Below are 227,888 nucleotides of genomic sequence, written 5' to 3'. Positions count from 1 at the left end.
GATGGTGGTCATCAGCATGGTGCCGGTCACTGCCACGCCGTAGGCCGCCGCCAGGGCGCCGGAGGATTCGAAGCCGATCACCAGCAGCACCACGCCGACCATCAACGCCCAGTTCACCGCGCCGATATAGATCTGCCCCTGCTCGTCGCTGGAGGTGTGCTGGATCTGCATGCGCGGCACATAGCCCAGCTGGATGGCCTGGCGAGTCAGCGAGAAGGCCCCCGAGATCACCGCCTGGGAGGCGATCACCGTGGCCATCGTGGCCAGCCCCACCAGCGGTAGCAAAGCCCAGGACGGCGCCAAGAGGTAGAACGGGTTGCGCGCCGCCTCGGGATTCTGCAGCAGCATGGCGCCCTGGCCGAAGTAGTTGAGCACAAGCGCCGGCAGCACCAGGGCGAACCAGGCACGGGCAATGGGTTTGCGGCCGAAATGGCCCATATCGGCGTACAGGGCCTCGGCACCGGTCAGCGCCAGCACCACGGCACCAAGAATGGCCACGCCCATGCCAGGGTGGACGATGAAGAAGTTCAAGGCCCAGCCCGGGTTGAACGCCTTCAGCACCTCTGGGCTCTGCAAGATGCCATGGACACCGAGCGCCGCCAGCGCAAGGAACCAGGCAACCATGATCGGGCCAAACGCCTTGCCGATCTTCTCGGTGCCATGCTTCTGCACCAGGAACAGCGCCACCAGCACCACCAGTGCAATCGGCACCACCCAGTGGTCGATACCCTCGAACGCCAGGCCCATGCCCTCCACCGCCGACAGCACCGACACCGCTGGGGTGATCATGCTGTCGCCGTAGAACAGCGAGGCGCCAATCAGGCCGCAACCGACCATCAGCATGCGCAACCGCGGATACTGCGCCGTGGCGCGCCGCGCCAGCGCGGTCAGGGCCATGGTGCCGCCCTCGCCCTGGTTGTCGGCGCGCAGGATAAACATCACGTACTTGAACGAAACCACCCACAGCAGCGACCAGAGGATCAACGACAGGATGCCCAGCACTCCATCATGGTTGACCTGTACGCCATAACCACCGGTAAAGACCTCTTTGAGGGTATACAGCGGGCTGGTGCCAATATCGCCATAGACCACCCCAACGGCCGCCACGAGCAGGCCCAGCGGCCGTGCTGCCCCCTGCTTCCCCGCGTGCCCGCCTTCGGCATGACTGCTTGCCTGAACCATCGACCACTCCCGCAGACGGCCTATTAGACCGGTTGAATGCCTACCCGCGCCGGGCCCTCCCGGATACCCCGGCGCAACGGCGCGAAGCATAGCGCAGCGTTCGTCGTATTTCTGCTGGTAAAGCGACCTTGTGCTCGCTAGAATTGCGCACTTTTTGATCAGAGGCGCCGAAAGCGCCCGCCAGGATCGCCCCCGTTACCGGCCGGGCGACCTGTATTCAATACCGAGGTTAGCCATGTCCACCACTCCCGCCACCCCAAAGGTCGGCTTCGTCTCCCTGGGTTGCCCCAAGGCCCTGGTCGATTCCGAGCGCATCCTGACCCAGCTGCGCATGGAAGGCTATGAAGTCGTGCCTACCTACGAGGATGCCGACGTGGTGGTGGTCAACACCTGCGGCTTCATCGACAGCGCCAAGGCCGAGTCGCTGGAAGTGATCGGCGAAGCCATCAAGGAGAACGGCAAGGTCATCGTCACCGGCTGCATGGGTGTCGAAGAAGGCAGCATCCGTGACGTGCACCCGAGCGTGTTGTCGGTCACCGGCCCGCAGCAGTACGAGCAGGTGGTCAATGCCGTGCACGAAGTGGTGCCACCGCGCCAGGACCACAACCCGCTGATCGACCTGGTGCCGCCCCAGGGCGTCAAGCTGACCCCGCGCCACTACGCCTACCTGAAGATTTCCGAAGGCTGCAACCACAGCTGCAGCTTCTGCATCATCCCGTCGATGCGCGGCAAGCTGGTCAGCCGCCCGGTCGGCGAAGTCCTGAGCGAGGCCGAGCGCCTGGTCAAGGCCGGCGTCAAGGAGATCCTGGTGATCTCCCAGGACACCAGCGCCTACGGCGTGGACGTCAAGTACAAGACCGATTTCTGGAACGGCCGCCCGGTAAAGACCCGCATGCTCGAGCTGTGCGAGGCGCTGAGCAGCCTGGGCACCTGGGTGCGTCTGCACTATGTCTACCCGTACCCGAACGTCGACGACGTGATTCCGCTGATGGCCGCCGGCAAGATCCTGCCGTACCTGGACATCCCGTTCCAGCACGCCAGCCCCAAGGTGCTCAAGTCGATGAAGCGCCCGGCCTTCGAAGACCGCACCCTGGCGCGCATCAAGAACTGGCGCGAACAGTGCCCGGAACTGGTGATCCGCTCGACTTTCATCGTCGGCTTCCCCGGCGAAAGCGAAGAAGACTTCCAGTACCTGCTCGACTGGCTGACCGAAGCCCAGCTCGACCGCGTCGGCTGCTTCCAGTACTCGCCGGTCGAAGGCGCCCCGGCCAACGACCTGGGCCTGGATGAGGTGCCGGACGACGTCAAGCAGGACCGCTGGGACCGCTTCATGGCCCACCAGCAGGCGATCAGCGCCGCGCGCCTGCAACAGCGCATCGGCAAGGAAATCGAGGTATTGATCGACGAAGTCGAGGAACAGGGCTCGGTGGGCCGCAGCTTCTTCGACGCGCCGGAGATCGACGGCAGCGTGTTCATCGACGGCGACCACGGCTTCAAGCCGGGCGACAAGGTCCGCTGCCGCATCGTCGACGCCGACGAGTACGACATGTGGGCCGAGCCCATCTGAGCGAAACCCGCCTGAAAATACCCCGCCCGCTGGCGGGGTATTTTTTTGCATCTATGTTTTCCTCAATGGCCTCCCGGAGGATCACAGGATGTCGCCCGCCGTCACGCTGCACACACCTCATCTGAGCGATTATCCCGAGCTGGTCCGGGTGTGGGAGGCGTCGGTTCGCGCCACCCACGATTTCCTGCCCGAGGGTTACATTCTGCTGCTGCGCGAGCACGTGCTGCGCAAATACCTCGATGCCGTGATGCTGGTCTGCTGCAAGGACAGCAAGCGGCACATCCTCGGCTTTGCCGGGGTGGCAAACGGCCGGGTCGACATGCTCTTCGTCGCGCCCGAACACCGTGGCCAGGGCATCGGACGGCGCCTGCTGCGCCACGCGGTGCACGAATTGAACGCCGAGCGCCTGGACGTCAACGAACAGAACCCGCAAGCCCTGGGTTTCTACCTGCATGAAGGCTTCGAGATCTATGGCCGTTCGGAAACCGACGGCCTAGGGCAGCCCTATCCCCTACTCCATATGAGGCTTGTTCGTACAACGTCCTAGTACGCAAGCTCAGGAAACCACTACTCCGCTCCGAAATGGCGCAAATGACATCGATTTGCAGCCGCTACCTCGCCCAGGCAGGTACAATGAAGGCTTTCCCTACCGCGTGATGCCCGTGTCCATGTCCGAACCCATTCGTCTCTCCAAACGCCTCATCGAACAGCTTGGCTGCTCCCGCCGCGAGGCCGAACTGTACATCGAGGGTGGCTGGGTCACGGTCGATGGCGTGGTGGTCGAACAACCCCAGTTCAAAGTCGCCGAACAGCAGGTCGAACTGCTGCCGGGCGCTCGTGCCGATTCACTCGAACCGGTCACCCTGCTGCTCAACCAGCAGGCCGGCCAAAACACCGCAAGCGCCCTGGCCAGCATCAGCATGGCCAGCCTCAGCGAAGCGCACCGCGAGGGCGTGCGCCCGTTGCATGGGCATTTCGCCCGCCAGGCCTGCATCGTCCCGCTGCTGCCCGGCGCCAGTGGCCTGCAGCTGTTCACCCAGGACTGGCGGGTAACCCGCAAGCTGGAGGCCGACCTGCGCCGCATGGAGCAGGAATACATCGTCCAGGTCAGTGGTGAAGCCAAACCCGGCGCCCTCGAGCGACTGGCCCGCGGCGTGGAACGCAAGGGTGTCGAACTGCCGAAGGCCAAGGCCAGTTGGCAGAACGAGCAACACCTGCGCATCGTGCTGAAGAACCCGCAACCGGGGTTGATCGAACAGCTTTGTGAAACCGCTGGCCTCAAGGTCCTGGCGATGCGCCGCATTCGCCTTGGCGGGGTGTCGATGGGCAAGCTGCCGCTGGGCCAGTGGCGCTACGTGGCCGCTACAGAACGCTTCTAGCATTACCGCCGCGCAATGACTGACGCGGCAACAGAACAGGATTCGCCGCAATGAACCACAACGATGTACTGCGCAGCCTGCGCTACATGCTCAAGGCCAACGACCAGAAAATGGCCGAGATCATCAAGCTCTCGGGCCTCGAGGTTTCCGCCGAGGCCATCGCCACCTATGTAAAAAAGGAAGAGGAACCCGGCTTCGTCCGCTGCCCGGAGAAGGTGATGGCGCATTTCCTCGACGGCCTGGTGATTCACCGTCGCGGCCGCGACGATAGCCGCCCGCCGCAGCCGATCGAAGTGCCGGTGACCAACAACACCGTACTCAAGAAGCTGCGCGTGGCCTTCGAGCTGAAGGAGGACGACCTGCATGCGGTACTCAAGTCCGTCGACTTCCCGGTGTCCAAACCAGAGCTGAGCGCGCTGTTCCGCAAGGTCGGCCACGACAACTACCGCCCCTGCGGCGACCAGTTGCTGCGCAACTTCCTCAAGGGCCTGACCCTTCGCGTGCGCGGCTGAGCCAAGATGCAGCATACCGTCTCGCCGGTCGGCATCGTTCGCTCCTGTTTCAAGGAGAAGTTCGCCATCCCGCGCCAGCCCCAGCTGGCGCCGGCCGCCCGTGGCGTGCTGGAGCTGCTGCCGCCCTTTGACCAGGGCGATGCCGTCGAAGGCCTGGAACAGGTCAGCCATGTATGGTTGCTGTTCCTGTTCCACCAGGCACTGGAAGACAAGCCACGCCTGAAGGTGCGCCCACCGCGCCTGGGCGGCAACAAGAGCATGGGGGTGTTCGCCACCCGGGCAACCCATCGGCCCAACGGCATCGGCCAGTCGGTGGTACGCCTGGACGGCGTCGAACCGGGGCGCCTGCTGCTGTCAGGGATCGATCTGCTGGACGGCACCCCGGTGCTGGATATCAAGCCTTATGTGCCGTATGCGGACAGCGTCGCCGAGGCATCGAACCTGATGGCCAGTGATGCACCGGAGCCGATCAGCGTGCAATGGAGCGAGGGCGCACTGCCTCAGGCCCACACCCACGCATTGCGCCTGGGCGAACCGCTGGTCGAGCTGATCGAACAGTGCCTGGCCCAGGACCCACGCCCAGCCTACCAGGTGCCGCCGCCCGAGCGGGTATATGGGGTCAAGTTCTGGGATGTGCAGGTGCGCTGGCATTATCCGCAACCGGGTGTGATCCGGGTGCTGGAGGTGGCGCCAGAGTGATCCGGTGTGGTTGCGGGCCCTATCGCGGGGCAAGTCGCTTGCCCCGCGATAGGGCCGACACGGCAAACCTTTTCTCCGAGCATAAAAAAACGCAGGCCAAGCCTGCGTTTTTTCATTCATGCCGCTGGCCTTACTTCTCGACGAACGCTCGCTCGATCAGGTAATCGCCCGGCTCACGCATACGCGCCGAGATCTTCAGGCCAAAGCTGTCCAGCACTTCGCTGGTTTCATCGAGCATGCTCGGGCTACCGCAGATCATGGCACGGTCGTCCTGCGGGTTGATCGGTGGCAGGCCGATATCGCTGAACAGCTTGCCGCTGCGCATCAGATCGGTCAGGCGACCCTGGTTTTCGAAAGGCTCGCGGGTCACGGTCGGGTAGTAGATCAATTTGTCGCGCACCGACTCACCGAAGAACTCGTTCTGCGGCAGGTGCTCGGTGATGAACTCGCGGTAGGCCACTTCGTTCACGTAGCGAACGCCGTGTACCAGGATCACTTTCTCGAAGCGCTCGTAGGTCTCCGGGTCCTGGATGACGCTCATGAACGGCGCAAGGCCGGTGCCGGTGCTCAGCAGGTACAGGTGCTTGCCCGGGTTCAGGTCGTCAAGGACCAGGGTGCCGGTGGGCTTCTTGCTGATGATGATCTCGTCGCCTTCCTTCAGGTGCTGCAGCTGGGAGGTCAGCGGACCATCCGGCACCTTGATGCTGAAGAACTCCAGGTGCTCTTCCCAGTTCGGCGATGCGATGGAGTAGGCGCGCATGAGCGGACGGCCGCTGTCCTGCTGCAGGCCGATCATCACGAACTGACCGTTCTCGAAGCGCAGGCCCGGATCACGGGTGCACTTGAAGCTGAACAGAGTGTCGTTCCAGTGGTGCACACTGAGGACACGTTCGTGGTTCATGTTGCTCATCGATGGGGCTCCTGAAGGAAAACGCGGCGCGCGCAAGACGCGCAGTTGCGCGATAGTTTAGGGGCAGCGACAATATCTGTTAACTGAATTATCAAGATATGTGTTATCGGTTATATAGATATGCGATTCACACTTCGTCAGCTCCAGGTCTTTGTCGCCGTCGCCCAGCACCAGAGTGTGTCCAGGGCCGCGGGCGTACTGGCCTTGTCGCAATCTGCGGCGAGCACCTCGATCACCGAACTGGAGCGCCAGTCCAGCTGCCAGCTGTTCGACCGTGCCGGTAAACGCCTGAGCCTCAACGCCCTGGGTCATCAACTGTTGCCCCAGGCCGTGGCGCTGCTCGACCAGGCCAAGGAAATCGAAGACCTGCTCAACGGCAAGTCGGGGTTCGGCTCGCTGGCCGTCGGCGCCACCCTGACCATCGGCAACTACCTGGCCACCTTGCTGATCGGCAGCTTCATGCAGGTGCATCCGGAAAGCCAGGTCAAACTGCACGTGCAGAACACTGCGCATATCGTGCAACAGGTTGCCCATTACGAAATTGACCTGGGTCTAATCGAAGGCGACTGCAACCACCCCGATCTGGAGGTGCAGCCCTGGGTAGAGGATGAGCTGGTGGTGTTCTGCGCGCCGCAGCATCCGCTGGCCAAAGCCGGCCATGCCGATATCGAGCAGCTGTCCCATGAAGCCTGGATCCTGCGCGAACAAGGCTCGGGCACGCGCCTGACCTTCGACCAGGCCATGCGTCATCATCGCGCCAACCTGAACATCCGCCTGGAGCTGGAACATACCGAAGCAATCAAACGGGCCGTGGAGTCGGGCCTGGGTATCGGCTGCATCTCGCGCCTGGCCCTGCGCGACGCTTTCCGCCGCGGCAGCCTGGTACCGGTGGAAACTCCGGCACTGGACCTGTCGCGGCAGTTCTACTTCATCTGGCACAAGCAGAAGTACCAGACTTCGGCCATGCGCGAGTTCCTCGAGCTGTGCCGCAGTTTCACCGCTGGCGTGCAGCGCAGCGACGAGATCGTGCTGCCGCCGATCGCCTGAACGTCAGCCGAGCAGGATCACGCCCCAGACCAGCGCGACCATGCTCATGGCCACCAGTTGCGCGGCACTGCCCATGTCCTTGGCGTTCTTCGACAAGGGGTGACGGTCGAGGGAGATACGATCGATCGCCGCCTCCACCGCCGAATTGAGCAGCTCGACGATCAGCCCCAGCAGGCACACGGCGATAAGGATCGCCCGTTCTGCGCGGCTCACCGGCAGCCAGAAGGCTGTGGGGATCAACAGCACGTTGACCAGCACCAGCTGGCGAAACGCGGCCTCACCCTTGAACGCGGCACGCAGGCCGTCCAGCGAGTAGCCGGCGGCATTGAAGATACGTTTGAGGCCGGTCTGGCCCTTGAATGGCGACATGTGTGTCAGTCACTTCACCGAAAAAAGGCCAGCAGGCTAGTTCAACCGCAGTCAAAAAAGCGTGAAGGCGCAGGGATTTAGCTGGCCGAAACCGATTCAAGTTGTTGCAACAACAGCGCGGCCTGGGTCCGGGTACGAACGCCAAGCTTGCGGAAGATCGCCGTAACGTGAGCCTTGATGGTCGCTTCCGAGACACTCAACTCATAGGCGATCTGCTTGTTCAGCAACCCTTCGCAGACCATGGTCAGCACGCGGAACTGCTGCGGGGTGAGACTGGCCAGCCCTTCGCTGGCGGCCTTGGCCTCGGCAGACACGTCAACCTTCTCGAACGCCTGCGGCGGCCACCAGACATCGCCGTCGAGCACATTGCGCACGGCTTCCTGGATCTTGCTCAGCTCGCTGGACTTGGGGATGAAACCGCTGGCGCCAAATTCGCGGGACTTCACCACGACGGCCGCCTCTTCCTGGGCCGAGACCATCACCACCGGGATCTGCGGGTATTGGCCACGCAGCAGCACCAGCCCGGAGAAACCATAGGCACCGGGCATGTTCAGGTCCAGCAGGACCAGGTCCCAGTCGGCTTTTTCGGTCAGGCTGGTTTCCAGTTCGGCGATGCTCGCCACCTCGACCAGGCGCACATCCGGGCCCAGGCCGAGGGTAACGGCCTGGCGCAGTGCGCTACGGAACAGTGGGTGGTCATCGGCAATCAGGATTTCGTATGTGGCCATCGATCTAGGGATCCTGTTCTGTACCAGGCGCAGGGGGTACGGGAGACGCCTGGCGGGTAACTCATGGCGCGAACGGCAGGGCCGCCGGCCGGGATGGCACGGCGAAGTCCGGGGTAACAGCAGCTTCGTCGTGCCCGAAGCGGCGCCAAGGATGCCGAGCACGCCCCGGGTGGTCAAGCCAATTGCCCGGTCGTCCCCGCCTACCCTGGCTGCCAGCCACGACAGTATGTACCAATCCGCCGCGCCTGCCCCTTGGACTATAGGAAGGTATGCAAACGCTGGTGGACCTCGTCCTGCTCATCCAGCGCCAGGCGCCGCTTGCCGCTGAGGTAGTGCAGGCTGAATACATCCAGGTAGGCATCCAGGGCCTGCGAGGCCTGGCTGTCGCCGGCCAATTCCAGACACATGGCGGCGACTTCGGCGGTACAGAAGTGGTCGTCACGCTTGGAGCGGCGCAGGCGGTAACGCGACATCTGCTCGGCCTGCAGGCTCAACACCGGGAAACGGTCGAGATAGGGGCTCTTGCGGAACATCTTGCGCGCCTCGGTCCAGGTAGCGTCGAGCAGGATGAACAGTGGGCGCTTGCCCGGTTCGCGCAGCACCTCGCTGACCACACGGTCCTCTTTGACGAACTCGCCGGGGAAGACGATGTAAGGCTGCCAGCGCGGATCGTCCAGCAACGCCAGCAGGCCTTCGTCCACCGAGGTACGCAGCCAGCCGAAGGCGGAGGTATCCTCGATCACGTCGGCAATCAGCCACCCCGTGTTGGTCGGCTTCAGTGGCTCGGTGTCATGCATCAGCAGGCACATGCCGGCGTCTGCCGGCACCCGCGGTTTCCACGCGCACAGGCAGTGCGTGGCGATCACCCGGCAATCCGGGCAGCGCTCGGCTCGCGAGCCGCGGGCGACAAAGGGTTTGATGCTGCGCGCCAGGCGCTCGGCGCGCAGCCGCGCTACCGCGTGGCTCATGGCTGCAGGCCTTGGCAGGAAGATGGAAGGGGCACGACGACGACTCGGTGAAAACAAAACGCGAGTCTACCAGAGCACGCGTCATTTGCCGTGCAGCCCTTGCGGCCGCTCCTTTATAATCAGCGGCTCAGGCGGCCGGGGAACCCCAGCAGTTTCATGGAACGCCGCCCGCCGGCGCAGGTCAAAGCGCCAGTCATCGAACCAGGAGAGATTCATGCTGCGTCTTATCGTCCCGACCCTGAGCCTGTTGCTCGCCCTGCCCCTGGCCGCCCAGGCTGCCTCCAAGCAGGAATACGAGCTGACCCAGATGCTGCAGAAGGTCGCCAAGGAAAGCAGCGTCGGTACCCCCCGGGCCATCAACGAAGACATCCTCGACCAGGGCTATACCGTCGAAGGCAAGGCGCTGGTCAATCACCTGAGCGTGCGCCAGAAGCATGCGCAAGGCATGCAGGCCAACCCCGCGCAGGTGCGCAGCCAGCTGGGTGACAGCGTTTGCCGTAACAATGGTTACCGTCAGCTGATGTCCAAGGGCGCGGTGATGGTCTACCGCTTCACCGTGTACAAGACCAACCAACCAGTCATGGACCAGGCATTCGACGCTGCCAGCTGCGCAGCTGGCAACAAGAAAAAGTGATTCAGGCCAGCTGATCGCTGTCTCTGGCGCGCCGCTGCTCATCATCGGCGCGCAACTCGGCCAACAGGGCCAGCAGGTAAGGCGAGTGCCCCTCGCCCCCCTGCAGCCGACGCAAGCACTCCCCCTCCAAGCTCAGGTGATGAACCTTCGCCTCGCGCTCGAGCAACTGCAACAGTTGCCCGTCCACCTCGATCACCAGCCGGTGCATACCGCCACCTCGCTGCATCACTCTTGCGCCTCCAGTTAACCAAAGCGCTGCCATCATCGGATCCAGTCTGACAGGCGGTATTGCACGCCTGTGGCGGCACGAGTGCGCCCCAGCGTCTAGATTGATAACGAGTACCCATAACAACGACAACGCGATGGAACTGCCACTGCAACAATGGCCTTGAAGGCCTACTGCAACGCTCGGGGGGCACACTCGAGCCACAGCAGCCAGCGACACACGCAGTGTCGCGGCCGGGACCTGCCATCGACCCGGTCAGAGGTTTTGCTGCAGAAGGAGACGTTGAATGCCTTACCAATCGAACGAGCTGCTGTTCAACCATTTCAGGGACCACGGCATCGACCTGAGCAAGATCGACGAGCAACTGCAACTGGTTGCCCCGAACAGCCCCAACCTGCCGCTGTACCGCGACATGCTGCTGACCGTGCTGCGCATGGCCCACGACGACCGCAACCGCTGGAACGCAAAGATAACCCTGCAGGCCCTGCGTGAACTTGACCATTCGTTCCGCACCCTCGAGCGTTACAAGGGGCGGCGCAAAGTCACCGTGTTCGGCTCGGCACGAACGCCATTGGAGCACCCCATGTATGCGCTGGCCCGGGAACTGGGCGCAACGCTGGCACGTTCCGACCTGATGGTGATCACCGGCGCCGGAGGCGGCATCATGGCCGCCGCCCACGAAGGCGCCGGCAGCGATCACAGCCTGGGTTTCAACATCACCTTGCCCTTCGAGCAACATGCCAATGCCACCGTCAATGGCACCGACAAGCTGCTGCCGTTCCATTTCTTTTTCATTCGCAAGCTGTTCTTCGTCAAGGAGGCCGATGCGCTGGTGCTCTGCCCGGGAGGCTTCGGCACCCTTGATGAGGCGCTGGAAGTACTCACCCTGATCCAGACCGGCAAGAGCCCGCTGGTTCCGGTGGTGCTGCTCGACTCGCCCGGCGGTAGTTTCTGGCAGGACGCCCTGGCCTTCATCAGCCGTCAACTGGAAGAAAACCGCTACATCCTGCCCAGCGACCTCAAGCTGGTACGCCTGGTGCACAGTGCCGACGAGGCGGTGGAAGAAATCAACCAGTTCTACAGCAACTACCACTCCAGCCGATGGCTGAAGAACCAGTTCGTCATCCGCATGCACCACCCCTTGAGCGAGGCCGCGCTGCATGACGTGGAGGAAGGTTTTGCCGACCTGCGCCTGAGCGGCAGGTATCACCAGCAGCCTGACAGTGGCACGGAGCACGAAGAAGGCAACTTCAGCCACCTGACACGCCTGACCTTTGCCTTCAACGGCCGTGACCAGGGTCGCCTGCGCGAACTGGTGGACTTCATCAACCTGTCGGAGAACTGGGCCAAACCCCAGCCAATGCACACCACCCAACGAGCCCGGGAAGCCCTGCGGGTGAACTGAACGCAAAATGGCCCACATGGCTGGCCCCGGTCGGGGTCAGCCATGTGGGCCATCAATGCTGGTCACGCTTCAATAATCGTCAAGATCGCGCCCGCTGAGCAGCCGGCTGATCATTTCCATGGAAAATCCACGGTAGGCGAGAAAACGCGTTTGTTGTGCGCGGCTGCGTGGATCATGGGGAAGTTGCCCAGAGAACTTGCGCTGCCACACCTCTTTCAACCGCACCGCCCAGTCCACTCCGCTATCACGCAGTGCCTGGTCGATATCGCCACGGTCCAGACCTCGCTGGCCAAGCTCCTCACGGATACGCCCAGGGCCATAGCCTGAGCCGGAACGATAGCGTATGAAGCTTTCAAGGTAGCGGGCCTCGCTGAGCAGCCCCTCCTCGGCAAGCCGATCGAGCGCGGGCTCGATCAATTCATCGGTAGCGCCGCGTTGGCGCAACTTGCGGGTCAGCTCCACGCGACCATGCTCGCGGCGTGCGAGCAGGTCCATGGCTGTCCGCCGAACGGCGACGGGGGTGTCGAGTACGACGGACATGAAGGCAGATCAATAACCGGCGTCGGCGTCAGCCAGATCATCGGCATCGGCTTCGGCGGCACCGGCCTTGGCGGCCGCTGCTGCAGCGGCGGCTGCACCGGCGGTCAGCAGCTTGTCGCGAATCTGCTTCTCGATCTCGCTACCAATGGCCGGGTTCTCTTGCAGGTACTTGGCGGCGTTGGCCTTGCCCTGACCGATCTTGTTGCCCTGGTAGCTGTACCAGGCACCGGATTTTTCAACCAGGCCCTGGGAAACACCCAGGTCGATGATTTCGCCGTTGCGGTAGATGCCCTTGCCGTAGAGGATCTGGAACTCGGCCTGGCGGAACGGCGGCGAGACCTTGTTCTTGACGATCTTGACGCGGGTTTCGCTACCAACCACCTCATCACCTTCCTTGACCGCGCCGGTACGGCGAATGTCCAGGCGCACGGAGGCGTAGAACTTCAGGGCGTTACCGCCGGTGGTGGTTTCCGGGCTACCGAACATCACGCCGATCTTCATACGGATCTGGTTGATGAAGATGACCAGGCAGTTGGCGTTCTTGATGTTACCGGTGATCTTGCGCAGCGCCTGGGACATCAGGCGGGCCTGCAGGCCGACGTGCATGTCGCCCATCTCGCCTTCGATCTCGGCCTTGGGCACCAGCGCGGCCACGGAGTCGACGATGATCACGTCGACGGCGTTGGAGCGCACCAGCATGTCGGTGATTTCCAGGGCCTGCTCGCCGGTGTCTGGCTGCGAGACCAGCAGGTCGTCGACGTTGACACCCAGCTTGCCGGCGTACTCAGGATCCAGGGCGTGCTCGGCGTCGACGAAGGCGCAGGTGGCACCGTTCTTCTGGGCTTCGGCGATGACCGACAGGGTCAGCGTGGTTTTACCCGAAGACTCCGGGCCGTAGATCTCGACGATACGGCCTTTCGGCAGGCCGCCAATGCCCAGGGCGATGTCCAGGCCCAGCGAACCGGTGGAGATGGCGGGGATCGCCTGGCGCTCGTGGTCGCCCATGCGCATGACCGCGCCTTTGCCGAATTGGCGTTCGATCTGACCCAGGGCCGCAGCCAAGGCGCGCTTCTTGTTGTCGTCCATTGAAATCCTCACGTGTTCGACGTGGCCCTGACGGCCGGAATAACTGTATAAGTAGCCAGTATTATTCCACAGGGATTCGTTTCCGCAAACCCCCGTCGGGCGAATTACTCCGCACCAAGCTGTAACAAGCCGTCTAACGCGGCGATCACCGTCTGTCGGCGCACCGCTTCGCGGTCACCGTCGAAGTGGCGGCGCTCGCTGCTCACGTGGTCGCCGTCGGCCCAGGCCAGCCACACCGTGCCCACCGGCTTGGCCGCTGAACCGCCGTCGGGGCCGGCCACGCCGCTGACCGCGACCGCAAAGCGCGCACCACTGGCAGCCTGAGCGCCGCGTACCATGGCCTCGACCACCTCCTGGCTGACCGCGCCCACCTCGGCGAACAACACCTCGGGTACACCTAGCTGGCGGGTTTTCTGGGTATTCGAGTAGGTGACGTAGCCGGCCTCGAACCAGGCCGAACTGCCGGGGATACGGGTGATGGCCTCGGCGATGCCGCCGCCGGTGCAGGACTCGGCGGTGGTCACCTGGGCATTGAAGCGCCGCAGGTGTTCACCCAGGCGGGTGGAGAGAACAGTGATCGGGTCCATGATGGGCTCCTGTGAAGAATGGACCCTACCCTAACACCCCGGTGACCTGCCCACACATCGCAGCAGCCAGCCGACCGGGTAATGAATGAACAGCAGGTAGCTCAGGAGCAGCAGATACTCCAACGCCATCAGCATGCTCGCGGCAAAGCATGCAAACAGCACCGGGTTGAAGCCGAAACCGCGAAACTTGCCGCGGTGATGGGCAAAATCCACAGAGGTGAAGTAGTTGTAATGCACCATGAAGCTGATAAGCGCTGCCCAGCCGAGGTACAGCAACAGGTAGCGATGCCATGGCAGTACGGGCAAGCGAGCAGGCAAGCCGGAGCCGGGCTGGCGCAGGATCACGACAAGCCCGGCGGCAAACAGGGGGGCGGCAACCGCGATGTAATTGGCGATGGCCATGGATTCCAGAGGGAAGTTTGATGACCAGGGACCGACACGTCCCAGCAGGTGCTGTACCAGGAACTGCTCGAGCGTGATCGGCAATTGGCCTTGGGCCTGGGTTGGCAACCACAGGGCAATCGCGAAGATTGGCAGCACGCTCACCAGGATGAGTAGCCATTGGCAAAGTTTGAGCAGACCCGCTTTTTCAGTGGTTTTCATGACATCCTGTTCATTGCATGCATTAAGCCAAGGAGCGCAACGCGCTCCTTGGTGAACAGCGTCAGGCGCCTACGGCGTCCATTACCCAGTTGTTGATCTGATCAACTTTCTCCGGGTCGAAGTAGGAACTGGCCAGGCCAACCAGCACACCCCCGACGACCAGCGCCACGCCACCCGTCACCGTCACCCCCAGCAAACCGAGTGTGATGCCGAGCATGGCCCCGGCCGCACTGCCTGCGATCTTGCCGAGCACGGCGCTCTCCATCTCCAGCAGGAAGGGCTTCCACTCTCCCGTCTGGAACCCTGTGGCGGCCGCCTCCACAAGCCCTTGGGCCTGGATGGCCCCGCCGGTAACGCCGAAAGCCTTGCCCAGGCGCGTCATGTTATCGCCCAAGGTCGCCTTGTCCAGTGCGCGCAACGCTTGCGCGACAGCAGCCGCATCCTTGCCATTGAGCTTCCAGCCAGGGTTGCTCGACATTTTCTCGAATGTCTTCAGGGCATCCTGGTAGCTGCGCACCTGTTTGCCCGAGATATCCTTCTGAAGCTCCCGGGCGGCTTGCGATACGCGCTCACCGTAACGGCTGGCGATTTCCTTGCCGATGTCGCTGGCGTAGGTGGCGGCATCCTTGTAGGCCTCCTTTTCCGCGGCGTCACGCCGGGCCTTTTCCAGGGCATCGAGTTTCGCGCTCAACTGCTCCTGCGCCTTGAGGTCGACATACAACGCCAGCGCTGCCGTAAAGAGAGAAAGCTCGACATCCAGCGCCGCTGGCACGTCGTAATCGTCCAGCTTGCGCAATTCATCGATCAACGCCCTGACGGAAAAAAGATAAGAAATGCAGATCAGTGCGACAGTGCGCGCACATAAGCCTGACAGGCCCGCAAGGCGATCAGTCCACGATCGCCGTCGTCGGTGATGGCGATAATTCGTCGAGCATGCGCCGGGTCAAGTCGGGCGCGTACGGAGCCATGATCCACGCCGCCGGCGCCGGTGGCGGCAGGCACTGGGGCACAGGTGGTGTCGCGCTCGACCAGGACCGACAGGCGCAGATCGGCAGTAGCAAGGCGGTCACGCAGGCGAGCCTGAGTGTGCTGGGCATCGGTCAACTCCTGGAAATGTTTGGTTTCAGTGTCCTGCAGGCGTTGTTCAAGGCCCTGGCGCTGCTCGCGCTCGGCCAGCAGCATGCCGTGCAGCGCCTCGGCCTGGTCCAGGCGCTGCTGCACCAGCACTTGTTCCTGCTCGGCCAGCTGGCGACCAAGGCGCCAGCCCTGCGCCTGCCAGGCCACGGCAGCGGACAACACCATCAGCCCGACGCACGCCGCCAGTTGCAGGCGGCTCAGCACAGCACTTCCCGCGCCCGCGCCCACAGTTCGAGCCGTTCGGACAAGCCGTTCAGGCCGCCGTTGATATGCCGGGTGATGCGGTTGAACTCACCCTGGTCGGCCAGGGCGTTGAGCCCACGCGAGTGCCAGAACCAGGCGGCAGATTCACAGGCCCAGCGCGGCTGCTCAAGCATCTGCGGTTGCGCCAGCAGGCGCTCGTCACCGAACAACGCACGGCTGCAGGCCTGGTAGTTGTTACGCCCGGTCACCTGGATCAGGCCACGGCCGCAATAGCGCTGGCCGTCGCCGTCGGCTTCGGGCGTGTTACCCAGGCGCAGCGCCAGGCTGCCGGTGTCGTAGCGGGCCAGGTACTTGTCGTTGCCCAGCTCCTTCACATAGCGCAATTGGCCGGACTCATGGCCGACCTGGGCCAGGAACGCGGCAACGCGCTTGGGGTGGTCGATCTCCCAGTTGGCCATTGCCGTGTTCAGCGCCGGCAAAAACGCGGCGGCGCGTTGGCCGGCGAGCGGGTAGATCTGCTTGAGTTGCTGTTCAGTGAGCGGCATCGGTGCATTCTCCATTGCGGTCTGATCGAAAGGCGGCCGGTGCCGCCTGTAGCTCGCTCATGGGCGATGGCTCGAAGCGCTTGGCTTTCACAGGATTCAAGGTGTGGCGACCGCCGCAGCTGATCTGGAGCTCGGAAACAGGGTGATGCGGCCGGCTGACAGCGACTATAGGGAGCGCCGCAGCCGGCAGGCATCGGGAAACCCTCACCACCCTGCCTCAGGCCTTGAGCGAACCCGCCCGCCGAGGCGCGGAACCCTTGGCTTTGGCCTTGCCCTGGCGCCCGCCATTGCATTGCGCGGTGGTACGCCAGCCACTGCTGGTGAACACCTGCTCAACCGACTCGATCAGGTAGAGGCCATCGAGCCCGGCGAGGAAGCCCTGGACATCGATGGCACGCTCAGCGAACAGATCGGTGCGCCCAGGCATATCGAGACGTACGCTCGCGGTGTCGCGGTTGAAGCTGGCCAGTCGGGCACGGGCGGCCTGTTCCGCCGCCGCACGGTTGGGGTACAGGTGACGGTCGGTGTAGACCGGCTGCAGGCCGTCCGGAGCATCGCCATTGGCCAGTTCCACCGCCTGCAGGCGCCCGCTGGCGCTGTCCTGGTGGCGGGTCCTGACGGCCTTGTGGGTGCTCTTGTCGGCCAGGCGGAACTGCCACTGGCTGACCTGGTTACGTGTAATGCCCACCACCTCCAGAGGCTTGCCGCTGGCGCTATGTCCGCCCTGGCGCGGCAGCACCAGCAGTTGCCCATTGGCGAGCTTGGCGGTGCAGTCGTGCTGGCGCGCCAGGCGGGTGACGAAGTTGAAGTCCGACTCGCTGTACTGGTCGACCCGCGGCACCTGCACGGCCACCGGGCACACCGCCTGCCAACCGTTGCGGGCGCCGATCTCGGCGACGATGCGCTGCAGCGTCGTATTCTCCCAGCTGCCGCTGCGGATGGTCTTGCCGCTGCCGCGCAGGTCGCTGGCCTTGCCGCGGATCACCAGGGTGTCTGGCGGGCCCGACAGCTCGACCTCATCGACGGTGTAGCGGCCCAGTCGGCTCAAAGGCTGGCCGGCGTAGCCCAGGTGCACCTCCAGCAGCGCGCCCCTGGCCGGCAGCGCCACGTTGCCGTCACGGGCATCGATGCGCAGTTCGAATTCGTCCGACTCGAGGCCAGGTTTATCGGTGGTGCGCAGCAGCAGCAGACGGTCGTTGATCAGGTTGGTGATGTCGTTGCCGTCGGCGGTGATACGGAATTGGGGTTGCACGATTGAGGCTCCGATGTCAGTCCCACAGTTGCAAGGTTTCGCTGGTCGTCATCGGCAGTTCCGGCAACAGGATCCTCACCCCGGCGCGAAACGGCTGCGCCTCGTCCGCCAGCCCCTGGTTGGCATCCAGCACGGCCTCGACCGTGCCGGTCAGGTGGCCGTAATAGTGCTGGCAGAGGGTGTCGAGCAGGTCGCCCTCAGACGTTGTGCAGGTCTTGGCCATAGCTCACGAACTCCAGTGAAAACCCTTGTTTGCGCGGAATGCCGCCGGCCAGCAGGACGCTCTGCTCTTCCTCGATGCTGGTCAGGCACCAGGTGCCGAGCACCTCGCCGTAGCCAGTGGTCAACGACAGCGGCAGCAACTGGCGGCCAATGCTGCGCAGCGTCTGCAACTGGCCGAGGCCACCCTTGAAACCCGGGAAGATCGCCCCGCGAATGCTGATGGTCTCTTCACCCAGGCTCACCGCCTGCTGCGCGGTGTCGCGGCTCAGCCGCTCCTGGCCGGCCCAGCGGAAGCGGGTCTGCCGGCGCAACTGGTCGAAGGCGGCGGTGTCGAGGTTGAAGTAGTACGGCGCTGAACCGGCCTTGAGTGGTTGCATCACCAGCAGGTGGGGGAATGGCTTGACCGCTTCGGCGGCTGGCGTCGCCTCGGGCGCGAAGCCCAGCGTCGACAGCACGCCGTTCACGGTCGAACGCACCTCCCCCACCACCCGGCGGATCGCTGCCCCGGCCTTGGCGGCATGGGCGGCAAAACCGTCGATGCGATCACGCACCTGACGTACCACCGCCACCGCCTGGTCGTACTTGGCCACCACCTTGGCGACCCTGGCCTGGGCATTGCTGATTGCACGCATCGTGCGTTGCAACTTGGCGCCGATGATCGGACCAACCACCGGCAAACCTTCCAGTTCACCCACAGCGCCCTGTATATGGCCGATCGCGTCGTTCATCGGATCGAGCATGGCGTCGGCACGCCGACGCCCTGCCTCTCCCGCCTTGACCAGGGCGTGCAGCGTGGCTTGCAGCTGCTCCAAATAGGTCATGGATCCTCCTTAAAGTGCGATATGTGGGGTGTCGGCCAACTGCGCCGAACGAGCCTGGCGCATCAACTCTTCCAGCTGACGACGGGCGATGGCCTCCAGCTGTTGCAATACGGAAGGGTCATCGAGGCTGTTGCTGAAGGTGACCGGCATGTTGGCGGTGAAGGTGAACTGCTGGTTGATTGGCGCGGGTGGGACCGCTGGCGTTGCCGTCGCTACCGGCGGCGCGGGTAGCGGCGGCTGTGCTGCAGGGCTATCCATTGCCCGTACTGCCTCCCCCAGGCTCGGCTTGGCGGCAGGCTCTTCCTTGCCCGAACCCAGCGCCTTGCCCAGCCAGCCTCCAATGCTTTCACCTCCCATGCTGCCCAGCACGCCACCGATCAGGCCACCGATCGCGGTGCCAATCACCGGTACCACCGAGCCGATGGCAGCACCGGCCGCAGCACCGGCCAAACCGCCTCCCAGGCCACCAGCGGCGGTGCCATAACCCTCGAGTTTCTGCTCGGGCGAGGCATCGCTGTTGTAGGTCTGGGCAAGTTGCAAACCGGTGTCGAGCAAAGCGGCACCTGGGATGCGCCTGAACACTCGCCTTGCCACCGAGGCGCCGGCATTGCCGGCCCCTGCCCTGCCCGCCAGGCCCGTGAGCGCAGTACCGGCGAGTCCGGCCGCGCTGGCTGGCGGGATGTCCGGTACCGCTTCCTGGGCCTCGAAAAAGGCTGCCTCGTCCTCGGCTTCGTCGACCTCTTCTTCCTCCTCCTCTTCCTCCGGCTCCTCGACATCGTCACTGGCTTCAGGCATGCGAGTGGCAGCGGCAGGAATCTTGGCCTTATCGGCAGGAGCATCGTTGGCGGCTGGCTTGTCGGAGAACAAGCCATGGAGCGTCTTGCCAGCCAGGCCGCCAAGACCTTCGCCGATCATCTCGCCGATCTCACCGCCGTACTTCTGGATCTGCTTGTTCCTGGTCACGCCTCCGAGCAGTTCCGCTCCAAGGTTCCCCAGTACGCTCCCGAAAGCAGCCCCCACCGCCTCGGCCTGGTCCTCGCTCTTGTCCTTGAGCATGGCCAGGCCAAGCTTGGTGGCGCCCTTGGCGGCGGCCTTGCCACTGTTCTCCCGCAGACCGCTAGTGATCTCGGGGCGTCGTTCGGGAGATTGCCCTTGGTAGGTCCGCGCGCCCCAGGCGGCAAACGCGGTACCACCCAGCGCACCTGCCGCGATCAATCCGCCCTTCATGATCTCCCGAGCACCATTGGCGGGGCCCTCGGGGGGGAGCTCTTTAGCTGCAGCAGCGCTCTCAAGTGCGGCGCTTCGGGCCTCTCCTGGCGGCGTGGCGGTACCCTCGGGCGCATCGACAGAACGTTGCGCTGAAGCATCAGCCGCAGCCTTGTCCGTGCCTGAGGCATCGTTGGCGGCGGGCGTATCGGAAAACCAGCCGAAAACCGTCTTGCCGATCAACCCACCGACGCCTTCGCCGATCATTTCGCCGATCTCACCGCCGTACTTCTGGATCTGCTTGTTCTTGGTCAGGCCGCCCAGGAGCTCCGCTCCCAGATTGCCGAGTACGCCTCCAAGGGCTGCACCAGCAGCCTCGGCCTTGTCCTCGCCCTTATCCTTGAGCATGGCCAAGCCAAGCTTGGTGACGCCCTTGGCCGCCGCCTTGCCACCGCTCTCCTTCAAGCCCTTGGTGATCTCGCTTCGTCTTTCCGGCGTTCGACTTTGATAATACGAACGTGCTCCCCAGGCAGCGCCAGCGGCGACACCGACAGTACCGGCACCTACCGCTCCAGCCTTGAGCACCGTCAAACCCGCATTCGCCGACTCCAGAGGCACACGCCCCTGCTCCGCACTGCGCGCCTCGGGCGGATCACCCCGGGCCGGCCGTGGCGCGGTGCTCGTCCCCTCCAGCAAGGCCGCCTTGCGCTGCGCCAACGTCGGAACTGCTGATTCCTTGGCGACGGCCGCACTCGAGGCCACCACCACCGAACGCAGTTCCAACGGTTTGCGTCCAAGTGACAGATACAGCCTGCGCAAGCGCTCGACCTCATTCCCCTCATGGCGCAATCGCTCGATCTGCGCCTCATGGGCTCCTGCCTGGTCGTTATCCAGCCGCCTTTCGGCCTGGTCCACCTTGTCCAGTTCGAGCCCCAGGCGGATGACCTCGCCGATCAACCGTCCGAGCCGGGTACCATCCGCTTGCCTGCGCAGGTGCTCGACCTGAATACGCAAGCGCTCGGCGGACCTGCCCAACGTCTGGTTGCTGGTGACGCCGAGGGTGAACACCTGTGTGTTCGCCATAGGTTCCTCCTTGTCACTCCGCCAGCCACCAGACCATGTCGCTGTACGACATGGTCATGATTTCACTGGCGGAAAAGTTCAGCTCCTTGGCCAGCCGCCTGGCGGCGGCCTTCTGCCGGGCAGGGTCAAACCTCGTCGTCCTGCACCAGGCGAAAATAGCCGGTCTGCAGGCGGCTGTAGTCCTTCAGGGCAAGGCCTTCGAGGTCCTTGACGCCGACTTCGGCGAGCGAGGCGAACAGGTTCAGTTCGCGCTGCTCGTCGTCAACTGCGCCGCCAGCTTGGGCGTTGCGGATATCACGCACCGTCGGTGCACGCAGCGACAGGCTGTCGACCTGCACGCCATTGGCTTCGCTGGGGCGCGACAGGCGCACGGTCACACGCTCGGCGTTGACGGTCAGCCATTGCGGCAGTTTCTTCGCTTGAGCCATCGAACGTTCTCCTTAAAGACCCAGGGCGGCGCGCTGGGCGGCCAGTTGGTCGACACCGTCGATCACCCGCTTCATGCCCAGGGCGTCGATTTCGTAGACCAGGCGGCCATCGACTTCGAGCTTGTAGTAGGTGACGGCGACGCTGTGCTTGATCTCGGCCTTGTCGCCGGACTTCCAGTCGCCCATGTCGATCTCTTTCAGCGAACCGCGCAGGGTGACGATGACCGGGTTGATCTTGCCCTTGAGGCCCTTGAAGGCACCGCGGAAGGTGCCGTTGAAGGCGGTGCCATCGGCCAGGCCGAAGAACTTCAGCGACTCGCGGCGCACGCCGGTGGTGGTGAAGGCGGCTTCCTGCTTCTCCATGCCCTGGTCCATCTCGACCGGCATGTCCATGCCGCCGGGGCGGTGCTCTTCCATCTTCAGGGTGAGCTTGGGCAGGGTCAGGCTGGGCACATCGCCCTGGAAGCTGACGCCATCGACGAACAGGTTCAGGTTGGCCAGTGTTTCGGGAATCATTGCCATGTAGGTGCGCTCCTTAAGCGGCGGAATCGAGGACTTCGGTCAGCCACTGGTTGGTGACTTCGACGCGGAAATTGGGGTTTTCGGCAGGCGGCACATCGGTGAAGCGAATGTTCCAGTACACCTTGCCCTGCTCCAGTTGGCTGGCGGTGTTCAGTTCCGGGTCGGCGAAGACCTCGAAGTTGATGATCGCGCCCTGGTTCTTCAGGTCGCGCATGAAGGCCTGCAGGCCCTCGGTGACGTCCTTGACGTAGGTGGCGGTGATGGAGCGGTCGACGGCCCACTTGTGGCCGTAGAGGATCGCGTCCATGACGATGTCCATGGTCCGCACGCGGGTGACGAAGGCCCATTTCGGGTCGCTCGACAGGGTGCGGTTGCCCCACAGTCGGAATCCATCGTCGCGGATGATGGTGGCGATGTTGGCGTTGTTCAGCAGGTTGGCGCGGCAGGTGTCGTCGCCATCGAGGAACTCCACGGCGCGGGTGGTGCCGGTGATGCCGACGAACTCCTTGTTCGACGGCGACGCCCAGAAGCCGTACTCGCGGTCGGTGAAGGCGAACAGGCCGGCGACCCAGGCCGAACCCGGCGCGTCAACGGTGGCCTCTGCGGCGTTGTCCCAGTAGCGCACGCCCGGGTCGACCAGGAAAGCACGCTTGGCGCCGAAATTCTTGGCGTAGGCGATGGCCGCTTCGTCGGTGGTGTTGGGGCCGTCGATGATGGCGATGGCGCGCAGTTTGTCGGCCAGGGCTACCAGGGCGGTACCGACGGCTTGGGTGGAGCTGTGCTTGGGGGTGACCAGCAGGCGCGGCTGGGCGTTGAAACGGCTCTTGCCGTCGAGCAGCGCTTGCAGGCCGGTGCGCTTGCCGTCGGCCAGCACGTTGCCGATGATCGCCGAGGTCTGCTCGGCGGCGTCTTCGAGCTTGGCCACGCCGCAGGCGACGATAACCGTCTTGGCACGGCTGTAGATGGCGCGGCAAGCCTTGGTGATCGCCGCGTCCTGGCCGAACGCCGCGACCGCTTCGCGCTCGCTGGTGATCAGCACCAGGTCATTGGCCTTGGCGGTGATGCCCGGGCCTTCGGTGAAGGTGTCGACCAGGCCGATGATCGAGGATGACGGCAGAGCGATACTGCGGGCGCCCGTGTCGACGTTGGTAACGGTTACGCCGTGGAAGAATCCACTCATGTAGGTGTGCTCCAGGTTTTGATGTAAAGGTTCAGATGTAAAAAAGCCCCGCGCTTGCAGGGCCTGAAAGGGTTGATGTGGGAAGCAAGTGGTGGTGGCAGCCGAGCCGCTTCAGATGAGCTTGATACGGCTCGGACACGCGATGTTGCGAGGCCTCACAGCACCGAAATAGACACTGTTGGCGGCTAGCGTTTGTGTGGTTGCGGATGCGGAAGTGGTCGAAACCGCCACGACTTCATTGGTGTCAGGACCATCGAAATACTTAGGTTTCATGTTTTGCATGCGCCGAAAGGACGACACTGCGTCGACGATTTCCCCATGCACCAGCGAAGCAAGCTGGTATGAACCTGCGACTCGCGCGGGGTCCGCACCACGGCCTTCATCCAGAGATCGCAGGAACTCACCACGCAGCTCAGGAATGCGGAACGTGGTTACCCCGTCTCCGCGTGTCCAACCGCCCTCCATGCCCACGCGCTGCGCTTCGTTCACCAACATGCCCGACTGCTGTGCGTGATCCCACAGCCATGGCCAGTCACCCCGCGCCAGCAGCCTTGCATTAGGGATGCTCCAGCCCCCTGGGTTCAGCGCGGTCGAGGTTTCGAACACGACACGCCCCAATGGGGTGTTGTCCATGCGGTCCAGCAATAGCCAGTTGCCTGCGCCATCACTGCGCAAGTGCCAGAAATCACCACCGCCCAGCACCATGCAGAAGGGATAGCCTTCAGGGCGAAGGTGGGTATGGAACTTGATTTTCTCGCCGTTGGCGGCATACACGAGCAAGGCGTTGGCACTGTTGTCGACGCGCTGAATGCGCACGTCCATGACCTGGCTCGCCTTGGGCAGGGTGATCATGGTCTGGCCTGCCGAGGCGTCTGCCAGTAGAAAACCGGTTTCGTGAGCTTCCAGCACCTTGTTGGCACGAATGACCGTGTTGTTGATACCCTGCACCGAAAGCATTCCACTTTCGATGGCTGCAAAAACATCACTGCGGCTCATGCCGACCTCCCTGGCTGCACAAGAAATTCAGGTGCCGCGGGGCGATGTTCGATCTGAGGAAATTCACTGGCCTGAGGCCAGTCACGCAACGCCTGGATATACACCATCAGTGCGCTGTACTGCTGCGCATCGAGCGTGGTATCGATGCCCATTTCCACCTGATCGCGGTGTCGGTCCCGCAGCCAGGCCATCTCGGCCAGCTTGGCGTCACGCCACACGCGGTCATCGTTCTGCCCTGCAGGTAGCCGTCGGTTCAGAAACGCAAGGTAACGTGGGTCATTGTCTTCCACTTCCACGATGCCCGGCCAGAACTCAGGTGATTGAGGGCAGGCAAAGACACTAACCACCTCCCCCTCCAAGATACTCAAGTACTTCATATGCGATACCCCGTGATGTAGACGCTGTATTCGGGCGTCCCCTGGGTCTGGTTGACGGTAGTCATGTACATGAGCTGGCGCGTCACAAGCGGCAAGCCTTCGAACATGATGGAGCTGGCGCCGTTTGCCGGAATCGTTGCGGTGTTGCGCTTGATGCCATTGGCACTGGACGTTGCGTACAACTCGATGGAGATCGCACCCGCCTGTGAACTTCTGACTGAAAACAGCCCCTCGGCTGATACTGCATTGGGTGGCACGGAGCCCGCCAACGAGACCGGAGCCATGTTAACGGCTGCAGCGCCCAGGTAAGGTTGTGTGGGCAGTGGCGCGGCCAAACGCCCCCGCACCACCACGGGGAGCATTCTCCCGGCACCATCGGTTGGCACTACCGCCACCAGTGCCGAGGCGCTGAAACCGCCAGAGGGCCATGGCCCGGCAAAGACCTCGGCTGCCACATCCTTGCTGGCGTTCACCGCTATCGCGGCGCTCGTTCTGGCCTGGGGGTTGTAGAGCACATAAAGGGCCACATAGCCATTGGCCGGCGCAGTGCCGGTATTCATGCCACCGGCGCCGACCGTGCCCAGGTTCAACGACACAGAGACGTTCGGAACCGACCAACCCAGCCCGCCCAGGGCGTTCTTGACCACCAGTTCATCTGCCTGAACAGTCGCCGTGCCAGATGCCGACACGATATCCATGCGTACACCGCGCGCCTCACCCACGGTCGCCGATGCCTTCGTCAGCGCCTTTGCTTCGGCAATCAACGCAGCAACGTCGGCCATGCCCTGGTTCACCGGCGCACTCCAGGCCTTGATGCACCACATGACGGCCAAGTTGCGTGGGCGGGTGACCCCGAAGTTTTGCCCCTCAGCCGCAAGCGTACCCGCCGTTCCAGTAACGCCGGCGTAGCTAGCAGAGGGATAGTTCACGGGATTGGCCAGGTCGAGCCCAAAAGCGGCGCGTGCACTGGACTCAGGCGTGATGGTCGCGTTGTACAGGCCTGTTACGGTCGGCGTGATATTGGTCGAATCGAGTGTTTGAAGGCTGCCATTTTGCTGCGACCCAATCGCTCGACCGGCATCGACTCCACGCCCATGGTCCCAGCCACGCAGGAACTCGCCTCGATAATCGGGTAGCCGGAAATAGCCCGCTGGTTCGCTGCCCGTGTTGTAGGTCATGCCCAGGTAGGTCGCCAGGTCTGGATAGGTCGCAGCACTTTGTAGGCTACCGTCGAGCTCCAGGTAGCCTGCCGGTACCTCAGCCTTGGGAAATGGCAGGATCGCGCCCAGGGGTGTTGAAGAACGCAACGCAGTCAGTTCTTCAACAAGGGCTGCGATGTCGATCTGCCCCTGGTTTACCGGCGCATTCCAGGCCTTGACGCACCACATCACGGCAAGGCTGCGCGGGCGGGTTTCAGTACCGCCTTTGGCCACTGTCGGGCCGAACACACTTGATACGAGTGTTGCATGGAGTACCGAACTACCCGCTGCCATTGCGGTTGCGCCCAGGTTCCCTGACGCACTGCCGGCAACATTTGCCTCGTAGGGCATTCTTCCAGTACCGGCATCAGCCGAAATCACCGCATGGTGGTGATCGAGCAGAGTGTCACCGGCCCAGCTACCAATAGTTCGACCCGAATCGACCCCGCGCCCATGGTCCCATCCACGGAGGAACTCACCGCGCGTGTCGGGAAGCCGGAAGTAGCCCTCAGGATCATTGCTCTTGTTGAAAGCGCCGCCCAGGTAGGCGGCGAGATCTGGATACGTCGCATTTTTCTGCAAGCTACCGTCAATCTCGATGAACCCCGCAGGCACCACACCACGCGGGAATGGCAGCATCGAACCTACCGGCAAAGCCGACGCTGTTTTAAGCAGCGCCTGAACTTCCGCCTTGCTGTAGCCGTCAACGGACCTGAACGCGGCAAACGCCAGGATCTCTACGGCATCGCCCATGGTGCAGGGGCTGCGCAGCGTTACCTTCTCGCCATCGGAGAGGTAATCGGTGATCTCGCGGCCGTTGCGCAGCACAATGGTGCTGCCGACGGTGTGTACACAACTGAAGACCGTCTGGTCGACCGACGCCTCGAACGAGAAACGCTCAAACGCCTTGCTGGCGCCAACGCCACCACCGAGCTGGAAGTAGGTCCCGTCGTAGTTCAAATCGTACAAGGCGTCGGCGCGGATATCGCCACCCACCAGATCGACTAGACCACTATCGCCAGGCTTCTTCACCGCTACGGCTGCCAGGCCATTGATACCTGCCGTCACGGCGCCGGTATTGGTGGCACTGGCCCGGAACTGAAAGCGTTGACCGGCGGCATAGGCCTTGAGTACCGACTCGCTGTTACTGAGCTTGAGCGCTAGCGCATTGGCGGTGCCCGTTGCACTACCGAGCCAAGCCAGCGGCCCGACATCCTTGCCGGCATCGGCGCGGCGCAGGTACTGCGGGTGCGGGTCGGCTGCCTCCAGATGCGCCTTGAGTTGGTTACGCGCATACAACTCGGCCGCTTCGCGGGCTTTGTCGACGTAATCGCGAGTGGCCAGAACGATACTCGGGTCGATCTTGAGCGTCACATTGGCGAGGTTGCCGAACACCACATGCATGCGGATGGTCTGGGTACGTCCGGAGCCTTGCGCCAACAGTGGTTTGTAGCTGGGGGCCGGCTTGGCCACGGCAATGAAGTTGCCGTTGGCGTCTTCAAGCGCCAGCTCGCGGATCCACCAGCCGCCGGTTTCCGGTGGCAGAACCAGTTCGGCCACCAGCACTCCAGGGTCGGCGGGCGATTGATACAGGGCATTGAGTTGTGCCCGATAGACCTGGCGCACCAGCGCGGTCTGGGTTGGTTTGGGCGTTGGGTCGGGGGTCTGCGAAGGCTCGCCGCCAGCATCACCGATCAACATGTGGGTGATGTTCCAGGGCAGCCCCAGCACGGCGGTGTTGGCCTGTTGGGCGATGCCCACGTTGGTCAGGAACCCACCGAATTGGGTGGTTGAGTTAGCCATTGAGGTAGATGTCCAGTATGTCCGAGGTGTGGTCGTTCACCAGGTTGTAAGCGCCCAGGTGTATGTCGATGTCCGATGCCTGCCAGGGAAGTACCTCCAGCAGTTCACCGTCGTAGAGCGCGACGGCCTGATAGGCGGGGATGTGGCTTTCGAGGCTGATGTCGAGCCCGACCAGGTGCCGGCTGACCGGCTTGGCGTCCTCGATCAATCGGGTCAGCTCTTGGTAGGTCTGTTCGTCGATACCGCTGTCCGCCACCCCGACCTTCAGCGCAAAGGTCCCCGGTACTCCGGCCGGCTGGGTCTGCCACCATTCCTGCACCTCGATCAGGTAGCCGAACGGTTCGACCACCCGCCGCAGGGCGCCGAGGGTGCCCTTGTGGGCGTGGACGAAGAACGCCGAGCGGATCACCGAGCGCTTGATCGCCTCGCTCCAGCTGTCGTCCCAGCGGTCCACCGACCAGGCCCAGGCCAGCTGGTAGAGCAGGTGCGCCGGGCAGGTGTCGGGGTTGTAGAGGGTGCGCAAGGCGGCCTTGAGGTCTTCGTCGGCGGCCACCTCGATGGCCCGCTCCAGTGGCGTGCGGTTGAGCGGCAGAAGACTCTGCATGTCAGCCACCCCGCCGCAGTTCGATTTCCGTACACCAGGCGGCCTGGGCCTTGCTCGGGCGGATATCGCTCCAACCGACCAGCTCGACGCGGCTCACGCCGTCGATATGCAGTTGCGCGTCGATCCCCGAACGGGCGACCTCGACGCCCAGGCGTCGGCGCGGGTTGACCCAAGCCTGGAGACGGCGCCGACACTCGGTGAGGATCGCCTCGAACTCCGGGCCGTTGTCGGCCATGTGCAGCACCGCCTCGACGCGGTACGGCAACACCTCGGCGCTGCGCACGTTGACCCGGTCGGCGACCGGGCGGATATCGTCGTCGTTGAGGTAGGCCTTGACCTGGGCCAGCAGCTCGGGGCTGGCCACGCCATCGTTGTCCAGGCTCAGCACGGTGACGTCCACCACGGCCGGCGACGGGCTTTCGGCGGTCGCGTCGGCGACGCGCCCCGAAGCGTTGCGGGCATGCAGGATGTAGCTGTTGCGCGGGCCGGCGGTGGTCAGGCCTTCGTAGACCAGCTGCACCCGTTCGCGCAGGGCGTCGTCGGATTCGAGCATGGCCTCGGTCGGAGGGATCGTGCTCGGGTTCGCGACCTGGATCACCAGGCGCTGCAGGTTGACGTTGGCCGCCAGTTGGTCGAGGTCGCTGCCTTGGGCGTAGGCCAGCAGCAGCGCCTTGGCCGCGTCGTTGATGCGCGCTCGGTTGAGCAGCTTGCGGTAGGCGCCCACTTCGAGCAGCTTGGTCACCGGGTCGCTTTCCAGGCTGGCGGTCCAGCCTTCACCCATCTGGGTGCGGAAGCTAGTCAGGTCTTCCTGGTAGAGCACCTCGAAATCAAGGTCTTCGAGCAGTTGCGGCGCGGGTAGTTTCGACAGGTCGACCTGGCTCATACGGTCACCTCCACCAGGGCGTCATCCCCTAGGTAACGACCGCTCAAGGCCAGACTGACCTGGCCATCAAGTACGGCGACGACCTTGACCCGCTCCAGCTTCAGCCGCGGTTCCCAACGCCCCAGGGCCCTGGCCACCTCGGCCTGCACCGCACTCTTCCAGCCTTCGTTGACCGGCAGGTCGACGTAGCGGCGCAGCTGGCTGCCGTACTCCGGGCGCATGCGCCGGCTGCCCAGCGGCGTGGTGAGGATGTCTTCGATGGATTGACGCAGGTGGGTCACGCCCGACAGGGGCTGGCCGGTGCGGCGGTCCATGCCGATCATGGGGCACCTCCTGGGATTGAGGCTCCAGGTAGCCTGTTCGGATAGCGCATGGTTATCACCTGGCAGAAAGGAATGGGTTGCCCGGCCAGGCCGGGCAGCCGCTTCAGGACACGAAGTCGTACGTCAGGGCGATGGCCGCCGTGGCATTGTTGGCGACGGTCCACAGGCCGTAGCCCGCCGGGATGAACAGCGGATAAGGCAGGGTGTACTGCGAATCGATGCCGCCATTGATCCCGCCCATGATGGCGTGGACGCTCATGTCGCCGATGTAGGCCGGCGCCTTCGGGCCGGTGTACAGGTTGAGGATGCCGCCACCGGTGCACAGCGTGGCGGTGCGCAGGTACACGCCATCCTTGTTGTCCGCGGCGCTGAAGACCTGGCTGACGGCGGTTGGGTGGGCGTTGAAGAAATGCTTGCCGACTTTTACTGCTTCCATGTTGCTTTACCTTTTGAGTCGAAATGATGGGGCGCGGCAGACGCCGCGTTCATGTCGCTCAATGGCGATCTTGCTGGGCTCCAGGCCTTTGTTCAGTGCTTGTGATTGGCGGTGTTGCCGGCCGTATCGATGATCCGGCTACCGCCATTGATATCGCCGCTGACCGTCAGCGGGCCGTTGATGGAGACGTTGCCGGAGAGGGTGATCGACGCGGCTTCGAGGGTGATGAGGTTGTCGCTGACCACCAGGGTGCTGGCGCCGACCTTGACCGTGGCCTGGCCGCTGGGCAGCTGGATGTCATAGCGTTTGGCCTGCCAGTCGTAAGCCAGCGAGCCACCGTCGTCGAAGCGCCAGACCTCGACATGGTCGCGGTTGTCCGGCGCCGTGCCGGCATTGCCGTATAACCCCGGGACGAAGGTGCCCAGTGCCGGTTCGCCGCTGGGGCTGATCAGCACGCCCTGCTCGTCCAGGCTCGGTACCCGCCAGTGGCGGGCCTTGCCGGCAGCCTGGGCATGCCAGCGCACCCAGGCGCTGGTCCAGCCGCCGCCGTCGGACACCCGCACCCGGGCGGCGGCCAGGTCGACCGCGACCACCCGACAGGGGATCACCAGGCTGGCCAGCATGCGATCGTGCATGGCGCTGGCGTAGCTCATGCCAGGTCCTCCGGTGACAGGTACTTGTCCTGGTTGCCGGGCCCGGTGTCCGGGGCAAAGCCCAGCATCAGGCTGCCCGCCGGCTGGTCGGGCCAAGGCCACTGGACAGTGCCTAACAGGACAGGTTGATCCCATTGCACCCGCCAGGTGGTGCCCTCGGCTTCGGCGAGGATGTCCCGTGCGCCCTCGACGTAATCGAGCCCCCAGGATTGCTGGCGCAGCACATCGATCAGCTGCGCCGCCAGCACACCGGCCTGCGTCCGTGCCTGCGCGGGGGTGCCCTGGGCGGTGACGCGGGCCTCGAAGGTCGTCATCAGCAATGAGCGACCATCACGCAGCGCCTCGTCGCCACGCATACGCAACACACCATGGACCAAGGCCGGCAGTGCCGGCTCGGTAATGTCGTCGCCCTCCGTGGCGACTGTGGCGAAGGCCGGCAACGCCGCCCGCAGGGTGGAGGTGACGGCCACGTACAACTGGGCCAGTTCGCTCATGCGTGTGCTCCTTGAACGCTCGGTTCGGCTAAGGCCGGGCCCGCAAAGGCCCGGCGCCCGACTCAGAAGTGCCAGGTCCAGATGTCGATCGGCTTCTGGTCAGGGTTGATCTTGCGGATATGGCGATAGGTCGGCTGGAAGCCGAAGCGCGCCCACACCGGTTTCTCGTCGAGGATGGCGATGCTGCCGTTGGCCTGCAGGCGCAGCACCGCGCTGGCATGGCCGCCGGTGTGCGAATGCCACAGCACCGCGTTGCCAGTGCCGTAGATCACCAGGTTGCCGTCACCCTGGAACACTGCGCGCACGGCGCCCTTGCCTTGAGTGCCGGCGTTCCAGGTGGGCGCGCCGTTCGGGCCATAGGCCACGAGATTGCCGTCGCCCTGGAACACCAGCTTGCTGGTGCCCGCGCCATACACCACGCCCTGAACCAGCTCGGAGCCAGGCGCCAGCAGCAGCGAGTCCACCGCGCCAGGCACCAGCGGGATAGCCGATGTGCCGTTCCACAGCGCCAGGGAGTCGACCAGCACGATGTTGCCGTCGTCCTGCAGTACCAGGTGGGTGCGATTCCACTGGTCTTTGCTGGTGAAAGTGCTGTTGTCGGTCAGCCAAACCCGGCGCCGCGAGTAGTCGTCTAGGAAGGCGCCGTACTGCACGTAGAAGGCCAGCGGGGCCTTCTTGTTGCGCAAGGGGATGGTCGAGCTGAAAGGTTGCTGTTCATTGGCGACCCAGACGGTGGCGCCGTTGTCCTGGATCACCAGGTTGCCATCGCCCTGCAGCAGCAGCTTGAAGCGCTGGTTGGGCGACAGCAGGTACTGGCCCGCCGACAGGGTCTGGTAAGCGGGCAGCACCGAAGTGCCGACGCCGTTGAAAGGAATGCGGGTACGACCTGCCATGTGTTTCTCCTACTGAATCGATTGAAGGGGAGCCGGGCTCTGCGGCCCGTCCTGATCGCTCGTCGGCACGTTGTCGAGGCCCGTGGCCTTCATGTGGTTCAAGGTCGCGCACCGCGAACACTTGATCTGGACCAACGCCGACCCGCCGATGCGGGCCAGCAAGCGGTTGCATTTACCGCAGCGAAATTCGTTGAACATCCGCCTCTCTTCCTTGTTGCCACGTTCATTCTTCGTCCTGGTGCGCCACTGTGGACTGCTCGCCCAAACCCAGCCGCCGCGCGGCCCAGCGCTCATAAAGGCCGATGGCCACGTCAGCGCCGGCCATGGCGGTAAGGCAGCCAAAGGCGCTGGCACTCCAGATCGACATGCCGCTGGCGTACAGCAGCATGACCGTCGACACCCCGCAGACCATGCAGGCCCCGGAGCGCAGCGCCAGCCGCCTGAGCAGCCCCCAGCCACGGGCGCCGGCCTTGTCGGCGCGCCACATCTCGCCGGAAAGTCCGCCCAGCAATGCCAGGAGGATCACCAGCCAGAGCGGCATCTCCAGCAACGTCTGTTGCTCGTTCGTCACGTTCCTGTCTCCTGCGTGTTGCCCGCCAGCGACAGACCGGCGGGTCGTGATTGGCTTGACTCGGCATTCCAAAAAGCCCGCCTTGCAGGCTTTTCAGTAATGCGCGGTGTAACCGCCGGCCACGACTGGTGACGCCGTGCGGTTGCGCTTCAAATTGGTGACTCCGACCGCGGCCGCCTGCCCGCCGGATAACTGATCGTGGTGCTTTACGCTGCACACCCGGGCCAGTTGCCAACCCTCTGAACAGTCGAGGCCTGTTCATCGCTGCCTGCTTCTCAACCGGTTTCGTCCGGCTTGGGATACATTTTATGCATTCATGCATATGCAGTCAATGCACAAATTCAAATTTTTATGCATCAGCCTTTGCTCTTATGCATGGAGGCCTGATCTGACGTGGGTGTAGGGGGTTTCTGAAGGCGAAAAAAAACCCGCCAAGGCGGGTTTTTATCGAGGGCTGGGGATCAACGGGCGTACATGCCCCACCAGAAAACGTGACCGAGGAGGCTGATCTGTTCTTCCTGCATCTGCTGGAAGCTGTAGTCCTCGTCGGGGTGCTCGTCACGGTTGAAGCTGCGCAGGCGAATGCCGGTAGGCAGGCGGTACACCTGTTTCACCCGCAGCTGGCCATTGTGGTTGATGGCATAAAGGTCACCGTCGATGATATCGCCGATGGTGCTTTTACCGGTGTTGACCCCGACCGTGGCGCCATCGCGCAATACCGGCAGCATGCTGTTGCCACGCACCGTCACGCACTTGGCGTTGTCGAACTGCACGCCATTGTGACGCAGGCTGCGTTTGCCGAAGCGCAAGCGAGCGTTCTCGCTTTCCTCGATGACGAATCTTCCTGATCCTGCTGCCAACTCGACCTCACGAAGAAAAGGAACGGATACCTCGTCGTCCTCGACGGGGGTTTCATCGTCCCACAGGCTGATATCGCTCAGGGCCGCGTGGCCCTGGGCGAGCGGGGCCGCGTCACGGGACTCGCCCAGTTCGACACGGCCGCGCAACTGGTCGGTGCTCACGCCGAAGTACTCGGCGATCTTCGAGACGTGCTTGTCCGAAGGATCGACGATCTTCTCGCTGAGAATCCGCGACAGGGTAGATTGAGGTACACCCGTGCGCCGATGCAGCTCTGTCGGGGACAGGCCGTGGCGGGCGAGCAGTTCTCTAAGTACGGAGGCTACGTTGCGTTTTTGCATAATGCGCATAATGCAACCGTAACAGCGCAAATGCAATGGCCAGGCAAGCGGAAAACAAGGGTTGCCCCTCCCCCGGGCCATCGCTATCGTCGCCATCCCTCACCATGGATCGGAAAACGGCATGGACCTTTCGCCGCGACGCCGCTGGCCCACCTACCTGCTTGTCGGGTTGATCATTGCGTTGATGGCGGCCCTGAACATCCAGGACTGGCCGTCCTTTGAACGGCCACGGCGAGTCTTTAGCCGAGGCTTCGTGATGTTCTGCGTGCTGGTGGTGATCATGGAACTGATCCTCCTCAACCAGTTCTTCGGCCACCCGGGCTAGGGCCGACGCCTGACAGCCCGCGCAGATTTGCCCCACCCATCCAACCTGCGCCCAGCGGAAAAAGCCTGTACCATTGACGGTTTCGAAATTTGCCACCAGACCACCCGCTGTAAGGCCCTGAATGTCTGATCTCTCCGCACACACCCCGATGATGCAGCAGTACTGGAAGCTGAAAAACCAGCACCCGGACCAGCTGATGTTCTACCGCATGGGCGACTTCTACGAGATCTTCTACGAAGATGCGAAGAAAGCCGCGAAACTGCTGGATATCACCCTGACCGCCCGCGGGCAGTCGGCGGGCCAGTCGATTCCCATGTGCGGGATTCCGTTCCACTCGCTCGAAGGCTACCTGGCCAAGCTGGTCAAGCTCGGCGAGTCGGTGGTGATCTGCGAGCAGATCGGCGACCCGGCTACCAGCAAGGGCCCGGTGGAGCGCCAGGTGGTGCGCATCATCACCCCGGGCACGATCAGCGACGAGGCGTTGCTCGACGAGCGTCGCGACAACCTGATTGCCGCCTTGCTCGGCGACGAGCGGCTGTTCGGCCTGGCGGTGCTGGACATCACCAGCGGCAATTTCACCGTGCAGGAGATCAAGGGCTGGGAGAACCTGCTGGCCGAGCTCGAGCGCATCAACCCGGTGGAGCTGCTGATCCCGGATGATTGGCCGCAGGGCCTGCCAGCGGAGAAGCGCCGTGGCGCACGGCGCCGCGCCCCGTGGGACTTCGACCGTGATTCGGCACGCAAGAGCCTTTGCCAGCAGTTCGCCACCCAGGACCTCAAGGGCTTTGGCTGCGACAAGCTGACCCTGGCCATCGGCGCCGCCGGCTGCCTGCTGAGCTATGCCAAGGAAACCCAACGCACCGCCCTGCCCCACCTGCGCAGCCTGCGCCACGAGCGCCTTGACGATACCGTCATCCTCGATGCCGCCAGCCGCCGCAACCTGGAGCTGGACATCAACCTGGCCGGTGGTCGCGACAACACCCTGCAATCGGTGATCGACCGCTGCCAGACCGCCATGGCCAGCCGCCTGCTGACCCGTTGGCTGAACCGTCCGCTGCGCGACCTGAAGGTGCTCAAGGCGCGCCAGGACTCGATCCGCTGCCTGCTCGACGGCTATCGCTTCGAAAAGCTGCAGCCGCAGCTCAAGGAAATCGGCGACATCGAGCGGATCCTCGCGCGCATCGGCCTGCGCAACGCCCGCCCGCGTGACCTGGCGCGCCTGCGCGACGCCCTCGGCGCCCTGCCCGAGCTGCAGAACGCCATGGCCGAACTGGAGGCACCGCACCTGGCGCGCCTGGCCGCGATCACCGGCACCTACCCGGAGCTGGCCGGCCTGCTGGAGCGGGCGATCATCGATAACCCGCCGGCGGTGATCCGCGACGGTGGCGTGCTCAAGACCGGCTACGACAGCGAACTGGACGAATTGCTGTCGATCAGCGAGAACGCCGGCCAGTTCCTCATCGACCTGGAAGCCCGCGAGAAGGCCCGCACGGGCCTGGCCAACCTCAAGGTCGGCTACAACCGCGTGCATGGCTATTTCATCGAGCTGCCGACCAAGCAGGCCGAACAGGCACCCGCCGACTATATCCGCCGGCAGACGCTCAAGGGCGCCGAACGTTTCATCACCCCCGAGCTGAAAACGTTCGAGGACAAGGCGCTGTCGGCCAAGAGCCGTGCCCTGGCGCGCGAGAAGATGCTCTACGATGCCTTGCTCGAAACCCTGATCGGGCACCTGGCGCCACTGCAGGACAGCGCCGCGGCGCTGGCCGAGCTGGATGTGCTGAGCAACCTGGGCGAACGCGCCCTGAACCTCGACCTGAACTGCCCAAGCTTCGTCGATGAGCCGTGCCTGCGCATCGAGCAGGGCCGCCACCCGGTCGTCGAGCAGGTGCTGACCACGCCATTCGTGGCCAACGACCTGGGCCTGGACGACAGCACGCGCATGCTGATCATCACCGGCCCGAACATGGGCGGTAAGTCCACCTACATGCGCCAGACCGCGCTGATCGTGCTGCTGGCGCACATCGGCAGCTTCGTCCCGGCAGCCGCCTGCGAGCTGTCGCCGGTGGACCGTATCTTTACCCGTATCGGCTCCAGCGACGACCTGGCCGGCGGGCGCTCGACCTTCATGGTCGAGATGAGCGAAACCGCCAACATCCTGCACAACGCCACCGACCGCAGCCTGGTGCTGATGGACGAAGTCGGCCGCGGCACCAGCACCTTCGATGGCCTGTCGCTGGCCTGGGCCGCCGCCGAGCGCCTGGCCCAGCTGCGCGCCTACACATTGTTCGCCACCCACTACTTCGAACTGACCGTGCTGCCGGACAGCGAGCCGCTGGTGGCCAACGTGCACCTGAATGCCACCGAACACAATGAACGCATCGTGTTCCTGCACCATGTGCTGCCGGGCCCCGCAAGCCAAAGCTACGGCCTGGCCGTGGCGCAACTGGCGGGCGTGCCGGCGGCGGTGATCCAGCGTGCCCGCGAGCACCTGGGCCGGTTGGAGACCACCAGCCTGCCCCATGAAGCGCCGGTTGCAACGCCGCGCGACAATACGCCTCACGTGCCGCACCAGAGCGACCTGTTCGCCAGCCTGCCACACCCGGCCATCGAGAAGCTGGGCAAGCTGGAGCTGGACGACATGACGCCGCGCCAAGCTATCGAAATGCTATATCAACTGAAAAACCTGTTATAACGGCCCACCGCGCAAGCTGGTAGAATCCGGCGCGGTTTGCGAAGGCTGCAGGTTATTAGCCTGGTCTGCAGCCAGCACCGTGAACCGCGCTGCCCTGGAAGGAAGGGCAAGCTGCCGTCGCCTGAGGAGAGAATTAGAAATGACCTTCGTCGTCACCGACAACTGCATCAAATGCAAGTACACCGACTGCGTGGAAGTCTGTCCGGTGGACTGCTTCTACGAAGGCCCGAACTTCCTGGTGATTCACCCGGACGAATGTATCGACTGTGCGCTGTGCGAGCCTGAGTGCCCGGCCCAGGCGATTTTCTCGGAAGACGAAGTGCCGTCCGGCATGGAGAACTTCATCGAGCTGAACGCCGAGCTGGCCGAAATCTGGCCGAACATCACCGAGAAGAAAGACGCCCTGGCGGACGCCGAAGAGTGGGATGGCAAGCCTGGCAAGATTGCCGATCTGGAGCGCTGACAGCGCCCAGGTACGAAAAAGGCCCGCGAGGGCCTTTTTTCATTTTCAGCAGACAAAAAAAGGGGCGGTTTGACCCGCCCACATTTTTTCCGTAGTCCCTGTATGTCCCAATCATCGTCCTGATGAATCGCGTCCCGCGATGTCCTTGGCCATCATCCGTGAGAGCCTGTGTCAGTCCGTAGACACAGTTCGAATACTAGCGATTCCCGGCCTTGGGACAAGCAACGAATATCTCAGGATGATTCAGGCGTAACATCTTCTGAAATTTATAAAAAACATATATTTCAAGTACTTGTAAAAATTACGCCACTGGAAACGACTTTGATTTACTGATCCCTACAGCAATCACTTACATGACGAGTAAGCGAATGCTTACACGCGATACTACGAGGGTGGCGAAATAAACACTTTTGCCGAGGGTGCTGCTGCCTCAATGCCGTCCTCGCCAATGGTCCAGCCCCAGCAGCACCAGCCCGATCGCCCAGAACCCTGCCAGCACCCCTGTTGCATTCATCAGTACCTGCCCATAGCCCAGCCGCGCCACATCGACGAACGGGTAGGGATACACCCCGATCTCATGCCCGCGCAGCAGCACGAAGGCAAAATACAGCATCGGGTACAGTGCCCAGGCTGCCAGATGCCAGAGCCGTAGCCGCCCCTTGGGCACCTCGAACCACCAGTACAGGATGAACAGCAGCGGCATCACGTCGTGCAGCAATTCGTCCGCCAGCCATTGCCAGCCCTGGGGTTGCCACAAGTGGCGCAGCAACAGGCTGTAGGCCAGCGTCACCAACACGATACTGGCCGCAACGCACGAACTGACCACCGGGGAAAGAAACCAGCGCCTGGCCGCCGACTCGCGACCAAACGCGGCATGGCTGAGCACCGTGGCCACCAGCGTGTTGCTGAGCACGGTGAAATAGCAGAACAGGTTGACCATCCCGCCGACCAGGCTGGCCTGCTCCTGCCAACGTGCCAGCAGTACAAGGTACAGCTGGATCGCCAGCCCCGCCCAGCCGAGCACAGCCGCCAGGGCAAGCCAAGGCCGGCGCGGCATCAGCCTTTGCGCTGCAGCTTCACGTACAGCTGCTCGACCTTCTCCCGTGCCCAGGGGGTCTTGCGCAGGAAGGTCAGGCTCGACTTGATCGTCGGATCGCTCTTGAAGCAGCGGATGTCGACGCGTTCGGCCAGACCCTGCCACTGATAGTGCGCCACCAGCTCGGTGAGGATCTGTTCGAGGGTCTTGCCGTGCAGCGCGTTATGGTTGGCCGTGCTCATGCAGTGCTCCAGGTTCGGGAAGGTGCGCACCTTACATGAGTGTAGGAGCGGATTCATCCGCGATGCGTTCGTCGACAAAACTGCGCCGTCCGGACAATCGAGCGCCGCCCACGCGGCGCATCGCGGATGAATCCGCTCCTACATTCGTTGCAACGTGCCGAACCTGATGGGCCATGGTTGCCCGCCGCGATTCAGAGGCTCCCAAGCGGCACGACCGGAGCACTGGACAAAAACCACTGGCAAGCACGGGAAGCCTTGTGCTGAAATAGTGATGTTATATTGTAACAACACAAAGAATCTGCCAAGGAACGCCACATCCCCATGCGTCACATGCCGCTGCACCTCTCCCCCCTTGCCGTCGCGCTCTGGCTGGCCTCGACTTCCAGCCAGGCCGTGGAACTGCAACCCCAGGTGATTACCGCCAACCCATTGGGCAACGCCCAACTGGCTGCCCCGAGCACCGTCCTTGAAGGCGACAACCTGCTGCAGCAGCAACAGGGCAGCCTCGGCGAGACCCTCAACAAACAGCCTGGTGTCGCCTCCACCTGGTTCGGCCCTGGCGCCAGCCGCCCGGTAATCCGCGGCCTGGACGGTGACCGCATTCGTATCCTGCGCAACGGCGTCGGTGCCCTGGACGCCTCGTCGCTGTCCTACGACCACGCCGTGCCGCTGGACCCGGTGACCGTCGAGCGGGTCGAGATCGTCCGCGGCCCGGCCGCCCTGCTCTACGGCGGCAACGCCATCGGTGGGGTGGTCAACACCTTCGACAACCGCATCCCCGACTCGCCCATTGAAGGCATCCATGGCGCGGGCGAACTGCGCTACGGCGGTGCCGACACCACGCGCAGCAGTGCGGGCAAACTGGAGGCCGGCAACGGCGCCTTCGCCCTGCACCTGGATGCCAACAGCCGCCAGTTCAACGACCTGCGCATCCCCGGCTATGCCCGCAGCTCGAAGGTGCGCGACGCCGACGAGCCCGGCAGCAAGCACCGCCTGAAAAACAGCGACGGACGCCAGGACGGCGGCGCGATCGGTGGTTCCTATCATTGGGATCACGGCTATACCGGCCTGTCCTACAGCCGCTATGACAGCAACTACGGCTCGGTAGCCGAGCCCGGCGTGCGCCTGGACATGCAGCAGGACCACTACGGCTTCGCCTCGGAACTGCGCGACCTGGACGGACCATTCAGCTCGGTGAAGGTCGATGCCGGCTACACCGACTACCAGCACCGTGAAATCGAAAGCGGTGACGTGCACACCACCTTCAAGAACAAGGGCTACGAAGCGCGCATCGAGGCCCGCCACCAGCCGCTGGGGCCGGTCGAGGGCGTGATCGGTGCCCAGGTCAGCCGCAACGAGTTCTCCGCACTGGGCGAGGAAGCCTTTGTCCCGCACACCGACACCGACAGCCTGGCGCTGTTCCTGCTCGAGCAATGGCAGGCCACCGAGCGCCTGAACCTGAGCCTGGGCGCGCGCATGGAACACACCCGGGTCGATCCGGATGCCAAGGGCAACGAAACCTTTGCCGGAGCCGACAGCGCCAGCAGCTTCAATGCCTTCAGTCTGTCATCGGGCGCGGTGTACCAGCTCGACCCGATCTGGTCGCTGGCCGCCAACCTCGGCTACACCGAGCGCGCGCCAACTTTCTACGAGCTGTATGCCAACGGCGCCCACGTGGCGACCGGCGCCTACGAGATCGGTGACCCGAACCTGAACAAGGAAAAGGCCATCTCCGGCGACCTGGCTCTGCGCTTCGACAACGGCACCCACAAGGGCAGCGTCGGTGTGTTCTACAGCCATTTTCGCAACTACATCGGCCTGATCGGCACCGGCAACCTGCGTGAAGGCCATGATCACGACCATGGCGACGATCATGACCACGACCATGATCACGATCACGGTGATATCCCCGAGTATGCCTACCAGGGTGTGCGCGCACGCTTCTACGGTATCGAGGCCCAGGACCGCTGGAAGTTGCTGGAAAATCGCTACGGCAGCTTCGCCCTGGAACTGTCCGGCGACTACACCCGGGCCAAGAACCTCGACAGCGGCGAGCCGCTGCCGCGTATCGCACCGCTGCGCCTGAACAGCGGCCTGGTCTGGGAACTGGATCGCTGGCAAGCGCGGGTCGATGTACAGCATGCCGCGTCGCAACGGCGCAAACCGGCCAACGAAACCGGCACCGACGGCTACACCACCCTTGGCGCAAGCCTGGGGTATCGCTTCGACATCGGCCAGAGTGAATGGCTGGCGTTCGTGCGCGGCGAGAACCTCACCGACCAGACCGTGCGCTATGCCAGCTCGATCCTGCGCGATATCGCGCCGGCGCCGGGGCGTAGTGTGCAGGTTGGCTTGCGCACCTCGTTCTGACGGCATCGCGGGCAAGCCCACTCCCACGCTGGGGGGCGGGCTTGCCCCGCGATGGGGAAGGTGACTGTTACGCCATCAGCAACAATCCCCTGCGACATTTTGTCTTTTTTTCTTACAACTTCCCCTATATCCTCCCCGCCGCAAGCTGAATCGCTTCATCGTTCCTCAAACGCAGCCATTTCCCTTCGATGCTTTCACGCCTCGTTGCGCTTGCCGTTTCCTCAACAATCAAAAGATAGCGCTATCTCATGCTCCAGCTGCCCAATACCCGTTACTCCGGCCTCGCCCTCGCCACCCTCCTCGGTGCCCTGTCCCCTGCCACCAGTGCCAGCGAAATGTTCGCCAAGGACTCGAAGTGGATGCTCGGCGACTGGGGCGGTACCCGCAGCGAACTGCTGGAGAAGGGCTACGACTTCACCCTCGGCTACACCGGCGAGATGGGCAGCAACCTGCACGGCGGCTACAGCCACGACCGCGCCGCACGCTACAGCGACCAGTTCACCTTCGGCGTGAACATGGACCTGCAGAAGATCCTCGGCTGGCACGACACCGAGATGCAGTTGACCGTCACCGAACGCCACGGCAACAACATCAGCAACGACCGCATCAACGACCCGCGCGTCGGCGGCTTCACCTCGGCCCAGGAAGTCTGGGGCCGTGGCCAGACCTGGCGACTGACGCAGATGTGGATCAAGCAGAAATACTTCGATGGCGCGCTGGACGTGAAATTCGGCCGCTTCGGCGAAGGCGAGGACTTCAACAGCTTCCCCTGCGACTTCCAGAACCTGGCGTTCTGCGGCTCGCAGGTGGGCAACTGGGCCGGCGGCATCTGGTACAACTGGCCGGTCAGCCAGTGGGCCCTGCGCGTGCGCTACAACCTCAATGACGCGCTCTACGCCCAGGTTGGGGTGTTCGAACAGAACCCCTCTAACCTCGAGAGCGGCAACGGCTTCAAGCTCAGCGGCAGCGGCACCCAGGGCGCGGTGATGCCGATCGAACTGGTCTGGAGCCCACGGGTCAATGGCCTGAAAGGGGAATATCGCGCCGGCTACTACTACAGTAATGCCAAGGCACAGGATGTACTCAAGGACAGCAACGGTACGCCGGCCGCCATCAGCGACGCCGCCTATCGCAGCAGCTCCAGCAAGCACGGTCTGTGGCTCGGCGCCCAGCAGCAGGTGACCGCGCTGGCCTCCGACCAGTCGCGCGGCCTGAGCCTGTTCGCCAACGCCACGGTGCACGACAAGAAGACCAATGCCATCGACAACTATGTGCAGGCAGGTGTGGTTTACAAAGGGCCGTTCGATGCCCGCGCCAAGGACGACATCGGTTTCGCCCTGGCCCGCGTGCACGTCAACCCCGGCTACCGCAAGAACGCCCGCCTCATCAACCAGGCAAACAGCCTGGACAACTACGACAACCCCGGCTTCCTGCCCGTGCAGGACACCGAGTACAGCGCCGAACTCTATTACGGCATCCACCTGGCCGACTGGCTCACCGTACGCCCGAACCTGCAGTACATCCGCCATCCGGGCGGGGTGTCGCGGGTCGACGACGCGTTGATCGGCGGCCTGAAGATCCAGAGCAGTTTCTAACCCGACCCTTTCACACTACGGAGAACAGACGATGAGCACTGACGGTGCCAAGAATGGAACCCGCTGGCTACCGCGCCTGATGGGCGTGCTGCTGCTGCTGATGGGCCTGGCCCTGCTGGCCGGCGGCATCAAGCTGAGCCAGCTGGGCGGCTCGCTTTACTACCTGATTGCCGGTATCGGCTTCGCCCTGTCCGGCATCCTGCTGCTGGCCAAGCGTCGCATCGCCCTGGGCCTGTATGGCCTGGTACTGCTGGGCAGCACCGCCTGGGCGCTGCAGGAAGTGGGCCTTGACTGGTGGCAGTTGGTACCGCGCCTGGCCATCTGGTTCGCCATCGGCGTGGTCCTGCTGCTGCCGTGGGCGCGCCGCCCACTGGTGGGCCCTGCATCGAAGGTCAACACTGCCCTGCTCAGCGTCGCCGTGGTCGCCTCCGGCGCCACCGCCCTGGCCAGCCAGTTCACCCACCCGGGCGAGATCCGTGGCGAGTTCACCCGCGACAACAGCGAAATGGGCAGCGCCGCCCCGGCCATGCCCGACGGTGAATGGCAGGCCTACGGCCGCACCGAGCATGGCGACCGCTACTCGCCGCTGCGCCAGATCACCCCGCAGAACGCCTACCGCCTGGAAGAGGCCTGGCGCATCCGCACCGGCGACCTGCCGACCGAGAACGACCCGGTGGAGCTGACCAACCAGAACACGCCGCTGAAGGTCAACGGCATGCTCTACGCCTGCACCGCCCACAGCCGCCTGCTGGCGCTTGACCCGGACACCGGCGCCGAGATCTGGCGCTACGACCCGCAGGTCAAGAGCCCCACCGGCACCTTCAAGGGCTTCGCCCACATGACTTGCCGCGGCGTCTCGTACTATGACGAGAACAGCTACGTCAGCCGCGATGGCAGCCCCGCGCCGAAGATCACCGACGCAGGCCTTGCCGTGGCTCAGGCCTGCCCGCGCCGCCTCTACCTGCCCACCGCCGACGCCCGCCTGATCGCTATCAACGCCGACACCGGCAAGGTCTGCGAAGGCTTCGCCAACCAGGGCGTGATCGATCTGACCCGTGGCATCGGCCCGTTCACCGCCGGTGGCTACTACTCAACCTCGCCGGCCGCGATCACCCGCAGCCTGGTGATCATTGGCGGCCATGTGACCGACAACGAATCGACCAACGAACCGTCCGGCGTAATCCGCGCCTACGACGTGCACGACGGCCATCTGGTGTGGAACTGGGACAGCAACAACCCCGAAGACACCAAGCCCCTGGCCGACGGCAAGTTCTACAGCCGCAACTCGGCCAACATGTGGTCGATCGCCAGCGTCGACGAAGACCTCGGCATGATCTACCTGCCGCTGGGCAACCAGACGCCCGACCAGTGGGGTGCCGACCGCACCCCCGGCGCCGAAAAGTACAGCGCCGGCATCGTCGCCCTGGACCTGGCCACCGGCAAGGCGCGCTGGAACTACCAGTTCACCCACCATGACCTGTGGGACATGGACGTCGGCAGCCAGCCCACCCTGGTGCACCTGAAGACCGACGACGGCGTCAAGCCGGCGGTCATCGTGCCGACCAAACAAGGCAGCCTGTACGTGCTCGACCGCCGCGACGGTACGCCGATCGTGCCGATCCGCGAGATCCCGGTCCCCCAAGGCGCGGTCAAGGGCGACCACACCGCACCGACCCAGGCCCGTTCCGACCTCAACCTGCTCGGCCCTGACCTGACCGAACAGGCCATGTGGGGCGCCACGCCGTTCGACCAGATGCTCTGCCGCATCCAGTTCCGCAGCCTGCGCTACGAAGGCCAGTACACCCCGCCCTCCGAGCAGGGCAGCCTGGTCTACCCGGGCAACGTCGGCGTGTTCAACTGGGGCAGCGTCTCGGTCGACCCGGTGCGCCAGATCCTCTTCACCTCGCCGAACTACATGGCTTTCGTGTCGAAGATGGTCCCACGCGAGCAGGTCGCAGAAGGCAGCAAGCGCGAAAGCGAGACCAGCGGCGTGCAGCCGAACACCGGTGCGCCGTACGCCGTGACCATGCATCCGTTCATGTCGCCGCTGGGCATTCCGTGCCAGGCGCCGGCCTGGGGCTACGTGGCAGCCATCGACCTGTTCACCAACAAAGTGGTGTGGAAGCACAAGAACGGCACCACCCGTGACAGCACCCCGGTACCGATCGGCATGCCGGTGGGCGTGCCAAGCATGGGGGGCTCGATCGTCACTGCCGGCGGTGTCGGCTTCCTCAGCGGCACCCTGGACCAGTACCTGCGCGCCTACGACGTGAAGAACGGCCAGGAGCTGTGGAAGGCTCGCCTGCCGGCAGGCGGCCAGGCCACGCCAATGAGCTACACCGGCAAGGATGGCAAGCAGTACGTGCTGGTGACTGCAGGCGGCCATGGCTCGCTGGGCACGAAAATGGGCGACTACATCATCGCTTACAAATTGGCTGAGTAAGCGTCACGCCTGTCGCGGGGCAAGCCCGCTCCCATCGAGGGAGCGGGCTTGCCCCGCTATTGTTTCCCTCCGCAGTTCTCCCCCCTTCGTCTACCATTGAAACCTGCCAACCACCGCCCCATCTAAGCACCATAGCCATTCACGCAGGTGCCCCATGAGCGACCAGCAGGATTTCCCGGAACACCCCGACGAACACAGCGAAGTCGAACATCTCGATCCCGCGACCGCCCCCGGTCACCATCTCGCCCTGCCCGGCCAGCAACTGCCGGACAAGGTCTACGTGATCCCGATCCACAACCGCCCGTTCTTCCCCGCGCAAGTGCTGCCGGTGATCGTCAATGAAGAACCCTGGGCCGAAACCCTCGATCTGGTCGCCAAGACCCCGCACCACTCCCTGGCGCTGTTCTTCATGGACACCCCACCGGAAGACCACCGCCACTTCGACACCAAGGCCCTGCCCGAATACGGCACCCTGGTGAAGGTCCACCACGCCAGCCGCGAAGGCGGCAAGCTGCAGTTCGTCGCCCAGGGCCTGACCCGCGTGCGCATCCGCACCTGGCTCAAGCACCACCGCCCGCCCTACCTGGTGGAGGTCGACTACCCACGCCAGCCGACGGAGCCCACCGACGAAGTGAAGGCCTACGGCATGGCCCTGATCAACGCGATCAAGGAATTGTTGCCGCTCAACCCGCTGTACAGCGAGGAACTGAAGAACTACCTCAACCGCTTCAGCCCCAACGATCCGTCGCCACTGACCGACTTCGCCGCCGCCCTCACCTCGGCCACCGGCAACCAGCTGCAGGAAGTGCTCGATTGCGTGCCCATGCTCAAGCGCATGGAAAAGGTCCTGCCGATGCTACGCAAGGAGGTCGAGGTCGCCCGCCTGCAGAACGAGATCTCCGCCGAGGTGAACCGCCAGATCGGCGAGCACCAACGCGAATTCTTCCTCAAGGAACAGCTCAAGGTCATCCAGCAGGAGCTGGGCCTGACCAAGGACGACCGCAGCGCCGACGTGGAGCAGTTCCAACAGCGCCTGGTGGGCAAGACCCTGCCCGAGCAAGCGAAAAAACGCATCGACGAGGAGATGGGCAAGCTGGCGATCCTCGAAACCGGCTCGCCGGAGTATGCCGTCACCCGCAACTACCTGGAGTGGGCCACCGCGCTGCCCTGGGGTGTGTACGGCAAGGACAAGCTCGACCTCAAGCACGCGCGCAAGGTACTCGACCGCCACCACGCCGGGCTCGACGACATCAAGGAACGCATTCTCGAGTTCCTTGCCGTCGGCGCCTGGAAGGGTGAGATCAGCGGCTCCATCGTGCTGCTGGTGGGTCCGCCCGGGGTAGGCAAGACCAGCATCGGCAAGTCCATCGCCGAATCCCTGGGCCGGCCGTTCTACCGTTTCAGCGTCGGCGGCATGCGTGACGAGGCCGAGATCAAGGGCCACCGCCGCACCTACATCGGCGCCCAGCCGGGCAAGCTGGTGCAGGCTCTGAAGGAGGTCGAGGTGATGAACCCGGTGATCATGCTCGACGAGATCGACAAGATGGGCCAGAGCTACCAGGGCGACCCGGCCTCGGCGCTGCTGGAAACCCTCGACCCGGAACAGAATGTCGACTTCCTCGACCACTACCTGGACCTGCGCCTGGACCTGTCCAAGGTGCTGTTCGTCTGCACCGCCAACACCCTGGACTCGATCCCCGGCCCCTTGCTCGACCGCATGGAAGTGATCCGCCTTTCCGGCTACATCACCGAAGAGAAGCTGGCCATCGCCAAGCGCCACCTATGGCCCAAGCAGCTGGACAAGGCCGGCGTGGCCAAGACCAGCCTGAGCATCAACGACGCCGCGCTGCGCGCGGTGATCGAGGGCTATGCCCGCGAAGCCGGTGTGCGCCAGCTGGAGAAACAGCTGGGCAAGCTGGTGCGCAAGTCGGTGGTCAAACTGCTGGAAGACCCGGACGCCAAGCTCAAGATTGCCGCCAAGGACCTCGAGCCCGCCCTGGGCATGCCGGTGTTCCGCAGCGAGCAGGTGCTGGCCGGCAAGGGCGTTATCACCGGCCTTGCCTGGACCAGCATGGGCGGCGCCACCCTGCCGATCGAGGCCACCCACATCCACAGCCTCAACCGCGGTCTCAAGCTCACCGGGCAGTTGGGTGACGTGATGAAGGAGTCGGCGGAGATCGCATACAGCTTCATCAGCTCGAACCTCAAGCAGTTCGGTGGCACGCCCGGCTACTTCAACGAGGCGTTCATTCACCTGCACGTGCCCGAGGGCGCAACCCCCAAGGATGGCCCCAGCGCCGGCGTGACCATGGCCAGTGCCTTGCTGTCGCTGGCTCGCGACCAGCCGCCGAAGAAAGGCGTGGCCATGACCGGCGAGCTGACCCTGACCGGCCAGGTTCTGCCGATCGGCGGGGTCCGCGAGAAAGTGATCGCCGCGCGGCGACAGAAGATCTTCGAACTGATTCTGCCGGAGGCCAACCGTGGCGATTTCGAAGAACTGCCCGAGTATCTGAAGGACGGGCTGAGCGTGCACTTTGCCAAGCGCTTTGCCGACGTGGCGAAAGTGCTGTTCTGACAGCCCGTCATCGCGGGGCCAGCCCGCTCCCACGCATACGCTGAGGGAGCGGGCTGGCCCCGCGATGAATCCGCCACCACCACACAAACTTCCGACAGCTTCGGTTATCCTCAGGCCATTCCAGCTTCAGGAGCCAACATGTCCCTCCCTCGCCTGCTCGTCCCCGCCGCCCTGGCCCTGCTCACCGCCTGCGTCCAGCAACCGCAACGCACCGTCGAACTGGACGGCGAAAGCGAATGCCCCAAGCGCCTGCAGGTCGGCCAGACCCTGACCCTCACCTTGCCAAGCAACCCCACCACCGGCTACCGCTGGCTGGTGCAGAACCCGGCTTCGGAGATCCTGCGCAGCCTCGGCCCTGAGGTGTACAGCTCTCCGGAGCAAGCCGGCATCGTCGGCAGCGGCGGCCTCTCCAGCTGGCGCTTCCAGGCCAAGGCCGCTGGTGAGGGCCACCTGATCCTGGTCTACCAGCAGCCCTGGGCCCCGGAAGTACGTCCCGTACAGACCTTCGATTGCGCCATTCGGGTCAACTGAGCGCACGGCGCCGGTCAGCCAGTCATGCAAGCTTGCCGTGGTTTGGCTAGAATGCCGCCCCTGTAGATTGCCAGCCGCCTGGACCCACCGTGAGCAAACAACCCGACCGCCTATTCGCCCAACCCCTGGAGCAGGTGCCCGACTTCGTCTTCAACGAAGACGTGGTGCAGGTGTTCCCGGACATGATCAAGCGCTCGGTGCCCGGTTACCCGACCATCGTCGAGAACCTCGGCGTGCTTGCCGCGCGCTTCGCCCAACCCAACTCCGCGCTGTACGACCTCGGCGCCTCGCTGGGCGCAGTGACCCAGGCGCTGCGTCGCCATGTGCGCGCAGACGGCTGCCGGGTGATCGCGGTGGACAACTCGGCGGCCATGGTCGAGCGCTGCCGACAGTACCTCACAGCCCAGGACTCGATGTTCCAGGAGTTGCTGCCGGCGCAGGTGCTGGAGGCCGATATTCTGGCCCTGCCCTTCGAGCCGGTCTCGGTCGTGGCAATGAACTTCACCCTGCAGTTCGTCGCCCCCGAACAGCGACTGGACCTGCTTGCCCGCATCCGCCAGGCACTTTTGCCGGGCGGCGCGTTGATTCTCTCGGAGAAACTGCGCTTCACCGACGCCCAGGAGCAGGAACTGCTCAACGAACTGCACCTGGACTTCAAGCGTGCCAATGGCTACAGCGAACTGGAAATCGCCCAGAAACGCAGCGCCATCGAGAACGTGATGAAACCCGACACCCTGGAAACCCATGAAGCGCGCCTGCGCGCCGCCGGCTTCTCCAAGGTCGTGCCCTGGTTCCAATGCCTCAACTTTGCCTCGCTGATAGCCCTGCCATGATCGATCTGTCCCCCCTTGTCCGCCGCCTGGCGGGCACACCCCTTGCCACCTGGTCCCAAGGCCTGCAGGCGCAACTCGAGAGCAAGCTGGAAAAAGGCCACGGCGACCTCGATCGCTGGCGCGGCGCCCTCGAGGCACTGCCGCGACTGACCCCAAGCGAAATCGACCTGGTCGACGGCCTGCGCCTGGACTGCGCCTGCGACGATGCCACCCGGGCGCAGATGCGCCAGGCGCTGATGGGCCTGTCGCCCTGGCGCAAGGGCCCGTTCGACCTGTTCGGCGTGCATGTCGATACCGAATGGCGCTCGGACTGGAAATGGTCGCGGGTCGGCCCGCACCTGGATCTCAAGGGCAAACGCGTGCTCGACGTGGGTTGCGGTAACGGCTACTACCAGTGGCGCATGCTCGGTGCCGGCGCCGACATGGTCGTCGGCGTGGACCCCAACTGGTTGTTCTTCTGCCAGTTCCAGGCCGTGCAGCAGTACCTGCCGGACCTGCCGGCGTGGCACCTGCCGTTCGCCCTCGAAGAACTGCCGGCCAACCTCGAAGGTTTCGACACCGTATTCTCCATGGGCGTGTTCTACCACCGCCGCTCGCCCATCGAGCATTTGCTGGCGCTCAAGGATTGCCTGGTCAAGGGTGGCGAGCTGGTACTGGAAACCCTGGTGATCGAGGGCGACGAAAACCAGGTGCTGGTGCCCGAGGACCGCTACGCGCAGATGCGCAACGTATGGTTCCTGCCGTCGGTGCCAGCCCTGGAGCGCTGGCTGCGCCGCGCCGGCTTCAGCGATGTGCGCTGCGTCGATGTCAGCGTCACCAGCGTCGAGGAACAACGCAGCACCGAGTGGATGCGCTACCAGTCGCTTGGCGATTTCCTCGCCCCCAATGACCACGGCAAGACCATTGAAGGCCTGCCGGCGCCACGCCGCGCCACATTGCTGGCGCGTAAATAAAAAAGGCGCCCATTCGGGCGCCCAGGCTCACCTGCGCCGAGGAGCTGTCGCGGCGCAGGCGTGTGGTGCTCAATCCTTGGCCAGCTCGCGGGCCTTCTCTTCGGCCTTGCGCTCACGCTCGGCCACGGCCTGCTGCTTGTCGCCATGCAGACGCGCCTGGTCCTCGCGGAAGGCTTGCCAGAATTGCTTGGAACGCTCCGCGCCACCCTCGGCGAAAACGTTGGTGCTGCCCAGGGCGAGGATCGCCAGCAGCAAGTACTTGGTCAGGTTCATCGTGCTTGCCTCGTGATAACCGTTTCGACAGGGCCATCATGGCAAGGCGCAGCTAACAGCAAGGTGAGGCGGACATTACAGTCCTGAAATCCCCACAGATACGCGTGGCAGCGGGCTTGCCCCGCGATGACGACAAGCCTGTCGCCCATATGACCTGCAGATTACAAATCAGCAATCCTCCTCTTATCGCCATTCGCATCCAGTAACATCCTCGCCGCTTGACCCTGATGTCACTACAGGGTCGAGAATCGCCCCTTTCCACACAGAGCCCGACCATGCGCCTACTGATCATCGAGGACGAACCCCGTACCGCTGACTACCTGCAGCAAGGCCTGCGCGAAAACGGCTATGTGGTCGACTGCGCCTACACCGGCACCGACGGCCTGCACTTGGCCCGCCAGCAGCCCTACGACCTGGTGATCCTCGACGTCAACTTGCCCGGGCTCGATGGCTGGGGCGTACTACAGCGCCTGCGCGCCGAGTCGTCCACGCGGATCATGATGCTCACCGCCCACGGCCGGCTCGCCGATCGGGTCAAGGGGCTGGACCTCGGCGCGGACGACTACCTGCTAAAGCCGTTCGAATTCCCTGAACTGCTGGCGCGTATCCGCAGCCTGCTCCGGCGCAACGACCAGCGCCTGCAGCCGAGCACATTGAAGGTCGCCGACCTCGAGCTCGACCCCGGCCGACACCGCGCCTGGCGTAACGGCCAGCGCATCGATCTGACGGCGAAGGAGTTCGCCTTGCTGCACCTGTTGATGCGCCAGAGCGGCGAAGTGCTGTCACGTACCCAGATCATCTCGCTGGTGTGGGACATGAACTTCGACTGCGACACCAACGTGGTGGAGGTATCGATCCGCCGCCTGCGGGCGAAGATCGACGACCCCTTCGACGACAAGCTGATCCATACCCTGCGCGGCGTCGGCTACGTGCTCGAGGCGCGGGCGTGAAGCGCCCCAGCCTGTCGTTGCGCCTGGGCCTGGGCGTCACCCTGCTGGGCGCGGCGCTGGTGCTGCTGCTGGCGTGCCTGGCGGTATTCGCCCTCGACCATGAACTCGATAGCCGGGCACGCAAGGACCTGACGCGCAAGATGCAGCAGGTCGAGCACAACCTGCGGGTGGACCTGCGCAGTGATGACCTCAGCGCCCGGGCCCACCCCCTGCTCGACCTGGTCATGGGCCATGACAACCTCAGCCTCAGCGTGCTGGCCGTCAATGGCCGTCATCCAGCGCTGCTCAGCCTTGGCCCGGCCATGCAGTCCCAGCACTTGCTGAACCTCGAAGCGGACGAACGGCTGACCTTCCATGCCTGGCGCGACGACGGCGACAATCAGATCCTCACCGCCAGCCGCTTGATGCGCCTGCGCGACGACACCCCGGTAAAAGTGTTGATGTCACTCAACCGCAGCGATGACAACAGCCTGCTGCAAGCCTACCTGCACTCGACCCTGCTGGCCCTGCCGCTGCTGCTGGTGCTGATCGGCATCGCCGCCTGGAAACTGGTGCAGCGCGGCCTGCGCCCGTTGCGGCACTTTCGCCGGATCGCCGGGCAGGTTTCGGCCCAGGACCTGGCACACCGCCTGCCCGACCAAGGTCTGCCCAGTGAGTTGGCCGACCTGGCGCGCGCCATCAACGTCATGCTCGACCGGCTCGACCAGGGCGTGCGCCAACTGTCGCAGTTCTCCGACGACCTGGCCCACGAGCTGCGCACGCCCATCGGCAACCTGATGGGCAAGGCCCAGGTGACCCTGGCCCGCGAGCGTGACGGCGACAAGTACCGCGAAGCGCTCGAAGACAGCGTCGAGGAACTGACCCGCCTCAACCGCATCATCAACGACATGCTGTTCCTCGCCCAGGTCAGCCAGCCGCAGACCCAGGTTGCCCTGACGCCACTGACGTTGGCGGACGAAGTGGCCCGGGTGAGTGAACTGTTCGCCTTCAGTGCCGAGCTCAAGGGCATTTCCCTGCACCTGCAAGGCTGGGGCACGGCTTTGGTGGACCGGTTGATGTTCCAGCGGGCGCTGTCGAACCTGCTGAGCAATGCGATTCGCCATGCCCCAGAGGGCAAGCCGGTCGCCGTGGGTATCGAGCGGCTGGGCAACGAGATTGCCGTGTGGGTACAGAATCAGGGCACGGGAATAGACGAGACGCACCTGCCGCACCTGTTCGAACGCTTTTACCGGGCAGGAGCCGGGCGTTCACGGCTGGAGGGCGGAACCGGGCTGGGGTTGGCGATCGTCAAGTCGATCATGCAATTGCATGGGGGGCGGGTCGAGGTCACGAGCCAGGTCGAAGGGCCGACGCGGTTCACCTTGGTATTCAAGGCCGAGTAAAGCTATCGCGGGGCAAGCCCGCTCCCACAGAAGCTCCAGCAAGCCTGTGGGAGGGACTTACCTCGCGATTGACTCAGCGCGAAGCGGCGACGATCAGCGCTTTCATCTCGGCCACCGCGGCCTTGAAGCCGACGAACAGCGCATGGGCCACCAGCGCATGGCCAATGTTCAGCTCGTTGATGCCCTTGATCGCGGCCACGGCCTCGACGTTGTGGTAATGCAGGCCATGACCGGCATTGACGATCAAGCCTTGACCAACCCCAAACGCCACGCCATCGACGATGCGCTTGAGTTCCTCGGCGACTTCGGTCGGCGTCTCGGCATCGGCGTAACGGCCGGTGTGCAACTCGATGGCCGGGGCGCCGACACGGCGCGAGGCCTCGATCTGCCGCTCGTCGGCATCGATGAACAGCGACACCTCGGCACCGGTGCGCGACAGGCGTTCGATAGCCGCCTTGATCCGCGCCTCCTGGCCAGCGACGTCAAGGCCGCCTTCGGTGGTCAGTTCCTGGCGGGTTTCCGGCACCAGGCAGATATGCGCCGGGCGGATCTTCTCGGCGAAGGCCATCATCTCTTCGGTGACGCCCATCTCGAAGTTCATGCGGGTCTGCAGCACGTCCTTGAGCAGCAGCACGTCGCGCTCCTGAATGTGCCGGCGGTCTTCGCGCAGGTGCACGGTGATGCCGTCGGCACCCGCTTCCTCGGCGTCCAGGGCGGCCTTGACCGGGTCTGGATAGCGGGTGCCCCGGGCCTGGCGCAGGGTCGCCACGTGGTCGATGTTGACGCCGAGAAGCATGCGGTTGCTGTGAGTCACGAAGGGGCACTCCTGAAAGTTGAGGGCCACAGCATACGTCGTGCTCAGCGCTTGCGAAACAGTTCCCGGCTGACCAATGGCTTGGGCCCCAAGTGGACCGCCAGTGCCTGGCGCATCAAGCGCTTGGCGGCAAGCAAGGCGCCAGGCGCCTCCCAGTCGGCCTGGGCCAGGGCCAGCAGTTCGCCGCCCTTGAACAAACCGGGCTGGAACAGTTCGACCCGCTCAAGGCCCGCATCCACCTGCAGGCGATAAAGGCCTTCGGCGACCACAGGGCTGTCGTTGACGTCATGGTCCAGGGTGAAGGCATAACCCAGCTCATCCAGCAGGCGCCATTCGAAGGAGCGCAACAGCGGCTCCAGCGCACGCCCGGCGGCCAGGGCCTGCAAGGTCAGGGTGTAGTGCTCGAACAGCGCCGGATGCGGCGCCTCGGCGGGCAGCAGGCGCATCAGCAGTTCGTTGAGGTACAACCCGCTGAACAGCGCGTCGCCGTGCAACCAGGCGGCAATACCGACGGCATCCAGACGGCCGACGTTCTTCAACTCGCCGCGCCCGCGCAGCTCCACCTCCAGCGGCACGAACGGCCGCACCAGGCTACCGCCCTTGCCCCGCGCCCGGCGCAGCACGGCGCGTACCTTGCCTTGCGGGGTAAGAAAGTCCACCAGCGCACTGGTTTCCTTGTAGGCGCGGCTGTGCAGCACGTAGGCCGGCTGGGGGGTGGGTTGTTCCATCACAGACCACTCGATATCGGACATGACTGTGGGAGCGGCGTTGAGGGGCCCGACTTGCCCCGCGTTCACCATCGCGAGGCAAGTCGGGCCGCCGCATCGCCGCTCCCACAGGAGCAGAGGCAGTGCCGCCGAAGGGTTTACAGGTCGCCGTAACCCAGCGAACGCAGGGCGCGCTCGTCGTCGGACCAGCCGCCCTTCACCTTGACCCACAGGTTGAGCATGACCTTGGAGTCGAACAGTACTTCCATGTCCTTGCGCGCCTCGGAGCCGATGCGCTTGATGCGCTCGCCCTTGTCGCCAATGATGATCTTCTTCTGGCCATCGCGTTCAACCAGGATCAGCGCATGGATGTGCAGCACATGGCCCTGCTGCTTGAACTCCTCGATCTCCACGGTGATCTGGTACGGCAGCTCGGCACCGAGCTGACGCATGATCTTCTCGCGCACCAGCTCGGCGGCCAGGAAGCGGCTGCTGCGGTCGGTGATCTGGTCTTCGGGGAAGAAGTGTTCGTTCTCGGGCAGGTGCTTGGCGATCTGGGCTTCCAGCGCTTCGAGGTTGTGCCCCTGCTGCGCGGAAATCGGCATCACTTCGGCGTTCGGCAGCTGCTCTTGCAGCCATTGCAGATGCGGGATCAGCTCGGCCTTCTCTTCCATGCGGTCGGTTTTGTTGACCGCGATGATCAACGGGCCGGTCACGTACTGCACGCGCTCCAGCACCAACTGGTCCTCGTCGGTCCACTTGGTGCGGTCGACCACGAAGATCACCACGTCGACGTCCTTCAAGGCTGCCGAGGCGTTGCGGTTCATGTAGCGGTTCAGCGCCTTGTCGTTGGCCTTGTGCATGCCGGGGGTGTCGACGTAGATCGCCTGCACGTCACCCTCGGTCTTGATGCCGAGCATGTTATGGCGGGTGGTCTGCGGCTTGCGCGAGGTGATCGCCAGCTTCTGGCCGAGGATGTGGTTGAGCAGCGTGGACTTGCCCACGTTGGGGCGACCGACGATGGCCACATAGCCGCAGCGGGTCGAAGTATTCTCAGTCATTGCCATTCTCCACGCCCAGGGCGATCAATGCGGCGGCGGCGGCGACCTGCTCGGCGATACGCCGGCTCACGCCCTGGCCGCGGCTTTTCTTGTTCAGCAGGACCACTTCACATTCGACGAAGAAGGTCCGGCAGTGCGGTTCGCCCTGGATATCCACCACTTCGTAACGTGGCAACTCGCAGGCACGCGACTGCAGGAACTCCTGCAGGCGCGTCTTGGGGTCCTTGTTGGTGTCGACCAGGGTCAGGCCATCGAACTCGTCGGTCAGCCAGGCGAGGATTCGCTCGCGTGCGGTCTGCATGTCGGCGTCCTGGTAGATCGCCCCGATCAGGGCCTCGAGGGCGTCGGCAAGAATCGACTCGCGACGGAAACCACCGCTCTTCAGCTCGCCCGAGCCCAGGCGCAGGTATTCGCCCAGGTCGAAGCCGCGGGCCAGCCGCGCCAGGGTCTCGCCCTTGACCAGACGGGCGCGAAGACGCGACAACTGGCCTTCACGCGCCTGCGGGAAGCGCTCGAACAGCGCCTCGCCGACCACGAAGTTGAGGATGGCATCGCCCAGGAACTCCAGGCGCTCGTTATTGCGCCCGGCGTAGCTGCGATGGGTCAGGGCCAGCAGCATCTGGTCCTGATTCTTGAAGGTATAGCCGAGCTTGCGCTCCAGGCGTGCAAGGGAACCACTCATGGGGCGACCCCGGCAATGTTCAACGCGTTGTTCAAATCAACATCCTGAAAGACGGTTTGACTGTGGTCAGACGCCGGCACGGCGAAAGCCTCGTTCCCTGAGAACACAGCCTATGTCAGAAATGCAATCGGCGCCGTCCATGGACAGCGCCGTCGTTACTCAATGGATCAGCCCGACCCGCGACAGGTTCGGGAAGTGGCTGAGTTTCGGCTCTGGCCAGCTCATCCAGACCGCAAAGGCCTTGCCGACGATATTCCGGTCCGGAACCATGCCGTGCAGTTCCTTGGGAATGTTCGGATCATCCCAGAAACGGCTGTCGTTGGAGTTGTCGCGGTTGTCACCCATCATGAAGTAGTGACCGGCCGGCACGGTCCACTGCTGGTCCGGCGGCATGCGATAGCGGGTCATTTCCTTGCGGATCAGGTGCTCGGCTTCACCGAGCTTTTCCTTGTACAGCTCGGCGCTGCCCAGGGTGCCCGGCTCGCTGCCGACCAGCTGCTCGGCAATCGCCTGGCCATTGACGAACAGCCGCTTGTCGGCGGTGTAGCGGATCACGTCGCCCGGCAGGCCGACCACACGCTTGATGTAGTTGACGTTGGGGTCGCTCGGGTAGCGGAACACCATCACATCCCCGCGCTGCGGATCACCCACCTCGATGACCTTCTTGTCGATCACCGGCAGGCGAATGCCGTAGGAGAACTTGTTCACCAGGATGAAGTCGCCCACTTCCAGCGTCGGCTTCATCGACCCCGAAGGGATCTGGAACGGCTCGACCAGGAACGAACGCAGCACCAGCACGATGAACAGTACCGGGAAGAACGACTTGCCGTATTCAACCAGCAAGGGTTCCTTGTTCAGGCGTTCGACCACGGCCATTTCAGGCTGGCTGACGCTGCCCTGGTAGTTGGCGATCGCCGCCCGCCGGCGCGGGGCCAGGAACAGCAGGTCGATCAGACCCAACAGACCGCAGACAGCGACGGCGATGACGAGCAACAGCGGGAAATTTAGCGACATAGGACCTAGCTATCCAACCTGAGCACAGCGAGGAAGGCTTCCTGTGGAATCTCCACGTTACCTACCTGCTTCATGCGTTTCTTACCGGCCTTCTGCTTCTCCAGCAGCTTCTTCTTACGGCTGACGTCACCACCGTAGCACTTGGCCAGTACGTTCTTTCTGAGCGCCTTGACGGTTGTCCGCGCAATGATCTGGCCGCCGATAGCTGCCTGGATCGCCACGTCGAACATCTGCCGAGGGATCAGTTCCTTCATCTTTTCGGTCAACGCACGGCCTTTGTAGGCGGCGTTGTCGCGGTGCACGATCAGGGCCAGGGCATCGACCTTGTCGCCGTTGATCAGCACGTCCAGCTTGACCAGGTTGGCCGACTGGTAGCGGTCGAAATGGTAGTCCAGCGACGCGTAGCCGCGACTGGTGGACTTGAGCCGGTCGAAGAAGTCCAGGACCACTTCGTTCATCGGCATGTCGTAGCGCACCTGCACCTGGCTGCCGAGGAACTGCATGTCGCGCTGCACGCCACGCTTCTCGATGCACAGGGTGATGACGTTGCCCAGGTGCTCCTGCGGCACGAGGATGGTCGCGGTGACGATCGGCTCGCGGAAGTCGGTGACGGACGAGACGTCCGGCAGCTTCGATGGGTTGTCGACGACGATGGTCTCGCCAGTCTTGAGCTCGAGCTCATAGATCACGCTTGGCGCGGTGGTGATCAGGTCCAGGTCGTATTCGCGCTCCAGGCGCTCCTGGATGATCTCCATGTGCAGCATGCCGAGGAAGCCGCAACGGAAGCCGAACCCCAGGGCGTCGGAGCTTTCCGGCATGTATTGCAGCGACGAGTCGTTCAGGGTCAGCTTCTGCAGGGCGTCGCGGAAGTCCTCGAAGTCGTCGGAACTGACCGGGAACAGGCCCGCGTAAACCTGCGGCTGGATCTTCTTGAAGCCCGCCAGCATTTCGACTTCCGGGGTGCTGGACAGGGTCAGGGTGTCGCCCACCGGCGCACCATGGATGTCCTTGATGCTGGCGATGATGAAGCCCACTTCACCGGCTTTCAGATCAGCGGTCTGGGTGTGTTTCGGGGTGAACACACCAACGCTGTCGACCAGATGCACCTTGCCGGTGGACTTGACCAGGATCTTGTCGCCTTTCTTGACGCGGCCCTGGCGCACACGCACCAGCGAGACCACGCCCAGGTAGTTGTCGAACCAGGAGTCGATGATCAGCGCCTGCAGCGGGGCGTCGATCTCACCGGTCGGCGCGGGGATGGTATGTACCAGGCGCTCGAGCACCTCGTCGACGCCCATGCCGCTCTTGGCACTGCACGCCACGGCGTCGGTGGCGTCGATGCCGATGATCTTCTCGATCTCGTCCTTGACGCGGTCCGGGTCAGCCTGGGGCAGGTCCATCTTGTTCAGCACGGGCATGACTTCCAGGCCCTGCTCGATGGCGGTATAGCAGTTGGCCACCGATTGCGCCTCGACGCCCTGGCCGGCATCGACCACCAGCAGCGCGCCCTCGCACGCCGCCAGCGAGCGCGAGACTTCATAGGTGAAGTCAACGTGGCCGGGGGTGTCGATGAAGTTCAGCTGGTAGGTTTTACCATCCTGCGCCTTGTAGTGCAGCGTGACGCTGTGGGCCTTGATGGTGATACCGCGTTCGCGCTCCAAGTCCATGGAATCGAGGACCTGGGCTTCCATTTCGCGCGCCGACAGGCCACCGCACATCTGGATGAAACGGTCGGCCAGCGTCGACTTGCCATGGTCGATGTGGGCGATGATGGAGAAATTGCGGATATGACTCAAATCACTCACAGGTCAACACTCGAAAAGGCTGCGAGCCGGACGCCCGCCGAAAAATAGCCGGGAATTGTACCTCAAGCCGCAGGGATATGGGAGAACCCTTGTCACCTGCCTATCGGTTAGCGTGGGAGCGGGCTTACCCCGCGATGGCGTCCGATCAGTTGAAATTGTTGCCTGATCTGACAATATCGCGGGGCAAGCCCGCTCCCACGCAGGACCTTTACTCCTGCTTGCTCAAGAAAAAGGGCAGCCGAGGCTGCCCTTTCCTACCTTGCAATCCGCTTATTCAGCCAGCTTGAAGGTGATGAAGCTGGCACGCCCCTGGCGCAGCACGCGCATGGACACCGAACGGTTCTTCGGCAGTTCCTTGGCGATCTCGGTGAACTGCTTGGCCGAGGCAATGGCCTGGTTGTTCAGGTGGCTGATCACATCGCCCGGACGCAGGCCGATCATGGCCGCCGGGCCATCCTGGACTTCCTTGATGACCACCCCACCCTTGAGTTCAAGCGATTTTTTCTGCTCGGCACTGAGGTCGGCGACAGATACGCCCAGACGGTTGCTGCTGCGCTCGGCGCTGCCATCGGCACCCGCACCCATGCCGATGTCGGCGTCATCCTCGGGCAATGCGCCGATGGTCACATCCAGGTTCTGGCGCTTGCCATTGCGGATGATCTCAAGCTTGGCTTTCTCGCCATCCTTCAGGCTGCCCACCAGGTGCGGCAGGTCGGCGGACATGACGATCGGCTGGCCATTCATGCTCAGGATCACGTCGCCCACCTGCAGGCCGCCCTTGGCTGCCGGGCCGTTTTCCAGGACCTGGGCCACCAGGGCACCGGCCGGCTTGTCCAGGCCGAACGACTCGGCCAGGTCCTTGTTGACCTCCTGGATCACCACGCCCAGCCAGCCGCGGCTGACCTTGCCGTCTTTCTTCAGCTGGTTCGATACATCGATCGCCACGTCGATCGGGATGGCGAACGACAGGCCCATGAAGCCGCCGGAACGGGTGAAGATCTGCGAGTTGATGCCCACCACCTCGCCTTTCATGTTGAACAGCGGCCCACCGGAGTTGCCCGGGTTGATCGCCACGTCGGTCTGGATGAACGGCACATAGGTGTCGTTGGGCAGCGTGCGGCCCTTGGCGCTGACGATACCCTTGGTCACCGAGTGGTCGAAGCCGAACGGCGAACCGATGGCCAGCACCCATTCACCGACCTTGAGCTTTTCCGAATCGCCCAGTTTGACGGTCGGCAGGTTCTTGCCGTCGACCTTGAGCAACGCCACGTCGGTGCGTGGGTCGGTACCCACGAGCTTGGCCTGCAGCTCGCTGCGGTCGGACAGGCGGACGATGATCTCGTCAGCGTCGGCCACCACATGGTTGTTGGTCAGCACGTAGCCGTCACTGGAAATGATGAAGCCCGACCCCAGCGACTGCGCCTCACGCTGGCGATCACCGCGCGGCGAACGCGGCTGCTGCGGCATGTTGCGCTCGAAGAACTCGCGGAACATCGGCGGCAGGCCTTCGAGGTCGGGCATCTGCCCGGCGGCGACACGGCGGTCTGGCAGCTTCTGCTTGGTACTGATGTTGACCACCGCCGGCGAGGCCTGCTCGACCAGGGTGGTGAAGTCCGGCAGGGACTCCTCGGCCTGGGCACTGAGCACCTGGCCGAGCATCAGCACGGCAGCGAACATCGATAGGTAGGTTTTCAAGCGTGGTATTGACATACGGCTCCCGTCACAACGAGCGTAGTTAGCAGTAAGGTTCCCGCAGACGCAGGAAAGGCCAGACTCCGAGAAGCCTGACCTATAGAAAATTTGCGGCAGGATTGCAAATGACAATGCCTTAATTTCATGTCAGCTCTGTGTAACAAGAGCTGTCAGGGCACTGCTCAGTCATTGACGCGCCTGGGCATCCTGGGCCCGCATCGACAAGGCGACACGCTCGGCAGTGCCCAGCGGAATCTCGCCGACCACCGTGACCATCACCTTGCCCTTGGGCGTGGTCAGACGCCGCGATACTGCGACAGTAGGGCCGAGCTGGGCACGGGTATCGATACCGGGCTCGTTGCCGATCGGCTCGAGGAACACCGAAAAACGGGCCAGGCCATCGTCATACATCAGGCTGCTGACGGTACTCTTGCGCTCGGGGTCGCGCCGCACCGAGCTGTTGACCAGCTCGAAACCCGGCGGCAACCAGTCAGAACGCCACCCGGCAGCACTTTCGGAGGTGCCGGAGGCGACCTGTTCGACCGGCCTGCAGGAAGCACCGGCGCTGAGGTCGGCGTCGGTCGGCCCGTCGTCGGTGTCCAGGCGGGTCATCTGGAAGCGCTCGAGCAACTGGCCCTTGTCGTTGAGCATCAACGAGCGTAGAGGCAGGCCGGTACGCCGATCCAGGTGCAATTCGAAGGCATAGCGATGCTGGTCACGCGGGGTGAGCGAGACAATCACCGCGTCGCGCCCAGCGACGCGTGACTGGCCTGCCACGCTCAGGTCGTACCAGCTCATCAGTTTCAGGGGATCGAGCACCCGCGCGGCATTGTCCGGCGCGGCGGTCACGCTGCTGACCAGGTTGCCACTGACGCACTGCACCTTGCCGTCGACCCGCACGATTTCCTGGGCCGAGCCGTCGAGCTGCAGCAGACGCTCGCTGACCTTGCCGTTCTGGACACGATGCCAGATATCGTGGGATGAGAAGCTGCCGTTGCGTTCGTAGACGAAGGAACCCTGGTAACTCTGCTGCTGCTCGGCCCTTGCCAGCTTGTTGAGCCACTCGCTCGCCTCGGGCGAAGAGTTGGCGGCCAGGGCCTGTACCGTCAGGCTGCTGCCAAGCAGCAGCGACAGGAGAGGTAGCGCGCGCATGATCCTCCTTACTTAGCGGTTTTCCAGGCTAGCGGCGCGAGCGTAAGGCAGCGCGGTTTCGTTGCCCTTCAGCGCGGACTCCTGGGCGTGCTGGCGCAGGTAGCCTGGCAGGCGTTGATCCCAACCGGCCTGGTTCTGCAGCACACCGTTGGCCATCGGCCCGGTTGGTTGCTCGTTGCCTTCACTATAGCCTGCCAATACGGCCGGGCCTTGCACCTGCGGCATGCTCAGGCCCTGCTGGGCTGGCTGCTGGGCGGCCAGCTGGGCGCCAGTGATCTCGTCCTGGTTGTACAAACGCACACCCGCCAGTACGGCAACGGTTACCGAAGCGGCCACGGCCAGGCGGCCGATGGTGCGCCACGGGCCCTGCTTGACCTTGGCCGGCACGGCCTCGTCGGCCAGCGCCGCGGAAACCGCCGAGGCGATGTCCAGCTTGGGCAGCAGCAGCTCCTTGTGCATGGCTGCACGGGCAACCTGGTAACGCGACCAGGTGGCACGGGTTTCGGCATCGTCGACGGCGTTCAGCACGCGACGCAGTTCCAGTTCGTCCGCTTCGTTATCCATCACCGCGGACAGCGATTCCTGCAAAGCTTCACGACTCATGGCGGTTCCTCTCTTGGCTGTCGCCGCTGTCTCAGGTTTCCTGCAACAAAGGTTGCAGGGCTTTGTCTATGGCCTCCCGAGCGCGGAAGATTCGAGAGCGCACGGTACCCACCGGACATTGCATGACACTGGCAATGTCTTCGTAACTCAGTCCGTCGAATTCGCGCAGGGTCAGTGCCGTGCGCAAGTCTTCGGGCAATTGCTGGATGGTTCGATGGACGGTGCCTTCGATTTCATCCCGCAACAACGCGCGCTCTGGGGACTCGAGATCCTTGAGACCATGATCGCCGTCATAAAACTCCGCATCCTCGGAGCTCACATCGCTGTCTGGTGGCCGTCTTCCACGGGATACCAGGTAGTTCTTCGCCGTGTTGATGGCGATGCGGTACAGCCAGGTGTAGAACGCACTGTCACCGCGAAAATTCCCAAGCGCACGGTATGCCTTGATGAAGGCTTCCTGCGCCACGTCCTGCGCTTCATGGGTGTCGTGTACGAAACGCACGATCAACCCGAGAATCTTGTGCTGATACTTCAGCACCAACAGATCGAACGCTCGCCTGTCGCCACGCTGCACGCGCTCGACAAGCTGCTGATCCTCTTCCTGGGTTAGCATGAACACTCCTCAGTGATCTCGAAGGAGCGTTGCAACAGCCATCGTTCAGGCTTGCAACCATAGACTCGGGCTTTTCGCAAAAGTTCTCCCCTCCAAGCAAGTTTCCTGCGGCCCTTGGTCGGCTCGCACGGAAGACGCAACGCGGTCACGGCCGGCTGCGCCGATAATCAGTTTTTCGTTACGCAGGTGCCAGCCCAGAATAGAGCCGGCGCCTTGCGTCGCCGCAGCAACCTGTGGCGTACGGGCAGCCTGTATAGGATTTCCAGGGGTATCGGAAAGTTCCCACAAAGATCGCCACCCACCCGCAAGTGCCATTGGAAATCAGGCGCCCGGGGCTGCTATAAAGGCACCCCGACCCGGTTTCACGATAGTTTCACAATGCCATCGGCGCCCGACTATTGTGCCGTGCCCCCTCCAAAGATTACTAGTGTCCCGACATGAGCCAACAATTCCAACATGATGTCCTGGTGATCGGTAGCGGTGCCGCCGGTCTCAGCCTGGCACTGAACCTTCCCGGCAACCTGCGCATTGCCGTGCTGAGCAAGGGCGACCTGGCCAACGGTTCTACCTTCTGGGCCCAGGGCGGTGTCGCCGCGGTGCTCGATGACACAGATACCGTGCAGTCGCATGTCGAAGACACGCTCAACGCCGGTGGCGGCCTGTGCCATGAAGATGCCGTGCGCTTCACCGTCGAGCACAGCCGCGAGGCCATCCAGTGGCTGATCGAGCAAGGCGTGCCGTTTACCCGCGACGAACACTACAGCGTCGACGATGGTGGTTTCGAGTTCCACCTGACCCGCGAAGGGGGCCATAGCCACCGGCGCATCATCCATGCCGCCGACGCAACCGGTGCCGCTATCTTCACCACGTTGCTGGAGCAGGCGCGCAAGCGGCCGAACATCCAGTTGCTGGAACAGCGCGTGGCCGTCGACCTGATCACCGAGCGGCGCCTGGGCCTGGACGGAGATCGCTGCCTTGGCGCCTACGTCCTGGACCGCAACACCGGCGAGGTGGACACCTTCGGTGCCCGTTTCACCGTGCTGGCCACCGGCGGCGCGGCCAAGGTCTACCTCTATACCAGTAATCCCGACGGTGCTTGCGGCGACGGCATCGCCATGGCTTGGCGCGCCGGCTGCCGGGTGGCCAACCTGGAGTTCAACCAGTTCCACCCAACCTGCCTGTACCATCCGCAGGCCAAGAGCTTCCTGATCACCGAGGCCCTGCGCGGCGAGGGCGCCCTGCTGCGCCTGCCCAACGGCGAGCGTTTCATGCCGCGCTTCGACCCACGTGAAGAGCTGGCGCCACGGGATATCGTCGCCCGCGCCATCGACCACGAGATGAAGCGCCTGGGGGTGGACTGCGTCTATCTGGATATCAGCCACAAGCCGGCCGACTTCATCAAGAGCCATTTCCCGACGGTCTACGAACGCTGCCTGACCTTCGGTATCGACATCACCCGCCAGCCTATCCCGGTGGTGCCTGCGGCCCATTACACCTGTGGCGGGGTAATGATCGACGAGCATGGCCACAGCGACGTGCCCGGCCTGTACGCCATCGGCGAAACCAGCTTCACCGGCCTGCATGGCGCCAACCGCATGGCCAGCAACTCGCTGCTCGAATGCTTCGTCTACGGCCGCGCCGCCGCCGCCGACATCGAGGCGCGCCTGGACCAGGTCGCCATGCCCCGCGCCCTGCCCTGCTGGGATGCCAGCCAGGTCACCGATTCGGACGAGGACGTGATCATCGCGCACAACTGGGACGAACTGCGGCGCTTCATGTGGGACTATGTGGGCATCGTGCGCACCAGCAAGCGCCTGCAACGGGCCGAGCACAGGGTGCGCATGCTGCTGGACGAAATCGACGAGTTCTACAGCAACTACAAGGTCAGCCGTGACCTGATAGAGCTGCGCAACCTGGCGCAGGTGGCCGAGCTGATGATCCGTTCGGCCATGCAGCGCAAGGAAAGCCGGGGCCTGCATTACACCTTGGATTATCCAGGGATGCTGCCTGAGGCCAGGGACACGATCCTGGTGCCACCGAACCACGAGTAAGACATGGACAGGCGTGGGAGCGCCGATGCGGCGATCCGACTTGCACCGCGAAGGGATGACAGCCTCTGTATCGTCATCGCGGCGCAAGCCCGCTCCCACGAACCGCCATCAAACGAGGGCTGGATCGATCACCAGCACCAGCTTCCCGGAAACCTGGTTGCTTGCCAGTTCCGCATAGGCCGCTTCGGCGAATTCGACCGGATAGGTATCGACCAGCTGTGGCGACAGTCGCCCCTCGGCGAACAACGGCCACACCTGCTGGCGCAATTCGCGCAACAATTCGGCCTTGAACCCGTCATCACGGTTGCGCAGCGTGGAGCCGGTGATTTCCAGGCGCTTGCCCAACACCAGCGCCAGGTCCAGCTCGACCTTGCGTCCGCCCATCAGACCAATGATCACCCAACGCCCGTCACGGGCCAGCAGCTGCAGGTTGAGCGGCGCATAACTGGCGCCCACCGGGTCCAGAATCACATCGAATGGACCAAGCTGCTTGAGGTCATCAAGGTTGCTATTGCGCACCACCCCACCTGCGGCCCCCAGCGACTCACAGTAGGCCAGCCGCTCCGGCGAGCCGACGCTGACCCACACCGGGTTGCCGAAGGCCTTGCACAGCTGGATCGCCGCCGAGCCCACACCACTGGCCCCGGCATGCACCAATACCTTCTCGCCAGCCTTCAATGCCCCCAGCTGGAAGATGTTCAGCCAGGCCGTGGCATACACCTCGGGAATCGCAGCGGCTTCCTGCAGGCTCAACCCTTCGGGCACCGGCAGCACATGACGGGCGTCGACCACCACCTCCTCGGCCATGCCACCACCGGCGAGCAATGCACAGACCCGGTCGCCCACACGCCAATCGGCACCCGCTCCGACTTCCTCTACGACGCCGGCGCATTCCAGCCCCATATAAGGGCTGGCACCAGGAGGCGGCGGGTACAGCCCCGCCCGCTGCAGCAGGTCGGCGCGGTTCAGGCCCGCGGCGGCCACGCGGATACGTACCTGCCCGGCATCGCAGGCCGGGCGCTCGGCCTCGACCCACGCCACATGTCCGTCAACGCCTTGCAATGCCTTCACAGTGCCTCCATAGTTGAATCATATGACCGAGCCTGGGCACGCCAAGTCCCAGGCTTTTTGCAGTATGCGTCCGGCTCCGATGGAACCGGCGAACGGATAAGACGGCCTACTATGCGTGATCAATTGCCTCCACGTCGAATCAGCATGAAGCATTTCCTCCCCAGCACCGCCCTCGCCCTCATGATCGGCCTGGGCAGCCTCACGCTCGGTGGCAATGCGGCCGCTGCCAACAAGTGGGACAGCCTGCAGCCGGACCGCGACGAAGTAGTCGCCAGCCTCAACATCGTCGAGCTGCTCAAGCGCCACCACTACAGCAAGCCGCCGCTGGACGACGCCCGTTCGGTCATCATCTATGACAGCTACATCAAGCTGCTCGACCCTTCGCGCAGCTACTTCACCGCAGCCGACATCGCCGAATTCGACAAATGGAAGACCCAGTTCGACGACTTCCTGAAAAGTGGCAACCTCGAGCCGGGCTTCACCATCTACAAGCGCTACCTGGACCGCGTGAAGTCGCGCCTGAACTTCGCCCTGGCGGAGCTGGCCAAGGGTGCCGACAAGATCGACTTCACGGTGAAGGAAGACCTGCTGGTCGACCGCAAGGACGCCCCGTGGATGAAGAACCAGGCCGAGCTCGACGACCTGTGGCGCAAGCGCGTCAAGGACGAAGTGCTGCGCCAGAAGATTGCCGGCAAGGATCCCAAGCAGATCCAGGAAACCCTGAGCAAGCGCTACAAGAACCAGCTGGCGCGCCTGGACCAGACCCGCGCGGAAGACATCTTCCAGGCCTACATCAACACCTTCGCCCAGTCCTACGACCCGCATACCAATTACTTGTCGCCGGACAACGCCGAGAACTTCGACATCAACATGAGCCTGTCGCTCGAAGGCATCGGCGCGGTGCTGCAGAGCGACAACGACCAGGTCAAGATCGTACGCCTGGTACCGGCCGGCCCTGCCGCCAAGACCAAACAGGTGGCGCCGGCCGACAAGATCATCGGCGTCGCCCAGGGCAACAAGGAAATGGTCGACGTGGTCGGCTGGCGCCTTGACGAAGTGGTCAAGCTGATCCGCGGCCCGAAAGGCTCGGTGGTGCGCCTGGAGGTCATCCCGGCCAGCAACGCGCCGAACGACCAGACCAGCAAGATCGTCTCGATCACCCGCGAAGCGGTCAAGCTCGAGGAGCAGGCGGCGAAGAAGTCGGTGCTCAAGCTCAAGCAGGATGGCCGTGACTACAAGCTCGGCATCATCGAGATCCCGGCTTTCTACCTGGACTTCAAGGCATACCGCGCTGGCGATCCGGATTACAAGAGCACCACCCGCGACGTGAAGAAGCTGCTCACCGAGCTGCAGAAAGAGAAAGTCGACGGCGTGGTCATCGACCTGCGCAACAACGGTGGCGGCTCGCTGCAGGAAGCCACCGAGCTGACCAGCCTGTTCATCGAGAAGGGCCCGACCGTGCTGGTGCGCAACAGCGACGGGCGCGTCGACGTGCTCGAGGACGAGAACCCCGGCGCGTTCTACAAAGGCCCGCTGGCACTGCTGGTCAACCGCCTGTCGGCGTCCGCCTCGGAAATTTTCGCCGGCGCCATGCAGGACTACCACCGTGCGCTGATCATCGGTGGCCAGACCTTCGGCAAAGGCACCGTGCAGACCATCCAGCCGCTCAACCATGGCGAACTCAAGCTGACGCTGGCCAAGTTCTACCGGGTCTCCGGGCAGAGTACCCAGCACCAGGGCGTGCTGCCGGACATCGCCTACCCGTCGATCATCGACACCAAGGAAATCGGTGAAAGCGCCCTGCCTGAAGCCATGCCGTGGGACACCATCCGTCCAGTGGTCAAGCCTGCCTCCGATCCGTTCAAGCCGTTCCTCGCCCAGCTCAAAGCGCAGCATGAGGCGCGCAGTGACAAGGATGCCGAGTTCGTTTACATCCGCGACCGCCTGGCACTGACCCAGAAGCTGATGAACGAGAAGACCGTCAGCCTCAACGAGCAGCAGCGTCGCGCCCGCCACGACGAGATCGAAGCCAAGCAGCTGGCGCTGGAGAATATCCGGCGCAAGGCCAAGGGCGAAGAGCCGCTCAAGGAACTGAAGAAAGAGGACGAGGACGCCCTGCCCGCCGAGCCGGACGACACCAAGCCCGAGGACGATGCCTACCTGTCCGAGACCGGTCGCATCCTGCTCGACTACCTGAGCCTCAGCACCTCGGTGGCCAAGCACTGAAGTGATGGCAAAATAATGTGACCTGTCATCAAACAGTCATCGGACTGTCGTGAAATGGAAGGGCCGAACGTGCAAGCGTTTGGCCCTTTTCAATTCAGGAAGCAGTCCATGACCGTCACCGAACAGCTCAGCGCATTGAGTGCCATCCTGGCTCAACGCAGCATCCACTGTCTGTTCCAACCCATCGTCTGCCTCTCCGAACGGCGCATCCTCGGCTATGAGGCCCTGAGCCGCGGCCCCTCCAACAGCCCTTTGCACTCACCCCTGAACCTGTTCGCCATCGCCCGCCAGGCCGGTCGCCTGGGTGAACTGGAAGTGCTGTGCAGGGAAACCGCCTGCCGACGCTTCAGCGAGCTGAACCTGGCGGGCCAGCTGTTTCTCAACGTCTCGCCCGAGTCCCTGGTAGAACCCAACTACCCTTCCGGGCGCACCCTGCAAATGCTCGAACAGGTCGGCCTGGCCCCCAGCCGGGTGGTCATCGAACTGACCGAGCAGACGCCCACCGAAGATTTCCAACTGCTGTACAACGCCCTGCACCATTACCGCGACATGGGTTTTTCCATCGCCCTGGATGACCTGGGTGCTGGTTACTCCAGCCTGCGACTGTGGTCGGAACTGCGCCCGGACTACGTGAAAATCGACCGCCATTTCATCGATGGCATCCACCAGGACCCGCTCAAGCGTGAGTTCGTCGGCTCGATCCTGCAGATCGCACGCGCTTCCCGCGCCCAGGTGATCGCCGAAGGCATCGAACTGGCCGAGGAACTGGCCATACTGGGCGACATGGGCGTGGACCTGGTCCAGGGCTACCTGCTGGGGCGCCCCCAGGAGTTTCCCCCAGGTGACAGCCTCGGCCTGCTGCCCCCGGCACCGGATACCGCTGTGGCGCTGGACGAGGACAGCAGCGATCTCAGCGCCCTGCTCATCCTGCAACCCTCGGTCACGCGCGATACTCCCATTCAGCAAGTACTCGAGGCGTTCCACCGCCAGGCCAACCTCAATTCGCTCGCGGTACTGGACGAACGTGGCAAACCATGCGGTATCGTTCACCGCCATTCACTTGCCGATGCCCTGCTCAAGCCTTTTGGTACCGACCTGTTCGCCCGCAAGCCAATCAGCCGGTTGATGAGCCAGGACTTTCTCGCCGTTGAGCGCAGCCAGTCGCTGCAGCAGGTCAGCCGGCTGCTTACCAGCCGCGCCCGCCAGCGTATCGAGGAAGACTTCATCATCACCCAGAGTGGGCGTTATCTGGGGTTGGGGCGGGTGATCGACGTACTCAAGCTGATCACCGAACAGAAGATCCAGCAGGCCAGGCACGCGAACCCACTCACCCTGCTGCCCGGCAACGTACCGATCCAGCAGTGCCTGGCGCGCCTGCTGCTGCAACGGCGCGAGGCCGCCGTATGCTACGTGGATATCGACAACTTCAAACCCTTCAACGATATCTATGGCTATGCCCGTGGCGACGAAGTGCTGTTGTGCCTGGCGCAATGCCTGAGCGACTGCGTCGACCCAAGCAGGGATTTCGTCGGCCATATCGGTGGGGATGATTTCATGCTGGTATTGGGCTCGGCAGATTGGCAAGCGCGGCTTGAACTGCTACTGGAGGCATTCGCCCGGCAATGTCGACGCTTCTATCGCGGTGAACACTTGGAGGCCGGATGCTTTATTGCCCATAACCGTCAGGGTCAACGGGAAACCTTCGAACTGCTGTCGCTGTCGATCGGCGTGGTCTGGCTCAAGTCTGGAAGCTGCGCCGGGCTGGATGCCGGCCAGTTGGCCGAGCTCGCCTCACAGGCGAAAAGAAAGGCCAAGGAAACCGGCGGGGCGAGCCTGAGCCTGACCGATACGACAGTATTGGAGTAAACCTTGGCAGCCCCCGGCAACCGCGACCGCGCCAGGTAGCCCCTCTGCGCGGTTCAGGCCTCTTCCGGGTAGCGGTACTCGAACACCCGCACCACTTCCGAGGCATGCCAGGATGCCGCCTCCATGCCGTCCACCGGCCCGGAAAACCGTCCCAGGCGCTCGACACACTCGAAAAACCCGGTGCGTGGCAGGCGGCTGGCGCCTTGGCTGATCACCAGCGAACTGCGCAACGGCTGCTCGGCGCGGGCGTCGAGCACCGCCAGGTACTCAAGGGCTGCGGTCAAGGTCTGCATGGCCGGGCTGGGCAATTGCAAACGCTCGAGCAGTGCCCGGTAGGTCAGCAGATGGCGTTGCCGGCGGGCCAGGTCAAGCTCGCTCAGCAGGCCCTGCCATTGCTGACGGCTGATCCTGACCTGGCTCATGACGGCTCGCTCCAGCCGGCCACGCCCAAGTGCCACGCCAGGCTGCGTAGAATGGCCGCGTCGGGGCGGCGCTCCCCGGACTCGATCATGGCCAGGTATGCCGGGCTGATGCCGACACTGCGTGCCAGCTGCTCCGGCGCCAGCCCCTTGGCCTGACGCAAGGACGCCAGCTCAGCCAGTGAGGACAGGCTGGCGCTTGGTTGAGTGCTGGCAACATTGCTTTCGGTGACGGGTGCGCTAGCCGGTGCCTGGCCTGCGGCCGCGAGCAACGCCTGATACTGCTCCCAGGGAACCACTGCGTACTCGGGCTGACCGTCCCGGCTGATGACCTGAATACCCATACAACCCCCTTGACGTTGGATTACGGCATGTAATCCGTAGGCATAACCCTTATGCCAATTATATTACCAACCTCAGGGGTCTGTGCGGAATCAGCTACCGGGCCGTTCCAGGCGCAGCGCTTCGGGGGTTTCCGGCAACCGTTCGACCACGCGCAGCCGCTCCGGCGCCTGGCTGTCGCGCCAGGCCTTGAAGCGGCCCAGCTCATCAGCCACGGTCTTGAGCACCCAGCCCAGCACGGCGATGTCATCGAGCAGGCCGACACCCAGCAGCCAGTCGGGGATGGCATCCAGTGGGCTGACGAAGTAGAGCAGCCCGGCGACGATGGTCACCAGTGCCTTGGGGCTGACAGCGCGGTACTCGCCACGCCACCAGGCCAGGCAAAGCGCCTGCATCAGGCGCAGGTCCTCGCGCAGCTGGCCCAGCCTGGGCCCTTTGCGGGCCACTGCGAACAGCAGTGCCGGCAGCCGGCCGCGGCTGAGCAAGCGTTCGGCAAGGGGCAGGAAGCGGGTGAAATTCCAAGGTGCGCTCATAGGGCCTCCACAGGAGCCGGAGGTTATCCACATTTATTGTGGATAACCTTGTGAACAGGGCGGCATTGACGCCGCGTGGTGCCCACCGGGCAAGGGCCGGGTACGAATCGGGCGTTTTTTACACAACCGTTTCAAGCGCGCAAACGTTTTGCGACAAAGACGCCTGTATTCAGGCCGGACACTGCTTGCGACAGTGAATGACGCCAACGGTTCGCGTCAAGCGCTGCTGAAAACGACGACGCCCCGTCGAAACGGGGCGTCTTCATGCAACACGACGGCTGTTACTTGGCCGGTGCTTCGCCGGCCTTGGCCGGGTCTTTGATAGCCAGCAGTTCCAGGTCGAACACCAGGACCGAATTGGCCGGAATCAGCGGGCTCGGGCTCTGGGCGCCGTAGGCCAGTTCGGCCGGGATGTACAGCTTGTACTTCTCGCCGACATGCATCAGTTGCAGGCCTTCGACCCAACCCGGGATCACGCCGCTGACCGGCAGGTCGATCGGGCTGCCGCGCTCGACGGAGCTGTCGAATACCTTGCCGTCGGTCAGCTTGCCCTCGTAGTGGACGGTGACGACGTCGGTCGGCTTGGGTTGCGGGCCATCGGCCTTCTTCACCACTTCATACTGCAGGCCCGAGGCGGTGGTGATCACGCCAGGTTTCTTGCCGTTCTCCTCGAGGAACTTCTTGCCGGCGGCGGCTGCTTCCTCGCTGGCCTTGGTCAGGCGCTCTTCGGCGCGCTTCTGCAAGGCAGTGAAGGCTTCGACCAGCTCTTCGTCCTTGATGCGCTGTTCCTTCTTGCCAACAGCGTCCTCGATGCCTTGGGCGACGGCCTTCGAGTCGAGGTCGTCCATGCCTTCCTGGGCCAGGCTCTTGCCCATGTTCAGGCCGATACCGTAGGAGGCCTTCTGTGCTGGGGTCTTCAGCTCGACGCTGCTGGTCTGGGCGTCGCAACCGGCGAGGACCAGGCCTACCAGGGCAACCGCGGCCGCCAAACGATGCTGTTTCATGTAATTTCCTTGTTCATGCGCCATGAGGGCAATCAGGGTAAAGCCGCGAGCTTAGCAGGCGGCCGCGACCAATGGCTACCGGCATAAGAGCGGGTTGGGGGCTGGAAGTTCCTGGGTGAGCCCCTGCAGGAACTGACTCAGGCGATCCCGACCTGGTTGCGCCCGCTGTTCTTGGCCAGGTACAGCCCCTTGTCCGCCGCCGAGATCAGCTGCCGGCAATGGCTGCCGACACTCGGGGTCAGGGTCGCCAGGCCGATGCTCACGGTCAGGTGCGACGCCGCCTCGGGCACGGTATGGGCGATCTTCAGGCCCATGATGGTCTGGCGCAGTTTTTCGGCCACCAGGCGCGCGCCACCGGGCGAGGTGTTGGGCAGCACCAGGGCGAATTCCTCGCCGCCATAACGCGCCGGCAGGTCGGTAGGACGCGAGCAGCAGCCACGAATGGCCTCGGCCACCTTGCGCAAGGCCTCGTCGCCGGCCAGGTGGCCGAAACTGTCGTTGAACGCCTTGAAATAGTCGACGTCGATCATCAGCAGCGACAACTGCTGCTGCTCGCGAATCGCCCGGCGCCATTCCAGCTCCAGGTACTCGTCGAAGTGACGGCGGTTGGACAACCCGGTCAGGCCGTCCGAGTTCATCAGCCGCTGCAGCATCAGGTTGGTGTCGAGCAACTGCTGCTGGCTCACGCGCAGTGCGCGGTAGGCCTCGTCGCGCTGCAACAGGGTGAGGTAGGAGCGCGAGTGGTAGCGGATACGCGCCACCAGCTCGATGGTGTCCGGCAACTTGACCAGGTAGTCGTTGGCCCCGGCGGCGAAGGCCGCACTTTTGACCAGCGGGTCCTCCTTGGTCGACAGGACGATGATCGGAATGTCCTGGGTGGTCGGATTGTTGCGGTACTCGCGCACCAGGGTCAGGCCATCGAGGCCCGGCATGATCAGGTCCTGGAGGATGACCGTGGGCTTGATGCGCATGGCCTGGGCCACCGCCTGGTGCGGGTCGGCGCAGAAGTGGAAGTCGATGTTCTCTTCATGGGCGAGGCCACGGCGCACCGCTTCGCCGATCATGGCCTGATCGTCGACCAGCAGGACCATCGCCGCACTTTCGTTGATGGTCGTGAAACCTTCGATCGGTAGATCATTCATGCGTAATCACCCGTCTACTGCCGGCCACGCGGCGCGACTCAATACATATCGTCATTTCGGAAAGATTTCCATCAGTCGTCCGGCGATTCGCTCCAGCGGACGTATTTCCACCGCCGCGTCGATCGCCGCGGCGGCCTTGGGCATGCCATACACCGCGCTGCTCTGCTGGTCCTGAGCGATGGTCAGGAAACCCTGCTGGCGCATCAGTTTCAGACCTTGGGCGCCGTCGCGCCCCATGCCGGTGAGCAGCACGCCCACCGCATCGCCGGACCAGCAACGCGCCACGCTCTCGAAGAACACATCGATCGAGGGCCGGTAGATTTCGTTGACGGGGTCGGCAGTGTAGGCCAGCTCGCCATTCTTAAGGAGGCGAATATGGTGGTTGGTGCCGGCCAGCAGCACCTGCCCCGGCTGCGGCGATTCACCCTCGCGGGCCAGGCGCACCGGCAGGCCAGAGGCGCTGCTGAGCCACTCGGCCATGCCGGCGGCGAATACCTGGTCAACATGCTGGACCAGCACGATGGCCGCCGGAAAACTGCGCGGCAGCCCCTTGAGCAGTACCTCCAGGGCAGCCGGCCCACCCGCGGACGAGCCGATGGCCACCAGCGCGCGGCGCTGCGAGGCCTCGCGCAGCGGCACGGCCACCGCCCGAGCGGTGCTGGGCCGCTGCTGGCCGATCAGCCAGCCGATATTGAGGATCTTGCGCAGCAGTGGCGCGGCTGCCTCGCGTGCATCGCCCGCGCCCAATGCCGGGGTGTCGACCACATCCAGGGCGCCATGGCCCATGGCCTCGAACACCCGGTGCACGTTCTGCTTGCGATCCACGGTGACAATGACGATGGCGCAGGGGGTTTCGGCCATGATTCGCCGGGTCGCTTCCACGCCGTCCATGACCGGCATGATCAGGTCCATGAGGATCAGGTCCGGCGTCTGCTCGGCGCACAGGCGCACCGCCTCGGCGCCATTGCCGGCGACCCAGATCACCTGGTGCGCAGGCTCGAATGCCAACGCCCGGCGCAGGGCCTCGACGGCCATGGGCATGTCGTTGACAATGGCGATTCTCATCCCTGGGCACCTCCGATCAGCTCCTCGACCGCATCCAGCAACGCATCGTCATGGAAGCTGGCCTTGGCCAAATAATAGTCGGCACCGGCATCCAGTCCACGACGCCGGTCTTCTTCGCGATCCTTGTAGGACACCACCATCACCGGCAGCGATTGCAGGCGGTTGTCGCGCCGCACCAGGGTGACCAGCTCGATCCCGTCCATGCGCGGCATGTCGATGTCGGTGATCAACAGGTCGAAATCATCGCTGCGCAGCGCGTTCCAGCCGTCCATGCCATCCACGGCCACCGCCACTTCGTAGCCGCGGTGGCCCAGCAGCTTGCGTTGCAGCTCGCGCACGGTGAGCGAGTCGTCGACCACCAGGATGCGCTTGCGCACCGCACCCTTGGCGCCCCGCCCACCGCGCTCGATACGCTCCAGGCGGCCGGTGCTGAGCAGCTTGTCCACCGAGCGCAGCAAGTCCTCGACATCGACGATGAGCACCACCGAACCGTCGTCGAGCAAGGCCCCGGCGGAGATATCCTGGACTTTGCCCAGGCGGGGATCCAGCGGCATCACCACCAGCACCCGCTCGCCGATCAGCCGCTCGACGGCCACCCCATAGAGCTGCTCGCGCTCGCGGATCACCACCACCCGCAGGCTCTGTTCGTCGCCCTGGGCCGCCGGCCGGTTGAGAAGCTGGCTGGCGGCCACCAGGCCGATGTGTCGCCCTTCGTGCCAGAAGTGCTGCCGCCCTTCGATCTGCACGATGGCCTCGGCCGCCACGTCGACGGTGCGCTCGATATGCGCCAGCGGAAAGGCGTAGGCCTCGCCGCCCACCTCGACGACCAGGCTGCGAACCACCGACAAGGTCAACGGCACTTCCACATGGAAGCAACATCCCTGGCCGGCCACCTGAGTCAACTCGATGGAGCCGCGCAGCTCACGGACCATGTGCTGCACCGCATCCAGGCCGACACCGCGCCCGGACACTTCGGTGACCGTGTCGCGCAGGCTAAAACCCGGCAGGAACAGGAATGTCAGCAGCTCGGCCTCGCTCATCTGCGCCACCGTCTCGGCCGGTGACAATGCGCGCTCGACGATACTCTCGCGCAAGCGCTGCAGATCGATGCCGGCACCGTCGTCAGACAGTTCGAGGATCAGCAGCCCGGCCTGGTGCGAGGCGCGCAGGCGCACGGTGCCCTCGCTCGGTTTGCCGGCCAGCAAGCGCTGCTCGGGCAGTTCGATGCCATGATCGACCGCGTTGCGCAGCAGGTGCGTCAGCGGTGCCTCGAGCTTTTCCAGCACGTCACGGTCGACCTGGGTCTTCTCGCCCTCGATCAACAGGCGCACCGGCTTGTCCAGTGAGCGCCCGAGGTCGCGGACCATCCGGCTCTGGCCGGTGAGCACATCGGCGAACGGACGCATGCGACAGGCCAGCGCCGTGTCGTACAGCAGTTGCGCGCGCTGGCTGGCCTGCCAACCGAATTCGTCGAGATCGGCCGCCTGCTGCAAGAGGATCTGCTGGGTTTCAGCCAGCAACTGCTGGGTCTGGGCCAGCGCTTCCAGCACCTCCGGCCCCTGCCCGCTCTCTTCCAGCTGGGCCTTCAGGCCATCGAGGCCGCGCATGCCCTGGCCATGCATGCGCTTCAGGCGCTGCAAGGTGGCCAGGTAGGGTTTCAGCCGCTGGGTCTCGACCAGCGACTTGCTCGACAGGTCCAGCAGGCTGTTCAGCCGGTCGGCGGTCACCCGCAATACCCGCTCTCCCCCCTCGCCACCGCGCTTGCCGGCCTTGCGGGCAGGCACGGGCTCAGCTTCCGGTTCAGGCTCCGTGGGGGCCTGGAGCGTTGGCTCGGGTTCCGGCCGCGCTGGCATGGCAGCGGGCGGCGCGCTTGGAACGCCAGCCTGCGCGATCACCGACACGGGCGCCGAAGGGTCGAGCAGTGTTGTCATCTGTGCCAGGAACACCGCCACGGCGGCTTCGCCGCCCTGATCTCCAGGGGTCGCGATACGCATCAACAGGTCGGTACCTTGCAACAAGGCGTCGATATGCTCCGGGCGCAGCAGCAGGCGGCCCTCCTGAGCGGCCACCAGACAGTCTTCCATGACGTGGGCGACGCTGACCCCGGCATCGATGCCGACAATGCGCGCCGCCCCCTTGAGCGAGTGCGCCGCACGCATGCAGGCCTCGAGTTGATCGGGTTGCGCAGGGTTGCGCTCCAGCGCCATCAAGCCGGCGCTGAGCACCTGGGTCTGGGCCTCGGCCTCCAGGCTGAACAGCTCGAGCAGCGACGCATCGCGCATTTGCTCCGGGGTCATGACAGGCTCCGCTTCACGGCTGACATCAGGTGTTGTTCATCCAGCACTCGCACGCTGCGCCCTCGCCACTGCAACACGGCAGCGGTGAAATGCGCCGCATCGCGGCCGTTGTCCTGGCCCGCAAGGTCAAGACGATGGATGCCGTCGATCTCGTCCACCGGCACCACCACCGGCCCGCCCTCGGCCGCCAGAATCAGCATGCGCGGCATGCTCCGCCCGGTGCGCTCCGCGCCCGCCTGCGTCGGCACGCCCAGCAGGTCGGCGAGCGACAGGCAAGGCACCAGCGCACCACGCACATTGGCGACGCCCTGCAGCACACGCGAGCGCTGGTGCGGCAACGAGTGCACCGGCTGCGCCGGGGCGATCTCGGCCAGGCAGGCGGTGGCCAGGGCCAGCCACTCCTCGCCCAGGCGGAACAGCAGCATCGAGCGGCCGACCGCGCATTCCTCCACGATGGCCGTTTCGACCTGCTCGTCCTGGACCAGCGCATAGCGGTCCAGCAGGCGCGTGGCCGCGTCGGCGTACACCTCGCAATTGCGGCAGTGCACATGCCGCTCCAGCAACGGGCACTGCTTGTCGCCATGCACGCCGATGCGGTTCCAGCAATCATCGATGGGCTGGTCGTCATTGGCGATCAGTTGCATATGGTATCCGCCGCTCATCGTTCAGACTCCCTGCCAGCTCGGGCGGCACGCTCCTGCAGGCGCCGGGCACCGGCATCGTCCCCCTGCGCGGCCAGCAGCATGGCCAGGTGCATCAGTGCCTCAGGGTGCTGCGGCTCGAGGTAGAGCGCCTTGCGATAATGGGTGATGGCCTGCGCGGCATCGCCTTCGGTGTCACTGAGCAACCCCAGCCAGTAATAGACCTGCGCCTTGGGGGCGAACTGGCGCAGATAGCGTTCGCAGTCCGCCCTGGCCTGCTGGTTTTCACCGGCATTGGCCTGCCGGGCAATGAGGGCCAGCAACTGCGCTTCGCCCTGCGCCGGGACCGGCGCCGCTGGCACGGCGCTCGACTTGGCGGCTCGGGGCGGCAGTGCCACGAGACGCGGCGACGGCGGCGCGACTGGCTGGCGCGCAACCGGCAACGGCTTGGCAACAGGCGGTGGGGCATCATCCTGGCGCACATAGGCGAATGACTGGGCGATCCCCAGCGGGCGCATGCCCAGGCGCGCCAGCAGGCTGCCCTCGGCGGGGCCGATGAACAGCACGCCCTGGGCGTGGATCAGGCGCTTGAGTACCTCGAACACCCGCTGCTGGGTCGGAACATCGAAGTAGATCAGCAAGTTGCGGCAGAACACAAAATCGTACAACCCTTCACGCGCCTTGAGCGCCGGGTCGAGCACGTTGCCCGCCTGCAGGCTGACTTGCTGGCGCACCCGCTCATCCAGGCGATGGGTATCGCCGCTTGGGCTGAAGTGCCGCTCGCGAAAGGCCAGCTCGCTGCCGCGGAAGGAGTTGCGCCCGTAAAGCGCCTTCTCGCCCTTGGCCACCGAACTGGGGCTGATATCAATGCCATCGACGCGGAAAGCGCCCGGGCTCAGGCCACCGTCGAGCAAGGCCATGGCGATCGAGTAGGGCTCCTCGCCCGTCGAGCACGGCAGGCTGAGGATGCGCAAGGGCCGTGCGCCGGCAAGTTCTGCCGCACGCTTGTGCGCCAGCCCCGCCAGCGCGGTGAAGGATTCGGGGTAACGGAAGAACCAGGTCTCCGGAACGATGACCGCCTCGATCAAGGCCTGCTGCTCATCGCTGGACTGCTGCAAACGCAGCCAATAGTCGTCGAGATCCGCAGCCTGCACGAGCGTGCAGCGCTGGCGCAGTGCGCGCTCGACCATCGCTGCGCCGACCGACTCCACGTCCAGCCCGATACGTTCCTGCAGGAAACGGAAGAAACGTTGCTCGCTCATGCTGGCTCCTGCCCGGGCTCGACGGGGTACAGCAGCTCACGCACCGCGTCCGACAACAGGTCATTCACCTGGATGCGCTGCAACAAACCGCGGGCGTCCTGGCGCACCGGCCCGAGGTAGCGCGCGTCGGCATTGTCCAGGCCGTATGGCTGGAATTCCTCGGGGGCACAGCGCAGCGTATCGGTGGCCTGCTCCAGGACAAGCCCCAGTTGCAGGTGAGGACGGCGCGGGTCAGCGCGATAGTGCACCAGGACCATCCGCGTACTGCTGCGCGACTGTGCCGGCATGCCGAAGCTCAGCGCCGACAGGTCGATCACCGGTACCAACGCACCACGGTGGGCGAGCACGCCGGCCACCCAGCCCGGCGCCTGGGCGATGGGTTTGAGGGTACGGCACGGCAGCACTTCGATCACCTCACGCACGTCCAGGGCGAAGCGCTGGTCGGCGATGCGAAATTGCAGGTACAGCACGCCCTTGCCGGCTGATTCGCGATCCTCGCGAGGGGACGGTTCGTTCATCGTCGTCAGACTTTGAACCGCGAAACACCGCCACGCAGCCCGGCGGCTACCTGGCTCAGTTCGTCGATGGCGAAGCTGGCCTGGCGCAGCGATTCCACGGTCTGGGTACTGGCATCGCTGAGCTGGGCCAGTGCCTGGTTGATCTGCTCGGCGCCGGTGGCCTGGGCCTGCATGCCCTCGTTGACCATCAGCACCCGCGGCGCCAGCGCCTGTACCTGATGGATGATCTGGCTGAGCTGCTCGCCCACTTGCTGCACCTCGAACATGCCGCGGCGCACTTCCTCGGAGAACTTGTCCATGCCCATCACCCCGGCCGACACCGCCGACTGGATCTCGCGCACCATCTGCTCGATGTCATAGGTGGCCACGGCGGTCTGGTCGGCCAGCCGGCGTACTTCGGTGGCGACCACGGCGAAACCGCGACCGTACTCACCGGCCTTCTCTGCCTCGATGGCGGCGTTGAGCGACAGCAGGTTGGTCTGGTCGGCGACCTTGACGATGGTCACCACCATCTGCGTGATATTGCTGGCCTTCTCGTTGAGGATCGCCAGCTTGGCGTTGACCAGATCGGCGGCGCCCATCACCTGGTGCATGGTTTCCTCCATGCGCGCCAGGCCCTGCTGGCCGGCACCGGCAAGGCTCGAGGCCTGGTCGGCCGACGAAGTGACTTCGGTCATGGTGCGCACCAGGTCCCGCGAGGTCGCGGCGATTTCCCGCGAGGTGGCGCCGATCTCGGTGGTGGTGGCGGCTGTCTCGGTGGCGGTGGCCTGCTGCTGCTTGGAGGTGGCGGCGATCTCGGTGACCGAGGTGGTCACCTGCACCGACGAGCGCTGGGCTTGCGACACCAGGTTGGCCAGGGATTCGGCCATTTCGTTGAAGCCACCCTCGATCGCGCCGAACTCATCCTTGCGGTCCAGGCTCAGGCGCATGCTCAGGTCGCCCGAACGCAGGCCGTCGAGGGCATGCACAATGCGTTGCATGGGGGCGGTGATCGCGCGCATCAGCAGCAGGCCGCAAACGCCGGCGGCGACGATTGCCAGCAGCAGCGAGACGATCATGCTGCCTTTGGCGGTGGCCACGGCGCTGACGATTTCATTGGTGGCGTTGTCGGCCGACTCCCGGTTGCGCTCGATCACTTCGTTCAGATGCAGGCGCCCTTCTCTCCAGGCGGGCGTCAGCACCTCGGCGATCAAGCGCTGGGCTTCGGCGTAGTTCTTCTGGCGATAGGTTTCCAGGACCTGATCGACGATCTTGACGTAAGCCTCTTCCTGGCGCGTGAAATCGTCGAACGCGGCCTGGTCGGCCGGGTCGCGGATAGTGCCCTGGTAGCTGGCCATATGCTGCTTCAGACGGTCGTCGAAACTCTTGAACAACTCGGCATCGGTCGTGGTGAACTCGCGGTGGTTCGACAGGCCGACCAGTTGCTGGCTGGTCACGTAGCTGTCGACCCAGGCGCTGCGGATCATCGAGCTGTAGTAGAGCCCGGGAATGCTGTCGGACCCTACCGCCTCCTCGCTGGACTCGATCGCCACCAGCCGCGAGTAGGCGGCCACGATCATCAGCAGCATGATGGCGATGATCACGGCGAAACTTGCCAGGATCCGTTGGCGCAAGGTCCAGTTCTTCACATTCAGCCCTCAGGAATTCGATACGAGCGGGAAAAATCGCCGAAGTATAGCCCAGGCTTCCTACGTATTTGCGGCTGAATGCTGCTGTATTCAGGCCTCCGTGCCCATTGATATGGCCAATTGCAGGCTCATTGATCCGCGGCAAGCCTGACCTGGTTCTCCAGCTCCAGGCGCAAGGCAGGGTCCAGACGCAGCTGGCGCGCCAGTTCGTCGAGGTAGGCGCGCTCCATGAAATTCTCCTGGTCGACCATCATCACGCTGGCCAGGAACATCTCTGCGGCCATTTCCGGCGTCTGCGCGGCGCGGGCCACTTCGGCCGGATCCAGCGGCTTGTTCAGTTCGGCGTGCAGCCAGTGCTGCAACTCGCGGTCGCTGTCCAGGCGAGTGAACTCGCCTTCGATCAGGGCCCGCTCACGGTCATCGATATGGCCGTCGGACTTGGCTGCCGCCACCAGCGCCCGCAGCACTGCCTGGCTGTGTTGCTCGACCTGGGCCGGCGGCAGGCGATCCAGCGTCTGCGGCTGCTGATCGCCGGCGCCCTGGCGTGCCTGCCAGTTGCCATAGGCCTTGTAGGCCAGCACCCCGAGCGCGGCCAGGCCGCCGTAGGTCAGGGCCTTGCCGCCGTACTTGCGGGCCTTCTTGTTGCCCAGCAGCAAGCCCATGGCCCCCGCTGCCAACGCGCCACCGCCCGCACCGGACAACAGGCTGCCAAGGTTCCCCGAACCTTTGTCGCTGACGCCCTTGCCCTGCTGGTTCTGCAGCAGGGATTGACCGGTTTTCAAAAGCTGATCGAGCAGACCACGCGTGTTCATCTGACAGGCCTCGCAAACATTCACGGTTGAGAAGGCCCCAGAGTAGGCCGACAAGCTGAAGCCTCGCTTAACGCATTTGCATCCGAATGTTGCCCTCCTCGGTTTGTTGCCACGGCCAGTCGCTTCTAATCTGTAGCGTCACTGCGGCACAGTGCGCTCGAGGACCACAAGGAGAACCGCTCCATGCAAACCCGAATGCTGATCAACGGTCACCTGGTGAACGGCGAAGGCCCGGTCTGGACCGTGCTCGACCCGGCCAAGGGCAGCGCCCTGGCACAGATCAACGAAGCCACCGAGGCCCAGGTCGACATCGCCGTGCGCGCCGCCGACCAAGCCTTCGAGCACTGGTCGCAGAGCACGCCGAAGGAGCGCGCCAACGCGTTGCTGGCCATTGCCGAGGTCATCGAACGACACGGCGAGGAACTGGCCCGGCTGGAATCGGACAACTGCGGCAAGCCCTATGCCGCGGCGCTCGGCGACGAGATCCCGGCCATCGCCGATGTGTTCCGCTACTTCGCCGGTGCCGCACGCTGCCTGGGTGGCCTGGCGGCGGGCGAGTACCTGCCCGGGCACACGTCGATGATCCGCCGCGACCCGCTGGGCGTGGTCGCCTCCATCGCGCCTTGGAACTACCCGCTGATGATGCTGGCCTGGAAGATTGCCCCCGCGTTGGCTGCCGGCAACACCGTGGTCATCAAGCCATCGGAGTTGACCCCGCTGACCGCCCTGCGTCTTGGTGAGCTGGTCCGTGAGCTGCTGCCGGCCGGCGTGCTCAATATCCTTTTCGGCCGTGGCCAGACCGTCGGCAACCCATTGGTCACCCATGCCAAGGTGCGCATGGTGTCGCTGACCGGCTCCATCCCCACCGGCGCGCACATCATTGGCGCCACCGCCGACAGCGTGAAGCGCATGCACATGGAATTGGGCGGCAAGGCACCGGTGCTGGTGTTCGACGACGCTGACCTCGACGCTGCCATCGATGGCATCCGCACCTTCGGCTTCTACAACGCCGGGCAGGACTGCACCGCCGCCTGCCGGCTGTACGTGCAGGACGGCATCTACGAACGCTTCGTCGAACGCTTGGGCGCGGCGGTGGCGAGCATCAAGCCAGGCCCACAGCAGGCGGCCGACACCGAACTCGGCCCGTTGATCAGCGCCCAGCATCGCGACAAGGTCGCCGGCCTGGTGAACCGCGCCATCGCCCAGCCGCACATCCGCCTGGTCACCGGTGGCAAGGCACTGCCCGGTGATGGCTTCTTCTTCGCCCCGACCGTGCTGGCCGATGCGCTGCAGGACGACGAAATCGTCCGCCACGAGGTGTTCGGCCCGGTGGTGTCAGTCACCCGCTTCAGCGACGAAGCCCAGGCGCTGGAATGGGCCAACGACTCGGAGTATGGCCTGGCCTCGTCGGTGTGGACCCGTGACAGCGGACGCGCCCACCGCCTCGCCGCACGGCTGCAATATGGCTGCACTTGGGTCAACACGCATTTCATGCTGGTCAGCGAGATGCCGCACGGCGGGCAGAAGCATTCCGGCTATGGCAAGGACATGTCGATGTACGGGCTGGAGGACTACACCTGTGTGCGCCATGTGATGTTCAAGCACTGATGCACCACTAGCCGGTGGGGGCAAAACACCCACCGGCTTTTTTCCTGCAAAGCAACGCGATTTTTCCTGCCTATCGCCTGAACTACACCCTACCGCCGATCTATTGAGTTCAATGGCACTGGTATCACAGACTGATACCATGAATAATCGTCAACGTGCGTTACTCGAACTTGTCTTCAACAAGCCCGTTCCCCGAACGCTGGACTGGTCGCGCCTGGAGTCCCTGTTGGTCTCGCTCGGTGCCCGGGTTATCGAGGGTAGAGGCTCGCGTGTGCGCTTCGAACTCAACGGTGAGGTTGCGACCTTTCATCGCCCTCACCCCGACCGGCACGCCAAACCCTATCAGGTGCGCGATGCCCGCCAGTTCCTGGAGCAGGCAGGAGTTACACCATGAATGTGATGAATTACCGCGGCTACTCGGCGCGCATCGAATACAGCGACGAAGACCAGTTGCTGATCGGCCATGTCGCCGGGATCCGCGACGTGATCGGCTTCCATGGCGAGTCGATCAGTGAATTGCGCCAGGCGTTCGAGGAAGCTGTCGACGACTACCTCGAAACCTGTCGGCGCCTGGGGCGTGAACCGCAGAAAACTTACTCCGGCAAACTCAGCCTGCGCCTGGAGCCTGCTCTCCACGCCAGCGTGGCGGCCAAGGCCGAGCTGGCGCAGAAGAGCATCAACCAGTGGGTCAGCGACATCCTCAGCCAGGCCGCCTGCAGCTGAGTCAGTCGCGCAGGTCCGATTCGTGGATCGGGTTGGCCCGGCTTGTCGCGCGTTGGTATTGCGCCGGCCAGGTCGCCTTGTTGCCGCCCAGGTCGTCGTCGGCGTGCAATGGCCAGTAAGGGTCGCGCAACAGTTCGCGGGCCAGGAAGATCACATCGGCCTGGCCGGTGCGCAGGATATGCTCGGCCTGGGCCGGCTCGGTGATCATGCCGACGGTGCCGGTGGCGATCTCCGACTCCTTGCGCACCCGCTCGGCGAAACGGGTCTGGTAGCCGGGGCCAGTGGGGATTTCTGCATTGACCGAGGTCCCTCCCGACGACACGTCGATCAGGTCGACGCCCAAGGCGCGTAGCCGGCGGGCCAGTTCCACGGTCTCGTCCGGGTTCCAGCCATCCTCGACCCAGTCGGTGGCCGACACCCGCACCAACAGCGGCAGCTCCTGTGGCCAGGCCTGGCGCACCGCCTCGGCGACTTGCAGGGTCAGGCGGATACGGTTTTCAAAGCAGCTGCCGTACTCGTCGCGGCGCTGGTTGCTCAGCGGCGAGAGGAACTGGTGCAGCAGGTAGCCGTGGGCAGCGTGGATCTCGACGACCTTGAAGCCGGCCTTCAAGGCCCGCTCGGTGGCGGCGACGAACGCGCTGACGACCTGCTGGATCTCGTCCTTGCTCAGTTCATGGGGGACGGTGTGCTCGGGGTCGAAGGCAATCCTGGAGGGTCCTACCGGCTGCCAGCCGCCGTCTTCAAGCTTGACGCTGCCGTGCTTGCCCAGCCACGGCCTGTGGGTGCTGGCCTTGCGTCCGGCGTGGGCCAGCTGGATGCCGGGGACGGCGCCCTGGGCGGTGATGAAGCGGGTGATGCGCTGCAGCGCGGGGATCTGCTCGTCGTTCCACAGGCCGAGGTCTTCTGCAGTGATGCGCCCATCGGCGGTGACCGCGACCGCTTCACTGATCACCAGGCCGGCGCCACCGACAGCGCGGCTGCCCAGGTGCACCAGGTGCCAGTCATTGGCCAGGCCGTCGACGGCGGAGTACTGGCACATGGGGGAAACGGCGATACGGTTGGGCAGGGTCAGCTGACGCAGGGTGTAGGGTTCGAGCAGCAGGCTCATGGCGCACCTCCCAGGGACTCCAATGGTTGCCGGGCCGGCATTTGTAGTGGGGCGTGGGCCGGTACCGGTAGGTTTCAGCCTAGACCATGGCTCCGAGGGGCGTTTGCCCATCGCCCTGCGCCGCTCGTTCCTCCTCGCGCAAGGTCAGCACCTCGACGCCACTCTGCGTCACCGCCACGGTGTGCTCCCATTGCGCCGACAGGCTCCGGTCACGGGTAATTACCGTCCAGCCATCGCGCAAACCGCGGGTCCCGCGCCCACCCTGGTTGATCATCGGCTCGATGGTGAACACCATCCCTGGTTGCAGCTTCATGCCCGTGCCACGCTGGCCGTAGTGCAGCACCTCCGGCGCCTCGTGCATCTGCGTGCCGATGCCGTGCCCGCAATACTCGCGCACCACGCTGTAGCCGGCGGCCTCGGCGTGGGCCTGGATGGCGTGGCCGATATCACCGAGGGTCGCGCCGGGGCGCACCTGCTCGATGCCCTTCCACAGCGCGGCATAGGTGGTGTCCACCAGCCGCCGGGCCTCTTCGCCGATCTGGCCGATGCTGTACATCTTCGACGAATCGGCGATATAGCCGCCCTGCTCCAGGGTGATGTCGACGTTGACTATCGAACCCTCCTTCAGCACCTCGTCGGCCTTGGGCATGCCATGGCAGACCACATGGTCCACCGAGGTGTTCAGGGCAAAGGGAAAACCATACTGGCCCTTGCTCGCCGGCCGCGCCTTGAGGGTCTGGACGATGAAGGCCTCGGCGCGGTCGTTGATCTGCATGGTAGTCACGCCGGGGCGGATGAAACCGTCGAGGTCGGCGAACACCCGGGCCAGCATCTGGCCGGCACGGCGCATCAATTCGAGCTGGGCGGCGTCCTTGAGGATGACCTTGCTCATTGCAGCAGCTCCTTGAGATTGGCCTGCTCCTGGCGCAGCAACTGGCGCAGCAGTTCCTGGTAGGTGGCCTGCGGGTGCAACTCGGCCAGCATGCCGATGCGGATCCAGTGCTCGGCCTGGGCGTTGATCGAGCGCGACAGCGCGGCGCTGGCCACGCGCAGGTCTTCGTGGAGGTCGTCGGCGATCTTGACGATGCCCATGTGCGATTACCTATATATGAAACGTATGCGAATCATATATCCATAAGCCAGCTGGCGCCATCCGCTGGTGCACCGCTCCCCATATCGGTGCGCGCCCCCCTCACCGGGCGAGCCCACTCACACCGCAGAGACGCGCCCCACCGTGACATGGCCCGGGATTTGCTGCCGGCAAGGCATCGAGGCCATCAACGCCGATGGTCCTCCCTCCACGACGAAGGCGCCGTGTTGCCCCGCTTGCCACTTGCAGGCCGGGCAGCCGGCGCCTTTGTCGTTTCGTCAGCAGGAGATCGTGATGAGCGGCAGTGAAGTGCGCAGTGTTTGCCCGTATTGCGGAGTCGGGTGCGGCATCGTCATGCACGTGAGCGAAGGCAAGATCGTCAAAGTCAGCGGCGACAAGCAGCACCCCAGCAACTTCGGGCGCCTGTGCACCAAGGGGCTGACTGCCCATGTGCCGCTGGAGGCCGGGCGCATGGCCCACGCGTTCGTCCGTGACCAGCGCAGCCAGCAGCCAGCCCGTCGCCCGCTGCAGACCGCCATCGCCGAGACGGCCGGGCGCCTGCGCACGATCATCGATACCCACGGCGCCGACGCCGTGGCTTTCTATGTCTCCGGGCAAATGTCGCTGGAGGCCCAGTACCTGGCCAATAAACTGGCCAAGGGCTTCATCCGCACCCGCCATATCGAGTCCAACTCACGCCTGTGCATGGCCAGTGCCGGCAGCGGCTACAAGCAATCGCTGGGCGCCGACGGCCCACCCGGCAGCTATCAGGATTTCGAGCACGCCGAAGTGTTCCTGGTGATCGGCGCGAACATGGCCGACTGCCACCCGATCCTGTTCCTGCGCCTGCTCGACCGGCTCAAGGCCGGTGCCAGGCTGATCGTCGTCGACCCCCGGCGCAGCGCCACCGCCGACAAGGCCGACCTGTTCCTGCAACTGCGCCCGGGTACCGATCTGGCCCTGCTCAATGGCCTGCTGCACCTGCTGCATGCCAATGGCCACACCGACGCGGACTTCATCGCCCGCCACACCGAAGGCTGGGAGGCACTGCCGGCGTTTCTCGCGGACTACCCTCCCGAACGCGTCGCGGCCATCACCGGACTGGCCGAGGCCGACATCCGCGAAGCCGCCCGCCTGATCGGCGAGGCGGGCGAATGGATGAGCTGCTGGACCATGGGCCTGAACCAGAGCATCCACGGCACCTGGCACAGCAATGCCCTGTGCAACCTGCACCTGGCCACCGGCGCCATCTGCCGCCCCGGCAGCGGGCCGTTCTCGCTGACCGGCCAACCCAATGCCATGGGCGGCCGCGAGATGGGTTACATGGGGCCGGGCCTGCCGGGCCAGCGTTCGGCGCAGGTGGCAGCCGACCGCGCCTTCGTCGAAGCGCAATGGCAACTGCCCCCCGGCACCCTGCGCAGTGAAGGGGGCGAAGGCACCGTGGCACTGTTCGAGCAACTCAAGCATGGCGAGGTGAAAGCCTGCTGGATCATCTGCAGCAACCCGGTGGCCAGCGTCGCCAACCGCCAGCAGGTGATCGACGGCCTGCGCCAGGCACAGCTGGTGATCAGCCAGGACGCCTTCCTCGACACCGAGACCAACCGCTACGCCGACATCCTGCTGCCGGCATCACTGTGGGCCGAGGGCGAAGGGGTGATGATCAACAGCGAGCGCAACCTGACCTTGATGCCCCGCGCCGTCGAGGCGCCCGGCGAAAGCCTCGAGGACTGGCGCCTGATCGCGCGCATCGCCTGTGCCCTGGGTTATGCGCACGCCTTCGACTACCCCGACGCCGAAGCGGTGTTCGATGAGATCCGCCGCTTCCACAACCCGGACACCGGCTACGACCTGCGCGGCATCGACTATGCCGACCTGCGCCAGGGCCCGCGGCAGTGGCCAAGCGCGCCGGGGCGCAAGGACGCTCGCAGCCCCCAGCGCTATGTCGCGCCAGACGCCCCACAGACGCCGGTGTTTCCGACGCCCACCGGCAAGGCCCGGTTCTTCGCCCGCCCCTGGCTGCCGCCGGCGGAGCTGCCCGACGATGCCTTCCCCTTCGTGCTCAACACCGGCCGCGTGCAGCACCAGTGGCACACGCTGACCAAGACTGGCCAGGTACCCAGCCTCAACAAGCTGGAGCCCGGCCCCTTTGTCGAGATCCACCCCGACGACGCCGGGCGCCTGGGTATCGCGGACAAGGACCAGGTGGCGATCCGCTCGCGCCGCGGCCAGGCCGTGCTGCCGGCGCGACTCAGCGAGCGGGTGCTGCCAGGCAACTGTTTCGCCCCGTTTCACTGGAACGATCTGTACGGCGAGCAACTGGCAATCAACGCGGTGACCTGCGACGCGGTGGACCCGACTTCGCTGCAGCCGGCCCTCAAGCACTGTGCCGTGGCCCTGGAACGGGTTGCCGGCGAGCGCATCGCCACCCTTGAACTGACGCTTCCCCCGGACCCCATCGCCATGCCCACCGCCACCCTGTCCCGCCTGCTCGGCCTAGAGACGTTGCCGGCTCCGATCCTGGCCGAGCAAGAACGCCATTACCTGCAAGGTTTCCTGCTCGGCCTGAGCCAGGCCCGCACCGAAAACATGCCTTGCCTGCCGCCCGATGCGCCCCTGGCGCCGGAGCGACGCCTGTTCGTCAACGGCCTGCTGGCCGGCCTGTTCGCCCGGCCCGCGCCGGCGTCGCAAGCAGCGCTCGAAAGCCCTCGTCACCACGTGCTGTGGGCCTCGCAGACCGGCAATGGCGAGCACCTCGCCGAACGCTGCGCCCAGCACCTGCGCGACGCGGGGCTGGTGGTCGCACTCAGTTGCATGGAGGAGGTGCGCCCATCCCAACTGCGAGGTGCCGCCAGCCTGCTGCTGATCGCCAGCACCTTCGGCGACGGTGATGCGCCGGACAGCGGCACCGCGTTCTGGCGGGCGCTGCAGGACGACGAAGGCGCCAGTTGCGCCACCCTCCCTTACGCCGTGCTGGCCCTGGGCGATTCAAGCTACGACCAGTTCTGCGGCTTCGGCCGCAAGCTCGACCAACGCCTGGCCGACCTGGGCGCCCGGCGCCTGCTGGACCGGGTCGACTGCGAGCCGGATTGCGAGGCGGCCTTCGGCGCTTGGCTCGATGCCCTGTTGTCCGAACTTGGCGGTGCCCCGGCGGCCACCGCCGCCGCGCCAGTCACCGTCCGCGGCAAACAGCAGCCCTGGCCTGCCACCTTGCGGGAAAACCGCCTGCTCAACGGCCCGGGTTCAACCAAGGAGACTCGCCAACTGGTCTTCGACCTGTCCGGTAGCGACCTGCGCTATCAACCCGGCGATGCCCTGGGCGTATGGCCGCGCAATTGCCCGGAGCTGGTCGACGAGCTGCTCATGCTGATGCAGCTGGAAGGCCAAACCGAGATCGAACTCGAGGGCCATGCCCCAATGCCCCTGCGAACCGCGCTGGAGCGGCACGTGGACATCACCCAGGTCAGCCGCCAGCAGCTCGAAACCTTCAGCCAGCACGCTCCCGACCTGCAGCGCCTGCTGCTGCCAGAATGCAAGGACGAACTCAAGGAATGGCTGTGGGGCCGCCAGCTGGCCGACGTGCTGCGCGAACACCCCCAGGCCTTGCCGCTGGGCAACTGGTTGTCGCTGCTCAAACCCTTGCAGCCGCGCCTGTACTCGATCAGCTCCAGCCCCCAGGCTCATCCCGGCCAGGTGCACCTGACCGTGTCCATCGTGCGCCATGGCGAGCGCAAGGGCGTCTGTTCGAGCTTCCTCGCGGACCGGGCAGCGGCGCTGGAGGTCGGGATATTTGCCCAGCCATCGAAACACTTCCGCCTGCCCGAGGACGACGGTGTGCCCATCGTGATGATCGGCCCTGGTACCGGTATCGCCCCCTTCCGCGCCTTCCTTGAAGAGCGCGAGGTACGTGGGGCCAAGGGGCGCAACTGGCTGTTCTTCGGTGAGCAGCATGCCGCCTGCGACTTCTATTACCGCGAACAATTGCAGGCCTGGGAGGCCAGCGGGCATGTGCGTCTGAGCACCGCGTTCTCGCGTGACCAGCCGCAAAAGGTCTATGTGCAGCACCGCCTGCTGGAGCATGGCGCCGAGCTGTGGCGCTGGTTGCAGGACGGCGCGCATGTGTATGTCTGTGGCGATGCCCGGCACATGGCCCGGGATGTGGACGCGGCTTTGCGTCAGCTCGTGGCGCGGCACGGCGGCCTGGACGAGGGCGCGGCAGCGGCGTTCGTCGAGGGGTTGGCGCGGGACAAGCGCTACCGACGGGATGTGTATTGATGCACCAGGCTGGTGAGGCTTGCACCTTCGTTGTGCCCGTAACGGCCTCATCGCCGGCAAGCCGGCTCCCACAAGGGTACGCCGCAAATGGGTCCGCAGCCCTGTGGGAGCCGGTTTGCCGGCGATGAGGCCCGTGAGGACTGCCGTTGAGTGGCCGCTTGGCACACTCCCTGCTTTTCAACGAAGTACAACAGCCCCTCGATCAACGGCGATCGTCCAGGGGCCTGACACTGATGAGTACAGGCAAAGGCGCCTGGAGCTTCGGCTCCAGGCGCCTTTTTCGTTTTTCCGTGATCGAGGATCGGCTATGCAGGCAACAGCGAACGAAGCACAACGAGCGCGACTGGTCATCGTCGGCAACGGCATGGTCGGCCATCACTGCGTCGAGCAGCTGATCGAACGCGGCGCCAGCGCGCGCTTCGAGCTGCACGTGTTCGCCGAGGAGCGCCAGCGCGCCTACGACCGGGTGCACCTCTCGGAATACTTCACCGGCAGTTGCGCCGAAACCCTGGCCCTGAGCGACCGCGACTACTATGCGAGCAACGGCGTGCACCTGCACCTGGGCGAGGCGGTAGTGGATATTGATCGCGAACGCCAGGAAGTGATCACCGCCGAAGGCCGCCTCGGCTACGAACAGTTGATCCTGGCCACCGGCTCCTATCCGTTCGTGCCGCCCATCGAAGGGTCCAGCGGCAATGCGCGCCTGGTCTATCGCACCCTCGAAGACCTCGATGCGATCCGCGCCGCCGCCGGCAGCGCCCGCCGCGGCGTGGTGGTCGGCGGCGGCCTGCTCGGCCTCGAGGCCGCCAACGCCCTCAAGTCGCTAGGCCTGCAAGCGCATGTGGTGGAGTTCGCGCCGCGGCTGATGCCAGTCCAGTTGGATAGCGAGGGCGGCGCGGCGCTCAAGGCGCGCATCGAGGCGCTGGGCGTAGGCGTGCACCTGGCCCGCGCCACCCAGTCGATCAGCACAGGCGAACACTACCGCTACCGCATGAATTTCGAAGGCGGCGAACACCTGGAAACCGACCTGATCGTGTTCTCCGCCGGCATCCGCCCGCAGGATGCCCTGGGCCGAACCTGCGGCCTTACAATCGCCCCCCGCGGCGGCGTGGTGATCGACGGTCAGTGCCGCTCCAGCGACCCGCGCATCTTCGCCATCGGCGAATGCGCTTCGTGGAACGGCAGCGCGTTCGGCCTGGTCGCCCCGGGATACGCCATGGCACGTAACCTGGCAGCCCTGTTGATGGGCGAGTCGGCAAGCGAGTTCAGCGGCGCCGACATGTCGACCAAGCTCAAGCTGCTGGGTGTGGATGTTGGCTCCATCGGCGATGCCCAGGGCGTCACGCCGGGGGCGCGCAGCTATCGCTACATCGACGAAGCCACGGCCTCCTACCGGCGCCTGGTGGTCGATGCCAGCGGCAAGCGTGTGCTTGGCGCGGTGCTGGTCGGCGACAACAGCTACTACGACACCCTGCTGCAATACGCCCAGAACGGCATCAAGCTACCGGCCGACCCGGCCGCGCTGATTCTGCCCCAGGGCTGCGGCGCGCCGGCGCTGGGCGCCGATGCCTTGCCCGACAGCGCGACCATCTGCTCGTGCCACAACGTCAGCAAGGGCGCGGTGTGCGCCGCCATCGACAGTGGCTGCGGCGACCTCGCCGCCGTCAAGGCATGCACCAAGGCCGCCAGCGGTTGCGGCGGTTGCGCGGCGCTGCTCAAGCACGTGTTCGAGCACGAACTGAGCGCCCGCGGCGTGACCGTCGACAAGAGCCTGTGCGAACACTTCGCCTACACCCGCCAGGAGCTCTACGGGCTGGTGCGGGTTGAAGGCATCCGCACCTTCAACGAGCTGCTCGAACGCCATGGCAAAGGCCAGGTGGGTTGCGCCATCTGCAAGCCGGCGGTGGGCAACATCCTCGCCTCGTGCTGGAACCAGCCGATCATGGACCCGGCGCTGGTACCGCTGCAGGACACCAACGACACCTTCATGGCCAACATGCAGAAGAACGGCACCTACTCGGTGGTGCCGCGCATCCCCGGCGGCGAGATCACCCCGGAAAAACTGATCGTGATCGGCCAGGTGGCAAAGAAGTACGATCTCTATACCAAGATCACCGGCGGCCAGCGCATCGACCTGTTCGGTGCCCAGTTGCACGAACTGCCGCTGATCTGGGGCGAGCTGATCGCCGCCGGCTTCGAGACCGGGCACGCCTACGGCAAGTCGACGCGCACGGTGAAATCCTGCGTCGGCAGCACCTGGTGCCGCTATGGCGTGCAGGACAGCGTGGCCATGGCGCTGCGCCTGGAGGACCGCTACAAGGGCCTGCGCGCGCCGCACAAGCTCAAGTTCGCGGTGTCTGGCTGCACCCGCGAATGCGCCGAGGCGCAAAGCAAGGACATTGGCGTGATCGCCACCGACAAGGGCTGGAATCTCTACGTGTGCGGCAATGGCGGCATGCGCCCACGCCACGCCGAACTGTTCGCCACCGACCTGGACGACGAGACCTTGGTGCGCCTGATCGACCGCGTGCTGATGTTCTACATCCGCACCGCCGACAAACTGCAGCGCACCTCGGTGTGGCGCGAGGGCCTCGAGGGCGGGCTTGACTACCTCAAACAGGTGGTAATCGACGACAGCCTGGGCCTGGCCCGCGAACTCGAGACGCAGATGCAGCAGGTGGTCGACCGTTACGAATGCGAATGGGCCAACGCCTTGGGCGATCCGGAAAAGCTCAAGCGCTTCCGCACCTTCGTCAATGACCATCGCGCCGATCCCGATGTGCACTTCGTGCGCGAGCGTGGCCAACGCCGGCCGGCGGCGCCCCTGCAGTTGATTCCCACCCATGAGGAGGCAATGTGATGAACCTGTCCAACACGGCTGTAGCAAGTGAAACCCGCTGGCAGGCGGTGTGCCAGGCCAGCGACCTGGTCGCCGACTCCGGGGTGGTAGTGTGGCATGAAGGCGAGCAAGTCGCGTTGTTCTACCTGCCGGAGCGGGATCGACAGGTCTACGCGCTGGAAAACCGCGATCCGCACTCCGGCGCCAATATCATCGGACGCGGGCTGGTGGCCAGCCTGCAGGGCGAACTGGTAGTCGCGGCGCCGCTCTACAAGCAGCATTTCTGCCTGCGCGACGGGCGCTGCCTGGAGGACCCGACACAGGCCTTGCGGGTGTGGACGGCGCGCCTGCGCGGCGGCGAAGTCGAACTGGCCCGTAGCTGATGCTCGAACGGAGCAACCAGACGTTGCAGGTCTGGCCCGCACGGATACACTGCCGGGCATGAACCTCGATACCCGCATCAAGTTCCGCCATCTGCTGTGCTTCCTGGAGATTGCCCGACAGGGCAGCCTGGCCAGGGCCGCCGATGTGCTGGCGATCAGCCAGCCTGCGATCTCCAAGACCCTCAAGGAGCTGGAGGATCTGCTGGAAGCTCGCCTGTTCGAGCGCAGCCACCAGGGCGTCGCCCTGACCCCGGCCGGTACCCGCTTCATGCGCTATGCCGGCCCCAGCGTGCAAGCGCTGCGTGACGGGGTCGGCAGCGTGCGAGGGGAAGCGCGGGCGCCGTCGCAGGTGCGTATTGGCGTGCTGTCGACTGTCGAAGGGTTGCTGATGCCCGAGGTGCTGTGCCGCTTGCACCAGCAGCACGAGGCATTGGTAATCAGCGTGGTGACCGGGGCCAGCGCCCAGCTGCTCGGGCAGTTGCACCTTGGCGAGCTGGAACTGGTGATAGGCCGTATGACCGACAGCCCGCAGATCCAAGGGCTGTCGTTCGAGCACCTGTACAGCGAGTCGATGACCCTGGTGGTGCGGCCCGGACATCCGCTGCTGGCGGATCAGCCTATTGATCGCACGCAGGTCGGTGCCTATCCACTGGTGCTGCCACCGCCAGGCACGACCATTCGCCGGCATGCCGACAGCCTGTTCGTGCAATGCGCGATCCAGCTGCCGGCACAGCGCCTGGAGACTCTGTCGCTGGCCTTGAGCAGGCGCTACGTGCTGGGCAGCGAGGCGGTCTGGGTGGCGCCGCGCGATGCCGTGCTGATCGACCTCGGCCGGGGAGAACTGGTCGAACTCGACCTGGGTGTGCGTGAACCGGGCGGCTCGGTGGGCATCTGCCGCAATGCGGCCTTGGCGCAGAGCCTGCCAGCGCAGTGGTTGTGCGAGGTGCTCCGGGAGGTCGCCGAAGCTTACCGGATTGGGACATACCCCTGACAACCCAGCTCGCGGATTCCTATACAATCCACGCCAGTTACCAGCGCCTCCAGGACCTCTTTCATGGACGAAACCGCGCAGCACTGGCTGCATGCCCTCTCCGCCCCCATGGCCGCCCTCAACGGCGCCAGCTACACCGCCCCCGACTACTTCGAAGGGGAAGACCAGACCGATCTGGAGCGCTGGTGGGGGATCAGCGACCGCGCCCAGTTGCTGGACATGCTGAACATGGCCGACAACGGCCACGCCACCGAAATGAGCGAAGCCTACTGGCAGTACCAGCGCTGCCTGCCCAGCCAGTGGCAGGCCCTGCTCGACACCTTGCCCCCACGCGAACGCATCCGCCATGAATACGCCGCCCGCACCTTCCCCGACTGTGGTCCGGGCGGCACCCGGGCCTGGGACCTGGGGCGCATGAGCTTCCTGCTGCGCGCCGGGGTCAAGAAAGGCCTGATCGACCGCGACGAAAGCCTCTACCTGCACTACCGCCTGGCGCTGCGCGCCCGCCACTACTACAACCGCTGGGACTGTTACCTGGCCGGCTACCTGTTCGGCAAGGCGCTATGGAATGTCAGCGACAGCAGCGACGAGACCTTGGCCGCCGATCTCGAGCGCCAGGGCAGCGAGCACTGGAACCGCTGCATCCTGCTTAACCTGCGCCTCGGCGCCCATGAGCTGCTGGCCGGGCTGCCCTGGGACATGGACCTGCCCGAGCCGCCGCGCCCCGCCACCCTGGAAGAGGACTGCTGGTCATGAGTTGCTGGATTCGCCTGGGGATCGAACCGACCCAGGACCTGGACGCCATCCGCCTGGCCTACCGCGGCCGCCTGCCCGCGCACCATCCGGAAACCGACCCGGAAGGTTTCCAGGCCCTGCGTGCGGCATACGAGGAAGCGCTGCGCCTGGCCCGCGAGCAGGAAACCCACGAGGCCGAGCCAAGGGTCGCCGAGGACACTCCCCATCCGGCGCTGCAGCACTTCCATCGCCTGCTCGAGGAGCCGTCCCTGCGCTTCGACCCACAAGCCTGGCAGGGCTTCATCGCCGAGCTGGACGAACTGCCACTGGACGAACTGGACGACCTCGGCTGGCAGCTGTTGCACACCCTGCGCGACTGCGGGCCGCTGTCCCATCACTGCGCGGGCCTGCTAGCCCGGCGCCTGGGCTGGGCCGACCAGTTGCTGCGCCTGGACAACCCCCACGAAGTGGAAGCCTTCCTCGACCGTCTCGCGCAGCCGGACCCCTTCGATACCGCATGTATGCGCGACTGGCCAGCCCCGGCGCAGATGGAGAGCCTGTGGTATTTCCGCAGCCTCGAGTACTGTTACCAGCACCGCCCATTGTTCGAGTACGAGCAGTTCGCCAGCGTGCATACCTGCCTGGCGATCCCGGACGACCCGGCGCTGGTACAGCGCCTGCTGGTGCAGTTCAGCCAGGCCGGCATCGCCAGCCGGACCTTCCACGGACTGCTCCAGGCACAACAGGCGCAAACCCCGGACGATGCCGACCTGCTCTACCTGCTGGCCCGCCAGGCCGATGCCCTGGGGGCCGAGCAACAAGCGCTGGACTGCTGGTTGCGGCTGTACCGCCAACACCAGCATCCACAGGCCGAGCGCTGGCTGATCGACCTCTGCGCCCGCCATCAACCCCAGCGTCTGCCCTTGCTGATCCAGGCCTTCGACTGCTTGCATACGCCAGCCGGCTGGCCCGAGAACCTCGCCGACCCGGCCCAGGCCTGGGGCAGCCCGGGGCAGTCACCGCAGACCCTGGCGCGTTGGTCCGAAGCCTCGCGCCTGAAGCTGGACGGCATCGCCAGCACCTTCGTCGACTGGCATCTGGATGGTGACGACGAACTACCGCTGCTGGCCTGGCTGCTGCAGGAGCAGCCGGAGCAGAATCTGCACCGCTTGTATTGGCATGCCTGGGCCCTGCAGCGCGGCGAGGCCGGTTTGCTGCGCCTGGTCCTCGCCCAGCCACCGGCCGAGGACGCCCTCGACGCGCTGATCCTCGAGGGCTTCCAGCGCCAGGCGAGCCAGCAGTTGCATTGGCTCGATCAGGCTCCCGTGGTCCAGGTGCTGACGCAACTCAGCGCCAGCGATGATCCGGCGGCTACCTTGCCCGAGGCCCTGACCGAGGATGCCATTCGACCGGTCTGCCGTGAATGGCTGCGGCGCATGCGGGTCTATCCGGCCCATGCCCTGCACACGCTCAACCGTCAGTTCGACATGCGCCGCCTGTTCACCACCCCGTTCGGCCTGCAACTGCAAGACCGCCTGGCCGAAGCCGGAGTTCTGTTACCTTCGATGCCCGAGGGCGAGGCACTGTGGCAGTGGCACCGCCAGCAGCTGTTCATGCTGGCCCTGCTGGAGCAACCTTCACGTTGGCTGGCACTGATCGATCCGGCCTTGCCCGGGCAGTTGCACTACCCGGCCGAGCATCCGTTCGCTCCGACACACGCCCTGCTCTGTCAACTGCTGACCAGCCCCGAAGGCGCCAGTGGACTGCTCGGCAGCCTGGATATCCGCGATCCGGTACAAGCCCTGATCTCGGCACGCCTGCTGACCTTGCAGCAGGCGCTCAACAGCACGCGCCTGCCCAACGCCGTGCAACTGCTCGCTTGCCTGGACAACGACGACGGCGGACTGCGTACCGATTATCCGCTGGGCTACCTGCTGTTCTGCGCAGTGCTGCACCATGATCCGTCGCTGGACGAACCACAGCGCTGCGCGTTGCGCGACCGCATGCAGGCGCTGGACCTGCAAGACGACTGGTTCGAAGCGCTGCGCCGGGGGTTGCTGAACGGCCAGGCCAAGCATCCGCCGGCTGCCGCGGTACGCGCGCAAGGCCTCGACAGCCGCACGGTCGACGACGTACTGGATGCGCTGCACCGCCTGCTGAACACTTGCACCCCACCCAAGACCCGGCTGCTGCGCGCCCTGCAAAAGGTCAAGGACGACCCGGAACAGGACCCCGGCCTGCGCTGCGCGATCATGGCCGTGCTGTCATGGAGCGAACGCCTGCTGTTGGACATGATCAAGGAACCGCCGGCGCCGATGTGGGCGTTCTGGAAGCTCAAGAGTCGACTGAACCGCACGGGCCTGGCCGTGCACGTGGCAATCATCGCCTTGGGCGCCAGCCTGATGCTCCATATCCCGGCGATGTTGGTGGTGATCAGCGTCTTGTCGATCAGCGGCTTCCTGCGTCGCCTGCGCGACCTCGGCCACGGCGTGCCGGCACTGCTGCTGGTGATGGTGCTGACCCGCGTGCTGCCGTTCTCGTCACTGGTGCTGCTGGGCCTGCCCGGCGACAAGCTGCCAAACCGTTACGGCCCGGTACCGGGCAAAGGGCAGCCGCTGGAAGGCGGCCTGCAGGCCACCCTGCGCCGGCTCAACGCTCAGTAACGCAGCTCGTCGAGCGCCTGGCTCAATGCCTGGCGCTCACGGCTGATCTCGCCGGCCTGCTGCCCGGCCAGCACGGCATTGAAGGCGTCCAGCCAGCTGCCGATCAACTCGCGCTCGTCGCCCAGGCTCTGCATCCAGGCTCGCTCCAGGCGGGCCAGCAAGGTGCGGTTGGGCAGCGTGTCACGTGGGTGGATCTTCAATTTTGCCAGGCGTTCCTCACTGGCCTGGCGTGCCTGCGCATCCAGCCCGGTGGGGCTGCGGTCGATACTGTGGCTGTGCTTCTGGCCGCTCTCGAGGAAGGTCACGTCCACTTCCAGCAGGCCGTTGATGTCGTAGCTGAAGCGCACGTCCAGCGACTGGATCTCGCCGGTCGGCTGCAACGGAATCTCGAAACTGTCCACCAGGATGTTGTCCCGCACCCAGGGCCGCTCGCCCTGGTATACGGCGATGCGCACGAACTTCTGTTCCGGGTGGCTGCTGTAGAAACGCTGCACCTTGGACGTGGGGATGATCGTATTGCGCTCGATGATCGGCGAGAAGGCGCCAGTGACATCCTCGCCCCGGGACGAGGCCACCCCAAGGGTGTAGGGGCAGACATCGGTCAGGATCAGTTCGTCGATGGCCGCGTCGCGGGCCTTGCACGCCGCCTGGCTGGCGGCGCCGAGGGCAACGATGGTATCCGGGTCCAGGTGCCGGTACGGCAGGCGGCCAAACAGCTTGGCCACCAGTTGCTGCACCTGCGGCATGCGCGTGGCGCCGCCGACCAGCACCAGGCTGTCCAGCTCGCGCGGGCTCAAGCGGGCATCGCGCAGGGCCTGTTCGATGGGGGTGCGTACCCGTGCCAGCAAGGGTGCCCAGATCGCCTGCAGCTTCTGCTCGTCCAACTGCCACTCGCGGGGCTGGCCATCCATGCTCCAGGCAAAGGTGCGACTGCCCTCGCCCACTTCGCACTTGAGCTGCTCGATGGCGTCGTGCAGGCTGGCCAGGGCCTGGGGCTCCAGGTCTTCGGCCTTGAGACTCCAGTCACGCAGGCAGGCCTGCAGCAGCGCCTCGGTGAAATCCTCGCCGCCCAGGTAGTTGTCTCCGGTAGAGGCATGCACCTCGATCAACGGCAGGGCGTACTCCAGTACCGTGACGTCGAAGGTGCCACCGCCCAGGTCGAACACCAGGGTGCGCTCGAACTTCTGCTCATGCAGGCCGTAGGCCATCGCGGCGGCGGTGGGTTCGTTGATCAGCCGCTGGACCTTGAGCCCGGCCAGTTCGGCCGCGAACACCGTGCGTTTGCGCTGCTCGTCGCTGAAATAGGCCGGCACCGAGATCACCGCCTCGCTCACCGGGCAGCCCAGATAGGCCTCGGCGTCCTGCTTGAGCGAACCCAGCACCAGCGCCGACAGCTCTTCAGGGGTGAAACGGTGTTCGCCCAGGGCGTAACGCTTGTCGCTGCCCATGAAGCGCTTGAACGCCGCGGCGGTACGTTGAGGGTGCGTGGTCAGGCGCGCCCGGGCGGCCTGGCCGACGAGGATGCTGCCATCGTCATCGACGCTGACCACCGACGGCGTCAGCACCTCGCCCAGGGCATTGGCGATCAGCCGCGCGTGGCCATCCTGCCAGACGGCGATCAGGCTGTTGGTGGTACCCAGGTCGATTCCCAGCAAGGGAGTGGTGTGTGTCGGAGCGGGAGAGAGGCTGGCATCCTGCATGGTCGGTCTCTTGCTTGCGGTAGGAACCGGCGCAAGGCCTGCTGGCCAGTTGCGGCGGACAGGGGATTCTGACGCAACGCCAGAAACAAAAAAAGCGACCCTAAGGTCGCTTTCTCTGTTGCTTCCGGGTGTTCAGTGGGCCCTGGAAGCTTAATATGGCGCGGCGGACGGGACTCGAACCCGCGACCCCCGGCGTGACAGGCCGGTATTCTAACCGACTGAACTACCGCCGCGCTATACATCGAGTGGTGGGTGATGACGGGATCGAACCGCCGACCCTCTGCTTGTAAGGCAGATGCTCTCCCGGCTGAGCTAATCACCCTTCGTCTCGGTGTGGCGCGCATTCTACGGAGGACCTCCTACCCTGGCAAGCACTTTTTTCAAAATATTTGAAAAAAATTTCCAGGCCTTTCAAAGACCTAGCCGCGCCGCGATTTTCTTCCTCTATATAGGACTGCTGGCCCTCTGACAGGGTTGGCCTGGAACCGTTGCTCGGAGAATAATGCCCGCCTTATGTATTAAGGAGAGATTCCCCCTCATGTGGTTCAAGAACCTGCTGTCCTATCGCCTGACCCAGGAAGTACCGTTCGAGGCCGAGGCCCTGGAGGCCGCCCTGGCCAGCAAGCCGGCCCGCCCCTGCGCCAGCCAGGAACTGACCACCTACGGTTTCGTCGCACCGTTCGGCAAGGGCGAGGATGCCCCCCTGGTTCACGTCAGTGGCGAATTCATGCTGATCGCCGCACGTAAAGAAGAGCGCATCCTGCCCAGCAGCGTGGTCAACGACGCGGTCAAGGAGAAGGTCGAGGAGATCGAGGCCGAGCAGATGCGTAAGGTCTACAAGAAGGAACGCGACCAGATCAAGGACGAGATCATCCAGGCCTTCCTGCCGCGCGCTTTCATTCGTCGTTCGATGATCTTCGCCGCCATCGCACCGCGCCTGGGCATGATCCTGGTCAACTCTGCCAGCGCCAAGCGCGCCGAGGACCTGCTGTCGACCCTGCGTGAAGTGATCGGTTCGCTGCCGGTACGCCCGGCCACCGTGAAGATCGCACCAAGCGCGACCATGACCGACTGGGTCAAGTCGCAACAGGCCGCCGAAGGCTTCTACGTCCTCGACGAATGCGAACTGCGCGACACCGCCGAAGACGGCGGCATCGTGCGCTGCAAGCGTCAGGACCTGACCGGCGAGGAAATCCAGCTGCACCTGAGCACCGGCAAGGTGGTCACCCAGCTGGCCCTGGCCTGGCAGGACAAACTGTCGTTCGTGCTCGACGACAAGATGGTGATCAAGCGCCTGAAGTTCGAGGAGCTGCTGCAAGAGCAGGCCGAGCAGGATGGTGGTGACGAGGCCCAGCAACAGTTCGACGCCAGCTTCCTGCTGATGATGATGACCTTCACCGAGTTCCTGCCGGTGCTGTTCGAAGCACTCGGCGGCGAAGAGATCCCGCAGGGGGTCTGACCCTTCAAGCCGGCGCGGCCCAGCGGCGCCGGCTGAACTTCAGCCGCACCCGCAGCCGTCGATGCTGTTCCTGCGCCAGGGCGTCCTTGGGGATGCACTGGCTCTGGCTGAACCATTGCCCCTTGCGCACGAAGCGCAGCACGACCACTGCGGGCAGGGCAACGCTGTCACGGCACAGGCGCACCGGTTGCCAACCCCGGGCACGACTGTATATATGCCAGCCACCCGGCTCACGACGCAGGCCGGTGACGGCGCCAGGGTGGGACAGCAGGATCCGGCGGGGAATGGCCCAACAGGCGTGGGCAAGACAGGCAATGACCAGCAGGCCCTTTGGCCAACCGGGCAACGCGACCACAACGCTGGCGATGAGCGCCAGCGCCTGGCAGGCGAGATAGGCCGTCAGCAGCAGGCGCGAGCCCTGCCAACGGCACTCGAATGCTTCACTTGGGCTGGACACGGTCCAGGATGATGCGGACCATGCGCTGCAGCTCCGGATCTTCGGACTCGCTGCGCTCCATGAACCAGCCGAACATGTCCTGGTCCTCGCAGGTCAGCAGGCGACGGTACAGCTCGCGGTCCGCTTCGCTCAGGCTCGGGTAGACCTCCTGGGTGAACGGTACCAGCAGCACGTCCAGTTCCAGCATGCCGCGACGGCTGTGCCAGAAAAGCCGATTGAGTTCAGTTTGTTCGACCATGGGGCCCTCCTCGAATGGTCGCGCAGTATACCGCGCAGCGAATGAAGCGGCACAAGGCGTTGGTCTACTCACCTACCTATTTTGTTACCGGCGTTCTATGATGGCCGCCAGTCTTTAGCTACCGCGATGACCCATGGCCGATTCCGCTTTCTTCTGTTCCCTCTCCCATGAGGGCATCCTCGCCGTCCGCGGCTCCGACGCCGGCAAGTTCCTGCAGGGTCAACTGACCTGCAATATCAGCTACCTCAGCGAAGCCCATGCGAGCCTCGGTGCCCGCTGCATGGTCAAGGGCCGCATGCAGTCTAGTTTCCGTATCCTGCCCGAGGGCAATGGCTACCTGCTGGCCATGGCCAGCGAGCTGCTCGAGGCGCAACTGGCCGACCTGAAGAAGTACGCGGTGTTCTCCAAGGCCACGCTGAGCGACGACAGCGCCGCCTGGGTGCGCTTCGGCCTGCAGCACGGCGATGCGGCCCTGCAGGCGCTGAGCCTGAGCGTGGCGGACGAGGCCGGCGCGACCGCACGTCATGATGGCCTGATCGCCATCAGCGCCTCGGCCGGGCGGGTCGAACTGTGGGCGCCTGCCGACCGGGCCAGCGCCGTGCGCGGGACGCTCGCCGCCGCGCTGCCAGAGGGCACGCTCAACGACTGGCTGCTTGGCCAGGTGCGCGCCGGCATCGGCCAGGTCATGGGCCCGACCCGCGAGCTGTTCATCCCGCAGATGATCAACCTGCAGGCCGTCGATGGCGTGAGCTTCAAGAAGGGTTGCTACACCGGCCAGGAGATCGTCGCCCGCATGCAGTACCTGGGCAAGCTCAAACGCCGCCAGTATCGCCTGGCGCTGGCCGAGACAGCGGTACCCGAGCCGGGCGCCGAGATCTTCTCGCCGACACACGGCTCGTCGGTCGGCGAGGTGGTGATCGCTGCCAGCACCGGCAGCGCCGTCGAACTGTTGGCCGTGCTCAGCGCCGATGCCGTGGCGGACGACAACCTGCACTTGGGCAGCCTGGAAGGCCCGCGCCTGACGCTGCTCGACCTGCCTTACGAACTGGACCGCGACCGGGAAATCCAGCGCTGACCAGCCCGCCCCGGCGTTACGCCGGGGCTGCACCACCTTTGCCGTAGAGAAGTCCATGAACAAGCTGGCCGAGAAGGTCCAAGCGCAATTGCTCGCCGCCATCGACCGGGACGACCTGGTCCTGCCGACGCTTCCGGAAGTCGCCCTGAGCATTCGCGAAGCCGCCGAAGACAGCGAGATCAGCGTGTCCGCCTTGAGCAAGGTGATCGGCCGCGACGCCGCCCTGTCGGCACGCCTGATCAAGGTGGTCAACAGCCCGTTGCTGCGCGCCGCCGTCGAAGTCACCGACCTGCACACCGCGATCACGCGCCTGGGCATCAACTACAGCTGCAACCTGGCCATCGGCCTGGTGATCGAGCAGATCTTCCATGCCCGCGCCCCGGCGGTTGAACACAAGCTGCGTGATATATGGGCCAACAGCCTGGATGTGGCGGGCATCAGCTATGAACTGTGCCGACGCTACACCCAGCTCAAGCCCGACCAGGCCACCCTCGGCGGCCTGGTGCACCAGATCGGCGCGTTGCCGGTGCTGATCTATGCCGAGGAGCACAACGAGTTGCTCTCCGACCCGATCTGCCTGCATTTCGTGATCGAACAGATCCAGCCGGTGTTGGGCGACAAGATTCTTAGCGCCTGGGAGTTTCCCGAGCAACTGGTCAGCCTGCCCAGCCAGGTGCAGGACCTGGACCGGCGCACCGACCAGATCGACTACATCGATATCGTCCAGATCGCCCGCTGCATCTGCCAGCGCGAGCGCATCCGGCCACTGGCCGCCCTGCCCGCCTACCGGCATCTGGGGCTGCCCTATGGCACCGAGCTGGATATCGCCGAACTGCTGGATGCGCGGAGCATGTTGCGCTGAATCGACAGGGCTGATCGCGGGACAACCCCCGCGATAGCCGACATCAATCCGCGATAAAACTCACCCGCACCTTCAACCCGCCGCGCTCGCCGTCATGCAGGCTGATCTGCGCCAGGTGCGCCCGGCAGATCTCGCCGACGATGGCCAGCCCCAGCCCGCTGCCCTGGGCGCTGCGCCGGTAGAAGCGCTCGAACACCCGCTCACGCTCATCCTGCGGAATCCCTGGCCCATCGTCCTCGACTTCAAGTACCGCCGGCGCCAGCACCCGCAGCACGACGTCTCCGCCTGGCGGGGTGTGGGCCAGGGCATTGTCCACCAGGTTGCTGAGCAGCTCGTTGAGCAAGGTCGGCTCGCCCTTGAGCCATACCGGCGCCTCGGCCTCCAGCGCCAGCGCAACGCCGCGGGCATGGGCCAGCGGCGCCATGGCCATGCCCAGCTCGCGGGCCAGCTGGCTCAGGTCCAGGCGTTGCGCACCGCCCTCGGCGATGGCCCGGGCGCCATTCTCCACCCGCGCCAATGACAGCAACTGGTTGGCCAGATGGGTGAGCCGGTCCGTGCCCAGGGCCGCCGCCTCCAGGGTCTTGCGCCATTCTTCTGGCTCCCGTGAGCGCAGGCCCAGCTCGACCCGTGCCTTGAGCGCCGCCAGCGGCGTGCGCAGCTCATGGGCGGCGTCGGCGATGAACTGTGCCTGGCGCTCGAACTGGCCACGCAGCCGCTCGGTGAAATGGTTGAGGGCACGCACCAGCGGCCCCAGCTCGCGTTGCACCTGCACTACGGGCAAGGCGCGCAGATCGTCGGGCTGGCGCTCCTCCACCGCCGTGCGCAAGCGCTCCAGGGGACGCAGGGCGGCGCTCACCGCGAACCACACCATCATCAGCGCGCCGAAGGCCAGCATCCCCAGGCGCAGCAGGGTGTCGGCCATCAGCCCGCGGGCCATGCGCACCCGCGCCTCCTCGGTCTCGGCCACGCGAATCTCGGCCATGCCGTTCATGTTTGGTTCGCTCACCGCCTTGAGCAGGCTGACCACACGCACGTCCTGACCCAGGTAGGTGGCATTGTAGAAACGCGCCAGTGCCGGGTAGTCGTCGGTGCGCGGCGTGCCCGGCGGTGGCGGGGGCAGGTGCTCGTAGCCGGAGATGAGCTTCTGGTGGATGTCCAGCACCTGATAGTAGATGCGCCCGGCGCTGTCATAGGCGAAGGTGTCCAGGGCCACGTAGGGCACATCGGCGCTGAGGGTGCCGTCGCGCTGCGACAGGCCGGCAGCGATGGTCCGCGCCGACGCCAGCAGGGTCCGGTCATAGGCGGTGTCGGCGGCTTCGCGGCCATTCCAGTAAGCGCTCAGACCGCTGGCCAGCATCAGTACCACCAGCAGCAACGCCAGGTTGCCCAGCAGGCGCCCGCGCAGGCTGCCGTTGTCACGCATCGCGGTGCTCGAGCAGGTAGCCCAGGCCACGGAAGGTGACGATGGCCACCGGGTGACCGTCGAGCTTCTTGCGCAGGCGGTGAATGTAGATCTCGATGGCGTCGGGGCTGGCCTCCTCGTCGAGGCCGAACACCTGGGCCGCCAGCTGCTCCTTGCTCATCACCCGACCGGGGCGGGCAATCAGTGCCTCGAGCACGCTCTGCTCGCGCTGGGTCAAGGTCAGCGGCTCGCCGTCCAGCCCGAAGCGCCGGGTATCCAGGTCATAGACCAGCGGGCCGCAACGCTGCTGGCGCTCGCCGCCGAGCACGCTGCGCCGCAGCAAGGCCTTGACCCTTGCTTCCAGCTCGGTCAGCTCGAAGGGTTTGGCCAGGTAGTCGTCGGCACCGAGGTTCAATCCATGCACCCGGTCCTTCACATCGCTGCGGGCGGTGAGCATCAGCACCGGCAAGGTCTTGCCGCGCCCACGCAAACGCGCCAGCACCTCGAAGCCGTCCAGGCGCGGCAGGCCGACATCCAGCACCGCCACGGCATAGTCCTCGCTGGCCAGGGCCAGGTCGGCGGCCACGCCGTCATGCAGCACGTCCACGGTCAGGCCCTGGCTCTTGAGGGCCTGGGCCACGCTTTCGGCCAGTTGCAGGTGGTCTTCGACCAGCAGCACACGCATCGGATTCTCCCTGTTCGGGTGGGCTTTTTGCGCGGAGTGTACCGCCGTGGCGAGTGCTGTGAAGCCCTCGCAACAAACCTTTCACGCTGAAAGGTTAGCGAAAGGTTGGTTACCTAGCATCGCACCACGGCTGCCCCGCGCGCCGCAAAAAGCACCAGCAAGGTGCAAACACATAAGAACAATAAATGGAGTCACCGACGATGCTGTCCATGCAGCCGCAGGCGTACGCGCCTATCCGTTCCCTCGCCGCCCGACCTTCCGCCCTCGCCAGCGCCTTCGTTCTTGCCGGTGTCGCGCCCCTGAGCCAGGCCGCCTTCTTCGAAGACAGCACGGCTACCTTCGAAACCCGCAACATGTACTTCAACCGCGACTTCCGCGACGGCACCAGCGCGCAACAATCCAAGCGCGACGAATGGGCCCAGGGTTTCATGCTCAACTTCGAGTCCGGCTATACCGAAGGCACCGTGGGCTTCGGCCTGGATGCGCTGGGCATGCTCGGGGTCAAGCTCGACTCCAGCAAGGACCGCACCGACACCGGCCTGCTGCCGACCCACGACAACGGCAAGGCTGCCGACGAATACTCCAAGTTCGGCCTGACCGGCAAGGTCAAGGTCTCGCAGACCGAACTGAAGGTCGGCACGCTGATCCCCGAGCTGCCCACGCTGCAGCCCAACGACGGGCGCATCCTGCCGCAGACCTTCGAAGGCGGCCTGGTCACCTCGAAGGAGATCAAAGGCCTGACCTTCACCGGCGCCCGTCTGGAAAAAGCCAAGGACCGCAACGACACCAACTGGGAAGACCTGGCCCTCAACAACAAGAACAGTCGCTTCGGCGGCACTTTCAGCGCCGACCATTTCGACACCGGCGGCCTGGACTACCAGTTCACCGACCGCATCACCGGCAGCTACCACTTCGCCCAACTCGACGACATCTATCGCCAGCACTTCATCGGCATGCTCGCCACCCAGCCGTGGGGCCCGGGCACCCTGGGCGCCGACCTGCGCCTGGCGATCAGCGACGATGCCGGCGCGGCCAAGGCCGGCAAGATCGACAACACCACCCTCAACGGCATGCTCAGCTACACCCTGGGCGGGCACAAGGTCAGCGGTGCCTGGCAGCAGCTTACAGGCGACAGCGCCTTCCCCTATGTCGATGGCGCCGACCCCTACCTGGTCAACTTCGTCCAGATCAACGACTTCGCAGGTGCCGACGAGCGCTCCTGGCAGGCACGCTACGACTACAACTTCGCCGCCCTCGGCATCCCCGGCCTGACCTTCATGACCCGCTACATCAGCGGCGACAACGTCAGCCGCGCCGCCGGCGGCGAGGGCAAGGAGTGGGAACGCAACACCGAACTGAAGTACGTGGTACAAAGCGGCCCGTTGAAAAACGTCGCCGTGCGCCTGCGCAACGCCACCTTCCGCTCCAACTTCGCCCGCGACGCGGACGAGGTGCGGCTGCTGGTGAGCTACAGCGTGGCTCTGTGGTAACCCATAACAACAACGCTCACGGAGATAGACAATGACATTTTCACTGCGCCGCCTCGTCCTGGCCACCGGCTGCCTGCTGCTGGCCGGCAACGCCCTGGCCGCCGAACCCAAACGCCCCGAATGCATCGCGCCGGCCTCGCCCGGCGGCGGTTTCGACCTGACCTGCAAGCTGGTGCAGAGCGCCCTGGTCAACGAGAAGATCCTCAGCAAGCCCATGCGCGTGACCTACATGCCCGGCGGTGTCGGCGCGGTAGCCTACAACGCCGTGGTTGCCCAGCGGCCAGGCGATGCCGGCACCCTGGTGGCCTGGTCCAGCGGTTCGCTGCTGAACCTGGCCCAGGGCAAGTTCGGCCGCTTCGACGAGAACGCAGTGAAATGGCTGGCGGCGGTCGGCACCAGCTATGGCGCCATCGCGGTGAAGAGCGACTCGCCCTACAAGACCCTCGATGACCTGGTCGCTGCCCTGAAGAAAGACCCGAGCAAGGTGGTGATCGGCTCCGGCGGCACCGTCGGCAGCCAGGACTGGATGCAGACCGCGCTGATCGCCAAGGCCGCCGGCATCAACCCGCGCGACCTGCGCTACGTGGCCCTGGAAGGCGGCGGCGAGATCGCCACCGCGCTGCTCGGTGGGCATATCCAGGTGGGTTCCACCGATATTTCCGACTCCATGCCGCACATCCAGAGCGGCAACATGCGCATCCTCGCGGTGTTCTCCGAGAACCGCCTGGACGAGCCGGAGATGAAAGACATCCCCACCGCCAAGGAGCAGGGCTACGACATCGTCTGGCCGGTGGTGCGCGGTTTCTACCTCGGGCCGAAGGTCAGCGACGAGGACTATGCCTGGTGGAAGGCCTCGTTCGACAAGCTGCTGGTCTCGGAGGAGTTCGCCAAGCTGCGTGACCAGCGCGAACTGTTCCCGTTCGCCATGACCGGCGAAGAGCTGGACGGCTATGTGAAGAAGCAGGTGGCTGACTACAAGGCATTGGCCCGTGAGTTCGGGTTGATCCAGTAAGCATCGACCCCGTGGGAGCGGGCTTGCCCCGCGATGCCCCATCGCGGGGCAAGCCCGCTCCCACGCCCCGCTCTTCGACCATGAGGATTTATTCCATGATCCTGCAACGCCTCTTCGCCCTCGTCCTGCTGGCGCTGTGCGCCGTGCTGGCCGTGATGGCCTGGCCCTACCAGGCCGCCTTCTCCTACGAACCGGTGGGCCCACGCGCCTACCCGCTGCTGATGCTTGGCCTGATGAGCCTGGGCCTGCTGTACCTGGCCATTCGCCCCACGCCCATCGTGCGCAAGGACGACGAACCGGAGCTGGACCGCGAGACCCTGATCAAGATCACCGCCTGCGTCGGGCTGTTGATCGTCTTCGCCGCCACCTTCGAGGCGCTGGGCTTCATCCTCAGCGCCATCCTGGTCGGCCTGCCCATGGCTCGCCTGTACGGAGGCCGCTGGCTGCACAGCGCCATCGTGGTGGTGGGCATGAGCATCTTCCTCTATTGGTTGTTCGACCGGGTGATGGACGTCCCCCTGCCCCTCGGCCTGCTCGACGTACTGGAGAACTGACACATGGATACCTTGAGCTACCTGGGCCAGGGCTTCGGCGTCGCCCTGAGCCCGTACAACCTGGTCACCGCCCTGACCGGCACCCTGATCGGCACCGTGGTCGGCCTGCTGCCGGGCCTGGGCCCGATCAACGGCGTGGCCCTGCTGATCCCTATCGCCTTCGCCCTCGGCCTGCCGCCGGAGTCGGCGCTGATCCTGCTGGCCGCCGTGTACCTGGGCTGCGAGTACGGCGGGCGGATCAGCTCAATCCTGCTGAACATCCCCGGTGAAGCCTCCACCGTGATGACCACCCTCGACGGCTACCCCATGGCCCGCCAGGGCCTGGCCGGCGTGGCCCTGTCGCTGTCGGCCTGGAGCTCGTTCATCGGTGCCCTCATCGCCACCTGCGGCATGGTGCTGTTCGCCCCGCTGCTGGCGAAATGGGCGATCGCCTTCGGTCCGGCGGAGTACTTCGTGCTGATGGTGTTCGCCATCGTCGCCCTCGGCGGCATGGCCGGCGACAAACCGCTGAAGACGTTCATCGCCGCGCTTATCGGCCTGTTCCTCTCGGCAGTGGGCATCGACGCCAACAGCGGCGTGTACCGCTTCACCGGTGACAGCGTGCACCTGGCCGACGGCATCCAGTTCGTGGTGCTGGTGCTGGGGCTGTTCTCGATCAGCGAGATCCTCCTGCTGCTGGAGAAGACCCACCATGGCCATGTGGCGGTCAAGGCCACCGGGCGCATGCTGTTCAACTTCAAGGAAGCGGCCTCGGTATTCTTCGTCAACGTTCGTTGCGGCCTGCTCGGCTTCTTCATGGGCGTGTTGCCGGGCGCTGGCGCGACCCTGGCCAGTGCCGTGGCGTACATGACCGAGAAACGCATCGCCGGCGACAAAGGCAAGTTCGGCAAGGGCGACGCACGTGGCCTGGCAGCCCCGGAAACCGCCATCGGCGCCTCCTGCTGCGGCGCCCTGGTACCGATGCTGACCCTGGGCGTGCCAGGCTCGGGCACCACTGCGGTGATGATCGGCGCCCTGACGCTGTACAACATCACCCCCGGCCCGCTGTTGTTCGAACAGCAACCGGACATCGTCTGGGGCCTGATCGCCTCGCTGTTCATCGCCAACATCATGCTGGTGGTCCTGAACATCCCGATGATCCGCATCTTTACCCGCATCCTCGCCGTGCCGAACTGGGCGCTGGTGCCGGTGATCGCGATCATCACCGCGATCGGCGTGTACGCGGTGCATGCCACCACCTTCGACCTGTTTCTGATGGTCGGCATCGGCATCATGGGCTACATCCTGCGCAAGCTGGACTTCCCGCTGTCGCCGATCCTGCTGGGCTTCATCCTCGGCGGCTTGATGGAACAGAACCTGCGCCGCGCGCTGTCGATCTCCAACGGCGAACTGGGCATCCTCTGGTCGAGCCCGATCAGCATGGGCGTGTGGGTGCTGGTGGTGTGCATGCTGAGCCTGCCGCTGCTGCGCAGCTGGCGCAAACGTGCCCTGCAGCGCCGGGCCATGGCCGATGCCTGACCGGTCGTTGCCGCTGTTCTGGGCCACCGGGCTGGTCGGCCTTGCGGGCGGTTTTGCCGCCAGCAAGGTCGGCTGGCCCTTGCCCTGGATGGTCGGCTCCTTGCTGGCGATCATCCTGGTGCGCTGCCTGACCCCCTGGCAGCTCAGTGAAATCCCCAATGGCCGCAAATGCGGGCAATGGATCATCGGTATCGGCATCGGCCTGCACTTCACACCGGCGGTGATCGAACAGGTGGCCGGCCACTTCGCGCTGATCTTCTTCGGCGCGCTGTTCACCACGCTGTCCAGCGTAATCAGTGTCTGGCTGCTGCGGCGCACCGGTGAAGACCGGGCGACGGCGTTCTTCGCCAGCATGCCGGGCGGCTCGGGCGAGATGGTCAACCTCGGCGCGCGCAATGGCGCGGTGCTCAGCCAGGTGGCCGCGGCGCAGAGCCTGCGGGTGCTGGCGGTGGTGCTGTGCGTGCCGGCGCTGTTCAAACTGCTGCTGGGCGACGGCGTGCCGCTGAACCATGCGGGCAGCGTAAGCTGGGGCTGGCTGGCGTTGATTGCGCCGCTTGGGGTGCTCATGGCACTGCTGTGGCAACGCCTGCGCCAACCCAACCCCTGGCTGTTCGGGCCGTTGCTGGTGGCTGCCGGCGCAAGCCTGGCGGGTAACCTGCAGATCGGCCTGCCCAACGGCGCCAGCCAGATCGGCCAGTGGTTGATCGGCAGTGGCCTGGCCTGCCACTTCAACCGCGCGTTCTTCCGCCGGGCGCCGTCGTTCCTGGGGCGCACCCTGCTGGCCACGGCGTTGTGCATGTTGATCGCCGCCGGCGCGGCCTGGGCGCTGAGCCTGCTGACGCACCTGGACCTGCGCTCGCTGACGCTGGGCATGATGCCCGGGGGCATCGCCGAGATGAGCCTGACGGCCGAGACCTTGCAACTGTCGGTGCCGCTGGTAACGGCGCTGCAGGTGATGCGCTTGCTGTTCGTGCTGTTCCTGGCCGAGCCGTTGTTCCGGCAGTGGGCCAGGCTCTGAGCAGGAAGGGCCGCTTCGCGGCCCTCTTTTTCAGCTCACAAAGGCGGCAACGCCCAATTGATCGGCGCCATCCCGCGCTGCTCGAGGAAGCTGTTGGTGCGGCTGAAATGCCCGCAACCAAAGAACCCACGGTAGGCCGACAACGGCGACGGGTGCACCGACTTGAGCACCAGGTGCTTGCTGGCATCGATCAGCTTCTGCTTGCTCTGCGCATGCGCGCCCCACAGCAGGAACACCACATTCGGGCACTGCTCGCTGACCACCTGAATGATCCGGTCGGTGAAGAACTCCCAGCCCTTCTTCGCATGCGAAGCCGCATTGGCCCGCTCCACGGTCATGGTGGTATTGAGCAACAACACGCCCTGCTCCGCCCAGCTTTGCAGGTAGCCGTGGCTGGGGATCGGCAGGTTGAGGTCGCGCTGCAGCTCCTTGTAGATATTGACCAGCGACGGCGGCGTGGCGATGCCCGGCTGCACCGAGAAGCACAGGCCATGGGCCTGGCCCGGACCGTGGTACGGGTCCTGGCCGAGGATGACCACCTTGACCTGCTCCAGCGGCGTGGAGTTGAGGGCGTTGAAGATCAATGGCCCGGGCGGGTAGATCTCCTTGCCGGCGGCGTATTCGCCGCGCAGGAACTCGCGTAGCTGATGCATGTAGGGCTGGTCGAACTCGGCACGCAGCGCGGCTTTCCAGCTGGGCTCGAGTTTGATGCGATCGTCGTCGGTCATGGGGGCATCCAAAAGCAAAGTGCCGCGACACTAGGAAAGCCTGGCCGGCTTGTCAATCGATCCGACCGACGACCGGCAGCTTCGGCGCGGCAGGCCATACTGAGGGGATGATTTGCGCGAGGTAGCCCATGTCCATTCAATGCGAGGTACTGACCGGCGCCGACGGCGCCCGTATCGGCATCGCCACCCTGGACGCGCCCAAGGCGCTCAATGCCCTGACGTTGCCCATGATCGAAGTGCTCGACGAACGGCTGCGCGGCTGGGCCAGCGACCCCGGGATCGTCTGCGTGCTACTGCGCGGCAACGGGCCAAAGGCCTTCTGTGCCGGCGGCGACGTGCGGGCCCTGGTCCAGGCCTGCCGCGAACACCCCGGTAGCGTGCCACCGCTGGCAGCGACCTTCTTCGCCCGTGAATACCGTCTCGACTATCACCTGCACACCTATCCCAAGCCTCTGCTGTGCTGGGGCCATGGTCATGTGCTAGGCGGCGGCATGGGCCTGCTGCAAGGCGCCGCGGTGCGCATCGTCACTCCCAGCAGCCGCCTGGCCATGCCCGAAATCAGTATCGGCCTGTATCCCGACGTTGGCGCCAGCTGGTTCCTGGCCCGCCTGCCCGGCAAGCTTGGCCTGTTCCTGGGGCTCACCGGCGCGCCCCTCAATGCCCGCGACGCGCTGGACCTGGGCCTGGCCGACCGCTTCCTGGGCGAGCATCAGCAGGAGGCGCTGATCGAAGAGCTGTTGCAGTTGAACTGGCAGGAGCAGACCGCCCTGCAGCTCAACAGCCTGCTCAAGGCCGAACAGCACCGTGCCTGCGTGGAGCTTCCCGAAGGGCAATGGCTGGCACGTCGGGCCGTGATCGACGAAGTGCTCGACGTGGCCGACCCCGTCGCGGCCTGGCGCGCTCTGGCCGGCCTGGCCCGACATGCCGATCCGTTGCTGGCGGCGGCGGGTCAACGCTTGCATGAGGGCTGCCCGTTGACGGCGCACCTGGTGTGGGAACAGATCCGTCGGGCTCGGTACCTTTCACTGACCCAGGTGTTCCAGATGGAGTACACGATGAGCCTGAACTGTTGCCGTCACCCGGAGTTCAGCGAAGGGGTGCGCGCGCGCCTGCTGGACAAGGACAACACCCCGCACTGGCACTGGCCGGATGTGGCGCAGGTGCCAGCGGCGGTAGTGGAGGCGCATTTCAGCAAGGTCTGGGAGGGACGGCACCCGCTGGCGGAACTGGGATAACGCATCGCGGGGCCTGTCCGCACTCGGTCAACGCGACCAGCCCCGCTCGCCACCTCGCCCGCCGTCTGGTCGACGGTCGCGATTGCCCTGCCCGTTCGAATGCCAGCGATCACCTCGGCGATCATCATTGCGATAGTCGTGGCGGTCGCGATCGCGCCCATAGTCGTAGCGCTGGCGGTTGCCATAGTCGTAGCGCGGGTTGCCTTGCCAGCGCGGCTGCACGCCGGGTGCCGGATACGGGCGGTACTGTGGCACTGGTGCGGGCCGGTAGTAACGCGGCGCGGGCTGGTAGTAATAGCGTGGCTGCGGCGCCACATAGTAGCGATCCTGACGGTAGTAGCCAGGGTAAACATAGCGATCGCTGGTGTAGTAGTCACGGCGGTAGTAGCCGTTGTCCGCATAGTAAGGGGCGCAGGCGGATGTCAGCAGTCCGAGCAGGACGATGAGCAGGATTCGTGAGTACATGGCGGCCTCCTGGACCGCAGGGGTGCCCGGCACAGCGGCGCTGGCGGGCGTCGACGGCAATGCGTTCATCGACACTGGATAAGACAGTCGCGCCAGGGTTCGGTGCCATTTATGCAACAAATTGAAACAGGTCGTATAACCCTGAAAAACATGCAGTCATTTTTCGGTCATCTCACTAGAATGTGGCCACCGGCACACTTCACGGGAAGATCATGCCTTCGCCCTCCGCCCTGTTCTCGCAACGCTCGCTGATCCTCGCCCTGCTGCTGTTGCTGGCCTGCGGCTTCCTGGCCACCTCGCTGCTGAGCTACTACGCCTCGCGCGGGGCGATCCGCGACGGGATCGTCAACACCGAACTGCCGCTGACCTCCGACACGGTCTATTCGGAAATCCAGAAAGACCTGATTCGCCCGGTGCTGATCTCATCGATGATGGCCCAGGACACCTTCCTGCGGGACTGGGTACTGGGCGGCGAACAGGACACCACGCGCGTCACCCGCTACCTGGGCGAAGTGATGGGCAGCCAGGTCACCTGCACCAGCTTTTTCGTTTCCGACCGCAGCCTCACCTACTACCAGGCCAAGGGCGTACTCAAGCAGGTACGCCCCGATGCCTGGCGCGACGCCTGGTACTTCCGCCTGCGCCAGTCGAACAAACCCTACGAGATCAATGTCGACCTGGACATGGCCAACCAGGACAAGCTCACCGTGTTCATCAACCACCGCGTGCTCGACTACCAGCAACGCTTCATCGGGGCCGCCGGGGTGGGCTTGAGCGTGGAGTCGGTGGTACGCCTGATCGACGACTATCAACGCAGGTACCAGCGTTCGGTGCTGTTCACCGATGCCCAGGGCAAGGTCCTGCTGACCGGATCCGACGGTGGCCCCCACGGCTTGCGCGCCGGCCAGCAATTGGCCGACAGCAACCAGTGGCAGGCGTTGCTGGCGCGCATGCCGACACCCGCCACCGGCAGCCATGAGTACACCGACAACGACGGCCACAGCCACTTCCTCAACGTGCGCCTGCTGCCGGAGCTGGGCTGGTACCTGCTGGTGGACAAGCGCGAGACCGGCGCCCTGGAGCGCATCCGCCAGTCGCTGTACCTGAACCTGGCGATCTGCGCGATGATCACCCTGGTCGTGCTGTCGCTGCTCAACGCCATGGTCAAGCGCCACCAGGACAACGCCGAGGCGCTGGCCACCCTCGACAGCCTCACCGGCCTGCCCAACCGCCGCAGCTTCGACCTGCTGGCCGGCCAGGCGCTGGTCGAGGCCCAGCGCGACAGCGCGCCGCTGGTCGCCCTGCTGATCGACCTCGATCATTTCAAGGCCCTCAACGACACCCACGGCCACCTGGCCGGCGACGAAGTGCTGCGCCAGTTCGCCAATGTGCTGCAGGGCAGCCTGCGTCAGTCCGATATACTCTGCCGCTGGGGCGGCGAGGAGTTCATCGTGCTGCTGCGTGAAGCCGAAGGCCGCCAAGCTATCGAAGTGGCGGAGAAGATCCGTCGGCGCACCGAGCAGCTGACCTTCAGCTATGCCGACCAGCCACTGCGCCTGACCGCGAGCATCGGCCTGTCCGCCCTGCAGCGCGGCGACAGCCTGCACAGTCTGCTGACCCGCGCCGACCACGCCCTCTATCGTGCCAAACAAGGCGGACGCAACCGCGTCTGCAGCGAGATGCCCGGAACCGACCATGCCTGATCCCCAACGCTGCCCCGCCTGCGGCGCCCTCAACCAATGCGGCCTGGCCGACCCGCGCAACGCCACACAAGGCTGCTGGTGCTTCGAGGTGGACATCGACTCGGCAGTCATCGAGGCCCTGCCCGCCGAACTGCGCAACAAGGCCTGCTTGTGCCCGCGCTGCGCACAGGTGGACGCACAGCTCAAGGCAGCGCAAGCGCGCACGATCCGTTAGACTGCGCGCCGGTTTCCTGCAAGCGGCCCACCATGCGCCTCGACCGATTCCTCGGCAACCTGCCCTGCTACAACCGCCAGCAAGTGCGTCTGCTGCTGGCGCAACGGCGTGTGCGCGTGGACGGCGTGGCGACCGCCGACCCGCTGTTGGAGGTGCGTGAATTCAGCCGCGTCGAAGTAGACGAGCAGGTACACCAGGCCGGGCGCCCGGCACGCTACCTGATGCTGCACAAGCCCAGCGGTTGCGTCAGCGCCACCCAGGACCCGCAGCACCGCACCGTGCTCGACCTGCTGCCGGCGGCGCTGCGCGATGAGCTGCACATCGCCGGGCGCCTGGACTACAACACTACCGGACTGATGATCCTGACCAACGATGGCCACTGGTCGCGTCGCCTGACCCAGCCACGGACCAAGCAGCCCAAGACCTACCTGGTGCACACCGAGGTCGAGATTGGTGCGCACTACATCGACAAGTTCCGTGAAGGGTTCTACTTCGCCTTCGAAGACCTCACCACCCTGCCCGCGCAGCTGGATATCCTCGGCCCGCGCAGCGCGCGCCTGACCATCGTCGAGGGCCGCTATCACCAGGTGAAGCGGATGTTCGGACACTTCCAGAACAAGGTGGTGGGGCTGCATCGGGAAAGCATGGGGTCGATCACACTGGACCCGATATTGCATCCTGGAGAGTTCAGGGCGCTGACCGACGAGGAAATCGCCTCGGTCTGAGCCGATCACCATTCGGCGGTATCCCACGAAAGATTGTCCCAACGGCACTTGCGCGATCCTGACCGCGCTGCTTGACTGCTAACTCGTCGGTCTGCATGTGACCAATAAGTCACAGCTGTAGTCCAAGACGCCCTTTACCGGCCACCCGGGGTCTCGATGCCCTGGGGCACGGTAATCGCCCGCCACAACAATACCGTCGACACCAGCGTCAAGGATCGACACAAGGGCCCACCGGTTTTCAGTTCCAGGCGAATGCCTACCTGTCATAAAGCACGTGCACCCTGATGGCCATTCCGGTCGGTTCGGCGCCAGCCCGCCAAGCGACCACGCAGGCCACCAGGTGACGCGGATACCCTTTTTGCGCCAGGAGTCGATGACATGAGGCCAGAAATCGCTGTACTTGATATCCAAGGGCAGTACCGGGTTTACACGGAGTTCCATCGCGCGCAGGGCGCCGAGAAGACGATCATCCTGATCAATGGCTCTTTGGCCACCACGGCGTCCTTTGCACAGACAGTGCGCAGCCTGCATCCGCAGTTCAACGTGGTGCTGTACGACCAGCCGTATGCCGGCAAGTCCAAACCCCACAACCGTCATGAACGGTTGCTGACCAAGGAAACCGAGGCGCATATCCTGCTCGAGTTGATCGAGCACTTCCGTGCCGACCATGTCCTGTCGTTCTCCTGGGGCGGCGCCTGCACCCTGCTGGCCCTGGCGCACCAGCCGCGATTGGTGAAGAAGGCCATCGTCAGCTCGTTCTCGCCGGTGATCAACGAACCGATGCGCGACTACCTGGACCGTGGTTGCCAGTACCTGGCCGCCTGCGACCGCTACCAGGTGGGCAACCTGGTCAACGACACCATCGGCAAGTACCTGCCGTCGTTGTTCAAGCGCTTCAACTACCGGCACGTCAGCAGCCTGGACAGCCATGAGTACGCGCAGATGCTCTTCCACATCAACCAGGTGCTCGATCACGACCTGGAGCGGGCACTGAAGGCCGCGCGCAACATCGATATCCCGGTGTTGTTCATCAATGGCGACCGCGACGAGTACACCACCGTCGAGGATGCCCGCCAGTTCAGCCGCCATGTCGGACGCAGCCAGTTCAGCGTGATCCAGGGCGCCGGCCACTTCCTGGACATGGAGCACAAGACCGCCTGCGAGGACACCCGCGATGCCATGCTCGGCTTCCTCAAGCCGGCCCAGCGAGAATCGCGCCAACGCTACGCACAGGAACCGAGCCAGCATGCACTGGCGATCTGAGCGCATCGGCGTCCTGTAGCCCTCGTCACCCGCAGGCTACGGGCCGCCGAAAGGCTTTTTTACAAGCTTGGGGCTTCTCATTCGAGGAGGGTTCTGGTAAAAAGTCTGGCTTCGAAGCGGGTATAGTTTATTGGTAAAACTATAGCTTCCCAAGCTATTGAGGAGGGTTCGATTCCCTCTACCCGCTCCATCTCGCATTCCCCGCACGACGTTCCAATAACGTCGTCGCTGTCAAAAGGAGCCTCGGCTCCTTTTTTCGTTTCTGCGCTTGAAATTCAAAGCACCGCTTAGAATGCCAAGGTCAATCCTCATTGCCCTTCTCGGTCTTCAAATGCCGACCGAATGGCCTCCACGATCCGCGCTGCGAGGCACTCGTCGTCGAGCTGCGGATATTGCTTCTTGAGCTTGCCTGAAACATTCCAGCCATTCTCCTTAACCGCGCGAATGATGCGGCTTGCATCCTGGTCTGGCATCTCCACCACATCTTTCAGTCGCTCCTGGGCGAGCTGGAAGATGACAAGGACCCTGGCTTCTTCCGCCATTTGCGTTCGAATCGTGTATTCGACGACGCGCGCGGTATAGAGAACATGCGCGGTCAGATCCGGATAGCGCCAGGCGAAGCGCGCATCATCGTAATCGTCGAACTCGAAGTTGCTCGGCGTACCGTCTTCGTAGGCCACAAGCGTGCCAAAGCGACAGGATGCCGCATACCGCCGCATGAAGGGTCGGGAGAACTGCTCCAGTGTCGCATCATAGCCGGCCCGGAACTCGGTCGAGCTGGTAATGGTCGCTGAAACAGGCAATATCACGCCATTCGGAACCGCCTGATCCCGAACCAGAGTGTCGTTGATCAGGAAACGGTGGATTCGCCCATTTCCGTCTCTCATCGGATGGATGTAGACGAAGCCGAACGCCAATGCCGCGGCGCGCGCAAGCGACTCGGCGCCCCGGGTGGCCATCTCGAATTCGTTGAGGCCAGCAAGCATCGGGGCAAGGTCGTCAAAATGAGGGGCGACGTAGTGCACGATGTTCTCGCGCATCGTGGATTGCCCTACAAAAACGGGGGAGCGCCGCAACCCCAGGCCAAATGCATCGTGCCCCAGAATACCTACCTGCAAGAGATGCAGACTTCGGTCACTCAATGGTTCTTCGATATGGCCACAGTGTTGCGCGATGACATGTGCAAAGCGCTGGATGCGGCTGGCTTGGCCTTCCTCTTTTTCAATCAGAAAGCTCGCGCGCGACTCTTTCAACGTCAACCAACTCGCCGTCCGCATCAAGATGTCGGGGCCGAAGGTCTGATCGAGCTCTCCCAAAGCGGCTCTCAGGTCAAACTGCAACGCTTGCTGCACGGTGTCGGTTCGCCGGACAAGCGGGCAAAACTCAGGCATGCCTGGCAGATTGTCGTTGACCCGCCAGCGGCGAGATCGAAGCGGCGTCGTGCGGGTCAGGTAGTGGGCGGGCGACACGGCATCGATATAGGCGCCATTGGTCACATCAGGCACATCCAGATGTTGCCCCGTCAGCCACTCGAATAGAAAACCGGTGCGGCGAGCGTACTGGCCAAAAGGGGAACGCCGGCACCAAGCTTCGACTGGCTCGGGTCCTACGACGGCAAACAGGCGGGCGAAGAACTCAAGGTGAATCTCCTCGTATTTGAGCCCGAATTCGAAGTGGCCTGCAAAACCATCGTCGGGCCGGTAGTTGGGCGGAAACCTGTTTTCTACTTGACTACCGGTATCGCGGCTTGCTCGCACTGTGCCGATGGCCGAATCGACGCGCAGAGGTTGTACCGGATTAACTCCATACCGAGTGGCTAACGCCTTGAAACCGACCTGCATGGAAAAACCCCTACCGGAAGCCCAAAAACGCTAATATTTTTTGACTCTCACCGCAAAACGATACCGCCAGCCGTCAGACGCAAAAATACTACGGAACACACAAATTCGCTACCGATCCAGATGGTTTACTCAAAAACGATAATGAAAGCGCTCCTCGCGAATTCCTTAGCCGCTCATCTCCCCTGCCCGAAGTTTGTCCTATAACCGTTCGATTCACTCTCGCGCTCCAACTCGTATTCCGTCCACGTCGTCTCTGTCAAAAGGATCATCAACGGCTTTTTTCGTTTCCAGCGTACCTTTGTTGATCTGGCCCATGGCCATAACCACGCCAATTGGCTTGAATGCCCAGTCGTTCGTGGCGACTGACCGCTACGCTTTGTGAAGCACCTCCAAAGGACTGCGCATGTTTCTCTCCCGCTGGCTACCGGGTCTGGCCAACCTGCTGCACTACCGCCGCGAGTGGTTCCACGCTGACCTGCAGGCCGGCCTGTCGGTGGCCGCGATCCAGATCCCCATCGCCATCGCCTATGCGCAGATCGTCGGCCTGCCGCCACAGTACGGCTTGTATGCCTGCGTGCTGCCGATGATGGTCTATGCCCTGGTCGGCAGCTCACGGCAGTTGATGGTCGGCCCGGACGCCGCCACCTGCGCCATGATCGGCGGCGCCGTGGCACCGCTGGCCATGGGCGACCCGCAACGCATCGCCGAGCTGTCGGTGATCGTCACCGTGCTGGTGGGCGTGATGCTGATCGCCGCCGGGGTGGCGCGGGCCGGCTTCATCGCCAGCTTCTTCTCGCGGCCGATCCTCATCGGCTACCTCAACGGCATCGGCCTGAGCCTGCTCACCGGGCAGTTGTCGAAGGTGGTGGGCTTCAAGATCGAAGGCGACGGGTTCATCCTCAGCCTGATCAACTTCTTCCAGCGCCTGGGCGAGATCCACTGGCTGACGCTAGCCATTGGCCTGGCCGGCCTGGGCCTGCTGATCTGGCTGCCACGGCGCTATCCGCGGCTGCCGGCGGCGCTGGTGACCGTGGTGGTATTTACCGCCCTTGCCGGACTGTTCGGCCTGGACCGTTTCGGCGTGGCGATCCTCGGCCCGGTGCCGGCGGGCATTCCCGAACTGGCCTGGCCACAGAGCTCCCTGGAGGAAACCAAGAGCCTGCTGCGCGACGCCCTGGGTATCGCCACCATCAGTTTCTGCAGCGCCATGCTCACCGCCCGCAGCTTTGCCGCCCGCCACGGCTACGCGATCAACGCCAACCATGAGTTCCTGGCCCTGGGCGTGAGCAACCTGGCCGCCGGTATCTCCCAGGGCTTCGCCATCAGCGGCGCCGACTCGCGCACCGCGGTCAACGACATGGTCGGCGGCAAGAGCCAGCTGGTGGGCATCATCGCAGCCCTGGTGATCGCCTTGATCCTGCTGTTCTTCACCGCGCCCATGGCCTGGATTCCCCAGGCGGCGCTGGGTGCCGTGCTGCTGATGGCCGGCTGGGGGTTGATCGACGTGAAGTCGCTCAAGACCATCCGCAAGCTCAGCCGTTTCGAGTTCTGGCTGTGCCTGCTGACCACAGTCGGCGTACTCGGCCTGGGCGTGTTGCCGGGCATCGTGTTCGCCGTGACCCTGGCCATCCTGCGCCTGCTCTACAGCATCTATCAGCCCACCGACGCCGTGCTTGGCTGGGTGCCGGGCATCGAAGGCCAAGTGGACGTGCGCCAGCACAAGGATGCCCGTACCGTGCCAGGCCTGGTGGTGTACCGCTTCGACGATGCGATCCTGTTCTTCAACGCCGACTACTTCAAGATGCGCCTGCTCGAAGCCGTGCAGAACGTGGAAAAAACCCAGGTGGTGCTGTTCGATGCCGAAGCGGTGACCAGCATCGACGTCAGCGGCATCGCCGCCCTGCGCGAGGTGCGCGACACCCTCGCCGCCCAGGGCATCCACTTCGCCATCGCCCGCGCCCGTGGCACTTTCCTGCGCATGCTGGTGCGTTCCGGGATGGCGCGGGAGATGGAGGAGAAACTGCTGTTCGGCTCGGTCCGGGCGGGGATTCGGGCGTATCGGGTATGGCGCAACAGCGCTCGGCGGGAGGGCGCTGCGGATTGAGAGAGAGGGTGGCTTTCGATCCCATTTGAGCGGGCGGGTGCCAGGCGATGGCCTTGCAGCGCTCTCAAGATCGAGCGCCGCGCGGGCGGCGCTCGATCTCATAGACGTTGACGATTCATCGGCGAACACTTGCGTTACGGCACACAAGCCCGCGCAACAGCCTGTGTCCCCTGCCCAAGCAAGCTGATCAACCCACAGGGCAGGCTCCCCCGCCACTGCAAATAGTCATGTCCAGCCGGCAACTCCACCTGTTCCACCCGGTACCCTTTGGCCAGCAACACATCACGCAAGTGGCGGTTGGTGTCGAGGATTTTCGGCCCTTCGAACAGACCCGACTGCAAGTAGAACCGCAACGGCTGGCGCGGCGCCTTGACGTACTCGCGGGTTAGCCAACCAGGTTCGTCACCGGCCATCGGCCACCAGTAGGAGCCGGACATGCTCAGCACATTGCCGAACAACTCCGGGTGCCTGAGGCCCAGGTAGGCCGACGCCAGGCCGCCGTAGCTGGACCCGGCCACCACGGTGCGCGAGGCCGGTGCCGCAAGCCCCTGGTGGCTGGCCCAAGGCATCAGCTCCTCGGCCACGAACCGTGCGAACAGTGGGTTGGGCGGCAACTCCCGCTCGCGGCTTTCGCTGCTGGGGTTGGCGATGATCAGCGCTGCAGTGGGCGGGATCAGGCCGTCGGCAATCAGGTTGTCGAGTATCGTCGGCGTCGGCACCTGACGGGTGTAGGCATGGGCATCGAACAGCACCAGCAAGGCCTGGTCGGCATTGCCCGGGCGCCAACCTGCCGGACGGTAGAGGTAGACGTCGCGCTCGTTGCCCAGCACCTCGCTGGCCAGGCGCTTGCGCTCCAGGCTGCCACGGGCCACCCCGGCACGCTCGGCCACCCACGGCTGGGGCGGCGCATCCGCAAGTTCCAGCCGTGAACGCGACAACCAGGCGTCGCCACTGCCGTCGGCGAAGGTATTCGGGTTCAACGGATCGCGCCGGGTACTGGCCAGGATCACCCGGCGGTCGTCGGACACCGGTACATCCGGCGCCATCTGATAACTCAGGCGGGTCGCCGCGGGTACCTCGAAACTGTGGAACCAGACATCACTCGCGCCCAGCCGGGAAAGCGGTTCGTGATTGCCTGTGGGGGCGCCGAACATCCTCACGTTGTCCCGTGCACCGCGCCAGAGGAAGGTGACCAGGCGCTTGCCGGGTTGCCCAGCAATGGCCTCGACCAATGGCGTTCCTTCAACGGCACGGGCCTGCCAGAAGACTTCGCTGGTGCCACCCGTTGCCAGGTGCTGCTGCAGGGCGCGCAGGGTCGGGCTGAGCAGCGCCGCCGGTGTACGGCGTTGCTCGCCGACAGGCAGGACCTGCTCCAGGCTCAGGCTGAAACGCGCCGCCGGGCGGATCGCCAGGGGTTCGGCGCGCACCGCGTAACGACCATCCTGCGCCGCGACGAACAGGAACTCGCGGGGCTGGTCCAGACCGTCGATCAGCAGGCGCAACGGACGCCCGTCGGCATCCAGCAGGCGCAGGCTGACGTCGCCGTCGAGCCGACCACGCACCAGGTCCCCGGCCTTGAGCGCCAATTGCCAGGCTGGCGGATACGCTGCGCCGACCTGGCCGGCAACTGGTTTTCCCACCTCGAGATCGGCGTACGCACCCGCCAAGGCCAGATTCGAATAGAGCGTGGCCAGCAGGCATGCTCCGCCCAAGCGCTTCAATCGCTGCATGCTCACCTCAGAAGTCGACGCTGGCGGAGAGTTTGAGCGTGCGCGGTTCGCTGACAGTCGCATAGCCATCGTTGAACACACCGGCCCAGTAGGCGCGGTTCTCGACGTTTTCCAGGCTGGCGCGCAGGGTCACGTCCTTGCTCAGCACCTTGGTCGCATAGCGTGCGCCCAGGTCATAGCGGGTCCATTGCGGGATCTTCAACTGGTTGGCGGAATCGAGGTACTGGGAACTGCTGTGAATACCCAGGGCGGTCAGGGTCAGGCCCTCGACCCCAGGCAGGTCCCACTCGGCGCCGAGGTTGGCAGACCAGGCCGGCACGCCGCGGGCGGTGTTGCCGTCCATGGCGCCATTGGCGGTCTTGCTCAGCACCGCGCGGGTATAGGTCACGCCACCGAGCAGGCGCACGCTGGGGATGACTTCGCCGAACATCGTCCACTCCACGCCACGGTTGCGCTGCTCGCCGTCATCGGTGTAGCGATTGCTGGGCTTGTCGTAGATCATGCTGGGCTTGTCGATCTGGAACAGCGCCAGCGTGTGCGTGAAGTCGCCCAGGTCCCACTTCACCCCGGCCTCCATCTGCTTGGCGACATAGGGCGCGAACTGCTCGCCGTAGTTGGCGGCCTTCTGGTCGGTGACCATGCCACCCTGGGTCAGGCCTTCGATGTAGTTGGCATACAGCGATACCGGCGCCTCCCAGGGCTTGAGCACGATACCCACGGCGGGGGTCAGCTTGCGCTCGTCGTACGAAGGATTGCTCATCTTCTGCCGCACCCGCTGGGAACGCACCCCGAGGGTGAGCAGCACACGCTCGTCCAGAAAGCCCAGGGTATCGGCCACGGCAAAGCTCGACAGGGTGTTGTCGCCGGTCTTGCTGCTGCTGCCGTGGTCACCCGCGATGATCGCCTTGCCCGGGTGGTAGATGTTGGTGGGGTACTTGGCACCGGTGACCGTCGGCGCACGGCCGATGTCCTGGTGCAGCAAGGTGGTGCTGAGCACCAGTTGGTGGCTGACCGGACCGGTCATGAAGTTGCCGCGCAGGCCGGCCTCGGTGGAAAGACTGTGGGTGTAGCCGGCCTGGTTGTAGGTTTCCCCCGTGGCCGTGCCGTCGGCCTTGTTCACCACCACCCGGGTGCCGTTGAGGAAGCCATCGTAGCGGGTGCGGGCGCCACCGACGCTGGCGTAGGCGGTCCAGCTGTCATCGAGCTGGTACTCGCCACGCGCCACCACGGCCTTGCTGATCTGCCGGGCGTGGATGCCTTCGAGGATGTTGGTGTCTGGCTTGGGTGCGCGGGTTACCTGATTGAGGCCGCTGAAGCCGGCCATCATCGGGCTGCCGTTCTCCAGTTTCTCGTGGCTTTCGTAGGCATCCAGCTCGAGCTTGAAGTCGTCCCCTCGGTAATCCAGTGCCAACGCCGCCAAGGTGCGGTCCTTGGACTGCTCGTCGACGCCGGTGTCGCCACTGCCGTAGACACCATTGAAGCGAATGCCGAAGCGCCCCTCGGCAAAACGCCGCCCGACATCCACATGCTCGGCAACATAGCCATCGGACACGTAACTGGTGGTCAGCCGGGTCAGCGGCGTATCGCCGGCGCGCTTGGGCACCAGGTTGACCACCCCGCCCACGCCACCGTTGGGCGCCATGCCATTGAGCAGCGCACCCGGCCCTTTGAGCACTTCGACGCGCTCGAGGAACTCGGTCGGCACATGGCCATCGGGCGCCAGCCCGTAGAGACCACCCAGCGCCAGCTCGGTGGAGTCCAGCGCATAACCGCGGATCATGAAGTTCTCGTAGGCATGCCCTTCGCCGGTGCTGAAGCGGATCGACGGGTCGTTGCGCAGTACTGCGCCGACTGTTCCGCTTTGCTGGTTCTCAATGGTCTTGGCGGTGTAGGCGGTGACGCTGAAGGGCGTGTCCATCAGGTCGCGGTTGCCCAGCATGCCGATGCGCGCGCCGCGGGCGACCTGGCCGCCACTGTAGCTTTCCGGCAGGTCGCTGTTGAAGCCAGAGGCATTGACCGTGGTCGTCCCCAATGTCAGGGCGCCCTGGTCGGTCGGGCCGCGCAAGATGATCACGCCGTTTTCCTCCAACGCCACCAGGTCGCTGCCAGCCAGCAGTTGGCTCAGCGCCTGCAACACTGTGTAGCGCCCCTGCAAGGCAGGCGTGCTGCGCCCGGCCAATACACGGCTGTCGGCGGCAATCGCCACTCCCGAGGCATGGGCCAGGGCATGCACCGTGGCCTCCAGCGACTGGCCCGGCAAGTCGAGGTTCAGCGGCTGGCTATCAGCCAGGGCCAGGCCGCTGCCACCCAGGGCGCAGGCCAGTGTCAGGCGCCGCAGGGTGCCAGGGAAGCGGGAGGTGAAAAGCGACATGATCAGTCCTTGCAGCAGGTGGGTTCACAGCTGATGACGCGGCAGCGGCGGTTTACCCCTCAAACGTTTTTCAGAGGATCAGCGCGGCACGATCAGACGTTGCCCACCCAACGCCTGCACGCTGACCGGCAGGATGCCCGGCAAGGCATCGAGCAATACCTCTGGCCGATCACTGGGGAAACTCCCGGTCAATCGCAGGTTGACCAGCCCGGGTTCGACCTTGACGGCCTGCGCGGCATAAGCGTTCAGCTCACCGATCACCTCGACCAGCGGCTGGTCGGTGAACGACCACCAACCGCGCTGCCAATGCGCCTGGTCCGGACCGTACTGGCCACCGGCGCGCAGGCTGCCCAACCGCCCTTCGCCCTCCAGGCAGATGCGCTCGCCAGCCTGCAACACCTGTTCGCCGCCCTGCAGATCGCGTACCTGTACCCGCCCCCTGGCTACAGCCACCTGGACCTGGCCACCACGGTCGCTGACCGTGAACGCGGTGCCCAGCACCTGTACCACGCCCAGGCGCGTGCTGATCAGGAACGGTCGCCACAGCTCATGAGCCACATCGAAGTAGACATTGCCGTGCAGCAGCAGGACCTGGCGCTGGCCATGATCGAAGCGCACGCGCAGGTTGCTTTCGGCCGCCACCAGCAATTGGCTGCCATCGGGCAATGCCAAGGCCTGCGGCGCTTGCGCGTGGGCCGTCTGCAGGTCCTGGCCGAACGCTGCGGTGCGCTTGTACATCCAGCCCAGCCAACCACCTGCGGCCAGCAGCAAGGCCAGCGCGCCGCCCTGGCGCAGCACCCGCCGACGCCCCACATCACAGGCCTGCGGTTGCAAGGCGCCACGCAGTTGCGGAGCGAGGCGGTGAACCAGTTGCCAGCGCTGCTCGGCCTCCAGCCAGGCGCGCTCATGCTCGGCGCTGCGTCCGCGCCAGCGCTGCACCCGGCCATGGGTCTTGCGCACGCGTTCGGGATCATCCCCTTGCAGCGCCGCCAGGTAGACCAGCGCCTGCTGCACTTTGCGCGGCGCGGCCGGCTCAGTCATGACGGCTCGCCAGGCGCAGTTCGGACAGGTCAAAGACCGCCCGGGCGATATGCAGCTCGACCGACTTGGCCGACAGCCCCAGGGCCTCGCACACTTCACGGTGGCTGTGGCCGTGCAGGCGCACGCGCACGAACACTTCGCGGCGCAGCTTGGGCATGCGTTCGATGCGGGCAATCAGGTGCTGCAGCTGTTCGCGCGCGATCATGATCTCTTCCACGCTGGGGCTGAGCCAGTCGGCCCGTGCCAGCCAGTCTTCCAGCGCCGCCAGTTCGGTGCTACGCCGACGGTGCTGGTCGATGCACAAGTTGCGCGCTGCCTGGAACAGTAAGGCCCGGGCATTGATTACCGGTGCGTTGAGCGCATGGGCGTATGCCTGGGCGAAGCTGGACTGGGCAATATCAGCGGCGTCATCAGGGTTGCGCAGCCGCCCGCAGAGGTAGCGGCGCAGATCGCTGTAATGGGCAAGCAGGTCGTCGACGGCCGCTTTGAGAGCTGGCCGGGCGTGCCAAACGCTGGAAAGGGAGGTCATTGCGGATGTGGCGAAGGCCGTTAATAGGAATTCCTATCATTCTCACACATGTCAATCGTCCATCGCCAGCATCATGTTGCCGATCAGTAACCCAGCTTGCGCAGCAACTGGCCTTCGTTCTGTGGCATCGGTCGTTTATAGAAACGCATCAGCTCACCGGCACGGTTGGTGAAAATGCCGTCGACGCCGGCTTTCATCGCCTTGTCGAAATCCACCGCCTCGTCGAGGGTGTACACGTGCACCAGCAGCCCCTTGTCGTGGCTGGCCTGGTTCATCCACGGCTGGATCAGGTCGGAGTAGCTCTGCTCGCCGAGGTGAGTGCGGATTGCCGAAGGGCCGGTACCAATGGCACCGCCGGCCTTGGCATAGTCGAGCCAACGTTGGAACTCGGCACGGTCCTTGGGTTGCTGACGGGCGTGGAAGGCCGACTTGTCCTGCTCACCGGATTCGGCGAAGTCCTGCCCGGAAGCCGGCTCGATGCTGCCCTTGGCCACCCACAGCAAGAGGATCTTCGGCACCTGCGGCATGGCCTCGTGCAGCAGCTTGAGGCTGTTGCGATCGAAGGTCTGCAAGATCACCCTGCCCGGCTTGTCGAGCCAGCCACGGGCCTCGAGGCGCTTTTTCAGGTCCTGCTCGATACCGGGAAACTGCGCCGGCTCCTTGGTCTCGATGTAAAGGCCTGGGTGACGCTCGGGGTTGCCTTCGGCGATATCGATCACTTCGTCCAGGGTAAGGATACGCTGGCCCTTGAACGCTTCGCGGGCACGCTCTGGATAGGCTTTGTTGAACCAGCTGCCGGCGTCCAGCGCCTTGAGTTCGGCCAGGGTGAAGGCGCTGACCGGGCTCGCCTTGCGCTCGGGGTAACGTTCGGCGACGTCGCTGGTGCGGGCCAGCACATCGTCGTGGACCACCACCAGCACGCCATCGCGGGTACGCTGCAAGTCCATTTCCAGGTAGTCGGCGCCCAGTTCGCGGGCCAGCAGGTAGGCGGGTGTGGTGGACTCGGGAGCGTCGAACGAAGCGCCACGGTGGGCGATCACGGCCGGATGCGGGATGTCCTGGGCCTTGGCAAGGGCCTTGCCGTCGGTGGCATGGGCTGCGGTACTCGCCAGCAAGGTGGCCAGGAGAAGGGTCTTGTACATGGGTAGTCCTTTGCAGATCGGGGCCGGCCTCTGGAAGACGCCGGCAAGGTCAACGGTGCAGTCCTTGAGGGCGCAAGCCTCGCACACTCTGCATGACATGCTAAAGTCCCCGGCGTTTTCCGCCTCACCCAATGGACCGCCCATGCCCGCACTCGACGCCCACTTGCCCACCTGGGCCGACCTCAACCAGCGCCACCCCAGCACCGCCCTGCTGCTGGGCAATGGTGCCAGCCGCGCGCTGTGGAAACCGTTCGGCTATTTCTCGCTGTTCGAGGAAGCCCAGCGGGTGCGGCACAAGGCTTTGGGGGTGAGCGACCAGGCACTGTTCAAGGCCCTGGGCAGTGAGCTGTTCGAGCCGCTGCTCAGCACCCTGAACACCACCGTGCGGGCCAACGCCGCGCTGGCGATCAACTCCACCGCGCCGCTGAACCGCTACTACTCGATCAAGGAAGCGCTGATCCACGCGGTGCGCGCCGTGCACCTGCCCTGGCCGCGCTTCCCAAGCGCGACGCGTACGGCCATCAACCACGCGCTGCGCCAGTACCGCAGCGTCTACACCAGCAACTACGACCTGATCCTGCCCTGGGCCGTGGCCGAGGATACGCAAGGTTTCGCCAACCTGTTCGACGAACAGGGTTTCTTCGACGTGCGCCGCAGGCAAGCCGACGGTATCCGCATCCTGCACCTGCACGGCGGCATGCACCTGCTCAAGCTGCCTGATGGCAGTACCCGCCGACGCAGCGCGGAACAGGCCGAACTGCTCGAAGGCTTCGCCGTGAACATTCCCGGCGAAGTACCGCTGTTCGTCAACGAAAGCCGCAGCGAAGACAAGCTGCGTGCCATCCGCAACTCCGACTACCTGTCCTGGAGCCTGGGACAGCTGGCCCGCGAACACGACGGACTATGCTTGTTCGGCCAGCACCTGGACACGAGCGACCAGCACCTGCTCGACGCCATCCGCCTGGCTCGGCCCAAGCACCTGGCCATCGCGATCCGGCCGCTAAGCGAGGCCTCGGTCATCAACCAGAAGCAGCACTTCATTGATCGCTTTGGCGATCTTTCGCAGGTTCCGCTGCACTTTTTCGATGCCTCCAGCCACCCCCTAGGCTTGGCTGAACTGGCCATCCCCGTTCCGGCCACACAGGATCGACGGCGCTGAGCCGCACACTTTGCAAATGTAAATAATTCTCGATAAGATCCGCACCCTTTCCTTCCCGCCAGCCCCGGAAAGCGTGCATGCAGCGCCCCAAACCCGACCCCGTCGCCCACGGTTTCTATGCCGACATCCTGCATTTCCTGCGCAAGCGCATGGACAATGCCAGTGACGCCGCGGACATGACCCAGGATGTGTTCGCCCAATGGCTGGGTTACCGGGATCGGGCCAAGGTGGAGCAGCCGCGCGCGTTCCTGTTCCAGGTGGCACGCAACCTGCTGAGCGACCATTGGCGCAGGCAGAAGGTGCGCCATGCGGCGCTGGCCGACGACACCCTGCCCGAGCAGCAGAGCGCGCCGGCCAATGACCCCCTGGACCATGCCCAACAGCAACAACGGCTGGATCAATTGCGTCAGGTGCTCGCAGAACTCTCGCCGCGACGCCGCGAGGCCCTTATGCTGCACCGTTTCGAAGGCCTGACCCAGGCCCAGATCGCCGAACGCATGAACATTTCCGTCAGCATGGTCGAAAAGCACATCGCCGCCGCCCTGCTGCAATGCAAGCAACGCCTGGACAGTGACAACGGCACGGAGCAGTTCCCATGACCCCCACCGACGAGCTCGACCCGCGCCCGATCGACGCCCAGGCGGCGAGTTGGTTCAGCCGCAACCGCAACCAGCCGTCACGGCAAGACCGCAAGGCATTCGCCCGGTGGATGCAGACGCCCGAGCACACCCGCGCCTATCGCCAGTTCGAACAGCTGTGGGATGACCTGGCCGCACTCAAGCAAGCCAATCGCCCCGTGCCCTTGCCGGTACGCCGGGCGCCGCGCTGGCGCCCGGCCCTGGCAACGGCGGCGGCCCTGCTCTGCGCCATACTGGCCGGCAACCTGGGCGCGGGTAGCGAAGCCTTCAGCCAACGCATCAGCGCCAGCCAGGCCCTGCAGGTGCTGCAACTGCCCGATGGCAGCCAGCTGCATGTCAACGCCCAGACCCGCCTGCGCCTGGACTTCAGCGCCGAACAGCGGCTGATCCAGCTCGAACATGGCCAGCTGTATATCGAGGTGGCACCCGACAAGGAGCGGCCGCTGTTCGTCGATGCGGGCAGCGGCCGCGTGCGCGTGGTCGGCACTGGCTTCGATGTGCGCCGGGGCGACCGCGAACTGGTGGTGACGGTCGCCCACGGCCAAGTAGCGTTCGACACCCCCGGCGAGCGACAACCGCCATTGTTGCTCGGTGCCCGCCAGGGCGCCACCTACGACCTGGCACGCGGCACCCTGACCCGCCGTGAACTGGGCGAACAACAGGTGGCCGACTGGCGCGAGGGCCACGTGAGCTTCCGCAACCGCGAACTGGCCAGCCTGATTGACGAGCTCGGCCTGTATCGCCAGCAGCCGGTGGTGCTGGCCGACCCGACGCTTGGCCTCTACAAGGTGTCCGGCAATCTCGACGTCCACGACCCGGACGCCCTGCTCAATGCCCTGCCCGCCCTGTTGCCGGTCAAGACCACCTTGCTGGCGGACGGGCGCCTGCGCATCGAGCGGCGCTGAAAAAATAGTTTGAGAATTTTTATCATTCGCAGGTGAGGTTTTGTCGCAACATCGCGTCTTCCTCCCCGCCTGCCGCGTGATGGCGGGCTTTTTCCGGCCTTTTGCCGTTTGGGGGAAACCATGTTGTCCGCGTTGCGTCCATTGCACTGCCTGCCTGTCCGACCCACATTGCTGGCCCTGTGCCTGGCCATGAGCCTGGCCGCCGAAGCCGCACCGGTACCGTTCGACCTGCCGGCGCAACCGCTGGCGCGCTCGCTGAGCCAACTGGCCCAGCAGGCCAAGGTCCAGCTGCTGTTCGACGAGGCCCTGCTAGGCGGTGCCCAGGCACCGGCGCTCAAGGGCGACTTCGAAGCCGAAGTGGCTATCAGCCGCCTGCTGGTCGGCAGCCGCTTCAACTTGGTGCGCATGGGCAACACCTACGTGGTACGCCTGCGCGAAGACGACCCGACTGCCGACAACAGCCTGCAACTCGGTGCCGTGAGCATCGTGGGTGACGGGCAGCAGGTCGACGCTGGCAACGTCGGGCGCTCGACGCTCGACCAGGAGCAGATCGACCGCTACCAGCCCAGCAATATTCCCAGCGTGCTGGCGACCCTGCCGGGGGTAAACATGGGCGGCTCGTCCAAGCCCGGCGGCCAGACCATCAACATCTGGGGCTTTGGCGACGCCGAGGACGTGCCGATGACCCTCGACGGTGCGCCCAAGAGCGGCTTTGAGCGCTATCAGCAAGGCACCATCTTCATCGAGCCCGAGCTGATCAAGCACATCGAGGTCGAAAAAGGCCCGCACTCGGTCAAGACTGGCAACGGCGGCTTCGGCGGCAGCGTCAATATGGAAACCAAGGACGCCGGCGACTTGCTGCAAGAGGGCCGCAACAGCGGTGCGATGCTCAAGTACGGCTATGGCAGCAACGACCACCAGCAGATCTACAGCTCGGCATTGTTCGGCCGTACCGACGACGGTCGCATCGACGGCCTGGTGTATTACACCAAGCGCGACGGCGGCAACCTGAAGATGGCCGACAGCCTGCCCGACCCCACCGGCAAATGGCCGATCAACCCCCAGCGCATCCCCTACAGCGCCCTGGACCTGGACGGCGCTCTGCTAAAGACCAACATACATTTCACCGACGAGCACAGCCTGGGGCTGTCCTGGGCACAATCGGAAAGCCAGCGCTGGACCACCTTCTCATCGACCGCCTTCAGCACGCCCCCCACTGCGGCGGATATCAAGAAGTACGGCTACGAAGCCGCCCTCAAGCGTTTCCTCGCCAACCGCCGCACCATCGACACCACCTGGTCGGCTACCTACAAGTACCAACCGATCGAAAACCCGTGGGTGGACCTGCAGGTGAAGTACTCCGAATCGGACACCAAGCAGACCGATGAGCGCGACGCCACGGCGTTCTTCCAGCCCGCCACCGGTGGGCGCAAGATGGACACCGAGTACAAGGACCGCATGCTTGATGTGAAGAACACCAGCACCTTCCTCACCGGTCCCCTGGAACATGCGCTCACCGCAGGCGTGCAGGTGCGTCGCCATGACCGCGACACGCAGATGTGGATGCCCGGCAAGACCTACGAAGTACCCAAGTACAACTATGGTTACTACCAGCCGTACTTCATGCCCAGTGGCCAGGTCGACAGCCAGGGCTACTACTTGCAGGACGCCATCACCCTGGGCGACCTGACCATCACGCCATCGTTGCGCTACGACCACGTGACCAACGAGGGCAAGCCTAACCAGGCGCCGTACTACAACAACCCCGCGGCTGGCCACGACTACAGCGACAAGACCTACAGCGGCTGGTCACCACGTCTGTCGCTGTTCTGGAAGATGAACGAACAGACCGCGCTGTTCGCCGACTACAGCAAGACCTGGCGCGCCCCGGTGCTGGATGAACAGTATGAAGTGCAGGGTGTCGGCAGCCGCACCGCCACCAGTCGCAACCTCGACCCCGAGCGCATCACCGGTGTGCGGGTCGGTAGCATCAGTACCTTCACCAATGTGTTCAGCCAAGGCGACAGCGCGCAGATTCGCACCATGGCATTCCACAACAAGGTCACTGACGAGATCTTCAAGGCCACCGGCATCGGCTGCCAGGAGCAACTGGTCAGCGGCGGCACCATTGCCAACACCTGCGGCGACGGGCTGATGGGCAACTACCGCAATATCGGCGATGTGACCTACAAGGGTTTCGAAGTCGAGACCTTCTACGACGCCACCTATTGGTTCGGTGCGCTGTCGTACTCTTGGATGGAGGGTCGCCACGAGGGCGCGTACACCAACCCCTGGGGGCCGGATGTCTGGGCCAAGGATGTACCGGCACCGAAATGGATCACCACCCTTGGCGTGAAGATCCCGGCCTGGGACGCCCGGGTCGGCTGGACCGCGCAGTTCGTCGGCGCCACCCACCACCTGCCCAGCGACAAGTACTTCGAGGGCCCGGCCAGCGCGCTCGGTGACCGCTACTACGACAACTTCGGCAACGAGAAGTACCAGATCCATGGCCTGTTCGCCAACTGGAAGCCGCAGCAACCCTACCTCAAGGGCACCGAGGTCAACCTGACCGTGGACAACCTGTTCAACAAGGCCATCCGGCCGGAGCTGTCGGGCGAGAACGCCTATACCCAGGGGCGCAATGCCAAGATCAGCGTGACTCGGTTCTTCTGAACCCGCTGGCAGGCAATGATGCAACGGAGTGCATCACCTGCCGTTCGACACCCGCTCCTGGGCCCTGGCGACATTCACCTGCATCGCCACGATGGCCAGCTCATGGACTGCCTGGGCAACCGTATGCGTACCGCGTGCCTGCATCCACGACAGGATGTCGGCGAGGTGCCAGAGCGAGAGCGTGCCGTCATGCACCGGGGCCGGAAAGCTGCGGTGATGGGTGAGCATGAGCTTGCGCATGTTCTGCCGGGACACCCCCACCAGCTCCGCCACATCGGTCAGGCCAACCAGGTCGGGGCTGGCCTCGATCAGCCGGGCATCCGGCAACACTTGCCGCACATCCGCCAGGGCGCTGTGCAGTGCCTCCCGCGCCGTGCCGCCCTCGCGGGCGAAGGCCAGGGCCAGACGGCCCGGCTGGCCGCTACCGACCACTGCATCATCGCAACCGGCCTCCCCCAGGCGCTCGATCAGCGCATCGACGTCCATGTCCTCGGTCAATTGGTATTTGAGGGTGAACTCGTACTCCATCACTTTCGCTCCACTGACTGATTGGCTATCGCGCTTGTCGACGTACAGTTGTCCACGATCCGGCGTAACTGGCGGGCGAAGGTGCCCGGGTTTCTGGGCGTGCTCCACACGCTGGTGATGCAGAACTCGCCGCAGCGGCATTCGCGGTCGTTGTTAGGGCAATAGATCCGACCCCAGCAATGGCCACCTCCCACAGAGACTCTCCAGCCCCGCGCCTCGTCGTGCGTCAGGGACTGTTCGACTTCCTTGTTTGGATGGAGGGGACGGACCATCGGTTGAGCTCCAGTATGGATATGAGAGATAGGTTGTCAAGTGACAACCATGCGACGCCGACAGGCGTCATCACAAGCCAGACTAGGTGCCAGAGGGATGAAACGGGCTCAAAAAGGTCGCTTCGGAAACGACCTAACCAAATTTGTGAAAGTGCTGTAGATCGATTATCCAGCGATCAGCCCATCCGCCTTCAACAACGTCTCCAGGCAATGCTCGCGCACCCCATAGAACGTCTTGAGCTCGGCGATTTTCTCCAGCAGACCCGCATTGTCCTTGGGCTGCCGACGCTTGACCGCAAGGATCATCTTGTTCTTGTTGGTATGCTCGAGCGAGATGAACTCGAACACCTTGGTCTCGTAGCCGCAAGCCTCCAGGTAAAGGGCGCGCAAGCTGTCGGTGAGCATCTCGGCCTGCTGGCCCAGGTGCAGCCCGTACTGCAGCATCGGTTGCAACAGCCCCGGGCTGTGCAACTGCGGGCGAATCTGCTTGTGGCAGCACGGCGAGCACATGATGATCGCGGCGTTGCAGCGAATACCGCTGTGGATGGCATAGTCGGTGGCGATGTCGCAGGCATGCAAGGCGATCATCACATCGATGGCCTCAGGCACCACGCTGCGCACATCGCCGCATTCGAACACCAGGCCCGGGTGCTCCAGGCGCGCGGCGGCGGCGTTGCACAACTCGACCATGTCCGGGCGCAGCTCGACACCCGTGACCTGCGCCTCACGGGCGAGGGTGTTGCGCAGGTAGTCGTGCATGGCAAAGGTCAGATAGCCCTTGCCCGAACCGAAGTCGGCGACCTTCAGGCTCTGCTGGGCGTCCACGGGCGCGTCGCTCAAGGCATGGTCGAAGACCTCGATGAACTTGTTGATCTGCTTCCATTTGCGCGACATGGACGGGATCAGCGCGCCCTGCGCGTCAGTCACCCCCAGGTCGCGCAGGAACGGCCGCGACAGCTCCAGGTAACGCTTCTTCTGCCGGTCATGGCCACCCGCGCCCGTCTCGCGGGGCGCCTGCTGGGCCAGGTGCCGGCGCAGCATCGGCTTGCCCTTCTTGCTGAACTCCAGTTGCACCTCACCGGCCGGGGTGAACAGGTGCGCGTTGCGAAAGCTCTCGGGGAGCAGTTCGGCCACCAGCGCCTGCGCCTCGTCCAACCCCAGGTTGCGAGTAATGTCGCGGGTCTGGTGACGGTAGACCAACGACAGGCAGGCCTGGCCCTTGATCTGCACCGCCTTGGCGATGATCCGCTGCAGGGTCTGGTCGGTACCGACATGGCGGGCCAGCACCAGCTTGCTCAGGCTGCCGTCGCCCAGCGCATCGGCGAGCAGGCTCAGGAACTGGGCGCGCGCGTCCGGCGCGCCATGGGCGGAGGAAGGGGAAGACATGGGAACGGGTGCCTCGAAATGCGGGGAGCGCGATGCGCAATGCCGGGCATTCTACGTCGATGATGCCCCTGGCGAAACATGCCCTTGCTCGCCAACGGTCAGTCGAGAATCACCAGGCGGTTGGGCAGTTCGTTGCGCGCATGGGTCGGGGGTACATGTTCGCTGAGCAGCTCGCCGCAGGCCTCGATGCATTCGACGAAGCCCTGCAAGGTATGGCCCTGGCGCACCTGGTCGGTGAAACGGGCGACGATCGCCTCGCGCGCCTGCTCGGGCAGGTGCCGGGCGATGCCCTCGTCGACCAGGATCTCGACATGGCGTTCGGCTTCGCTGACGAAGATCAGCACGCCCGTGGCCCCGGCGGTACGCTGCAGGTTGAGCTCGAGAAACTGCTGGCGGGCCAGGCCCGAAGCGCGCCGGCGGCGCAACATCGACGGCACCACCCAGGCAGCCAGGCGCGGATGGCGCAACACCAGGCACAAGCTGATGAAGGTCAGCATCTGCGCCAACAACAGGCCATTGACGCCGATACCACCCAGCCACACATGCAACGCGCCGGGTATCAACAAGGCCAGCAAGGCGGCCCAGATCAACGGCAGGTAGGGGAAATCATCGGCGCGGCGGGCCAGCACGGTCACAAGCTCCGCATCGGTGCGCCGTTCGGCGCGTGCAATCGCCTCGGCGATCTGGCGCTGTTCGTATTCGGTCATGCCATCGTCTCTCGAGCGTTCTTATCGTTGTTATCCCGGCAATCGGGTGGGCGAGAGTGTATCTCAACAAATGCCTCATATAAGGCATAATCCGCGACTGCGTCGGATCATGGATGAATGATCCACAACACGGCCAGCGGACACGACAACAACAGGCATACGAAACGTCTCGGCCCACCGCTATCACTCGACAACGGAATTGATGATGAAACTGTCTTTGCTGGGCCTGGCCATGGGCCTTGCCAGTCAGGCGGCCCTTGCCGCCCCTATCGCCCCGCCCCTGCAGGACAAGCAGGCGTTCGTCGACCATCTGATCAGCCAGATGACCGAGGCCGAGAAGATCGGCCAGCTGCGCCTGATCAGCATCGGCCCCGAGATGCCCCACGCGAAGATCCGCGAGGAAATCGCCGCCGGACGCATCGGCGGCACCTTCAACTCGCGCACCGCCCCGGAGAACCGTCCGATGCAGGACGCGGCCATGCGCAGCCGCCTCAAGATCCCGATGTTCTTCGCCTACGACACCATCCATGGCGAACGCACCATCTTCCCGATCGGCCTGGGCCTGGCCTCGTCCTGGGATATGGACGCCATCGCCAAGGTCGGCCGCACCTCGGCCGTCGAGGCGGCCGCCGACTCGCTGGACATGACCTTCGCACCGATGGTCGACATTGCCCGCGACCCGCGTTGGGGGCGCACCAGCGAAGGCTTTGGCGAGGACACCTACCTGACTTCGAAGATCGGCCAGGTGATGGTCAAGTCGTTCCAGGGGTCGAGCCCGGCCAATGCCGACAGCATCATGGCCATCGTCAAGCACTTCGCCCTGTACGGCGCCGTGGAAGGGGGCCGCGACTACAACACGGTCGATATGAGCCTGCCGAAGATGTACAACGACTACCTGCCGCCCTACCGCGCCGCGCTCGACGCCGGTGCTGGCGGGGTAATGGTGGCGCTGAACTCGATCAACGGCGTGCCGGCCACGTCCAACACCTGGCTGATGAACGACTTGCTGCGCAAGCAGTGGGGCTTCAAGGGCGTGACCATCAGCGACCACGGCGCCATCCAGGAACTGATCCGCCATGGCGTGGCCCGTGACGGCCGCGAAGCCGCCAAGCTGGCGATCAAGGCCGGCATCGACATGAGCATGAACGACACCCTCTACGGCGAAGAACTGCCTGGGTTGTTGAAGTCCGGTGAGGTCAGCCAGGCAGAACTGGACCAGGCAGTGCGTGAAGTGCTGGGCGCCAAGTACGACATGGGTCTGTTCAAAGACCCCTACGTGCGCATTCCAAAGCCTGAGACCGACCTGAAGGACTACTACGCCGAGGACCGCCTGCACCGCGAAGCTGCGCGTGACGTGGCACGCCGCGGCCTGGTGCTGCTGGAAAACCGCGAGCAGACCCTGCCCCTGAAAAAGGCCGGCACCATCGCCGTGGTCGGCCCACTTGCCGATGCGCCGATCGACATGATGGGCAGTTGGGCCGCCGACGGTAAACCGCAGCACTCGGTGACCGTGCGTGAAGGTTTGCGCCGCGCCGTCGAAGGCAAGGCCAAGCTGGTGTACGCCAAGGGCTCGAACGTCACTGGCGACAAGGCGATGTTCGATTACCTGAACTTCCTCAACTTCGACGCCCCGGAAATCGTCGACGACCCGCGTCCGGCCGCAGTGCTGATCGACGAAGCGGTCAAGGCCGCCAGGCAATCGGACGTGGTCGTGGCCGTGGTCGGCGAGTCCCGGGGCATGTCCCACGAGTCCTCAAGCCGCACCACCCTGGAGATCCCCGCGGTACAACGCGACCTGATCAAGGCGCTCAAGGCCACCGGAAAACCCCTGGTGCTGGTGCTGATGAACGGTCGTCCGCTGTCGATCGCCTGGGAACGCGAGCAGGCCGACGCCATCCTCGAAACCTGGTTCAGCGGCACCGAAGGCGGCAACGCCATCGCCGACGTACTGTTTGGCGACTACAACCCGTCCGGGCGGCTGGCCATCACCTTCCCGCGTTCGGTCGGGCAGATCCCGATGTACTACAACCACATGCGCATCGGCCGCCCGTTCACCCCAGGCAAGCCGGGCAACTACACCTCGCAATACTTCGAGGAGCCAAACGGCCCGCTGTATCCGTTCGGCTACGGCCTGAGCTACACCAGCTTCGAACTGTCCGACCTGACCTTGTCGCAGACCGAGCTAAAGCGCGGCGCGACCCTCAAGGCCAAGGTCGTCGTGAAGAACACCGGCAAGCGTGACGGCGAGACCGTGGTGCAGCTGTATATCCAGGACCAGAGCGCGTCGATGAGCCGCCCGGTGAAGGAGCTGAAGAACTTCCAGAAGCTGATGCTCAAGGCCGGCGAGTCGCGAACCTTGACTTTCGACATCAGTGAGCAGGATCTGAAGTTCTACAATGGCCAACTGCAGCACGTTGCCGAGGCTGGCCAGTTCAACGTGCAGGTCGGCCTCGATTCCGAAGCGGTGCAACAGCAGAGCTTCGAGCTGCTGTAAGCCAGACCCGGCCCCATCGCGGGACAAGCCCGTTTCCACACATCACGCTGTGGAAGCGGGCTTGCCCCGCGAAGAGGCCGGCACAGACAACCGCAACCCCGGATCCGCCCCATGCCCTCATCCTTCCGCACCCTGCGCCTGGGTTTGATCATCCTGCTGATCCTGGTCGGCACCACACTCAGCGCCGGCTGGGCCATGCACCAGGCCAAGCGCGAGGCGATGGCAACCGACGCCCGCCGGGCCGGCCAGCAACTGGGCCTGTATGCCAACGCCCTGCATACCCTGATCGAGCGCTACCGTGCATTGCCTGCGGTACTGGCGCTGGACCCTGAACTGATCGCCGCCCTGCGCGGCCCGGTTACCGAACAGGTGCAGGACGCCCTGAACCGCAAGCTCGAACGCATCAACGGCGCCGCCAACTCTTCCACCCTGGAGCTGTTGGACCGCACGGGCCTGGCCATCGCGGCCAGCAACTGGCGCCTGCCGACCACCTATGTCGGTTCCAACTACGGCTTTCGCCCCTATTTCAAACAGACCCGCAGCCAGGGCAGTGGCCGCTTCTACGCCGTCGGCGTGACCAGCGGCGTGCCAGGTTATTTCCTGGCGAGCGCGGTGAACGATGAACATGGCCGCTTCCTCGGCGCCATGGTGGTCAAGCTGGAGTTCCCGGAGCTCGAGCGCGAGTGGCGCCAGGGCAACGACATCCTGCTGGTCAGCGATGCCCGCGGCATCACCTTCATTGCCAACCAGGACGGCTGGCGTTACCGCGAACTGCAACCGCTGTCCGGTGCCGACCGCGCCGAGCTGGCGGAGACCCGCCAGTACGACAAGCAGCCGCTGGTGCCCCTGCAGCACCAGGCCCTGACTCGCTTCACCGACACCAGCCACCTGACCCGCGTGCAAGGCCCGGATGGCACCGCCGAGTACCTGTGGGAGCGCCTGCCCCTGGAGGCCGAAGGCTGGACCCTGCACCTGTTGCGCAAGCCGCAGGTCGCCGAGGATGGGCGCAACGCCGCCCTCGCCGCCGCGGCGATCTGGCTGAGCCTGGTGTTCGCCGCGCTGTTCGTCAGCCAGCGCCTGCGCCTGGCCCGTCTGCGTCAACGCAGCCGCGAGGAGCTCAAGCGCCAGGTCGAGGAGCGTACCCGCGAGCTGCGCACGGCCCAGGAAGGCCTGGTGCAGTCGGCCAAGCTGGCGGCGCTGGGGCAGATGTCGGCCGCGCTGGCCCACGAGATCAACCAGCCTCTTACCACCCAGCGCATGCAACTGGAAACCTTGCGCCTGCTGCTTGATCATGGCCGTCATGACGAAGCCCGCCAGGCCCTGGAACCGCTCGAGCAGATGCTCAGTCGCATGGCCGCGCTCACCGGCCACCTGAAAACCTTCGCCCGCAACAGCCCCGGAGGCCTGCGCGAACGCCTGGACCTGGCCACCGTGGTCGACCAGGCATTGCACCTGCTGGACACCCGCATGCGCGCCGAAAACGTCGAGGTGGCGCTGTACCTGGCGCGCCCGGCCTGGGTCCGTGGCGATGCGATCCGCCTGGAGCAAGTGCTGATCAACCTGCTGCGCAACGCCCTCGACGCCATGGCCGACAAGCGCTACAAACGCCTGGAGATCCGTATCGAGGCGGACGATGCGCAGTGGCGCCTGAGCGTGCTCGACTCCGGTGGCGGCATCCTCGACACCGATCTTTGCCGGGTCTTCGACCCGTTCTTCACCACCAAGCCGGTCGGCGAGGGCCTGGGCCTGGGCCTGGCCATCTCCTACGGCATCGTCATCGATGCCGGCGGCCACCTGCAGGTCGAGAACCTGCCGGGGGGCGCCCGCTTCAGCCTCACCCTGCCCCGCGACCTGGAGACGGTATGTTGAATTCAGTGATCGTTGTCGATGACGAAGCCAGCATCCGCGCTGCGGTGGAACAATGGCTGAGCCTGTCAGGCTTCAACGTGCAGCTTTTCGAGCGTGCCGAGGAGTGCCTGGCGCAACTCCCGGCACACTTTCCCGGCGTGATCCTCAGCGACGTGCGCATGCCCGGCATGTCCGGTCTGCAGTTGCTCGACCGGCTCCAGCAGGCCGACCCCGACCTGCCGGTGATTCTGCTCACCGGCCACGGCGATGTGCCCATGGCGGTGGAGGCGATGCGCAACGGTGCCTACGACTTTCTGGAAAAGCCCTTTACCCCACAGCACCTGATGGGCAGCCTGCGCCGGGCCCTGGAAAAACGCCAGCTGGTCCTGGAAAACCGCCGCCTGCATGAGCAGGCTGACCTCAAGGCCCAGCTGGAGAACACCTTGCTGGGCATGTCCCAGGGGTTGCAGCAACTGCGCCGACAGGTGCTGGAGCTGGCCAGCCTGCCGGTCAACGTGCTGATCCGTGGCGAAACTGGCAGCGGCAAGGAGCGCGTGGCGCGCTGCCTGCACGACTTCGGCCCGCGCGCCGACAAACCCTTTGTCGCGCTAAACTGCGCGGCCATCCCCGAAACATTGTTCGAAGCCGAACTGTTCGGCCATGAAAGCGGCGCCTTTACCGGCGCTCAGGGCAAGCGCATCGGCAAGCTGGAGTACGCCAATGGCGGTACGGTGTTCCTCGACGAGATCGAGAGCATGCCCCTGGCCCAGCAAGCCAAACTGTTGCGGGTGATCCAGGAGCAGAGGCTTGAGCGCCTGGGGGCCAACCAGAGCATCGCCGTCGATCTGCGCATCATCGCCGCGACCAAACCGGACCTGCTTGAAGAGGCCCGTGCTGGGCGCTTTCGCGAAGACCTGGCGTACCGCCTCAACGTTGCCGAGCTGCGCCTGGCACCGCTGCGCGAGCGCCGTGAAGATATCCCGCTGCTGTTCGAACACTTCGCTCGCACCGCCGCCGAACGCCTGGGCCGCCATGCCCCACCGGTCGGCGGAGGACGATTGGCGCAGCTGCTGGCCCACGACTGGCCGGGCAATGTGCGTGAGTTGGCCAATGCTGCCGAACGTCATGCCTTGGGGCTGGATTCGCAGAACCTTGAGAGCCTGCCAGGCGGGCAGTCGCTGGGCGAACAGATGGAGGCGTTCGAAGCCCAATGCTTGCGTGCGGCGCTGCGCCAGCACCGGGGCGAGATCAAGGGGGTGATGGAGGCGCTGCAACTGCCGCGGCGTACGCTGAACGAGAAGATGCAGCGCCATGGCCTGGTGCGTGAGGACTTTCTCGGCAACGAATGAGCGGATTTCCGCTTATCGGTCCAGGCAAATGAGCGGAAGTTCGCTCACTGCATGCTGAATCGCCGGAACTTCCTGGCAGCCCATCACTGGCAAGCCAGCGCCCACCAGGCACCATGCAAGCCAGATACGGTGCGAGCTGGCTCGCCAGCGACAGGGCACAAGACGCCCCCAAATGGACCACCAAGCACCCATTTGGCACACCTCCTGCAAAACCCTTCTCAAGCTGCGCCCCCGAGCGCGCTCCACAAAAACAACGAGAAGGTATCCCTGATGGATAACGCCAGCACTCTGCCTACCGGGGCGGCCGTTGCGCCCGCCGCGGAAAAGTCCACCGCCAGCCGCCTCAAATCGATCTTCAGTGGTTCCATCGGCAACATGGTCGAATGGTACGACTGGTACGTCTACGCCGCATTCTCGCTGTACTTCGCCAAGGCTTTCTTCCCCGCTGGCGACACCACCGCCCAACTGCTCAACACCGCCGCAATCTTTGCCGTGGGCTTCCTCATGCGCCCGATCGGTGGCTGGCTGATGGGCCTGTACGCCGACCGCAAGGGCCGCAAGGCGGCGCTGATGGCCTCGGTGCTGCTGATGTGCGCCGGCTCGCTGGTCATCGCGCTGACGCCGGGCTACGAGACCATCGGCGTCGCCGCACCGGTCCTGCTGGTCATCGCCCGACTGATGCAGGGCCTCTCGGTAGGGGGTGAATACGGCACCTCGGCCACCTACCTGAGCGAGATGGCCAGCAAGGAGCGCCGCGGCTTCTTCTCCAGCTTCCAGTACGTCACCCTGATCTCCGGCCAGCTCATCGCCCTGGCGGTGCTGATCGTCCTGCAGAACACGCTGACTACCGAGGAGCTGTACGCCTGGGGCTGGCGCGTACCCTTCGTGATCGGCGCGCTGTGCGCGGTGGTCGCCCTGTACCTGCGCCGTGGCATGGAAGAGACCGCCTCCTTCACCAAGAAGGAAAAGTCCAAAGAGAACCTGATGCGCACCCTGATGCGTCATCCCAAGGAACTGATGACCGTGGTCGGCCTGACCATGGGCGGTACCCTGGCCTTCTACACCTACACCACCTACATGCAGAAGTACCTGGTCAACACCGTAGGCATGAGCATCAGCGACTCGACCACCATCTCGGCGGCCACGCTGTTCCTGTTCATGTGCCTGCAGCCGGTGATCGGCGGCCTGTCCGACAAGATCGGCCGGCGCCCGATCCTGATCGCCTTCGGTGTGCTCGGCACCCTGTTCACCGTACCGATCCTCAGCACCCTGCACACCATCCAGACGTGGTGGGGCGCGTTCTTCCTGATCATGGCCGCATTGATCATTGTCAGTGGCTACACCTCGATCAACGCCGTGGTGAAGGCCGAGCTGTTTCCCACCGAGATCCGTGCCCTGGGCGTGGGCCTACCCTACGCGCTGACCGTGTCGATCTTCGGCGGCACCGCCGAGTACGTGGCCCTGTGGTTCAAGAGCAACGGCATGGAGACCGGTTTCTACTGGTACGTCACCGCCTGCATCGCCTGCTCGCTGCTGGTGTACGCAACGATGAAGGACACCAAGCAGCATTCGCGGATCACCACTGACTGATCCCTGCTCGCCAAACGTGAAAAAGGGGCGCTACGGTTGACGGAGCGCCCCTTTTTAATAGGCGCGCGCCAAACAGTAGCGTTATTTGGCTCACAACATGAGCTGAATAGCGCTATTATTCGGCTCATGACCTCAAAACAGCACACCGCTGCAGACACCTTCTGGGTGTGGCAGCAGGCCGACTGGCCCGGCTTTCGCTGGAACGAGTCGCAACTTGCCCCCTTGCTCAGGGACTGCGTCCAGGCGCAGGGTTGCCTGCTGGGCAGAGCGGGAGCAGTGACCGAGGCCAATGCTAACCTGGACACGCTCGATACCCTGTTGCAGAACATTGTCACGTCCTCGGCCATCGAGGGTGAACAGCTGAATGTGGAGTCCGTTCGCTCTTCCCTCGCCCGACGGCTTGGCATTGCCGAGCCGGGAACAACCACGACACGCAGCGAGGGCCTGGCCGAGCTGATGGTGGACGCGACCATGGGCTATGTTCGCCCGCTGGATCAGCCGCGCCTGTTCCTCTGGCACCGCTGGCTGTTCCCCGAAACCGACGACTCGCTCGCACCTCCTCTGCCAATTGGCGCATGGCGCGACCATGCCCCGATGCAGGTGATATCGGGGCGTATCGACAAACCCAAGGTGCATTTTGAGGCACCGCCACGCGCCGGCCTGGAGCAGCAGGTGCAGCAGTTCCTCGACTGGTTCGAGAGCAGCCGCCATGATCGGCAACTCGATCCCCTGCTGCGTGCGGGCCTCGCCCATTTCTGGTTCGTCACCCTGCACCCCTTCGCCGATGGCAATGGCCGCCTGACCCGCGCCATCACAGACCTGGCATTGGCCCAGGGCGAGCAGCGAGCGGTGCGTTTCTACGCCATGTCCAGCAGTATCCTGGAAGATCGCTCGGGCTACTACGCAGCCCTTGAAAGCAGCCAGCGCGGCGACCTGGACGTCACACGCTGGCTAGCCTGGTTCCTTGCCACCCTGCTGCGCAGCCTCCAGCAAGCGCTGGTGCGCATTGACCGGGTGCTGGCCAAGTCGCGCTTCTGGCTGATCCATCGGGGCGATGGTTTGTTGCCCGAACAAGTCAAGGTGCTCAATCGACTGCTCGATGGCGGGTCTCGCGGCTTCGAGGATGGCATCAGCGCCAGCCAGTACCAGGCCGTGGCCAAGGTCTCCAAGGCCACGGCCACCCGGCACCTGGCCGACCTGCTGCAGAAAAACTGCCTGGTTCGTCTGCCCGCTGGCGGGCGAAGTACCCGCTATACGGTGAACACCCAAGCGACCTGACGCTTGTACGAAATGACGCTGCTGGAACAGGCGCAAGCCGCCTTGCGGCCTGTGCATGCCTCCCCAGGAACCGCTGCCGCCACGCCTTAATTTCCCATTAATTGTCTGGGCACATGCTGATATGGCCCTGTCGTCGGTCTGCGCTTTTCATTCTTGCGTTCCAGGGCTGATCGGCGAGCAGGGCGCCAGAAGACTGCATTGAAGGCCATTCACGCCCAAAACAATCAAATTATTAGATTTTTATCCATTATTTTTTGCGCTTTTTAATCAATTTTACAGGCGTAATATTGAACCCATAGAAACAACAACCCCTGGCACTCATCGGAGCTACGACCATGAAGAACAAGCTGATCCTTTCCCTCGCCCTGTCGGTACTGGCTACTGGCGCCTTCGCCGAAGACGGTTTCGATCGCACCAACGCCCACACCTTTGCCGCTGCACAGAGCCAGTCGTCCAACTACGCAGAAGATGGCTTTGATCGTACTGGCGGCCAGCGCTTCGCTGAAGACGGCTTCGACCGTACCGGCGGCCAGCGCTTCGCCGAAGACGGCTTCGACCGCACCGGCGGCCAGCGCTTTGCCGAAGACGGCTTCGACCGCACCGGCGGCCAGCGCTTCGCAGAGGATGGTTTCGACCGCACCAACGGCCACCGCATCAGTTGATCTCTGATGCGCGCTACCAGCCCGGCTTCGGCCGGGCTTGATCATTTGCAGTTGAGCCAAGCCTTGGCACACTAGGCGCCTCGTCCCCCACCAGGAAGGGCCTCGCGGCCTTGCGCAGATGTACTACTACGAACCCGCCAAAGGCCACGGCCTGCCCCACGACCCGTTCAACGCCATCGTCGGCCCTCGGCCCATCGGCTGGATCTCCAGCCACGATCGCGAAGGCCGCCTGAACCTGGCGCCCTACAGCTTCTTCAACGCCTTCAACTACATCCCACCGATCATCGGTTTCTGCAGCGTCGGGCGCAAAGACAGCCTGAACAACATCGAGCAGACCGGCGAGTTCGTCTGGAACCTGGCTACCCGGCCGCTGGCCGAGCAGATGAACCAGAGCTGTGCCGCGGTGGCGGCAGATATCGACGAGTTCGCGCTCAGTGGCCTGACCCCGGCCCTGTCCAACGTGGTCAAGGTGCCACGCGTGGGCGAGAGCCCGGTGAGCTTCGAATGCAAGGTCAGCCAGATCGTCCAGCTCAAACGCGCCGACCAGGAACTTGTCCCCAGCTGGCTGATCCTCGGAGAGGTAGTGGCGGTGCACATTGCCGAGCACCTGCTCAAGGACGGCATCTACGACACCGCCGCCGCCGAGCCGATCCTGCGTGGCGGCGGCCCGGCCGACTACTTTGCGCTGGGCGAGCTGTTCAAGATGGCCCGTCCACAGGTCTGATCAGAAGACCAGTTCGCCTTCCTCGCCTACGCCCTGCAGGCGTTCGAGTTCAGCACAAGCGGCCGTGTCGGCCGCGATCGCCGACTGGAACACCTGCCCGTCGAGCACTTTGTGAAAGCGCGGCGCACCGCCCATGCCCAGGGCCTTCACGGCGATCGCCGCGTGGTAGCCGCCGCCTTGCACCGGGACCATCGCCGAGACCGCTTCGAAGTGGGGGAATTCTCTACGTGCCATGCTGCACTCCGCCTGAATGATGTAGGGGCGGCATTCTACACATCAGGCGAAGGTATGCAGGTCCAGGCTGCTGACCACCTGCGCCTGGACCAGCTCGCCGAACACCTCCAGGGTGGGCGAGGCGAAATAGCCGCTCATCGCCTGCTGGTCGCTCCAGCTGCCGCTGAGCAGCCACAGATCGGCATCGACCTGCGAACGCTGCACACTGAAGCTCAGGCAGCCGGGCGCCCGCAGCGACGGCTCCAGCAGGTCGCGCAGGCGCATGCCGAGTTCCGCCGAACGACCGTTGCTGGCGCGGATGAAAGCCAGGTGAGTGACCGGTTGAGGCTGGGTCATGAACGATCTCCTTGAAGCGCTACGGACGGGAAAACAGGCTGCCAAGATTAGGGCCCCGCCCTCGCGCGACGTTAGGTCATTACTGCCGAGCGATTGCCTGATCCTGCCGTGCGACAGGATCAGGCAATCGAACGACAGCATTCGACTAGCGCCCGACATTGGCCATACCTATGCTGGCCCGGTCAGTAGAGGAACCACGCCATGACCACGCTCCCGCCACCCGACTCGACCCTTGAGCTGCAGCGCCAGGAACTGGCCGCGCTGATCCAGCGCCACGCCGGCCAGCCCCATGGCCCGGCGTCGGCCATCGAGGACCTTTACCTTACGTGCTACGAAGAGGAGATCCGCGGCATGCCCGCGCTGGCCCAACCGGCGTTGTGCATTCTTGCCCAAGGCAGCAAGACCCTGATCCTCGGCGACGAACATTACGCCTATGATCCGCTGCACTACATGGTGGTGTCGGTCACCCTGCCGATCAGCGGCGCCCTGCTCAAGGCCAGCCCCGAGCATCCCGCGCTGGGCTTGCGCCTGGACATCGACCCGGCGCAACTGAGCCAACTGATCGCCGAGAGCAGCCCGATGGTGGTGCCCAACCGGCCATCAGGTCTCGGCCTGTACGTGGAGAAAAGCGATCCGCAGCTTCTGGACGCGTTGATCCGCCTGATCAAACTGCTGGACTCGCCACGCGACATTGCCATCCTCGCGCCGATGATCCGCCGGGAAATCTTCTACCGCCTGTTGCGCGGCCCCCAAGGTTACCGGCTGTACGAAATCGCCCTGGCCAACAGCCAAACCCATCGGGTCTGTCAGGCGATTACCTGGCTCAACAACCATTACCACCAGCCGTTGCGTATCGAAGACCTCGCTCGGGAAGTGAACCTCAGCGTCTCCACCTTGCATCACCGCTTCAAGTCGGTGACGTCGATGAGCCCCTTGCAGTACCAGAAGCAACTGCGCCTGCAGGAGGCCCGACGCCTGATGTTCAACGAGGGTTTGGAGGCTGCCGTGGCCGGCTACCGGGTGGGCTACGAGAGCCCATCCCAGTTCAGCCGCGAATACAGCCGGCTGTACGGCGCGCCGCCAATCCGTGACGTGGCAAGGTTGCGAGCCAGCGCCAGTTGAACGACCCGCCGCACCCATGGCTTGCCGGCGAATCGAGGGTACAGCCCTCGTGGCGCAGTCAGCCTTGCACAGCCAACTGCCATTGCCCCTGATCCACCTGGATCAACGTCGGCCCCGGGCGCTCCACCGCCCGGCCCAGCGCCGCCTGCAACTGCGCCACGTCAGCCACCGACTCGGCATCGGCCCCAAGCGCTCGCGCCACGCCGATGAAGTCCGGGGTGTGGATGTCCACACCGACCGGCTCGATCGCCCGATTGACCATGTACTTCTTGATTTCCTCGTACCCCTGGTTGTTCCACAGCAGCACGATCAGCGGCACCTGCGCCTCGACGGCACTGGCCAGCTCGGGCAGGGTGAACTGCAACCCGCCATCACCGATCAGGCATACTGTGGGCGCACGCGCGGCGCGCACTTCGGCGCTGCCGAGCCAGGCGCCCATGGCCGCCGGCAACGCGTAGCCCAGCGTGCCGTAGCCCGTTGACGCGTTGAACCAGCGGCGTGGCCGGGTCATGTCCAACGTCAGGTTGCCGGTGTAGACCGGCTGGGTCGAATCGCCCACCAGCACGGCGTCCGGCAGGGTTTCCAGGATACTGTTCAGCAAACGGGTCTGGCTCAAGGTCGGCTGGTCCCAGGTGGCTGCGTTTTCCTGGCGCAGTCGGGCGGCCCGAGCAGCGCCCCAGTGACCATCACGCAGTGGTTGCGCCTGCATGTGCAGGGCCACCAGCAGGGCCTCTGTCGCCTGTGCGGCATCGGCCACCAGGGCCAGTTCGGGCGGGTAGTTGCGCACCGTCTGGTCCGGGTCGATATCGATCCGCAGGAGGCTGCCGGGAATCTCGAAACCACCCTTGAACGTCACGTCGTAATCGGTCTCGGCCAGCTCGGTGCCGATGGCCAGCACTACGTCGGCCTCGGCCACCAGCGCACGGGTGGCCGGCAAAGTCTGGGTCGAGCCGATCTGCAGCGGATGGTTGGCCGGCAGCAGCCCCTTGGCATTGATCGTCAGCGCTACTGGCGCCTGCAGGTGCTCGGCCAGCCTGGCCAGCCCGGCGGCGGCGTCCAGGGCACCACCGCCGGCAAGGATCAACGGCCGGCGCGCCTTGGCCAGGCGCATGGCCATCTGCTGCACGGTCTGCGGCGCCGCGCCCGCCCGGGCGGTGCGCACCGGGCGGGCCGGTAGCAGGTGATCTGCGGGCTCCACCAGCACATCCAGCGGAATCTCGATATGCACCGGACGCGGACGGCCACCGTCGAACACTGCGAAAGCGCGAGCCAACACCTCGGGCAGATCGTCGGCACTCATCAAGGTATGCGAAAACGCCGCCACCCCTGCCACCAGCCCGGCCTGGTTGGGCAGTTCGTGCAACTTGCCGCGCCCGCCACCCAACTGGCTGCGCGACTGCACGCTGGAAATCACCAGCATCGGGATCGAGTCGGCGTAGGCCTGGCCCATGGCGGTGGTGATGTTGGTCATGCCCGGGCCGGTGATGATGAAGCACACACCAGGCTTGCCCCGGGTACGCGAGTAGCCGTCGGCCATGAACCCGGCGCCCTGCTCGTGGCGCGGGGTGATGTGGCGGATCGAGGAGGCAGCCAGGCCGCGGTAGAGTTCCACGGTATGCACGCCGGGAATGCCGAAGACATGGTCGACACCATAGCCTTCGAGGAGTTTGACCAGCACTTCGCCACAGGTTGCCATCATCGAGTACCCGATTCTTGTTGAGACTGGTGCTCATGGAACCAAGTGCCGACTACCGCCACAATGCAAAAAAACACATACTAGCCATGACCTCATATCATGGCTTGTCACAATGAAACGCCTGCCGCCCCTCCCCGCCCTGCACACCTTCCTGGTGACCGCGCAGCACTGCAACTTCACCCGTGCCGCGCAACAGCTGCATATCACCCAGGGCGCGGTCAGCCGACAGATCGCCGGCCTCGAGGAACATCTGGGCTATGCGTTGTTCCAGCGCCAGGCCCGTGGCCTGGCCCTGACCCGCGAAGGACAGGACTGGCTACCTCGGGTGCAGCAGGTCTTCGCCCTGATCGAGCAAGGCGTGCGCGAAGTCGGCGGGCGCAGTACGACGCTGCAGCTCAAGGCGCCGACCTGCGTGATGCGCTGGCTGCTGCCGCGGCTATTGGAATGGCAGGCGCTACGCCCGGATGTGCCGGTGGAATTGACCACCACGGTGCAGCATGGCGTGGATTTTCGCCGCGAGGGCTTCGATGCGGCCGTTGTGTATGGCGCGGTGCCGAACCATGGGCTGCAGGTACGCAAGCTGTTCGATGAACAACTGACACCAGTCTGCGCACCATCGCTATCTAGCGTCCCCTTGCAATTGCAGGACCTGGCGCGGCAGATGCTGCTGCACCCCTCTCGGGACGAGCACGACTGGCGGTTGTGGTTGCAAGCGGCCAATGCCGGCGTCGAACCCCAGGGACCGAAGCAGCACTTCGAGACACTGGACATGGCGATGGCCATGGCCTCCCAGGGGACCGGGATCGCCATCGGCGACTTTTCGCTGATTGGCGACGACCTGCGCGCCGGGCGTTTGTGCATGCCGTTCGAGCTGAAGGTGACGACCGGGAAGGGGTATTACCTGGTCAGCCCGTCGAAGAGCATGCCCACGGGGTTGGTCGAGTTGATGGAGTGGCTGCAGGCGCGTGCCCACACATGACATCAATCGCGGGGCCCCGACTTGCCCCGCGATGCAGACGACTTAGTAGCCGACCGTGAACCGTGCCCGCGAATGCGCCGGCTTCTCCAGCTCGTCGAGCATGGCGATGGCATAGTCGGCAAAGGTGATCCAGCTCTTGCCGTCGGCGCCGATCAGCAGGTGATCCTTGCCCAGGGTGTAGTGCCCGCTGCGCTGACCTTCGACGAACTCCGCCGACGGCGACAGGAAGGTCCAGTCCAGGGTCGGCTCCTGGCGCAGCGTATCGAGGAAGCGCACACCGGCATTGGCCTCGGCCTTGTAGGCTTCCGGGAAATCCGGGCTGTCGATCACCCGGTGCCCGGACGGCAGCAGCAGGCTACCGGCGCCGCCCACCACCAGCAGGCGCTTGACCCCGGCACGCTTGACCGGCTCGATGATCGCGCCAGGCTCGATGGTCGAGAAATGCGCCGCGCTCAACACCGCGTCACAGCCTGTCACGGCGGCCTGCACGGCGGCACTGTCCTTGGCATCCAGCGCCTTGACCGTCACGCCGTCACGACCTTGCAGCGCACTCGGATTGCGGGCGATGGCCACCACACTGTGACCCCGACGCAGGGCCTCTTCCAGCAACTGGCTGCCGGCGCGTCCGGTGGCGCCGATGATTGCGATCTTGCTCATGGGAAACACTCCAACAGGTTGAAAGGGGTTACCACTTCATCTCGCCCTTGGCGACCTTGGCACCCAATTCAAGGGAGCTCTCGTCACCTAGGTTCGGGTAGCGCTGCTTCATCGCCGCGATCAGCGCGGCGGCATTGGCAGCCTTGGCGGCCTCGGTATCGAAGTCACGAATGTAGCCGGCGGTGAAGCGCACCGTGTCCAGCGAACGGCTGCTGTCGCCCAGATAGTGCCCCGGGATCACCGTGCGCGGGGCGAGCTGTTCGATCTTCGCCAGGGTCTTCAGCCAGTCGGCGTGGGATTGCGCGGTCTGGGTGTCGGCCATCCACACATGGATGCCCTCGGAAACCACCACGCCACCGACCACTGCCTTGATCGAGGGAATCCACACGAAACTGCGGTCCGGCTGAGGACCGTCCAGGCCGACGACCTGCAGTGCCTGGCCTTCCAGTTCCAGGCGATCACCCTGCAGTACCTGGGGCACCACCAGACGTGCCGGCTTGTCCGCGCCCATCTGCGGGCCCCAGTAGGCCAGCTTGGCGTCCATGGTCTTGCGGATGTGCTCGACCGTGGCGGCCGAGGCGACCACGCGGGCCTTGGGGAACGCCTGGGTGATGGTGTCCAGGCCGAAGTAGTAGTCCGGGTCGCCATGGCTGACATAGATGGTGGTCAGTTGCTTGCCGCTGGCACGCAGGCGCTCGACCACCTGCTCGGCCTGGGCCTTGCCGAACTGGGCGTCGACCAGGATGGCGTCGTGGGCGCCGCTGACGATCACCGAGCTGACCGGGAAGATCGCCGCGTGACCGGGGTTGTAGGCTTCCAGCTTGAGCGGTTCGGCAGCCATGGCCTGGCCGCCGAGGGTAAGGCAGGCTAGCAGCAGGCCGCGAAGGGGCGTGAAGAGAGACATTGCAAGATCCTGTGAGTGGGACGATGGGTGCAAGCTTAGTTGCCCGATCCAATACAAAAAATGCGATGCTTCGACATAGTTTGTTTCTGAAATCGGACAGATCATGGATCGGCTCAACGCCATGCGCGTATTCGTCACCGTCGTCGACCTGGGCAGCCAGTCGGCCGCCGCGGACCACCTGGAACTCTCCAGGCCCGTGGTATCCCGCTACCTGGCGGAGCTGGAGGACTGGGTCGGGGCACGCCTGATGCAACGCACCACCCGCAAGCTCAGCCTGACGGCGGCAGGCCTCGAGACCTTGCCACGTTGTCGGCAGATGCTGGAGCTGGCCGGCGACCTGCAAAGCGCCGTGCGTCAGCCGGACGACGCGCCCCGTGGCGAGCTGCGCATCAGCGTCAGCACCTCGTTCGGCCAAGCCCAGCTGGTGGATGCGCTGGCGGCCTACGTCAAACGCTACCCCGGGGTGAAGGTTGAGTTGCAGATGCTCGACCGCACCGTCAACCTGGTGGACGAGCGCATCGACCTGGCGATCCGCACCAGCAACGATGTCGACCCCAACCTCATCGCCCGGCGCCTGAGCGTGTGCCGCTCGGTGGTCTGCGCCAGCCCCGCCTACCTGCGCGAGCACGGTACGCCGGACCGGGTCGAGGCATTGAGCCAGCATAACTGCCTGACCCACGCCTACTTCGGTCACAGCCTGTGGCATTTCGAGGTGGGCGGGCAGAGCGTCGCCGTGCCGGTGCAGGGCAACATCAGCGCCAACGAGGCCATGACCCTGCAGAAAGCCGCCCTGGCCCATGCCGGCATCGCCATGCTGCCCACCTACCAGGCAGCAGCCGCACTGCGCAGTGGCGAGCTGGTGCGATTGCTGCCGCAAGCCAAGCCGCGGGAACTTACCCTGAATGCGGTGTACACCTCGCGCAAGCACATGCCGGCGACATTGCGCAGCATGCTGGACTTTCTCGCGCAGCGGTTTGGCGACGAACCGGAGTGGGACAAGGGGTTGAGCTGAGTCAAGACGGTGCAGATACGCGCATTGGGCCTATGCTTGAAGGTATCACCTGTTGCACCAACAGGAGGTCCGCACCATGAGTATCAAATCCAGGCGTTGCGCCCTCGTCTTCGCCCTGCTCGCGGTAGCCGGGCTCTATGGCTCGGCCTGCTGGCGGGTGGAGCTGCTGCGCAGCCAGCCCAACACGGCCAACAGTTGCGTCCATGAGCATTGCGTTCCCCACAGCGCCACGCTGAGCGCCGTCAGGTAGGTCGGATCACTCCTCGACGCTCATGTACTCTTTCGCCCAGCGAATGTAGTCCTCGGGCTGGGTGTAGGTGTGCGAAAGCTCGGTGGCGCCGAGGCTGTCCGACTTGTGCTGCAGGCCACGCTGCTGGCGCAGGCAGTCGTAGGTGGCCTTGATCGCGGCGAAGTAGGCGGCATGGCCGTCAACCACGATACGCACGCCCAGGCGCGCCAGGCGCTCGTCGTCGCGCAGGTTCGGGTTGGCGTAGGTCACCAGCATCAACGGCACGCTCAGGTGCTCGGCAATCTGTTCAAGCTGCTCGAAGTCCTTGACTCCCACCATGCAGATACCATCGGCGCCCGCCTTCTGGTAGCTCTGGGTGCGCACGATGATTTCCTCGGTGGTCAGCACGCCGGCATTGGTGCGCGCAATGATCGCCAGGGCCGAATCGACCCGCGCCTCCAGTGCCGCGCGGATCTTGCCCACGCCCTCCTCCACCGAGATCAGGTCGGTGGACTTGCGACCGAACTGGGCCGGCAGCAAGGTATCCTCGATGGTCAGCGCGGCAACGCCAGCGCGTTCCAGTTCGATCACCGTGCGCATCACGTTGAGCGCATTGCCGTAGCCGTGGTCGGCATCGGCAAGCACCGGCAACTGGGCGACACGGCCGATACGGGTAGCCTGCTCGACAAACTCGCTCAGGGTGATCAGGGCGAAGTCCGGCGCGGCCAGGACCTGCAGCGAGGCGACCGAACCACCCAGAATGCCGACTTCAAAACCAAGGTCGGCGGCAATACGGGCTGACATCGGGTCGAAGACCGACGCGGTGTGATAGCACGAACCTGAAGCAAGCAGTTCGCGGAAGGCAAAACGCAGATCGTGGTGGGAAGCCTTGGGCATGATCACTCCGCTTGTAATGAGAAATGGTGAACGGCTGACAACCGACCCCTGTATCGGGTCTACCTGACTGTTCCAACCGTCGCCATCAGGGCGGTCATGCTCGACATGCAGGCAGAGGAATAGAAGGTGTGGACATACAGCGACGCGAAACCTGTGGAAAATAGTTGCACCAAGCTGGTGCAGGCCACGGATTTCAGCCTCTGCGGCCCTGCCACGATATCACGCGGCCATGCAGCGCTGGATGAATGCGCCAATGCCGATCTTGCATAGGGGATGCACGGAGTACATAGGTAGCTATGTAACTCAGGGTACAATGCCCCACCACGAATGAGCCCATCACGGAGCAAGCCCGCTCCCTCGATGCCTCGCGATAGCGCCAGCTCTGACCACAAGGTATCCACCGTGACCGCCGCCCTGCCCCCCACCGTTCTGCGCAGCGTTCTTACCGCCCTGATGCTGGCGATCTTCCTCGGTGCCCTCGACCAGACCATCGTCGCCGTGTCGCTGCCGGCGATCTCCGCCCAGTTCGACGATGTCGGCCTGCTGGCCTGGGTCATCTCTGGCTACATGGTCGCCATGACCATCGCCGTGCCGATCTACGGCAAGCTTGGTGACCTTTATGGGCGGCGGCGCATGATCCTCACCGGCACCGCCCTGTTCACCCTGGCCTCGGTGGCCTGCGGCCTGGCCCAGGACATGCCGCAGCTGGTGCTGGCGCGGGTGCTCCAGGGTATCGGTGCGGGTGGCATGGTGTCGGTCAGCCAGGCAATCATCGGCGACTTCGTGCCACCTCGTGAACGCGGCCGCTACCAGGGCTATTTCAGCAGCATGTATGCCCTGGCCAGCGTCGCCGGGCCGGTGCTGGGCGGCTGGCTGACCGAGTACCTGTCCTGGCGCTGGGTGTTCTGGATCAACCTGCCGCTGGGGCTGATCGCGCTGTGGGTGATCCACCGGGCGCTGGACGGGTTGCCGGTCAAGCATCGCCAGGCACAGGTCGACTACCTCGGCGCGGCGCTGATGATCCTCGGCCTGGGTAGCCTGCTGCTGGGCATCACCCTGGTCGGCCAGGGGCATGCCTGGCGGTCGTCCGAGGTCCTGGCGTTGCTGGCCTGCGCACTGCTGGGGCTGGCGGCGTTCATAGTCCACGAGCGGCGCTGTCGCGAGCCACTGTTGCCTCTGGGCCTGTTCGCCAACCGAGTCGCGGTGCTGTGCTGGTGGGTGATCTTCTTCGCCAGTTTCCAGTCCATTTCGCTGACCATGCTGATGCCCCTGCGCTACCAGGGCATCACCGGTGCCGGCGCCGACAGCGCGGCGCTGCACTTGCTGCCGCTGGCCATGGGGCTGCCAATCGGCGCCTTTACCGGTGGACGCATGACCAGCCGCACCGGGCGCTTCAAGCCACAGATCCTCACAGGCGCGCTGTTGATGCCAATGGCCATCGCAGCCATGGCACTGACGCCGCCGCAAGCCTGGTTACAGAGCGCACTGTTCATGCTGCTGACAGGCATTGCCTGCGGCCTGCAATTTCCCACCTCGCTGGTGGGCACGCAAAGCGCGGTGGACAGCAAGGACATCGGCGTGGCGACCAGCACCACCAACCTGTTCCGCTCGCTGGGCGGGGCGATGGGGGTGGCGTGCATGTCCAGCCTGTTGCTGGCGTGGTTGCACCAGGGTGGCTTCGAAGTGCTGGGCAACCCGCTGCTGGGCAGCCTCAAGGCGGGCGAGGCGGATCCGCACACCCAGGCGCGTTTGCTGGAAACCTTCCGCGACCTGTTGCTGGTCAGTGCCGGGGCTTCGCTGATCGGCCTGTTGGCGGCGCTGGCCTTGCCGGACAGACAGTTGCGCGGGCGCTGAAAGGCGTGGGAGCGGGCTTGCCCCGCGATAGCGTCCGTCCAGGCGACATCACGGCCTGAAGGTTGTCATTGCCGGGCAAGACCGCTTCCAGGTTATTAATCCTGCGTTAACCGAAAAGGGATAACACTTCCTCACAATCGTTAACAAAGTGTCATTTGCGCAAGCCAGGGCTCAAGCGCAGCATATCCAGCCCGGTGTCGACCCATTTCTCGACATCGCCCAACAGGTCGAAGCTTTCCGGCAGCAGCAGCCAGCGGCCGATCAGGCCATCCACATAGGCAAACATGGCCACCGCAGCCCGGTCGATCTCGAGCTCTGCAGGCAACTGGCCACGACGTACTGCATTGCCCAAGGCCAGGGCAATGCTTTGATGGCAGTCCAGCACCGCGCCCTGACGCTGCTGGCGAATCTCACACATGTCGTCGGTGAACTCGCACTTGTGATGCAGGATTTCGTTGATACGCCGGGTTCGGGCATCGAGCACCAACTCGTTGAACACTTGCAGCAACAGCTTGCGCATGCAGCCGAGTGGATCGAGCTCATCCTCGCTTTCACTGGCGCGGGCCAGGTGGTCATGGGTTTCGTGCAGGCTGTCGAGCAGCGCCTGCACCAACTCGGCCTTGTTGCTGAAGTGCCAGTAGATCGCCCCGCGAGTGACGCCGGCGAGCTCAGCGATGTCGGCCAGGGTGGTACGCGCTACCCCGCGCTTGTAGAAGGCCTTCTCCGCCGCCTCAATGATCTGGGCGCGGGTTTCCTGGGCTTCTTCTTTGGTTCGACGGACCATGGCAGTACAACCTCATCAGGCCCCGCGCGCTCGATCTGGCGAGCGGGAATCAGGCCGGGGCAGGCTCTTTCAGGGCCGCTCCCGGGTGGATTTGGGCGATCGACGGTGGTCACCCACGACGCACCGGCACTATTTACAAACAACCATGAATGTAAGTATATTCCTTAGCAAGCTATTTATCCACCGGATAGCGTTTTTCTGACAAAGCACTTCCACTATATTCTTGAGCTCCCCTGCTCCTGCGACCCGAGGATCCTCATGCAATTCAAGCCAGCCGTAACCGCCCTGGTTTCCGCCGTGGCCCTGGCAACCCTGCTCAGTGGCTGTAAGAAAGAGGAAGCAGCGCCTGCGCCGCAGGCTCCTCAGGTCGGCGTCGTGACCGTACAACCGCAAGCCTTCACCCTGACCTCGGAACTGCCGGGGCGCACCAGCGCCTACCGTGTGGCGGAGGTCCGCCCACAGGTGAACGGCATCATTCTCAAGCGCTTGTTCAAGGAAGGCAGCGACGTCAAGGAAGGGCAACAGCTCTACCAGATCGACCCAGCCGTCTACGAGGCGAACCTGGCCAACGCCCAGGCCAACCTGCAGGCTACCCGCTCGCTGGCCGAGCGTTACAAGCAACTGATCGACGAGCAGGCCGTCTCCAAGCAGGAATACGATGACGCCAATGCCAAACGATTGCAGGCCGAGGCATCGCTCAAGAGCGCCCAGATCGACCTGCGCTACACCAAGGTGCTGGCCCCGATCAGTGGCCGCGTCGGCCGCTCTTCGGTCACCGAAGGTGCCCTGGTGAACAACGGCCAGACCAACGCCATGGCCACCATCCAGCAGCTCGACCCGATCTACGTCGACGTCACCCAGTCCACCGCCGAGCTGCTCAAGCTGCGCCGTGACCTGGAAAGCGGCCAGTTGCAGAAGGCCGGCGACAATGCCGCCCAGGTTCAGCTGGTGCTGGAAGACGGCAGCCTGTTCAAGCAGCAGGGCCGCCTGGAGTTCTCCGAAGTCGCGGTCGACGAGACCACCGGTTCCGTCACTCTGCGCGCGATCTTCCCCAACCCCGACCACACCCTGCTGCCCGGCATGTTCGTGCATGCGCGGCTCAAGGCCGGCGTCAACGCCAACGCCATCCTGGCCCCGCAACAGGGCGTGACCCGTGACCTCAAGGGTGCGCCGACCGCGCTGGTGGTCAACCAGGAGAACAAGGTCGAACTGCGCCAGCTCAAGGCCAGCCGCACCCTGGGCAGTGACTGGCTGATCGAGGAAGGCCTGAACCCGGGCGACCGTCTGATCACCGAAGGGCTGCAGTTCGTGCGACCAGGCGTCGAGGTCAAGGTCAGCGAAGCCACCAACGTCAAGAAGCCGGCCAGCGCTGCTCAGGCCAACACGGCCAAAGCTGACGCCAAAGCGGAGTAAACCATGTCGAAGTTCTTTATCGATCGCCCGATCTTCGCCTGGGTGATCGCCCTGGTGATCATGCTGGTCGGCGCCCTGTCGATCCTGAAGCTGCCGATCAACCAGTACCCGAGCATCGCCCCGCCGGCCATCGCCATCTCCGTGACCTACCCGGGCGCCTCGGCGCAGACCGTGCAGGACACCGTGGTGCAGGTGATCGAGCAGCAGCTCAACGGGATCGACAACCTGCGTTATGTGTCGTCGGAAAGTAACTCCGACGGCAGCATGACCATCACCGCCACCTTCGAGCAGGGCACCAACTCGGACACCGCGCAGGTCCAGGTACAGAACAAGCTGAACCTGGCCACCCCGCTGTTGCCGCAGGAAGTGCAGCAGCAAGGTATCCGCGTCACCAAGGCAGTGAAGAACTTCCTGCTGGTGATCGGCCTGGTGTCCGAAGACGGCAGTATGACCAAGGACGACCTGGCCAACTACATCGTCTCCAACATGCAGGACCCGATCTCGCGGACCGCAGGCGTGGGCGACTTCCAAGTGTTCGGTGCGCAGTACGCCATGCGTATCTGGCTGGATCCGGCCAAGCTGAACAAGTTCCAGCTGACCCCGGTCGACGTGCGCACCGCGGTCGCCGCGCAGAACGTGCAGGTATCCTCCGGCCAGCTCGGCGGCCTGCCGGCGCTGCCAGGTACCCAGCTCAACGCCACCATCATCGGCAAGACCCGTCTGCAGACCGCCGAGCAGTTCGAGAAGATCCTGCTCAAGGTCAATGCCGACGGTTCCCAGGTGCGCCTGGGCGACGTGGCCCAGGTTGGCCTGGGCGGCGAAAACTACGCCATCAGCGCCCAGTACAACGGCAAGCCGGCCTCGGGCCTGGCGGTCAAGCTGGCCACCGGCGCCAACGCCCTGGATACCGCCAAGGCGCTGCGCACGACCATCAGCGGCCTCGAGCCGTTCTTCCCACCGGGGGTGAAGGCGGTGTTCCCGTATGACACCACCCCGGTGGTCACCGAATCGATCAGCGGGGTAATCCACACCCTGATCGAAGCGGTGGTCCTGGTGTTCCTGGTGATGTACCTGTTCCTGCAGAACTTCCGCGCCACCATCATCACCACCATGACCGTACCGGTGGTATTGCTGGGTACCTTCGGCATCCTCGCCGCCGCCGGCTTCAGCATCAACACCCTGACCATGTTCGCCATGGTCCTGGCCATCGGCCTGCTGGTGGACGATGCCATCGTCGTGGTGGAGAACGTCGAGCGGGTGATGTCCGAGGAAGGACTGCCGCCCAAGGAGGCGACCAAGCGCTCCATGGAGCAGATCCAGGGCGCCCTGGTGGGTATCGCCCTGGTATTGTCGGCGGTACTGCTGCCGATGGCCTTCTTCGGCGGTTCCACCGGTGTGATCTATCGTCAGTTCTCCATCACCATCGTCTCGGCCATGGGCCTGTCGGTGCTGGTCGCGCTGATCTTCACCCCGGCCTTGTGCGCCACCATGCTCAAGCCATTGAAGAAGGGCGAGCACCATGTGGCCAAGCGCGGCTTCTTCGGCTGGTTCAACCGCAATTTCGACCGCAGCGTCGTCGGCTATGAGCGGAGCGTCGGCACCATCCTGCGCAACAAGATCCCGTTCCTGCTGGCCTACGCGCTGATCGTGGTCGGCATGATCTGGCTGTTCGCGCGCATCCCGACCGCATTCCTGCCAGAGGAAGACCAGGGCGTGCTGTTCGCCCAGGTACAGACCCCGGCCGGCTCCAGTGCCGAGCGCACCCAGGTGGTGGTCGACCAGATGCGCGAGTACCTGCTCGACAAGGAAGCCGATACCGTGGCATCCGTGTTCACCGTCAACGGCTTCAACTTCGCCGGCCGCGGCCAGAGCTCGGGCATGGCATTCATCATGCTCAAGCCTTGGGGCGAGCGTTCGAAGGAGAACAGCGTGTTCGCTCTCGCCCAGCGCGCGCAGATGCACTTCTTCAGCTTCCGCGACGCGATGGTGTTCGCCTTCGCCCCGCCAGCGGTGCTTGAACTGGGTAACGCCACCGGCTTCGACGTGTTCCTCCAGGACCGCGCCGGCGTCGGCCATGCAAAACTGATGGAAGCGCGCAACCAGTTCCTGGCCAAGGCCGCGCAGAGCAAGATCCTCAGCGCCGTGCGTCCGAACGGCCTGAACGACGAGCCGCAGTACCAGCTGACCATCGACGACGAACGCGCCAGTGCCCTGGGCGTGACCATCGCCGACATCAACAACACCTTGTCGATCGCCCTGGGCGGTAGCTACGTCAACGACTTCATCGACCGTGGCCGGGTCAAGAAGGTCTACATCCAGGGTGCGCCAAACGCCCGGATGAGCCCGGAAGACCTGCAGAAGTGGTACGTGCGCAACGGCAAGGGCGAGATGGTGCCGTTCTCCTCCTTCGCCAAGGGCGAATGGAGCTATGGCTCGCCGAAGCTGTCGCGCTACAACGGCGTGGAAGCGGTCGAGATCCTCGGTACCCCGGCGCCGGGCTACAGTACCGGTGAGGCCATGGCCGAAGTCGAGCGCATCGCCGGCGAACTGCCAACCGGCATCGGCTTCTCCTGGACCGGCATGTCCTACGAGGAAAAACTCTCCGGCTCGCAGATGCCGGCGCTGTTCGCCCTCTCGGTGCTGTTCGTGTTCCTCTGCCTGGCGGCGCTGTACGAAAGCTGGTCGATCCCGATCGCGGTCGTGCTGGTGGTGCCACTGGGTATCATCGGTGCCCTGCTCGCCACCAGCCTGCGCGGCTTGTCCAACGACGTGTACTTCCTGGTCGGCCTGCTGACCACCATCGGCCTGGCGGCGAAGAACGCCATCCTGATCGTCGAGTTCGCCAAAGAGCTGCACGAACAGGGCAAAAGCCTGTACGACGCAGCCATCGAGGCCTGCCGCATGCGTCTGCGCCCGATCATCATGACCTCGCTGGCGTTCATCCTCGGCGTGGTACCGTTGACCATCGCCAGCGGCGCTGGTGCCGGTAGCCAGCACGCCATCGGCACCGGTGTGATCGGCGGCATGATCAGCGCCACCGTGCTGGCCATCTTCTGGGTACCGCTATTCTTCGTCGCAGTGTCGTCGCTGTTCGGCAGCAAAGAGCCGAAAGAACACGCCACCCCTGAAACTCCACGTTATGAGGCTGGGCAATGACCAAGTCTTTGTTGTCCCTGGCGGTAACCGCCTTCATCCTCGGCGGTTGCTCGCTGATCCCCGACTACCAGACGCCCGAGGCGCCGGTGGCCGCGCAGTGGCCGCAAGGCCCTGCGTACTCGCCGACCCAATCGGCCGACGTCGCCGCGGCCGAACAGGGCTGGCGCCAGTTCTTCCACGACCCGGCACTGCAGCAACTGATCCAGACGTCGCTGGAAAACAACCGCGACCTGCGGGTCGCGGCGCTGAACATCGACGCCTACCGCGCGCAGTACCGCATCCAGCGCGCCGACTTGCTGCCGGCGGTTTCCGCCAATGGCAGCGGCAGCCGCCAGCGGATGCCGGCGAACATGTCGCAGACCGGCGAATCCACCATCAGCAGCCAGTACTCGGCCACCCTGGGTGTCAGCGCCTATGAGCTGGACCTGTTCGGCCGGGTGCGCAGCCTGACCCAGCAGGCCTTGGAAACCTACCTATCCAGCGAACAGGCGCGCCGCTCCACGCAGATCAGCCTGGTGGCCAGCGTGGCCAACGCCTACTACACCTGGCAGGCCGACCAGGCGCTGCTGAAGCTGACCGAGGAAACGCTCAAGACGTACGAAGAGAGCTACAACCTCACCCGCCGCAGCAATGAGGTGGGTGTCGCCTCGGCCCTGGACCTGAGCCAGGCGCGCACTGCCGTCGAAGGCGCTCGCGTCAAGCTGTCGCAGTACCAGCGCCTGGTCGCCCAGGACCTGAACAGCCTCACCGTGCTGGTAGGTACCGGCGTGCCGGCCAACCTGCCCAAGCCGCTGGAGCTCAATGCCGACCAGCTGGCCGAAGTGCCGGCCGGCCTGCCGTCCGACATCCTGCAGCGCCGCCCCGACATCCAGGAGGCCGAGCACCTGCTCAAGGCCGCCAACGCCAATATCGGCGCGGCGCGGGCAGCGTTCTTCCCGAGCATCAGCCTGACCGCCAACGCCGGCACCCTGAGCCCGGACATGGGCGGGCTGTTCAAGGGCGGTTCGGGCACCTGGCTGTTCCAGCCGCAGATCAACCTGCCGATCTTCAATGCCGGCAGCCTACGGGCCAGCCTGGACTACTCGAAGATCCAGAAGGACATCAACGTCGCCAAGTACGAAAAGACCATCCAGACCGCCTTCCAGGAAGTCGCCGATGGCCTGGCCGCACGCAAGACGTTCGAAGAGCAGCTGCAGGCCCAGCGTGACCTGGTGGCCGCCAACCAGGACTACTACCGCCTGGCTGAGCGCCGCTACCGCATCGGTATCGACAGCAACCTGACCTTCCTCGATGCCCAGCGCAACCTGTTCAGCGCCCAGCAGTCGCTGATCGGTGATCGCCTGTCGCAGCTGGTCAGCGAGGTCAACCTGTACAAGGCCCTCGGCGGCGGCTGGTACGAGCAGACCCAGCAGCAAGCCTCGATCCAGACGCCGAAAGGCTGACTGGACCGGTAACGGCACCAAGCCCACCCTCGCGGTGGGCTTTTTGTTGCGCGGTCACATTGCGTTCGATAACCGCCCCGTTCCGCTTGCAACGAATTGCCTAGCCCCCACCCTCCCCCGCACCATCGCCTGCGCAACGTTGCACAAGCTCTCTCTAAAAGACGCCCCCTGCGGCCCACACCCGCAGCGGCCCGGCTCGCCCAATAAAAACAAGAGATCCACGACAGATGAGCACTTTGCAACCCGCACGCCAGCTGCTGCCCGGCCTGTTGGCCCTGTCCTGCGCCCTGCCCGGCGTGGCCGCCGAAGGTGGCTTCCTGGAAGACGCCAAGGCCAGCCTCAACCTGCGCAACTTCTACATCAACCGCAACTTCGTCGACCCGGCCAACCCCCAGGGCAAGGCCGAGGAATGGACCCAGAGCTTCATTCTCGACGCCCGCTCCGGCTTCACCCAGGGCACCGTCGGTTTCGGCATCGATGTGCTGGGGCTGTACTCGGTCAAGCTCGATGGCGGCAAGGGCACGGCCGGCACCCACCTGCTGCCGGTGCATGACGATGGTCGCCCGGCGGATGATTTCGGCCGCCTGGGGGTAGCGTTCAAGGCGCGCCTGTCGCAGACCGAACTCAAAGTTGGCGAGTGGATGCCGGTGCTGCCGATCCTGCGTTCGGACGATGGCCGCTCGCTGCCGCAGACGTTCCGCGGCGGTCAGCTCACCTCGAAGGAGATCGACGGCCTGACCCTGTACGCCGGCCAGTTCCGCGGCAACAGCCCGCGCAACGATGCGAGCATGGAAGACATGTTCATGCAGGGGCGCGCCGGTATCACCTCCGACCGCTTCAACTTCGCCGGCGGCGAATACAGCTTCAACGACAAACGCACGATGGTCGGCCTGTGGGATGCCCGGCTAAAAGACATTTATCGCCAGCAGTATCTGAACCTGGTGCACAGCCAGCCGTTGGGCGACTGGACCTTGGGCGCCAATCTGGGCTACTTCCTCGGCAAGGAGGATGGCAGCGCCCGCGCCGGCGACCTGGACAACCGCACCGTCTCGGCCATGCTCTCGGCGCGATATCAAGGCCACACCTTCTATATCGGCCTGCAGAAGATCAGTGGCGATGACGCCTGGATGCGCGTCAACGGCACCAGTGGCGGCACGCTGGCCAACGACAGTTACAACGCCAGCTTCGACAATGCCAAGGAGCGCTCCTGGCAACTGCGTCACGACTTCAATTTCGTCACCGTCGGCATCCCCGGCCTGACCTTGATGAACCGCTACATCAAAGGCGACAACGTGCATGCCGGAGGGGTGGACGATGGCAAGGAGTGGGCCCGGGAGACCGAGCTGGCCTACGTGGTGCAGGCCGGGACCTTCAAGGACCTGTCGGTGAAGTGGCGCAATTCGACCATGCGCAGGGATTTCAGCAGCAACGCGTTCGATGAGAACCGCCTGATTGTCAGCTATCCGTTCAATCTCCTTTGAGGCCATCGCGGGGCAAGCCCGCTCACGCCTGCACAATGCAGGAGCGGCGTGGGCTTGCCCGCGATGGGACCTGCCGTCCGGCAAATAACCAGAAGACATATCCAAATCAAATAACATTCTTTGACGCTATATGTAACAAGCCGCTAAAACCAAGCTCTGATCCCGCACCAGAGCCCGAGCATGGACCTCCGCCAACTGCGCTATTTCATCGCCCTCATCGAATACCGCAGTTTCGTCCGCGCCGCCGATGCCATGGGCATCACCCAACCCGCCTTCAGCCGCGCAATCCAGAACCTCGAACATACCTTTGGTTGCACCCTGGTCGATCGTGCCAGCAAGGCATTGCCCCCCACCCCCGAGGGCCAAGTGGTGTTGCAACATGCCCGTCGCCTGGTCCAGGGCGCCGCGCAACTGAACCACGACGTCCTGCAGATGACCAAGCTCGATGCCGGAGAGCTGCACTTCGGCAGCGGCCCGGCCCTGGCCGTGCGCCTGGTGCCCCAGGCCCTGCAACATTTTATCGGGGCTCATCCCGGCATCCGCACCGACTTGCTGGTGGACAACGCCGAGCGCCTGGGCCAAGCCCTGCGTCGCGAGCAGATCGAGTTCTTCGTCGATGACGTACGTCCCTTCGAGGCCGATCCCTACTTCCACACCGAGGCACTGTCCCCGCGTCCAGGCCTGTTCTTCTGCCGTCCCGGGCACCCGCTGCTGGCAAAGGACAGCCTGTCGACCAACGACCTGTTCACCTACCCACTGGCCAGCGCCCTGCTCGCTCCCGGTGTGCGCAAACGCCTGGCCAACCTCAGCGGGCGCAATGACTTCACCCCGCACCTGCAAACCGAACACCTGGCAGTGCTGCGCAACGTGGTAATGGCCAGCGACGCCATCGGCACGGCCAGCGAAGAAGCGGTGGCCGAGGACCTGGCCGCCGGCCATCTGGTGCGTCTGCACTGGCGCAACCTGCCGCCGGGCATGGAAGTGCTCAGCGTGCGCTGCGGGGTAGTTAGCCGCAGTGGTTATCGCCTGTCACCGGCGGCGCGGGCGATGATCGATACCCTGGTCAGCCTTGATGCTGCCCCATCGCCCGCAGACGTGGCGCATCGACAATCTCCACCTCGCCATAGCCCAGGCGCACCACGCCGGCCTGTTCGAGGCTCCTGAGGATCTGGTTGATGGTCTGGCGCGACAGCGACAGCATCAGGGCCAACTGTTCCTGGGACACTTGCAACCGCCATTGGGCGACATCGCGCTCACCGTAGCCTTCGGCCATCTGCAACAGGCGCTGCGCCACCCGCGGCGCGGCAGCCAGCAGGCTCTGCTGCTCGAGGGCGACGAACACCCAGCGCAACTTCTGGCTCATCAGCAGGGCCAGGTCGCGCCAGTGCTCTGGCTGGAACGCCAACCATTCCAGCAACGGCGCCTGGGGAATCCACAGCAGGCGTGTCGGCCCCTCGGCATAGGCGTCATGGGTGCGCGGCTGGCCATCGAACAGGCTGATCTCGCCGAACCAATGGGGTGACTCGACCAGCGTCAGCAACGCCTCCTTGCCTGCGCTGCTGACCGCTCCGACCCGCATCGCCCCTTCGAGTACCGCATACAGGCCACACGGCGCATCGCCGCGCTGGAACAGACGCTGCCCCGCTGCCAGTTCACGCGGACGGCCCAGGGCCAGCAGACTATCCTGAACGGTAACGGGCAATTGCCGGAACCATTGGCCATGCAGCAGTTGAGTGCGCGGATCGTGCATGGCACCTCGCAAAGCGAACTCTGTCGGCCAGGCGACAGACGACGATGAATGAACAGGGGCAAGCTGTGCTCACCCCTGATGGAGGAACAACAATGAAAAACCTCGTCGAGCACCTGAGTCAATACGCGGCCTACCACCGCGATCCACGGAACATCGCCACCCACTTCATCGGCATTCCGCTGATCGTGCTGGCCGTGGCCGTGCTGCTGTCACGCCCAGGTTGGGACATGGCGGGGCTGTGGCTGTCGCCGGCGCTGCTGCTGGCGCTCTGGTCGGTGTGGTTCTACCTGCGCCTGGACCTGCGCTTCGGCCTGGTGATGGGGCTGCTGCTGGGATTGTGCCTATGGGCCGGCCAGGCACTGGCCGTGCAGAGTACCGGGCTGTGGTTGAGTGCCGGGCTAGGTGCGTTCGTGGTGGGGTGGATAATCCAGTTCGTCGGACATGCCTACGAAGGGCGCAAGCCGGCATTCGTCGATGACCTGAGCGGGCTGATCGTCGGGCCGCTGTTCGTGGTGGCGGAGCTGGCGTTCATGGCTGGCTTGTGTGGCGAACTGAAAAAGGCCGTGGAGGCCAATGCCGGGCCTGTCGCCGTTCGCCAGAAGAAAGCAGTCGTCTGAAGTAATCGCGGGGCAAGTCGCATCGGTGCGCCGATGCGACTTGCCCCGCGATGCGTTACTGCCTGGACTCCACCCCCAGTTCATCCCACACCGACTCGGCCAGATGGAACGTGGCATTGGCCGCCGGGATCCCGCAGTAGATCGCGCTCTGCATGATCACTTCCTTGATCTCCTCACGCGTCACACCGTTGTTGGCGGCTGCGCGCAGGTGAAGTTTGAGCTCGTCGTTGCGGTTCATGCCGATCAGCATGGCGATGGTGATCAGGCTGCGGGTGTGCCGGGGCAGGCCGGGGCGGGTCCAGATATCGCCCCAGGCGTGCCGGGTGATCATCTCCTGGAACTCGCCGTTGAAGTCATTGAGCTTTTCCAGGCTGCGGTCCACGTGGGCATCGCCGAGCACCGCGCGGCGCACCTGCATACCGGCATCGTAACGTTGTTTCTCATCCATGGCAGGTTCCTCAGCGGGCCAGCAGGAAATCGAGCACACGGGCGCTGAAGGCCGCGCCGATCTCGACGTTGGACAGGTGCGCCGCCGGGAATTCGGCATAGGTCGCGTTGACGATGCGGCGCTGCATGAAGCGGCCATGCTCAGGCGTGGTCACCACGTCCGCAGAGCCCGCCACCACCAGCGTCGGCACCTGGATGCGCCCCAGCTGTTCGCGGTAATCGGCATCACGTACCGCCGCGCAGTTGGCGGCATAGCCTTCTGGATTGGTGCGCGCGAGCATCTGGCAGATGCGCTGGGCCTCGTCCGGCCGCGCCTGGGCGAAGGCCGGGGTGAACCAACGGGCGATGGAGCCGTCGCGCAGGTCCGCCATGGCCTGCTGGCCACCCTTGAGCACCGCGTCGATGCGGGAGTTCCAGACCTCGTCGTTGGCGATTTTTGCCGCAGTGTTGCACAGGGTCAGGCTGTGCAGGCGCTGGCCGGCGTTGATGCCCAGCCACTGGCCGATCAGGCCGCCCATGGACAGGCCGACGAAGTGTGCATGCTCGATGTCCAGCGCCTCGAGCAGGGCCAGCACGTCGCCCCCCAGCTGCTCGATGCTGTAGGGGCCTTGAGTGACCAGCGAGCCGCCATGGCCACGGGTGTCGTAGCGCAGCACGCGAAAGTGTTCGCTCCAGGCGGGAATCTGCTCATCCCACATGCCCAGGTCGGTGCCCAGGGAGTTGGAGAGCACCAGCACCTGCGCATCGGCCGGGCCATCGAGTTGGTAGTTCAGTACGCCATCGGCCAGTTGCAAATGCGCCACAGCGGTCTCCTTTCAGGCAGTGAAACGTTGATGTTCGGCCACGGCGCGCGCCACCCAGACGCGGGCCTGGCCCAGGTAATGGGTGGGGTCGAGCAGGCGGTCGAGCTCCTCGCCGGACAACTCGGCGTTGACCTGCGGCTCATCACCAAGCACTGCACGCAGATGGCGCCCTTCGGCCACGGCGCGCTGGCAGCACTGCTCCAGCAGGTGATGGGCACGGTCGCGGCCCAGGCGCTGGGCGAGGACAATACTGACCGCCTCGGCCAGCACCAGGCCCTGGGTGAGGTCGAGGTTGCGGCGCATGCGTCCGGCGTCCACCTCCATGCCCTCGGCGATCACCTGGGCCTGGCGCAGGGCACCGGAGACCAGGCAGCAGATCTCCGGCAGGGTTTCCCACTCGGCATGCCACAGGCCAAGGCTGCGTTCGTGCTCCTGGGGCATCGCGCTGAACAAGGTCGAGAGCAGCCCGGGCACACGGGTGGCGGCGCTGATCAACACCGCCGCCCCGACCGGATTGCGCTTGTGCGGCATGGTCGAGGACCCGCCCTTGCCCGGCGCGGCGGGTTCGAACAACTCGCCCGCCTCGCTCTGCATCAGCAGGCTGACGTCACGGCCGAACTTGCCCAGGCTGCCGGCGACCAGGCCCAGCACCGAGGCGAACTCCACCAGGCGGTCACGCTGGGTGTGCCACGGCTGTTCGGGCAAGGCCAGCTTCAGTTGCGCGGCCAGGGCCTCGGCCACCGGCAGCGCTTTGCTGCCCAGCGCCGCCAGGCTGCCGGAAGCGCCACCGAACTGCAGCACCAGCAGGCGCGGGCGCAGTTCCTTGAGGCGTTGGCGATGGCGAGTGAGGGCGCCGAGCACACCGGCCAGCTTCATGCCCAGCGTCACCGGCGTGGCATGCTGCAACCAGGTCCGCCCCACCAGCGGCGTGTCGGCATGCTGCAATGCCTGATGCGCCAGGGTGTCGGCCAGCTTGCCGAGATCGTTTTCGAGCAACCCCAGCGCCTCGCGCAGTTGCAGCACCAGGCCGCTGTCCATCGCATCCTGGCTGGTGGCGCCCAGGTGCACGTAGCGCTCGGCCTCGGGTACGCCACTGGCGACCACCTTGCCCAGGGCCTTGACCAGCGGGATCGCCGAATTGCCGGCCACCGCGATGGCGTCGGCCAGCGCCCGGGCATCGTAGCGCTCGGCCTTGCAGGCCGCCTCGATGGCAGTCACCGCCGTGTGCGGCACCAGCCCGGCGGCCGCCTCGGCGCGGGCCAGGGCCGCCTCGAAGTCGAGCATGCCCTGCAACCGGCCCCGGTCGGAGAAAACCTCGCGCATGGCCGGGGTGGTAAAGTAGGCGTCGAACAGTTGGTTGCTCATGCAACGTCCTTAGTGATCGTGGTGCAGGTACGCCGCCTGCTTCGGCAGGCGCAGGCTGAACAGGAAGGCCACCGCCATCATGGCGGTTACGTACCAGTAGAAGGTGTTCTCCATGCCCAAGGTTTTCAAGCCCAGTGCCACGTATTCGGCCGAGCCGCCGAACACCGCGTTGGCCACGGCGTAGGCCAGCCCCACGCCCAATGCGCGAACCTGTGGCGGAAACATCTCGGCCTTCACCAGGCCGCTGATGGAGGTGTAGAAGCTGACGATGCACAAGGCCAGGCTTACCAGCACGAAGGCCATGAACGGGCTGGTCACGGTCTTCAGCGCCATCAGCAAGGGTACGGTGAAGAGCGTCCCCAGGGCGCCGAACAGCAGCATCGAGTTACGCCGGCCGATGCGGTCGGAGAGCATGCCGAACAGCGGCTGCAGGATCATGAACAGGAACAGCGCGCCGGTCATGACGAAACTGGCACTCTTGGCATTCATGCCGGCGGTGTTGACCAGGTACTTCTGCATGTAGGTGGTGAAGGTATAGAAGATCAGCGAACCGCCGGCGGTGTAGCCCAGTACGGTGATGAACGCGGCGGCGTGATTGCGAAACAGCCCGCTGATGCTACCGGCATCCTTGTCCTGGCGGGTCTCTGCGCTGCTGGTCTCCTTCAGCGAACGGCGCAGCATCAGCGAGATCAACGCGGCAATGGCACCGACCACGAACGGGATGCGCCAGCCATAGGCGCGCAGTTCGTCCTCGGAGAGCAGTTGTTGCAGGATCACCACCACCAGCACCGCCAGCAACTGGCCGCCGATCAGGGTGACGTACTGGAACGAGGCGAAGAAACCGCGCTGGCCACGCAGCGCCACTTCACTCATGTAGGTGGCGGTGGTGCCGTACTCACCGCCCACCGACAGCCCCTGGATCAGCCGCGCCAGGAGCAGCAGCGCTGGCGCCCAGGTGCCGATGCTGGCGTAGGTGGGCAGGCAGGCGATGATCAGCGAGCCGCCGCACATCATCAGCACCGAGATCATCAGCGAGTTCTTGCGCCCGTGACGGTCGGCCAGGCGGCCGAAGATCCAGCCACCGATGGGGCGCATCAGGAAGCCCGCGGCGAACACGCCGGCGGTGTTGAGCAACTGCACCGTGGGGTCGTCGGAGGGGAAGAAAGCCGGGGCGAAATAGATGGCGCAGAAGGCGTAGACATAGAAGTCGAACCATTCCACCAGGTTGCCCGACGAGGCGCCGACGATGGCGAAGATACGCTTGCTGCGTTCTTCGCCGGTGTAATAGGTTGAGGTCATGGTGCGTTTGCTCCTGGAGGGTCACAGGTAATTCTAGACATACCTGGTTACACACTCGTTCCGCCTTGCCCGTGCGTCATGGCTACCGGCCTCATCGCGGGGCAAGGCCGCTCCCACGCTGCCTGGCAGGCATGCTCGTGCGAGCGGAGGGTTCCAAAGGATCAGATCCTTTCTATGGCCAACGCCAACCCCTGCCCAACGCCCACGCACATGGTCGCCAGGCCCTTGCGCCCGCCGCTCTTCTCCAACTGATGCAACGCCGTCAGCACCAGACGTGCCCCGCTCATGCCCAGCGGATGCCCCAGGGCAATTGCGCCACCATTGGGGTTCACCTGCGGTGCATCGTCTGCCACACCCAGCTCGCGCAGCACTGCCAGGCCCTGGCTGGCAAAGGCTTCATTGAGTTCGATGACATCGAAGTCGGCCACGGCAATGCCAAGGCGCTCGGTCAGCTTGCGCACCGCGGGCACCGGGCCGATACCCATCACCCGTGGCGCCACACCAGCGCTGGCCATGCCCAGCACCCGGGCACGTGGGGTCAGACCGTGCGTCTTCACCGCCTCGGCCGAAGCCAGAATCAGCGCGGCGGCACCGTCGTTGACACCCGAGGCGTTGCCAGCGGTAACGGTCTTGTCCGGGCCGTTGACCGGCTTGAGCTTGGCCAGCGCCTCCAGCGTGGTCTGCGGGCGCAAATGTTCGTCGTGCTCGACCACCGTCTCACCCTTGCGGTGCTGGATACGCACCGGGACGATTTCCTCGGCGAAAAAGCCGGCGGCCTGCGCGGCGGCAGCCTTCTGCTGGCTGCGCAGGGCGAAGGCATCCTGGTCGGCACGCGATACCTGGTAATCATCGGCGACGTTGTCGGCGGTCTCGGGCATCGAGTCCACACCGAACTGGGCCTTCATCAACGGATTGATGAAGCGCCAGCCGATGGTGGTGTCCTCGAGCTTCATGTTGCGCGAGTAGCCGCTCTCGGCCTTGCCCATCACGAACGGTGCGCGGGACATCGACTCGACGCCACCGGCAATCGCCAGCTCCATCTCGCCGCTGGCGATGGCCCGGAAGGCGCTGCCAATGGCGTCCATGCCCGAGGCGCACAGGCGGTTGAGAGTCACGCCTGGGACGCTGTGCGGCAAGCCGGCCAGCAACAGCGCCATGCGCGCCACGTTACGGTTGTCCTCGCCGGCCTGGTTGGCACAGCCGAAGAACACTTCGTCGAGCTGATCCCATTGCACATCCGGGTTGCGCTCGATCAGCGCCTTGAGCGGCACTGCCGCCAGGTCGTCGGCGCGCACGCAGGCCAAGGCCCCGCCGAAACGGCCGATAGGAGTACGCACAGCGTCGCAGATAAAGACGTCTCGCATCAGGCTTCTCCTGCCGTCTGGCCATGGGCGGCGGCGGTGCGCGCTTCGAGGTCGCGCAGGGCGGACAGTTCTACCTCGCTCGGAGCCGTGGTTTGCCGCACGTCGCCGGCGAAGCGGATCTCCCAGCCAGTGGCAGCGATGATCTGCTCGCGGGTCACGCCTGGGTGGATCGAGGTGACCACGAACTCATGGGTACCCGCCTCCGGCTCCATGATGCACAGGTCGGTGATGATGCCGACCGGACCTTCACCCGGCAGCCCCAGGCGCTGACGTGAATCGCCGCCTTCGCCATGCCCCACCGAGGTGATGAAGTCGAGCTTGTCGACGAAGGCCCGCGGCGACTGCTTGAGGATGATCAGCACCTGCTTGGCGGAACCGGCGATCTCCGGGGCGCCGCCGGCACCTGGCAGCCGGGTCTTCGGCGCGTGGTAGTCACCGACCACGGTGGTGTTGATATTGCCGAAGCGGTCAACCTGGGCAGCGCCGAGGAACCCTACATCGATGCGCCCACCCTGCAGCCAGTAACGGAAGATCTCACCGGTAGGCACCACGGTGTCGGCGGTCTCGGCCAGCTCGCCGTCACCGATGGACAACGGCAGCACGCTGGGCTTGGCACCGATCGGACCGGACTCGTAGATCAACACCACGTCGGGCGACGAGGTCAGGCGCGCCAGGTTGGCGGCCTTGGAAGGCAGGCCGATGCCGACGAAGCAGACGGCGCCATTGCGCAGGCGACGGGCGGCGGCGACGGTCATCATTTCGGAAGTGGAGTAGCTCATTGCGCGGCCTCCGCGGTGCTGGCCAGCCTGGCCTGGAATTCGGTGAAGTCGGCGGTGCCACGGATATAGGTGTCGACCCAGGCGGTGAACGACTCACGGTTGCGGGCAATCGGGTCCCAGGCCTGGTAGAAGCGATTGTCGCGCTCGTAGTAGCCGTGGGCGTATGAAGGGTGGGCGCCGCCAGGCACCAGGCATACCGCGTTGAGGGCCCATGTGGGCAGCACACAGGCATTCATCGGCGCCTGCAGGTCATCGACGATCTCCTCGACGGTGACGATGCAGCGCTTGGCTGCCAGCGCCGCTTCCTTCTGCACACCGAGGATGCCCCACAGCAACACATTGCCCTTGCGATCGGCCTTCTGCGCATGGATCACGGTGACGTCCGGGCGCACGGACGGTACCGCGGCAAGTACTTCACCAGTGAATGGGCAAGTGACGGACTTGATCAGCGGGTTGACCTTTGGCAGATCGGAACCGGCGTAGGCGCGCAGCACCGCGAATGGCAGGCCGGAGGCACCGGCGACATAGGCGTTGGCCAGGTCGGCGTGGCTGTGCTCCTCGATCTCGATCGCGTGGGGCCACTGTTTCTCCACCGCGTCGCGCAGGCGATGCAGCGAGCCCACGCCCGGGTTGCCGCCCCAGGAGAAGATCAATTTGCGCGCGCAACCGGCGCCGATCAGCTGGTCGTAGATCAGATCCGGGGTCATGCGCACCAGGGTCAGGTCGCGCTTGCCCTGGCGGATGATCTCGTGGCCGGCGGCGGTCGGGATCAGGTGGGTGAAACCTTCGAGGGCGACACTGTCGCCATCCTGGATGAACTGCTTCACGGCCTCGTGAAGCGAGAGGATTGCTGCCATTGGAGACTCCTGGTCAGGTCGAGTCGGGTCAGTGAGCAGCGGGCCGATGCATCGCTGCGATGGGCCCAGATTAAGGAGACTGAGGGGGTTATCTCAATCCGATAATCGCACTTTTGTGCGATTATCGAACCATTTGTTACCCTGCTATTTATACGATCCTGCAGGAGCGAGCCACCAGACCTCAGGTCGCATCCGCGTGGCTGACCAACCCTTTCACCACGACAGCCACCGCGGCCAATGCCGCCGGCACCAGCAGTGCCGTCAGCACCTGCTCGAAATTCCAGCCCAACCCCAGCAGCGTAGCCCCGCTCCAGGCGCCGAGAATCGCGCCGAAGCGGCCGATCCCGAGCATCCAGGAAACGCCTGTGGCACGGCCTTGGGTCGGATAGAAGCGCGCCGCCAGCGAGGGCATGGCCGATTGCGCGCCGTTCACGCACATGCCGGCAACCAGCACCAGGGTCGCCAGCAAGGTGATGTTGCCCAGGCTCTGTCCAACGGCGTAGGCGAACACACCTGCCAGCAAGTAGAAGATGCCGATCACCTTGTGCGGGTTGAAGCGGTCCATGGCCCAACCCACTGCCACCGCGCTCAGCACCCCACCAAACTGGAACAATGCGCCGATAAAGGCGGCCTGCTCCATGCTTGCGCCGCTGTCTCGCATCAGTGTCGGCAGCCAGCTGGTCAGCAGGTAGACGATCACCAGGCCCATGAAATAGGTCAGCCACAGCAATACGGTGCCCAGGCCATAGGTACCCGAGAAGATCACCGCAAACACGTTGCGCGCCGCCACCGCCTTCTGTTCCGGCACGCTGAAGCTCGATGCCTGGGCTACCTGTTCAGGATTGATCGGCGCCAGGGTCTTGCGCACCTTGTCGGCGCCGCGGTTGCGCACCACAAGGAACCGCGCCGACTCCGGCAACCAGGCCAAGAGCACCACTGCCAGCAGCAGTGGCAGGACACCGCCGATCACCAGCAGGCTGTGCCAGCCATATGCCGGGATCAGCTTGGCCGAAATGAAACCGCCGCCGGCCATGCCCAGGTTGAAGCCACAGAACATGCTGGTCACCAGCAGCGACTTGAGGCGCTCCGGAGTGTATTCCGACAACAAGGTGGTGGCATTGGGCATGCCGGCCCCGAGGCCCAGGCCGGTCAGAAAGCGCAACACCAGCAATTGGTCGACATTGCTCGCGTAGGCCGAGGCCAGACTGAAGCCACCGAACACCAATACCGCGCCCACCAGCACGCCCTTGCGTCCGAAGCGGTCGGCCAGCGGGCCGGAGCCGAGGGCGCCGAACACCATGCCGATCAGCGCGGCGCTCATCACCGGGCCGAGGCTGGCCCGGTCGATGCCCCATTCCTGAGACAGCGCCGGGGCGATGAAGCCCATCGCGGCGGTGTCCAGGCCGTCGAGGAAGACGATCAGGAAACACAGGATCACCACCCGCCATTGATAACGGGACAGCGGCTGGGCATTGATGAAGGATTGGACGTCGAGGCAGTTGCCGACAGCGGATTGTGGCTTGTTCATTATTGTTATCCGGGAGTTGGGCGCAGGCAGGCTACCGCGCAGGGCGGATGCACTGGAACAGAAAACAGCGGATAGGTCGGCCGTGCTCAGCCGGAGTGCAGCAGCACCGTGCGCGGGTGCGACCGCGACAGCGAAGGGACAGTGGTCATGGGGATGCCCTCGGGCCTGTTGTTATTATCCGGTCGGCGCAGCCGACAGGTGCGACAGACATTAATCAGCGGGCGTGGGCGGCGCAATTCGTCGAGAGCGACACTGTGCGTTTATCGAACAGGAAACGGTATGGCGTGTTCAACGTTTCCGCGTATGAGCAACTGTCTTGTGTTGTTCGTAATCGCCTCATCGCTGGCAAGCCAGCTGAGCACGGTCGGTGTGGGAGCCGGCTTGCCGGCAATGGGGCGCAACGCGCCCCGGCGGGCTCAGCCAAATAGCTGATGGCACAAGTCCCTGCTGGCCGCCAGCAGGATCGGCAGGAAACGCTGCTCCAGTTCCCCGCGGCTGACGCGGCCGACATGGGTACTGACATTCAGCGCCGCCAGCACTTGACCCGACGCGTCATAGATCGGCACGGCAATCGAACGCAAGCCTTGCTCCAGTTCCTGATCCACCACGCACCAGCCCTGCTCACGCACCTGCTGGATACACGCGAACAACGAGGCCGGGTCATGCAGGGTACGGCTGGTACGGGCCTTGAGGTCGGCGCGTTCCAGGTATTCGTGCAGGCTGGCATCGTCCAGTGCCGCCAGCAGGATACGGCCCATCGAAGTGCAATAGGCCGGCAAACGCCCACCAACCGAGAGGTCCACCGAGATCAGCCGTTCGACCGTGGCGGAGCGCGCAATATAAAGGATGTCATCGCCTTCCAATGTGGCCATGTTGGCCGCTTCGTGGAGCTGGTCGCTGATGCGATCCAGGTAAGGCTGGGCCGACACCGCCAATGGTGTGGATGACAGGTAGGCATGACCAAGGGTCAACACTTTGGGCAACAGCGAATAGGTACGCCCGTCAGTGGTCGCGTAACCCAGCTTCATCAGGGTATGCAGGCAGCGCCGCACCGCGGCCCGCGGAATCTCCGTTCTATGGCTGATCTGGGCGATGGTCAGGTGGCGCTTGCGCTCCTGGAAGGCCTGGATCACCGCCAGGCCACGGGCCAGGGAAGTCATGAAGTCAGGGTCACCGGTGAATGCCTGGATACGCTTGGCAGCCGACGCCACGATCGGGGGTGCCAGGGTGGGGCTGGTACTGCGTGCGGGCTCGTTGGCTGACTGGCCGCTGGTTTCTTCGCTCATGGACATGCCTCAAAAAAATCGCTACCTCGTGCGATTATCGAACGAACGGCCGATAATCGCAATTGACCGCTGACACTTTTACTTATACCTTTCCCCTGCCACATGTGGCTTCTTTGGAGAGACTGGTCAGGTACCCACCGTAGAAGTCCCAGGCAACGGCCTCGCCCCTCAGCGAGGCCGTTTTCATTTCTGACAGTAGACGGCGAACTTGCTTGGCACATCGGCTTGAACCTTTTGAATGCCGGCACGACAAAGGTTTTATAGACTGCACAATAAACTTCAGGTCTATTGTCAGTTGCAGGTAAAGAACGATAGCCTTCAACCGGGCGATTGCTATAATTGCCGGTGTTGATTGAAAGCACCGTTTAACGGATCCAATCGACGCACTTTCGTTGCCTTGCGACTGCCAGCCCCTGTCTTTGCAGTGGCTTGCCGTGCGCTGCACAGCAGCTTGCCAACTCATGCATTGCCATTTCGGTGCAATGAATTGTTCGGCTTGCCGACATATCCGCATTCTGCGTGTGTATTTAAAGGCTGACGCCCCACTTCAACCTATTCAGGTATTACTGTGACGAAAGAAGAACTGCGCGCGGAACTCGAGCGCCAGGCTGAACGTTACAAGGATGTTTACGGTGGTGAAGTCACCACGTATGCCGCACAACCCGACCCGGAACGCAAACCCTGGCGTAAGCGTGCCAGCGTTCTCGACCAGGCGTTCGCCCAGGAAATCGAGAAGATCGAAAAGGAGTTGCGCAGCGACGACAATTGAAGCCGATCAGTGCCAATGCGCCATCACCCAGGAAGGGTTTGCGGCGAAGCATGCCGGCGAAAACCTATGATATGAAATGGAATCACACAAATTTCATACAGTCGTTTTAATTGCGCAAGACCAGTAAAAATTACCTCAAACAGCTGATTTTTCTGAATTTTATCGATTTTTAACGGCGTTTTTTTGCGATTACCCGGCACGTGGGTGCTCGTGCCATGCCGGCATTCTCCTGCCATCGGTCAGCGGCAGGTGCATCGATTGCCATGGTTTTCTGGCATAATCCGCCCCCCCTAAGACCGCCAGACAACCTTCATGATCGATTTATTCAGCGGACTGGATGCCTGGGTTATCGTGAGCTTGACGCTCGCTCTGACCTTCGTGCTCGCCTTCGAGTTCATCAATGGCTTTCATGACACCGCCAACGCGGTAGCCACCGTCATCTATACCAAGGCCATGCCACCGCACCTCGCCGTGTTCTTCTCTGGCGTGTTCAACTTCCTCGGCGTTCTGCTCGGTGGTGTCGGGGTGGCCTATGCCATCGTCCACCTGCTGCCGGTCGAACTGCTGATCAATGTGAACACCGGCCACGGCCTGGCCATGGTCTTCTCGTTGCTGGCCGCCGCCATCACCTGGAACCTGGGCACCTGGTACTTCGGCATTCCGGCGTCCAGCTCGCACACCCTGATCGGCTCGATCCTCGGCGTCGGCCTGGCCAACGCCCTGCTCAGCGACATTCCGCTGGGTGACGGCGTCAACTGGCAGAAGGCCATCGATATAGCCATGTCCCTGGTGCTCTCGCCAATGGCCGGCTTTGCTGTCGCAGCCCTGGTGCTGATTGGCCTGAAATGGTGGCGCCCGCTGTCGAAGATGCACAAGACCCCTGACCAGCGCCGCAAGCTCGACGACAAGAAGCACCCGCCGTTCTGGAACCGCCTGGTGCTGGTGATCTCGGCCATGGGCGTGAGCTTCGTGCACGGCTCCAACGATGGCCAGAAAGGCATCGGCCTGATCATGCTGGTACTGATCGGTATCGTCCCGGCCAAGTTCGTCCTCGACCTGAACAGCACCACCTACCAGATCGAGCGTACCCGTGACGCCACCTTGCACCTGAGCCAGTTCTACCAGCGCAACGCCGCCACCCTGGGCGAGTTCCTGGCACTGGGCAAGGCGCAGGCAAGCGACCTGCCGGAGCAGTTCAGCTGCAATCCGCAGCAGACCGAGCCGACCATCGCCGCGCTGCAATCGTCGCTCGCCGGTGTGACCGACTATCGCGCCCTGAGCGCCGAGAAGCGCGTCGAAGTGCGCCGCTACCTGCTGTGCCTGGACGACACGGCGAAGAAGGTCGGCAAGCTGCCAGGCCTGGAGCCTCGCGAAAAGGCTGACCTGGATAAACTGCGCAAGGACCTGACCGCCACCACCGAATACGCCCCGTTCTGGGTGATCGTCGCTGTCGCCCTGGCCTTGGGCCTGGGCACCATGGTCGGCTGGAAACGCGTGGTGCTGACCGTTGGCGAGAAGATCGGCAAGCAGGGCATGACCTATGCCCAGGGCATGTCGGCCCAGATCACCGCGGCCTGCGCCATCGGCATGGCCAACGTGTTCAGCCTGCCGGTGTCCACCACCCACGTGCTGTCGTCTGGTGTCGCCGGTACCATGGTCGCCAACAAGAGCGGCCTGCAGGGCGGCACCGTGAAGACCATCCTGCTGGCCTGGGTACTCACCCTGCCGGCGTCGATGGGCCTGGCGGCCGGCCTGTTCTGGCTGGCCACCAAGGCCATTAGCTGAGTGCTGATGCAGTACTGAAAAAGGCGCCCCTTGCAGGGCGCCTTTTTCGTGGGAGCGGCGGTGCGCCGATGCGATTTGTCCCGCGATAGGCCCATTGAGGTTTAACGTTTCTTCCCACCCAACAGCGACCCCATCAACCCACGCACCAACTGGCGCCCCAGCTGATTGGCCGCCTGGCGCACCGCCGACTTGATCGCCTGCCCCGCCGCGCTCTGCAAGAAATCGCCTGCCTTGTCGGCGAAGCTGTCTTCCTCGGCCTTGGCCTGGGGTACCGGTTCCACAGGCTCACCCTTGCGCTGCGTGAGCATTTCATAGGCCGACTCACGATCGATCGGTTTGTCATAACGCCCTGACAACGCTGACGCCGCGATCAGCGCACTGCGCTCAGCCGCGCTCAAGGGTCCGATCCGCGACTGTGGCGGCGCGATCAACACCCGCTGAACCATGGCTGGCGTGCCCTTCTCCTCCAGGGTGCCAACCAAGGCTTCGCCGATACCGAGCTCAGTGAGCACCGCCAGGCTGTCGAACGCCGGGTTCGGCCGGAAACCATCAGCCACGGCACGCAATGATTTCTGCTCCTTGGCGGTGAAGGCGCGCAGGCCATGCTGGATACGCAACCCCAACTGAGCCAACACCGCATCCGGCAGATCTCCCGGCGACTGGGTGACGAAGTACACCCCCACGCCCTTGGAGCGGATCAGCCGCACCACCTGCTCCAGGCGGTCCTGCAACGCTTTGGGCGTACCATTGAACAGCAGATGCGCCTCATCGAAGAACAGTGCAAGCACGGGCTTGTCGGCATCGCCGCGCTCCGGCAATTGCTCGAACAGTTCAGCCAGCAACCACAACAGGAACGTCGCATAGACCTTGGGAGCGTCATGCACCAGACGGCTGGCATCGAGCAGGTGAATGCGGCCGCGCCCGTCGCCCTCCGGGCGCAGCAGATCTTCGAGCTGCAGCGCCGGTTCGCCGAACAATGCCTCAGCCCCTTGTTGTTCCAGCGTCGCCAACCGGCGCAAGAGCGCCTGCGTGGAAGCGCTGGTCATCAACGCGCTGTCCTCGCCCAGCAATTGCGGGTTGTCCTTGAGGTGCGCGAGCAGGGCCTTGAGGTCCTTCAGGTCGAGCAGCAGCAAGCCCTCCCGGTCGGCCACCTTGAACGCCGCATACAAGGCAGCCTGCTGGCTGTCGGTGAGCTCCAGCAGGTTGCCCAGCAGCAGCGGCCCCATTTCACTCATCGTGGTGCGCAGGGGATGCCCCGATTGCCCCGCGACATCCCACAGGCTTACCGGGTAGCCCCGGGGCGTGTGGTTCAGCCACGGCATGCCGGCGATCCGCTCGGCCACCTTGCCCTGTGGCGCGCCCGCCGCACCGAGGCCACACAGATCGCCCTTCACATCCGCCGCGAATACCGCCACCCCGGCGTCACTGAACAGCTCGGCGAGGTGCTGCAGGGTCACCGTCTTGCCGGTGCCCGTGGCTCCGGCCACCAGGCCATGCCGGTTGGCCAGGCGCATGGCCTGGGATACCGGCTGACCATCCGGCCCCGCCCCTACAACCATTCGTAAGGAATCTGACATCTTCTTTCATCCCCTGCTCAAGTTCTGCCGCGTGACAGCCGATATTTCAAAATGATTCTTACCAGAAAGACAGTAACAACCCGAAAAGGACCCACGGGACTTGTTGCACTGTTTTCCAGCCGTGCTTTGTGCGAACGACCCGATAAAAACCTTAGCGGACACGATCACGTTATGAACAAAAGCCTTCGTTTCAGCCACAAGATTCTTCTGGCGGCATCACTGATCGTGATACTCGCCTTCAGCCTGTTCACCCTGTACAACGACTATCTCCAGCGTAACGCCATTCGCGAAGACTTGGAGAACTACCTGGCCGAGATGGGCGAGTCTACCTCCACCAACATCCGCAACCTGTTCGAAGGGCGCATCAAACTGGTCGACAACGTCGCCCAGAACCTCGCCCAGTTCCCACAGAACACCGGCACCCTGCTGGGCCAGAATGCGCTCACCTCGAGTTTCCTGACCATCTACCTGGGCCAGCCCGACGGCACCTTCACCGTGCGCCCCGACACCAAGATGCCCGACGGCTACGATCCGCGCGTGCGCCCGTGGTACAAGGACGGCCTGAACGCCAGCGGCCCGATCCTCACCGAGCCCTACATCGACATGGCCACCAACAAGATGGTCATCTCGATCATCAGCACTGCGTCGCGCTCGGTTGGCGTGGTCGGCGGCGACCTGGCCCTCGACGGCCTGGTGGAGATCATCAACTCGCTGAACTTCGGCGGCATGGGCTATGCCTTCCTGGTCAACGACCAGGGCAAGATCCTGGTGCACCCGGACAAGAGCCTGGTGATGAAATCGCTGACAGACCTGTTCCCGCAGAACACCCCTCGCCTGTCCCGCGACCTGACCGAAGTCACCCTCAATGGCGAAACCCGCCTGCTGACCTTCACCCCGGTCAAAGGCCTGCCATCGGCCAACTGGTACATCGGCCTGTCGGTGGACAAGGACAAGGCATTTTCGATGCTCAGCACCTTCCGCACCTCGGCAGTGATTGCCACAGTGGTGGCGGTGGTGATCATTATCGCCCTGCTCGGGCTGTTGATCCGCGTGCTGATGCAGCCACTGCACACCATGACCCGCGCCATGTCGAACATCGCCGAAGGCGAAGGCGACCTGACCCGCCGCCTGGAAATTCACAACCACGACGAATTCGGCATTCTCGGCACCGCTTTCAACCGCTTCGTCGAACGCATCCACGGTTCGATCCGCGAGGTGTCATCGGCCACCGAGCAGGTCAACGAAGTGGCGCTGCGCGTGATCAGCGCCTCGAACTCGTCGATGGCCAACTCCGACGAGCAGTCCAATCGCACCAACAGCGTCGCCGCCGCCATCAACCAGCTCGGTGCCGCCGCCCAGGAGATCGCCGGCAATGCCGCCCAGGCCTCGCAGCATGCCAGCTCCGCGCGGCTGCTGGCCGAGGAAGGCCAGCAGGTGGTGCAGCGCAACATCGATGCGATGAACCGCCTTTCGGACCTGATCGTCACCTCCAGCGAGCATATCGAGACGCTCAACAACAAGACCGTGAACATCGGCCAGATCCTCGAGGTGATCACCAGCATTTCCCAGCAGACCAACCTGCTCGCCCTCAATGCCGCCATCGAGGCGGCACGCGCCGGTGAGGCCGGCCGGGGCTTCGCCGTGGTCGCCGACGAGGTACGCAATCTGGCGCACCGCACCCAGGAGTCGGCGCAACAGGTGCAGACCATGATCGAAGAGCTGCAGGTTGGCGCTCGCGAGTCGGTCGACACCATGGGCCAGAGCCAGCGTCACAGCCAGGACAGCATGGACATCGCCAACCAGGCCGGCGAGCGCCTGGGCAGCGTCACCCAGCGTATCGGCGAGATCGACGGCATGAACCAGTCGGTGGCCACCGCCACCGAAGAGCAGACCGCCGTGGTCGACTCGATCAACATGGATATCAACGAGATCAACATGCTCAACCAGGAAGGCGTCGAGAACCTGCAGGCCACCCTGCGCGCCTGTTCGGACCTGGAACAGCAGGCCGGTCGCCTCAAGCACTTGGTCGGCAGCTTCCGCATCTGACCCTGCGCCCGCTCCCACTTTTGCAGTGGGAGCGGGCCGCGCCAAACCTCGATCGAACAAACTATCCTTCAAGTAGGTCAACCCTAAGGCGCGTCATCGTCGGCCCAGTGCCGCCTGGTGACACACCCGAGGACGATCCCGGAGGGATGCTGATCGTGCACATCGCCGACATCACCATGTTCTACGCCCCGGCCAGCGGCGGGGTAAGAACCTATCTTGATGCCAAACACCACCGCCTCGACGCCATGTCCGGCGTTCGCCACAGCCTGTTGATTCCCGGCGCCAGCGCCAGCCAGACCAATGGCGTCTACCATGTTCCCGCGCCGCCCCTGCCCTTCGGCAACGGCTACCGTTTCCCGGTGCGCCTGGCCCCTTGGTGCAAGGAGCTGCGTCGTCTGCAACCCGACCTTATCGAAGTCGGCGACCCCTACCTCACCGCCTGGGCGGCCCTGGAAGCGCGGCGCAAGCTCGATGTCCCGGTGATCGGCTTCTATCACTCCGACCTGCCGCTGCTGGTGAGCAACCGCATGGGCAATTGGTTCACCCCCAATGTCGAGGCCTATGTCAGCAAGCTCTACGGACATTTCGACCGGGTACTCGCGCCCAGCCAGGTGATGGCCGACAAGCTGCGCAGGCTGGGGGTCGAGAATGTGCATGTGCAACGCTTGGGGGTGGACCTGATGCAATTTCACCCTGACAAGCGCGACCCCGGCCTGCGTCGCGAACTGGGCATCGCCGATACCAGTCGACTACTGGTGTTTGCCGGCCGTGGCTCGCGGGAAAAGAACCTGCCGGTACTGCTCGACTGCATGCAGGCACTCGGACAGCCCTATCACCTGCTTTTGGTGGGCTCGAACATGCCGATCGGGGTGCCAGACAATGTCAGCGTGATCGACCACTTCTGCCCCCCCGATGAAGTCGCTCGGCTACTGGCCAGCGCCGACCTGCTGGTGCATGCCGGCGACCAGGAAACCTTCGGCCTGGTCATTCTCGAGGCCATGGCCAGTGCCACGCCCGTGGTGGCCGTGCACGCTGGCGCCTTCGGCGAAATCGTCAACGAACAGTGCGGCCACCTGTGCCCACCTAACGACGGCCGCGCCATGGCCGCCGCCGTGCGCGAAGTCTTCGACCACGGCGTGCGCCAGCTTGGCAGCCAGGCGCGTCGCCACGTGGAACGCCATTACAGCTGGGACAACGTGGTCAGTGGCCTGCTCCAGCATTATCAGGCGGTGCTGGGCCACCCGCTACCGGTGCGCGCCCATGGCTGAGCACGCCTCCACCCGACGCAGCCTGATGCTGGTGCTGCACGACGTGGCGCCGGAAACCTGGCCGGACTACCAGCCCTTCGTCCAGGCGATCGATGACTTGGGGGACGTGCCCATGACCTGGCTGGTGGTGCCGGATTTCCACCACCGCAATCCGCTCACGCATTCGCCCACCTTCTGTCGCCTGCTAGACCGACGCCTGGCCCGTGGCGACGAACTGGCCCTGCACGGCTACTACCATGCCGACGACGGTCCGGCGCCTCGCGGGCCGCGCGAATATTTCATGCGCCGGATCTACACCCACGAAGGTGAGTTCCACGGCCTGGAACAGGCCAGCGCACTTCAGCGCCTGCAAGCCGGGCTGGCGTTGTTCGGGCAACAAGGCTGGCCAGTGGCGGGGTTCGTCGCCCCCGCCTGGCTGATGAGCGAAGGCACGCGCCAGGCGCTGCGCCAGCTGCCGCTGCGCTACACCAGCACCCCAAGGCACCTGTACCGGTTGCCGGACTTCACCGCCTTTGATGCCCCGGGGCTGGTATGGAGTGCGCGCAGCGCCTGGAGACGAGGGTTGTCCAAGGTCGTCAGTGACTGGCAGTGCCGGCGCTGGCGCGAGGCCGACACTCTGCGCCTGGGCCTGCATCCGGTGGACATGCGCCACGCCAGCTCACGCAATTACTGGCTCGAGACCTTGCACCAATTGCTGGCGCAGGGACGTGAGCCACTGACCAAGTCGGCCTGGTTGGAGCGCCAGGCCGCGCCATGAGTCGCCTGGGCTGGCTAGGCCTGGCATTGCTGCTGGCAGTGTCAGTGCCCGCCCTGCTGGGCGGCCGCGATTTGCTCCCACGCCTGCAATCCTTCGCCCCCGGCCTGATGGCGCTGCTGCTGGGCATGATCTTGCTGTGCTGGACGCTCAATGCCCTGCGCCTGCGCCTGCTGCTCGGCGAACAGGGCGCCCGGGTGGGCCGGCTCCGCAGCCTGGGAGTAGTCATGGCCACCGAGTTCGCCATCTGTACCACTCCTGGCGGTACGGGAGGCCCACTGACGCTGATGACCCTTCTGAAACGCGAGCGTATCGCGCCTTCGCTTAGCGGCGCGGTGTTCGCCATGGACCAGTTGAGCGACCTGCTGTTCTTCTTCTGCGCCATGCTGGCGATAGCCGCGTACGCCCTGTTCCACAGGCTCGGCCACAGCCAAACGCAAATGTTGATGGGCAGCGCGTTGCTCTTGTGCACCGCGCTGGCGGGGATCGTCCTGCTGCTGCGTTATCGACGCGGGGTGATGCGCGGCAATGGCCGGCTGTTGCGGCGCCTGGGCATGTCAGCGGCACGGCGGCGACGCTGGGCACGCAAAGTGCTGCGTTTCATCCATGCCCTGGGCGATACCTGGCGCATGCCACGGTGCACACTGGCTGCGGTGTTCTGCCTGACCTGCGCGCACTGGTGCCTGCGCTATAGCGTGCTGTACCTGGTATTGCGCGGATTGGGCGTGGAGCTGGCATGGATTCCGAGCTTCCTGGTGCAGATGCTGTCGCTCAGCGCGGGGCAGTTCAGCCTGCTGCCGGGCGGCGCCGGCGCGGCGGAGCTGACTTCGGCGACCTTGCTGTCACCGCTGGTGGGCAGTTCGACGGCAGCCGCGGCCATTCTGATCTGGCGCGCGGTTACCTACTATTTCTATCTGTTGGCGGGGGGGCCGGTGTTTCTATATCTGCTGGCGCGGCCATTGCTGGATCGTCGGCGCCGACAGACGGGTTGAGCCGCCCCCAGAGTTCGACAGCACCAGGGAACTCAGTGCCGTCTTCGTCGCTCAGGGCCTCGGGATCGAAGCGGGCCAGGCAACCCTCGCCCAAGGTCGCTGGCGCCGAGGCGCCGGCCTTGTCACGTGGATCCGCCATGCACCGGCCCTCGACTCAGTTGAACACCACGGTCTTGTTGCCGTGCACCAGCACGCGGTCTTCCAGGTGATAGCGCAGGCCACGGGCCAGGACCATCTTCTCCACGTCGCGGCCGAAGCGGACCATGTCCTCGATGCTGTCGGCATGGCTGACCCGTACCACGTCCTGCTCGATGATGGGGCCGGCGTCGAGCTCCTCGGTCACGTAGTGGCAGGTCGCGCCAATCAGTTTCACCCCACGCAGCGCCGCCTGGTGATAAGGCTTGGCGCCGACGAACGACGGCAGGAAGCTGTGGTGGATGTTGATGACCTTTTCCGCGTATGCCTGGCACAGCTGCGGCGGCAGGATCTGCATGTAGCGCGCCAGCACCACGGCATCGGCACCGCACTCCTCGACCAGGCGCGATACCTCGGCGAACGCCGGCTGCTTGTCCTTCGGATCGACCGGCACATGATGAAATGGAATGCCGTGCCATTCGACCATGCTGCGCAGGTCGTTGTGGTTGGAGATCACACACGGGATCTCGCAATCCAGCTCGTCGGTGTGCCAACGGTGCAGCAGGTCTGCCAGGCAGTGCGACTCGCGGCTGGCCATCAACACCACGCGCTTCTTCTGTGCCGAATCGGTGATCCGCCAGGTCATGGAGAACTCTTCGGCGATCGGCGCGAACGCCTCGCGGAAAGCTTCGATACCGAACGGCAGGGACTCGGCGCGAATCTCATGGCGCATGAAGAACCAACCGCTCTGCTCGTCGGAATGGTGGCTGGCTTCGTTGATCCAGCCATTGTAGAGGGCCAGGAAATTACTGACTTTCGCCACGATGCCGACACGGTCGGGGCAAGCAATCACCAGTCGATAGGTGCGCATGAGAGAGACTCCAGAACTTCGCAAAGGCGCGTATTCTAGCGGCCTGCCGGGGAAAACGCAGTAATCATCTTTACCAGAGCGCCTTGCCTGGGGGGCTCGATCACACAGGGCCATTCCCATTTTCCCTAAGGGGTGATCGGCATTGCCCAAGGCAATTTGTAAATTTTTCTTAACCTAATGACTGTGAAGTCATGCCCTACTATTAATTGAGTCTTCAATTTTAAATTGTTTACTTGAGAGTATCGTCTGTCTATTATTGCCCCACTGTCTCTCTCTGAACATGCACTAAGGAACACACCATGTCCCTGATCAACGAGTACCGCGCTACCGAAGAAGCTATCAAGGAACTTCAGGCCCGTCTGGCCAACCTGTCGCAAGACGGCAAACTGCAAAAAGAGCTGGAGTTCGAAAAGAAGCTGCGCGAGCTGATGGCCGAAAACGGTAAATCGCTGCGTGACGTGATCGCGCTGCTCGATCCGGAAAGCAAACTGAGCAAGGCCCCGCGTGGCGCAGTCAAGACCACCGGCACCAAACGTGCACGCAAGGTCAAGCAATACAAGAACCCGCACAACGGCGAGGTTATTGAAACCAAGGGTGGCAACCACAAGACCCTGAAAGAGTGGAAAGCCAAGTGGGGCGGCGACGTCGTCGAAAGCTGGGCCACCCTGCTGGACTGATACGCTTAAACGGGCGCATTGGTTTCAACATGAAAACGCCGGCAGTTGCCGGCGTTTTTGTTTATCTGCACATTTCAAAGCTGGTATTGCACTTTCAGTTGTCGGATATGGCCCTGCCAGGCTTCCAGTACCTGGCGCCCCGCCTCGCTGGCGTCTAGCAGGCTGCTTTGGCATGCCAGCTCGAAATCGGCCAGGGTGTTCGGCGCACCAAAGGCAGGGTCTGTAAGACGTTGCTGACAGAACGCATGCCAACGTGCGCGCTCTTGTTCATCAAGGGTGTCGGAAAAGTTTCGCGCCCGATAGCGGAACAACAATTCCGGCAGGCGCGGATCATCGAACATCCACTGCCCCTTGGCCAATTGCGCCGGATCGGTACACCGCACTTGCTCGCTCAGGCGTTTGTCGCGGTCACCGAGGAAACCGTCATACAACTGTTGCTCCGGGTCTTCACTGGGTGCAAAGCCCTCTTCCTGATAGATGATGCCCAGCTTGTCTCGCCAAACACTTTGCTGGTTGGCCAACTGCTGCGCGTGTGCCTGCAACACCGACAATTCAAGCCCCAACCGTTGTTGATCGGCCGGGCGCAGTACCGATAGCGGCGCCAGCACCGGGCACCGATTGATATGCACCAACTTCAGCGGTACCGGTAGTTCGCCCTCGGCCATATCTTCGTGCCGCGTGTACAAACGCTCACGCAATGCTTGCGCACTCTCCTCGAGCAGCGGCGAATTATCCTGTTGCAAGTCGCAGACTATCAGCGCGTTGCGATTACGCGGGTGCCAGGCCAATGGCAACACCACACCGATATAGTTGCGCTGCGCCGAGAAACGTCCGGATACATGTACCAGGGGCTGCAATAGGCGGATCTGCTCCATGACCTTGTGCTTGCTGCGCAACTGGAACAACCAGTCATACAACCTGGGCTGCCGTTCCCGAATCAACCGGGCCAGGGCAATGGTCGCCCGCACGTCGGAAAGCGCTTCGTGGGCATGGCCATGGTCGATGCCATTGGCCTTGCTCAACAGCTCCAGACGCAAGCTGGTGCGCCCATCCTGCTGCGGCCAGACGATGCCCTCAGGGCGCAGCGCATAGGCAGTACGCACCACATCGATCAAGTCCCAGCGGCTGTTGCCCCCCTGCCATTCACGGGCATAGGGGTCGAAGAAGTTGCGGTAGAGGCTGTAGCGGGTGACCTCATCGTCGAAGCGCAACGTGTTGTAGCCGGCGCCACACGTGCCAGGCCGGGCCAGTTGCGCATGGATGCGCGTCATGAATTCGGCCTCGCACAGCCCCTGGCTGGCCAGCTGCTGTGGAGTGATGCCGGTCACCAGGCAAGCCGCCGGGTGCGGCAGGATATCGTCGGAGGGCCGGCAATAGAGGCTGATCGGCGCCTCGATCTCGTTGAGATCGAGGTCGGTGCGCACGCCGGCCACCTGCAGGGGGCGGTCGCAGCGTGGATTGATGCCGGTGGTTTCGTAGTCGTGCCAGAAGATGCTGGAGCTCACGGGGTCTTCCTGTAACAAGGTCGACCAGAGTCTAACGGCACGCGCGAGGGCTGGGCCAGCCTTACGCAGAGGCGTTCATGGGCCGGAAGCTGAAGAAATCGCGCAGCGAGCGGACAAAGCCGTCGTATTCCTGCGGCGCCTGCAACAACATGAAACCGGCATCGAAATGCCCGGGCGTTTCATCTTCGCGGCACCACAGGCAACTGGCGGTCAGGTTGATGAACTGCAGGCCACCGCCGGCAAGGGGAACACGCAGTTGCAGCTCGAAGTCCGGCCCCACCAGCACCGGCAACTGGCTGATCAGCATCAGGCCGTCTTCGGAAGCATTGCCCAGATAGCCGATCTGCTGGTCGGTGCAGCGGTTGAAGACCTTGAGCACGCAAGGCAGTTGATGACGCTCTATATGTCGCTCGATAAACATGATCGCAGTGAAGTCCTGTACCTGGAGCCAGGAAGACAAGGTACTGGCGATGATCGTTACAACTCTCCAACAGATTAGCCCAGTCCGACGGACGGACTACATGAAATCATCGACACCTTGGGATTAACGCCAAGGTGTAGTGTTCACCGGGCTGGCCACCGCCGCTTCGCTGCCACGCAGGTGGCCGAGCTTCTCCAGCGTCTGCAGGCGCGCCTGCGCGCGGTAGGCGTATTCGTTGCGCGGGTACTGCTGGATCAGGTACTGGTAGGTCTGCGCCGCGTCGACGTAGAGCTTCTGGCGCTCCAGGCACTGGCCACGCAGCAGCGATACTTCCGGGTGGATGAACGGCCGGGCACGGCTGGTGCGGTCGACCTGCGACAGCTCCAGCATCACCTTTGCACAGTCACCACGGTCATAGGCGCGATAGGCATTGTTCAGGTGGTGGTCCATGGACCAGCGGGTGCAGCCGACGACACTGGCCGCCATGGTCAAAACGATCAGGGTGCGCATGGGAATTCTCCTTTGATGGCAGTGTATCGGCCTTTCACGGCAAATCTTCACAGCCTTTTGCAAGCATACCGCGACCGTTCAAACGCCACCCTCGCAACCGTACAGGTAGTGCAACGGAACAATGACTACAACGCAATTGAGGAGTAGCCTTTCGCTGCGCTTCACTATAGGAGTCTGTGCATGACCATCCGCCGTACCAAAATCGTCGCCACCCTTGGCCCCGCCAGCAACTCGCCGGAAGTGATCGAACAGCTGATCCTCGCCGGCCTTGACGTGGCACGCCTGAACTTCTCCCACGGCACCCCGGACGAGCACAAGGCCCGCGCCCGCCTGATCCGCGACATCGCCGCCAAGAACGGCCGTCACGTCGCGCTGCTGGGGGACCTGCAGGGTCCGAAGATCCGCATCGCCAAGTTCGCCAACAAGCGCATCGAACTGAAAGTCGGTGACAAGTTCACCTTTTCCACTGCCCACCCGCTCACCGAAGGCAATCAGGACATCGTCGGCATCGACTACCCCGACCTGGTCAAGGACTGCGGCGTCGGTGACGAACTGCTGCTCGACGACGGCCGGGTGGTCATGCGCGTCGAAACCGCCACCGCAGACGCCCTGCACTGCGTGGTGATCATCGGCGGCCCGCTGTCGGACCATAAAGGCATCAACCGCAAAGGTGGCGGCCTGACCGCACCGGCCCTGACCGAGAAGGACAAGGCCGACATCAAGCTGGCCGCGGAAATGGACCTGGACTACCTGGCCGTATCGTTCCCGCGCGACGCCAGCGACATGGAATACGCCCGCAAGCTGCGTGACGAAGCCGGCGGCAGCGCCTGGCTGGTAGCCAAGATCGAACGCGCCGAAGCGGTCGCCGACGACGAGACTCTCGACCAGTTGATCCTCGCTTCCGACGCAGTCATGGTTGCCCGTGGCGACCTGGGCGTGGAAATCGGCGATGCCGAGTTGATCGCCATCCAGAAGAAGATCATCCAGCACGCCCGCCGCAATAACAAAGCGGTGATCGTGGCGACCCAGATGATGGAGTCGATGATCCAGAACCCGATGCCGACCCGCGCCGAAGTATCGGACGTGGCCAACGCCGTGCTCGACAACACCGACGCAGTGATGCTGTCAGCCGAAAGCGCCGCCGGCAGCTACCCGATCGAAGCCGTACAGGCCATGGCCCGTATCTGCTCGGGCGCCGAGAAGCACCCGACCAGCCAGAAGTCCAGCCACCGCCTGCACACCACCTTCGAGCGCTGCGACGAGTCCATCGCCCTGGCGGCGATGTACACCGCCAACCACTTCCCCGGCGTCAAGGCGATCATCGCCCTCACCGAAAGTGGCTACACCCCGCTGATCATGTCGCGCCTGCGTTCGCACGTGCCGATCTTCGCCCTGTCGCCGCACCGTGCTACCCAGGCCCGTGCCAACATGTTCCGCGGCGTCTACCCGATTGCCTTCGACCCGGCCTCGCTGCCGGCCGACAAGGTCAGCCAGGCGGCGGTCGACGAGCTGCTCAAGCGCGGCCTCGTAGAGCAAGGCGACTGGGTCATCCTGACCAAGGGTGACAGCTACCACACCATCGGTGGCACCAACGGCATGAAGATCCTGCATGTCGGTGATCCGCTGGTCGGCTGATCTGCCAGCAAAAGCCATCGCGGGGCGACCCGACTTGCCCCGCGATGCTTTCAGGCCTCAGACGTGTTCGCTGAAAACATCCGCCAATACCTGATTCCGCGGTACCCCGGCAATGAACAGTCGACGGGCGAACCGCTCGACACTCCCCGGCGCCCCGCACAGCAATACCATCGTCTGGCGCGACGCCAGGCGCAAACCGGCCAACGCCTCATCCAACTGCTCGGCCAGAACCAACTCCACGCTCACCCCTTCCAGCGCCTGCAACGCCTCCGCCAGGTAGTGCCCGGCTGGCGTGCGCGCCACATGCAGCAGCCGAATCTCGCCCTGATGCCCCTGGCGCAGCGCCTCGCGCAGGATGCCCCACAAGGGTGCCAGCCCGGTGCCCGCCGCCAGCAGCCACAAGGGCCGCGCCTGCCAGTCAGGGTCGTAGTGCAGCGCCCCGCCGCGCAGCTCGCCCAGCCTCAATGCATCGCCTACGTGCAACTGCCGGGCCCTGTCGCAAAACACGCCGGGGCGACTGCAATCCAGGTGAAACTCCAGCGCCTCATCCTCTCCCGGCAGGCTCGCCAGCGAGTAGGGGCGGGCCACGTCGCCGCACCACAGCACCAGGTGCTGGCCAGCCTGGTAGCGCAGCGTCCGGCCTGGGCGCAGGCGCAGGCGCAGCACATCGCCGAACCAATCCAGTGCAACCACCGTGGCCGGCCGGCCATCCTGCAGCGGGTCGAACAGCGCCACCCGCAGGTCGCCGGCCACCGAGCACTGGCAGGCCAGGCGCCAGCCCTCGTCGCGCTGGGTCGCACTCAGGGCCTCGGGCCTGGCATCCACGGGCAGGCCATCGAGGCAGCGCACCAGGCAGGCGTGGCAACTGCCGGCGCGGCAGCTGTAGGGCACATTCAGGCCTGCCTCGTTGAGGGCATCCAGTAGATTGCTGCCGCTTGGCACTGCCCATTGGCGCTCGCCCACGCAAAGTTCGGGCATGGTCAGGTTTCTCATTCGATTCAAGGTTTTCTGGGGGCGCTGAAGCACGAAGCGCTCCCGAGGCCACAGCATCGCATGTCATCAGCAAAAAGGATGCCCCTTCCCTGCCGACCTTGGTCCAGACCACATGCAGGTGTTTCCGAAGACGGGGGCACGGTATACTGCCGCGCCTTTTTTGTGCCGGCCCGACCAGCCGGTGCCTTGCCAGGCGTTCCTGACATACAGGTGTGCACTGTCGGAATGCCTTTTCGAATGTTCCCGTCTTTAAGAGGAGCGCGCTGCATGACCGTGATCAAGCAAGACGACCTGATTCAGAGCGTCGCCGACGCCCTGCAATTCATCTCGTACTACCACCCCGTCGACTTCATCCAGGCGATGCACGAGGCCTACCTGCGTGAAGAGTCGCCTGCCGCGCGTGACTCGATCGCCCAGATCCTGATCAACTCGCGCATGTGCGCCACCGGCCACCGCCCGATCTGCCAGGACACCGGCATTGTCACCGTGTTCGTGCGCGTCGGCATGGACGTGCGCTGGGACGGCGCCACCCTGAGCGTCGACGACATGATCAACGAAGGTGTGCGCCGCGCCTACAACCTGCCCGAGAACGTCCTGCGCGCCTCGATCCTGGCCGACCCGGCCGGTGCCCGCAAGAACACCAAGGACAACACTCCGGCAGTGATCCACTACTCTATCGTCCCCGGCGACAAGGTCGAGGTGGATGTCGCGGCCAAGGGCGGCGGCTCGGAAAACAAGTCGAAGATGGCCATGCTCAACCCGTCCGACTCGATCGTCGACTGGGTGCTCAAGACCGTCCCGACCATGGGCGCTGGCTGGTGCCCGCCTGGCATGCTGGGCATCGGCATCGGCGGCACCGCCGAGAAAGCCGCGGTGATGGCCAAGGAAGTGTTGATGGAATCCATCGACATCCATGAGCTGAAAGCCCGTGGCCCGCAGAACCGCATCGAAGAGATCCGCCTGGAGCTGTTCGACAAGGTCAACCAGTTGGGCATCGGCGCCCAAGGCCTGGGCGGCCTGACCACCGTGCTCGACGTCAAGATCATGGACTACCCGACCCACGCCGCCTCCTTGCCGGTGTGCATGATCCCCAACTGCGCCGCTACCCGTCACGCCCACTTCGTGCTCGACGGCTCCGGCCCGGCCGAGCTGGAAGCGCCGTCGCTGGACGCCTACCCGGAAATCGTCTGGGAAGCCGGCCCAAGCGCCCGCCGCGTGAACCTCGACGCGATCACCCCGGAAGAGGTCGCCAGCTGGCAGCCGGGCGAGACCATCCTGCTCAACGGCAAGATGCTCACCGGCCGCGATGCCGCGCACAAGCGCATGGTCGAGATGCTCAACCGTGGCGAAGAGCTGCCGGTGGACCTCAAAGGCCGCTTCATCTACTACGTCGGCCCGGTCGATCCGGTCGGTGACGAAGTGGTAGGCCCTGCCGGCCCGACCACTGCCACGCGGATGGACAAGTTCACCCGGCAGATCCTCGAGCAGACCGGCCTGCTGGGCATGATCGGCAAGTCCGAACGTGGCCCGACTGCCATCGAAGCGATCAAGGACAACAAGGCCGTGTACCTGATGGCCGTCGGCGGCGCCGCCTATCTGGTGGCCCAGGCCATCCGCAAGTCGAAGGTCCTGGCCTTCGCCGAGCTGGGCATGGAAGCGATCTACGAGTTCGAAGTGAAGGACATGCCGGTCACGGTCGCGGTGGACAGCAAGGGTGAATCGGTACACATCACCGGCCCTGCGCTGTGGCAGAGCAAGATCGCCGAAAGCCTGGCGGTGGAAGTAAAGTAACGTCTACACCGCAGTAGGAAATAAGCCGCTCCCTTGAGGAGCGGTTTTTTTTGCTCGCAGGAAATTGATGCTGGCTCCTACAGCCAGCAATATGTACCGCTCTCAAAGCGTAATTTCCAACTCAAATGAGGCCTCATCTCCTGCAGAGGCAGACCTCATGAGCAATACCTTAAAAGCCAATCAATGGCTACGCCATTTCCAGCTGGATATCACCTCCAACTCCCGCCGCGTTTATGCCAATGGCCACCAACAAGTGGAGATCACCGTCACACTCGAACCTCGCAAAGGCCAGACGATCTCTCAGCAAAGCCTCGACTCACTGACCTTGGTCCAGATCGATGACGAAGGCAATCCTCGAGTGCTGGATCATCCGCACCTGTATGCGCACTCCGAGCGCGACGAACGATTTGTCTACCATAACGCTTCCGGCACCGCACCCAGTGCGCTGATGGCACACTCCCCCCAGTCCATTCGCCGTCGCTTTTATGTGAGCTCGAAGCGTCCTGGTGGCACGCTCAGTCAAATTTATGCATTGATCTGGAAGGATGAAGATCATTATTTCGTGACGAATGCCGATCCCTTCAAATCCTCGGTCGTCATTGAGTCCATTGCGCCTGTGCCGCCCTCTAATGACCTCTTCAAATTGAGCAGCGAGCCGGCCCTCACGTACAAGCTCCCAAGTAGCAATCTGAACTACTGGGATGATGAGTTCGAAGAATCCGTCAGCTACTTCGGATTTGCCGATCCAAGGACCAGGATGGTCCAAAGCGAGGCGCTGGCCACACCTTCGTCTCAACCTGTCTATGAAATGAACAGCTGGGATCACGCATTGATCTCGTTCCAACTCACCAATGACTACAGCCAGTACCGTAAGGTGACGATGTATGAGGTGGGCCAGCCATTCACATTGCAATCTCCAGAGTCGGACCGAGCCCATCACCAGCGTCCTGCTCACATGCTCATCCATTTGTACGCCAAACGCTTCTATAACCGTCACTACAGCAGCTCGCAGACGAAGCGCAGTATCTGGAAGGTGATCGACCAGCATGGCAATGACTATGAAGTCGAATTCTTTGTCGCAGAAGCAGGCAAACATGTGTCCTTCAAGGTAAGTGCGAGCCAGGCCTGACCTTCCTGGAAACTCGGTGCCCGTGAAAAGGGGCACCGACCTCTCCCTGCAACAGGAAACACCCAATGTCCTCGATACATACCCAAGCCAGCAATTTTCTGGACTTCATGAAAACCGGCGTGGACAACCGTACCGGCCAGTTCACCCTCGCGGTCTCCCTGCCGCTCCCACCCGCCAACCAACTGTGTGGACCGGCGCTCTCGGTCACCCTAGCCTTCAGCGTGCTGGGCTCAAGTGTCAACAAAGGCTATGGACTAGGCTGGACCCTCGGACTGTCCGAACTCGACCGGAACACCCTGAGGCTCGCCTCCGGCGAGCAGTACGCCATAGATCAAGATGCCTCCACGTTCGCAGCCGATACGCCGCTGACCTTCAGCGATCAAAAACTCCCGGCGCTGCGAGTCACCCCACAACACAACGGTGATTTCCGGGTAGACAAGAAATCCGGAGAACGCGAAATCCTGCGTGAGCAGGAAGACAGTGGACGCTATCTGGTTGTGGAAATGCACTCCCCGGAGGGCCATCGCCTGTTCATCGACTGGGCGCCCTACGGCAATGACGGCCATTTCATTCTTCAGCAAATCAGTGATGAACAGCGCGCGCTGCTGAGCGTGGATCAGCTGGAGGAAGAAGTTCATCTCATCTTCAACCCGGATACCACGCAAGCGCTCATGTTGCGTCTGGTGTTGAGCAATGACCGACTCAGCGAAATCCACGTTCCCGGCATCCAGCGCCCTTTCGGCATCGAGTACGACGCCCTGGCCCTGGACAATGGAGCCCACCTGCTGCTGCCCACCACCCTGCACAGTCCGCTGGGCGCCCATGACATCGTCAAGTGGGCGACCGGGGCCGACGGCCATCAGTTGCCGGCCAACGCACCGTTTTCCCACCTGCCGCGGGTCGAGTCATGGATCCACAGCGCCGGCCCCCCCGACACCGAAAGGATGCACCACTACCGATGGGTCGGCACGGCCAATTTCCTTGGCTTCGGCAGCGCCCAGGCGTTTTCCTGGGAACATGGTCGAGACAACCTCTATCAGGTCGAAAGCGACTACCAATACGAAGTGGTCGAAACGGTCAGCGATGCACAAGGCACGATCCTGAATACCATCACTCGCACCTGGAACCGCTTTCATCTGCCCCTCCTGGAAAGCTCGCGACGAGGCGATTGCGAGATCAGCACGCATACCCGCTATGGTATCGATCCTGGCAAAACCTGGGAGGAGCAATCCAGTACCTGCCAGCTCCCCCATCAGGTCTCGACCACTTACACAGACCATGCCCGCCCAGGGGCCAGTCGCACCGAAACGACGGTTTATCAATACGACAACTACGGCAACATCACCCAGGTCGACTACCCAACCGGCATCAGTGAGATCAATTGCTACTATCCCGCCGAAGGGGGAGAAGGTTGCCCAGCTGATCCCTTGGGGATGGTGCGCTTCCTGCGCAAGAAAACTACCCGGCCAGCCAAGGCTGACGGCTCAGCTCCAATGTTGAGCAGCACGTACACCTATGCGCCACTTCCTTCACTGATCGTGGATGCCCCAGCGCATATCGTGGTCGAGCGTGAGCAGTTGCTGGACGAGCTGGACGGCCGCTTGCTGGAGGAGACCCGCCACATCTATTTCCATCAGCCTCACATCTGCTACGGGCGCATCCAGCGAAGCGTCACGACGCTCAACGGCAGGTCTACCGCTACCGAATACCACTATGGGCACGCAAAGGGAGCGTTGGTTTTACGGAGCACGATCATCGGCTTCGAGAATGACGACGTGAACCGCTCAACCCACAACAGCGCGCAGTCCCTGCTCACAGGCCAGACCATTTGGGAACGCAGCGAGAGCGGGGCGCTCACCCGCTACGAGTATGACCAGATTGGCCGTATCGTCCGAACACTCAACGCAACCGGTAGCCCGTACCAGACACAGCGTCTGGTGCGTTACCACCTGGGAGACGCACTAGCCGTGAACCTGCACGGTACCAGCGCCCTGCCAGCGATGATGGTCGAACAGGTGGAGGTCACCGGCCGACGCCAGCGTCTGTGGCTCGACGGCGACGGACGTACCCGGCGTATCGAATTGGAAGACCTGGACAACGAACCCGGTCGCTTCCTTGAAATCATGCGCTGTGAATTCGATGCCCTGGGCCGGCAGATACGCCGGACGACCCAGGACTGGTTGTCCAAGGATTCGCCTGTTCCGCTGTCCCTGACCACCACCACCGTCTTCGACGACTGGGGCCAAGCCACCCTCACCATCGACGCCCAAGGCATACACACACATACGGTCCAGGACCCAATCACTCGTCGCTGCGAGCAATGGCAAGCTGCGGGCGGACTCTCCAGCCCTCGGAATGTGACCCTGAAAAACCTCGCGGGCAGTCCCATCGAAGAGCAGCGCTACGATTGCGAAAACAATCTGGCCCGTACATTGAAGTGGGTGCGCGATGGCCTGGACAGGGTAGTCGAAGAGCGGCTCAGCGTACCGAACATGTCCACAACCGTTACCCGCTACCGATACGACCACTATTCGCGGGTCATCGAAAAAATCTTGGAAGATGGCACTACCCTCGCGTGGCAATTCGCGCCCCACAGCGATGGACAGCATCCCGAATTGATTACCACCACTGCCCCTGCGCAGGAGGAACAACCATGAACGCCATTACCTTGGGGCGGCAGACTTTCGACGGCCTGGGCCGCCAGCGCTCGGTCGAAGTGGCCGGGCGCACCACCCACTACCACTATCGCCCGGGCCAGTTGCCTCCCCACGCCAATACGCTTGCCGATGGAAGGCGCGTGGACTTCGCCTACGAACCACAACTGCACGACGTGCTGCTGTCTTCCACTGCCGAGGGCGGCCACAGCGAACAACTGCATTATCACCCTCGCCTGGGTCAGCCCACCGAGGCCAGTGGTGCCCTGGGGACGCTGAAGTGGAGCTTCTCACCCGCCGGCTTGCCGCAGCAGGAGTCCTGGGACGTCGAGGGCGCCGAGTACAGTACCCTTTGGCATACATCGTTGGCCGGCAGGCCACTGGGTTTCGTGGACGCCAACGGCACCAAACAACAACGCCATTACGATGCATTCGGCAGGCTCGCGCAAATCATCGCAGGCAAGGTCAGTACGCGTATAACCTATGATGCCCTTTCGCGTGTGAACCAAGTCACCACTCAAGATCAAGACGCCCGCGTTCTGGTCAGGCAACTGACCTACGATGCCATGGGGCGAGAGGCCAGCAGCACCTTCACCCTGACCGAAAACGGTGCAACTCGGACCTTCACCCAAACCCTCGGCTACAACACACTCGATCAGCTCATCCGACGTACTGGCAATGACGGCCAGCAAGAGGCTGACGAACGCTTCGCCTACGATTCGCGAGGCCGCTTGGTGCGCTTTACCGCGAACACCAATGCCGCACCACGGGATCCGTTCGGCAACGCCATCGTCGAACAACGCTTTGTCTTCAATGAGCGCGACGGCTATCGACAAGTCACCAGCCGCTTCAACGACGGCAGCGAAGATGTTGCCCACTTCCACTACGCAGCCGATGACCCCTGCCAGATCGTGGCGATCGATCATAGCCACTCCAGCTGGCCAGCGCGGATCGAGCTGACCTACGACGCCCACGGACGCGTCATCGCCGACAGCCTGGGGCGCAAGATCACGTGGGACGCCCACGAACGTCTGCAACGCGTCGAATATGAGGGCAGGACGTGCGAGTACCGCTACACCCCGAATGGCCAACTACGCGACCGAATTATCAATGGCACGCTCAACCGCAGCTTCTTCAGCGGCAAGCAACTGACCCATGAGCACCAGGGAAACACCACACTTGAGGTAATGGGCGACGGCAGCACTCTGTTCGCGGTGAGCGCGATCACCGAAGGTGTACGCCAGACAACTTTGCTAGGCTGCGACGGCCAAGGCTCGATACGCATCAAAGCCGGCGCCCAGGCGCACATGCTGCAATACACCCCACATGGCAGCGAACAAGGCAACGACCAGCAACAGCCGTTCGGGTATGCAGGAGAACGCCGTGAACCCCTGACCGGCTGGTACATCGCCGCAGGCTATCGGCCCTACGACCCATTGTTGATGTGTTTCCTCGCGCCCGACAGCGAAAGCCCGTTCGGTCATGGCGGTATCAATGCCTATACCTATTGTGGCGGCGACCCGGTCAACCGCATCGACCCAGATGGGCACAGCTGGCAGACCTGGGTCCTGGCCGGCATTGGCCTGGCGGTCGGAGCACTGGCTACGGTCGCCAGCTTTGGCGCCGCCGGCGCCGCGCTTGCCGCGGGCGGTATCCTCAGTGCCAGCGGTGCACTGGCAGTGGCGACGGCGACGCTCAACATCGTGTCCTTGGGCACGGGAGCGGCAGCGATGGCGATGCAGGCAGAAGGCAAGAATGAGCAAGCCGCCAACGTGCTCGGCTGGATATCGTTGGGCACAGGGGTCGCCAGTCTTGCAACGGGGGGCTTGGCGCGGATGGCTGGAAAAAGCGTCAGCACCCTCAAGCGCAGCAATGCACTGAGAAAGCCCGCAGCTCACGCCCCCAAGAACCCTCAGCATTCAATTGACGTCATGTTCAGAAGCCCAAGAACCAACCAAGCAGAGGTCGTCTGGTACGACGATGCATGGGGCAGAGGGATAAAAGCTTTTGAAACACATGGGGGCAAGAACGGTGTCTTGATGAATGCGGCCGGCCAATACGAAGACGCAGCACGCATCGCGCTGCGCGAAATAGCCCCGCGCCTGGCCCATACGCCAGCTGGCGAGCCCATCGTACTGCTGGCCTGCTGGGGCGGGAAAAGCGGCGCGGCGCAACGAATCGCCGATGTGCTGCAACGCCCGGTTTATGGCACCGACAAGATCACTTACGTCCCAGGCGTAAGCCGTATGGACAGGCTGGACGTCGGCAATCTATGGTCGACCGTGCCCATGCAGAAGATCTCTAGATACCGTCGATTGCTAGGTGCCAAAGGTCCGTACGACTTCGACAGTACCCTGGAGCCGGCAACTGGACGAATGTACTTCCCATCATGAGGCCCCTACCTGTAGACACACCGTCAGGCAGATCATATCGGTAGCGCCTTGAGCCAGAACGACATGATCTTGTCGCTGCTTTCCTGCTCGTCCCGATCGCGCCAGGCATGACAGGTACGCAATGAAGGGTCCTGCAGGAAGCCGCGGTTACGCCAGAAACCGTGCAATGGTTTGTAATTGGCAGGCCGCAGCGGGTGTATGCCTGGGCGCTCGACGACGCAGAACGCGCAGTAATCGAATTCGGCCAACTTGTGTGCATACGATTCGCGCTCGATGAAAAAGCGCACGCCCAGGCCCTGACTGCGATAAGCAGGTAGCAACACCGAGCCACCGAAGTAGTACACCGACGTCGGATCAAGTCCCTGGGCAAGGAACGATTGCTGGAAGAGAGGCGTCTCGTCTGTCAGCGGCAGGCCGGTGGAGGCACCTACTAATTGGCCACCGTCCAATGCCAATACCATCAGGCTGCGACCAGAATCGGCGTAGGTGGCCAAGTGATTCGTCTCATGCTCCAGCGAACCTTCATAGAGGTAGGGATACTCGCGAAACACCGTCAGGCGCAAGCGCGCAAGCTCATCGATATAAGGCGCAATCGCCGCGCCATGCAGCAAGCGTATTTCCATGGGGAAGCAGTCGTCTGGTCGCGGTGGATAACGCGCTCGGGCAAGCCGGCCTGAGGGGAAACCCTACCATCGGCATCGCAACCTGCCGTTGTCCCTGCGCGACAGGTACTTCTCCAGGACCGCTACGACGGCTTGCTCACGACCTTACTGAATGCGCGTCCCAAGCACCTTGAGAAACGCCGCAAGCCACGCCGGATGCGCAGGCCAGGCCGGCGCCGTCACCAGGTTGCCGTCCACATGGGCCTGGTCCACCGCGATATCGATAAACCGTCCGCCCGCCAGCCGTACCTCGGGCGCACAGGCGGGATAAGCGCTGCACTCACGCCCTTCGAGCACACCTGCCGCCGCCAGCAACTGCGCCCCATGGCACACCGCTGCGATCGGCTTGCCGGCCAGGTCGAACGCCTTGACCAGCTCCAGCACCTTGTCGTTCAGGCGCAGGTACTCCGGCGCACGCCCACCGGGGATCAGCAACGCGTCATAGCTCTCGGCCCGCACCTGAACGAAGTCGTAGTTCAACGCGAAGTTGTGTCCGGGCTTCTCACTGTAGGTCTGCTCGCCTTCGAAATCGTGAATCGCCGTGCGCACCGTCTGCCCGGCGATCTTCTCCGGGCACACGGCATGGACGGTATGGCCGACCATGGCCAGGGCCTGGAACGGCACCATCACTTCGTAGTCCTCCACATAGTCACCCACCAGCATGAGAATCTTCTTCGTCGTCATCGCATCCACTCCATCGGTTGTCTGGGAACAGTTCCAGCACGATAGTCTGCTTTGCGTGACGGCGATATACGTCGCTAGTCGCGGCGATCCAGCAGATTGGCCACCAGCCGGTCCAGCCAGCCCCACAGGCGCTGTTGCACCCGACGCCACAGTGGACGGGCATGCCAGCGCGCCAGGTCGACCTCCAGGCTCTGGGCGAAATCGCGCTCGAAGCTGGCGGCGACAGCAGCACTCAGCGGCGGATCGATGGCTTCGACGTTGGCCTCGAGGTTGAAGCGCAGGTTCCAGTGATCGAAATTGCACGAGCCAACGCTGACCCAGTCGTCCACCAGCACCATCTTCAGGTGCAGGAAGCATGGCTGGTATTCGAATATCCGCACCCCGGCACGCAGCAGCCTTGGGTAATAGCGGTGCCCGGCATAGCGCACCGCCGGGTGGTCGGTGCGCGGGCCGGTGAGCAGCAGGCGCACGTCGATGCCCTTCTGCGCGGCACGGCGCAGCGAGCGCCGCACGCTGAAGGTCGGCAGGAAGTACGGCGTGGCCAGCCAGATGCGCCGCTGGCCGCTGTTCAAGGCGCGCACCAGCGCATGCAGGATGTCCTTGTGCTGGCGGGCGTCGGCATAGGCCACCCGGCCCATGCCCTGGCCCTGCGCCGGCACCTGGGGCAGGCGCGGCAGGCCGAAGCCCTCAGGCGGGCGCCAGGCGGTGCGGCGCTGGTTGGCGTGCCACTGGCGGTCGAACAAGAGTTGCCAGTCGGTGACGATCGGCCCCTCCATGCGCACCATCACCTCGTGCCACTCGCTAGTGTCGGCATCCGGTGTCCAAAACTCGTCGGTGACCCCGGTACCACCGACCACCGCCCAGCGTTCGTCCACCAGCAACAGCTTGCGATGATCGCGATAGAGGTTGCGCAAGCCCCGGCGCCAGCGCAGGCGGTTGTACCAGCGCAGCTGGACACCCGCCGCCAGCAGGCGCTCGCGCAACGACGCGGTAAAGGCCAGCGAACCGTAGTCGTCGAACAGGCAGCGCACCCGTACGGCCCGTCGCGCCGCCTGCTCCAGGGCATCGACCACAGCTTCGGCGCAGGCCCCGGCCTCGACCAGGTAAAGCTCCAGGTCGACCTGGTGCTCGGCACGCATGATCGCCAGGAGCATGCGCGGGAAGAACTCGGGGCCGTCGATCAGCAGTTCGAACTGGTTGCCATCCCGCCAGGGAAAGACCGGCCCCGGCATGTCAGCGGGCGGTGAAGATCAGCACCGCGCTCACCGGCACCGAGGGGTTGATCGACTTGAGCCCGGCCAGCTTGCGCAAGTTTTCCAGGCCCGGCAGCAGGCCGAATTCAGAGGCGCGCAGGATCAGCGGCTCCAGCGTCACCACCTGGAAACGCCGCTCGTCCAGGCGCGTGGCCAGCAACAGCGTGTTGTAGCTACGGGTCTGGCCGTGCAGGGTCACGCTCACCGGCAAGCGCAGCTCCAGCTGCGCGCCGTTGGCCAGGTCGTTGATCGGGCGCAGGTCGATCTGCGCCTGCACCGTGGCCTCGGGAAACTGCTCGAAGGCGAACAGGCCGTCGCGCATGCGCTCGTCACGCAGCGGGATGCCGCTGCTGATCGAGTCCATCTCGATGCTGACCTCGGCCGCGCCCTTGCGGTCGACCTTGCCATGCAGTACCAGGAAACGGTTGACCTCGGCAATATTGCCATTCTTGCCGGTGACGAAGGACAGGCGCGAGGATTCGCCATCCAGGTGCCAGTTGGCATGGGCGGGCAGGCACAGGGCGAACAGGAGGGCAGGCAGCAGGCGGGATGGCTTGAACATGTGAAATCCTGTGAATCAAGGCCGTCAACCTTACCCGCACGGTTTCACGGCAGCAAGCGGCAGCCTTCGCGGTTGCCCTGCCAGGCCGCCTGGTTGCGCCGACCAAGGCCCTCGGCGGTGACCAGGCGCCGGGGGCTGTCCTCTTCCAGCAGGCCCAAGGGCAGGTACTGGCGCACATAGTCCCGGCAATAGGCCTCAGCGAAACCCATCACGAACCGGCACGAACAGTACTCTTTAGCCGAGTAGGCCGAAAGGATACCTGGGAAGTCCGCCAACGCCTGGCGCTCGTGCCAGCCCCAGGTCGACAGGGCCAGTACGAGCAGAAGCACGACCCGCTTCATGCACCCTCCCCGGCGACGGCCGCCAGCACCCGCTTGAGCAGTTCGTTGTGGCTGAAGCTGCCATCGCGGTCATCGGCGTAGCGCACGATCACCAGCTTTTGCGTGGGCAGCACATAAAGCGCCTGGCCCCAGTGGCCGAGTGCGGCGAACGTGTTGCTCGGCGCATCCGGCCACGGCACCGGCTGGCCGGGCAATGACTGGTTGAGCCACCAGTGCCCGCCGGGGTTGGCTTCGCCCGGCACAGACTGCGCGGCGCTGAACAAGGTGCGGTTGAACGCCACCCACTCGGCCGGCAGCAACTGTTGTTCGCGCCAGCGCCCGTCACGCTGCATCAACAGGCCGATGCGCGCCAGATCGCGCGCACTGAGATAGAGGTACGAGGAACCTACATAAGTGCCCGCGCCATCACGCTCCCAGACCGCACCGTCGATCCCAAGTGGGGTGAACAGGGCTTGCCAGGGATAGTCCGCATAGCGCCCAGGTGCGAGCATGCCGCGCAAGCTGGCGGCCAGCAGGTTGCTGTCACCGCTTGAGTAGACGAACTGCGTGCCGGGCGCACTGGCAGCGGGCCTGGATGCCGTGTAGGCGGCCATGTCGGTGCGGCCACGGGTGTAGAGCATGGCCACCACCGACGACTTCAATGGCGCATATTCGTAATCTTCCTGCCAGGCCAGGCCACTGGCCCAGTGCAGCAGGTCGGCCAGGCGCAGTCCGGCATGCCGCTGCAGGGCCGGGTAGTAGCGGGCAGCCGGGTCATCAAGCCTGAATCGCCCCTCGCCGTAAGCCACGCCCATGACCGTGGCCAGCACGCTCTTGCTCACCGACCAGGTCAGGTGGGGTGTGTCGACACGGGTCGGCTCGGCGTAGCGTTCATGGAGAATGCGCCCGTCGCGGATGATCAACAACGCATCGGTGCGAATGCCACCGCGCGCGGCATCGCGTGGCGCGAAGGCGTAGGTGTCTACGGCCTGCCAGTCGATGACGGCGTTGTCGACTGGCCACTGCGCTGAGGGCCAGTCTTCGGCCAAGGCCGGGGCTGCGGTCATGGCAAGGGCAAGTAGCACTGCCTTCATGGGGAGCTCTGCAAGGGGCTGCTTTGCAGCCCAGGTTCAAAAGTTCCCCCAGCGTCTCAGGCTTTCATGACAATCCAGCGGCCGCCCAGGCCTTGGCCAGGCGTTTGTCACGGGCCGCGCCGGCCAACGCCAGCAGGCCTTGGTCGCGTTGCCACAACTGTGCCCAGTGCCCCGGCCCTGCGGCCAACGCCTGGTCGATCTCGACCCGCAAGCCCTGGAACTGGGCAAACAGGCCACCCAGCAGCAGGTGGCAGGCCACGCTGTCCGGGCATTGCCGACTGCCCTCGGCGCACCCGGCGAGCAGGCCGATCAGTTTCAGACGGAGTGGCTGCGGCCAGGCGCACTCCTGGGCAACGCCATGCAGCCAAGCCACCAGCGCCGCGAGCACATACAGGTCTTCGAGGGAGCGGAACGGCTTGACGTAGGCATCCCAGCCATCGCCGGCCAGCAACTCGCACGCGGCGTCCTTTAGCAGCAGGCGGCCATGCCCCACTTCGGGCATCAACGGCAGGGTCGGCAAGGCCTCGAGGCTGACACCGGGCTCACCCGGATAGACCACCGCCAATTGCAAGCGCGGCGCCTCGCCCGGTCCTTCGTGGCGCGCCGCCACCAACAGCCATTCAGCATCCAGCCCGGCAGTGACGAAGTCCTTGCTGCCGGTCAGGCGCAGGCCGTCCAGGCGGGTGTGCATGTCCGCCGGGCGCACGCTGCGCCGCTCGGTGGCACACAGCGCCCCCAAGCTGGACGGTGCGCTGGGCCACAGCACCCGCAGTGCCGCCTGGTAGCCGAGCAGGAAGGCCAGACCGGGCGTGGCCATGGCACGCCCGCCCAATACCGCCAGCTCGAACGGCGCCACCGCCCCCAGGCGCTCGAGCACCGCCCCATAGGTTTCGCCAAGGGTCGCCGCCAGCGGGTGGCGCAGGGGATCGTTGAGTCGTTGCAACCAGGCCATCGCAAACTCCTTTGAGGGGTGTCACGCAAGCATCACCAAAGATTCACGGGGGTGACACCGGGCGTACCTAGGCTGACTTTGCACAACAAAGCCGACCGGCCGCAACCCTTTGGCTGGCTTATGGAGACTCACGATGACCCGGATCGCTCGCTCTGGCGACACCAGCACTGAACGCCGTCTGCAAGCCGAACGCCTGGTCGGCGCCACGGCCCTGCAGGAAGCACAGGCCCTGCGTTTCAAGGTGTTCAGCGCCGAATTCAAGGCCAAGCTCAAGGGCGCCGAACACGGCCTGGACATGGACGACTACGACATCCACTGCCGCCACATCGGCGTGCGCGACCTGGCCACCGACCAGCTGGTCGCCACCACCCGCCTGCTCGACCACCAGGCCGCCAGCAGCCTGGGCCGCTTCTACAGCGAAGAGGAGTTCAGCCTGCACGGCCTGTTGCAGCTGCAGGGGCCGATCCTCGAGCTGGGCCGCACCTGCGTCGACCCGGCCTACCGCAACGGCGGCACCATCGCCGTGCTCTGGAGCGAACTGGCCGAAGTACTCAACGAGGGCCGCTACAGTTACCTGATGGGCTGTGCCAGCATCCCCATGCAGGACGGCGGCGTGCAGGCCCACGCCATCATGCAGCGCCTGCGTGAACGCTACCTGTGCACCGAGCACCTGCGCGCCGAACCGAAGAAGCCGCTGCCCAACCTGCCGCTGCCGAATAACGTCATCGCCGAAATGCCCCCGCTGCTCAAGGCCTACATGCGCCTGGGCGCGAAGATCTGCGGCGAGCCGTGCTGGGACGAGGACTTCCAGGTTGCCGACGTGTTCATCCTGCTCAAGCGCGACGACCTCTGCCCGCGCTATGCCCGTCACTTCAAGGCGGCGGTCTGATGCCGCGCCTGCGGGCCGCTGCCCGCCTGCTGCGGCTGTTCCTGGTACTGACCCTGGGGCTGGCCATGGCCTGCGTCATCGCCCTGGGCGAGCGTCTGGGGCTGAACGCCTCGATAGAACAGCGCCAACGCTGGACACGGCTGTTCATGGGGCATCTGGTCGCCGCCCTGCCCTTCGACGTGCAGGTCAGGGGCGAGCTGCCGCAAAAACCGATGCTGTGGGTCTGCAACCATGTGTCGTGGACCGACATCCCGCTGCTCGGCATGCTCACCCCGCTGTCGTTCCTGTCCAAGGCCGAGGTACGCCACTGGCCGCTGGCCGGCTGGCTGGCCGAGAAGGCCGGGACCCTGTTCATTCGTCGCGGCGGCGGCGATGCACAACGCCTGCGTGAGCAGATCAGCGAACAATTGGGCGAGCAACGCCCCCTGTTGATCTTCCCCGAAGGCACCACCACGGACGGTCGCAGCCTGCGCACCTTCCATGGGCGCCTGCTGGCCGGGGCGATCGATCAGGTCACGCCGCTACAGCCTGTGGCAATCCAGTACCTGCGCGCGGGCCAGACCGATCCGATCGCGCCGTTCATTGGCGAGGACGACCTGGTTTCACATTTGATGCGGCTGTTCGGGCAGGACCGCGGACAAGTGCTGATCCACCTGTTGCCGCCAATCGCAAGTGCGGGCAAGGAACGCGCGGTACTGGCTTTCGAAGCGCAACAGGCGGTCCATCTGGCGCTATTCGGCGTAGAGAATGTCGAGGTGGCACCGAGGCGACAGGCTCGGGCAGCTTGAATCTGCGATTGCGGACTCAAGCCGATTGCTGTGCCCGGGCAAATGCCTGCAACTGCGGATAGAACTCGCGAAAGTCCGCCAACAACGGCTCGTACAACCGCTCCAGTTCCACCATCACCCCTGCCATCCCCTCAGGCCGCGACAGGCGCCGGGCAATCCCGGCAAACACCTGCTCCAGGGTGGCGAAATCGCCATACGCTCCCAGCCAGTCGTCGGCCGCCATCAACGGCGCGATGCGCGCCAACCGCCCCGGCAACTCCGGTTCGGCTAGCAATACCATGTAGAAATCATCGGTGAATTGCGTCAGCGGCTGCTCGGCATATGCCGCCCAATGCCGCGCCAGGCAGTGGTCGAAGAACACATCCAGGACGATCCCGGCGAACCGCCGCCGCTCACGCGGAAAACGCGCCAGCGCCGCCAGCACCAGTGGGTGGCTGTCGGTATAGCGGTCGATGTGTCGGTGCAGCCGAATCGAAGCCTCCAGCGCAGGCGGGAAGCGCCCCGCGAGCTCGCCCTTGACGAAATCGCCATACAGGCTGCCTAGCAGTTGTTGCGGCGCTGAGCCGCCCAGATGAAGGTGCGCGAGATAGTTCATGGCGGCAGTCTAGCACCGCTTCCCTCTATATCGTCACAAGACGATATAGCCAATGTTTATAGCCTTGTGAACTCTTCATATTTGTATATCGCGATACAGCGATTTATATTTCGCCCCATCGCGATATACCGCTACACGCCACGAGTCCACCCATGCCCCTCGACCTCGACGAAATAATAAAAGCCCTGGCCCATCCGGTTCGGCGCGACATCCTCAACTGGCTGAAAGACCCGGCCGCGCAGTTCCCCGACCAGCATCACAGCACCGAGCACGGTGTGTGTGCCGGGCAGATCGACCAACGCTGCGGCCTGTCGCAGTCGACCGTGTCCGCCCACCTGGCCACCCTGCAGCGCGCCGGCCTGATCAGCAGCCAGAAGATCGGCCAATGGCATTTCTTCAAACGCAACGAGGCGACCATCAAGGCGTTCCTCGAGCACATGAGCCAAGAGCTCTGACCTGATCCAAGCGAGGCTTCGCACATGACTACGTTGTTCGACCCGATCACCCTGGGCGACCTGGAACTGCCCAACCGCATCATCATGGCCCCGCTGACCCGTTGCCGCGCCGACGAAGGCCGCGTGCCCAATGCGCTGATGGCCGAGTACTACGTGCAGCGCGCCAGCGCCGGACTGATCCTCAGCGAGGCGACCTCGGTCACGCCGATGGGCGTCGGCTATCCGGACACTCCCGGGATCTGGAACGACCAGCAGGTGCGCGGCTGGCACAACGTGACCAAGGCCATCCACGGCGCGGGCGGGCGCATCTTCCTGCAACTGTGGCACGTCGGGCGCATCTCCCACCCCTCGTACCTGAACGGCGAACTACCGGTGGCCCCCAGCGCGATCCAGCCCAAGGGCCATGTCAGCCTGGTACGCCCGCTCAGTGACTACCCGACCCCACGGGCCCTGGAAACCGAGGAGATCGCCGACATCGTCGAGGCTTACCGCAGCGGCGCCGAGAACGCAAAGGCCGCCGGCTTCGATGGCGTGGAGATCCACGGCGCCAATGGCTACCTGCTCGACCAGTTCCTGCAGAGCAGTACCAACCAGCGCAGCGACCGTTATGGCGGCTCGCTGGAGAACCGCGCACGGTTGCTGCTGGAAGTGACCGATGCCGCCATCGAGGTATGGGGCCCGGGCCGCGTGGGCGTGCACCTGGCGCCACGGGCCGATGCCCATGACATGGGCGACGCCAACCGTGCCGAAACATTCACCTATGTGGCCCGGGAGCTGGGCAAACGCGGCATCGCCTTCCTCTGCTCGCGGGAGAAAGAAGCTGACGACAGCATCGGTCCGCTGATCAAGGCAGCGTTCGGCGGCTCCTACATCGTCAACGAGCGCTTTGACAAGGCCGGCGCCAATGCTGCCCTGGCCAGCGGTAAAGCCGATGCGGTGGCGTTCGGCATCCCGTTCATCGCCAACCCCGACCTGCCAGCGCGCCTGGCCGCCGATGCACCGCTCAATGCACCGCATCCGGAGACGTTCTATGCCAAAGGGCCGGTAGGTTATATCGACTACCCGCGGCTGTAGGCACATTCAAAACCTGCAGGAGCGGGGCGAGCCCGCTCCTGCAAGTGCATGCCTGCGAGCGATCAGAAGTTGTAGCGCAACCCCAGGTTGACCCCGTACGGCTGCTCGATATGCTCGCCGTTGCTGTACTGGAACTCGCCATGCAGCTGCAGCACGTCCGAAACCTGCGCCACCAGGCCCACAGCCACCTCGCCACGGGTGCCGGAGAGGTCGTTGGTGAAGTGGTTGTCGTTGACCTTGACCTTGTTGCTGTTGATGAACTCGTGAGCCGCCGCGACTTTCAGGTAAGGCTGCAGGACACTGCCGTTGTCCAGCGCCAGGCTGCGCCCGACCTGCGCACCGACCTTGCCGAGCACCGAGTTGGCGCCATCGCTCTCGGCCCGCAGGCCGTTGTCCAGGGTGTAGCTGTCGCCATCGACCCACAGCGTGGACAGCTGGGTGAACGGCTCGACATACCAGCCATCATCCAGCTTGAAGTGCCGGCCAACCTCAACCGAGGCCCCGAGGCCGTCGTTGTGATACTCGCCCTTGGTCTTGCGACCATCGCTCATCACCACATCGTTGCGGTTACGGAAGCGGTTGTACTTGAGCACCGCGTCGATGTAGTAACCACTGTCGGCCATCCAGGTGCTGTAGGCGCCGACATAGTAGCTTTTGATCTTGCCGGAAGAGCCGAGGCTGTAATCCAGGTCCGACTCGCTGTAGCCGCCCATCACCCCGAGCAACCAACGGCCATCGTAGCCAGGCAAGGTGCCATCGGCGCCGAAGCTCACACCGTTCTGGTCCTGCTGGTAGGCCACGGCGCTGCCCGCCGACAGGTTGTAGCGGTTGCCATAGCTGCGCATCCACAAGCCCTGGCCGTGGCCCAGGCGCAGTTCGCCCATGCGGCTGCGCAGCGACGACAGTTCGCCATACCACACGGTCGGCGCGGCGCTGAACATGCCCAGCACCGCATGGGCGCTCGGGGTCAGCACATGGCCGGGCTTCTGCTTCAGGTACCAGTTGTCCTCGCCGTCGCCTTTTTCCAAGGTGTAGAGGAAGGTGCCGAAATCGATCTCGTGCAACAGGCCAAACGTAGCATCACCGCCACCGGTCTCTACGATGCGATGTGGCGCCTGCCCTTCCACCGGGTCGACACCGGTCCCGGCAATGCTCAGTTGATGATTGCCCTCTGCCGCGCCAGTAACTTTCAGCAAGTCGCCGGTGCCGCTTGCCAGGTCGATGCCCATCACGAAGATGCCCGAGCCCTTGAGGTTGTCTACCGTCAGGGTCTTGAAGCCAGTCATTGTGTCCCGATCGGTGAAATCGACTGTGCCATTGTCGAGCGTCAGGTCGCCAACCTCACCATCCTTGGTCAGGATCCAGCGGCCACCGCTCTCCAGGGCCAGGCTCTGGACATTGACCAGGTTGCCCCTGAGCGAGGCATTGTTGCGCAGTACCAGGTTGGCGCTGCTGGTGCCATCGACCACCACGTCGCCGGACAACTGACTGTTATCGGCCGTGAAGTCAGTGCTCATGCCTCCGGTGACTTCAAGGATCGTGCCGTTGCCACCGATCAGTTCGCTGCCGTTGCCTACCTCGATGGCTGCCGTGCCGGTGGTCCCGTCAGTGGCAGCCCGAACCAATATGGCGCTTCCGGTTTCACTCATGACCTTGGAACCATCCAGCTTCACCTGCGAGCCGCCACCTCCGTCGGCAGCCAGGTCCGGGCTGACATCCAAGCCGTTGACCTTGCCGCTGATGACACTGCCGCCGGAGGCGATCAGGGTTGAGCCATTGAGGTAGGCGCCCACCTGCCGGGTGCCGGTCAATGTGCTGCCTATGAGCTCGAGCACACTGCCGTGGCTGAGTGCCGTGCCGCTGCCGCCTCTGATGGTGCTGCCCTCCGCGACGATGCTGGAGGCATTGATCGCACTGACCCCGTAGCCGGACGTTCCGCCGGTGACCGTCGCCCCGTCAAGTGACGCCTGGGTACCTTCACGCATTGCAATGCCCGTCGCCGCACCGGAGGCCATTACCTGTCCACCGTTCACTGTGACCGTCGAACCGCTCTCAGCGATGATCCCCAAAGTTCTGCCACCGGACGTGACCACCAAGTTCGATCTATTTCTCAGGGTGTAGTTGTCAGAGACTGGCATACTGACCGTTTCATCCTGGCCATCGAGGTCCTTCGCCTCGGCCAGCCCCGTCCCGGCCATGGCACAGGCCAGGCCCAACGCAACATTCAAGGGCATCGCAGAAATCATCGATTTCACATTGCTCTCCTGTTTCAACTCGTTAACCGAACGGTGGGCAGTCGAAAGACCTGGGCACCGCCAGCAAGGAGCGCGCAGTGTCGGCAGGAAGCCAAGAAACTTCTGTAGGACTTTTCTTTACTTGAGAAAAATACGCCGTATTTTCCTAATCGGGCTGGAAACTCGAGGCTGGTGAGAATTGCCTGGTTTCAGGCTTGTTGGCATCCACGAGGAAGGAATAGTTGGCGAACACGGTTCTCCTGCGGTCGGCCTCGGCCCAAGACTTGTCGACGAGGATCAGGAAGTACCGACCTTCCTGGTAGACCTCGACGATTGCTCGCCTGGGCTCAGCGCCTTCAGCCTGCCAATGGATGTCCACCTTGTCCTGTGCCTTGATGCGGTCATAACGCAGGGAGAACTTGGGTGCGTCACCGCCGAACGACATGTACTGCGGCGCCTGCAGATCGTCGCGGTCTTGCGCCAGCACGTTCAGCACGAGTACATCCGAGGGCTGTTCCTCACCCCCGCCAGCCGGTTTGACCAGGTAACTGACCGACACGGTCTTGCCGATGAAGGCCATCAGCACACCAATAGGCACTTCGAATACCAGTGCGTCAGGTGCTGCCACCCTCTTCCAAGGTGATTGGTAAGTGAAGTCCGTGCGTTTGAGGATCCACTTGCGCGCCCATCTGACGACGCGTGCCCAAACACCGCTTTCTTCCTCTTCGGCAGCCCAGCGAACGGCAGCCTCTTGGTCTTCGTTCATACCGGTGTAGGCCACGGAGACCTTCACATGGGTTGCGTCGATGAAGTCGCGATGGAAGTTCAGTTGGTCTTTGTCGTCACCGAATGCCTTCTCGACTTCCGGTCGGCGCAATACATTGGGTACTCGCCAGCAAGGCCAAGGCAAAGGCGAAGGCGAGATAGCACCGCCTTTGGAAGTCAAGATGTAACCCAACTCGAGTGACCCACCCCGCAGTGCTTCCACCTTGTCCTTGCCGACACTATGATCGAAAGGCCCGTCGTCTTTCACGTCCAGCGGCCATTGATCATCGACAGGATTGCCCTCGGCATCGAGCCCGTGCCACTTCAGTTCGAGTTGGTCGCCAACCTTTATGTGTTTGCCAGGCAGGACACGTAACGTTGCGACCTGCTCAGGCAATTGCTCGGGGTCAAGCCACTGGCCGGGTGCCTCGACGATCTCCGGCGCCTCGAGCACGAAGGTTCCGGTCACCTTGACCGTACAGGCGTCTGACGTGCGCCAGGGCGCACCGCTGATGCGATAGAGCACTGTGGCGCTGCCCTGCAGCGCCTGCGCCGCGTGGCTGTTGTCTAGCGTGAACGCCAGATCTTCCTCGAGATCGTCTGCCTCCAGCTTTTCGATTCCGTCGAAGACCGGAGGCAGTGACGAACCATTGGCAGTCGACCCAGCCCAGAGTAACTGCAACGTCTTGCCAAGCCAGGCGGGATCAGGCGTGACGATGACCTTGACAGGGGCTTCGCCCAGCGCATTGAAGTCGAGCTCATCGCGTCCATTGACGCCCTCTACCCTAGGCGCAGCTAGCGTCTGGGTCAGGCGCAAGGTCAGCGAATCATGGGCAAGCGAGACCACGGACTCATTGCCTGTCAAGTCTTGCACCTGGTAGGTGAAGCGGATCGGTATGCTGTCGAACAAGGCCTGCAAGTTCGTCAACGATATCGTGACCTCGGTGGGATCAGTCTCGCTCTCGACCTTGAACGGGCCTTCGGTCACCGACTTGACGCCGTCGGTGATGGTGAGGGTGATCTGATCACCCAACTGCCGACCGTCGTAACCACTGACACTTATCGTAAGCTTGCCACCGACGAAATCGGACTCAAGGATGTGCCCTCGCTCCTCAACGTCGGCAGGAAACACCACCTTGCCCAGAGCCCCTTCCGAGCCGCCTGGTGCCTGCCTGTCGATGCGCACGTAAAAGGAATTGGCGAGATCCCAGTGATCGCTCTGCTCCCGCCGGGCTCCGTAGCCAAGCAGGAATCGCCCGTCCTCCCCTTCGGCGACGCCATCCCAGTAACTGGAAGGGATAGCGAGCGTGAAGTCAGCGCCGGGCTCGATAGGAGGATTCGCTTCCTCCTCCTTAACAACATGAAAGGCCCCCGCTACACCTTCAAGGTTCTCACCGTCCCATATCAATGCGATGACGTTGCCTTCACTGATGAACTCCCACCAAGGCACTTTCACCGTTAAGGCCTGGCCCTGCCGTTCGACAGGCAGGAGTTCGGCGTTTCCCTTTCCGTCGTCCCGCAAATCGACAACCAGATCCGGGAGTGCGAGCGTCCCGGTGACTTCAGTAGAACCTGCCATGCGCTCACCCTCCACGGGTCGTGGTCTCTTGGCTTGTCGAGGCGGCAATCTATTGCCGTTTCAGCGTCACGTCCGGGCACTGGGACGCAGCCCAGGGAAAGGGCAGGAGGGTTCGTTTGTGTGTCTGATCACTACACCGATGCGCGCGTGGCTGGATCGTTTGCTCCCAATCGAGTTGGTCGCCGTATATTCAACCGTCGCGGTGCCCAGGCAGACCTTGTACGCCCACGCCTCATCGACTGTGGCAGTGATCTCCCCAACCCTCACATCATCGTCACTGAGCGTTCGCACAGTGAGATCCTGCGTAGCGTCTGCGATCGGAGTGCCAATTTCATCTTCCGTCCCGTCATCCGCCTTGAGATGGATCTGGATCGTGTCGCCCCGCTTTGCATCGTCAAACAGTGCGATGCGAATCGGCAGGCCATTCTTGGCAGTAATCTTATCAATCGCGCCATGGCTATTAAGGCGAGTAAATTCAAGGACAGCAAGATCAGCATCACCGCCTGGCAGGTCTCCGGGGCGAATGACCTTGACCGGTTTGAAGGGCGGGAACGCAGGGTTGTTATCAGGAGGCGAGTTGAACAGCCGGGTGACAGTGTTGGTCATTGGTACCTGGCCACTCGGCTGAGTCGCCAACCATGCCGGCAATATATTACGGGTAATATCTGCCTCTAAGCTTGCTTCGTCCGCGCTCACCGGATCAAGAACAAAGACGTTGACGAAGTTGTTGTCGTCATCAACCGCATCCCCCCAGACAAATTCGAGCGCGTCGTTCTCCGCCAGCAGAGCGTTACCCTTCTGGTCAGTCCAGGGGATGGTCAACACCGCCCCCTGCTCGACATCCTTCGGCGTCAGGTCATCGTCCTGCCCGGAGTGATTACCTGTGATGGTCGGTTGCTTCAGATTACCGTGCCCCGGAATATCCGGATCAGGATCAGGCCCGCCAGGCAGTCGCAGGTCGACATTGACCACGTTCGAAATTGCCGTTTCGGCGATCTGGACGCCAGCGCGCCACAGCTGATAGCCGACGTCGACCGCACCGTCTTGCGGGCCACTACTGGTAAGCGCATACAACAACGTGATCTCCATCAGATCACCTGCACTTGGTGGAAACGGTACCGTGTGTTCGTCAGACGGTTGTCCGTTCCACAGCACGACAATCTTGTCGTTGGCGTGAATGCCTGTAATCGCCGGGATAATAACTTTAACCCCTGCCCGGGCATCCTTGTCGAGCAACAACTGAGGCAATGCCTCTTCATCGCCAAACTTCGGCACTTTCAACTTATCAAGCGCGACCGGGATATCCTTCAGCAAGAGTTTCAGAGTATTATGCGGCACGGAAGCGACTGAAACGTTACCGGCCCGATCAGTCACGACATATGAAAAGGTGACGGGCACTTCATCTTCTAACGTATCAAATGCCGTCAATGGCAACTGCACGAGCGTCGCATCACTACTACTAACAACCTTGGCCGGCTGTGGCGGGCTGGTATTGGCGCCGGCAGAGATGGTTACGGCAATCGCGTCATAGGGCCGCTGCTCCGTATATCCCTGAACGGTTGCCGCCAACTTATCTGAAAAAAAGTCCGATAGCAGAATATATCCCCTGGACTCGATTTCATCAGAGAGCTTTATCTTCGCCGGGGTACCTGCGCTGCCCCCCGGGGGTAGCTTGTCGATGCGCACGGGCCGAGCGGGGCCCTTGTCCCAATGCTCAGAGCGGGATTGCCTGACTGAATACCCCAGCATGACCGTTTTCTCCGTTCCTGGGGGAATGGCATTCAGGTACTTGACGGGCACTGAGAGTTTGAACTTGAAACTTTTATCCGCGGCCTCCGTCGGAAGTACATCGTGCCAGGCGATGTCCTCCTCATCATCCTCCAACAACAGCTCCCCATCCAGCGACAGAGCGATAGTTTGTTTCGCCACGACGTTTTCCCAAATAAGGACTTCCGTTGCCAAGTCCTTGCTTTGCTCTGCTACGGGCAGCACGACGCCGGGTACTCCGGTAGCATCGGGATCTTCCGAGATAAGGCTGGCAACTTCCAACGGATTAAAGGCATCCATCAAGAGCGCGCCGCGTGGATAGACAGCCGTGGAGCGTTTGGGGAGTGCCTTTGGTGATTGACGAAGTTGTTCACTATCTTGAGCGGACACAGGCTTATTCATGAAAATCTCCAGAACCGATACATTTCAAGGAAAAAGTACCACGCCTCTATAATTGGCCATCGGGCTAGTACGACCTCCCAATCGACCACATAAACGTTCACACTCGACCTTTACTTGCAGTACTGTCGGCGTGCTGCATATAGATTTAACAAACCTGGAAACATTCGGCACCTGGCAAAAATGCTAGGTGGCAGGCTACGCGTGCCTATAGTTGAGAGGCGGCACTTATTGAGAGGGGCTATTCGATCCGCTGCATATACAGTGCAGGGCAGCGCAGATAATGTGTGAGAGTGGGCCTGCGCCGCACTGCGGCGCAAGCCCACTCCCACGCTGGTGATGCTTGCAACTCTGCGCCCTTTGCGGCAACGCAGTGCGGTAGGCTGGGCGCTCTGCTGTAAGGCCCCGCCACATCAGGAAAAGACACCGGCGGCACACCGCTCCCTGGCTCACGGGCGTGCGTTGATCTGCTGCTGCAGGTTCTGGATCTGGCTTTGCAGCGTGCTGATACTGCGCGTTACCTGCCCGCGGAAGGCATCGAACTCCTGCACCGAAGCTCCGCCTGCAGAGACTGTCGGGCGATTGTCCATCTGGCTCTTGAGCACCAGCATATCTTGCTCCAGGCTCTCGATGGCGGCACTCGGGTTGCCCTGTTTCTTCAGCGCCGCCACCTCGTTGCTCAGGCTCTTGAGCTGGCCATCGAGCTTACCGCCATCCACCTGCCCCGACTTGAGTGCGGCCAGCTCGGCATTGACGGCCTTGAGTTGCGCCTGCAACTGGCTTTGCAGTTCGGTGACCGCCTTCTGCTGTTCACGGGTATCGGCCAGCACCTGTTCAAGGCGCTTGCCCAGGTCTCCAGCCTGCCCGGCGACGCCCAACTGCTGCTTGCCCTGTTCGGCCAGGGAAGCCTGCAACTGGCTAATCTGCAACTTCAATGCCTCGCTGCCGGTGTTGCTGCTGGACTCACTGGCATCGACCTTGCCGCTGATCACCTGCAGGCGGCCGGCGGCCTCTTCACTGATACGGGCAAAGCTTTCCTGGGTCGCGACCAGCTGTTGCTCCATCAGGGTGATCTGCTGGAAGCTCCACCAGCCAAGCCCGGCCAGGGCGATGAACGAGGCGCCCAGCAATGTCCACAGCGGGCCATTGCTACGCGGCCGCACCACCTTCTGGCGGCTACGGGCCACATGGGCAGGCAGCAGTTCATCGTCATCAGGGGTGCCGGCACGCAGGGTGGGCACATCATTGAAGTCATCGTGGGCGTCGTTACGCATGGGTGCATTCAACCGCGGTAGTAGCAAAGAGGCATGAGTATAAACCGCCAGGGCGGCGCACTGATGACCATCATCCCGCGCACAGGTTCAGCGTTGCCCGGGTTGCGCCTGCCACCAACTGCAGAATTCATCCAGCGCCGCCCACACATCGGTGCCGGGCCGGTAGTCCAGATACTGGCGCGCGCGGCTGATATCGAGGGTGAAATCCGTGCTCATCACCTGCACCGCGGTGCGGCTCAGGGTCGGCTGCGGGCGCCCGGGCCAGAGCAGGCAGGCGCCTTCGTTGAGCGCCGCCAGGCTGTAGGCCAGGCCGGGTGAGCGATAGCGGGTGACCTGGGGCAGCTGCATGCGGCGCATCACGTAGTTGACCACATCCCACAGCGGCAGCGGCTGGCCGTTGCTGATGTTGTAGGCCTGGCCCAAGGCCTGGTCCTCGACGAACAGTGCGCTGAGCAGTGCCTCGTTGAGGTTGTGCACACTGGTGAAATCGACCTTGTTCAGGCCATTGCCGATGATCGCCACGCGCCCCTTGGCCTGCATGCGCATCAGCCGTGGGAAGATGCTCGCGTCGCCGGCACCGGTGACGAAGCGCGGGCGCAGCGCCAGCACCTCCAAACCGAACTCCTGGGCGCCGAACACCTTCTGCTCGGCCAGGTGCTTGGTCAGCGCGTAATGGTCATGGAAGCGACGCGGTACCTGGTCCTCGCGGATATCCAGGCGCGAACGGCCAGTGAAGTAGATCGATGGCGACGACAGGTGCACCAGGCGCCGTACATGCTCCTTGATGCACCCCTCGACCACGTTCTCGGTCAATACCACGTTGCCCTGGTGGAAATCCTGGTAGCGGCCCCAGGTCCCCACGGCACCGGCACAGTGCACCACCGCGTCCACGCCCTGGCACAGGCGCCGGGCCAGTTCGGCGTCGCCCAGGTCGCCTGGGATGAACTGCGCCCCACGCTTGACCAGGTGCTCCACACCCTCCGCCCGCCGGCCGTTGACCCGCACCTCCAGGCCCTGCTCCAGGGCGAAACGCGCAAAGCGCCCGCCGATGAAGCCGCTCGCGCCGGTGACCAGAATTCGCATGTAAGACTCCGTCTTGCCCTATTTCGGATGCAGCTGACGCTTGAAGTGCCTACAAGGGCACCAGCCAGTCCTGCGCCGAATGGCGCAGGTGCTCGGTCAACTGGGCGAGCAACTGCCCGCCGTTGCGCCAATGATGCCAGTACAGCGGCACATCGATGGGGGTATCGCCACAGATTTCCACCAGCTCGCCACGTGCCAGCTGCTTGGCCACCTGCCGCTCCGGCACCAGCCCCCAGCCAAGACCGGCCTCGGTCATGCGCATGAAACCTTCGGACGAGGGGCACAGGTGATGCAGGAAGCCCTCCTGCACACCCAACGACGCCAGGTAGCGATGCTGCAGGAAATCGTCCGGCCCGAACACGACCGCCGGGGCACGGGCCAAGCGCTCGACCGCGAACCCCTGGGGAAAGTAACGCGCCACGAACGCGGGACTGGCCAGCGCCCGATAGCGCATCGAGCCCAACGGCAGGCTGCGCGCCCCGGCCACCGGCCGTTCGCTGCCACATAGGCAGGCCGCCACTTCGCCGGCGCGCATGCGCTTGAGACCGACCTCCTGATCCTCGACCACCAGGTCGAGCAGCACCTGCTGCTCGGCGCAGAACGGGCCTACCGCCCCCGCCCACCAGGTCGCCAGGCTGTCGGCATTGAGGGCGATACGCAGGCGCTCGGGCATGCCTTCCTCGTCCAGTGCCGGCACCTGGCGTTGCAGGTCGCGCTCGAGCAGGCGCACCTGCTGTACATGGTTGAGCAACTGGCGCCCGACTTCCGTCGGGCTCGGTGGCGTGGCACGCACCAGCACTGGCTGGCCAACCCGTGCTTCAAGCAGCTTGATGCGTTGCGAGATGGCCGATTGCGACAACCCCAACACCTGGGCCGCGCGCTCGAAACCACCTTGCTCGATCACTGCGGCGAGGGCAGCGAGCAGTTTGTAATCGAACATCGATTTCTCTAATGACTGATCAGCTCTATTTGTTTTTCTTATAGCGCCACAGCCGCCACAATAGCCACATCTTTCTTGGCAACCCGCGCCGATCGTGCATCGGCGCCAGTGGAGTGTTCCCGCTATGTGGCAAAGCTATCTCAACGGCATGCTGGTGGCCTTCGGCCTGATCATGGCCATCGGCGCGCAGAACGCCTTCGTCCTGGCACAAAGTCTGCGCCGTGAACACCACCTGCCCGTAGCCGCATTGTGCATCGTCTGCGATGCGCTGCTGGTCGCCGCCGGGGTATTCGGCCTGGCCACGGTGCTGGCGCACAACCCAACACTACTGGCCGTGGCCCGCTGGGGCGGTGCGCTGTTCCTGATCTGGTACGGCGCCAAGGCCCTGCGCAGCGCCTGCTCTAAACAGAGCCTGCAGCATCAGGAAGGCCAGGGCATGCGTTCGCGCCGCGCAGTGTTGCTCAGCGCCCTGGCGGTGACCCTGCTCAACCCGCACGTCTACCTCGATACCGTGTTGCTGATCGGCTCCCTCGGCGCTCAGCAGACCGTGCCCGGCGCCTACGTGGCCGGCGCAGCCAGCGCCTCGCTGGTATGGTTCTCGACCCTGGCGATCGGCGCCGCCTGGCTGGCGCCATGGCTGGCACGCCCGGCGACCTGGCGCATGCTGGACCTGATGGTGGCGGTAATGATGTTCGCGGTGGCGGCGCAGTTGATCTTCACCTGACGCTGCAGAAAAACCGGGTATCCCACGCTGACCGCGACAATCACGCAGCCCACCTGTCGGGCCCAGCCAACCGCTCTGGAACCTCTATTCCCTATAGATGTTGCGTGGTTAAGCGCCGAGGCCGGTGCTATGATCCAGCCCTTGCGTCGCAAAGAGTACAAACTCGCCGACGCTCACCGGGCCGCCCGTGATCGGCCTTGCGCATACCGCAAACAGACCTGAATCAGGAGATCCACCATGGCTTTTGAATTGCCGCCGCTGCCGTACGCCCACGATGCCCTGCAGCCGCACATCTCCAAGGAAACCCTGGAGTATCACCACGACAAGCACCACAACACCTATGTCGTGAACCTGAACAACCTGGTCCCAGGCACCGAATTCGAAGGCAAGACCCTGGAAGAGATCGTCAAGAGCTCTTCGGGCGGTATCTTCAACAACGCAGCCCAAGTCTGGAACCACACCTTCTACTGGAACTGCCTGTCGCCAAACGGCGGTGGCCAACCGACCGGTGCCCTGGCTGACGCCATCACCGCTGCCTTCGGTTCCTTCGACAAGTTCAAGGAAGAGTTCACCAAGACTTCGGTCGGCACCTTCGGTTCCGGCTGGGGCTGGCTGGTGAAAAAGGCCGACGGCTCCCTGGCCCTGGCCAGCACCATCGGCGCCGGCTGCCCGCTGACCAGCGGCGACACCCCGCTGCTGACCTGCGACGTCTGGGAACACGCCTACTACATCGACTACCGCAACCTGCGTCCGAAGTACGTCGAGGCGTTCTGGAACCTGGTCAACTGGGAGTTCGTTGCCGAGCAGTTCGAAGGCAAGACCTTCAAGGCCTGATTGCTCGCCTTGAATTCAAAAGACCCGGCCCGGCGCCGGGTTTTTTATTGCCTGGGGAAATGCGTTCGCCTCCTGCAAGGGCAGAGCTGACAGAATTGCTTGCAACCCATCTTCGCGCTCTTGCTCAGCCCGCATAGCGCGCTAACATCAACCTTCTGGAAAGTTGACGCAGCGCACTCAAGTCGCATGACCGCTCGACCGATACAGAGTCAAGGGCAATTCCGTCGACGGACAGGTTGCCTGACGGGGTATGGGGTCGATAGTCTCTCGCCATGGTTGATGGCAAAATAATGGCATGCGCATGGATTAAGGAAACCCCATTGAAGCTGGAATTCCGAAACAGCTTATCGGTCAAGTTGCTGAGGGTCGTACTGCTCTCGGCATTGGCTGTCGGCGTCGTACTCAGCTGTGCGCAGATCGTCTATGACGCCTACAAGACCCGCCAGTCCGTGAACAACGACGCCCAGCGCATCCTCGACATGTTCCGCGACCCCTCGACGCAGGCGGTGTACAGCCTCGACCGGGAAATGGGCATGCAGGTGATGGAAGGCCTGTTTCAGGACGGCTCGGTGCGCATGGCCTCCATCGGCCACCCCAACGAAACCATGCTCGCGGAAAAATCCCGGCCACTGCAGGACATGTCCATGCGCTGGCTGACCGACCTGATCCTCGGCCAGGAGCGCACCTACACCACGCAGTTGGTCGGCCGCGGCCCCTACAGTGAATATTACGGCGACCTGAGCATCACCCTCGACACCTGCGCCTATGGCGAGGGTTTCCTGGTCAACGCGGTGATCATCTTCATCTCCGGCGTGCTGCGCGCCCTGGCCATGGGCCTGGTGCTGTACCTGGTGTACCACTGGCTGTTGACCAAGCCGCTGTCGAAGATCATCGAGCACCTGACGCAAATCAACCCCGACCGCCCCAGCCAGCACCAGATCCCCCTGCTCAAGGGGCACGAGCGCAACGAGCTGGGCATCTGGGTAAACACCGCCAACCAGTTGCTGGCCTCGATCGAACGCAACACCCACCTGCGCCACGAGGCCGAGAACAGCCTGCAGCGCATGGCCCAGTACGACTTTCTCACCGGCCTGCCCAATCGCCAGCAACTGCAGCAGCAACTGGACAAGATCCTCGTCGACGGTGGTCGCCTGCAACGCCGCGTCGCCGTGCTGTGCGTGGGCCTGGACGACTTCAAGGGCATCAACGAGCAGTTCAGCTACCAGGTCGGCGACCAACTGCTGCTGGCCCTGGCCGACCGCCTGCGCGCCCACAGCGGCCGCCTCGGTGCCCTGGCCCGGTTGGGCGGCGACCAGTTCGCCCTGGTCCAGGCCAATATAGAGCAGCCCTACGAAGCCGCCGAGTTGGCCCAGAGCATCCTCGACGACCTCGAGGCGCCCTTCGACCTCGACCACCAGCAGATCCGCCTGCGCGCCACCATCGGCATCACCCTGTTCCCCGAGGACGGCGACAGCACCGAGAAGCTGTTGCAAAAGGCCGAGCAGACCATGACCCTGGCCAAGGCCCGCTCGCGCAATCGCTACCAGTTCTACATCGCCAGCGTCGACAGCGAGATGCGCCGCCGTCGCGAACTGGAAAAAGACCTGCGCGAAGCCCTGCCGCGCAACCAACTGTACCTGGTGTACCAACCGCAGATCAGCTATCGCGACCACCGCGTGGTCGGCGTCGAGGCCTTGCTACGCTGGCAGCACCCGGAGCTGGGCATGGTCCCGCCCGACCAGTTCATCCCCCTGGCCGAGCAGAACGGCAGCATCATCAGCATCGGCGAGTGGGTGCTCGACCAGGCCTGCCGGCAGTTGCGCGAATGGCACGACCAGGGCTTCAGCGAGCTGCGCATGGCGGTCAACCTGTCCACCGTGCAGTTGCACCACAACGAGCTGCCGCGGGTAGTCAACAACCTGCTGCAGGCCTATCGCCTGCCACCGCGCAGCCTGGAGCTGGAAGTTACCGAGACCGGCCTGATGGAAGACATCAGCACCGCCGCCCAGCACTTGCTGAGCCTGCGCCGCTCCGGGGCCTTGATTGCCATCGACGACTTCGGCACCGGTTACTCCTCGCTCAGCTACCTGAAGTCGCTGCCGCTGGACAAGATCAAGATCGACAAGAGCTTCGTCCAGGACCTGCTCGACGACGATGACGACGCCACCATCGTTCGCGCCATCATCCAGCTGGGCAAGAGCCTGGGCATGCAGGTGATCGCCGAAGGCGTGGAAACCGCCGAACAGGAGACCTACATCATCGCCCAGGGCTGCCATGAGGGTCAGGGCTACCACTACAGCAAACCGCTTTCCGCGCGTGAACTGACCAACTTCCTCAAGCAGGCGCAACGCAACCAGGTTTCCGTGTTGTAACCACCGCCAACCTGGGTGAAGCCGCGCAAACGGGCGTTTGCATGAAATGCGCGCCCGCCCCTTTACAGCAAATGCAAATCTTTCGCATGATGTTGCGGTTTCGCGTGCCACGGCGCACGGTCCACCCATGGTCCAACCACACGACGCAGGAAACCAACAATGATCCGAATGCCTCTGGCCTCCGCCAGTCTGCTGGCCATCGCCATCGCCCTCGCCGGTTGCGGCGAAGGCAAGGACGACAAGGCCGCCGCACCGCAAGCCCAGGCACCTGCCGCCGCCAGCACCACCGCAAGCGCACCCGGGGCTGTCGATGAAGCCGCCGCCAAGGCCGTGGTCAAGCACTACGCCGAAATGGTCCATGCCGTGTACAGCGACTCGCTGAGCACCGCCAAGCAGCTGCAGACCGCCGTCGACGCCTTCCTCGCCAAGCCCGACGACCAGACGCTCAAAGCCGCCCGGGACGCCTGGGTCGCCTCGCGCGTACCGTACCTGCAGAGCGAAGTATTCCGCTTCGGCAACACCATCATCGATGACTGGGAAGGCCAGGTGAACGCCTGGCCCCTGGATGAAGGCCTGATCGACTACGTCGACAAGAGCTACGAGCACGCCCTGGGCAACCCCGCTGCCAACGCCAACATCATCGCCAACACCGAGATCCAGGTGGGCGAAGACAAGATCGACGTCAAGGACATCACTCCCGAGAAGCTGGCCAGCCTGAACGAGCTGGGCGGCTCCGAAGCCAACGTTGCCACCGGCTACCACGCCATCGAATTCCTGCTCTGGGGCCAGGACCTCAACGGCACCGGCCCAGGCGCGGGCAACCGCCCGGCCTCCGACTACCTCGAAGGCAAAGGTGCCACCGGCGGGCACAACGACCGTCGTCGTGCCTACCTGAAGGCGGCCACCGACCTGCTGGTCAAGGACCTCGAGGAAATGGTCGGCAACTGGGCGCCGAACGTCGCCGACAACTACCGCGCCAGCCTGGAAAAAGAGCCGGCCAACGATGGCCTGCGCAAGATGCTGTTCGGCATGGGCAGCCTGTCGCTGGGCGAACTGGCGGGCGAGCGCATGAAGGTCTCGCTGGAGGCCAACTCGCCGGAAGACGAACACGATTGCTTCAGCGATAACACCCACTACTCGCACTTCTACGACGCCAAGGGCATCCGCAACGTCTACCTGGGCGAGTACACCCGTGTCGACGGCAGCAAGCTGAGCGGCCCGAGCCTGTCGTCGCTGGTGGCCAAGGCCGACCCGGCCACCGACGCCACCCTCAAGGCCGACCTGGAAGCCACCGAAGCCAAGATCCAGGTGATCGTCGACCACGCGCTCAAGGGCGAGCACTACGACCAGCTGATCGCCGCCGACAACGCCGCCGGCAACCAGATCGTGCGTGATGCCATCGCCTCCCTGGTCAAGCAGACCGGCGCGATCGAGCAGGCCGCGGGCAAGCTGGGCATCGACAACCTGAACCCGGACACCGCCGATCACGAATTCTGATCAGCGTCGCGGTTCAGCAGAGGCGGCCTTCGGGCCGCCTTTTTCATTTCCGTGCCATGCGCCTTCGGGAGCGCAATGGGTGGGCGCGGACATTTCCAGGTAAAGCCAATTTCATCTGGCAATTGCAAATTGCTCTTATTCAATCACCCCCGGCCTGATAAGCTTGCACGCCGGTTTTTCGCCCATGCCCAGGATCCTCGATGTCCTTGCTCCGCCTAAGCCCCCTGCTGCTGGCCTTCGCACTCTCCGCCTGTGACGACGCCCCGCGTTTCACCCAGGCCGAGCCCGGCGAGGCGCTCTCCGGCGGCAAGGCGACGGTGCAGCGCAGCGATCGCAACGCCTACTCGCTGCCCTCGGCCAACCTCACGCCCGAGCGGCGCCTGGACTTCGCCGTGGGCAACAGCTTCTTCCGCAACCCCTGGGTGATCGCTCCCTCCACCACCACCGCCCGCGATGGCCTCGGCCCGTTGTTCAACACCAACGCCTGCCAGAACTGCCACGTGCGCGATGGTCGCGGCCATCCGCCGGAGCCAGACGACAGCAACGCGGTGTCGATGCTGGTGCGCCTGTCGATCCCCGACCAGCCGTACTACGCCCAGGTGATCGAGCGCCTGGGCGTGGTCCCGGAGCCCGTCTACGGTACCCAGTTGCAGGACATGGCCATCCCCGGCGTGGCCCCGGAAGGCAAGGTCCGCGTGACCTATGACAGCCACAGCGTCGCCTTCGCGGACGGCCACCAGGTCGAGCTGCGCCGCCCGACCCTGCAGATCACCCAGCTCGGCTACGGCCCGCTGCACCCGGACACCCGCTTCTCCGCCCGGGTCGCCCCGCCGATGATCGGCCTCGGCCTGCTCGAGGCCATCCCCGAAGCCGACCTGCTGGCCAATGAGGACCCGGACGACCACAACCGCGACGGCATCCGTGGCCGCGCCAACCGAGTGTGGGACGATGCCCAGGGCAAGACCGTGGTCGGCCGCTTCGGCTGGAAGGCGGGGCAGCCCAACGTCAACCAGCAGAACGTGCACGCCTTCGCCGGCGACATGGGCCTGACCACCACCCTGTTGCCCAAGGACGACTGCACCGCAGCGCAGGTCGACTGCCTGGCCGCGCCCAACGGCGATGGCCAGGGCGACGAAAAGGAGGTCAGTGACAATATCCTGCGCCTGGTCACCTTCTACACCCGCAACCTTGCCGTGCCGGCCCGGCGCAACGTCGATGCGCCGCAGGTACTGGCCGGCAAGAACCTGTTCTACCAGGCCGGTTGCCAGGGCTGCCACACCCCGCAGTTCACCACCGCAACCAATGCGGCCGAGCCGGAACTGGCCAACCAGGTGATCCGCCCCTACAGCGACCTGCTGCTGCACGACATGGGCCCGGGCCTGAGTGACGAGCGCACCGAATTTGCCGCCAACGGCCAGGACTGGCGCACCCCACCGCTGTGGGGCATCGGCCTGAGCGAAACCGTCGGCGGCCACAGCCAGTTCCTGCATGACGGCCGCGCCCGCAACCTGCTCGAGGCCGTGCTCTGGCACGGCGGCGAAGCCCAGGCGGCGCGCGATCATGTACTGACCTTCAATGCCGAGCAGCGCGCCGCGCTGCTGGCCTTCCTGAATTCACTTTAAACGCACAAGGAGCCGGGCATGTTCCGACCCAAACTGTTGTTCACCAGCCTCGCCGCACTCGCCTTGGGCGCCTGCTCGCCACAAGACCCACAGGCAGTGACCTCCGCGGCCATCGCCAAGCAGGTGATCCTGCCGACCTACAGCCGCTGGGTCGAGGCCGACCGGCAACTGGCCGCCAGCGCCCTGGCCTACTGCGAGGGCAAGCAGGACCTCGAGACCGCCCGCGCCGACTTCCTCACCGCGCAAAAAGCCTGGGCCGAGTTGCAACCGTTGCTGGTCGGCCCGCTGGCCGAAGGCAACCGTGCCTGGCAGGTGCAGTTCTGGCCAGACAAGAAGAACCTGGTCGGCCGCCAGGTCGAGCAACTGGTCAACGGCGAGCAGGCGGTCACCGTCGAATCGCTGGGCAAGGCCAGCGTCGTGGTCCGTGGCCTGTCCGCCTACGAATACATCCTGTTCGACAGCAAGCCGGACATCGCCAGCGCCGAACAGAAGGCCCGCTACTGCCCGCTGCTGGTCGCCATCGGCGAACACCAGAAGGCCTTGGCCGAAGAGATCCTCAAAGGCTGGAACAGCACCGACGGCATGCTGTCGCAGATGACCAAGTTCCCCAACCAGCGCTACGCCGACTCCCACGAGGCGATCGCCGACGTGCTGCGTGCCCAGGTCACCGCCCTGGACAGCCTGAAGAAGAAACTTGGCGCGCCGATGGGCCGGCAGAGCAAGGGCATTGCCCAACCGTTGCAGGCCGAGGCCTGGCGCAGCCACTCCTCGATCAAGAGCCTGGAAGCCTCGCTCAAGGCCGCCCAGACCGTCTGGGTCGGGGTCGACAATCAAGGCCTGCGCGGCCTGTTGGGCAAGGACCAGACGGCACTGGCACAGAAGATCGACGATGCCTATGCTGCTGCGCTCAAGCTGCTGGCCGACAACCA

Annotated in this window: 206 protein-coding genes, 3 tRNA genes and 1 pseudogene (2 of these 210 running past the window's edge); 92 read left to right on the top strand and 118 right to left on the bottom strand. The window is 64.2% G+C overall.

Annotated features, from left to right (window positions below):
• Nucleotides 1-1,182, bottom strand: the 5' portion of a protein-coding gene (locus DFS21_RS02650; RefSeq protein WP_102681669.1) for a potassium transporter Kup. The gene continues 729 nt to the left of window position 1, outside the view; 1,182 of the gene's 1,911 nt are visible here — the first part of the coding sequence; its start codon is at nt 1,180-1,182; the stop codon falls past the left edge of the window.
• Between the two features lie 235 nt (nt 1,183-1,417).
• On the opposite strand from DFS21_RS02650, the gene rimO reads away from it, so the two are divergent.
• The 5 genes from rimO (at nt 1,418) to tsaA (ending at nt 5,339) form a co-directional block, all read left to right on the top strand.
• Complete coding sequence (gene rimO, locus DFS21_RS02645; RefSeq protein WP_111531769.1) at nt 1,418-2,749, top strand: 30S ribosomal protein S12 methylthiotransferase RimO; 1,332 nt, start codon at nt 1,418-1,420, stop codon at nt 2,747-2,749.
• Between the two features lie 88 nt (nt 2,750-2,837).
• Nucleotides 2,838-3,296, top strand: coding sequence for a GNAT family N-acetyltransferase (locus DFS21_RS02640; RefSeq protein WP_110697838.1), 459 nt, complete (start codon nt 2,838-2,840; stop codon nt 3,294-3,296).
• A gap of 121 nt (nt 3,297-3,417) precedes the next feature.
• Nucleotides 3,418-4,128 carry an rRNA pseudouridine synthase gene (locus tag DFS21_RS02635; RefSeq protein WP_110697836.1) on the top strand — a complete coding sequence of 237 codons (711 nt, stop codon included), beginning with the start codon at nt 3,418-3,420 and terminating at the stop codon, nt 4,126-4,128.
• A gap of 50 nt (nt 4,129-4,178) precedes the next feature.
• Nucleotides 4,179-4,640, top strand: a complete 462-nt coding sequence (locus DFS21_RS02630; protein ID WP_046856779.1) for a DUF1456 family protein — start codon at nt 4,179-4,181, stop codon at nt 4,638-4,640.
• 6 nt (nt 4,641-4,646) lie between these two features.
• Nucleotides 4,647-5,339 carry a tRNA (N6-threonylcarbamoyladenosine(37)-N6)-methyltransferase TrmO gene (gene tsaA, locus DFS21_RS02625; protein ID WP_110697834.1) on the top strand — a complete coding sequence of 231 codons (693 nt, stop codon included), beginning with the start codon at nt 4,647-4,649 and terminating at the stop codon, nt 5,337-5,339.
• A 130-nt stretch (nt 5,340-5,469) separates the two neighbouring features.
• On the opposite strand, the gene fpr is transcribed toward tsaA, so the two are convergent.
• Nucleotides 5,470-6,249, bottom strand: a complete 780-nt coding sequence (gene fpr, locus DFS21_RS02620; protein WP_046856781.1) for a ferredoxin-NADP reductase — start codon at nt 6,247-6,249, stop codon at nt 5,470-5,472.
• A gap of 120 nt (nt 6,250-6,369) precedes the next feature.
• Between fpr and finR the strand changes: the two genes are divergently transcribed.
• Nucleotides 6,370-7,296, top strand: coding sequence for a LysR family transcriptional regulator FinR (gene finR / locus DFS21_RS02615; RefSeq protein ID WP_023631043.1), 927 nt, complete (start codon nt 6,370-6,372; stop codon nt 7,294-7,296).
• A gap of 3 nt (nt 7,297-7,299) precedes the next feature.
• Here the strand turns inward: finR and DFS21_RS02610 are convergent, their stop codons facing one another.
• The 3 genes from DFS21_RS02610 to DFS21_RS02600 form a co-directional block, all read right to left on the bottom strand.
• Nucleotides 7,300-7,665 (bottom strand): diacylglycerol kinase, encoded by a 366-nt coding sequence (locus DFS21_RS02610; protein ID WP_023631044.1) that lies wholly within the window; start codon nt 7,663-7,665, stop codon nt 7,300-7,302.
• Between the two features lie 77 nt (nt 7,666-7,742).
• Nucleotides 7,743-8,393, bottom strand: a complete 651-nt coding sequence (erdR, locus tag DFS21_RS02605) for a response regulator transcription factor ErdR (protein WP_023631045.1) — start codon at nt 8,391-8,393, stop codon at nt 7,743-7,745.
• A gap of 257 nt (nt 8,394-8,650) precedes the next feature.
• On the bottom strand, nt 8,651-9,361 hold the full coding sequence (locus DFS21_RS02600) for a tRNA-uridine aminocarboxypropyltransferase (RefSeq protein WP_110697832.1): 711 nt from the start codon (nt 9,359-9,361) through the stop codon (nt 8,651-8,653).
• Nucleotides 9,362-9,575: 214 nt separating this feature from the next.
• On the opposite strand from DFS21_RS02600, the gene DFS21_RS02595 reads away from it, so the two are divergent.
• Nucleotides 9,576-9,995: a quorum-sensing-regulated virulence factor family protein gene (locus DFS21_RS02595; RefSeq protein WP_110697830.1), complete on the top strand. Its 420-nt coding sequence runs from the start codon at nt 9,576-9,578 to the stop codon at nt 9,993-9,995.
• A gap of 1 nt (nt 9,996) precedes the next feature.
• On the opposite strand, the gene DFS21_RS02590 is transcribed toward DFS21_RS02595, so the two are convergent.
• Nucleotides 9,997-10,203: a hypothetical protein gene (locus DFS21_RS02590; protein WP_046857890.1), complete on the bottom strand. Its 207-nt coding sequence runs from the start codon at nt 10,201-10,203 to the stop codon at nt 9,997-9,999.
• Between the two features lie 304 nt (nt 10,204-10,507).
• On the opposite strand from DFS21_RS02590, the gene DFS21_RS02585 reads away from it, so the two are divergent.
• Nucleotides 10,508-11,626 (top strand): LOG family protein, encoded by a 1,119-nt coding sequence (locus DFS21_RS02585; RefSeq protein WP_111531768.1) that lies wholly within the window; start codon nt 10,508-10,510, stop codon nt 11,624-11,626.
• A 69-nt stretch (nt 11,627-11,695) separates the two neighbouring features.
• Here DFS21_RS02585 and recX read toward each other — a convergent pair whose 3' ends face one another.
• The 27 genes from recX to DFS21_RS02450 all read right to left on the bottom strand — a co-directional run bounded on the left by recX (nt 11,696) and on the right by DFS21_RS02450 (nt 33,482).
• A complete protein-coding gene (gene recX, locus DFS21_RS02580) occupies nt 11,696-12,166 on the bottom strand; it encodes a recombination regulator RecX (RefSeq protein WP_111531767.1) in 471 nt (156 codons plus the stop codon).
• Nucleotides 12,167-12,175: 9 nt separating this feature from the next.
• Complete coding sequence (gene recA / locus DFS21_RS02575; protein ID WP_028690616.1) at nt 12,176-13,252, bottom strand: recombinase RecA; 1,077 nt, start codon at nt 13,250-13,252, stop codon at nt 12,176-12,178.
• Between the two features lie 104 nt (nt 13,253-13,356).
• A complete protein-coding gene (locus tag DFS21_RS02570) occupies nt 13,357-13,839 on the bottom strand; it encodes a CinA family protein (RefSeq protein ID WP_110697826.1) in 483 nt (160 codons plus the stop codon).
• A 30-nt stretch (nt 13,840-13,869) separates the two neighbouring features.
• The gene (locus DFS21_RS02565) at nt 13,870-14,442 is read right to left on the bottom strand and encodes a hypothetical protein (protein WP_110697824.1); all 573 of its coding nucleotides are present in this window, start codon (nt 14,440-14,442) and stop codon (nt 13,870-13,872) included.
• Nucleotides 14,443-14,503: 61 nt separating this feature from the next.
• Nucleotides 14,504-15,250: a colicin-like pore-forming protein gene (locus DFS21_RS02560; RefSeq protein WP_158539543.1), complete on the bottom strand. Its 747-nt coding sequence runs from the start codon at nt 15,248-15,250 to the stop codon at nt 14,504-14,506.
• A 32-nt stretch (nt 15,251-15,282) separates the two neighbouring features.
• Nucleotides 15,283-15,744: a lysis system i-spanin subunit Rz gene (locus DFS21_RS02555; RefSeq protein WP_110698198.1), complete on the bottom strand. Its 462-nt coding sequence runs from the start codon at nt 15,742-15,744 to the stop codon at nt 15,283-15,285.
• 32 nt (nt 15,745-15,776) lie between these two features.
• Nucleotides 15,777-16,328, bottom strand: a complete 552-nt coding sequence (locus tag DFS21_RS02550; protein WP_110697820.1) for a glycoside hydrolase family 19 protein — start codon at nt 16,326-16,328, stop codon at nt 15,777-15,779.
• A gap of 217 nt (nt 16,329-16,545) precedes the next feature.
• Nucleotides 16,546-17,580, bottom strand: a complete 1,035-nt coding sequence (locus tag DFS21_RS02545; protein ID WP_111531765.1) for a phage late control D family protein — start codon at nt 17,578-17,580, stop codon at nt 16,546-16,548.
• 16 nt (nt 17,581-17,596) lie between these two features.
• Nucleotides 17,597-17,803, bottom strand: coding sequence for a tail protein X (locus DFS21_RS02540; protein WP_102681658.1), 207 nt, complete (start codon nt 17,801-17,803; stop codon nt 17,597-17,599).
• Nucleotides 17,778-18,623, bottom strand: a complete 846-nt coding sequence (locus DFS21_RS02535) for a phage tail protein (RefSeq protein ID WP_102681657.1) — start codon at nt 18,621-18,623, stop codon at nt 17,778-17,780. The genes DFS21_RS02540 and DFS21_RS02535 overlap by 26 nt, the downstream gene beginning before the upstream one ends.
• Before the next feature lie 9 nt (nt 18,624-18,632).
• Nucleotides 18,633-20,912 (bottom strand): hypothetical protein, encoded by a 2,280-nt coding sequence (locus DFS21_RS02530; RefSeq protein ID WP_111531764.1) that lies wholly within the window; start codon nt 20,910-20,912, stop codon nt 18,633-18,635.
• Between the two features lie 125 nt (nt 20,913-21,037).
• Nucleotides 21,038-21,340, bottom strand: a complete 303-nt coding sequence (locus DFS21_RS02525; RefSeq protein WP_046856793.1) for a phage tail assembly protein — start codon at nt 21,338-21,340, stop codon at nt 21,038-21,040.
• A 12-nt stretch (nt 21,341-21,352) separates the two neighbouring features.
• Entirely contained in the window at nt 21,353-21,862 is a 510-nt protein-coding gene (locus DFS21_RS02520) for a phage major tail tube protein (protein WP_023628885.1), read from the bottom strand.
• Nucleotides 21,863-21,875: 13 nt separating this feature from the next.
• Nucleotides 21,876-23,042, bottom strand: a complete 1,167-nt coding sequence (locus tag DFS21_RS02515; RefSeq protein ID WP_111531763.1) for a phage tail sheath family protein — start codon at nt 23,040-23,042, stop codon at nt 21,876-21,878.
• A gap of 111 nt (nt 23,043-23,153) precedes the next feature.
• The gene (locus tag DFS21_RS02510; RefSeq protein WP_146603126.1) at nt 23,154-24,038 is read right to left on the bottom strand and encodes a phage tail protein; all 885 of its coding nucleotides are present in this window, start codon (nt 24,036-24,038) and stop codon (nt 23,154-23,156) included.
• Nucleotides 24,035-24,415 (bottom strand): phage tail assembly chaperone, encoded by a 381-nt coding sequence (locus tag DFS21_RS02505; RefSeq protein WP_111531761.1) that lies wholly within the window; start codon nt 24,413-24,415, stop codon nt 24,035-24,037. Before DFS21_RS02505 ends, DFS21_RS02510 begins: the two co-directional genes overlap by 4 nt.
• On the bottom strand, nt 24,412-27,417 hold the full coding sequence (locus tag DFS21_RS02500; RefSeq protein WP_111531760.1) for a phage tail protein: 3,006 nt from the start codon (nt 27,415-27,417) through the stop codon (nt 24,412-24,414). Before DFS21_RS02500 ends, DFS21_RS02505 begins: the two co-directional genes overlap by 4 nt.
• The gene (locus DFS21_RS02495) at nt 27,410-28,021 is read right to left on the bottom strand and encodes a phage tail protein I (protein ID WP_111531759.1); all 612 of its coding nucleotides are present in this window, start codon (nt 28,019-28,021) and stop codon (nt 27,410-27,412) included. The genes DFS21_RS02500 and DFS21_RS02495 overlap by 8 nt, the downstream gene beginning before the upstream one ends.
• A gap of 1 nt (nt 28,022) precedes the next feature.
• On the bottom strand, nt 28,023-28,904 hold the full coding sequence (locus DFS21_RS02490; RefSeq protein WP_111531758.1) for a baseplate J/gp47 family protein: 882 nt from the start codon (nt 28,902-28,904) through the stop codon (nt 28,023-28,025).
• Complete coding sequence (locus DFS21_RS02485) at nt 28,901-29,227, bottom strand: GPW/gp25 family protein (protein WP_111531757.1); 327 nt, start codon at nt 29,225-29,227, stop codon at nt 28,901-28,903. Before DFS21_RS02485 ends, DFS21_RS02490 begins: the two co-directional genes overlap by 4 nt.
• Nucleotides 29,228-29,330: 103 nt before the next feature.
• Nucleotides 29,331-29,663 carry a hypothetical protein gene (locus tag DFS21_RS02480; RefSeq protein WP_110738424.1) on the bottom strand — a complete coding sequence of 111 codons (333 nt, stop codon included), beginning with the start codon at nt 29,661-29,663 and terminating at the stop codon, nt 29,331-29,333.
• Between the two features lie 92 nt (nt 29,664-29,755).
• Entirely contained in the window at nt 29,756-30,316 is a 561-nt protein-coding gene (locus DFS21_RS02475; RefSeq protein WP_111531756.1) for a phage baseplate assembly protein V, read from the bottom strand.
• Complete coding sequence (locus tag DFS21_RS02470; RefSeq protein WP_110697796.1) at nt 30,313-30,810, bottom strand: hypothetical protein; 498 nt, start codon at nt 30,808-30,810, stop codon at nt 30,313-30,315. Before DFS21_RS02470 ends, DFS21_RS02475 begins: the two co-directional genes overlap by 4 nt.
• A gap of 62 nt (nt 30,811-30,872) precedes the next feature.
• Nucleotides 30,873-31,703: a putidacin L1 family lectin-like bacteriocin gene (locus DFS21_RS02465; protein ID WP_110697794.1), complete on the bottom strand. Its 831-nt coding sequence runs from the start codon at nt 31,701-31,703 to the stop codon at nt 30,873-30,875.
• A gap of 9 nt (nt 31,704-31,712) precedes the next feature.
• Nucleotides 31,713-31,901, bottom strand: a complete 189-nt coding sequence (locus DFS21_RS02460; protein ID WP_110697792.1) for a Com family DNA-binding transcriptional regulator — start codon at nt 31,899-31,901, stop codon at nt 31,713-31,715.
• A gap of 25 nt (nt 31,902-31,926) precedes the next feature.
• Entirely contained in the window at nt 31,927-32,274 is a 348-nt protein-coding gene (locus DFS21_RS02455; RefSeq protein ID WP_110697790.1) for a phage holin family protein, read from the bottom strand.
• A gap of 461 nt (nt 32,275-32,735) precedes the next feature.
• Complete coding sequence (locus DFS21_RS02450; RefSeq protein WP_082337656.1) at nt 32,736-33,482, bottom strand: XRE family transcriptional regulator; 747 nt, start codon at nt 33,480-33,482, stop codon at nt 32,736-32,738.
• A gap of 112 nt (nt 33,483-33,594) precedes the next feature.
• Between DFS21_RS02450 and DFS21_RS02445 the strand changes: the two genes are divergently transcribed.
• From DFS21_RS02445 to fdxA, 3 genes are all read left to right on the top strand, one after another.
• On the top strand, nt 33,595-33,798 hold the full coding sequence (locus DFS21_RS02445) for a hypothetical protein (protein WP_102681627.1): 204 nt from the start codon (nt 33,595-33,597) through the stop codon (nt 33,796-33,798).
• Nucleotides 33,799-33,919: 121 nt separating this feature from the next.
• Entirely contained in the window at nt 33,920-36,493 is a 2,574-nt protein-coding gene (mutS, locus tag DFS21_RS02440) for a DNA mismatch repair protein MutS (protein WP_111531755.1), read from the top strand.
• Nucleotides 36,494-36,632: 139 nt separating this feature from the next.
• Complete coding sequence (fdxA, locus tag DFS21_RS02435; RefSeq protein WP_023629582.1) at nt 36,633-36,956, top strand: ferredoxin FdxA; 324 nt, start codon at nt 36,633-36,635, stop codon at nt 36,954-36,956.
• Nucleotides 36,957-37,386: 430 nt separating this feature from the next.
• On the opposite strand, the gene DFS21_RS02430 is transcribed toward fdxA, so the two are convergent.
• Together DFS21_RS02430 and DFS21_RS02425 are read right to left on the bottom strand one after the other, a co-directional pair.
• Nucleotides 37,387-38,013 carry a Pr6Pr family membrane protein gene (locus DFS21_RS02430; RefSeq protein WP_111531754.1) on the bottom strand — a complete coding sequence of 209 codons (627 nt, stop codon included), beginning with the start codon at nt 38,011-38,013 and terminating at the stop codon, nt 37,387-37,389.
• Nucleotides 38,013-38,234: a VF530 family DNA-binding protein gene (locus tag DFS21_RS02425; RefSeq protein WP_102681624.1), complete on the bottom strand. Its 222-nt coding sequence runs from the start codon at nt 38,232-38,234 to the stop codon at nt 38,013-38,015. The genes DFS21_RS02430 and DFS21_RS02425 overlap by 1 nt, the downstream gene beginning before the upstream one ends.
• 321 nt (nt 38,235-38,555) lie before the next feature.
• Here DFS21_RS02425 and DFS21_RS02420 point away from each other — a divergent pair, with 321 nt between their 5' ends.
• The 7 genes from DFS21_RS02420 (at nt 38,556) to cmoB (ending at nt 49,534) form a co-directional block, all read left to right on the top strand.
• Nucleotides 38,556-40,604, top strand: a complete 2,049-nt coding sequence (locus DFS21_RS02420; RefSeq protein ID WP_111531753.1) for a TonB-dependent receptor — start codon at nt 38,556-38,558, stop codon at nt 40,602-40,604.
• A gap of 248 nt (nt 40,605-40,852) precedes the next feature.
• On the top strand, nt 40,853-42,199 hold the full coding sequence (locus DFS21_RS02415; RefSeq protein ID WP_110697782.1) for a carbohydrate porin: 1,347 nt from the start codon (nt 40,853-40,855) through the stop codon (nt 42,197-42,199).
• Nucleotides 42,200-42,230: 31 nt separating this feature from the next.
• Nucleotides 42,231-44,642, top strand: coding sequence for a glucose/quinate/shikimate family membrane-bound PQQ-dependent dehydrogenase (locus tag DFS21_RS02410; protein ID WP_110697780.1), 2,412 nt, complete (start codon nt 42,231-42,233; stop codon nt 44,640-44,642).
• 154 nt (nt 44,643-44,796) lie between these two features.
• On the top strand, nt 44,797-47,217 hold the full coding sequence (gene lon, locus DFS21_RS02405; RefSeq protein ID WP_110697778.1) for an endopeptidase La: 2,421 nt from the start codon (nt 44,797-44,799) through the stop codon (nt 47,215-47,217).
• A gap of 138 nt (nt 47,218-47,355) precedes the next feature.
• Nucleotides 47,356-47,748, top strand: coding sequence for a protease inhibitor I42 family protein (locus DFS21_RS02400; RefSeq protein WP_110697776.1), 393 nt, complete (start codon nt 47,356-47,358; stop codon nt 47,746-47,748).
• A gap of 89 nt (nt 47,749-47,837) precedes the next feature.
• On the top strand, nt 47,838-48,581 hold the full coding sequence (cmoA, locus tag DFS21_RS02395) for a carboxy-S-adenosyl-L-methionine synthase CmoA (protein WP_111531752.1): 744 nt from the start codon (nt 47,838-47,840) through the stop codon (nt 48,579-48,581).
• The gene (gene cmoB, locus DFS21_RS02390; RefSeq protein WP_111531751.1) at nt 48,578-49,534 is read left to right on the top strand and encodes a tRNA 5-methoxyuridine(34)/uridine 5-oxyacetic acid(34) synthase CmoB; all 957 of its coding nucleotides are present in this window, start codon (nt 48,578-48,580) and stop codon (nt 49,532-49,534) included. The genes cmoA and cmoB overlap by 4 nt, the downstream gene beginning before the upstream one ends.
• A 69-nt stretch (nt 49,535-49,603) precedes the next feature.
• Here cmoB and DFS21_RS02385 read toward each other — a convergent pair whose 3' ends face one another.
• Nucleotides 49,604-49,807: a hypothetical protein gene (locus DFS21_RS02385; protein ID WP_102681617.1), complete on the bottom strand. Its 204-nt coding sequence runs from the start codon at nt 49,805-49,807 to the stop codon at nt 49,604-49,606.
• 275 nt (nt 49,808-50,082) lie between these two features.
• On the opposite strand from DFS21_RS02385, the gene DFS21_RS02380 reads away from it, so the two are divergent.
• Both DFS21_RS02380 and DFS21_RS02375 read left to right on the top strand, forming a co-directional pair.
• Entirely contained in the window at nt 50,083-50,757 is a 675-nt protein-coding gene (locus tag DFS21_RS02380) for a heavy metal response regulator transcription factor (protein ID WP_102681616.1), read from the top strand.
• The gene (locus DFS21_RS02375) at nt 50,754-52,139 is read left to right on the top strand and encodes a heavy metal sensor histidine kinase (protein ID WP_110697770.1); all 1,386 of its coding nucleotides are present in this window, start codon (nt 50,754-50,756) and stop codon (nt 52,137-52,139) included. The genes DFS21_RS02380 and DFS21_RS02375 overlap by 4 nt, the downstream gene beginning before the upstream one ends.
• A 73-nt stretch (nt 52,140-52,212) precedes the next feature.
• Here DFS21_RS02375 and pdxJ read toward each other — a convergent pair whose 3' ends face one another.
• The 10 genes from pdxJ to rpoE form a co-directional block, all read right to left on the bottom strand.
• Nucleotides 52,213-52,935 carry a pyridoxine 5'-phosphate synthase gene (gene pdxJ / locus DFS21_RS02370; protein WP_371926760.1) on the bottom strand — a complete coding sequence of 241 codons (723 nt, stop codon included), beginning with the start codon at nt 52,933-52,935 and terminating at the stop codon, nt 52,213-52,215.
• Nucleotides 52,936-52,997: 62 nt separating this feature from the next.
• A complete protein-coding gene (recO, locus tag DFS21_RS02365) occupies nt 52,998-53,681 on the bottom strand; it encodes a DNA repair protein RecO (protein ID WP_110697766.1) in 684 nt (227 codons plus the stop codon).
• A gap of 137 nt (nt 53,682-53,818) precedes the next feature.
• Complete coding sequence (gene era, locus DFS21_RS02360) at nt 53,819-54,721, bottom strand: GTPase Era (protein WP_028690122.1); 903 nt, start codon at nt 54,719-54,721, stop codon at nt 53,819-53,821.
• On the bottom strand, nt 54,714-55,403 hold the full coding sequence (rnc, locus tag DFS21_RS02355; RefSeq protein WP_023630413.1) for a ribonuclease III: 690 nt from the start codon (nt 55,401-55,403) through the stop codon (nt 54,714-54,716). Before rnc ends, era begins: the two co-directional genes overlap by 8 nt.
• Before the next feature lie 159 nt (nt 55,404-55,562).
• Nucleotides 55,563-56,417 carry a signal peptidase I gene (lepB, locus tag DFS21_RS02350; RefSeq protein WP_046856839.1) on the bottom strand — a complete coding sequence of 285 codons (855 nt, stop codon included), beginning with the start codon at nt 56,415-56,417 and terminating at the stop codon, nt 55,563-55,565.
• Between the two features lie 5 nt (nt 56,418-56,422).
• On the bottom strand, nt 56,423-58,222 hold the full coding sequence (gene lepA / locus DFS21_RS02345) for a translation elongation factor 4 (RefSeq protein WP_038705563.1): 1,800 nt from the start codon (nt 58,220-58,222) through the stop codon (nt 56,423-56,425).
• Between the two features lie 270 nt (nt 58,223-58,492).
• Nucleotides 58,493-59,899, bottom strand: a complete 1,407-nt coding sequence (locus tag DFS21_RS02340) for a DegQ family serine endoprotease (protein WP_371918089.1) — start codon at nt 59,897-59,899, stop codon at nt 58,493-58,495.
• 201 nt (nt 59,900-60,100) lie between these two features.
• Nucleotides 60,101-61,066, bottom strand: coding sequence for a MucB/RseB C-terminal domain-containing protein (locus DFS21_RS02335; protein WP_110697760.1), 966 nt, complete (start codon nt 61,064-61,066; stop codon nt 60,101-60,103).
• A gap of 12 nt (nt 61,067-61,078) precedes the next feature.
• Nucleotides 61,079-61,669, bottom strand: coding sequence for a sigma-E factor negative regulatory protein (locus tag DFS21_RS02330; RefSeq protein ID WP_110697758.1), 591 nt, complete (start codon nt 61,667-61,669; stop codon nt 61,079-61,081).
• Between the two features lie 31 nt (nt 61,670-61,700).
• Nucleotides 61,701-62,282: an RNA polymerase sigma factor RpoE gene (gene rpoE / locus DFS21_RS02325; protein ID WP_010220971.1), complete on the bottom strand. Its 582-nt coding sequence runs from the start codon at nt 62,280-62,282 to the stop codon at nt 61,701-61,703.
• A gap of 437 nt (nt 62,283-62,719) precedes the next feature.
• Between rpoE and nadB the strand changes: the two genes are divergently transcribed.
• On the top strand, nt 62,720-64,333 hold the full coding sequence (nadB, locus tag DFS21_RS02320; protein ID WP_110697756.1) for an L-aspartate oxidase: 1,614 nt from the start codon (nt 62,720-62,722) through the stop codon (nt 64,331-64,333).
• Nucleotides 64,334-64,441: 108 nt separating this feature from the next.
• On the opposite strand, the gene DFS21_RS02315 is transcribed toward nadB, so the two are convergent.
• Complete coding sequence (locus DFS21_RS02315; RefSeq protein WP_110697754.1) at nt 64,442-65,404, bottom strand: NAD(P)H-quinone oxidoreductase; 963 nt, start codon at nt 65,402-65,404, stop codon at nt 64,442-64,444.
• A gap of 144 nt (nt 65,405-65,548) precedes the next feature.
• Here DFS21_RS02315 and DFS21_RS02310 point away from each other — a divergent pair, with 144 nt between their 5' ends.
• Nucleotides 65,549-67,630: a carboxy terminal-processing peptidase gene (locus tag DFS21_RS02310; protein WP_178081991.1), complete on the top strand. Its 2,082-nt coding sequence runs from the start codon at nt 65,549-65,551 to the stop codon at nt 67,628-67,630.
• 108 nt (nt 67,631-67,738) lie between these two features.
• Nucleotides 67,739-69,496 (top strand): bifunctional diguanylate cyclase/phosphodiesterase, encoded by a 1,758-nt coding sequence (locus tag DFS21_RS02305; RefSeq protein WP_111531749.1) that lies wholly within the window; start codon nt 67,739-67,741, stop codon nt 69,494-69,496.
• A 53-nt stretch (nt 69,497-69,549) separates the two neighbouring features.
• Here DFS21_RS02305 and DFS21_RS02300 read toward each other — a convergent pair whose 3' ends face one another.
• From DFS21_RS02300 to DFS21_RS02245, 12 genes are all read right to left on the bottom strand, one after another.
• Entirely contained in the window at nt 69,550-69,918 is a 369-nt protein-coding gene (locus DFS21_RS02300) for a hypothetical protein (protein WP_023629774.1), read from the bottom strand.
• The gene (locus tag DFS21_RS02295; protein WP_110697750.1) at nt 69,915-70,259 is read right to left on the bottom strand and encodes a helix-turn-helix transcriptional regulator; all 345 of its coding nucleotides are present in this window, start codon (nt 70,257-70,259) and stop codon (nt 69,915-69,917) included. Before DFS21_RS02295 ends, DFS21_RS02300 begins: the two co-directional genes overlap by 4 nt.
• 90 nt (nt 70,260-70,349) lie before the next feature.
• Nucleotides 70,350-70,790, bottom strand: a complete 441-nt coding sequence (locus tag DFS21_RS02290; RefSeq protein WP_102681605.1) for a YkvA family protein — start codon at nt 70,788-70,790, stop codon at nt 70,350-70,352.
• A 281-nt stretch (nt 70,791-71,071) separates the two neighbouring features.
• Complete coding sequence (locus tag DFS21_RS02285) at nt 71,072-71,794, bottom strand: FKBP-type peptidyl-prolyl cis-trans isomerase (RefSeq protein ID WP_038705560.1); 723 nt, start codon at nt 71,792-71,794, stop codon at nt 71,072-71,074.
• Between the two features lie 137 nt (nt 71,795-71,931).
• On the bottom strand, nt 71,932-72,936 hold the full coding sequence (locus DFS21_RS02280; protein WP_102681604.1) for a PleD family two-component system response regulator: 1,005 nt from the start codon (nt 72,934-72,936) through the stop codon (nt 71,932-71,934).
• 51 nt (nt 72,937-72,987) lie between these two features.
• Nucleotides 72,988-74,001 (bottom strand): chemotaxis response regulator protein-glutamate methylesterase, encoded by a 1,014-nt coding sequence (locus DFS21_RS02275; RefSeq protein ID WP_110697746.1) that lies wholly within the window; start codon nt 73,999-74,001, stop codon nt 72,988-72,990.
• A complete protein-coding gene (locus tag DFS21_RS02270; protein WP_110697744.1) occupies nt 73,998-76,298 on the bottom strand; it encodes a hybrid sensor histidine kinase/response regulator in 2,301 nt (766 codons plus the stop codon). Before DFS21_RS02270 ends, DFS21_RS02275 begins: the two co-directional genes overlap by 4 nt.
• Nucleotides 76,295-76,960 (bottom strand): chemotaxis protein CheW, encoded by a 666-nt coding sequence (locus DFS21_RS02265; protein WP_256591220.1) that lies wholly within the window; start codon nt 76,958-76,960, stop codon nt 76,295-76,297. The genes DFS21_RS02270 and DFS21_RS02265 overlap by 4 nt, the downstream gene beginning before the upstream one ends.
• Nucleotides 76,957-78,201, bottom strand: a complete 1,245-nt coding sequence (locus DFS21_RS02260; protein WP_110697742.1) for a protein-glutamate O-methyltransferase CheR — start codon at nt 78,199-78,201, stop codon at nt 76,957-76,959. Before DFS21_RS02260 ends, DFS21_RS02265 begins: the two co-directional genes overlap by 4 nt.
• Nucleotides 78,198-78,719 (bottom strand): chemotaxis protein CheW, encoded by a 522-nt coding sequence (locus DFS21_RS02255; RefSeq protein WP_110697740.1) that lies wholly within the window; start codon nt 78,717-78,719, stop codon nt 78,198-78,200. Before DFS21_RS02255 ends, DFS21_RS02260 begins: the two co-directional genes overlap by 4 nt.
• Nucleotides 78,720-78,724: 5 nt before the next feature.
• A complete protein-coding gene (locus tag DFS21_RS02250) occupies nt 78,725-80,347 on the bottom strand; it encodes a methyl-accepting chemotaxis protein (protein ID WP_038705554.1) in 1,623 nt (540 codons plus the stop codon).
• 128 nt (nt 80,348-80,475) lie between these two features.
• Nucleotides 80,476-81,159, bottom strand: coding sequence for a tellurite resistance TerB family protein (locus DFS21_RS02245; RefSeq protein WP_111531748.1), 684 nt, complete (start codon nt 81,157-81,159; stop codon nt 80,476-80,478).
• A gap of 183 nt (nt 81,160-81,342) precedes the next feature.
• Here DFS21_RS02245 and DFS21_RS02240 point away from each other — a divergent pair, with 183 nt between their 5' ends.
• The 3 genes from DFS21_RS02240 (at nt 81,343) to DFS21_RS02230 (ending at nt 83,490) form a co-directional block, all read left to right on the top strand.
• Nucleotides 81,343-82,767, top strand: a complete 1,425-nt coding sequence (locus tag DFS21_RS02240; RefSeq protein ID WP_110697736.1) for a gamma-aminobutyraldehyde dehydrogenase — start codon at nt 81,343-81,345, stop codon at nt 82,765-82,767.
• Nucleotides 82,768-82,906: 139 nt separating this feature from the next.
• Entirely contained in the window at nt 82,907-83,161 is a 255-nt protein-coding gene (locus DFS21_RS02235; RefSeq protein WP_102681724.1) for a type II toxin-antitoxin system HicA family toxin, read from the top strand.
• Entirely contained in the window at nt 83,158-83,490 is a 333-nt protein-coding gene (locus DFS21_RS02230; protein WP_102681598.1) for a type II toxin-antitoxin system HicB family antitoxin, read from the top strand. Before DFS21_RS02235 ends, DFS21_RS02230 begins: the two co-directional genes overlap by 4 nt.
• A 1-nt stretch (nt 83,491) precedes the next feature.
• Here DFS21_RS02230 and DFS21_RS02225 read toward each other — a convergent pair whose 3' ends face one another.
• The 3 genes from DFS21_RS02225 to DFS21_RS02215 form a co-directional block, all read right to left on the bottom strand.
• Nucleotides 83,492-84,598 carry an NADH:flavin oxidoreductase/NADH oxidase gene (locus tag DFS21_RS02225; protein ID WP_111531747.1) on the bottom strand — a complete coding sequence of 369 codons (1,107 nt, stop codon included), beginning with the start codon at nt 84,596-84,598 and terminating at the stop codon, nt 83,492-83,494.
• A 79-nt stretch (nt 84,599-84,677) separates the two neighbouring features.
• On the bottom strand, nt 84,678-85,490 hold the full coding sequence (gene map / locus DFS21_RS02220; RefSeq protein ID WP_111531746.1) for a type I methionyl aminopeptidase: 813 nt from the start codon (nt 85,488-85,490) through the stop codon (nt 84,678-84,680).
• Nucleotides 85,487-85,690, bottom strand: a complete 204-nt coding sequence (locus tag DFS21_RS02215; protein WP_046856862.1) for a ParD-like family protein — start codon at nt 85,688-85,690, stop codon at nt 85,487-85,489. The genes map and DFS21_RS02215 overlap by 4 nt, the downstream gene beginning before the upstream one ends.
• Nucleotides 85,691-85,982: 292 nt before the next feature.
• On the opposite strand from DFS21_RS02215, the gene DFS21_RS02210 reads away from it, so the two are divergent.
• The 6 genes from DFS21_RS02210 to DFS21_RS02185 all read left to right on the top strand — a co-directional run bounded on the left by DFS21_RS02210 (nt 85,983) and on the right by DFS21_RS02185 (nt 97,571).
• A complete protein-coding gene (locus DFS21_RS02210; protein WP_111531745.1) occupies nt 85,983-89,960 on the top strand; it encodes a bifunctional nitrate reductase/sulfite reductase flavoprotein subunit alpha in 3,978 nt (1,325 codons plus the stop codon).
• 307 nt (nt 89,961-90,267) lie between these two features.
• The gene (gene nirB / locus DFS21_RS02205; RefSeq protein WP_110697728.1) at nt 90,268-92,820 is read left to right on the top strand and encodes a nitrite reductase large subunit NirB; all 2,553 of its coding nucleotides are present in this window, start codon (nt 90,268-90,270) and stop codon (nt 92,818-92,820) included.
• On the top strand, nt 92,820-93,182 hold the full coding sequence (nirD, locus tag DFS21_RS02200; RefSeq protein WP_110697726.1) for a nitrite reductase small subunit NirD: 363 nt from the start codon (nt 92,820-92,822) through the stop codon (nt 93,180-93,182). The genes nirB and nirD overlap by 1 nt, the downstream gene beginning before the upstream one ends.
• Before the next feature lie 58 nt (nt 93,183-93,240).
• Complete coding sequence (gene pcaQ, locus DFS21_RS02195) at nt 93,241-94,173, top strand: pca operon transcription factor PcaQ (protein WP_110697724.1); 933 nt, start codon at nt 93,241-93,243, stop codon at nt 94,171-94,173.
• A gap of 63 nt (nt 94,174-94,236) precedes the next feature.
• Nucleotides 94,237-94,929, top strand: coding sequence for a DUF1266 domain-containing protein (locus DFS21_RS02190; RefSeq protein ID WP_102681590.1), 693 nt, complete (start codon nt 94,237-94,239; stop codon nt 94,927-94,929).
• Entirely contained in the window at nt 94,926-97,571 is a 2,646-nt protein-coding gene (locus tag DFS21_RS02185; protein ID WP_110697722.1) for a DUF805 domain-containing protein, read from the top strand. The genes DFS21_RS02190 and DFS21_RS02185 overlap by 4 nt, the downstream gene beginning before the upstream one ends.
• Here the strand turns inward: DFS21_RS02185 and DFS21_RS02180 are convergent.
• From DFS21_RS02180 to DFS21_RS02170, 3 genes are all read right to left on the bottom strand, one after another.
• On the bottom strand, nt 97,565-99,271 hold the full coding sequence (locus tag DFS21_RS02180) for a molecular chaperone HscC (RefSeq protein ID WP_110697720.1): 1,707 nt from the start codon (nt 99,269-99,271) through the stop codon (nt 97,565-97,567). The genes DFS21_RS02185 and DFS21_RS02180 overlap by 7 nt on opposite strands.
• Nucleotides 99,272-99,427: 156 nt before the next feature.
• A tRNA-Asp gene (locus DFS21_RS02175) sits at nt 99,428-99,504 on the bottom strand.
• A 13-nt stretch (nt 99,505-99,517) separates the two neighbouring features.
• A tRNA-Val gene (locus DFS21_RS02170) sits at nt 99,518-99,593 on the bottom strand.
• 216 nt (nt 99,594-99,809) lie between these two features.
• On the opposite strand from DFS21_RS02170, the gene rdgC reads away from it, so the two are divergent.
• Entirely contained in the window at nt 99,810-100,730 is a 921-nt protein-coding gene (gene rdgC, locus DFS21_RS02165; RefSeq protein WP_023631647.1) for a recombination-associated protein RdgC, read from the top strand.
• A 4-nt stretch (nt 100,731-100,734) separates the two neighbouring features.
• On the opposite strand, the gene DFS21_RS02160 is transcribed toward rdgC, so the two are convergent.
• The gene (locus DFS21_RS02160; protein ID WP_111531744.1) at nt 100,735-101,187 is read right to left on the bottom strand and encodes a protein YgfX; all 453 of its coding nucleotides are present in this window, start codon (nt 101,185-101,187) and stop codon (nt 100,735-100,737) included.
• Entirely contained in the window at nt 101,171-101,425 is a 255-nt protein-coding gene (locus DFS21_RS02155; RefSeq protein WP_028690159.1) for a succinate dehydrogenase assembly factor 2, read from the bottom strand. The genes DFS21_RS02160 and DFS21_RS02155 overlap by 17 nt, the downstream gene beginning before the upstream one ends.
• A gap of 133 nt (nt 101,426-101,558) precedes the next feature.
• Here DFS21_RS02155 and DFS21_RS02150 point away from each other — a divergent pair, with 133 nt between their 5' ends.
• Together DFS21_RS02150 and DFS21_RS02145 are read left to right on the top strand one after the other, a co-directional pair.
• Nucleotides 101,559-102,500, top strand: a complete 942-nt coding sequence (locus DFS21_RS02150) for a folate-binding protein YgfZ (RefSeq protein ID WP_111531743.1) — start codon at nt 101,559-101,561, stop codon at nt 102,498-102,500.
• 55 nt (nt 102,501-102,555) lie between these two features.
• Nucleotides 102,556-103,362 (top strand): HDOD domain-containing protein, encoded by an 807-nt coding sequence (locus tag DFS21_RS02145; RefSeq protein WP_102681585.1) that lies wholly within the window; start codon nt 102,556-102,558, stop codon nt 103,360-103,362.
• Nucleotides 103,363-103,405: 43 nt separating this feature from the next.
• Here the strand turns inward: DFS21_RS02145 and DFS21_RS02140 are convergent, their stop codons facing one another.
• Both DFS21_RS02140 and DFS21_RS02135 read right to left on the bottom strand, forming a co-directional pair.
• Complete coding sequence (locus DFS21_RS02140) at nt 103,406-104,785, bottom strand: sensor histidine kinase (RefSeq protein WP_102681584.1); 1,380 nt, start codon at nt 104,783-104,785, stop codon at nt 103,406-103,408.
• Nucleotides 104,778-105,449, bottom strand: coding sequence for a response regulator (locus DFS21_RS02135; protein WP_110697714.1), 672 nt, complete (start codon nt 105,447-105,449; stop codon nt 104,778-104,780). Before DFS21_RS02135 ends, DFS21_RS02140 begins: the two co-directional genes overlap by 8 nt.
• A gap of 200 nt (nt 105,450-105,649) precedes the next feature.
• Between DFS21_RS02135 and DFS21_RS02130 the strand changes: the two genes are divergently transcribed.
• The 5 genes from DFS21_RS02130 to DFS21_RS02110 all read left to right on the top strand — a co-directional run bounded on the left by DFS21_RS02130 (nt 105,650) and on the right by DFS21_RS02110 (nt 111,041).
• Nucleotides 105,650-106,939, top strand: coding sequence for an OprD family porin (locus DFS21_RS02130; RefSeq protein WP_110697712.1), 1,290 nt, complete (start codon nt 105,650-105,652; stop codon nt 106,937-106,939).
• 31 nt (nt 106,940-106,970) lie between these two features.
• Nucleotides 106,971-107,951, top strand: a complete 981-nt coding sequence (locus tag DFS21_RS02125; RefSeq protein ID WP_111531742.1) for a tripartite tricarboxylate transporter substrate binding protein — start codon at nt 106,971-106,973, stop codon at nt 107,949-107,951.
• A 95-nt stretch (nt 107,952-108,046) separates the two neighbouring features.
• Nucleotides 108,047-108,505, top strand: a complete 459-nt coding sequence (locus DFS21_RS02120; protein WP_102681581.1) for a tripartite tricarboxylate transporter TctB family protein — start codon at nt 108,047-108,049, stop codon at nt 108,503-108,505.
• Nucleotides 108,506-108,508: 3 nt separating this feature from the next.
• Nucleotides 108,509-110,023, top strand: a complete 1,515-nt coding sequence (locus DFS21_RS02115) for a tripartite tricarboxylate transporter permease (protein ID WP_110697710.1) — start codon at nt 108,509-108,511, stop codon at nt 110,021-110,023.
• Nucleotides 110,016-111,041 (top strand): AbrB family transcriptional regulator, encoded by a 1,026-nt coding sequence (locus DFS21_RS02110; RefSeq protein ID WP_110697708.1) that lies wholly within the window; start codon nt 110,016-110,018, stop codon nt 111,039-111,041. Before DFS21_RS02115 ends, DFS21_RS02110 begins: the two co-directional genes overlap by 8 nt.
• Before the next feature lie 35 nt (nt 111,042-111,076).
• Here the strand turns inward: DFS21_RS02110 and ung are convergent, their stop codons facing one another.
• The gene (ung, locus tag DFS21_RS02105) at nt 111,077-111,769 is read right to left on the bottom strand and encodes a uracil-DNA glycosylase (protein WP_046856879.1); all 693 of its coding nucleotides are present in this window, start codon (nt 111,767-111,769) and stop codon (nt 111,077-111,079) included.
• Between the two features lie 128 nt (nt 111,770-111,897).
• Between ung and DFS21_RS02100 the strand changes: the two genes are divergently transcribed.
• A complete protein-coding gene (locus DFS21_RS02100) occupies nt 111,898-113,004 on the top strand; it encodes an enoyl-CoA hydratase/isomerase family protein (protein WP_102681577.1) in 1,107 nt (368 codons plus the stop codon).
• Nucleotides 113,005-113,031: 27 nt separating this feature from the next.
• On the opposite strand, the gene DFS21_RS02095 is transcribed toward DFS21_RS02100, so the two are convergent.
• A complete protein-coding gene (locus DFS21_RS02095; protein WP_110697706.1) occupies nt 113,032-113,469 on the bottom strand; it encodes a hypothetical protein in 438 nt (145 codons plus the stop codon).
• A 212-nt stretch (nt 113,470-113,681) separates the two neighbouring features.
• Between DFS21_RS02095 and DFS21_RS02090 the strand changes: the two genes are divergently transcribed.
• The 5 genes from DFS21_RS02090 to DFS21_RS02070 all read left to right on the top strand — a co-directional run bounded on the left by DFS21_RS02090 (nt 113,682) and on the right by DFS21_RS02070 (nt 117,564).
• Nucleotides 113,682-115,172 carry a sensor domain-containing diguanylate cyclase gene (locus tag DFS21_RS02090; protein ID WP_110697704.1) on the top strand — a complete coding sequence of 497 codons (1,491 nt, stop codon included), beginning with the start codon at nt 113,682-113,684 and terminating at the stop codon, nt 115,170-115,172.
• The gene (locus tag DFS21_RS02085; RefSeq protein WP_102681574.1) at nt 115,165-115,386 is read left to right on the top strand and encodes a cysteine-rich CWC family protein; all 222 of its coding nucleotides are present in this window, start codon (nt 115,165-115,167) and stop codon (nt 115,384-115,386) included. Before DFS21_RS02090 ends, DFS21_RS02085 begins: the two co-directional genes overlap by 8 nt.
• A 32-nt stretch (nt 115,387-115,418) precedes the next feature.
• The gene (locus DFS21_RS02080; RefSeq protein ID WP_110697702.1) at nt 115,419-116,111 is read left to right on the top strand and encodes a pseudouridine synthase; all 693 of its coding nucleotides are present in this window, start codon (nt 115,419-115,421) and stop codon (nt 116,109-116,111) included.
• A gap of 378 nt (nt 116,112-116,489) precedes the next feature.
• The gene (locus tag DFS21_RS02075; protein ID WP_110697700.1) at nt 116,490-117,374 is read left to right on the top strand and encodes an alpha/beta fold hydrolase; all 885 of its coding nucleotides are present in this window, start codon (nt 116,490-116,492) and stop codon (nt 117,372-117,374) included.
• Nucleotides 117,375-117,490: 116 nt separating this feature from the next.
• A tRNA-Gly gene (locus DFS21_RS02070) sits at nt 117,491-117,564 on the top strand.
• Between the two features lie 118 nt (nt 117,565-117,682).
• Here DFS21_RS02070 and DFS21_RS02065 read toward each other — a convergent pair.
• Nucleotides 117,683-119,215: a Fic family protein gene (locus DFS21_RS02065; RefSeq protein WP_111531741.1), complete on the bottom strand. Its 1,533-nt coding sequence runs from the start codon at nt 119,213-119,215 to the stop codon at nt 117,683-117,685.
• Between the two features lie 403 nt (nt 119,216-119,618).
• On the opposite strand from DFS21_RS02065, the gene DFS21_RS02060 reads away from it, so the two are divergent.
• Nucleotides 119,619-121,319, top strand: a complete 1,701-nt coding sequence (locus DFS21_RS02060; RefSeq protein ID WP_111531740.1) for a SulP family inorganic anion transporter — start codon at nt 119,619-119,621, stop codon at nt 121,317-121,319.
• Between the two features lie 134 nt (nt 121,320-121,453).
• Here DFS21_RS02060 and DFS21_RS02055 read toward each other — a convergent pair whose 3' ends face one another.
• The 5 genes from DFS21_RS02055 to DFS21_RS02035 form a co-directional block, all read right to left on the bottom strand.
• Nucleotides 121,454-123,049, bottom strand: coding sequence for an alpha/beta hydrolase-fold protein (locus DFS21_RS02055; protein ID WP_111531739.1), 1,596 nt, complete (start codon nt 123,047-123,049; stop codon nt 121,454-121,456).
• Between the two features lie 7 nt (nt 123,050-123,056).
• Nucleotides 123,057-125,420: a TonB-dependent receptor gene (locus DFS21_RS02050; protein WP_110697692.1), complete on the bottom strand. Its 2,364-nt coding sequence runs from the start codon at nt 125,418-125,420 to the stop codon at nt 123,057-123,059.
• A 78-nt stretch (nt 125,421-125,498) separates the two neighbouring features.
• On the bottom strand, nt 125,499-126,461 hold the full coding sequence (locus tag DFS21_RS02045; protein ID WP_110697690.1) for a FecR family protein: 963 nt from the start codon (nt 126,459-126,461) through the stop codon (nt 125,499-125,501).
• A complete protein-coding gene (locus tag DFS21_RS02040; RefSeq protein ID WP_110697688.1) occupies nt 126,454-126,990 on the bottom strand; it encodes an RNA polymerase sigma factor in 537 nt (178 codons plus the stop codon). The genes DFS21_RS02045 and DFS21_RS02040 overlap by 8 nt, the downstream gene beginning before the upstream one ends.
• An 83-nt stretch (nt 126,991-127,073) precedes the next feature.
• Entirely contained in the window at nt 127,074-128,132 is a 1,059-nt protein-coding gene (locus tag DFS21_RS02035) for a glycerophosphodiester phosphodiesterase family protein (protein WP_111531738.1), read from the bottom strand.
• Between the two features lie 142 nt (nt 128,133-128,274).
• Between DFS21_RS02035 and DFS21_RS02030 the strand changes: the two genes are divergently transcribed.
• From DFS21_RS02030 to DFS21_RS02015, 4 genes are all read left to right on the top strand, one after another.
• Complete coding sequence (locus tag DFS21_RS02030) at nt 128,275-129,291, top strand: DUF4917 family protein (RefSeq protein WP_110697684.1); 1,017 nt, start codon at nt 128,275-128,277, stop codon at nt 129,289-129,291.
• A 77-nt stretch (nt 129,292-129,368) separates the two neighbouring features.
• Complete coding sequence (locus DFS21_RS02025) at nt 129,369-129,890, top strand: RNA polymerase sigma factor (protein WP_102682747.1); 522 nt, start codon at nt 129,369-129,371, stop codon at nt 129,888-129,890.
• Nucleotides 129,887-130,834, top strand: coding sequence for a FecR domain-containing protein (locus DFS21_RS02020; RefSeq protein ID WP_111531737.1), 948 nt, complete (start codon nt 129,887-129,889; stop codon nt 130,832-130,834). The genes DFS21_RS02025 and DFS21_RS02020 overlap by 4 nt, the downstream gene beginning before the upstream one ends.
• A 120-nt stretch (nt 130,835-130,954) precedes the next feature.
• Nucleotides 130,955-133,507, top strand: coding sequence for a TonB-dependent receptor (locus DFS21_RS02015; RefSeq protein ID WP_110697680.1), 2,553 nt, complete (start codon nt 130,955-130,957; stop codon nt 133,505-133,507).
• A gap of 33 nt (nt 133,508-133,540) precedes the next feature.
• On the opposite strand, the gene DFS21_RS02010 is transcribed toward DFS21_RS02015, so the two are convergent.
• The 4 genes from DFS21_RS02010 to DFS21_RS01995 form a co-directional block, all read right to left on the bottom strand.
• On the bottom strand, nt 133,541-134,035 hold the full coding sequence (locus tag DFS21_RS02010; RefSeq protein ID WP_110697678.1) for an AlpA family transcriptional regulator: 495 nt from the start codon (nt 134,033-134,035) through the stop codon (nt 133,541-133,543).
• Entirely contained in the window at nt 134,035-134,307 is a 273-nt protein-coding gene (locus tag DFS21_RS26855) for a hypothetical protein (RefSeq protein ID WP_110697676.1), read from the bottom strand. Before DFS21_RS26855 ends, DFS21_RS02010 begins: the two co-directional genes overlap by 1 nt.
• Nucleotides 134,308-134,472: 165 nt before the next feature.
• On the bottom strand, nt 134,473-135,693 hold the full coding sequence (locus DFS21_RS02000; RefSeq protein WP_110697674.1) for an SAM-dependent methyltransferase: 1,221 nt from the start codon (nt 135,691-135,693) through the stop codon (nt 134,473-134,475).
• Nucleotides 135,694-135,791: 98 nt separating this feature from the next.
• A complete protein-coding gene (locus DFS21_RS01995; protein WP_102682753.1) occupies nt 135,792-136,400 on the bottom strand; it encodes a TPM domain-containing protein in 609 nt (202 codons plus the stop codon).
• A gap of 202 nt (nt 136,401-136,602) precedes the next feature.
• Between DFS21_RS01995 and bglX the strand changes: the two genes are divergently transcribed.
• The 7 genes from bglX to DFS21_RS01960 all read left to right on the top strand — a co-directional run bounded on the left by bglX (nt 136,603) and on the right by DFS21_RS01960 (nt 146,345).
• On the top strand, nt 136,603-138,894 hold the full coding sequence (bglX, locus tag DFS21_RS01990; RefSeq protein WP_110697672.1) for a beta-glucosidase BglX: 2,292 nt from the start codon (nt 136,603-136,605) through the stop codon (nt 138,892-138,894).
• Nucleotides 138,895-139,005: 111 nt separating this feature from the next.
• Nucleotides 139,006-140,763 (top strand): ATP-binding protein, encoded by a 1,758-nt coding sequence (locus DFS21_RS01985; protein WP_102682755.1) that lies wholly within the window; start codon nt 139,006-139,008, stop codon nt 140,761-140,763.
• Entirely contained in the window at nt 140,757-142,091 is a 1,335-nt protein-coding gene (locus DFS21_RS01980; RefSeq protein WP_111531736.1) for a sigma-54 dependent transcriptional regulator, read from the top strand. Before DFS21_RS01985 ends, DFS21_RS01980 begins: the two co-directional genes overlap by 7 nt.
• Nucleotides 142,092-142,361: 270 nt before the next feature.
• Nucleotides 142,362-143,681 (top strand): MFS transporter, encoded by a 1,320-nt coding sequence (locus DFS21_RS01975; RefSeq protein ID WP_110697667.1) that lies wholly within the window; start codon nt 142,362-142,364, stop codon nt 143,679-143,681.
• Between the two features lie 126 nt (nt 143,682-143,807).
• On the top strand, nt 143,808-144,959 hold the full coding sequence (locus tag DFS21_RS01970; RefSeq protein ID WP_110697665.1) for a Fic family protein: 1,152 nt from the start codon (nt 143,808-143,810) through the stop codon (nt 144,957-144,959).
• A gap of 335 nt (nt 144,960-145,294) precedes the next feature.
• Complete coding sequence (locus tag DFS21_RS01965) at nt 145,295-145,621, top strand: hypothetical protein (RefSeq protein WP_110697663.1); 327 nt, start codon at nt 145,295-145,297, stop codon at nt 145,619-145,621.
• A 118-nt stretch (nt 145,622-145,739) separates the two neighbouring features.
• A complete protein-coding gene (locus tag DFS21_RS01960) occupies nt 145,740-146,345 on the top strand; it encodes a flavin reductase family protein (RefSeq protein ID WP_102682760.1) in 606 nt (201 codons plus the stop codon).
• Here the strand turns inward: DFS21_RS01960 and DFS21_RS01955 are convergent, their stop codons facing one another.
• Nucleotides 146,346-146,579, bottom strand: coding sequence for a hypothetical protein (locus DFS21_RS01955; RefSeq protein WP_111531735.1), 234 nt, complete (start codon nt 146,577-146,579; stop codon nt 146,346-146,348).
• Nucleotides 146,580-146,621: 42 nt separating this feature from the next.
• A complete protein-coding gene (locus DFS21_RS01950) occupies nt 146,622-146,915 on the bottom strand; it encodes a putative quinol monooxygenase (RefSeq protein ID WP_023630181.1) in 294 nt (97 codons plus the stop codon).
• Nucleotides 146,916-147,116: 201 nt separating this feature from the next.
• Between DFS21_RS01950 and DFS21_RS01945 the strand changes: the two genes are divergently transcribed.
• On the top strand, nt 147,117-148,037 hold the full coding sequence (locus tag DFS21_RS01945; RefSeq protein WP_110697659.1) for an AraC family transcriptional regulator: 921 nt from the start codon (nt 147,117-147,119) through the stop codon (nt 148,035-148,037).
• A 58-nt stretch (nt 148,038-148,095) separates the two neighbouring features.
• Here DFS21_RS01945 and DFS21_RS01940 read toward each other — a convergent pair whose 3' ends face one another.
• Nucleotides 148,096-149,733, bottom strand: a complete 1,638-nt coding sequence (locus tag DFS21_RS01940) for a 5-guanidino-2-oxopentanoate decarboxylase (RefSeq protein WP_110698195.1) — start codon at nt 149,731-149,733, stop codon at nt 148,096-148,098.
• 112 nt (nt 149,734-149,845) lie between these two features.
• Here DFS21_RS01940 and DFS21_RS01935 point away from each other — a divergent pair, with 112 nt between their 5' ends.
• A complete protein-coding gene (locus tag DFS21_RS01935; RefSeq protein ID WP_110697657.1) occupies nt 149,846-150,712 on the top strand; it encodes a LysR substrate-binding domain-containing protein in 867 nt (288 codons plus the stop codon).
• 42 nt (nt 150,713-150,754) lie between these two features.
• Here DFS21_RS01935 and DFS21_RS01930 read toward each other — a convergent pair whose 3' ends face one another.
• Together DFS21_RS01930 and DFS21_RS01925 are read right to left on the bottom strand one after the other, a co-directional pair.
• Nucleotides 150,755-151,369 (bottom strand): NAD(P)-dependent oxidoreductase, encoded by a 615-nt coding sequence (locus DFS21_RS01930; protein WP_110697655.1) that lies wholly within the window; start codon nt 151,367-151,369, stop codon nt 150,755-150,757.
• A gap of 28 nt (nt 151,370-151,397) precedes the next feature.
• Entirely contained in the window at nt 151,398-152,273 is an 876-nt protein-coding gene (locus tag DFS21_RS01925) for an MBL fold metallo-hydrolase (RefSeq protein ID WP_110697654.1), read from the bottom strand.
• A gap of 103 nt (nt 152,274-152,376) precedes the next feature.
• On the opposite strand from DFS21_RS01925, the gene DFS21_RS01920 reads away from it, so the two are divergent.
• Together DFS21_RS01920 and DFS21_RS26705 are read left to right on the top strand one after the other, a co-directional pair.
• The gene (locus DFS21_RS01920) at nt 152,377-153,285 is read left to right on the top strand and encodes a LysR family transcriptional regulator (protein WP_102682765.1); all 909 of its coding nucleotides are present in this window, start codon (nt 152,377-152,379) and stop codon (nt 153,283-153,285) included.
• A gap of 76 nt (nt 153,286-153,361) precedes the next feature.
• On the top strand, nt 153,362-153,535 hold the full coding sequence (locus tag DFS21_RS26705; RefSeq protein WP_173862428.1) for a hypothetical protein: 174 nt from the start codon (nt 153,362-153,364) through the stop codon (nt 153,533-153,535).
• Between the two features lie 6 nt (nt 153,536-153,541).
• Here DFS21_RS26705 and DFS21_RS01915 read toward each other — a convergent pair whose 3' ends face one another.
• On the bottom strand, nt 153,542-154,411 hold the full coding sequence (locus tag DFS21_RS01915) for an oxaloacetate decarboxylase (RefSeq protein ID WP_023630223.1): 870 nt from the start codon (nt 154,409-154,411) through the stop codon (nt 153,542-153,544).
• A 402-nt stretch (nt 154,412-154,813) separates the two neighbouring features.
• On the opposite strand from DFS21_RS01915, the gene DFS21_RS01910 reads away from it, so the two are divergent.
• Nucleotides 154,814-156,265, top strand: coding sequence for an MDR family MFS transporter (locus tag DFS21_RS01910; protein WP_111531880.1), 1,452 nt, complete (start codon nt 154,814-154,816; stop codon nt 156,263-156,265).
• 151 nt (nt 156,266-156,416) lie between these two features.
• Here the strand turns inward: DFS21_RS01910 and ttgR are convergent, their stop codons facing one another.
• Nucleotides 156,417-157,049, bottom strand: coding sequence for an efflux transport transcriptional regulator TtgR (ttgR, locus tag DFS21_RS01905; RefSeq protein ID WP_023630222.1), 633 nt, complete (start codon nt 157,047-157,049; stop codon nt 156,417-156,419).
• 258 nt (nt 157,050-157,307) lie between these two features.
• On the opposite strand from ttgR, the gene ttgA reads away from it, so the two are divergent.
• From ttgA to DFS21_RS01880, 5 genes are all read left to right on the top strand, one after another.
• Complete coding sequence (ttgA, locus tag DFS21_RS01900; RefSeq protein ID WP_102682766.1) at nt 157,308-158,462, top strand: toluene efflux RND transporter periplasmic adaptor subunit TtgA; 1,155 nt, start codon at nt 157,308-157,310, stop codon at nt 158,460-158,462.
• Between the two features lie 3 nt (nt 158,463-158,465).
• Nucleotides 158,466-161,618 carry a multidrug efflux RND transporter permease subunit TtgB gene (gene ttgB, locus DFS21_RS01895; protein ID WP_102682767.1) on the top strand — a complete coding sequence of 1,051 codons (3,153 nt, stop codon included), beginning with the start codon at nt 158,466-158,468 and terminating at the stop codon, nt 161,616-161,618.
• Complete coding sequence (locus tag DFS21_RS01890) at nt 161,615-163,060, top strand: AdeC/AdeK/OprM family multidrug efflux complex outer membrane factor (RefSeq protein ID WP_046856915.1); 1,446 nt, start codon at nt 161,615-161,617, stop codon at nt 163,058-163,060. The genes ttgB and DFS21_RS01890 overlap by 4 nt, the downstream gene beginning before the upstream one ends.
• A 227-nt stretch (nt 163,061-163,287) precedes the next feature.
• Nucleotides 163,288-164,541: an OprD family porin gene (locus DFS21_RS01885; protein ID WP_110697650.1), complete on the top strand. Its 1,254-nt coding sequence runs from the start codon at nt 163,288-163,290 to the stop codon at nt 164,539-164,541.
• A 180-nt stretch (nt 164,542-164,721) separates the two neighbouring features.
• On the top strand, nt 164,722-165,705 hold the full coding sequence (locus tag DFS21_RS01880; RefSeq protein ID WP_110697648.1) for a LysR family transcriptional regulator: 984 nt from the start codon (nt 164,722-164,724) through the stop codon (nt 165,703-165,705).
• On the opposite strand, the gene DFS21_RS01875 is transcribed toward DFS21_RS01880, so the two are convergent.
• Nucleotides 165,605-166,291, bottom strand: a complete 687-nt coding sequence (locus DFS21_RS01875; protein ID WP_102682771.1) for a Crp/Fnr family transcriptional regulator — start codon at nt 166,289-166,291, stop codon at nt 165,605-165,607. The two genes, DFS21_RS01880 and DFS21_RS01875, sit on opposite strands and share 101 nt — an antisense overlap.
• Nucleotides 166,292-166,383: 92 nt before the next feature.
• Here DFS21_RS01875 and DFS21_RS01870 point away from each other — a divergent pair, with 92 nt between their 5' ends.
• On the top strand, nt 166,384-166,908 hold the full coding sequence (locus DFS21_RS01870; RefSeq protein WP_110697646.1) for a DUF962 domain-containing protein: 525 nt from the start codon (nt 166,384-166,386) through the stop codon (nt 166,906-166,908).
• A 55-nt stretch (nt 166,909-166,963) separates the two neighbouring features.
• On the opposite strand, the gene pcaC is transcribed toward DFS21_RS01870, so the two are convergent.
• From pcaC to pcaR, 9 genes are all read right to left on the bottom strand, one after another.
• Nucleotides 166,964-167,356: a 4-carboxymuconolactone decarboxylase gene (gene pcaC / locus DFS21_RS01865; protein WP_070093782.1), complete on the bottom strand. Its 393-nt coding sequence runs from the start codon at nt 167,354-167,356 to the stop codon at nt 166,964-166,966.
• A 10-nt stretch (nt 167,357-167,366) separates the two neighbouring features.
• Nucleotides 167,367-168,158 carry a 3-oxoadipate enol-lactonase gene (pcaD, locus tag DFS21_RS01860; RefSeq protein ID WP_110697642.1) on the bottom strand — a complete coding sequence of 264 codons (792 nt, stop codon included), beginning with the start codon at nt 168,156-168,158 and terminating at the stop codon, nt 167,367-167,369.
• A gap of 12 nt (nt 168,159-168,170) precedes the next feature.
• Nucleotides 168,171-169,523 (bottom strand): 3-carboxy-cis,cis-muconate cycloisomerase, encoded by a 1,353-nt coding sequence (locus tag DFS21_RS01855; RefSeq protein ID WP_110697640.1) that lies wholly within the window; start codon nt 169,521-169,523, stop codon nt 168,171-168,173.
• 9 nt (nt 169,524-169,532) lie between these two features.
• Nucleotides 169,533-170,822 carry an MFS family transporter gene (locus tag DFS21_RS01850; protein WP_110697638.1) on the bottom strand — a complete coding sequence of 430 codons (1,290 nt, stop codon included), beginning with the start codon at nt 170,820-170,822 and terminating at the stop codon, nt 169,533-169,535.
• A 161-nt stretch (nt 170,823-170,983) separates the two neighbouring features.
• A complete protein-coding gene (gene pcaF, locus DFS21_RS01845) occupies nt 170,984-172,189 on the bottom strand; it encodes a 3-oxoadipyl-CoA thiolase (RefSeq protein ID WP_178081995.1) in 1,206 nt (401 codons plus the stop codon).
• Complete coding sequence (locus DFS21_RS01840) at nt 172,186-172,965, bottom strand: CoA-transferase subunit beta (protein WP_111531733.1); 780 nt, start codon at nt 172,963-172,965, stop codon at nt 172,186-172,188. The genes pcaF and DFS21_RS01840 overlap by 4 nt, the downstream gene beginning before the upstream one ends.
• Complete coding sequence (locus DFS21_RS01835) at nt 172,962-173,822, bottom strand: CoA transferase subunit A (RefSeq protein ID WP_110697634.1); 861 nt, start codon at nt 173,820-173,822, stop codon at nt 172,962-172,964. The genes DFS21_RS01840 and DFS21_RS01835 overlap by 4 nt, the downstream gene beginning before the upstream one ends.
• 181 nt (nt 173,823-174,003) lie before the next feature.
• A complete protein-coding gene (locus DFS21_RS01830) occupies nt 174,004-175,350 on the bottom strand; it encodes an MFS transporter (protein WP_046856926.1) in 1,347 nt (448 codons plus the stop codon).
• A 416-nt stretch (nt 175,351-175,766) separates the two neighbouring features.
• Nucleotides 175,767-176,636, bottom strand: coding sequence for a pca regulon transcriptional regulator PcaR (gene pcaR / locus DFS21_RS01825; RefSeq protein ID WP_102682779.1), 870 nt, complete (start codon nt 176,634-176,636; stop codon nt 175,767-175,769).
• Between the two features lie 568 nt (nt 176,637-177,204).
• Here pcaR and DFS21_RS01815 point away from each other — a divergent pair.
• Entirely contained in the window at nt 177,205-177,405 is a 201-nt protein-coding gene (locus DFS21_RS01815) for a hypothetical protein (RefSeq protein ID WP_023629966.1), read from the top strand.
• A gap of 312 nt (nt 177,406-177,717) precedes the next feature.
• Nucleotides 177,718-179,190: an inorganic phosphate transporter gene (locus tag DFS21_RS01810; protein WP_023629967.1), complete on the top strand. Its 1,473-nt coding sequence runs from the start codon at nt 177,718-177,720 to the stop codon at nt 179,188-179,190.
• Between the two features lie 101 nt (nt 179,191-179,291).
• Here DFS21_RS01810 and DFS21_RS01805 read toward each other — a convergent pair whose 3' ends face one another.
• Nucleotides 179,292-180,767 carry a helicase HerA-like domain-containing protein gene (locus DFS21_RS01805; RefSeq protein WP_111531732.1) on the bottom strand — a complete coding sequence of 492 codons (1,476 nt, stop codon included), beginning with the start codon at nt 180,765-180,767 and terminating at the stop codon, nt 179,292-179,294.
• A 51-nt stretch (nt 180,768-180,818) separates the two neighbouring features.
• Here DFS21_RS01805 and DFS21_RS27175 point away from each other — a divergent pair.
• The 5 genes and pseudogenes from DFS21_RS27175 to DFS21_RS01785 form a co-directional block, all read left to right on the top strand.
• Nucleotides 180,819-181,955 (top strand): annotated as a pseudogene (locus DFS21_RS27175) (cache domain-containing protein); the annotation flags it as partial.
• 93 nt (nt 181,956-182,048) lie between these two features.
• Nucleotides 182,049-182,813, top strand: coding sequence for a methyl-accepting chemotaxis protein (locus tag DFS21_RS27170; protein ID WP_371041571.1), 765 nt, complete (start codon nt 182,049-182,051; stop codon nt 182,811-182,813).
• A 146-nt stretch (nt 182,814-182,959) separates the two neighbouring features.
• The gene (locus DFS21_RS01795) at nt 182,960-184,081 is read left to right on the top strand and encodes a glycosyltransferase family 1 protein (RefSeq protein ID WP_110697627.1); all 1,122 of its coding nucleotides are present in this window, start codon (nt 182,960-182,962) and stop codon (nt 184,079-184,081) included.
• Complete coding sequence (locus DFS21_RS01790) at nt 184,074-184,838, top strand: DUF2334 domain-containing protein (protein ID WP_110697625.1); 765 nt, start codon at nt 184,074-184,076, stop codon at nt 184,836-184,838. Before DFS21_RS01795 ends, DFS21_RS01790 begins: the two co-directional genes overlap by 8 nt.
• Nucleotides 184,835-185,827, top strand: a complete 993-nt coding sequence (locus DFS21_RS01785) for a lysylphosphatidylglycerol synthase transmembrane domain-containing protein (protein ID WP_110697623.1) — start codon at nt 184,835-184,837, stop codon at nt 185,825-185,827. The genes DFS21_RS01790 and DFS21_RS01785 overlap by 4 nt, the downstream gene beginning before the upstream one ends.
• A 154-nt stretch (nt 185,828-185,981) precedes the next feature.
• Here DFS21_RS01785 and purU read toward each other — a convergent pair whose 3' ends face one another.
• On the bottom strand, nt 185,982-186,833 hold the full coding sequence (gene purU / locus DFS21_RS01775; RefSeq protein ID WP_046856933.1) for a formyltetrahydrofolate deformylase: 852 nt from the start codon (nt 186,831-186,833) through the stop codon (nt 185,982-185,984).
• Nucleotides 186,834-187,132: 299 nt separating this feature from the next.
• Between purU and mvaT the strand changes: the two genes are divergently transcribed.
• Nucleotides 187,133-187,510 carry a histone-like nucleoid-structuring protein MvaT gene (gene mvaT, locus DFS21_RS01770; protein WP_028690229.1) on the top strand — a complete coding sequence of 126 codons (378 nt, stop codon included), beginning with the start codon at nt 187,133-187,135 and terminating at the stop codon, nt 187,508-187,510.
• Nucleotides 187,511-187,584: 74 nt separating this feature from the next.
• Here mvaT and sbcB read toward each other — a convergent pair whose 3' ends face one another.
• The 3 genes from sbcB to DFS21_RS01755 form a co-directional block, all read right to left on the bottom strand.
• Nucleotides 187,585-189,015, bottom strand: coding sequence for an exodeoxyribonuclease I (gene sbcB, locus DFS21_RS01765; RefSeq protein WP_110697619.1), 1,431 nt, complete (start codon nt 189,013-189,015; stop codon nt 187,585-187,587).
• A 61-nt stretch (nt 189,016-189,076) separates the two neighbouring features.
• The gene (locus DFS21_RS01760; RefSeq protein WP_046856935.1) at nt 189,077-189,436 is read right to left on the bottom strand and encodes a PilZ domain-containing protein; all 360 of its coding nucleotides are present in this window, start codon (nt 189,434-189,436) and stop codon (nt 189,077-189,079) included.
• A gap of 123 nt (nt 189,437-189,559) precedes the next feature.
• Nucleotides 189,560-189,946: a tol-pal system YbgF family protein gene (locus DFS21_RS01755; protein ID WP_023631127.1), complete on the bottom strand. Its 387-nt coding sequence runs from the start codon at nt 189,944-189,946 to the stop codon at nt 189,560-189,562.
• A gap of 180 nt (nt 189,947-190,126) precedes the next feature.
• Between DFS21_RS01755 and pyk the strand changes: the two genes are divergently transcribed.
• Nucleotides 190,127-191,581, top strand: coding sequence for a pyruvate kinase (pyk, locus tag DFS21_RS01750; RefSeq protein WP_023631128.1), 1,455 nt, complete (start codon nt 190,127-190,129; stop codon nt 191,579-191,581).
• Between the two features lie 57 nt (nt 191,582-191,638).
• Here pyk and DFS21_RS01745 read toward each other — a convergent pair whose 3' ends face one another.
• Nucleotides 191,639-192,559: an iron-sulfur-binding ferredoxin reductase gene (locus tag DFS21_RS01745; protein WP_111531730.1), complete on the bottom strand. Its 921-nt coding sequence runs from the start codon at nt 192,557-192,559 to the stop codon at nt 191,639-191,641.
• 282 nt (nt 192,560-192,841) lie between these two features.
• Here DFS21_RS01745 and DFS21_RS01740 point away from each other — a divergent pair, with 282 nt between their 5' ends.
• From DFS21_RS01740 to DFS21_RS01730, 4 genes are all read left to right on the top strand, one after another.
• Nucleotides 192,842-194,365, top strand: a complete 1,524-nt coding sequence (locus DFS21_RS01740; protein WP_102682788.1) for a fumarate hydratase — start codon at nt 192,842-192,844, stop codon at nt 194,363-194,365.
• Between the two features lie 157 nt (nt 194,366-194,522).
• Nucleotides 194,523-195,494 (top strand): hypothetical protein, encoded by a 972-nt coding sequence (locus DFS21_RS01735; protein ID WP_110697615.1) that lies wholly within the window; start codon nt 194,523-194,525, stop codon nt 195,492-195,494.
• Nucleotides 195,495-195,559: 65 nt separating this feature from the next.
• Entirely contained in the window at nt 195,560-198,151 is a 2,592-nt protein-coding gene (locus DFS21_RS26600) for an RHS repeat protein (RefSeq protein WP_158539542.1), read from the top strand.
• Nucleotides 198,148-200,541, top strand: a complete 2,394-nt coding sequence (locus DFS21_RS01730; protein ID WP_158539541.1) for an RHS repeat-associated core domain-containing protein — start codon at nt 198,148-198,150, stop codon at nt 200,539-200,541. The genes DFS21_RS26600 and DFS21_RS01730 overlap by 4 nt, the downstream gene beginning before the upstream one ends.
• A 32-nt stretch (nt 200,542-200,573) precedes the next feature.
• On the opposite strand, the gene DFS21_RS01725 is transcribed toward DFS21_RS01730, so the two are convergent.
• From DFS21_RS01725 to DFS21_RS01695, 7 genes are all read right to left on the bottom strand, one after another.
• Nucleotides 200,574-201,164: a GNAT family acetyltransferase gene (locus DFS21_RS01725; protein ID WP_111531728.1), complete on the bottom strand. Its 591-nt coding sequence runs from the start codon at nt 201,162-201,164 to the stop codon at nt 200,574-200,576.
• A gap of 144 nt (nt 201,165-201,308) precedes the next feature.
• Nucleotides 201,309-201,887, bottom strand: coding sequence for a DJ-1/PfpI family protein (locus DFS21_RS01720; RefSeq protein ID WP_110697602.1), 579 nt, complete (start codon nt 201,885-201,887; stop codon nt 201,309-201,311).
• Between the two features lie 74 nt (nt 201,888-201,961).
• A complete protein-coding gene (locus tag DFS21_RS01715) occupies nt 201,962-203,119 on the bottom strand; it encodes a phosphatidylserine/phosphatidylglycerophosphate/cardiolipin synthase family protein (RefSeq protein ID WP_111531727.1) in 1,158 nt (385 codons plus the stop codon).
• A 1-nt stretch (nt 203,120) separates the two neighbouring features.
• Nucleotides 203,121-203,702 (bottom strand): YceI family protein, encoded by a 582-nt coding sequence (locus DFS21_RS01710; protein ID WP_110697598.1) that lies wholly within the window; start codon nt 203,700-203,702, stop codon nt 203,121-203,123.
• A 44-nt stretch (nt 203,703-203,746) separates the two neighbouring features.
• On the bottom strand, nt 203,747-204,043 hold the full coding sequence (locus DFS21_RS01705; RefSeq protein WP_110697596.1) for an amidase: 297 nt from the start codon (nt 204,041-204,043) through the stop codon (nt 203,747-203,749).
• A complete protein-coding gene (locus tag DFS21_RS01700) occupies nt 204,040-205,116 on the bottom strand; it encodes a serine hydrolase (RefSeq protein WP_110697594.1) in 1,077 nt (358 codons plus the stop codon). Before DFS21_RS01700 ends, DFS21_RS01705 begins: the two co-directional genes overlap by 4 nt.
• A gap of 64 nt (nt 205,117-205,180) precedes the next feature.
• The gene (locus DFS21_RS01695) at nt 205,181-206,068 is read right to left on the bottom strand and encodes an acyl-CoA dehydrogenase (RefSeq protein WP_110697592.1); all 888 of its coding nucleotides are present in this window, start codon (nt 206,066-206,068) and stop codon (nt 205,181-205,183) included.
• 133 nt (nt 206,069-206,201) lie between these two features.
• Here DFS21_RS01695 and olsB point away from each other — a divergent pair, with 133 nt between their 5' ends.
• Both olsB and DFS21_RS01685 read left to right on the top strand, forming a co-directional pair.
• Nucleotides 206,202-206,957, top strand: coding sequence for an L-ornithine N(alpha)-acyltransferase (gene olsB, locus DFS21_RS01690; protein ID WP_110697590.1), 756 nt, complete (start codon nt 206,202-206,204; stop codon nt 206,955-206,957).
• Nucleotides 206,957-207,745 carry a 1-acyl-sn-glycerol-3-phosphate acyltransferase gene (locus DFS21_RS01685; RefSeq protein ID WP_111531726.1) on the top strand — a complete coding sequence of 263 codons (789 nt, stop codon included), beginning with the start codon at nt 206,957-206,959 and terminating at the stop codon, nt 207,743-207,745. The genes olsB and DFS21_RS01685 overlap by 1 nt, the downstream gene beginning before the upstream one ends.
• A 16-nt stretch (nt 207,746-207,761) precedes the next feature.
• On the opposite strand, the gene DFS21_RS01680 is transcribed toward DFS21_RS01685, so the two are convergent.
• A complete protein-coding gene (locus DFS21_RS01680; protein WP_110697586.1) occupies nt 207,762-208,340 on the bottom strand; it encodes an ACP phosphodiesterase in 579 nt (192 codons plus the stop codon).
• Nucleotides 208,341-208,492: 152 nt separating this feature from the next.
• On the opposite strand from DFS21_RS01680, the gene DFS21_RS01675 reads away from it, so the two are divergent.
• Together DFS21_RS01675 and DFS21_RS01670 are read left to right on the top strand one after the other, a co-directional pair.
• Nucleotides 208,493-208,795 (top strand): helix-turn-helix transcriptional regulator, encoded by a 303-nt coding sequence (locus tag DFS21_RS01675; protein ID WP_110697584.1) that lies wholly within the window; start codon nt 208,493-208,495, stop codon nt 208,793-208,795.
• A 24-nt stretch (nt 208,796-208,819) separates the two neighbouring features.
• The gene (locus tag DFS21_RS01670; protein ID WP_110697582.1) at nt 208,820-209,869 is read left to right on the top strand and encodes an alkene reductase; all 1,050 of its coding nucleotides are present in this window, start codon (nt 208,820-208,822) and stop codon (nt 209,867-209,869) included.
• A gap of 62 nt (nt 209,870-209,931) precedes the next feature.
• Here DFS21_RS01670 and DFS21_RS01665 read toward each other — a convergent pair whose 3' ends face one another.
• The 6 genes from DFS21_RS01665 to DFS21_RS01640 form a co-directional block, all read right to left on the bottom strand.
• On the bottom strand, nt 209,932-212,103 hold the full coding sequence (locus DFS21_RS01665) for an autotransporter outer membrane beta-barrel domain-containing protein (RefSeq protein ID WP_158539540.1): 2,172 nt from the start codon (nt 212,101-212,103) through the stop codon (nt 209,932-209,934).
• Nucleotides 212,104-212,269: 166 nt separating this feature from the next.
• Nucleotides 212,270-214,447, bottom strand: coding sequence for a hypothetical protein (locus DFS21_RS01660; RefSeq protein ID WP_110697578.1), 2,178 nt, complete (start codon nt 214,445-214,447; stop codon nt 212,270-212,272).
• 66 nt (nt 214,448-214,513) lie between these two features.
• Nucleotides 214,514-216,616 (bottom strand): hypothetical protein, encoded by a 2,103-nt coding sequence (locus DFS21_RS01655; protein WP_111531725.1) that lies wholly within the window; start codon nt 216,614-216,616, stop codon nt 214,514-214,516.
• A gap of 446 nt (nt 216,617-217,062) precedes the next feature.
• A complete protein-coding gene (locus DFS21_RS01650) occupies nt 217,063-217,887 on the bottom strand; it encodes an ATPase (RefSeq protein WP_110697574.1) in 825 nt (274 codons plus the stop codon).
• A gap of 87 nt (nt 217,888-217,974) precedes the next feature.
• The gene (locus DFS21_RS01645) at nt 217,975-218,970 is read right to left on the bottom strand and encodes an NAD(P)-dependent oxidoreductase (RefSeq protein ID WP_110697572.1); all 996 of its coding nucleotides are present in this window, start codon (nt 218,968-218,970) and stop codon (nt 217,975-217,977) included.
• A 49-nt stretch (nt 218,971-219,019) separates the two neighbouring features.
• A complete protein-coding gene (locus tag DFS21_RS01640; RefSeq protein WP_111531724.1) occupies nt 219,020-219,910 on the bottom strand; it encodes a LysR family transcriptional regulator ArgP in 891 nt (296 codons plus the stop codon).
• 124 nt (nt 219,911-220,034) lie between these two features.
• Between DFS21_RS01640 and DFS21_RS01635 the strand changes: the two genes are divergently transcribed.
• From DFS21_RS01635 to DFS21_RS01610, 6 genes are all read left to right on the top strand, one after another.
• Nucleotides 220,035-220,634, top strand: coding sequence for a LysE/ArgO family amino acid transporter (locus tag DFS21_RS01635; RefSeq protein ID WP_110697568.1), 600 nt, complete (start codon nt 220,035-220,037; stop codon nt 220,632-220,634).
• 237 nt (nt 220,635-220,871) lie between these two features.
• Nucleotides 220,872-221,468 (top strand): superoxide dismutase, encoded by a 597-nt coding sequence (locus tag DFS21_RS01630; protein ID WP_110697566.1) that lies wholly within the window; start codon nt 220,872-220,874, stop codon nt 221,466-221,468.
• A gap of 320 nt (nt 221,469-221,788) precedes the next feature.
• The gene (locus DFS21_RS01625) at nt 221,789-223,840 is read left to right on the top strand and encodes a bifunctional diguanylate cyclase/phosphodiesterase (RefSeq protein WP_111531723.1); all 2,052 of its coding nucleotides are present in this window, start codon (nt 221,789-221,791) and stop codon (nt 223,838-223,840) included.
• Nucleotides 223,841-223,999: 159 nt separating this feature from the next.
• Nucleotides 224,000-225,337, top strand: coding sequence for an imelysin family protein (locus DFS21_RS01620; RefSeq protein WP_111531722.1), 1,338 nt, complete (start codon nt 224,000-224,002; stop codon nt 225,335-225,337).
• 200 nt (nt 225,338-225,537) lie between these two features.
• On the top strand, nt 225,538-226,959 hold the full coding sequence (locus DFS21_RS01615; protein WP_110697560.1) for a di-heme oxidoredictase family protein: 1,422 nt from the start codon (nt 225,538-225,540) through the stop codon (nt 226,957-226,959).
• A gap of 18 nt (nt 226,960-226,977) precedes the next feature.
• Nucleotides 226,978-227,888: the 5' portion of an imelysin family protein gene (locus tag DFS21_RS01610; protein WP_110697558.1), read on the top strand. 154 nt of this gene lie beyond the right edge of the window; the window shows 911 of its 1,065 coding nt (coding positions 1-911); the start codon lies at nt 226,978-226,980; its stop codon lies beyond the right edge, outside the window.

Source organism: Pseudomonas sp. 2848 (assembly GCF_003253945.1).
Lineage (GTDB): Bacteria > Pseudomonadota > Gammaproteobacteria > Pseudomonadales > Pseudomonadaceae > Aquipseudomonas.
The sequence above is the reverse complement of the archived record's forward strand: the minus strand, read 5'-3'. Positions and strand labels throughout refer to the sequence as shown.

What these genes read in the sequence shown, in the direction of transcription:
- DFS21_RS01685 (WP_111531726.1), top strand. Translation starts at nt 206,957, where the DNA reads ATGCCGCGCCTGCGGGCCGCTGCCCGCCTGCTGCGGCTGTTCCTGGTA.
- DFS21_RS02555 (WP_110698198.1), bottom strand. Translation starts at nt 15,744, where the DNA reads ATGGTGTTGTCCGCTGCCGTGGCCTGGCAGGCGCAGGGCTGGCGCCTT.
- DFS21_RS02470 (WP_110697796.1), bottom strand. Translation starts at nt 30,810, where the DNA reads ATGAGCGAACTGGCCCAGTTGTACGTGGCCGTCACCTCCACCCTGCGG.
- DFS21_RS02255 (WP_110697740.1), bottom strand. Translation starts at nt 78,719, where the DNA reads ATGAACGAACCGTCCCCTCGCGAGGATCGCGAATCAGCCGGCAAGGGC.
- DFS21_RS02150 (WP_111531743.1), top strand. Translation starts at nt 101,559, where the DNA reads ATGGCCGATTCCGCTTTCTTCTGTTCCCTCTCCCATGAGGGCATCCTC.
- DFS21_RS02225 (WP_111531747.1), bottom strand. Translation starts at nt 84,598, where the DNA reads ATGAGCCTGCTGCTCGAACCCTACACCCTGCGTCAGCTGACCCTGCCC.
- DFS21_RS01730 (WP_158539541.1), top strand. Translation starts at nt 198,148, where the DNA reads ATGAACGCCATTACCTTGGGGCGGCAGACTTTCGACGGCCTGGGCCGC.
- DFS21_RS02630 (WP_046856779.1), top strand. Translation starts at nt 4,179, where the DNA reads ATGAACCACAACGATGTACTGCGCAGCCTGCGCTACATGCTCAAGGCC.
- DFS21_RS02280 (WP_102681604.1), bottom strand. Translation starts at nt 72,936, where the DNA reads ATGAATGATCTACCGATCGAAGGTTTCACGACCATCAACGAAAGTGCG.
- DFS21_RS01805 (WP_111531732.1), bottom strand. Translation starts at nt 180,767, where the DNA reads ATGTCAGATTCCTTACGAATGGTTGTAGGGGCGGGGCCGGATGGTCAG.
- DFS21_RS01790 (WP_110697625.1), top strand. Translation starts at nt 184,074, where the DNA reads ATGGCTGAGCACGCCTCCACCCGACGCAGCCTGATGCTGGTGCTGCAC.
- tsaA (WP_110697834.1), top strand. Translation starts at nt 4,647, where the DNA reads ATGCAGCATACCGTCTCGCCGGTCGGCATCGTTCGCTCCTGTTTCAAG.
- DFS21_RS01655 (WP_111531725.1), bottom strand. Translation starts at nt 216,616, where the DNA reads ATGAATAAGCCTGTGTCCGCTCAAGATAGTGAACAACTTCGTCAATCA.
- DFS21_RS02490 (WP_111531758.1), bottom strand. Translation starts at nt 28,904, where the DNA reads ATGAGCCAGGTCGACCTGTCGAAACTACCCGCGCCGCAACTGCTCGAA.
- DFS21_RS02565 (WP_110697824.1), bottom strand. Translation starts at nt 14,442, where the DNA reads ATGAAAACCACTGAAAAAGCGGGTCTGCTCAAACTTTGCCAATGGCTA.
- DFS21_RS02430 (WP_111531754.1), bottom strand. Translation starts at nt 38,013, where the DNA reads ATGCCGCGCCGGCCTTGGCTTGCCCTGGCGGCTGTGCTCGGCTGGGCG.
- DFS21_RS01985 (WP_102682755.1), top strand. Translation starts at nt 139,006, where the DNA reads ATGCCCTCATCCTTCCGCACCCTGCGCCTGGGTTTGATCATCCTGCTG.
- DFS21_RS02020 (WP_111531737.1), top strand. Translation starts at nt 129,887, where the DNA reads ATGACCCCCACCGACGAGCTCGACCCGCGCCCGATCGACGCCCAGGCG.
- rnc (WP_023630413.1), bottom strand. Translation starts at nt 55,403, where the DNA reads ATGAGTGGTTCCCTTGCACGCCTGGAGCGCAAGCTCGGCTATACCTTC.
- mutS (WP_111531755.1), top strand. Translation starts at nt 33,920, where the DNA reads ATGTCTGATCTCTCCGCACACACCCCGATGATGCAGCAGTACTGGAAG.
- DFS21_RS02550 (WP_110697820.1), bottom strand. Translation starts at nt 16,328, where the DNA reads ATGCCGCTCACTGAACAGCAACTCAAGCAGATCTACCCGCTCGCCGGC.
- pyk (WP_023631128.1), top strand. Translation starts at nt 190,127, where the DNA reads ATGACCATCCGCCGTACCAAAATCGTCGCCACCCTTGGCCCCGCCAGC.
- DFS21_RS02340 (WP_371918089.1), bottom strand. Translation starts at nt 59,899, where the DNA reads ATGTTCGCTGCCGTGCTGATGCTCGGCCAGGTGCTCAGTGCCCAGGCC.
- DFS21_RS02525 (WP_046856793.1), bottom strand. Translation starts at nt 21,340, where the DNA reads ATGGCTCAAGCGAAGAAACTGCCGCAATGGCTGACCGTCAACGCCGAG.
- DFS21_RS02210 (WP_111531745.1), top strand. Translation starts at nt 85,983, where the DNA reads ATGAGCGGCAGTGAAGTGCGCAGTGTTTGCCCGTATTGCGGAGTCGGG.
- DFS21_RS02085 (WP_102681574.1), top strand. Translation starts at nt 115,165, where the DNA reads ATGCCTGATCCCCAACGCTGCCCCGCCTGCGGCGCCCTCAACCAATGC.
- DFS21_RS01760 (WP_046856935.1), bottom strand. Translation starts at nt 189,436, where the DNA reads ATGTTTATCGAGCGACATATAGAGCGTCATCAACTGCCTTGCGTGCTC.
- lepB (WP_046856839.1), bottom strand. Translation starts at nt 56,417, where the DNA reads ATGTCGCTAAATTTCCCGCTGTTGCTCGTCATCGCCGTCGCTGTCTGC.
- DFS21_RS02185 (WP_110697722.1), top strand. Translation starts at nt 94,926, where the DNA reads ATGAGTTGCTGGATTCGCCTGGGGATCGAACCGACCCAGGACCTGGAC.
- DFS21_RS02475 (WP_111531756.1), bottom strand. Translation starts at nt 30,316, where the DNA reads ATGAGCTACGCCAGCGCCATGCACGATCGCATGCTGGCCAGCCTGGTG.
- DFS21_RS02215 (WP_046856862.1), bottom strand. Translation starts at nt 85,690, where the DNA reads ATGGGCATCGTCAAGATCGCCGACGACCTCCACGAAGACCTGCGCGTG.
- ttgA (WP_102682766.1), top strand. Translation starts at nt 157,308, where the DNA reads ATGCAATTCAAGCCAGCCGTAACCGCCCTGGTTTCCGCCGTGGCCCTG.
- DFS21_RS02590 (WP_046857890.1), bottom strand. Translation starts at nt 10,203, where the DNA reads ATGCACCGGCTGGTGATCGAGGTGGACGGGCAACTGTTGCAGTTGCTC.
- DFS21_RS01970 (WP_110697665.1), top strand. Translation starts at nt 143,808, where the DNA reads ATGACCTCAAAACAGCACACCGCTGCAGACACCTTCTGGGTGTGGCAG.
- DFS21_RS01680 (WP_110697586.1), bottom strand. Translation starts at nt 208,340, where the DNA reads ATGAACTATCTCGCGCACCTTCATCTGGGCGGCTCAGCGCCGCAACAA.
- DFS21_RS01890 (WP_046856915.1), top strand. Translation starts at nt 161,615, where the DNA reads ATGACCAAGTCTTTGTTGTCCCTGGCGGTAACCGCCTTCATCCTCGGC.
- DFS21_RS01715 (WP_111531727.1), bottom strand. Translation starts at nt 203,119, where the DNA reads ATGCCGGGGCCGGTCTTTCCCTGGCGGGATGGCAACCAGTTCGAACTG.
- nirB (WP_110697728.1), top strand. Translation starts at nt 90,268, where the DNA reads ATGCAGGCAACAGCGAACGAAGCACAACGAGCGCGACTGGTCATCGTC.
- purU (WP_046856933.1), bottom strand. Translation starts at nt 186,833, where the DNA reads ATGCGCACCTATCGACTGGTGATTGCTTGCCCCGACCGTGTCGGCATC.
- DFS21_RS02415 (WP_110697782.1), top strand. Translation starts at nt 40,853, where the DNA reads ATGCTCCAGCTGCCCAATACCCGTTACTCCGGCCTCGCCCTCGCCACC.
- DFS21_RS02445 (WP_102681627.1), top strand. Translation starts at nt 33,595, where the DNA reads ATGGACCTTTCGCCGCGACGCCGCTGGCCCACCTACCTGCTTGTCGGG.
- DFS21_RS02090 (WP_110697704.1), top strand. Translation starts at nt 113,682, where the DNA reads ATGCCTTCGCCCTCCGCCCTGTTCTCGCAACGCTCGCTGATCCTCGCC.
- lon (WP_110697778.1), top strand. Translation starts at nt 44,797, where the DNA reads ATGAGCGACCAGCAGGATTTCCCGGAACACCCCGACGAACACAGCGAA.
- DFS21_RS02420 (WP_111531753.1), top strand. Translation starts at nt 38,556, where the DNA reads ATGCGTCACATGCCGCTGCACCTCTCCCCCCTTGCCGTCGCGCTCTGG.
- DFS21_RS01945 (WP_110697659.1), top strand. Translation starts at nt 147,117, where the DNA reads ATGACCACGCTCCCGCCACCCGACTCGACCCTTGAGCTGCAGCGCCAG.
- DFS21_RS02410 (WP_110697780.1), top strand. Translation starts at nt 42,231, where the DNA reads ATGAGCACTGACGGTGCCAAGAATGGAACCCGCTGGCTACCGCGCCTG.
- DFS21_RS02290 (WP_102681605.1), bottom strand. Translation starts at nt 70,790, where the DNA reads ATGAGCGCACCTTGGAATTTCACCCGCTTCCTGCCCCTTGCCGAACGC.
- DFS21_RS26705 (WP_173862428.1), top strand. Translation starts at nt 153,362, where the DNA reads ATGAGTATCAAATCCAGGCGTTGCGCCCTCGTCTTCGCCCTGCTCGCG.
- nadB (WP_110697756.1), top strand. Translation starts at nt 62,720, where the DNA reads ATGAGCCAACAATTCCAACATGATGTCCTGGTGATCGGTAGCGGTGCC.
- DFS21_RS02115 (WP_110697710.1), top strand. Translation starts at nt 108,509, where the DNA reads ATGGATACCTTGAGCTACCTGGGCCAGGGCTTCGGCGTCGCCCTGAGC.
- rimO (WP_111531769.1), top strand. Translation starts at nt 1,418, where the DNA reads ATGTCCACCACTCCCGCCACCCCAAAGGTCGGCTTCGTCTCCCTGGGT.
- DFS21_RS02450 (WP_082337656.1), bottom strand. Translation starts at nt 33,482, where the DNA reads ATGCGCATTATGCAAAAACGCAACGTAGCCTCCGTACTTAGAGAACTG.
- DFS21_RS02050 (WP_110697692.1), bottom strand. Translation starts at nt 125,420, where the DNA reads ATGTCGCTTTTCACCTCCCGCTTCCCTGGCACCCTGCGGCGCCTGACA.
- DFS21_RS02640 (WP_110697838.1), top strand. Translation starts at nt 2,838, where the DNA reads ATGTCGCCCGCCGTCACGCTGCACACACCTCATCTGAGCGATTATCCC.
- DFS21_RS02380 (WP_102681616.1), top strand. Translation starts at nt 50,083, where the DNA reads ATGCGCCTACTGATCATCGAGGACGAACCCCGTACCGCTGACTACCTG.
- DFS21_RS02270 (WP_110697744.1), bottom strand. Translation starts at nt 76,298, where the DNA reads ATGACCCCGGAGCAAATGCGCGATGCGTCGCTGCTCGAGCTGTTCAGC.
- DFS21_RS02240 (WP_110697736.1), top strand. Translation starts at nt 81,343, where the DNA reads ATGCAAACCCGAATGCTGATCAACGGTCACCTGGTGAACGGCGAAGGC.
- DFS21_RS02635 (WP_110697836.1), top strand. Translation starts at nt 3,418, where the DNA reads ATGTCCGAACCCATTCGTCTCTCCAAACGCCTCATCGAACAGCTTGGC.
- bglX (WP_110697672.1), top strand. Translation starts at nt 136,603, where the DNA reads ATGATGAAACTGTCTTTGCTGGGCCTGGCCATGGGCCTTGCCAGTCAG.
- recO (WP_110697766.1), bottom strand. Translation starts at nt 53,681, where the DNA reads ATGGAACAACCCACCCCCCAGCCGGCCTACGTGCTGCACAGCCGCGCC.
- DFS21_RS01635 (WP_110697568.1), top strand. Translation starts at nt 220,035, where the DNA reads ATGTGGCAAAGCTATCTCAACGGCATGCTGGTGGCCTTCGGCCTGATC.
- DFS21_RS01645 (WP_110697572.1), bottom strand. Translation starts at nt 218,970, where the DNA reads ATGCGAATTCTGGTCACCGGCGCGAGCGGCTTCATCGGCGGGCGCTTT.
- rdgC (WP_023631647.1), top strand. Translation starts at nt 99,810, where the DNA reads ATGTGGTTCAAGAACCTGCTGTCCTATCGCCTGACCCAGGAAGTACCG.
- DFS21_RS01630 (WP_110697566.1), top strand. Translation starts at nt 220,872, where the DNA reads ATGGCTTTTGAATTGCCGCCGCTGCCGTACGCCCACGATGCCCTGCAG.
- nirD (WP_110697726.1), top strand. Translation starts at nt 92,820, where the DNA reads ATGAACCTGTCCAACACGGCTGTAGCAAGTGAAACCCGCTGGCAGGCG.
- DFS21_RS02385 (WP_102681617.1), bottom strand. Translation starts at nt 49,807, where the DNA reads ATGAACCTGACCAAGTACTTGCTGCTGGCGATCCTCGCCCTGGGCAGC.
- DFS21_RS01885 (WP_110697650.1), top strand. Translation starts at nt 163,288, where the DNA reads ATGAGCACTTTGCAACCCGCACGCCAGCTGCTGCCCGGCCTGTTGGCC.
- DFS21_RS02045 (WP_110697690.1), bottom strand. Translation starts at nt 126,461, where the DNA reads ATGACTGAGCCGGCCGCGCCGCGCAAAGTGCAGCAGGCGCTGGTCTAC.
- DFS21_RS01925 (WP_110697654.1), bottom strand. Translation starts at nt 152,273, where the DNA reads ATGTCTCTCTTCACGCCCCTTCGCGGCCTGCTGCTAGCCTGCCTTACC.
- pcaC (WP_070093782.1), bottom strand. Translation starts at nt 167,356, where the DNA reads ATGGATGAGAAACAACGTTACGATGCCGGTATGCAGGTGCGCCGCGCG.
- olsB (WP_110697590.1), top strand. Translation starts at nt 206,202, where the DNA reads ATGACCCGGATCGCTCGCTCTGGCGACACCAGCACTGAACGCCGTCTG.
- DFS21_RS01880 (WP_110697648.1), top strand. Translation starts at nt 164,722, where the DNA reads ATGGACCTCCGCCAACTGCGCTATTTCATCGCCCTCATCGAATACCGC.
- DFS21_RS01850 (WP_110697638.1), bottom strand. Translation starts at nt 170,822, where the DNA reads ATGACCTCAACCTATTACACCGGCGAAGAACGCAGCAAGCGTATCTTC.
- DFS21_RS02530 (WP_111531764.1), bottom strand. Translation starts at nt 20,912, where the DNA reads ATGGCGAACACACAGGTGTTCACCCTCGGCGTCACCAGCAACCAGACG.
- DFS21_RS02425 (WP_102681624.1), bottom strand. Translation starts at nt 38,234, where the DNA reads ATGAGCACGGCCAACCATAACGCGCTGCACGGCAAGACCCTCGAACAG.
- erdR (WP_023631045.1), bottom strand. Translation starts at nt 8,393, where the DNA reads ATGGCCACATACGAAATCCTGATTGCCGATGACCACCCACTGTTCCGT.
- ung (WP_046856879.1), bottom strand. Translation starts at nt 111,769, where the DNA reads ATGACCGACGACGATCGCATCAAACTCGAGCCCAGCTGGAAAGCCGCG.
- DFS21_RS02505 (WP_111531761.1), bottom strand. Translation starts at nt 24,415, where the DNA reads ATGAAGTACTTGAGTATCTTGGAGGGGGAGGTGGTTAGTGTCTTTGCC.
- DFS21_RS02295 (WP_110697750.1), bottom strand. Translation starts at nt 70,259, where the DNA reads ATGGGTATTCAGGTCATCAGCCGGGACGGTCAGCCCGAGTACGCAGTG.
- DFS21_RS02245 (WP_111531748.1), bottom strand. Translation starts at nt 81,159, where the DNA reads ATGAACACGCGTGGTCTGCTCGATCAGCTTTTGAAAACCGGTCAATCC.
- DFS21_RS02135 (WP_110697714.1), bottom strand. Translation starts at nt 105,449, where the DNA reads ATGCGTGTGCTGCTGGTCGAAGACCACCTGCAACTGGCCGAAAGCGTG.
- DFS21_RS01665 (WP_158539540.1), bottom strand. Translation starts at nt 212,103, where the DNA reads ATGCCCTTGAATGTTGCGTTGGGCCTGGCCTGTGCCATGGCCGGGACG.
- DFS21_RS01955 (WP_111531735.1), bottom strand. Translation starts at nt 146,579, where the DNA reads ATGGCACGTAGAGAATTCCCCCACTTCGAAGCGGTCTCGGCGATGGTC.
- DFS21_RS02310 (WP_178081991.1), top strand. Translation starts at nt 65,549, where the DNA reads ATGAAGCATTTCCTCCCCAGCACCGCCCTCGCCCTCATGATCGGCCTG.
- DFS21_RS02055 (WP_111531739.1), bottom strand. Translation starts at nt 123,049, where the DNA reads ATGCAGCGATTGAAGCGCTTGGGCGGAGCATGCCTGCTGGCCACGCTC.
- DFS21_RS02495 (WP_111531759.1), bottom strand. Translation starts at nt 28,021, where the DNA reads ATGCAGAGTCTTCTGCCGCTCAACCGCACGCCACTGGAGCGGGCCATC.
- DFS21_RS02030 (WP_110697684.1), top strand. Translation starts at nt 128,275, where the DNA reads ATGCCCGCACTCGACGCCCACTTGCCCACCTGGGCCGACCTCAACCAG.
- DFS21_RS26600 (WP_158539542.1), top strand. Translation starts at nt 195,560, where the DNA reads ATGTCCTCGATACATACCCAAGCCAGCAATTTTCTGGACTTCATGAAA.
- DFS21_RS01795 (WP_110697627.1), top strand. Translation starts at nt 182,960, where the DNA reads ATGCTGATCGTGCACATCGCCGACATCACCATGTTCTACGCCCCGGCC.
- DFS21_RS01915 (WP_023630223.1), bottom strand. Translation starts at nt 154,411, where the DNA reads ATGCCCAAGGCTTCCCACCACGATCTGCGTTTTGCCTTCCGCGAACTG.
- DFS21_RS01960 (WP_102682760.1), top strand. Translation starts at nt 145,740, where the DNA reads ATGTACTACTACGAACCCGCCAAAGGCCACGGCCTGCCCCACGACCCG.
- DFS21_RS01840 (WP_111531733.1), bottom strand. Translation starts at nt 172,965, where the DNA reads ATGAGCTACTCCACTTCCGAAATGATGACCGTCGCCGCCGCCCGTCGC.
- DFS21_RS02570 (WP_110697826.1), bottom strand. Translation starts at nt 13,839, where the DNA reads ATGGACCCGATCACTGTTCTCTCCACCCGCCTGGGTGAACACCTGCGG.
- DFS21_RS01615 (WP_110697560.1), top strand. Translation starts at nt 225,538, where the DNA reads ATGTCCTTGCTCCGCCTAAGCCCCCTGCTGCTGGCCTTCGCACTCTCC.
- DFS21_RS02140 (WP_102681584.1), bottom strand. Translation starts at nt 104,785, where the DNA reads ATGCGTGACAACGGCAGCCTGCGCGGGCGCCTGCTGGGCAACCTGGCG.
- pdxJ (WP_371926760.1), bottom strand. Translation starts at nt 52,935, where the DNA reads ATGCTTCTCGGCGTCAACATCGACCACGTGGCGACCCTGCGCCAGGCC.
- DFS21_RS02305 (WP_111531749.1), top strand. Translation starts at nt 67,739, where the DNA reads ATGACCGTCACCGAACAGCTCAGCGCATTGAGTGCCATCCTGGCTCAA.
- DFS21_RS02285 (WP_038705560.1), bottom strand. Translation starts at nt 71,794, where the DNA reads ATGAAACAGCATCGTTTGGCGGCCGCGGTTGCCCTGGTAGGCCTGGTC.
- DFS21_RS02180 (WP_110697720.1), bottom strand. Translation starts at nt 99,271, where the DNA reads ATGCAGGATGCCAGCCTCTCTCCCGCTCCGACACACACCACTCCCTTG.
- DFS21_RS02300 (WP_023629774.1), bottom strand. Translation starts at nt 69,918, where the DNA reads ATGAGCCAGGTCAGGATCAGCCGTCAGCAATGGCAGGGCCTGCTGAGC.
- DFS21_RS01740 (WP_102682788.1), top strand. Translation starts at nt 192,842, where the DNA reads ATGACCGTGATCAAGCAAGACGACCTGATTCAGAGCGTCGCCGACGCC.
- DFS21_RS01755 (WP_023631127.1), bottom strand. Translation starts at nt 189,946, where the DNA reads ATGCGCACCCTGATCGTTTTGACCATGGCGGCCAGTGTCGTCGGCTGC.
- DFS21_RS02035 (WP_111531738.1), bottom strand. Translation starts at nt 128,132, where the DNA reads ATGTACAAGACCCTTCTCCTGGCCACCTTGCTGGCGAGTACCGCAGCC.
- DFS21_RS01710 (WP_110697598.1), bottom strand. Translation starts at nt 203,702, where the DNA reads ATGTTCAAGCCATCCCGCCTGCTGCCTGCCCTCCTGTTCGCCCTGTGC.
- DFS21_RS02015 (WP_110697680.1), top strand. Translation starts at nt 130,955, where the DNA reads ATGTTGTCCGCGTTGCGTCCATTGCACTGCCTGCCTGTCCGACCCACA.
- DFS21_RS01920 (WP_102682765.1), top strand. Translation starts at nt 152,377, where the DNA reads ATGGATCGGCTCAACGCCATGCGCGTATTCGTCACCGTCGTCGACCTG.
- pcaR (WP_102682779.1), bottom strand. Translation starts at nt 176,636, where the DNA reads ATGAGCGAAGAAACCAGCGGCCAGTCAGCCAACGAGCCCGCACGCAGT.
- ttgR (WP_023630222.1), bottom strand. Translation starts at nt 157,049, where the DNA reads ATGGTCCGTCGAACCAAAGAAGAAGCCCAGGAAACCCGCGCCCAGATC.
- DFS21_RS02540 (WP_102681658.1), bottom strand. Translation starts at nt 17,803, where the DNA reads ATGGCCAAGACCTGCACAACGTCTGAGGGCGACCTGCTCGACACCCTC.
- DFS21_RS02095 (WP_110697706.1), bottom strand. Translation starts at nt 113,469, where the DNA reads ATGTACTCACGAATCCTGCTCATCGTCCTGCTCGGACTGCTGACATCC.
- DFS21_RS01830 (WP_046856926.1), bottom strand. Translation starts at nt 175,350, where the DNA reads ATGAACAAGCCACAATCCGCTGTCGGCAACTGCCTCGACGTCCAATCC.
- DFS21_RS01670 (WP_110697582.1), top strand. Translation starts at nt 208,820, where the DNA reads ATGACTACGTTGTTCGACCCGATCACCCTGGGCGACCTGGAACTGCCC.
- DFS21_RS02000 (WP_110697674.1), bottom strand. Translation starts at nt 135,693, where the DNA reads ATGTCTTCCCCTTCCTCCGCCCATGGCGCGCCGGACGCGCGCGCCCAG.
- DFS21_RS01870 (WP_110697646.1), top strand. Translation starts at nt 166,384, where the DNA reads ATGAAAAACCTCGTCGAGCACCTGAGTCAATACGCGGCCTACCACCGC.
- DFS21_RS02110 (WP_110697708.1), top strand. Translation starts at nt 110,016, where the DNA reads ATGCCTGACCGGTCGTTGCCGCTGTTCTGGGCCACCGGGCTGGTCGGC.
- DFS21_RS01675 (WP_110697584.1), top strand. Translation starts at nt 208,493, where the DNA reads ATGCCCCTCGACCTCGACGAAATAATAAAAGCCCTGGCCCATCCGGTT.
- DFS21_RS01995 (WP_102682753.1), bottom strand. Translation starts at nt 136,400, where the DNA reads ATGACCGAATACGAACAGCGCCAGATCGCCGAGGCGATTGCACGCGCC.
- DFS21_RS02485 (WP_111531757.1), bottom strand. Translation starts at nt 29,227, where the DNA reads ATGATCGGCATGGACCGCCGCACCGGCCAGCCCCTGTCGGGCGTGACC.
- ttgB (WP_102682767.1), top strand. Translation starts at nt 158,466, where the DNA reads ATGTCGAAGTTCTTTATCGATCGCCCGATCTTCGCCTGGGTGATCGCC.
- DFS21_RS02465 (WP_110697794.1), bottom strand. Translation starts at nt 31,703, where the DNA reads ATGGCAGGTCGTACCCGCATTCCTTTCAACGGCGTCGGCACTTCGGTG.
- DFS21_RS02330 (WP_110697758.1), bottom strand. Translation starts at nt 61,669, where the DNA reads ATGAGTCGTGAAGCTTTGCAGGAATCGCTGTCCGCGGTGATGGATAAC.
- DFS21_RS01835 (WP_110697634.1), bottom strand. Translation starts at nt 173,822, where the DNA reads ATGGCAGCAATCCTCTCGCTTCACGAGGCCGTGAAGCAGTTCATCCAG.
- DFS21_RS01650 (WP_110697574.1), bottom strand. Translation starts at nt 217,887, where the DNA reads ATGCGTAACGACGCCCACGATGACTTCAATGATGTGCCCACCCTGCGT.
- rpoE (WP_010220971.1), bottom strand. Translation starts at nt 62,282, where the DNA reads ATGCTAACCCAGGAAGAGGATCAGCAGCTTGTCGAGCGCGTGCAGCGT.
- DFS21_RS02595 (WP_110697830.1), top strand. Translation starts at nt 9,576, where the DNA reads ATGCTGCGTCTTATCGTCCCGACCCTGAGCCTGTTGCTCGCCCTGCCC.
- DFS21_RS01695 (WP_110697592.1), bottom strand. Translation starts at nt 206,068, where the DNA reads ATGGCCTGGTTGCAACGACTCAACGATCCCCTGCGCCACCCGCTGGCG.
- DFS21_RS02100 (WP_102681577.1), top strand. Translation starts at nt 111,898, where the DNA reads ATGTCCATTCAATGCGAGGTACTGACCGGCGCCGACGGCGCCCGTATC.
- DFS21_RS01980 (WP_111531736.1), top strand. Translation starts at nt 140,757, where the DNA reads ATGTTGAATTCAGTGATCGTTGTCGATGACGAAGCCAGCATCCGCGCT.
- recX (WP_111531767.1), bottom strand. Translation starts at nt 12,166, where the DNA reads ATGTCCGTCGTACTCGACACCCCCGTCGCCGTTCGGCGGACAGCCATG.
- DFS21_RS01930 (WP_110697655.1), bottom strand. Translation starts at nt 151,369, where the DNA reads ATGAGCAAGATCGCAATCATCGGCGCCACCGGACGCGCCGGCAGCCAG.
- DFS21_RS27170 (WP_371041571.1), top strand. Translation starts at nt 182,049, where the DNA reads ATGGCCAACTCCGACGAGCAGTCCAATCGCACCAACAGCGTCGCCGCC.
- DFS21_RS02460 (WP_110697792.1), bottom strand. Translation starts at nt 31,901, where the DNA reads ATGTTCAACGAATTTCGCTGCGGTAAATGCAACCGCTTGCTGGCCCGC.
- DFS21_RS02275 (WP_110697746.1), bottom strand. Translation starts at nt 74,001, where the DNA reads ATGAGAATCGCCATTGTCAACGACATGCCCATGGCCGTCGAGGCCCTG.
- DFS21_RS02510 (WP_146603126.1), bottom strand. Translation starts at nt 24,038, where the DNA reads ATGAGCCGCAGTGATGTTTTTGCAGCCATCGAAAGTGGAATGCTTTCG.
- DFS21_RS01745 (WP_111531730.1), bottom strand. Translation starts at nt 192,559, where the DNA reads ATGCCCGAACTTTGCGTGGGCGAGCGCCAATGGGCAGTGCCAAGCGGC.
- DFS21_RS02075 (WP_110697700.1), top strand. Translation starts at nt 116,490, where the DNA reads ATGAGGCCAGAAATCGCTGTACTTGATATCCAAGGGCAGTACCGGGTT.
- DFS21_RS01640 (WP_111531724.1), bottom strand. Translation starts at nt 219,910, where the DNA reads ATGTTCGATTACAAACTGCTCGCTGCCCTCGCCGCAGTGATCGAGCAA.
- DFS21_RS01705 (WP_110697596.1), bottom strand. Translation starts at nt 204,043, where the DNA reads ATGAAGCGGGTCGTGCTTCTGCTCGTACTGGCCCTGTCGACCTGGGGC.
- DFS21_RS01855 (WP_110697640.1), bottom strand. Translation starts at nt 169,523, where the DNA reads ATGAGCAACCAACTGTTCGACGCCTACTTTACCACCCCGGCCATGCGC.
- DFS21_RS02235 (WP_102681724.1), top strand. Translation starts at nt 82,907, where the DNA reads ATGAATAATCGTCAACGTGCGTTACTCGAACTTGTCTTCAACAAGCCC.
- DFS21_RS02060 (WP_111531740.1), top strand. Translation starts at nt 119,619, where the DNA reads ATGTTTCTCTCCCGCTGGCTACCGGGTCTGGCCAACCTGCTGCACTAC.
- DFS21_RS02025 (WP_102682747.1), top strand. Translation starts at nt 129,369, where the DNA reads ATGCAGCGCCCCAAACCCGACCCCGTCGCCCACGGTTTCTATGCCGAC.
- DFS21_RS02520 (WP_023628885.1), bottom strand. Translation starts at nt 21,862, where the DNA reads ATGGCAATGATTCCCGAAACACTGGCCAACCTGAACCTGTTCGTCGAT.
- DFS21_RS02260 (WP_110697742.1), bottom strand. Translation starts at nt 78,201, where the DNA reads ATGAGCGAGCAACGTTTCTTCCGTTTCCTGCAGGAACGTATCGGGCTG.
- DFS21_RS26855 (WP_110697676.1), bottom strand. Translation starts at nt 134,307, where the DNA reads ATGGTCCGTCCCCTCCATCCAAACAAGGAAGTCGAACAGTCCCTGACG.
- DFS21_RS02155 (WP_028690159.1), bottom strand. Translation starts at nt 101,425, where the DNA reads ATGGTCGAACAAACTGAACTCAATCGGCTTTTCTGGCACAGCCGTCGC.
- DFS21_RS01620 (WP_111531722.1), top strand. Translation starts at nt 224,000, where the DNA reads ATGATCCGAATGCCTCTGGCCTCCGCCAGTCTGCTGGCCATCGCCATC.
- DFS21_RS02190 (WP_102681590.1), top strand. Translation starts at nt 94,237, where the DNA reads ATGGACGAAACCGCGCAGCACTGGCTGCATGCCCTCTCCGCCCCCATG.
- DFS21_RS02040 (WP_110697688.1), bottom strand. Translation starts at nt 126,990, where the DNA reads ATGACCTCCCTTTCCAGCGTTTGGCACGCCCGGCCAGCTCTCAAAGCG.
- DFS21_RS01935 (WP_110697657.1), top strand. Translation starts at nt 149,846, where the DNA reads ATGAAACGCCTGCCGCCCCTCCCCGCCCTGCACACCTTCCTGGTGACC.
- DFS21_RS02130 (WP_110697712.1), top strand. Translation starts at nt 105,650, where the DNA reads ATGCTGTCCATGCAGCCGCAGGCGTACGCGCCTATCCGTTCCCTCGCC.
- DFS21_RS02125 (WP_111531742.1), top strand. Translation starts at nt 106,971, where the DNA reads ATGACATTTTCACTGCGCCGCCTCGTCCTGGCCACCGGCTGCCTGCTG.
- DFS21_RS02610 (WP_023631044.1), bottom strand. Translation starts at nt 7,665, where the DNA reads ATGTCGCCATTCAAGGGCCAGACCGGCCTCAAACGTATCTTCAATGCC.
- DFS21_RS02230 (WP_102681598.1), top strand. Translation starts at nt 83,158, where the DNA reads ATGAATGTGATGAATTACCGCGGCTACTCGGCGCGCATCGAATACAGC.
- fdxA (WP_023629582.1), top strand. Translation starts at nt 36,633, where the DNA reads ATGACCTTCGTCGTCACCGACAACTGCATCAAATGCAAGTACACCGAC.
- DFS21_RS02585 (WP_111531768.1), top strand. Translation starts at nt 10,508, where the DNA reads ATGCCTTACCAATCGAACGAGCTGCTGTTCAACCATTTCAGGGACCAC.
- cmoB (WP_111531751.1), top strand. Translation starts at nt 48,578, where the DNA reads ATGATCGATCTGTCCCCCCTTGTCCGCCGCCTGGCGGGCACACCCCTT.
- recA (WP_028690616.1), bottom strand. Translation starts at nt 13,252, where the DNA reads ATGGACGACAACAAGAAGCGCGCCTTGGCTGCGGCCCTGGGTCAGATC.
- era (WP_028690122.1), bottom strand. Translation starts at nt 54,721, where the DNA reads ATGACTGAGAATACTTCGACCCGCTGCGGCTATGTGGCCATCGTCGGT.
- DFS21_RS01735 (WP_110697615.1), top strand. Translation starts at nt 194,523, where the DNA reads ATGAGCAATACCTTAAAAGCCAATCAATGGCTACGCCATTTCCAGCTG.
- DFS21_RS01720 (WP_110697602.1), bottom strand. Translation starts at nt 201,887, where the DNA reads ATGACGACGAAGAAGATTCTCATGCTGGTGGGTGACTATGTGGAGGAC.
- DFS21_RS01660 (WP_110697578.1), bottom strand. Translation starts at nt 214,447, where the DNA reads ATGGCAGGTTCTACTGAAGTCACCGGGACGCTCGCACTCCCGGATCTG.
- DFS21_RS01785 (WP_110697623.1), top strand. Translation starts at nt 184,835, where the DNA reads ATGAGTCGCCTGGGCTGGCTAGGCCTGGCATTGCTGCTGGCAGTGTCA.
- DFS21_RS02080 (WP_110697702.1), top strand. Translation starts at nt 115,419, where the DNA reads ATGCGCCTCGACCGATTCCTCGGCAACCTGCCCTGCTACAACCGCCAG.
- DFS21_RS02480 (WP_110738424.1), bottom strand. Translation starts at nt 29,663, where the DNA reads ATGGAAGCAGTAAAAGTCGGCAAGCATTTCTTCAACGCCCACCCAACC.
- DFS21_RS02500 (WP_111531760.1), bottom strand. Translation starts at nt 27,417, where the DNA reads ATGGCTAACTCAACCACCCAATTCGGTGGGTTCCTGACCAACGTGGGC.
- DFS21_RS01965 (WP_110697663.1), top strand. Translation starts at nt 145,295, where the DNA reads ATGAAGAACAAGCTGATCCTTTCCCTCGCCCTGTCGGTACTGGCTACT.
- DFS21_RS02265 (WP_256591220.1), bottom strand. Translation starts at nt 76,960, where the DNA reads ATGAGCGGCGGATACCATATGCAACTGATCGCCAATGACGACCAGCCC.
- DFS21_RS02535 (WP_102681657.1), bottom strand. Translation starts at nt 18,623, where the DNA reads ATGACCTATTTGGAGCAGCTGCAAGCCACGCTGCACGCCCTGGTCAAG.
- finR (WP_023631043.1), top strand. Translation starts at nt 6,370, where the DNA reads ATGCGATTCACACTTCGTCAGCTCCAGGTCTTTGTCGCCGTCGCCCAG.
- pcaQ (WP_110697724.1), top strand. Translation starts at nt 93,241, where the DNA reads ATGAACCTCGATACCCGCATCAAGTTCCGCCATCTGCTGTGCTTCCTG.
- DFS21_RS02145 (WP_102681585.1), top strand. Translation starts at nt 102,556, where the DNA reads ATGAACAAGCTGGCCGAGAAGGTCCAAGCGCAATTGCTCGCCGCCATC.
- DFS21_RS02065 (WP_111531741.1), bottom strand. Translation starts at nt 119,215, where the DNA reads ATGCAGGTCGGTTTCAAGGCGTTAGCCACTCGGTATGGAGTTAATCCG.
- DFS21_RS02120 (WP_102681581.1), top strand. Translation starts at nt 108,047, where the DNA reads ATGATCCTGCAACGCCTCTTCGCCCTCGTCCTGCTGGCGCTGTGCGCC.
- DFS21_RS01950 (WP_023630181.1), bottom strand. Translation starts at nt 146,915, where the DNA reads ATGACCCAGCCTCAACCGGTCACTCACCTGGCTTTCATCCGCGCCAGC.
- mvaT (WP_028690229.1), top strand. Translation starts at nt 187,133, where the DNA reads ATGTCCCTGATCAACGAGTACCGCGCTACCGAAGAAGCTATCAAGGAA.
- DFS21_RS01700 (WP_110697594.1), bottom strand. Translation starts at nt 205,116, where the DNA reads ATGAAGGCAGTGCTACTTGCCCTTGCCATGACCGCAGCCCCGGCCTTG.
- DFS21_RS01810 (WP_023629967.1), top strand. Translation starts at nt 177,718, where the DNA reads ATGATCGATTTATTCAGCGGACTGGATGCCTGGGTTATCGTGAGCTTG.
- DFS21_RS01975 (WP_110697667.1), top strand. Translation starts at nt 142,362, where the DNA reads ATGGATAACGCCAGCACTCTGCCTACCGGGGCGGCCGTTGCGCCCGCC.
- DFS21_RS02400 (WP_110697776.1), top strand. Translation starts at nt 47,356, where the DNA reads ATGTCCCTCCCTCGCCTGCTCGTCCCCGCCGCCCTGGCCCTGCTCACC.
- DFS21_RS02010 (WP_110697678.1), bottom strand. Translation starts at nt 134,035, where the DNA reads ATGGAGTACGAGTTCACCCTCAAATACCAATTGACCGAGGACATGGAC.
- map (WP_111531746.1), bottom strand. Translation starts at nt 85,490, where the DNA reads ATGAGCAAGGTCATCCTCAAGGACGCCGCCCAGCTCGAATTGATGCGC.
- DFS21_RS02600 (WP_110697832.1), bottom strand. Translation starts at nt 9,361, where the DNA reads ATGAGCCACGCGGTAGCGCGGCTGCGCGCCGAGCGCCTGGCGCGCAGC.
- DFS21_RS02335 (WP_110697760.1), bottom strand. Translation starts at nt 61,066, where the DNA reads ATGCGCGCGCTACCTCTCCTGTCGCTGCTGCTTGGCAGCAGCCTGACG.
- fpr (WP_046856781.1), bottom strand. Translation starts at nt 6,249, where the DNA reads ATGAGCAACATGAACCACGAACGTGTCCTCAGTGTGCACCACTGGAAC.
- DFS21_RS01725 (WP_111531728.1), bottom strand. Translation starts at nt 201,164, where the DNA reads ATGGAAATACGCTTGCTGCATGGCGCGGCGATTGCGCCTTATATCGAT.
- DFS21_RS02515 (WP_111531763.1), bottom strand. Translation starts at nt 23,042, where the DNA reads ATGAGTGGATTCTTCCACGGCGTAACCGTTACCAACGTCGACACGGGC.
- DFS21_RS01875 (WP_102682771.1), bottom strand. Translation starts at nt 166,291, where the DNA reads ATGCACGATCCGCGCACTCAACTGCTGCATGGCCAATGGTTCCGGCAA.
- DFS21_RS01940 (WP_110698195.1), bottom strand. Translation starts at nt 149,733, where the DNA reads ATGGCAACCTGTGGCGAAGTGCTGGTCAAACTCCTCGAAGGCTATGGT.